Origin of the sequence: Variovorax sp. NFACC27, from assembly GCF_048301545.1 — a bacterium.
Taxonomy (GTDB): Bacteria; Pseudomonadota; Gammaproteobacteria; order Burkholderiales; family Burkholderiaceae_C; genus Variovorax; species Variovorax gossypii.
The window spans coordinates 2068918-2293554 of sequence record NZ_CP157613.1 but is presented as its reverse complement, the minus strand read 5'-3'; the positions used below and the strand labels follow the sequence as shown (position 1 = coordinate 2293554).

Sequence of the window (224637 nt, the reverse complement as noted above, 5' to 3'; positions counted from 1 at the left end):
TATGAAGAAGCGGAAGACCTGCCTTCGCGAGTCCGCGTAAAATCAATCACCGGGCCCAAGTTTCTTGCGCCCGGTTTTTTGTGGGCGTTTCATATGCAGAACGCACCGCAGAAGCCGGCCGGACCAAGCGCTCATTCGTTTCCTTCAACGATTCCTTCCTAGGAGCCTGGTCATGCAGATTTTCGATTACGACAACATCCTTCTTCTCCCGCGCAAGTGCCGCGTGGAGAGCCGCTCGGAGTGCGACACCAGCGTGGTGCTGGGAGAACGCAGCTTCCGCCTGCCGGTGGTGCCCGCCAACATGAAGACGGTGGTCGACGAGTCGATCTGCCTGTGGCTGGCGCAGAACGGCTACTTCTACGTGATGCACCGCTTCGACCTCGACAACGTCAAGTTCGTCAAGGACATGCAGGGCAAGGGCGTGTTCGCGTCCATCTCGCTCGGCGTGAAGAAGGCCGACTACGACACCGTCGACCAGCTGGTGGCCCAGGGCCTCGTGCCCGAGTACTTCACGATCGACATCGCGCACGGCCACGCCGACAGCGTGAAGAACATGATCGGCTACCTCAAGCAGAAGCTGCCGAAGACCTTCGTGATCGCCGGCAACGTGGGCACGCCCGAAGCGGTGATCGACCTCGAGAACTGGGGCGCGGACGCGACCAAGGTCGGCATCGGCCCGGGCAAGGTCTGCATCACCAAGCTCAAGACAGGCTTCGGCACGGGCGGCTGGCAGCTGTCGGCGCTGAAGTGGTGCGCCCGCGTGGCGACCAAGCCGATCATTGCCGACGGCGGCATCCGCGACCACGGCGACATCGCTAAGAGCGTGCGCTTCGGCGCCTCGATGGTCATGATCGGCTCGCTGTTCGCGGGCCACGAGGAGTCGCCGGGCAAGACCGTCGAGGTCGACGGCGTGCTCTTCAAGGAGTACTACGGTTCGGCCAGCGACTTCAACAAGGGCGAATACAAGCACGTCGAGGGCAAGCGCATCCTCGAACCCATCAAGGGCAAGCTGGCCGACACGCTGGTCGAGATGGAACAGGACGTGCAGAGCTCCATCAGCTACGCGGGCGGCCGCACGCTGATGGACATCCGCAAGGTCAACTACGTCACGCTGGGCGGCGACAACGCAGGCGAACACCTGCTGATGTAACGGCCATCAGGCTTCCAGGAGCTGCACCGCGTGCCGGTGCAGCGTGTGCGCCGGATCGGCGAGCGCATCGACCACGTCGAAGTGGTTAAGCCCTGGGAGCACCTCGCACACCGGCACGGTGTTGCGACCCCACGCCTCGCGGATCATCGCGTTGTGGCGGATGAATTCTTCGCTTTCGCTGCCGCCGGCCACCGAGTACAGCTGGCCGCGCTTCGGCGCCGGCCACGAGGCGGGGCTTGCGCGCAGGACGTCGGCATCGGTCAGCTTCAGCGTGTTCTCAAGGAACGGTGTGCGCTGCAGCGGGCGCAGATCGTAGAGGCCAGAGATCGACAGCGCGTTGCGCACCAGGTGCGCAGGCAGATCGGGCGCGACTGCCTTCCAGTCGCAGGCCAGCAGCGCCGCTGCCATATGTCCGCCGGCCGAATGGCCCGCGACGGTGATCCGTGTCGGATCGCCGCCGTGGGCGGCGATGTGGCGCCATGTCCACTCGAGCGCACGCACCATCTGCAGCATGATTCCGGGCACCGTGACGGGCTGCTCCGGCGTACCGGGACAAAGCGCGTAGTTGGGCTGGACCACGCAGATGCCGCGATCGCTGAAGGCTGGAGCGATGAAGGAATGATCCTTCTTGTCCATCGCGCGCCAGTAACCGCCATGGATGAAGACCATCACCGGGGCATCGGGCACCGGCGCAGGAAAGATATCGAGAGTTTCATTCACGCCCTGGCCGTACGGCAGGTCGATGCGGGCCGGCAGGGCCTCCCGCGCCGCAGCGGATTCACGCGCCCAGCGCTCGAAATATGCAGGGTGATCCTTGACCCTCGCAAGGTTGTTGTACATGCCTTCCAGCCAGGCAGGATCGAACGAGGTCATGCGCTCTTGCTCCGTGTTTCGCGAGGGGCGCATCTTGGCACGGCGGCATGCGCCAAAACGGGAGTTCCGGTTAAAATTCACCCTGCGTTGGGGGGGTAGCTCAGCTGGGAGAGCGCCGCGTTCGCAATGCGGAGGTCGGGAGTTCGATCCTCCTCCTCTCCACCAACCGATACGAAAAAGGCCTTGGCATCCGCCAAGGCCTTTTTCTTTTTCTCTCGCGATCGACTCAGGTATCGAGTGTCAGATGCTGGCCGTGCAGCGCCGCAGCCGCCGGCGATGCGAGGAAGCCGATCGTCTGGGCAGCAACCGAGGTCGACACCCAGTCGGCCGGATTCGCATCCGGCATCGCCTGCCGGTTGGCGGGCGTATCGAGCACGCTCGGCGCGACGCTGTTGACGTTGACGCCATGCGGTGCCGCTTCCGCCGCCATGGCTTCCACCAGGCGCTGCAGCGCGCTCTTCGACGCGATATACGCGGCCATGGCCGGCACGCCGCGCGCGGCGACCTTGGCAGTGACCGCGATGACGCTGCCGGCGCGCCGCTCGATCATCGAGGGCAGCACGGCCTGCGTCACTGCGACGAACGACCAGGCGTTGAGGTTCATCATCCGGTCCCAGCTCGCGCGCGTGAGTGCATGCGTGGCCTCGCCCATCTCGAAACCACCCGCGATGTGCACCAGCGTGTCGATGCGGCCGAAGGACTTGAGTGCCTGCTCCGCGAGAGCCGCCATCTCGGAAGTGGAAGTCACGTCTCCCGCGAGCAGGAGGTGGTGGGAGTTGTCGAGACCCGGGAACACCTCGGCCAGGCGACCTGCATGGTGATCTACCAACGCGAGGCGCGCGCCCTGATCGATGAAGTGCTGCGCGACCGCGCGGCCCAGTGCGCCTGCGGCGCCGGTGATCAGGACATGGGGGGTGGTCTGTGCGTCGCTCATCGAGGTTCTCCTGATTGAGGGGCCCTGCCCCATCGGTGATGATGAATCCTAACGCCGCGACTCACAAATTTTTTGGAAAGTCAGAAATTCTGGGATATACTCGTGGTCTTGCCAGAAAACACTAAACGTTTTCAAAGCAAGGGCTCTTAGCTCAGTTGGTAGAGCAGCGGACTCTTAATCCGTAGGTCGAGTGTTCGAGTCACTCAGGGCCCACCACCAACACCAAAATAGCGCGGTCTCCGCGCTATTTTTTCGTCAAAGCCTCCTCATGGTCTTCCTGAGGAGGCTTTTTCTTTGGCTGCTCCGGTCACTGGTTCGCTTAGGGCGCAGCTCCCCGTCGCGCGATCCACTCGTCGACGCAGCGCTCGAGCAGATCGCGCCGCTCGCCCACCTCGGCCACCAGGTACTGGCGCGCATGCGTCTGCGCAAGTTCGCTCGACAGGAACCACTGCTCACGCTCCGGGCTTCCCTGCGCCGGCGGCGCTCCCCAGGCCGCGCTGCCGAGAAAGGCCTCGGTGACGGGCAACCGTCCATCGGTCCTGCCGATGTCCGACAACGCATCGCGCGAGCCGCCGAGGACGATGCGCACCTGCACCACCTCCTCGTCCGCATCGATCAATGCTCCGAGGCCGCCCATCTGGTGCACTTGCCAGAGTTGCGCCGCAGAAGCGTTGCGAACCCAGCTATCCAGTGCGCGCGTCAAGCTTTCGAGGATGATCTTTCTGTTCATAGGGAATATTTCACGGTTTTGTTCATCACATGCAAGTCATCTTGCACCCAAGTTGCAAACGACACCGGTCCGGCATGGCATCTTGTACGCGCTGTCACGCAGCGCAACAAGAAAGACACAGGGACACCCACTCGAAGCCAGAAGGCTCGTTCGGCCCGCTCACGCGGGTATTTTTTTGTCCGGCCGCAGCCGGATTCGAAGCCGATGCACCGAGGCCACGGAATGCGCCCGGCCCCGGACCACGCTTTCGGGCGTGAGCTATATTTCCTCCCATGGAAAAGGCGTCCGACATAGGCAAACCCACCGTCCCCATCGACCTGATCGGACCGGACCACTGGCCGCGCTCGAAGCGCGGCTCGGGCCGTACAACCAAGGTGATCCTGGCCATCGTGGGCGGCTTGGCAGCAGCTGGCGTGATCGCCTATCGCTTCTTCGGCATCGGGCGCTGACCGCCCGGGCCCTCCCGCACGAGCAAAAGCCCGCTGTCCTCAGGACAGCGGGCTTTTTTCACGGGCGAAGGACCGGATCACGATCCCGCCCCTACTGAAGCCGCGAGCCCTTGGGCAGGCGCTTCGCCAGCCATTCGTGCACGTCCGCACGGATGTTGCGGCCTTCGAGCAGGAAGTTCTCGTAGCGGCTCGGCACGTAAGGCAGGTAGACCAGAGGCATTCCAGCTTCCTCCGGCGTACGCGCGGCCTTGCGGTTGTTGCAGACCGCGCATGCGCTCACGAGATTGGTCCAGGTCCACGGACCTCCGCGCGACTCGGGCAGCACGTGCTCGCATTGCAGCTCGCGTTCGTGGAAGACGCCCGCGCAGTAGGCGCAGGTGTAGCGGTCGCGGCGCAGCAGCTTGCTCTTGGTGACGCTCGGGATCACGTCGAAGAGATTGATCTTCGACGCACCGCGCAGCGCGATGATCGGAGCCACCTCGATGCGCGACTGCACACCGCGCGCCACATTGAAGCCGCCGCGCAGCGTGGCCAGCGGCAGGTCGCCGTCTTCCCAGGCGACCGAGCCGGTCGCGTAATGCAACACCGCCTGCTCCAGCGAGATCCAGGCTTGCGGCGTGCCCTGAATATCGAGTTGCAGGACGTGAGGGTGCATGAATCGCCTCCTTTCGCGGCGATGGGTGCGAGGTTGACGAGCGAAACGCAGTCATGGGGTGCACGAACGGAATCGAACCGTCGTCAGCGGGACCACAACCCGCGGCTCTGCCATTGAGCTACGCGCACCATGAAGATGAAGAACAGGCGGGTGACCAGCTCACCACTCGCCGACCGCGCGAACGCGCTGGTCGAGATCGAGTGCGTCGAGCGGCGACTCGCGACTCTGCTCGCACGAGCTCGAGGAGCGCGTACCGGCCATGAGGCCGAAGCGCCGGGCCAGGCCCAGCACCGTGCCGCGCTCGCGCGGCTGTGCCGGGCGGACGGCGATCATCCGGATCGGGGTATTGCGCTTGCGCATGGCGGCTCCTCGGTGGTGTGACAGCTAAACGAAAAATGGCGAAGAAATGGCCCCACGTGCACGACTCGAACGTGCAACCCCTTGCTTCGTAGGCAAGTGCTCTGATCCATTGAGCTAACGCGGGTCGTAAACAAAAAGTGTCCGGTTACGAGTTCCGGCGCCGCCCAATCTTTGCGGCCGGTTTCCGCGGGAGGACCATCTGCATGGCCCTGTCCCGCTCGGGTTCTGTTCTGTTGTCCTGCTCGAAAAACGGTGCCCCGCTTTCCATTTCGGTTGTGTCCTCACGCGACGGACAGCACGCTGGGCGCTGTCCCGTACGACGTCGCCGCACAGGAGTGATCAATTCCTGCACATCCCGCCAGACCGTCTACGCGGTGGGTTCTGGTGGTGTGGTGAAGGCACACCCGAAATAAAAAGCCAAAACAAAAGGCCCGGAACCTTGCGGCGTCCGGGCCTCCACATGAGAGAGCTTGGAAGGTGTGCGCCTATGCGCAACCTCCACCCGGTAGCACCTGATCCTCGACTTTCCCGAAACGCAGGCTGGCTGCGGCTTTCGTGGAATACGCGTGGTTCTGGTGCTGGTTCGATCGGACCGACGGCATGCCGCCGAAACCACCGCACGCCCAGACGCGCACGAGCGAGCGACCCGAGGCGGGTCGAATGCTGGTGAGGTTCAGTGCGGTGTTCACGATGGGTCCTGAGTCAAAAATTGCCGCTGTCGGCCGTTAAGGGTTGGAAAAAAGGTACGGCTTGGGGCCGCTATTGAGGGCAACTGTAAATAGTGTTTACGACTGCGTCAACAACCGGGACAATCTTTTTTTGTCTTGTTGTTGTTTTTGAACAGTGCCCAATACCACCGTCGCGCGCCGCCGCAATGCGCTTGCGCTGCACCGCCGCTTTCTCGAAGAGGCCGTTGCCGCAGGCTTGCCAGCCAAGGGGCTGGACCAGGCGTTTGCGAAGAAGATCGAAATCTCCCCCAGCATGTGGAGCCAGATCAAGAGCTCCCGCCCCATCGGCGACAACCTGGCGAGGCAGATCGAAAGGCACTGCGGCGTCGAGTCCGGCTGGCTCGACAAGGAAGATCGCCCCAGCGAAGTGCCCGATGCAGCCGAAGAACGCTTCATCGCCGCCGCCCGCGAGGCATGGCGCGGCGCCAACGCCAAGGGAAAGAAGGAGCTCGCCGGCTGGCTGAAGAAACGGGCGCAGGACGCCGCTGCCGGCGGCGATCCCGCGTCCTGAAGAAGGCTCAGCCCAGCTCGGGCGCGTTGCGCACGATGGCTGCGCGCATGTCGTCCGGAATGGCAACGGCGCGATGGGTTTCGAGCGACGTGGTCACCAGCACCTGCTGCATCTGCATGCGCACTTCGCCGCTCACCGGTTCGAAGCAGCGCACCCGCAAGGTCATCGAACGCGAACCCAGGCGCTCCACGGTCAGCCCCAAGGTCACCTGGTCGCCCATACGGCTCACCGCGCGGAAATCGGCTTCGAGCTTCACGGTGGGCAGGCCGATGCGCCGCTGCGCCACCAGCCCGTGATAGCTGAGCCCCAGGCCTTCGTTCACCCAGTCCTCGACCAGGCCGTTGAGCATCACGAAGTACTGCGGATAGAAGACGATCCCCGCCGGATCGCAGTCCGAGAAGCGGATCAGCCGCGGCCTGCGGAACTCGTTGTTGCCGTCGGCCACGCTCAGCCCTCCTCGCCCGCCGGCTCGCCGCGCATCACGTGCACGCGCAGCAGGCCGAGCTGCGTGTGCAGTTGCTTGACCGTCTTCATGTCGAGCCCCGAGAACATCTCGAGAATCCACTGCTCGTGCTCGCTCGCCATGGTCTCGAAGGTGCGGCGGCCCGTGGGCGTGAGGCTCACGATCCACGCACGGCGGTCGTCGGGACTGGGCGAGCGTGCCACCATGCCTTCGCGCTCGAGCTCGTCCGTCAGGCCGGTGACGTTGCCGCCGGTCACCATCAGGTAGCGCGACAGCACGCGCATCTTCAGGCCGTCCTTGTAGCGGTAGAGCTGCGCCATGTAGTCGAAGCGCGCCAGCGAAATGCCGAATCGCTCGCGCAGCCGACGGCGGATCTCGGACTCGATCTGCGTGGTGCTGGCCAGCATGCGCAGCCACAGCTTGAGCACCGCGTGGTCGTCGTGGCCCGCGCGGGCCTCGTGGCCCAGCTCTTCCGCATCGCTCAGCACGGCATGCGAAGCGTCGTTGCGTGTCGTCATGTCACTTCTCCCCCTGAAACCGAAATCGACTGCCCGGTGACCGATGCGGCGCCCGCGCCGCACAGCCAGCGCACGGCATCGGCCACTTCGGCCGGCTGCACGATGCGCTTCTGCGGATTGACGCTGGAGAACTCCGCCAGCGCGTCGGCCTCGCTGCGCCCGGTCTTGCCGACCACGTTGGCGACGCTGTTGCGCAGGATGTCGGTGTCGGTATAGCCCGGGCACACGGCATTCACCGTGATGCCCTTTCGCGCCACCTCGAGCGCCAGCGAGCGCGTGAGCCCGATCACGCCATGCTTGGCTGCGGTGTAGGCCGCCACGTAGGCGTAGCCCTTCTGCCCCGCCGTGCTGGCGATGTTGACGATGCGGCCCCAGCCGGCGTCGAGCATGTCCGGCAGCGCCGCCTGCGCGCACAGGAAGCTGCCGGTGAGGTTGACCGACAGCATCCGCTGCCACAGCTCGAACGAGGTCTTGAGGAAAGGCGCGCTCTCGGCGGCGCCCGCGTTGTTGACGAGCACCGCGACGGGCCCGCGCGCCGCCCGGGCCTCGGCGAACGCCGCCTGCACCGCCTCGGGGTTCGCCACGTCGGCGGCGGCCACGCCGTGCCCGCTCCCTGCGAGCGAATCGGCCACGCGCTGCAGCGCCTCGCGGTCGCGCCCGAGCAGTGTCAGGACAGCGCCTTCAGCAGCCAATGTGCGGGCGATCTCCGCCCCGATGCCGCGCGCCGCGCCGGTGACGAGCGCATGGCGGCCAGTGAGTGAATTTGATTGCATACCTGAATGATTTAGTTATGAATCATTTTAGCGACCTGCGCCGGGCAGGTTGTCAGCGCATGAAACGGCCGCCATTGAGGTCCAGGGTCGCCCCGGTGATGAAGGCGGCCGCCGGAGAGGCAAGGTAGACGACGGCCGCAGCCACCTCCTCGGCCAGCCCGAAGCGGCCGAGCGGAATGCCGGCCTGCAGCGCCTGCCGCCGCGCGGGTTCCATGGCCTCGAGCGCAGGGCTTCCGATCGCCGCCGGCGCCAGCGCATTCACCGTCACGCCATGCGGCGCCAGTTCCTGCGCGAAGGAACGCGTCAGCGCCAGCAGGCCCGCCTTGCTCGCCGCGTAGTGCACGCCCGTCGCGCTGCTGGCCTGCTGCCCGGCCATCGAGCTCAGGTTGACGATGCGGCCCTCGCCGCGCTCGCGCATGTGGCGCCCGGCGATGCGGCAACCGAAGAAGCTGCCTCGCAGGTTGATGGCCAGCACGTCGTCCCACTCCCCGGACGTGATGTCCCAGAGCGAGGTCGTCGGCGTGCGCGCCGCGTTGTTGACCATGATGTCGACGGCGCCGAAATGCGCGACGGCCCTGTCGAAGCAGCCGGAAAACGCCGCCTCGTCACGCACGTCGAGCTGCAATGCGAGCCCGCCGATCTCCGCCGCAACGGCTTCGGCATTCGCAGGTTCGATGTCGGCCAGGGCCACGCGCGCCCCGGCCTCGCTCAATCCCCGCGCGATGGCGGCCCCCAGGCCCTGCCCCGCACCGGTCACGAACGCCACGCGTCCGGAGAGAGGAAGCAGCGCCGGCTTCGCCATCGCCTCAGGCCCTCGCGGGCCGTCCGTCCCAGGTCTGCGGCCCCACGCCGCGTTCGCGCAGCTTGAACTTCTGCACCTTGCCGTTCTCGGTGCGCGGCAGGTCCGCCAGCACGTCGATGTATCGCGGTACGGCGAAGTACGGCAGCCGGCCTTCGCAGAAGCGCGCGAGCTCGGCAGGGTCGATCACCGCGCCCTCGCGGGCCACGAGCGCGGCCATCACCTCGTCCTCGGCGAGCTCCGAGCGCACCGGATACACGGCGCACGAAGCCACGCCCGGATGGCTAAGCAGCACCTGCTCGACCTCGAAGGACGAGATGTTCTCCCCGCGCCGGCGGATCGCGTCCTTGATGCGGTCGACGAAACGGAAGGCCCCGTCCGCATCGCGCACCACGCGGTCGCCTGTGTGAAACCAGAGATTGCGCCAGGCCTCGACGGTCTTCTCCGGCATGTTGAAGTAGCCGCTCGCGAAGGCATGCGGCTCGTCCGCACGCAACAGCAACTCGCCCGCCTCGCCGGCCGGTAGCTCCACGTCGTCCTCATCGGCCACGCGCGCCTGGAAGCCCGGGCGCAGCCAGCCCATCACGCCGCCGCGCGGCGAATCGGGCGCGGTGGCGATGGCGAAGTTGGTCTCGGTCGAGCCATAGCCCTCGAGCAGCGACACGCCCGTGCGCGCCTTGAATGCGGCACCTGCGGCCGATGGAACGCCGGGCCCGAGGCCGGTGCGCACGCGATGGTCGCGCTCCCCTTCGCCTTCGGGCTGCGCCAGCAAAATCGGCACCATCGCGCCCAGCAGATAGACCACGGTCGCCCCGCTCGTACGCATCGTCGGCCAGAAGCCCGAAGCCGAGAAACGCGGCTCGAACACCACCTTGGCCCCCGTCAGCGAGGCCTGCGCGAATGTGTTGAGCGCGTTGATGTGGAACAGCGGCAGCGTGGTGCACAGCACGTCGTCGGCGCCGACGCCAAGCACTTCCGCGCTGTTCACGCCCCACCAGAAATACTGCGCGTGCGGGCAGACCACGCCCTTGGCGGGCCCCGTCGTGCCCGAGGTGTAGAGGATCGCGAGCGGATCGCCGGGCTGCACCGGCGCGGGGGCGACCGGCTCGCCGCCCTTCGGGTAGGCCGCCACGCGCACGCCGGCCGGAGCCTGCCAGCCACCTGCGTTCGCTTCGCCGACAACCCAGATCTCTCTCAGTCCGGTGCGCGCCAGGTCCGCCGTCGCGAGGCGCTCCAGAAAGCCAGCCTCGATCACCAGCAGCTTCGCCTCGCTGTTGGCAAGGAAGTATTCGATCTGCGGCCCCATCGACGCCGTGTTGACCGGCACCGTCGATGCACCCAGCCAGCCAGCCCCGAGAAAGCTCTCGAGAAACTCGACGCGATTGCCGCACATCACCGCGATGCGGTCGCCGCGTGCCACGCCGGCGGCAGCCAGCGCCCCCGCGCGCATGGCCGCGACTTGCGCCGCATCGCGATGCGTCCACTCTCCACCCGCAATGCGCAGCAGCGCGCGCGAGCCGAACAACCCGGCCTGACGCTGCAGCATCGCCGGCAGCGTGCGCTGCGCGGGCGGCACGGCGCGCGGGTCATTCGTCATCGTGCGTGCCTCCGCCGAGGTAGGTGGCCTGCACCCGGGGGTCGCTCGCCAGTTCGGCCGAGGCACCCGACAGCGCGATCTCGCCCGTCTCCAGCACGTAGCCTTCGTCCGAACTCTCGAGCGCCGCGCGCGCGTTCTGCTCCACCAGCAGGATCGAGACGCCGTCCTCCCGCAGCTTGCGCACGATGGCGAGGATGTCGCGCACGATCAGCGGCGCAAGGCCCAGGCTGGGCTCGTCGAGCATCAGCAGGCGTGGCGCGGACATCAGCGCCCGCCCCACGGCCAGCATCTGGCGCTCGCCGCCCGATAGCGTGTCGGCGCGCTGGGCGCGGCGCTCGGCCAGCCGCGGAAAGCGGTCGTACACCGACTGCAGCCGCTTCTTCATCGCGTCGCCGCGCAGCCGCTTGGCATACGCGCCGAGCTGCAGGTTGTCGAGCACGGTGAGCTCGCCAAACAGCTCGCGCTTCTCGGGCACGAGGCACAGGCCGCGCTCCACGCGCGCCTCCACGTCGAGCCCCTGCAGGTCCTCGCCCTCAAAGCGCAGCGTGCCCTTGCAAGGCAGCAGGCCCATGGCGGCGGCCAGCAGCGTGGTCTTGCCCGCGCCGTTCGGGCCGATTACCGAGATGATCTGCCCCGGCTGCAGGTCGAGCGACACGCCCCGCACTGCCTCGACCTGCCCGTAGGACACGTGCAGGTCCCCAATCTCCAGCATCGCGGTCATACGACGCTCCCCAGGTAGGCCGCCTGCACGCGCTCGTCTGCGCGCACCGCCGAGGGCACGCCCTCCACGAGCTTGGAGCCGAAGTTCATCACCACCAGCCTGTCCACCAGTTTCATCACGAAGTCCATGTCGTGCTCGACGATGAGGATGGTCACGCCCTCCTCGCGCAGCTTGCGCAGCAAGTCGCCGAGCGCCATCTTTTCCTTGCGCCGCAGGCCTGCGGCGGGCTCGTCGAGCACCAGCAGCACCGGGTCGGCGGCCAGCGCGCGCGCAATCTCGAGGATGCGCTGCGTGCCCAGCGGCAGGCTGCCCGCCTGCTCGTGCGCCCGGTCGCCCAGGCCGATGCGGTCGAGCTGGCGCTGCGCCTCCTGCAGGATCTGCTGCTCCTCCGTGCGGTCGAGCCGCAGCCCCGCCTTCAGGATGCCCGAACGGGTGCGCGAATGCGCGCCCAGCGCCACGTTGTCGAGCAGGCTCATTTGCGGCCGCAGCTTCACGTGCTGGAAGGTGCGCGCCAGCCCCAGCCGCGCCACCTCGCGCTGCGGCATGCCGGCAATGTCGTGGTCGAGGAAGCGCACCTTGCCCGCGCTCATGGGCAGCGTGCAGGTCAGCAGGTTGAACATGGTCGACTTGCCCGCGCCGTTGGGCCCGATCAGCCCGACGATCTCGCCGGCCTTCACGTCGAAGCTCACGTCGTTCACCGCCACCAGCCCGCCGAAGCGCTTGACCGCGCCGTTCACCGACAGCACCGGCGAGCCGCGAGCGGGCAGCGTGCGGTGCGGCAGCGGCTCGACCGCGGGGCCCTCGTGGCGCGAAGGCCCGCGCGTGCCGCCGCGGCGGTTCGTCCAGCGGCGCAGCAGCCCCATCACCCCGCCGCGAGCGAAGTGCAGCAGCAGGATGAAGAGCGCCGCGAAGGCCACCGCCTCCAACTGGCCCGCGCGTTGGGTCAGCATGGGCAGCACGTCCTGCAGGCTGTTCTTCAGCACCAGCACCAGCGCGGCGCCCACCAGCGCGCCCGCCAGCTGGCCGAGCCCGCCGGCCACGGCCATCAGCAGGTACTCGATGCTGGCGCGCACGTCGAACGGCGACGGGCTCACGAAGCGGTTCATGTGCGCATAGAGCCAGCCCGCCAGCCCCGCGAGGAGGGCCGCCGTGACGAACAGCGAGAGCCGCACGCGATACGCATCCGCCCCCACGCTCGCCAGCAGCGTCGCGCCGCCGCGCAGGCCGCGAATGGCACGCCCCGGCCGCGACTGCAGCAGGTTGTGGCTGAACAGGCAGGCCAACCCCACCACCACCCAGATCAGGCAGTACATCGCGCGCGGATCGGCCAGCGACCAGCCCGCGATCTGCAGCGGCGGAATGTTCGAGAGGCCCGTGTGCCGGCCCAGTGCGTCGACGTTGCCGAACAGCATCGCGATCGACAGCCCCCAGGCGATGGTGCTCAAGGGCAGGAAGTGTCCACCCAGCCGCAGCGTGAGCATGCCGATGGCCAGCGCCGACAGCCCCGTGAGCAGCAGCGCGAACAGCAGCCCCACCCAGGGCGACATGCTCTGCGTGGTCGTGAGCCACGCGGTCGCGTAGGCCGCGATGCCCACGAAGGCCGCCTGCCCGAAGGATGTCGCGCCGCCCACGCCGGTCAGCAGCACGAGGCCCAGCGCCACGAGCGCGCCGATTCCGATGTCGTTGAGCAGCGAGACGGTGAAGCTGCCCGCGAACACCGGCACCAGCGCCAGCACGACGACGAGCACGGCGACCAGTACCTTGCGTTTGTTGTTGCTGTTGCCGGCGCTCATTGGTCCACCTCCTCTTCTTCCTCTTCGGCATGCGCGGCCATGAAGGAGCGCAGCATCAGCACCGGTATCAGCAGGCTGAACACGATCACGTCCTTCAGCGCGCCGCTCCAGAACGAGGCGAAGCTTTCCACCACGCCGACCGCGAGCGCGCCCAGTGCCGTCATCGGGTAGCTCACGAGGCCGCCGATGATCGCGGCCACGAAGGCCTTCAGGCCGATGATGAAGCCCGAGTCGTAGTACATCGTCGTCACCGGTGCGATCAGCACGCCGATCAGCCCCGCCAGCAGCGAGGCGCAGCCATACGCCAGCAGCGCGGTACGCACCGGCCGGATGCCGACCAGCCGCGCGCCCACCCGGTTCACCGCCGTGGCGCGCAGCGCCTTGCCGGCCACCGTGCGCTCGAACACCAGGAAGAACAGGCCGCTCAGCACGATGGCCGCTCCCACCATAAGCACCACCTGCCCGCTGACGGTGAAGCCCTCGCCCAGCGCGAAGACGGCGCTGGTCAGCGGCGTCGTACGCGAGCCCTCGGGCCCGAAGAACAGCAGGCCCAGGCCCGACAGCAGGAAGTGCAGCGCCAGCGACACGATCAGCAGCACCAGCACCGAGGCATCCGCGATCGGCTGGAACACCACCCGCGCGAGCAGCGGCGCGATGGGCACCACCAGCAGCACCGCCACGGCGATGTGCACCGCCACGGGCACGCCTGGCCGCGCCGCCAGCCAGGCCAGCACGCACGGGATGGCGGGCAGCACGCCCCAGGTCAGCACCGCCTTCGGAATGCGCGCGGCCTCGCCGCGCCGCAGCAGGCTGCCGATCTCGGTGACCAGCGCCAGGGCCGCCAGCGTGGCGACCATGCCGATGGTCGGCGGCACGCGACCGGTCTCGAAAGCCGCGAGCGACAGCGCCGCGAAGGCCGCGATGTCGCCGAAGGGCACGAACACCACCCGCGTGACGGAGAAGATCAGCACCAGCCCGAGGCCGGCCAGCAGGTAGATGGCACCGTTGGCCAGGCCGTCGGTGATCAGGATCAGGGCCACGTCCCACGTCATCGCGCGGCCCTCCGGAAAGTCGATTGCATGAGGTTCAAGGTGCGAGCTTCCATTGGCCGTTGTCGAGCTTGACGATCACCCGGGCGCGTTCGTCCACGCCGTAGAGGCTGCCGGGCTTGAAGGTGTAGACGCCGTGCGTGCCCACCACTTCCTTCGTGCTGAAGATGGCGTCGCGCAGCGCCACGCGGAACTCGGGCGTGCCCGGCTCGGCCTTCTTCATCGCGCGCGAGGCGGCATCGGCGAACACAAGCCAGCCGTCGAAGGAATAGGCTGAGAAGGCATCGCTGGTCGGCGCGTTGTTGACCTTCTGGAACACGGCGCGGAAATCGGTCGCGATCTTCTTGGTTGGGTACTCGTCCGGCAGCTGCTCGGCCACGATCACCGGGCCTGTGGGCATCAGCGCGTTCTGGCCGGCCGCGCCGACCACGCGCACGAAGTCGGGATTGATGAGACCGTGCTGGCCGTACACGCCGCCCTTGAAGCCGCGCTCCTGCAGTGCCAGGAACGGCAGCGCGCCCGGCGTGCCGGCACCGCCGGTCATCACCGCGTCGGGGCGCAGCGCCACGATCTTCAGCACTTGTCCCGTCACCGAAGCGTCGGAGCGCGCGTAGCGCTCGTTGCTCACCACCTTGATGCCGGCGCCGGGCGCGGCCTTCGTCAGCGCCTCGTACACCAGGTCGCCCCAGGCGTCGGAGAAGCCGATGTAGCCCACGGTCTTCACGTTGTTGCGCTTCATGCGCTCGACCACCGCGTCGATCATGAGCTGCGTGGGCTGCGCCACCGTCATCACCCACGGGTTCTCGTTGGGGTCGAGCAGAATGGGCGTGAGGCCGATCATCGGCGTCTTCGCCTCCTTGCCGACCTGCGCCATCGCGATGGCGGCGGGCACGCCCGAAGTGCCCATGAGCACATCCACCTTCTCTTCCTCGATCAGCTTGCGCGCGTTGCGCCCGGCCGTGGTGGGGTCGGAGCCGTCGTCGAGCACCACCAGCTGGATCTTGCGGCCGTTCACTTCGGGCTTGTAGGCCAGCGCGGCCTGCATGCCCTTGGCGTAGGGCACGCCCAGCGAGGAGTTCGGCCCCGACAGCGACACGCTCAGGCCGACCTTCAGGTCGGCGGCGATGGCGCTGGCAATGCCACAGGCGGTCAGCGCGGCGGCAAGGGTGCCGCGCGTCAAGGTCTGCATCAGGCTCTTCATGTCGTAGCTCCGGTGAGGATTGTTGGAATGGACAGAGGTGGTTGGGTAACTCAGATGAACAACTGGATGGCCGGCAGGGCACGCCCCGCGTTGAGCAGGTCGACGCGCTTCTCGCGGATCAGCCAGCCGGTGGATGTGCGAACGAGGTGATGGCGTGCCGTGCCGCTCAGCAGGAGCTGGCCTTCGCCGCGCGCCTCGACGTAGAGGAACGGCGTGCGCAGCCAGGCCTCGTCACCCTCCTCGCGCTCCACGCGCGAGGGCTGCAGCACATGCTGGCTGTGGCTCGCCGGGTGCTGCGAATGCGCGCGCGGGTTCTTCAGTCGATCCACCCGCAGCTGCAGCAGCAACCGGTCTTCATAGGCCAGCGAGTTGTGCGAGAACGGATCGGCCTGCGCCGCGCCGAGCAGCGGCACCCAGTAGTGGCCGTCTTCCGCGAACAGGGCCAGCCAGTCGTCGAGGCGGCGCTCGTCGAGCAGCGCCGCCTCGTGGGCGACGAAATCGCGCGGGTCCGTCATGCCGTGGCCTCCATGCCCGCCGCCATGGCCTTGGCCCAGGCGCGGAACTGGTTGCGCATCAGCAACTCGTTGGTGCCGTTGGTGGTGATCGTGGACTGCTGCTTCTCGGCTGGATCGAAGTTGCGATGCAGGCTCACCCATTCGTTGCCGCCGGCGCGCAAACCCTGCTGGATGCTCTCGAACAGGTGCACGTCGTCATGCGCGACCACCGACATCGGCGAGAACACGAGCCGGTTGTAGCTCATGGCACGCTCGAAGAGCAGCGCGGGCGCACCGGCCGCGCGGAAGCTCCAGGCCTCGATCAGCGTGCGGTCGGCCGCCAGCGGACGGATCACGCGGATGGCCTGCGGCGAGCCCTTGATCGACAGGCTCGGAAAGAAGACCGAGTTCTGCGGCGAGCGTTGCAGGATCTCCGCTGCGCGCTCCTCGCCGTGCGCGGCGCGCATCGCGGCCTCGTACTCGGGCAGCTGCGCGTAGTTGGAGTGGATGCTGAAGTTCACCCCCAGCACGCTGTGCCCATTGGCGAACACGCGCCCGCCCATCCTGTCGAAGAACTCGTAGCCCGAGCCGAAGGGCAGGATCTGCTCCATCGCCATCGGCTTCGGGTCGGAAGGCGAATGGCCTTCCCACAGCGCCTCGGCCGCCTTGGTGGCCGACTCGTGCGTGGACATCGGGTGCACCGTGTCGTTGATGTTCTCCAGGTACATCTTCCAGTTGCAGTGGACGATGTTGCGCAGCACACCGCCGCCCACCGTGAGCCGGCCTTCGGGCGAGCGGTCGACCATGTTGTCGAGCGCGCCCAACACCTCGCCGAAGTAGTCCTCGAACGAGGGGCCGGTGTCCGACAGCCGTACGAAGACGAAGTCGCGGTACACCTTCACGTTCCTGACCACCGACAGCCCCTGCCCCGACTCGCAGGCCTTGAGCTGCGTGCCTTCGTAGCCGTTCTTCAGCGGCAGCCCGAGCGGCGCGCCGTCGAGCTTGTAGGTCCATGCGTGGTACGGGCAGCGGAAGAAGCGGCCGGTGTTGCCGCACTCGTCCGTCACCAGCTGCGTGCCCTTGTGGGCGCAGCGGTTGTAGAGCACGTGCACGTCGCCGTCGGGCTGGCGCACCATGATCAGCGGCCGCCCCGCGATCTCCTGCGTGACGAAGTCGCCGGCCTGCGGCACCTGGCTCGCATGGCCCAGGAAGACCCAGGTGCCGGCGAACAGGTGCTCCTGCTCCAGCGCGAAAAGCTCCTCGCTGAGGTACAGGTCGCGGTGCACCCGGTCGTCCTGCACCAGCGCCGCGACGAGATCGGGGCGGTTGCGGTAGGTGGTCATGGCTGTGTGCTCGGTGGCCGGTCCGAGGCTACGGGACCAATTTCCACTGGCCCTTGGTCATCTGCACGATGACCACGCCGCGCTGGTCGGAGCCGTAGCGGTCGTCGGGCTTGAAGGTGTAGACGCCGTGCGTGCCCACCAGCTCCTTCGTGCTCACGATCGCGTCGCGCAGCGCCGTGCGGTAGGCCGGCGTGCCCGGCTCGCCCTTGGCGCGCGAGGCCGCGTCGGCCAGCAGCAGGTAGGCGTCGTAGGTGTACGACGAGAAGGCATCGGTCGGCACCGCGCCGTTGAGCTTCTGGTAGGCGTTGCGAAAGCCCATCGACACCTTCTTGATCGGGTTGGTGTCGGGCAGCTGGTCGGCCACCAGCACCGGGCCGCTGGGCACCTGCAGGCCCTCGATGGAAGCACCACCCACGCGCACGAAGTCGGCGTTGATGAGACCGTGCGTGCCGTAGATCTTTCCTTTGTAGCCGCGATCGGCCAGCGCGATGTACGGCAGTGCGCCCGGCGTGCCCGAGTTGCCGGCGAACACCGCGTCGGGCCTGGCCGCGACGATCTTCAGCACCTGCCCGGCCACCGACGAATCGCTGCGCGCATAGCGCTCGTTCGCCACCACCTTGATGCCGGCGGCGTCTGCGCTCTTGATCAGCGAGTCGTAGGCCAGGTCGCCCAGCGCGTCGGAGAAGCCGATGAAGGCCACCGTCTTCACGCCCGACTTCTTCATGCGATCGACCACGCCCGCCACCATGAGCTGGAAGGGCTGCGACACCGTCACCGTCCACGCGCCCTCGGGGCCTGGAATGGTCACCGGCGTGGGCGAGATCAGCGGCGTGTTGAGCTCGCGCGCCACCGAGGCGATGGCCATCGCGCCCGGCACGCCCGAGGTGCCGATGAGCACGTCGACCTTGTCCTCGGTCACCAGCTTGCGCGCGTTGCGGCCGGCGGTGGTGGGATCGGATGCGTCGTCGAGCACGATGAGCTGCACCTTGCGCCCGGCGATCTCCGGACGCTCCGCGATGGCCGCGCGGATGCCCTTCTCGTACGGCACGCCCAGCGCGGCCACCGGCCCGGAGAGCGAGCTGATGAAGCCGATCTTCAGGTCGGCGGCCATGGCCTGCGCCGCGGCCAGTGCGACGGCAGTGGCGGCGAGGATGCGGAGGGTCTTTTTCATGTGGGCTTTCACGTCGGGGCGTCTCAGGGAACCAGCTTCCATTGACCCTTGTCGAGCCTCACGACGACACGCGAGCGGTCGTCCGAGCCATAGCGGTCGGTCGGCTTGAAGTTGTAGACGCTGTGCGTGCCCACCAGCTCCTTGGTGCTGACGATGGCATCGCGCAGCGCCAGGCGGAACTGCGGCGTGCCTGGCTCGGCCTTGCTGGCCAGCGCGCGCTGAGCGGCGTCGAGATAGATCAGCCACGCATCGAAGCTGTAGGCCGAGAAGGTGTCGGTGGGCGGCGCGCCGTTGGCCTTCTGGAAGGCGGCGCGGAAGTCCATCGCGATCTTCTTCATCGGGTTGTTGTCGGGCAGTTGCTCGGCCACCACCACGGGGCCCGTGGGCGCCAGCAGGCCTTCGACCGAGGGGCCGCCGACGCGGATGAAGTCGGGGTTGATCAGCGAGTGCATGCCGTAGATCTTTCCCTTGTAGCCACGCTCGGTGAGCGCGAGGTACGGCAGCGCGCCCGGTGTGCCCGAGGCGCCGGTGATCACCGCATCGGGGCGCAGCGCCACGATCTTCAGCACCTGGCCGGCCACCGACGAATCGGCGCGCGCATAGCGCTCGTTCGACACCACCTTGATGCCGGCAGCGGGCGCCGACTTCATCAGCGCGTCGTACACCAGGTCGCCCCAGGCGTCGGAGTAGCCGATGTAGGCCACCGTCTTCACGCCGGCCTGCTTCATCTTCTCGACCATCGCGCCCATCATCAGCGGCGCGGGCTGCGGCAGCGTCACCATCCATGCGCCGTCATCGCCGGGCAGGTCGGCGTTGGCGATGGAGATCAGCGGTGTCTTCGTCTCGCGCGCCACGCCGGCGATGGCCAGCGAACCCGGCGCGCCGGCCGTGCCGATGATGACGTCGACCTTGTCTTCCTCGATCAGCTTGCGCGCGTTGCGCGCCGCGGTGGACGGATCGGACGCATCGTCGAGCTGGATCACCTGCACCTTGCGGCCACCGACCTCCGACTTGTAGGCCACGGCCGCCTTCATGCCCTTGTCGTAGGGAATGCCGAGCGACGACACCGGCCCCGACATCGAAGTGATGAAGCCGACCTTGAGATCGGCGGCCCACGCGCCCGCGGCGCTCAGCGCGCCGAGGCCCACGGCCACGGCCGCGAGTGTGCGAATTCGGTTCATGACTTTCATGGCGATGCTCCAGAGGTGGTTTTGGTTGGACGTGAGAAAAACTGCGAACTCAGAGGGCGAGGCTTCCGACGCTGGTGCCGCCGCACACGTACAGCACCTGGCCGGTGACGAAGCTGTTGTCGGCATCGGCGAAGAAACGCACGGCGCGTGCCACGTCGGCCGATTCGCCGAGCCGCCTGACGGGCACCGAGGCGGCGAGAGCGCGTTCCTTCTCGCTGCCGGCCTCGACCACGTCGTAGAACATGTCGGTGCGGATGGGCCCCGGCGCCACCACGTTCACCGTGATGCCCTCGGCCGCGAGCTCCAGCGCCCAGGTGCGCGCCATGCCCAGCATGCCGGCCTTGGTGGCCGAGTAGCTGGTGCGTGTGGCCAGGCCCAGCGCGGCGCGCGACGACAGCAGCACCACGCGGCCGAAGCGCTGCGCACGCATCGCGGGCAATGCACCTTGCACGAGCTGGATCGCACAGCCCAGGTGCAGGTCGACCAGCGCGTCGAGATCGTCGAGCTTCACATCGGGCAGCAGCGCGGCGCGAATCACGCCGGCGTTGTGGACGATGGTGGTGGGCGAGAAGCGCTCGACCAGCTCGCGCACCGCCTCGCCCGTGGCGGCGCGGTCGCTCAGGTCGACCTCGATGCTGTGCAGCTTCGGGTGGTCGATCTCCGCCTTGCGGCGCGCGAGCGACACCACCTCGTAACCCTGCGCGAGCAGGTCTTCGCAGATGGCCTTGCCGATGCCGGCGCTGCCGCCGGTGACGGCTGCGACCTTGGGTGCTGCGCTCATGCTTGCGCTCCTACCAGCGCGAGCACGCGCAGAGGACTGCCGCTACCCTTCTCGATCTTCAGCGGCGGGCAGATCAGCACCGCGCCCGAGGCCGGCAGCAGGTCGAGGTTGCTCAGGCACTGCAGCCCGTAGCGGCCCGCGCCGTGCATGTAGTAGTGGCAGGGGTACGGCGGGCGCAGGTGATAGCCCTGTCCGGCATCGGTGCCGATGGCCTCCGAGCCGAAGCCCAGCACGTCGCGCTGCTCTACCAGGAAACGCACGGCCGCGGTGCTCGGGCCCGGCGTGTGCTGGCCCGTCTCGTCGAAGTTCTGGTAGGCCTCGGGGTCGGTGCGCTTGGACCAGTCGGTGCGCATCAGCACCCATGCGCCCCTCGGGATGCGGCCATGCGCGGCCTCGTAGGCCTCGATGTCCTCGAGCGTCAGCAGGTAGTCGGGGTCGTCCTTCACCTGTGGCGAGCAGTCGATCACGCAGGCCGGCGCCACGAAGTGCTGCACGGGAATGGTGTCGACCGAGTTGTTCGGCAGGTCGCGGCCCGAGATCCAGTGGATCGGCGCGTCGAAGTGCGTGCCGGTGTGTTCGCCGCAGGAAAAGTTGTTCCAGTACCAGCCGGGCCCGCGCTCGTCGTACTTCGACACTTCCTCGATGCGGAAGGGCCAGCACTGGCCCATCTCGGGCGGCAGCGCGATCTGCGGGAACTCGGGTGTCAGCGTCTGCGTGAGGTCGATCACGCGGATGCGGCCGCTGGCCATGGCGGTCACCAGCCCGCCGAGGATCTCGGCGGCGGACATCAGTTCGGTCGTGGTGGTCATTCTTGTGGCTCCTGTCTCAGCCGCCTGCAGCCAGCTCGCGCTCGAGCACCTTGGGGTTGTCGCGCCAGCGCTCCAGCCACTCCTGCGCCACGTCGCCCGGGTACACGTCCTCCACGCCGTCGCGCAGCGCCTTCACGATGGCGTTGGCCAGCGCGGTGGGTGCGAGCTTGGGCGGCGGCGTGTGCTGGTTCCATTCGTCGTCGATGGGCCCGGGGAACACGTTGATCACGCGGATGCCGGCCGGCCGCATCTCGGCGCGCAGGCATTGCGCGAGCGAGTGCGCCGCCGCCTTCGATGCGCTGAAGGTGCCGTGCGGCGGGAAGTTGCTCAGTGCGTAGATAGACAGCAGGTTGACCCAGGCCGTCGCGCCCGTCACGCCATCGGCCGAGCGGCCTTTCAGCGCAGGCCCGAACTCCTGCGCGAGACGCAGCAGCCCGAAGTAGTTGATGTCCATCTCGGCCTTGGCCACGTCCGTGCCGCGCCGTGCACCGATGCCGAAGGTGCGGTGCACCTCCGCGTTGTTGATGACGATGTCGACCTTGCCGCCGATGGAGCCGGCAAGCTCCGTCACCTGGCGGCCGTTGGTCAAATCCAGCGGCACCAGCGTGACCTGCGGCAGCGCCGAGATGTCGTCAAGCCCGTCGCCCATCTTCTTCCAGGGCTCGGCGTGGCCGACCCAGACGATGTCGGCACCGGCCTTCACCAGCGCACGCACGATGGCCTGTCCGGCCTCGGTCTTGCCGTCGGTCACCAGCACCTTGCGGAACTTGGGGTCGCTGGTCATCTCGCGCAGCATCTTGTCGTCGGCCATGTGGGGACTCCCTTCGTTCGGAAAACCAATGAGAACGGCCTGCCCTGCACGGTCGAGCCGTGCGCCCACGCGCACTCTCTGCGGCGCGTCGCCAACCTCGCCGTGCAGGTGGACCATGAGCGTGGGGCCGGCATCCAGGTGCACCAGACCCAGCCGCCAGGGCAGCCGCTCGCGGAAGAACAGGTCGTTGCTGTGATGCAGCGTGGTGCTGCCGAGCAATTCGCCCTCGCCGCTCTGTTCGCGCCAGCGCAGCGCGGCCGAGAGGCACTTGTGGCAGACCTCGCGCGGCGGGTACTGCACCGTGCCGCAGTCGTCGCAGGTCTGGAGTTCGAAGCGGCCTTCGGCTGCGGCAGCAGTGAGACCGAGCGCCACGCGGCCGCGCGCGCCGGGTGGCAGGTTCATCTGCCGGGTGCGCAGCACCGGGTTCTTGCGCGGGGGGCGCATCAGGGGCATCGTCATGGCGCCTCCGCCGGGCCGCCCCAAGGCAGGCGCGCGGCCCCCTCGGGGGGAAGTGCAGCCGCGAAGCGGCAAATGTGGGGGCTCATCATTCCGGTCTCCCCAGGATCACCGCGCCTGTGCACAGGCAGCGGTCGTAGGTCACCATGCCGAAGCCGGCGACGAGGCCCGACTGGGCATTCGGCACGGCACGTTGTCCGGCCTGGTCGGTGAGTTGCCTGATCGCCTCGACCATGCCAAGGAAGCCGCCCGCGGCACCCGCCTGCCCGGCCGAGAGCTGGCCGCCGCTGGTGTTGTTCGGAAAGCTGCCGTCGAAGGTCATGGTGTTGGCCTGAACGAAGGCCGGGCCTTCGCCTTTCTCGCAGAAGCCCAGGTCCTCGAACTGCATCATCACGATGACGGGGTAGTCGTCGTAGGTCTGCACGAAGTCGAGCTCCGCGGGCTGGATGCCGGCCTGCGCATAGAGGTCGTCGCGGTCCTTGCGCCAGCCGCCCTGCACCATCACCGGGTCTTCGGCGTAGGCGTTGTGGCGCTCGATGGCACCGCGGATCACGACATGCGCAAGGCCCAGGTCGCGCGCGCGTTCCTCGCTCATCACGAGGAAGGCGTCGGCGCCGGCGCAGGGCATCACGCAATCGAAGAGATGAATCGGATCGGAGATGGCCCGCGCCGCCATGTACTCGTCGAGCGTCAGCGCCTTCTTGAACATCGCGTTGGGGTTGCCCAGCGCGTTGGTGCGCTGATCCACGCAGATGCGGCCGAAGTCCTCGCGCCTGGCGCCGTAGGTGCGCATGTAGTTGGCGGTGATGAACGCGAAGATCGAGTTCGGCCCGCCCGACCCGTACGGGTAACTCGCGTCGCGCGCGAAATTGCTGAAGCTGCCGAGCGTCTGGCGGAACGAATCGACGTGGTTGGTGTCCGCACCCACGCAAGCAACGATGTCCGCGTCGCCCGCCTGCACTGCCCGCGCGGCGCGGCGCAGGCACATCACGCCGGAGGCACCGCCGGTGGGCACGTGGTCGAGCCAGCGCGGCGACAGGCCCAGGTGCTGCGTGACGCCCACGGCCGTATCGGGCGCGAGCGAGAAGCTGCTGAGGCAAAGGCCGTCGATCTCTTCCTTGGCCACGCCGCTGGCTTTCACCAGCGCCTCGATGGCCTGGCCGATGAACCAGTGCGCGGTGCGCGTGGAGTAGCGCACATAGGGCACGGTCACGGGCACCGCGACCGCGACGCCTTCATAGGAGAGGCGCTTCGCCGTCATGCCTGCCTCTTCTTCATCGAACGGGTGTCGATGCAACGGGCCTGACCGGGCAGCGATTGCGCCATCTCGCGCAGTTGCCCGCGCTGGATCTTCTGCGAGGGCGTGAGCGGCAGCGCATCGACGAAGGCCACGTAGCCGGGCGCCTTGTAGTAGGCGAGCTGGGCCAGCGCGTGCTCGACGATGCTGGCCGCAGTCTGCTCCGGCTTCGAGGCATCGACGCCTTCGCGCATCACGATGCAGGCCAGCACCTCGTCGCCGCGCACCTCGTCGGGCGTGGCGGCCACGGCGGAGGTCTTCACTGCCGGATGCTGGTTGAGCACGCTCTCGACCTCGACGGCGGAGATGTTCTCGCCGCTGCGGCGGATCACGTTCTTCTTGCGGTCGACGAAGAAGAAATTGCCCTGCGCATCGCGGCGCACCAGGTCGCCGGTGTGGAACCAGCCGTCGGCCCAGGCTTCGCGCGTAGCTTCCTCGTCCTTCAGGTAGCCGGAGAAGAAATGGCGCCACGGGTCGAGGCCTGCCGAACGCACCAGCAGTTCGCCCGGAGCGTCGACACCGACATCGCTGCCGTCGTCACCTACGAGGCGGATCTCGACGAAGCTCTCTTGCCGTCCGAAGCAGCTGGTGCCCACGAGGCGCGGCTCGCGGTTGGCCATGATGCAGGCGGCCGCGCCGGTCTCGGTCATGGCCCAGGCCTCGACCAGCGGGAAGCCGAAGCGCTCCTCGAAGGGCGCGTGGTTCTTGCGGTCCACGCCGGCACCGAAGCCCCAGCGGATGGCGTGGTCGCGGTCGGCCGCCGATGCAGGCGCGGACAGCAGCATGGCCGGCATCACGCCGAGGTAGTGGACGATGGTCGCGCCGCTCTCCTTCGCGCTCGCCAGCCAGGTCTTCGGATGGAAGCGATCGAGCTGCACCAGGCAGCCGCCCGCGACCAGCACCACCATGGTGGAGAAGGCCATCGCGTTCATGTGGTTGAGCGGCAGCGGCGTGATGACGCGCTCCTTGTCGGGCCGAATGCTGCAGACGCCGTCGAGCGCCGCATACCACTCGCCCGCGCGCAGGAAGTAGGCATTGCTCAGGATGCAGCCCTTGGGCCGCCCCGTGGTGCCGGAGGTGTAGAGCAGGCCGCATTCGGTGTCGACGCCGACGGGCTCGTGGGCACGCGGCGCCGCGGTCTTCGCAAGGGGCACGGCATCGTCGGGCCCCATCGTCTCGAAGGCGATGCCGGCCTGTGCCGCCGCGGCGCGCAGGTCGGCCGCGCGCTCGGGCAGCGTGACGGCCAAGCCGATTTCGCTGTGGCCAATCAAATAGACCAGCTCGGCCGAACGCATCTCGGCGTTGATCGGCACCACGCTCACGCCCAGTGCGTTCAGCGCGAGCCAATGGAAGATGAAGGCGGGCCGGTTCTCCAGCAGCAGGCCGACGCGATGGCCGTGGCCGTAGCCCGCCTGCGCATAGGCCGTGCGCAGGCTTTCGATCTGCGTTGTGGCCTCGCCCCAGCGAATGGCGCCCGCCTCGATGCCATAGGCGGCAGCGGTCACCGATTCGGTGAACAGGAACTCGGCCTGCGGCGTACGCGCTGCGGTGGCCGCGAAGACTTGATGGACGGTGGCGTGTGACATCGCGTCCCCGTCAGATGAAGAGCTGCACGGCCGGCAGGGCCGCGTCGCAGTTGAGCAGGTTGACACGCTTGAGCGTCATGCGCAGCGCGCCGTCCTGCACCGCGAGGTGGTGGAAGAAGGTGCCGACGTAGAACTGCAGCTCGTCGCCCTGCGACTCCGTGTAGTGGAACGAGGTACGCATCACGTAGCGGTTGGCTTCCGGGTCGAACTCCTCGACCACCGGCACCTGCAGCAGGTGGTGGCAGCGGCTCGGCGGCTGCTGCGAGAAGGCACGCGGACTCTTCAGGCGCTCGATGCGCAGGTCGCGCAGCAGCTTGTCCTCGTAGAGGTGCGAGGTGTGGTTGAGGCCGTCTTCCTGGTCGGGGATCAGCGGCACCCAGTAGAAGGCGTCGTCGGTGAAGAGCGCATTCCACTCCTCGTAGCGGCGCGTGTCGAGCAGGTGCGCCTCGTGCACGACGAAGTCGATCAGGTCCTGGCGGGTGACTTCTGGTGCGGTGCCGGCCATCACATCGTCTCCGTCATGCGCTGGACCCAGCTGCGGTACTGGTTGCGCATCGGCAACTCGTTGGTGCCGCCGGTGGTGATCTCTCCGCCCTGGAGTTCGGCCGGGTCGTAGTCGCGGTGCAGGCTCACCCACTCGTTGCCGCTGGCATGCAGGCCGGCCTGCATGCCGCGATAGGCCTGCAGGTCGTCGTGGCCCACCACCGAGAACGGCGAGTTGATGAGGCGGTTGTACATGGCGGTGCGCTGCAGCAGCTCGGGCGGTGCACCCTTCAGGCGGAAGGTCCAGCTCTCGATCAGCGTCCTGTCGGCCGAGATCGGCTTGACCACGCGGATCGCCTGGATCGCGCCCTTGATCGTGAGGTTCGGGTAGTACACGGTGTTGTGCCGTGCCATGCCGAGGATCTGCGCGGTTTTCTCCTCGCCGTAGCGCGCCTTCATGGCGTTGTCGTACTCGGGGATCGCCTTGTACTTGCTGTGGATGCTGAAATGCACGCCCGTGAAGCTGTGGCCGTTGTCGTAGGTGCGGATGCCCATGTCCTCGAAGAACTTGTAGTCGGACATGAAGGGCACGAACTGCTCCACGGCCATGGGCTTGGGCTCGCTCTCGGGCTTGTCGGCCCACATGCGCTTGGCGGTGCCGGCCGAGGACTCGTGCGCCACCATCGGGTGCATGGTGTCGTTGAGGTTTTCGACGAACATCTTCCAGTTGCACTGGTGCATGAAGCGCAGGCAGCCGCCGGCGATTTCCAGTTCGCCCTCGGGCGAACGGTCTGCCATGTTGTCGATGGAGCTCAGCGAGTCGCCGAAGTACTCTTCGAAGTCCGGTCCGGCATCGTTGATCTTCACGAAGATGAAGCCGCGATGGCTGCGCACGTGCGTCACGGTGGTCAGGCCCTTGCCCGACTCGCATTCGTGCAGCTGGGTGTTCTCGTAGCCGGTCTTCAGCGGAATCGCCAGCGGCGCGCCGTCGGTCTTGAAGGTCCAGGCGTGGTACGGGCAGCGAAAGAACTTGCCGGTGTTGCCGCAGGGCCCGTTGACGAGGCGCGAGCCCTTGTGGGCGCAGCGGTTCATCATCGCGCGCACGCTGCCGTCGGAGTGGCGCACGACGATCAGCGGGCGACCGGCGATCTCGTTGCTGATCCAGTCGCCCGGCTTGGGCAGCTGGCTCTCGTGGCCGACGTAGTTCCAGGTGTTGGCGAAGAAGTGCTCCTGCTCCAGCTCGAAGAGCTCCTGGCTGGTGTAGAGGTCGCGGTGCACGCGGTCGTTCTGCACCAGTGCGCGGATGGCTTCGGGGTTGTCTCTGTAGGAGGTCATGGTTCTCGTGGCTCCTTGCTTCATCCTTGCTTCAGATGTCCAGCACCAGGCGCGCACCCTTGGCGCGCGAGATGCAGATCTGCATGACGTTGCCTTGCGCCTTCTCGCGGGCGGTGAGCACGTAGTCGCGGTGGTCGATCTCGCCTTCGAGCACAGGCACGGCGCACACGCCGCATTCGCCGCGCTTGCAGTCGAACATCGGGTCGCAGCCGTGCTCGATGAGGCAGTCGAGGATGCTCTGGTCCGCCGGCACGGTGAAGCGCTGGCCCGACTGGGCAAGCTCCACCTCGAAGGGCTGGTCGCCCTCTTCCGCGACAGGCTCGGTGAAGAGCTCGAAGTGCACGCGGTCGTGTTCCCAGCCGCGCGCCTGGGTGCGTTCGAGCACTGCGTCGAGCATGACCTTGGGGCCGCAGACATACAGGCGGTCGCCGGCGGGAACGCTGTCGAGCAGCGCGTCGATGTTCAGCGGCGCGCCGGCCTCGGCGTCGGCATGCACGCGCAGGTCGTCGCCCAGCAACGCCTGCAGTTCGGGCAGGAAGGCCATCAGCTCGCGGCTGCGGCCGGCGTAGTGCATCCGCACGGCCGCGCCTTCGGCACGGCGGCGCGCGGCCATGGTGGTCAGCGGCGTCACGCCGATGCCGCCCGCCACGAGCACCGTGCCGCCCGGGCCGGTGTGCAGCGGAAAGTCGTTCTTCGGCGGCTCGATGGCGATGGTGTCGCCCTCTTTCAGCCCTTCGTGCATGAAGCGCGATCCGCCGCGGCCTTCGGCCTCCTTGCGCACCGCGATCACGTATTCGGTCGGTGCGTTGGTTGCGTTGCGCGCGGTGTCGAAGTTGATGAGCGAGTAGTGGCGCCAGTCGGTCTTGCCATCGGCGAGCGATACCTGCACGCGGATGTGTGCGCCCGCAGCGAAGCCGGGCAGCGCGCGGCCGTCCTCGGCGCGCAGGCGAAGCATGCGGATCAACGGGTTCAAGGCCTGCGTCTCGGCGACGCGCAGCGAGAGGGTGGCGGTGGGAGCGGTCATCTTCGTCTCGTCTCTTCAGGCCAGTGCATGCTGCGCCAGCGCGGCCTGCAGCTTGTGGCCGTGCTCGTCGGCAAGCGCTGCATCGCGCAGCTCACGCAGCGTGGCCGGTGCGAGCCTCTCGCCCGCGCGCTCGAAGGCGCGCATCACGGTGTCGTAGTTGCGGATGCCGCGCTCGTGCGTATCGCTGTAGCCCTTGACGAGGCGCTGGCACTGGGCCAGCTCAACGGCGAGCTCGGGATTGCGCTGCGCGGTGGCGGCGATGCGTTGCAGCCATTCCTCGATTCGGCGGTTCTCCTCGGCATAGCGCATGGTCGACAGGCGCCAGCGCCTGCATGCCGCCACGGCGCGCAGCATGAGATAGCCGCGCAGGGAGCTGGTCTGGATCACGCGACCGTGCTGCGTGAAGCGCTCGATGATCTTCTTCGGCAACGTCGAGTTCATCAGCCAGCGGCCGATGCCGCCGGGCAGGGTCTCGCAGATTTCCTGCAGGCGCGGGTGCATGTACTCGTTGATGGCGAGCACCTGGCCCGGCTGCACGCGGGCCTCGCCGCGCACTCGCTCGAATCGGGTGGCGCGGGTCTTCAGGGCCGCGACGCGGGCGGTGTCTTCGTAGGACATCCAGAGAGCGAGGTGGCGTGCGGTCTCGCGAAGCAGGCGATGGTCGTCGCTGCCCGGCAGCGCTTCGACTGCGGCCATGCGATCGAGGTAGAGGCCGGCGTAGGCCGGGTCCTGGTAGTCGATGAGGCGGCGCACGCCCTCGAACAGCAGGTCTTGTGCGGGCAAAGGAAAGTTGCGCTGCACGCGTTCGACCAGTGCGCGCACGGCCGGGTGGCGCGGCTGCGGGGCCTGGACGGCGGCCGGCGCTTCTTTCGCGGGCTCATCGCCGCCGGCATCCTGTGCGCGGGTGAAAGCGGCTCCGAAGGCCTTGAGACTGGGCTTCACGCCTACGCCGCCGCGCTCGATGGTCGCCTCGAACTGTGTGCGGCTGAACGGCAGCACGCCCGAGCCGGCCAGGGCGCCGAAGAGCACGGCGCTGATCACGCTGCCCGATGCCTCGGCGGCCTGCGCCATGTCGAAGCGGATGAATCGCTTGGCCGCATTCGCGGTGTGTGCGAGAAGCTGATCGCTGTCGACGCGGCCGTCGCCCATCGCGCTTTTTTCCGCGATGGAGAACACGCGGTGCGTGGAGGCGATCAGCGTAGTGCGCTCGCGCGTGACGAGGCCGCGCTGCACGGCACGGCCGGCTTCCATCAGTTCCGATGCGAGCACCACGTCGACATCGCCCGGCAGCGGCATCAGCGCGAGCACCGGCGTGCCGCCATCGGCGTCGGCCTGCGCCACGGGATACAGCTCGACGTAGTAGATGGTCGCGCCGGTGCGCTGGGCCACGCCCGGCACGGAAGTGGTCTGGGCGACGTAGCCGTTGGCCTCGCCCATGTCGACGATCCAGTCGGCGAGCACGCCACCGCCCTCCCCGCCCATGGCGAGGATCGCGATCTTGATCGGTTGAGCCTTGTTGCTCGTCATGGTTTCAGAAGGCATAGGCTTCACGGCGGCGCGCCTCGCCGCGCTGCAGCCAGCCGATGACGGCCGCGCGTACGCGATCGCGCAGTTGGTCCCAGCGGCTGGGGTTGCTCACGATCTGAGCCTTGTAGAACGAAGGGCATAGCACCGCCGCGTGCGAGACCTCGCCGCACACGCCACAGCCCACGCAGCTGTCGAGCACGGTCGCGACCGGGTCGCTGCGCAGCGGATCGGGGTTGGGCTTGATCGACAGCGAGGGGCAGCCCGAAAGGCGGATGCAGGAGTGGTCGCCGGTACAGGTGTCCGAGTCGACACCGAACTTCTCGCGCACCATGCGCTTGCCGTCGGCAATCGCCTTGCGCACCAGCGGTTTCTCGCGGCGCTGCTTGTTGAGCATGCACTCCGACTGGGCGATCAGGACCTTCGGGCCCTTCTCCCTGGTGGTCAGCGCTTCCTTGAGTGCATCGCGCATGCCGGCGATGTCGTAGGTGCGGCGCAGCGTCTTCACCCACTTGACGCCCACGCCGCGCACCGCGCTCTCGATCTCGTGGCCGGTGCTGCGCGTCTTGTTGACGGCATTCGACGAGAGGATGTCCTGCCCGCCGGTGGCCGAGGTGTAGTTGTTGTCGACGACGATGGTGAGGTTGTCGCTCTTGTTGAAGACCGCGTTGGCAACGCCGCTGGTCAGGCCGTTGTGCCAGAAGCCTCCGTCGCCCATCATCGAGATCGCGCGCTTGCCTGCGGGCGCGTTGAGCGCCGCGGCACCCGCGCCACCCAGGCCGTAGCCCATGGTGGTGTTGCCGATGTTGAAGGGCGGCAGGATGGAGAACAGGTGGCAGCCGATGTCGGCGCTCACGTGGTGCGGGCCGAGTTCGCGCTCGACCAGCTTCATCGCGCTGAAGATGGGACGCTCGGGGCAGCCGGTGCAGAAGCCCGGCGGGCGGGCGTGAACGACTTCGCCCAGTGCCGTGGAAGGTACTGCGGGTTCAGCGACCTCGATCAGCGGAATCACCTTGCGCACGGGCGCGGGCACCGGCAAGGGTGCTATGCGTTCATAGCGCTCGCAGAAGCTGCGTGCGCCCTTGAGCAGTTCGGCGGCGGTGTACTCGCCGGCCACCGGCAGCATGTCCTTGCCGTGCAGCACGGTGGAGGAGCCAGCCTGGCGCAGGATGGTCGCGAGGTTCTGCTCGACGAAATTGGGCTGCCCCTCTTCCACCACCAGCACGGCGCGCTTGCCTTCGCAGAAGCGGATCACCTCGCTCTCGATGACGGGGTAGGCCACGTTCATCACGTACAGCGGCACTTTGGTGTTGCCGTAGACGTCGGCCAGCTCGAGGCGCTCCAGCGCGCGCATCAGGGTGTTGTAGCTGCCGCCCTGCACGATGATGCCGATGTCGTCGGCGTCTTCAGAGAAGAACTCGTTGAGCTTGCGCTCCTCGATGAAGCGCACCGCGGCGGGCCAGCGGTCCTTCACCTTCTCCTGCTCGTGCACGAAGCTCGCAGGCGGCAGCACGATGCGGCCGACGTCGCGCTGCGGGTTCTCGAGCGCATCTTTCAGCGTGAACTTCGCGCGCTTGTTGTCGCCCGCGACGAAGTGGCCATGCACGTGGCAGGCGCGGATGCGCAGCTGCAGCATCACCGGCGTGTTGCTGGCTTCGGAGAGATCGAAGCCCTGCTTCACCGCATCGACGATGCTGGGCAGGTTGGGGCGCGGATCGAGCAGCCAGATCTGCGACTTCATCGCGAAGGCGTGGCTGCGCTCCTGCATGATCGAGGAGCCTTCGCCGTAGTCTTCGCCCACGATGATGAGAGCGCCGCCGGTCACGCCACCCGACGCCAGGTTGGCCAGTGCGTCGGAAGCCACGTTGGTGCCCACGGTGGCCTTGAAGGTGACGGCGCCGCGCAGCGGGTAGTTGACGGAGGCTGCGAGCGTGGCGGCCGCGGTGGCTTCGCTCGCGCTGTTCTCGAAGCGGATGCCCTGCTCGGAGAGGATGTCCTGCGCATCGGCCAGCACGTCCATCAGGTGCGAGATGGGCGCGCCCTGGTAGCCCGCCACGTAGGAAACTCCCGACTCCAGAAGGGCCTTGGTGACCGCCAGAATGCCCTCGCCGCGGAAGACTTCCCCACCAGAAAGCCGCAGTTTCTTGACTTCTTCAACGAATGAACGCTCTGCCATCTGGGTCCTTGTTGTCTGTCGTGGGACGATGCGACTTGGGAGTTGCATCGTGCTTTCTATAATGTTGACAAATGAATGTATCCACAATCATGAATTACCCTAGACATGCAAGCAGCGTGCCCGTGGCGACTGTGAGGTGCCTTCATGGCTGATCAACCCGTCGAATCGCATCGCTTCGTCGATGACTACCTGCCCGCGCTGCTGGCGCAGGCCAGCCAGCTGATCTCCTCGGAGTTCCACGAAGTGGCGCGCCAGCAGGGCTTCTCCGTGTCGGAGTGGCGCGTGATGGCATCGCTCGCCGGCAGCGAGCCGATCAGCATCGGCCAGCTCGCGCAGGTGACCGTGACCAAGCAGCCCACGGTGACGCGGCTGCTGGATCGCATGGAAGCACGAGGACAGGTCGAGCGCCTGCCCCACGAGAGTGATCGCCGCATCACGCTGGTGCGCATCACGCGCAAGGGCCTGAAGGCAGTCGAGCACCTGATGGAACTGGCGCGCGAACACGAGCGGCGCGTGCTCGAACCCTTCGGCCTGCGGCGCGCGGAAGAGCTCAAGCAGACGCTGCGGCAGATGATCGACCTGCACGTGCGCGTGCCGGGCGACGAACCGGAAGAAGAGTGAGCCTCTCCGGCTCCGTCGCTCAGAGGCGGGGCACGAGAACAGCGCGGCCGCGATGGCCGCGCTGCGCGATCCAGTCGAGCGCGGCAGCGGCATCCGCGAGCGCGAACGGACGCACATCCAGATGCAGGCGGCCGTCGGCCAGCCTCGCCAGCAACTCGGGTGCCGCGGCACGGCCTTCGGCTTCCCGCCGGAACATGTTCAGAGGCAGCAACGCCACGTCGCGCTGAAGAAAGTGCGCGATGTCGAGCGAAAGCGTGGGGCCGGCGGTGTAGCCGATCAGCACCGCGCGGCCGCCGGGTCGCACCGAAGGCAGCGTTCCGGCAAGCACCTCTGCGCCGACCGTGTCGATCAACAGGTCGGCACTGGCGACCGCAGGAGAAGGTTCGCCAGGCGCCACAGCCGTCGCCACGCAACCGGCATCGCGTGCAAGCTGCATCACGAGCGAGCCGACAGCGCCGCTCGCACCCGTCACAAGAACCTGCTCGCCGGCCCGCAGCTTCGCGACTTCGTGCAACGCCACCCATGCAGAGGTCGTGGGCGAGAAGAACGCGGCGCCGAGCGTCATCGGCACCGCATCCGGGAGCAGGCCCAGCGCTTCGTCGGGTGCGTCGATCAATTCGCACCAGGTGCCGTCGAAGAGCGTGCCGAGGCCGCTGCCGCGCAGCCACACGCGCTGTCCGGCCTCGTAGCGGCCGCTTTCGATGACGACACCCGCAGCCTCCACGCCTGGCGTATAGGGCAGCGGCGGGTGGCGCAGGAGGTTCCCGCGCCACACGGTGCGATCGATGTGGCCGACCGTCGCGGCCTCCATGCGCACGATGGTGCGGCCAGGGCGAGGCGTCGGATCGACAACCTCCTCCAGCACGGGCGTCGCATCGAAGTCATGAATGCGTACGGCCTTCAAGGCAGCGCCTCCAGAAAGTCGAGCACCACGCGTGCAAAGGCCTCGGGCATCTGGTCGGGCAGCGGAACCATGCCGCCCTCGATGTCGACGATGCGCGCCTGCGGCAGGTGATGCTGCAGCTCCGCCGCATGCGGTGCCGCGAATGGGTCTTCGGTAGCGCGCACGATCAGCACAGGCTGGACGATGCGATCGATACGCTCTTCCATGCGGTACGACGCCACGGCGCGGTGCCCCTCCTCCACGCGCTCGACCTTCAACGCATCGAGCACGAAGGCTTCGAGCAGATCGGGGCGTCCCGGCGGATAGAAGCCCTGCCGCTTCTGCCACAGCGCGGCGAGGTGAGTGCCGTCTTCGCTCGGTGCGACCTCGTCGATCGGCGGACGCTGAGCCCGTGCCTTCCGGAAGGGCTCGTCCGTGTACGGCGTGGACGACAGCACCAGGCTGCGAACGCGCTCCGGAAACGCAGCCGCGAGTTCGACCGCGACGACGCCGCCCGTGTGATGCCCGACCACGTCGACCTGCGTGATGTTCAGCGCGTCGAGCAGCTCGCGAGCCACGCTCGCCCACTGCTCGATGCTCGCCGGCACGCCGCCATCGGCCGAGTCGCCGAAGCCCGCCGTGTCCATCGCGATGGCCCGGCGATGCGCGCCGATCAGCGGAAGCACCGCGCGATATTCGGTCCAGCTGCGCGGCGACTGGTGCAGCAGCAACACCGCTGGCGAAGCAGGATCGCCGCAGGCCGCGTAGTGCACCTGCCCCACCGACAGGTCGGCGAAGGCACGGCGGATGCTCATGACAGGGTCCGGTCGGCAGGCGCGCGCCACAGGCCGGCGTGCCGCAGTTCGCCGAGCGTGCGCGAGAGCACGTCGCGCCGATAGGCTGCGACGTCGCGGCCTTCGTAGTCGTAGAAGCCGCTGCCGCTCTTGAGTCCGAGCCGCCCCTGCTCGACCATCTTCCCGACGATGGCCGGCGCGGTATATCGGCCGGCGTCGAGCGAGGCCGACATCTCGCGGCTCGCGTGATGCAGGATGTCGCAGCCGCCGAAATCGATGAACTCGACCACGCCCAGCGCGGCGAAGCGCAGGCCCAGGCCGTAGCGCGTGGCCTTGTCGATCTCCTCGGCGGTGGCCGCGCCCTCCTCGATCATTCGCGCAGCCTCGTTCATCACCAGCGCCTGCAGCCGCGGCACGATGTAGCCCGGCGAGGCGCCGCAGACCACGGGCAGCTTGCCGATCTCTTCCATCAGCGCCTTGGTGCGCGCGAGCACGGCTGCATCGGTACCTGGGTGGCAGCTCAGCTCGACCACCGGAATCACATAGGCCGGGTTGAGCCAGTGCATGTTGAGGAAGCGCTCCGGCAGCCGCACGAGCGACGCGAGTTGCGTCACGAGGATGCTGCTGGTGGTCGAGGTCAGGATCGCGTCGTCGCGGCAGTGGCGGTTGATGTGCTCGAAGGCTTCGCGCTTGGCTTCCATGGTTTCTGGCACGCCTTCGAACACGAGTTCGGCGGCGGCCAGCGCTCGCGGCGCGGCCGTTGCGTCGACGAGCTCCACGCGCGCTGCGATGGGCCCGACCTGCGATGCATCGATCACGCCCAGTTGGGCGAGGCCCGAGAGGCTGGCCTCGATCTCCGCCTTTGCTTCGTCGCGCAGGCGCTGCCATGCTTCGTCGCCGCGCGGGCGCAGGTCGATAAGCGAGATGCGATGGCCCGCATAGGCGAACGCGATCGCGATGCCGCGCCCCATGCGGCCCGCGCCCACGGCGGCGAAACGTGGCAGAGAGGCCGCTTCATTCGCCATCGTGAAGCCTCTGCTTGAGCTGCGCCGTGCTCAGGCCGGCGAAGCCCAGGCTCTCGAAGGTGCGAGGGCCGCGCCGCAGATCGCGCCCGAGGAAGCCGCCGACGATGGCCAGCAGGCCGTGCGCGATGGGCGCATCCACGCCGGCGTGGCGCGCGGCCGAGGCCAGGAAGGCCAGTCCGAGCTCGGTGTCTTCCGTGATGTAGCGGTGCGAGTGCAGGTCGATGTTCTCCCGCCAGTCGCCCGACTTGACGAGTTGCTTGTGGGCATCGCCGTACATCCACTGGTCGTTGTTGTAGTGGTCGGCCAGCGGATAGTGCGGCGCACCCTGCCCGAAGGCTTCGCGCACCGCGATGCGCTCCTGGTCGAGCCGGTCGGTCACGTCGCGCACGGCGCGCTGCGTGCCTTCGTTATGGATGTCCCAGCGCTCGAAGTGCTGCAGCGGCGCTGCGTTCATCACCATCAGCGGCGGGTGGATGACGGGGCCCGCGTTCATCAGCGCGCCAGAGAGTGCGTCGCCGCAACCATGCACGGCCGGGTAGGCCCTGCGGATCACTTCGATGGCCTGTGCCTCCTTGCGGGCCGGATAGACCCCTGTCGGCAGGCGGATGGCGCGGATGGTGACGTTGACCTCGCGCTCGCCATGCTTGCGCGCCAGGTAGGGCAAGGTGCCGGTCTCCGCCCAGGCGACGTCGGCGCGGCTGCCCGCCTCTTTCACCGTCTTCGCCATGACGTAGCTGCCGAAGGTGCCCGGCGGCAGGAACACCACCTGCCCGTTGGCCAGGTGCGGCGCCATCGCGAGCGCGATGTCGTGCTGGGCGATGGCGGGGGTGGGGATGACGATCAGCTCGGCGTCGCGCATGGCGGCGCCGATGTCGGCAGTGGCCAGCGCAATGGGCACCTCGCGCGCGCCTGCTGCGTCCTTCAGCGTGATGGCGCCGGCGCGCAGCAGCGGCTCGAGCGCCTTGGCGTCGCGGCGCCACAGGCGCACCTCGTGACCGGTTTCAGACAGGTCCGCGGCGGCCGCATAGGCGCCATGACCACCCCCAAGAATCGCAATTTTCATGTCGAAAGTCGAAAAGCAGGTGTCGATGAACCGGCGGCCGCGGGGCGACTCCGGGGAAGCAATGCGCCATTACATTACTTTTCATCGATTCAGATGTCAATCAAACCCAAAGACATCCACGTGCTCGCAAACCCGCAATCGGACCGAAATGAAAAAAGCCCGCGCTCGTGAGAACGCGGGCTTTCGCAAGGATGGCGCAGCTGTCAGGCTGCGCTCCTGAATGGATCAGCGGCCGGGCTTGAAGGCGCGCTTCTGCGCATCGCGGGGCACGAAAACCTTGCCCGGACCACCATGGCCGGCGCCATTGCCACGGGGCGCGAAGCCACCGTCGCCACGACCGCCGCCGTGACCGTGGCCGTGACCGTGGCCGCCGCGCGGAGCGCTGTCGCCCCAGCCCGGCTTGCGGCCATAGCCGCCGCCGTTGCTGCCTTCGTCACGGCCGCCGCCGAAGCCGGCGTTCTGGCCCTGATAGCCGCCGCGCGGGCCCGGTGCACCCGGGCCACGCGAGTTGCGGTCGTTGAAGCCGCTGGCGCCGGCGTAGCCGCCGCCATTGCCGCCGCGGTAGCCACCACCGCCACCGCCGAACTTGCGGTCGCGCGAGTGGCCTTCACGGCCGCGGCCGCCGAAGTCGGGGCGCGATTGCGGCATGCGCTGCTGCGGCTCCATGCCCGGAATCACATCGGCCTTGAACTGCTGGCGGCTGTAGTGCTCGATGTCCATGATCCGGCGGCGATCGCGGAACTCGGCGAAGGTGACGGCGATGCCGTCGCGGCCCGCACGGCCGGTGCGGCCGATACGGTGCGTGTAGTCCTCCGCCTTCATCGGCAAGCCGAAGTTGAAGACGTGGGTGATGGTCGGCACGTCGATGCCACGCGCAGCAACGTCGGTGGCCACCAGGATCTGCACCTGGCCGTTGCGCAGCGCCATCAGGCGGCGGTTGCGCAGGCCCTGGCTCAGCGCGCCGTGCAGCGCGACGGCGCTGAAGCCGTCCTGCTGCAGGTCGTTGGCGAGACCGTCGCACTCGACCTGCGTGCTCGCGAACACGATGGCCTGGTTGATGCTGGTGTCGCGCAGCCAGTGGTCGAGCAGCTTGCGCTTGTGCTGGGCGTTGTCGGCCCAGAACAGCACCTGCTTGATGTTGGCGTGCTTTTCCTGCGGGCTGTCGATGGTCACGCGCTGCGGCTCGCGCATCACGCGGGCGGCCAGTTGCTGGATGCGCGGCGCGAACGTGGCGCTGAACATCATGGTCTGCTGGCGCTCGATGGTGAGCTGGTTGATCTCGGCCAGATCGTCGGCAAAGCCCAGGTCGAGCATGCGGTCGGCTTCGTCGACCACCAGGAACTTGACCTGGTCGAGCTTGATCTGCATCGAGCGCTGCAGGTCGAGCAGGCGGCCCGGCGTGGCGACCACGAGGTCGGCGTTCTGCAGGCGGGCGATCTGGAGCTGGTAGGGCATACCGCCCACCACGTTGGCGATGCGCAGGCCGCGGCAATGGCGAACCAGTTCGATGGCGTCGTGCGCGACCTGCTGCGCGAGTTCGCGCGTCGGGCACAGCACCAGAGCGCCGGGGGTGGCGGCCTTGAAATGGCGGGCGTTGGTCGGGTCCTTGCGCTTCGGCTTCTTGGGCGGGGCTTCGCCGCGGGCAGCGGCTTCGGCGGCCAGGCGCTGGAACTCGGCCCGGGCTTCGGCTTCGGCTTCGGCCTGGCGCTTGATCAGCGTGTGCAGCACGGGCAGCAGGAAGGCGGCGGTCTTGCCCGAGCCGGTCTGGCTGGAAACCATCAGGTCGACGAAGCGCGCCGACTTGGCCGCGCCGTCCTGGTCGCCCATGGCGATGGGAACGACCTTTTCCTGCACTGCGGTGGGCTGGGTGAAGCCCATGTCCGCGACGGCGGCGATCAGTTCGGGCGCGAGGCCCAGCTTGATGAAGCCGTTGGGAGCGGCGGGCTCTTCGGCTGCAGCCGCTTCGGGAGCGGTGCCGTCCAGCGCTTCGAGGATGGGAGCCTCGGACACGGTGTCCGTGGCGACGGTGAATTCGTTGTGGGTAGCGGATTGCACAGGCGCGAACTCGCCCTGCGCTTCAAAAGCGTCGGTCATGAATGTCAATCTCAAACGCGAGCGCTGCCGTAGGCGGCGCCCCGTTGGTGGTTAAAAACATCAACCATCCAACGACATTCAACTCCGGGCGATTGCCCGAGGCTGCGGCCCTTTTCGATCAGCGAATGCGATCGGGCGCGGTGTGCAAGATAGGGAGATGCAAGAAACGCTGGCCGGGCCAAAAATACCTGCCCTGTCAGCGAAGCCTGCGATTATGGCACGAATTCGGGTTTTTACCTAATCCGTGGCCTTGACTCAGTCCGCGAGGCGCAAAAAGGTCTCGCGGTAGTGGGCAAGCTCCTCGATGGACTCGTGAACGTCCGCCAGCGCCGTATGCGCCTGCTGCTTCTTGAAGCTGTTGTACGCCGCGGGCTTCCAGCGCTTGGCCAGTTCCTTCAGCGTGCTCACGTCGAGGTTCCGGTAGTGGAAATAGGCCTCCAGCTTGGGCATGTACTTCACCAGGAAGCGCCGGTCCTGCCCGATGGTGTTGCCGCACATGGGCGAGCCGCTGCGCGGGATGTACTTGGCGATGAATTCCAGCAGTTGCTGCTCGGCGGCGGCCTCGTCGAGGGTGGAGGCCTTGACCTTGTCGATCAGGCCGCTGCGGCCATGGGTGCCCTTGTTCCAGGCATCCATGCCGTCGAGCACGGCGTCGCTCTGGTGGATGACGAGCACGGGGCCGTCGATGCGGGGCGTGAGGTCGGGGCCGGTGACGACCACGGCGATTTCGAGCAGGCGCTCTTTCTCGGGGTCGAGGCCGCTCATTTCGCAGTCCAGCCAGACCAGGTTCTGGTCGCTTTTCTTCAGTGTCGGCGGGGCTGCGAGGGGCGTCGGGTCAAGGGATTCGGGCATCGCAGGATTGTCGTCGAAGGGCTGCGGCCCCGGATAGCGAGGGCTAAACTCGCCGATCCATGTCCTATTCGCTCATCTTCACCATCGCCTTCGCGGCAGCGATCGTCGCGGGCCTGCTCGTGAAGTTCTGGCTGGCCACGCGGCAGGTGCGCCACGTGGCACAGCATCGCGGCGCCGTGCCAGCCGCTTTCGCGCAGACCATCACCCTCGCCGCTCACCAGAAGGCGGCCGACTACACCATCGCCAAGGCACGCTTCGGCCTGATCGAGATGGCGTGGAGCGCGGCGCTGCTGCTGGGCTGGACCCTGCTCGGCGGCCTCGATGTGCTCAACAAGCTCCTGCTGGACTGGATCGGCGGCGGCATGGCGCAGCAACTGGTGCTGCTGGCGCTCTTCGCCGCCATCGGCGGCCTGCTGGAACTACCCTTCACGCTCTGGCAGACCTTCAGGCTCGAGGAGCGCTTCGGCTTCAACAAGATGACCTGGAAGCTCTGGCTGGCCGACGCACTCAAGTCGACGCTGCTGGGCGCGGTGATCGGCCTGCCCATCGCCGCCCTGATCCTCTGGCTCATGGGCGCGGCGGGCCAGCTGTGGTGGCTGTGGGCCTGGGGCGCGTGGATGGGCTTCAACCTGCTGCTGATGCTGATCTACCCGACCTTCATCGCCCCGCTGTTCAACAAGTTCCAGCCGCTGGACGACCCCAAGCTCAAGGAACGCGTGACGGCGCTCATGAAGCGCTGCGGCTTCGCCGCCAAGGGCCTGTTCGTGATGGACGGCAGCACGCGCAGCGCCCACGCCAACGCCTACTTCACCGGCTTCGGCGCCAGCAAGCGCGTGGTGTTCTACGACACGCTGCTGCGCCAGCTCAATGCCGGCGAAGTGGAAGCCGTGCTCGCGCACGAACTGGGTCACTTCAAGCACCGCCACATCGTGAAGCGGCTGATCGCGATGTTCGCCCTGAGCCTGGCCGGCTTCGCGCTGCTGGGCTGGGTGTCGACGCAGGTCTGGTTCTACACGGGCCTGGGCGTGCAGCCCAACATGGCGGCGCCCAACAGCGCGCTGGCACTGCTGCTCTTCATGCTCGCCGTGCCGGTGTTCGGCTTCTTCGTCGCTCCGCTGCCCGCGCGGCTGTCGCGCAAGCACGAGTTCGAGGCTGACGCCTATGCCGTGGCACAGACCAGCGGCGCCGACCTGTCGGCTGCCCTGCTCAAGCTCTACCAGGACAACGCCTCGACGCTCACACCCGACCCGGTGTTCGTCAAGTTCTACTACTCGCATCCTCCGGCTTCCGAGCGCCTCGCCCGCATGGCGACGGCGGCCTGATCCTATCCAACCCCGCATTCCGGAGAAGCCCATCATGAGCAGCATGTTCAAGCCCAAGGACTGGAAGAACCTCCCTCCCCGCAAGGCGCTGAGCGCCACCGAGATCGTGTCCGCCCTGGCGCGCCTCGACGGCTGGAAGCTCACCGGCGACGGCGCCAATGTCGCCATCGAAAAGACCTTCGGCTTCGCCAACTACTTCGAGACGATCGCGTTCGTGAACGCGCTGGCCTTCGTGGCGCACACGCAAGACCATCACCCCGACCTTTCGGTGCACTACAACCGCTGCGTGGTGCGCTTCAACACGCACGACGTGGGCGGCCTGTCGGTCACCGACTTCGACTGCGCCCGCCAGACCGACGCGCTGGTCGGTGCCGCTCCCGCCGCCTGATGACGGATCGAGCCCTTGGCTAAATCCGGCCGCGCCGCCCCCTCGGCTGCCACCACAGCCGCGAAGGCACTCCAGGACGGCCTCGTCGTTGCCAGCCACGGGCGACACTGCATCGTCGAAACGCCCTCGGGCGAGCGGCTGATCTGCCATCCGCGCGGAAAGAAGAGCCAGGCGGTGGTCGGCGACAGGGTGCGCTGGCAGCCCAGTGAAGACGAAGGCACCATCGAGCAGGTGCTGCCGCGCCGCAACCTCTTCTATCGGCAGGACGAGATCCGCACCAAGTCGTTCGCGGCCAACCTCGACCATGTGCTGATCCTGATCGCGGCCGAGCCGGAGTTCTCCGAACACCAGCTGGCCCGCGCGCTGATCGCCGCGGAGGCCGAGCGCATCGCGCCGATCATCGCACTCAACAAGAGCGACCTGGTCGAGCCCTTCGAGCGCGCATGGGCCAGGCTCGCTCCCTACCGCCGCATGCACCACGGCGTGCTGCCGCTGTCGCTCAAGGCATCGGCGGAGGCAGACCACGCTTCCCTGATGAAGCTGCTCGCCGGCAAGTGCACACTGGTCCTGGGCCCGTCCGGGTCGGGCAAGAGCACGCTCACCAACCTGCTGGTGCCCGGCGCGGACGTGCTGACGCAGGAGATTTCGCAGGCGCTGAACTCGGGCAAGCACACGACCACGAGCACCACCTGGTACTGGATCGACGAAGCCCGCAGCACCGGCCTGATCGACTCGCCGGGTTTCCAGGAATTCGGCCTGAACCACATCGCGCCGATGCAGCTTGCCGGGCTCATGCCCGACATCGCCGAGCATGCCGGCGACTGCAAGTTCTACAACTGCACCCACCTGCACGAGCCGGGCTGCGGCGTGATCGCGAACGTGGAGACGGCCGAGGCGCCGGGCGCAATCAGCGCGAGCCGCTACAGAATTTATGGCGAGCTCTTCGCCGAGCTGAGCCAGAAGCGCTACTGACCGAAGCGCGGCTTCGTCTCGTCCGTCAGCCGAGCCAGACCCGGTAGGACTGCCAGGTGGGATCGAAGACGAGTTCCATCTCCACCGCCAGATCCATGTCTTCCTGCAGCGATTGCGCCTGCGAGATCGCGCCATCGGGATCGGCCACCTGGAAGTGAATGGTGCGCACGCCCTCCTCCAGCACCACGTGCGTGCAGCAGCCGGCCTCATGCACCTGCAGCCGCGCCGTCAACCGGTCTTCGTAGGCGCGAGCCTCTTCGAGTTCCTCGCCCGATTCGACCGGCACCGCCACCGACAGGCGATGGCACAGGTCGGCCCGCCCCACCAGCGCGGTCGCCACGTCGTTGCGCATGACGATCATCTCGATCTCGCGGCCGTCCTCGGCGGTGCGCGTCGCGCTCAAGCCGGACCACGCATGCTCGCCCGGCGGAAACACGCCGGTGTGGCCGAGTTCGTCTCGCCAGCAGGCGTCGAACAGGGGCACGAAATCGTCGAGCGGCACGCCTTCGAAACCGGCCTGCGCATCGGCATCGCAATAGTCGACCGCGCCGACCTTCACCGCGAAGTCGTACTCGCCCAGGATGTGGTCGAGCATGATGAGGCTCATGTGGCGGGCATGGTCCTGCATGTCCATCGGGATCGGCTTGGCGAAGCCGATCTCCAGCGCCACCCGCCCCCGGTAGCTTTCGTGCTTCACCAGGACTTCGGAGCTCGCCAGTTCGAAGTTGTTCATGCGCATGCCGAAGCCATCGCGCGAACGCTGGCGGAACGCCTCCACCTCGACCTTCGGCAGCTTCGGGCTGTTCTGCACGAGCATCATCAGGTCTTCGAAGTCGTCCACCGATCCGTGCGCCGTCAGCACCAGCTTGAACACGGGCGGATCGCCGGCCACCTCGGCGGCCAGTCGCGGAAAGTGAGGCTCCAGCAGTGCGTTGAGCCCCTCCATCAGTTCGCGGGCAGGCAAGGCGCGAAGGCTCTCGAGCCGGGTGCTCACGGCCTGCCAGAAGCTTGCGCAGGCCTCGGCGCGTGGATCGGTGTCGTATGTCGACATGCCAGAGAGTCCTTCAGGGGGATGGATTGAGAATGTCTTGCAGCTGCCGGACCAGCGTGCTGCACTGCTCCCGCGTGCCGATGCTGATGCGCAGGTACTGCGCGATGCGCGGCTGCCTGAAATGCCGCACCAGCACCGCGCGCTGGTGCAGCAGCGAAGCCAGTTCCGCAGCGTCGCGTTGCGGATGGCGTGCGAAGACGAAGTTGGCCTGCGACGGCAACACCTCGAAGCCCAGGTCCTCGAGCTGGAGACAGAGTCCCTCGCGGGTGTCGACGATCTTATTCCGGGTGCTGCGAAACCAGTCTTCGTCTTCGAGCGCGGCGACCGAGCCCGCGGATGCCAGCCTGTCGAGCGGGTAAGAGTTGAAGCTGTCCTTCACGCGCACCAGCGCATCGACCAGGTGCGCCTGGCCGCAGGCAAAGCCGACGCGCAGGCCGGCCAGCGAGCGCGACTTGGAGAGGGTCTGCACCACCAGCAGGTTCGGATACCTGTCGATCAGCGACAGCGCGCTCTCGCCGCCGAAATCGACATAGGCCTCGTCGACCAGCACCACGCGATCGGGGCAGGCTTCGAGCAGTTGCTCGATGCGCGACAGCGGCAGGCCGATGCCCGTCGGCGCATTCGGGTTCGCGATGACGATGCCCGCGCAGCCCTGGCGAGCGCGCGCCGCAAGGGCGTCGACGTCGATGCGCAATCCCTCGTCCACGGGCTGCTGCTCGCAGGCAATGCCGTAGAGCTGCGCGTAGACCTTGTAGAAGCTGTAGCTCACGTCGGGCATCAGCAGCGGCTCGGCCTGCTGGAAGAACGCGAAGAAGGCGTGCGCCAACACTTCGTCGGAGCCGTTGCCTGCGAACACTTGCTCAGCCTTCAGATCGTGCCGCCGCGCCACGGCCTCGCGCAGTGCGAGCGATGCGGGATCGGGATAGAGCTGCAGGCCGTTCTCGGCCGCACGCCGGATGGCCTCGATGGCCACCGGCGACGGCGAGTACGGGTTCTCGTTGGTGTTGAGCTTGACGAGGTTCTCGATGCGCGGCTGTTCGCCGGGCACGTAGGGCTCGAGCGCGGCGATGCGCGGGCTCCAGAAGACAGGCGCCGGTTGTCCTTCTTGCGTCATGGGCTTGTGCGTTCCTTTGCCGCTCAGCCGAGCAGGCGAGCCAGGGTCAGCAAGGCCAGCAGCACCATCCACATCACGACCGAGCGCCAGACCAGCCCCACCACGCTGCGCAGGTGGCCGGGCTCGGGTTCACGCCCCGGCGTGCTGCCGCTGTCGGTGCGGCGGCCGTCGGCCAGCGATTCGCCGGCCTGGGCGCGCGGAAGCGGATCGGTGACCGGGATCGGACGCAGCGAGCCGCCGCCCAGGCGCACATTCACGGCGCCCGAGGTGGCCGCGAGGATCACGCCGTCGTTCTCGTTGGGAAAACGCTGCGCGTCGTTGCGCCAGCAGTCGATCGCTTCCTCGAAGCTGCCGACCACCGCGAAGCCCAGCGCGGTGATGCGCGCGGGCAGCCAGTCGATGGCGTGCCATGCGCGATCGGCGGCCTCCTGAACGGCAATGCTCGAAGGCTGGATCGCGGCGCCGTTCTTGTGCGCCCAGTAGCGGGAGACGAACTCGCTCATGCGGTAGAACACCGCGCCCGCCGGGCCAAGTCCGATGGCCGCGATGATCGAGAACCATGCGAGCACGCCGAACACATGGCGGTGCGCGGCGATCACCGAGTGCTCGATGACGTGGCGCACGATCTCGCTGCGCGGGAGATCGGCCGCGTCGACGCCCTGCCAGTGCGCGAGCAGCGAGCGCGCCAGCGGCTCATCGCCCTCGTCGAGCGCATCTCGGATGTCGGTGAAGTGGTGGCTGAACTGCCGGAAGCCCAGCGTGACGTAGAGCACGGCAATGCTCCAGAGCACCGCGAACGGCAGGCCCAGCGTGAGCACAAGAAGCCAGTGAATGCCCAGTGCGCCGATCGTGGGTACGAAGACCGCGAGACCCCAGGCGATCCATCCGTGATGCGGCTTGCCCGCGTCGAAGTTGCGGCTGGTCCAGCGTGTCCACGCCAGCACCGCGCCGTACACGGGGTTGTGCGGGCCCAGGGGCCGCACCTGCTCGATCAACAGAGCGCACAGGATGGCAAAAAAGCTCATCCTTCGATGATAGCGAGAGCGCCCGAAGGTTCAGGCCGTATTCAGGCTCGTCTCAGGCAGCGAGGAAATGGTAGAGATTGCGCAGCATGCCGGCGGTCGCGCCCCACACGAAGCGCTCATCGGCACCGTCCTGATAGGGCATCGAGTACCACTGGCGCCGCGTGCCGTCGGGTGCGGGCACGGTGTGGTGGCGGTGATTGGCTGGATCCATCAGCCACGCGAGCGGCACCTCGAAGGCCTCTGCTACCTCATAAGGATTGATGGTGAGTTCGAAGTCGGGCTGAACCAGCGAGACCACCGGCGTCACGATGAACGAAGTCACCGTCGTATAGGTCGGCAGGCTGCCAAGCACCTCGATGTACTGCGCGGAGAGGCCGACCTCTTCCCAGGCCTCGCGCAGCGCGGCGGCTGCGATGTTGGCGTCCTCCGGGTCGACGCGGCCGCCGGGGAAGGCGACCTGCCCCGAATGCGTCGACAGGTTCGAGGTGCGTTCGGTCAGCAGCACCGTCGCGCCTTGCGGGCGCTGCACGATAGGCACCAGCACAGCGGCCTGCGCGGGAACGCGGTCGGTCATCTTCGGCTCACGGCGCAGCTCGGGCGTCCAGGCAGGCGGGGTGGCGAAGCGCGACCGCAGCGCCTGTGCCGTCAGTTGCGAGGCCGCCACAGCCGGCAACCCCTGGACTTCCCCAGCCACGAAAGGCACCTTGCGCGGGTCGAACTGCAGCAGCGTGGGCGGCGCCACGGCGTTGACGATTTCGGCGGAGGCGGCCTGCGGGGAAGTGGACGAGTTGGTCAAGAGATGAAAGGTACCGGAGTCGGGTGGACGAAGTAGAGCGGAAAAAGGGAAAGTTGTCGCTGAGCGGGGGCAACAATGCAAAAAGCCGCCAGAGCGGCGGCTTTTTGCACGACAGGAAGGCAGCTATTACGCGGCCGATGCAGCCGTCGACTTGCTCGGCAGCTTTTCCTTGATACGTGCCGAACGGCCGCTGCGGTCACGCAGGTAGTACAGCTTGGCGCGGCGCACGTCGCCACGACGCTTGACTTCGATGCCGGCGATCAGCGGGCTGTAGGTCTGGAAGGTACGTTCCACGCCTTCGCCGCTGGAGATCTTGCGCACGGTGAAGCCGCTGTTCAGGCCGCGATTGCGCTTGGCGATCACGACGCCTTCGTAGGCCTGCACGCGCTTGCGGGTACCTTCGACGACGTTCACGCTGACGATGACCGTGTCACCGGGCATGAATTCGGGGATGGTCTTGCCGAGACGGGCGATTTCTTCCTGCTCGAGGGTCTGTATGAGGTTCATGATTTCCTGATATTCGATCGTGCCGGGCTACACAAAAGGCGCCTTTGGCTTTTGCGGAAAGAACCGCAAGAAGACCGGACGCGGCCGGACAGAGGATCGGGGAACCGGGGATTATAGCTTTTTTTTCAGCACGGCCTCATCGGCCTTGCCAAGACGCCCGGCAGCGCGGGCCGCCTCGATCAGTTCCGGCCGCCGGGCGGCCGTGATCGCGAGTCGCTGGTCGCGGCGCCAGCGCTCGATCTGGGCGTGATGGCCGGAGAGCAGCGGCGCCGGCACGCCCTGCCCGTTCCACTGCTCGGGCCTCGTGTAGTGCGGGCAGTCGAGCAGGCCGTCGAGCGCGGGATTGAAGCTGTCCTGGACATGGCTGGCCTCGTCGCCAAGCACGCCGGGCTGCAGCCTGGCCACAGCGTCCAGCAGGGCCATCGCCGCGATCTCGCCGCCCGAAAGCACGAAATCGCCAAGGCTGATCTGGCGGGTGATGCGCGAGTCGATGAAGCGCTGGTCGATGCCTTCGTAGCGCCCGCAGATCAGCACAGCCCCTTCGCTGGCCGACCAGCGCTCGACCGATTCGTGCCGCAGCGCCTCGCCGATAGGGGAAAACAGCACGACCGGCACTTCGCCGCCGGCACCACGCGCCGCGAGCGCCGCATCGAGACAGGCCGCCAGCGGCTCCGCCATCATCACCATGCCGGGGCCGCCTCCGAAGGGGCGGTCGTCCACGCGCTTGTAGTTGCCCTGCGCGAAATCGCGCGGACTCCACAGCACGACCTCGACCTGTCCCGATTCGTAGGCGCGACGCGTTACGCCGCTGGCCACGAAGGGCGCGAACATCTCGGGAAAGAGCGTGAGAACGTCGAAGCGCATGCCGCGCAGGGCGCCGGTCAGTAGTCCGGCTGCCAATCGACCGTGATGAGCCGCCCGGGCAGGTCGACCTTGTCGACGAAGGCGGAGACGAAGGGCACCATGCGCTCGATGGCCTTGCCCTCTTCCTCCGCGGCCAGCACCAGCGTGGTCTGCGGGCCGGTTGCGAGCAGCTCGCGCACCGCGCCGAGCACCACGCCTTCGCGGTTGACCACCGACAGGCCGATCAGGTCGACCCAGTAGTACTCGTCGTCGCCAGCGGTAGGAAAGCTCGATCGCGGCACGAACACGCGCGCCCCGCGCAGCGCCTCGGCGGCGTTGCGGTCAGGCACGTCCGCGGACGTGGCAACGATGCAATCGGAATGTTCCTTGGCTTCGCGGATCGCGAGCCGGAAGGCTGTGCTCGCAGAGGCTCCGGGAGCCTGCAGGAACCAGCGCTTGGAAGAAAAAAGCGCCTCGGGTCGGGCGCTGTGGGGCAGGACCTTGAACCAGCCCTTGATGCCCCAGGCATCGGCGATGCGCCCTACTTCGATCGCATCCGCCGGCAATTCGGCGGCTTCGAGTGCAGGCAACATCGCCGTGCGGGCGGCTTAGGCTGCCGCCTTGGGGGCTGCCGAGGCAGCTTGCTTGATCAGGCGCAGAACGGTGGGCGAAGCTTGTGCGCCGACGCTCTTCCAGTAGGCCAGACGGTCCTGGGCGATACGGATGCTTTCTTCGTTTTCCTTGGCGGTCGGGTTGTAGAAGCCCAGGCGCTCGATGAAACGGCCATCGCGGCGAACGCGCTTGTCCGACACGACGATGTTGAAGAACGGACGGCCTTTGGAGCCGCCGCGGGAGAGTCGAATGACGACCATGATTTATCCTTGGGTGGTCAGCAGGCCTAGTGGATTGAAGAAGGCCCGCTCACAATGTTCTTCCAGCGTCGAGACACGCGACTGGCCACCCGGCCAGCGACACGCTGAAAAGCCCGCGATTATAGCCCGACCCGCGTTTTTCTCCGAATTCCGGCTTCGCGCCGTCCATTTCACCCGCATGCCCCTCGCCATCCGCCCCAGCCGCGAAGAAGATATCGCAGCCGTCACGGCCATCTACGCCCACCACGTGCTGCACGGCACCGGCACCTTCGAGACGGAACCTCCCTCCCCCACCGACATGGCCGCCCGCCGCGCGGACGTGCTGGCCAGGAACCTGCCGTACTTGGTTGCCGAGGAAGACGGAAAAGTGTTGGGTTTTGCCTACTGCAACTGGTTCAAGCCCCGCCCGGCCTACCGCTTTTCGGCCGAAGACTCGATCTACGTGGCGGAGTCAGCACGCGGCAAGGGTCTGGGCGCCAAGCTGCTGGCCGCGCTGTCGCAGGCGGCCGAGGCAGCGGGCGTGCGCAAGCTGATCGCGGTGATCGGCGACTCGGCCAACGCAGGCTCCATCGGCGTGCATCGCAGCCAGGGCTTCACGCACGTCGGCGTGCTGAAGGACTGCGGCTGGAAGTTCGGCGAATGGCGTGACGTCGTATTGATGGAAAAGGTGCTCGGCGAAGGCAGCACCACCAGACCCGAATGAAAAACAAGACCTTCGCCGCCTGGCTTTCCCTCCTCGGAGGCCCGCTCGGGCTGCATCGCTTCTATCTGCGCGGCATGGGCGACTGGCTCGGCTGGCTGCTGCCCATTCCCACGGCACTGGGCGTCTACGGCATCGAGCGCGTGCGCATGTACGGCGTGGACGACGGCCTGAGTTGGGCGCTGATTCCCCTGCTGGGCTTCACCATCGCAGGCTGCGCGCTGATGGCCATCGTCTACGGCCTCATGACGCCCGAGAAGTGGAACGCCCGCTTCAACGCCAGCGCACCGGCCGACGCCGAACCCGGCCGCACCAACTGGTTCACCATCGGCGCCGTCGTGCTGGCCCTCTTCTTCGGCAGCACGATCCTGATGGCCAGCATCGTGTTCAGCTTCCAGCGGTACTTCGAGCACCAGATCGAAGAGGGGCGGAAGATCTCGCAGTAGCGCGGCGCGGCCTACACCAGGCCGTGGTCGAGCAGGAACCGCAGGCGCCCCTGCGCGAATATCGGCCGCCCCCGGTTCACCATCTCGCGCACGATCATCGAGCGCATTTCGCTTTCGACGTCCTGCAGGATCATTTCGCAGTCGTGCTCGAAATAGATGTCGCGCGCGATCAAGTCCTTCTTGACGATCGGGCAACGCATCAGCGTGCGAAAGAGTCCGAAGCCAAGGTGAATCTGGCTGCCCTGTGTCACCTCCATCATGATCCGATCGACCAGCGCGCGGCGCGCCAGCGCCTCCGCCACCTTGAACGACTGGTCGTCGACGGGAGCCGGGGGAGGCGGTGGCGCCTGCTGGGCCAGCTGTGCCCGCCTCGCCCGGTAGCTGGCCAGCGTCGGCGTGCCCGACGCAGTGAGAACGGGGGCGACGGGCTCGACCGCTGCAGCAGCCGCGGCCGGCCTGGCCTGGCTGGAAACCGACAAGGGCTCGACCAGCCGTAGCGCAGCCATCGACTGCGCCATCAGCCCGTCCAGCGGCTGCAGCCTGAATGCCGGCCGCATGACCTGGGTTAGGGCGATCAGCCCACGGAGATCGAGCGCATTCAGCTGGTGCACCAGCTTCTCGGCGCCGTAGATGACGTCGATGCTGTAGCCGCCCTGCTTGAGGCAGGCGGACAGGGCAACCTCGCCATGCAGGATCGCATGGGGTCGCAGGTCATAGGGGCGGTAGCGCTGCCAGAACCGCTGGATGTCGGGATCCGAGAAGACCTTGCCCGACACCGCCAGCGCATAGGAGCCGACATGGTGCGATTTCTCATGGTTCTCGAAAGCACCGGTCACATCGAATCGTCTCTGGCACAGCGCTTCGACCAGGTCGTCGAGCTCCTTGCTCTTGAGGAAGAAGATGCTGTCGTTCAGGTAGAGCATCCGCCCGGGCTCCAAACCCTGCTCGCCGAGGTACAGGGTGGCCGCCCTGTAAGCCCCCATGTCCCGGCCCACGTTCCTGCGGACCAGCACCCGGTGTGCGCTGCGCAGCAGCAGCGCATGGGAGGCCGCATCGAGCTTTCCGTTGCACACCACGATGGCATTGACTCCGCCAGCCTCCAGCGACTGCAGCAGGTCGAGGAAGTCGGGCGCCAGGCCGAACTTGGCGTACTTGACGACGATGGCATAGACGTCGCCCCGGGCCGGTCGCTGCGACTCGTCCGAAAGAAAGGCCGGCCGGCGCTCGCGGAGGATCAGGGGCCACTGGCGGATCTTGGTCGCCGTGCAGTAGGAGTGGTACGCGAGGCGGGTCGCCATCGCACGAAGCATCCTGAGCAGTCCCCTCATGGAATCTCCTTCCGGTAATCCTCGGTTAACATTTGTTTCACAGTTTATAGCCCTGCTGCCGGGGCGCGAGCTGCTCCCCCGATCCGGTGCCCTATTCCAGACAAGTCGCCCCATGGATTTCCGCAGCCACATCCGTCAGACCACGTCCAAGACAGACAAGGGCATCGAGATCGGCGCTTCCTATGCGCCGATCCTTCCCAAGTCGGAGGGCTACGACGTGTTCGTGATCGACCACGCCGACCAGGACCAGTTGCGCGCCAAGTACGGGGCCATGGGCGTCGATACCCGTAGGATCGAGCCGGTCGACGCCATCGACGACGGCGGGGAATTCACGCAGTTGCTCGAGGAAGGCGACTCTTTCGACTTCATCCTCGCCAGCCACGTCTTCGAGCATCTGCCCGACCCGATCCATTTCCTGCAGCGCTGCGAACGCGCGCTCGGCGAAAAAGGCCGCCTGGTGCTGCTGATTCCCGATCGCCGGTTCACCTTCGACTACCTGCGCCCGGTCAGCACGACCGGGCAGTTGCTGCGGGCCTACCTGAGCGAGCAGCGCCGCCATGACGCCGGTGCGCTGTACGACCACTACGCCTCCAATGCGGCACGCGACGGCGTTCAGGTCTGGGGCGACAGCGGCGGCGGCCACATCGCCTTCGCCAGCACGCCGCTCGCTGGCTATGCGAACGCCGTGAACAAAGGCTCCGACTACGTCGACTGCCATGCCTGGGTGTTCACGCCCGCGAGCATGCGGCTGATCCTTGCCGACCTGCGCACCATGGGTTTGATCTCGATGGGCGAGGTTTTCTTCCACGAGAGCGTGGACTGCGAATTCATGATCACGCTGTCACGCGGCGGCGCCGGACCGATCCCCGAGCGCAGCGCGCTGGCGCGCGAAGCCATCCTGGAAGCGGCGCGCGGCGGCGTGCATGCGGCAGCGCCTGCCGTCACGCCCTCCGCGACCATCGACGTGGAACTCGGCTACGTCAACGAGATGCCCCATCCGCAGCATGCCGTGGACCTGTTCAAGGGCAGATGGGTTTCGGCGTTTCCGGCCGACTCGAGGCTGCAGGCCGGCAACGTGGCGCTGCACGACGACATCCGCCTGAAATGGCTGGTGGAGATGACCGATGGCGTGAAGGGCCTCGACGTGCTCGAGCTCGGACCGCTCGAGGCAAGTCACACGGGCTTCCTGCTCGACGCCGGCGCCCGATCGGTGCTGGCCATCGAAGCCAACAAGGACGCCTACCTGCGCTGCCTGGTCGCCAAGGAAGTCATGGGGCTGCGCGACGCGCGCTTCCTGCTCGGCGATTTCTGCGCCTTTCTCGAATCCGACGCGCGCCGGTGGCCGCTGATCGTGGCCAGCGGCGTGCTCTATCACATGGCCGATCCGCTGCGGCTGCTCGAGTTGCTGGCCGCCCGGACCGACACGCTGTTCCTGTGGACGCACGTCGTCGACGCCACGGCCATGCCGGTCGACGATCCGCGTCGCGCCGCGCTCACCGGCACGCTCGAGAAACGCTGGCGCGACGAGACGGTTCGGCTGCACCGACGCCCCTACGGCCCCGTCACCGACGTTCGCTTCTGCGGCAGCGCCGCGGCCGAGCCGCTGTGGATGGAGCGCGAAGACCTGCTTCTCGCGCTCGGCATGCTGGGCTTCGACCGCATCGACATCCAGCACGAGGAAGCCGGCCATCCGGCCGGACCGGCGCTGTCGATCCTGGCGCGCCGGACGGCGATTCAGAAGGGGTAGACGTCCTCGGCGATCTCGTCCATCTCGACCGGCCAGTCGAGCGTGGTCTCGCCGACCTTTCGAAAGAGCACGCAGGACATCAGCGCCACGGTGTGAAGTTCGCCGAAGTTGGCCCCCGGCGAGAAGTTGTGCGGCACCACGTACGCCATGGTTCCATGCACCGCCTCGATGATCTCGAAGCCGGTCGCGCGGTTGAACAGCGCCTTCCATGCATGCCTGGAGAAACGGAAGTAGTCGCACGGCTCCTCGTGCAGCGGCCAGGTCTGCGGCGCCATTACCAGGCCGAGCCCGCCGACGCGCATGACACGGTTCATCTCGAGCACCACCTTCCAGGGCATCAGCAGATGTTCGAAGACCACGAAGGACATGGCGGCATCGAACTCCTGCAGCGGCAGCAGCCGGCTGAGCTGATGAGCGTCGCCGACCACGTCGACGTTCGGGCCCTCCATCACGTCGAGCCCCGTGTACCGCCAGCCTGGCGGAAGGTGGCCCGTGTAGAGCGCGCCCGTCCGCATGCGCGACCCGATCTCCAGCATGTGGCCCGGCGGCCTCTGAGCGAGCATTCCGAAGAAGCGCTGCATCAGTGCGAGGGAGGGCTCCTCGACGACGGGATCGATCGACGCAGTGTGCGTCCGGCCGTCGGCCAGGGTAAGCACCACCGATGCGGGCCACAGGGACTGGGTGTCCGCCCCGACCCGCAGCAGCTCGTCGAAGCGGCATGCGCTGGCGCGTTGGCCGTAGCGCCGTGTCAGGTCCGGACTCGGCAACCGGTGTTGCGCGATCGGGAAAGTCCGGCCATCACCGAGCACCAGCGCCACGCTCGCCACGTCGTCCTGGTCTCCCAGCGCATGGCCGGTGAGGTGCACGGTCTCGTGGAAGAACGAGTAGCGCTCTACCGCGCACGCGATTCCGGTTGTTGATTTCTCGGGCGCAAGATGGCGCATGCGGTCGCCTCACGAATGAATCGGCTCGGAAACTGACAATTTGTTGCAGTATGCCATCGCTGATTCAGGCGCCGCCCCGGACACGAAAGCCGGCTCAGAAGATCTGCCAGCTAACCCAATAAGCAATCGCCGCCACGAACGCCGAAGCCGGAATCGTGAAGATCCAGGCCCACACGATGTTCCCCGCCACGCCCCAGCGCACCGCGCTCGCGCGCTGCGCGGAGCCGACGCCGACGATGGCGCCGGTGATGGTGTGCGTGGTCGACACCGGAATGCCCAGCGCGGTGGCCAGGAACAGCGTCAGCGCCCCGCCCGTCTCGGCGCAGAAGCCGCCCACGGGCTTGAGCTTGGTGATCTTCTGGCCCATCGTCTTCACGATGCGCCAGCCGCCGAACATGGTGCCCAGCGCGATCGCGGCGTAGCAGCTCACGATGACCCAGTTCGGGGGCGTCGCGTCGCTGGAGGAGGCGTAACCCGTCGCGATCAGCAGCATCCAGATGATGCCGATGGTCTTCTGCGCGTCGTTGCCGCCGTGGCCCAGGCTGTAGGCGCCGGCCGAGACCAGTTGCAGCCGGCGGAACCAGCGGTCCACGCGCGAGGGCGTGGCGCGGCGGAAGCCCCAGGCCACCAGGACCATCATCAGCGACCCGAGCAGGAAGCCCAGCACCGGCGAGACGAAGATGAAGGCCACCGTCTTCCAGATGCCCGAGGCCACGAGCCCGCTGGTGCCGGTCTTGGCGATCACTGCGCCCACGATGCCGCCGATCAGCGCGTGCGACGAACTGCTCGGGATGCCGTAGTACCAGGTCACGAGGTTCCAGCTGATGGCGCCCACGAGAGCGCCGAACACCACGTGCACGTCGACCACCCCGGGCTGGGCGATGCCCTTGCCCACCGTGGCAGCCACGCTCAGATGAAAGATGAAGATCGCGATCAGGTTGAAGAAGGCCGCGAAGACCACGGCCTGCCCCGGCCTGAGAACCCCGGTGGACACCACCGTCGCGATCGAATTGGCGGCGTCGTGGAATCCGTTCATGAAGTCGAACAGGATCGCCAGAGCGACCAGCACCACAACCACCCAGAGGGCGACCTGAACCGTTGCCATCGGTCGCTGCCCGCTTACGAATTCTCGAGGACGATGCCCTCGATCACGTTGGCCACGTCCTCGCACTTGTCGGTGATCGTCTCGAGCAGCTCGTAGATCGCCTTCAGCTTGATCACCTCGCGCACATCGGGCTCCTCGCGGAACAGCTTGCTCATGGCGCTGCGCATCACGCGGTCGGCGTCCGACTCGAGGCGGTCGATTTCCTCGCAGGTCTTCAGCGTGGCCTCGGCCACGGCCGGGTCGGCGATGCGGCCCAGGAACTTGACGGCGTCCTTCAGGCGGTCGCAGCACTTCACGCTCAGGGAGGTGAGGCGCACGATCTCGTCGGTCATGTGGCGCACGTCGTACAGCGCCATGGTCTCGGCCGAGTCCTGGATCAGGTCGGCCACGTCATCCATCGTGTTGATGAGCTTGTGGATCTGCTCGCGGTCGATGGGGGTGATGAAGGTCTTGTGGATCAGCCGGTTGACGTCGTGCGTCACGCGGTCGGCAGCGCGCTCGGCGTTGTCGACGTCGCGGTTGTACTGCTCGCGCAGGTGCACGTCGCTGTAATTAGTCACCAGTTGCTCGAACGCCCGCGCCGCCTCGACGATGCGCTCGGCGTGCTGGTTGAACATCTCAAAAAAATTCCCCTCGCGGGGCAGCAGCTTGCCGAACATGTGGCGCTCTCCTGGGATCTCGGAACTTGCCTGCCACATCCGCGTGACAGGGTGATGAAAAACCGTGCAAGTGTAATGGGAGGGCGAAGCCGGGCCGGCGGGCCGGGCTCCCGCCCCGCCGCCGGTCAGCCGCGGATGCGTTCGATGACCTGGCCTGAAACCCGCGCCAGCGCCGCGCGCGGCACCTTGTCGGGAGCGATCTCGGCCAGCGGCTTGAGCACGAAGGCCCGCTCCCGCATGCGGGGGTGCGGCAGGCTCAGCTTGGGCGTGTCCTTGACCGTGTTGCCGTGCATCAGCAGGTCGAGGTCGAGCGTGCGCGGTGCATTGGGAAAAGGCCGCTCGCGCCCGGCCTGGTCCTCGAGCAGCTGCAGCTCGGAAAGAAAAGCCTCCGCGGTCAGGCCGGTCCGCACCGCCACGACGGCATTGATGTAGTCGGGCCCCGAAGATTCGACGGGCGCGCTGCGGTAGAGCGACGAACGCGCGGTGACCACGGTGCGCTCGATGGTGCCGATGGCGTCCATGGCCGCCTTCACCGCCGCCTGGGCGTCGCCCAGGTTGGCGCCGATGGCCACGAAGGCCTGCACGGTCGGGTAGTCCTCCTTCGAACGGCGCATGGCCTGGCCGCCTCCGGAAGGCCGGGCCTGGGCCCGCTTCGCGGGTGCCGCGCGCTTGCCTGCCGGAGCGGGCCGCGGGCCGCTCTTCCTGCCGTCGCCCTTGGGCCGATCAGGCTTGTTCATGCGTCTGCGGCGCTCCCGCCGCCCTCACCACCACCTCCTGGACGCGGCTTGCGGCGGCGCCGGCGCTTGCGCGGCGCCATGGCTTCGCCGTCTGGCGGCACGGCCAGGGTCTCGACCTCGACATCGTCGTTCCGGCCCGGATCCGCGGCGCGGCGCCCTGCCGGCTCCCCATGAGGCTTCGGCGGCTTCGGGGACTGGGGCGTCTCGCGCACCCGCACGCGCTGGCGCACCTTCTGCTCCTCGCGCACCTGCTCCAGCAGGTCGGTACGGCGGGCGTCGTCGGAGGTGCTGAACTCCTGCCACCACTCGGCGATGGCCTCGCCCACCTCGCCCACGTCGGCGCGCAGGCGCATGAAGTCGAAGGCCGCGCGGAAACGCGCCTGCTCGACCAGGCTGTAGGGCGTGGAGCCGGTGCGCTTGTCGAAGCGCGGCTGCATCATCCAGATCTCGCGCATGTCGGCGGCCAGCTTGCCGCGACCCGACACGTCGCCGATGCGGGCGTTGAACACGTCGTCGATGGCATCCTGCAGCGCCGGGAACGGCGGCTGCGGGCGCTGGCCGTTGCGGCCTTCCTGGCGCTGGGCCCAGCCGTCGCGCACGTCGGCCCACAGCACGCAGGCCAGCAGGAAGCTGGGCGCCACCGGCTTGCCCTCGCTCACGCGGCGGTCGGTGTCCTGCAGGGCGGCCTTCACGAAGGGCTGGTCGGCGCGCTCCACCACCACGTCGAGCAGCGGATAGATGCCGCGGGCCAGGCCGAGCTTCTTCAGCTGCTCGACCGTCGCGATGGCGTGGCCGGTCTGCAGCAGCTTGAGCATCTCGTCGAACAGGCGGCTCTGCGGCACGTCGGCCAGCAGCTTGGTCGACTCGACCAGCGGAGCGGCCGTCTTTGCCTCGAGCTTGAAGCCCAGCGCAGCGAGCTTGGCCGAGAAGCGGATGGCCCGGATGATGCGCACCGGGTCTTCGCGGTAGCGCGTGGCCGGGTCGCCGATCATGCGCAGCGTGAGCTTCTGGGCGTCCTTGATGCCGTTGTGATAGTCCACGACGACCTGGTTGGCCGGGTCGTAGTACATGGCGTTCACGGTGAAGTCGCGACGGGCGGCGTCTTCTTCCTGCGGGCCCCAGACGTTGTCGCGCAGCACGCGGCCGCTGGCGTCCACCGCGTGCTTCATGCTCGCGAGCTCGCCCTTGCTGGTGCGCTCGTTGCCCGCCACCTGCTCGGCCGCGGCGTTGTCCATGTAGGCGCGGAAGGTCGAGACCTCGATCACCTCGTGCTCGCGTCCGCGGCCGTACACCACGTGCACGATGCGGAAGCGCCGCCCGATGATGAAGGCGCGGCGGAACAGCGACTTCACCTGCTCCGGCGTGGCGTTGGTGGCCACGTCGAAGTCCTTGGGGCGCAGGCCCAGCAGCAGGTCGCGCACCGCGCCGCCCACCACGTAGGCCTCGTAGCCGGCCTGCTGCAGCGTGGTGACCACGTTCTTCGCACGTTCGTCGACCAGGGCCGGATCGATCCCGTGGACTTCGGCCGGCACCTCCTGGCGCTTGCCGAAACGGCTCTTGCCCTGCGTGCCGCCGGCACCCTTGCCGAGCAGCTTGTCGATGAATTTCTTGATCATTGTTGGTTGGAAGCCTTGTTCGCTCTTTTATTCGTTCTCGAGCATGGAGCGGATCAGCGGAATGGTGATCGCGCGTTGCGTCTGCAGGGCGTAGCCGTCGAGCTGCGTGAGCAGCTCCATCAGGCTGCCGAGGTCGCGGCTGAAGCGGTGCAGCATGTAGTCGAGCACGTCGTCCGACAGCATCACGCCGCGCGCGTCGGCCGCCTGGCGCAGCACCGCGCGGCGTTCGCTTTCGCTGAGCACCTGCATGTGGAACACGTGGCCCCAGCCGAGGCGGGTGCGCAGGTCCTCGCGCAGCGGCAGGTCGGCCGGCGGCAATGCGCCGGCGGCGACCACGCCGCGCTGCAGCGTCTGGGCGTTGACGAACCAGTTGAAGGCCGCGTGCTGCTGCACGGCGGTGTAGAGGTGCACGTCGTCGAGCAGGACGGCGCCCCAGCGCTCGTCGAACTCGGGGGGCTCCAGCAGGCCGGCGTGCAGCCAGCCCACGCTGGCGCCCTGCTCGCCCAGTGCGACGCGCACCGATTCGAGCAGATGGGTCTTGCCGCTGCCGCCGTCGCCCCACAGGTAGGTGGGCACCGGCGAGTGCAGCGCGGGGCTGCCGGCACTGCCCACCCACACTTGCAGGTGGCGCAGCGCCGCCTCGTTGGGGCCGGCAAAAAAGGCGTCGAAGCTGGGGCCCGTCGCAATGCCGATATCGAGCGCGAGCTGTTTCATCCCGGGAAGGTTCATGGAGGGGGCCGCGAGGGCCCTTAAAATCATCAGGAATTCTATCGGCCCGGCCACCATGGTTACCGGCGCCCCTTCCGCCCCCACTCTTTGCGTCCCTCCCGACCTCGACCACCCATGACTTCCTCCACGCCCACCCCGCTCAGCTACAAGGACGCCGGCGTCGACATCGATGCAGGCGACGCCCTGGTCGACCGCATCAAGCCGCTGGCCAAGAAGACCCTGCGCGAAGGCGTGCTGGCCGGCATCGGCGGCTTCGGCGCGCTGTTCGAGGTGCCCAAGCGCTACAAGGAACCCGTGCTGGTGAGCGGCACCGACGGCGTGGGCACCAAGCTCAAGCTGGCCTTCGAATGGAACATGCACGACACGGTCGGCATCGACCTGGTGGCCATGAGCGTCAACGACGTGCTGGTGCAGGGCGCCGAGCCCCTCTTCTTCCTCGACTACTTCGCCTGCGGCAAGCTCGACGTGGACACCGCCGCGGCGGTCGTCGGCGGCATCGCCCGCGGCTGCGAGCTCTCGGGCTGCGCCCTGATCGGCGGCGAAACCGCCGAAATGCCCGGCATGTACCCGGCCGGCGAATACGACCTGGCGGGCTTCGCGGTCGGCGCGGTCGAGAAGTCGAAGATCCTCACGGGCCAGAACGTCAAGCCCGGCGACGTGGTGCTGGGCCTGGCCTCGGCCGGCGTGCATTCCAACGGCTTCAGCCTGGTGCGCAAGGTGATCGAGCGCGCAGGCTCCGACCTGCCCGCCACCCTCGACGGCAAGCCCTTCCGCGAAGCCGTGATGGAGCCCACCCACCTCTACGTGAAGCCGGTGCTCGAGGCGCTGGGCAAGCACCCGATCAAAGCGCTGGCCCACATCACCGGCGGCGGCCTGCTCGAGAACATCCCGCGCGTGCTGCCCGAAGGCACCGCCGCCCACCTCAAGAAGGGCAGCTGGCCGCAGACCGAGCTGTTCGCCTGGCTGCAGAAGGTGGCCGGCATCGACGACATCGAGATGAACCGCACCTTCAACAACGGCATCGGCATGGTGGTCGTCATCGACGCGGCCGAAGCCGCCGCCTGCGCCGCCACGCTGCGGGCCGCCGGCGAGACGGTGTACGAGATCGGCTCGATCGCCGAGCGCGGCGAAGGCGCGGCCGTCGTCGTCGGCTGAACGCCGGCGGCTCCGTCCACAAGCACCGACGAACCGAGCACGCGACGCACCGGATGGCCAACAAGCCGCAGCCCGACACCACAGCCGCTTCGACGGCCCCCGCCATCCGCCCCGCGGCCTCGCGCGGCGTGACCATCGCCAGCTACCTGCTGATGCTGGCAACCCTGCTGCTGGTGATGTGGGAGCACCTGCTGCCGGGCCTGCTGTGCGTGTGCATCGGCTTCCTCGTCACGCGCTGGTTCTCGCGCCTGCTGGCTTCAGGGTTTCAGCGCATTCCGGCACTGGCCAAACGGCCCGGAAGCGCCGACGGCTGGGCCGGCGTGCTGGCCGTCACCCTGGTGCTGCTGGCCCCCATCGCCCTGGTCACGCTGGGGCTGTCGCAGGCCCGCGAATACATCGTCGACGCGCCCGACCAGTACCGCGAACTGCTCGACTACACGGCGCGCACCGTGCTGGAGCTGCGCTCCAAGCTGCCGGTCGAGATCGCGGTCTACCTGCCCGAGGGCGCGGCCGAAGTTCAGCGCGTGATCGCCAACTACCTGCGCGCGCAGGCCGGCTCGCTGGCCGTGGCCGGACGCGCCTGGCTGCACGGCATCCTCTTTTCGTACGTGGGCCTGATCGTCGGCGGCCTGGCCGCCGTGGCGCATGCGCCGGTGCGGCGCCTGCCGCTGGCCGAACAGCTGCACCAGCGCGTGCAGACCTTCGGCGAGGCCTTCGGCCAGATCGTCGCGGCCCAGTTCTGGATCGCGGCCTTCAACACGCTGCTGACGGCCATCTTCCTGCTCTTCGTCATGCCGCTGTGGGACGCGCACCTGCCCTACACGCCGGCGCTCATCACCCTCACCTTCCTCGCGGGGCTGGTGCCCATCGTGGGCAACCTGGTCTGCAACTCGGTGATCACGCTGGTGGGGCTGTCGGTGTCGCCGGTCACGGCTGCCGCCTGCCTGATCTTCCTGATCGTGATCCACAAGGCCGAGTACGTCATCAACGCCAAGGTGGTGGGCGCGCGCACGCAGATGAGCGTGTGGGAACTGCTGGCCGTGATGTTCGTGGCCGAGGCGGTGTTCGGGCCGGCCGGGCTGGTGGCGGCGCCGCTGTACTACGCGTACCTGAAGAAAGAGCTGCAGGCGGCTCGGCTGGTCTGACGGGGCCTTTGCCGCCCCTCGAAGTCCGAATCTGATCGATTCCGGTCCGGCCGTGAGCGGACCGACGGCTGGCGGGCCAGAAGAATAGGCGGCATCATCCACTCCGCCCTCGCCCGCGAGCCCCGCCATGAAAACCTGTCTGATTGTGATCGACGCCCAGGAGTCGTTCCGCCAGCGCGCCTACTGGAACGAAAGCCAGGCGGCCCCGTACTTCGCCGCGCAGAACGCGCTGATCGAAGGCTGCGCTGCCGCCGGCCTGCCGATCGTGCGGGTCTTCCACACCGACGAGCCCTCCGACGCCGGCAACCCCTTCGCGGTCGAGTCGGGCCACGTGCGCCCCATCGGCGGCCTGGCCGCCTTCGACGCGGCCGCCACCTTCACCAAGCACCGCCACAGCGCGCTGGTCAACAGCGGGCTGGACGTGTGGCTCACGCAGAACGGCATCGGCCGGCTGATCGTGAGCGGCATCCGCACCGAGCAGTGCTGCGAGACCACCACCCGCCACGCATCCGACCTGGGCTGGGAGGTCGACTACGTCACCGACGCCACCCTCACCTTCGACATGAAGCACCCCGACGGCAGCCCGCTCGCGGCCGCCGACATCAAGGCCCGCACCGCCGCCGTGCTGCATGGCCGCTTCGCCACCGTCTGCACCGTGGCGCAGGCGCTCGAACGGGCCGTGGCGTGAACGGCATGACCCTGTGCGTGCTGATCCTCGCCTTCGACGGCGTGGAGGCGCTGGACTTCGCCGGCCCCTTCGAGGTGTTCACCACCGCGAGCCGGGTCAGCCAGCGGATGCGGCCGGGCACGGCGGCGCCGTTCGATGTCGCCTCGGTGGCCCATGCGCAGCGCGGCCAGCCCGTGCAGGCGCGCGCCGGTTTGCAGTTGCTGGCCAACCACACGCTGGCCGACAGCCCCGCTGCCGACGTGCTGATCGTCCCCGGCGGCGTGGTCGACGAGCCGATGGCCAGCCCCGACACGCTGCGCTGGATGGCCGATCAGGCAGCCGGCGCGAAGATCGTCGCTTCGGTCTGCACCGGCGCCTTCCTGCTGGCCGAGAGCGGCGTGGTGACGAACGACTCTGTCACCACCCACTGGGAAGACATCGCCGAGCTGCGCGAACGCTTCCCCTCGCTCGACGTGCGCGAGGGCGTGCGCTGGGTGGACAACGGCCACATCGTCAGCTCCGCGGGCATCAGCGCCGGCATCGACATGAGCCTGCACCTCGTCGAGCGGCTGGCCGGGCGCGAGCTGGCCGAGCGCACCGCGCGCCAGATGGACTACGAATGGAACCGCAACCCCAGCCAGCCCTCATCCGCGTAGTCTTCGTCCTCCTGCCTGACAGCTTGGTGCTCGACTGGGCCGGCCCGGCCGAGGCGCTGCGCATCGCCAACCAGCGGCTGCGCGCCATGGGCCAGCCCGAGCGCTTCGCCATCGAGTTCGCCAGCCCCCGGCCGACAGCCATGGGCTCGGTGGGCGTGGCGCTGGCCGGACTCTCGCCGCTGCCGACCACATGGGACGGCCCCGGCTGGGTCGTGCTGGTCGGCCTGCCCGGCGACGCCATCGCCATCGACAACCCCGAGACGCAGGACCTGCTGCACTGGCTGCGCGGCCTGCGCTTCGAGCGCGACCGGCTGGAGCTGGTGACGGTCTGCGCCGGCGCCGTGCTGGCCGCGCACGCCGGGGCGCTGGCGGGACGGCGCGCCACCACGCATCACCATCACCTGGGCGAACTGCGCGAAGTGGAGCCGCGCTGCGACGTGGTGAGCAACCGCGTGTTCGTGATCGATCCGCCGCTCTACAGCAGCGCGGGCGTGACCACCGGCGTGGACCTGATCCTCCACCGTATCGCCAGGCTGTGCGGCGAAGCGCTCGCGGCGCAGGTCGCGCAGACCATGGTGGTGGCGCTGCGCCGCGGCCCGCAGGACCCGGAGCTGTCGCCCTTCCTCGCCTACCGCAACCACCTGCATGCCGCGCTGCATCGCGTGCAGGACGCCGTCAGCGAGCAGCCGCAGGCCGACTGGAGCGTGCCGCGCATGGCCGAGGTGGCGCATACCTCGGCGCGGCATCTCACACGGCTCTTTGTCGAGCACGCGGGCGTCGCGCCGCTGGCCTACCTGCGGCGGCTGCGGCTCGCGACGGCGCAACTGGCGCTGGCCTCGGGCGCAAGCGTCACGCGGGCGGCGGAGCAATCGGGCTTCGGCTCCGACACGCAGCTGCGCCGCGCATGGCACCAGTTCGGGCTGCCGGGATCGCCTTCGGAAGCGGGTTCGTCTTCCCGCGCCTGACGCCGCTCAGTGCCAGACGCCCGCGGGCGCCGGCCCCGGCACGCGCAGCAGCCTGTCGTCGCCGACCTCCAGCAGCCGGTTGGCCGCGTAGCTGTTCTGCGAATCGGGCTCCAGCGCCGCGCTGACCAGCGGCGACAGCGGCTGCGCCAGCGACACGTAGAAGCTGCCCGGCTGTACCACCGCGCGGCCATGGCGCAGCCGCACCCGGAAGCTGCGGATGGCCTCGCCGTCCTCGATGGCGCCGCGCGCATCCTGCCGCTGGCCGTCGGTCTGCGAGAGGATTTCGTAGCGCTCCACCGACCACGGCGCCGCGCTGTCGATGCGCTCCACGCGCACGCCCAGCATCTGCAGCCGCTGCACGGCCACGGTCTCGCTCGAAGCGAGCAGGTAGCCGCAGGGGCGCGGCCGCGCATTGACGATCTTCAGCGGCTCGGCGGCGCGCCAGTCGACGTCGACCGCCTTGTCCTCGCCGGTTTTGGCATCGAGGAAGTCGAGCCGCTGCCGCGTCGGTGTCTGCCAGGCCTCGACCACCAGCTCACCACGGCAGGCATCGGCCTTGGCGCGCTGGCCGGCCTGCGCGGTAAGCTGCATCAGCGCCGGCCCCTGCTTCGCTGCCGTCTCGATGACCGTGGTGGCCGCCAGCACCTGCGTGTGCACGCGACGCGCGAAGTGCGCGCGCCCGAGCCCCACGCCGCGCACCTCGAGCAGCAGGCTCACGGCCTGGTGCAGCGCGCTCACGTTGCGGCCGGTGTCGGGCTGCACGCCGCCCATCGACACGGTGCGGTCGTCCGCCTTGCCGCCGGAGGTGGTGTGGTACTTGAAGCCCTGCAATCCGGCCTGCGAGAAGGCGGCCTGGATGGCATCGACGTAGTCGCGCTGCGCGCTGGTGGCGATGGCGGCGTCGAGATTGCCCACGGTGGCGGGCTGCAGCAGGCCGTCGTACTTCATGACGGCGCCGAACTTGTCGATCCAGCGGCCGCCGACGGTGAACTCGTGCAGGTCGAGCACCACCTGCGGCGCGTAGCGCAGGGTGGCCGCCGCAAGTACGCGCGCCTCGGGCGTGCGCAGCAACAGGTGGTCGCGATTCACGTCGATGCCGTTGGCGGTGACGCGGGTGAAGCGTTCGGCGCCGTCAGGGTTGCCGCGCGGAATCAATACGAGATTGACCTTCTTCAGCAGCGCCGAGCCCGGTTCGGTCGCGAACTGCTGCGCGAGCGCCAGCACCGCCTCGCCGCCCGCCGGTTCGTTCCCGTGCTGCTGGCCGATCACCATCACGGTCGGCCGGGCCGGATCGATGCGCCCCTGCTCCGCCAGCACCACCAGCAGCATCTCGCGCCCCTGCTGCGACTGGCCCAGGCGCTCGATGCGCACGTTCGGCGACTGGCGCGCCAGCCCGTCCAAGAAGGCCAGCACTTCGGCATGCGAGGGAAAGTCGGTGCGCCCGGCGCGAAAGCCCGGCGTGGCGTAGCTCACCGGCGGATCGGGAAAGCGTGCAGCAATAACGGGCGGTTCGACCCATGCCTTGGAGGGATCGAATTGCGCCTGCGCCGGAACGGCCGACAGCAGGACGAGGCCGGAGGCGCACAGGCGCTGGAGGGAGGGGGAACGCAGCATGGCTGCGCATTCTGCTCCCGCGCGGCCCTCGAATGCTTCAGATGCCGTTCAGCTCGCCGGCTGGGTACAGGCCCTGGCGCGTGCAAGCAGCAGCGCGCGCTCGCGGGTGTTGCGCGTGAGCGTCGCGGCGCGGTCGAACTCCCTGCGCGCCTCGTCGCGGCGGCCCAGCTTGAAGAGCAGGTCGCCGCGCACGGTCGGCAGCAGGTGATAGCTCTTGAGCGAGGGCTCGTCCAGCAGCGCGTCGACCACCTCCAGCCCGGCCGCCGGACCGAAGGCCATCGACAGCGCCACCGCGCGGTTGAGCTCGACGATGGGCGACGGCGTGAGCTCGGCCAGCGCGTCGTACAGCGCGGCGATGCGGCCCCAGTCGGTTTCGTCGGCGGTGCGTGCCCGGCCGTGGCAGGCAGCGATGGCGGCTTGCAGCGCGTAGGGGCCGAGCGCGCCGCCCAGCGACTCGGCACGCGCGAGCGCGGCGAGGCCGCGGCGGATGAGCATCTGGTCCCAGCGCGCGCGGTTCTGCTCCAGCAGCAGCACCGGCTCGCCCGAGGGCCCCATGCGGGCGGCCGTGCGCGAGGCCTGGATTTCCATCAGCGCCACCAGCCCGTGCACTTCCGATTCCTTCGGCACCAGTTCGGCCACGATGCGGCCCAGGCGCAGCGCTTCCTCGCAGAGCGTGGGGCGCATCCAGTCGTCGCCGGCGGTGGCCGAGTAGCCCTCGTTGAAGACGAGATAGATCACTTCCAGCACCGAGGCAAGCCGCGCTTCGAGCTCATGCCGGCGCGGCACCTCGAAGGGCACGCGCGCTTCGGCCAGCGTGCGCTTGGCACGCACGATGCGCTGCGCCACCGTCGCCTCGGGCACGAGGAAGGCGCGCGCGATCTCGTCTGTGGTCAGGCCGCCCATCACCCGCAGCGTGAGCGCCACGCGGGCCTCGGTCGACAGCACGGGATGGCAGGCGGTGAACACCAGGCGCAGCAGGTCGTCGCCGATGTCGTCGTCGAGCGCGGCATCGACCGCCTCGGCGAAATCGTCCTGCGCCATCTCGTGCTGCGCGTCGATCTCGCGGCCGATCTCGCCGGCCTTGTGCTCGGCCAGCTGCAGATGGCGCAGGCGATCGAGGGCGCGGCGCTTGGCCACCGCCGTGAGCCAGGCCGCGGGGTTGTCGGGCACGCCCGATTCGCTCCATTGCTCGAGGGCCGAGACCAGCGCGTCCTGGGCCAGCTCCTCGGCCAGGCCCACGTCGCGCACCATGCGCGCGACGGTGGCGATGATCTTCGCGGACTCGATGCGCCACACCGCCTCGATGGTGCGGTGGATGGCGGCGATGTCCGCGCGGCCCCCGCCGTGGCTCATGAATCCGTCTTCTTCACCGTCTGCATCGAGGTGAATTCGCCGGCCACCGCCTGCACGTCGGCCGGGAAGTCGTCCATCTCCTGGATCTGGCGCACCTCGATGACCTCGTTGTCGCCGCCGGGGCAGCGGCTGGCCCATTCGATGGCGGCGGCGCGCGAGGGCACGTCGATGATCCAGAAGCCGCCCAGCACTTCCTTGGCCTCGGCGAAGGGGCCGTCGACGACCTTGGGCTTGCGGCCCTTGAAGCTCACGCGCGCCCCCATCGAGGGCGGGTGCAGGCCGTCGCAGCTGATCAGCACGCCGGCTTTCTGCAGCGACTCGTTATAGGCCATCATGGCCGACACCGCCTCGACGTCGTCGGGGATGGTGCCGGGCGCGGCGGTTTCGTAGCCGTGGGGAATCATCAGCAGCATGAATCGCATGGCGGTTCTCCTTGGGTTCGGTTGTGCTGGCCGCGGCTCAGCCGGCGGCCTTGGTACGGGCCTCGGTCTCGGCACGCAGGCGGTCTTCCTGGGCGAGGAGATCGGGCGTCATGGAGTCGCCGAAGTCGGCAGCCTCGAACACCTGGCGGATCTCGATCTCGCCTTCCTGGAAAGGGCTGCGCTTGATCCACTCGATGGCCTCCTCCTTCGACTTGCACTGGAACAGCCAGAAGCCGGCCAGCAGTTCCTTGGTCTCGGCGAAGGGGCCGTCGATGACGGTGCGCCTGGTGGGGCCCTCGCAGCGCACGCGCACGCCCTTGGAGCTGGGGTGCAGGCCCTCGCCCGCCAGCAGCACGCCGGCCTTGACCAGTTCCTCGTTGAACTTGCCCATGGCGGTGAGGATTTCGGTGTTGGGCATCACGCCGGCTTCGGAATCGGCGTTGGCCTTGACCAGAATCATGAATCGCATGTCGTTTCTCCTGAAGGTTGATGGTGGTGAAGCGGCTTCGAAATCTGCCTGCTCCTGTTCACACGTCGGACGAGCGCAAGTCGGATCGACACGGCTGCGTCGATCCATTTGTAATTTTGTGTTTCAGAAATTCGACCCGGCCACGGCATTCACGGCAGGTAGCCGCAGAAGCGCAGCACATGGCCGTCGGGTTCGCGGATCGCGAATTCGCGCAGCCCCCAGGGCTGGGACGTCGGCGGCTCGATGACCGTCACGCCGCGCTTCACGTAGGCGGCGTGCAGGCCGTCGATGTCCTTGCCCACGTGGATCACGATCTCGCCGCGCCAGGGTTTCGCCTCGCGCGCATTGCACTGCCACAGCCGCAGGTAGACCGGGTCGCCGTAGCTGCGGTCGCCCTTCTTCACCCGGGCGTAACTGGGCGGCTCGCCGGCGATGAAGTCGAGCTCGAAGCCCAGCACGTCGCGGAACCACCGCGCGGCGCGCGTGACGTCCGACACCGGCAGCACCGGCTGCACGCCGTGGAATTCATGCAGGGTGCCCAGGTCGGGCGCCGGGCTCACGCCGGCCTGGGTGTTCATTTCATTCAGCTGGCCATGCGGCGCAGCGTGGCGACGCGCTCGGCGATCGCGTCGAGGTCGAGCGCGTCCTCGGCCTTCGCGAGGTAGGTTTCGAGATCGCGCACCGCCTGGGCCGTGTTGCCCTGCTCCGCATGCGCGACGCCGCGGTCGCGGTACTCGCCCCAGGCGCTGGGCAAGAGGGCGATGAGGCGGTCCTGCACGGCGATGACACGCTGCCAGTCTTCCTGCGCGTGATGCACCTCCTTCAGGTTGCGCAGCATGCGGGCGATGATCTCGCGCGAGCTGGCGGGCTGCAGGTACAGGCCCAGCGGCACGTCGAAGTCGCCCACCAGCCCGTTGCCGCGCTTGTAGGGCTCGAGCCGCTCGCTCAGTTCCTCGCGCGACAGCGACTTGCCGGTGAACGGGTCGATCACCACCTGCCCCTTGGGCAGCGTCACCTTGAGCATGAAGTGCCCCGGAAACCCGATGCCGCGCGCCTGCAGGCCCAGGCCCTGCGCCAGCTCCATCCACAGCACGGCCAGCGAGATCGGGATGCCGCGGCGGGTGCGCAGCACGGCGTTCAGGTAGCTGTTGTCGGGGTCGTAGTAGTCGTTGACGTTGCCGCCGAAGTTCAGGTCGTTGAAGAAGAACTGGTTCAGGGCGCGCAGCCGGGCCAGGGGCGCCGCGTCGGCGGGCAGGCGGCGCTTGAGGCGGGCCAGGAGCTGGTCGACGTCACCCAGCACCTGCTGCACGTCGAGGTCGGGGTATTCGTCCTGGGCCAGGCTGGCGGCGGCCTCGAGCAGCGGAAACTGGTCGTCGCTGCGGACCAGCGATTCGAAATACTCCAGGGCGGTTGGAACCTGAAAGCTGAACGTCATGTGGCTTTGTAGAGGAGCATTCAGGGAGCGTCAAGGCAGGGCACACGCGTATTGCGCGAGCGCCGCCACCGCCCCGGCGCGAGCTTTCAGCGGCGGACGAAGCTGCGCAGCCGAACGCCGACCGCCGCCAGTACGCCGAAGTAGAGCAGCGCCGAGCCGGCGACCAGTGCGGCCAGCAGGCCGATGCGCAGCAAGCGCTGCTCGCGCAGGGCGACCCAGTCGAAATGCGCCGAGCCCCACACCAGCAGGCCCGCGAGCACCGCCGTGCCGGCGATCACCTGCAGAGCGAACCTGCCCCACCCCGGCTCGGGCTTGTAGCTGCCGCGTCGGATCAGCCCGACCAGCAGCCACGCCGCATTGACCAGCGCGCCGATGGCGATGGTCAGCGTGAGCGCCGCGTGCTGCAGCACCGGCACCAGGAACACGTTGAGGATCTGCGTCAGCACCAGCACGCCCACGGCGATCAGCATCGGCGTGCGGGTGTCGTGCTTGGCGTAGTAGCCCGGCGCGAGCACCTTCACGGCCACGATGCCGACGAGGCCGACGCCGTAGCCCATCAGCGCCACGGTGGTCCGGCCCACGTCCTCGCCGCTGTAGGCGCCGTTGTGGAAGAGCACCGCCACCAGCGGCTTCGCGAACAGCAGCAAGGCGATGGCGCAGGGCGCCGACAGCAGCACCACGAGGCGCAGGCCCCAGTCGAGCAGCGAGGAATAGCGCGCGTCGTCCTTGGCGGCGCGGGCGCCGGCCAGCTGCGGCATCAGCACCACGCCCAGCGCCACGCCGAGCATGGCGGTCGGGAACTCCATCAGCCGGTCGGCATTGGTGATCCAGGTCACGCTGCCCACCGCGAGATGCGAGGCGATCTGCGTGTTGATGAGCAGCGAGATCTGCGCCACGCTCACGCCCAGCAGCGCCGGCAGCATCAGCTTGAGCACCTTGCGCGTGTTCGGGTCGGTCCAGGCGGTGCGCAGCGCCCGCAGGCTCAGGCCCAGGCGCGGCAGCAGCCCCAGCTTGCGCAGGGCGGGAAACTGCAGGGCCAGCTGCAGCACGCCGCCGGCCATGACGCCCACGCACTGCGCATAGATCGGCTCGATGCCCCAGTGCCGGAAAAGCGGCGCGCCGACCAGGATCGACAGGATCAGCGCCACGTTGAGCAGCACCGGCGACGCCGCCGGCACCGCGAACTTGCGCCAAGTGTTGAGGATGCCGCCCGCCAGCGCCACCAGCGACATGAAGCCGATGTACGGGAACATCCAGCGCGTCATGACCACCGCCGCGTCGAAGCCGGGCAGCCCGCTGGCCATGGCCCAGACCAGCAGCGGCGCGCCGGCCACGCCGGCCACGCAGACGATCACCAGCGTCCAGGTCAGCAGCGTGGCGACGTGGTCGATGAGCTGCCGGGCGCCCTCGTCCCCCGCTTCGGTCTTGCGGGCGGCCAGCACCGGCACGAAGGCCTGGCTGAAGGCCCCCTCGCCGAAGACCCGCCGGAACAGGTTCGGAATGCGGAATGCGACGTTGAAGGCGTCGGTGAGCGCGCTGACGCCGAAAACCGAGGCGAAAAGCACGTCGCGAACGAGGCCCGTGATCCGCGAGGCGAGGGTCAGCAGGGAGACGGTGGAGGCGGATTTGAGCAGGGACACGGGGGCCGAGTTTAGGCCCCGCCGGAGGCCCGAAACGGCCGGATTCGCCGGAAAAGCCGACCCAGCCTATAATGGAGGGCTTTGCTGCATCATCCTCAGACACCTAAGGACATAAATCATGGCATCCGCCAAGCCCAAGAAAAAGAACCCGCGCCTCGCCTCCGGCCGTAAGCGCGTCCGCCAGGACACCAAGCTGAACGCTGCGAACACCTCGCTGCGCTCCAAGTACCGTACCGCTGTCAAGAACGTCGAAAAGGCTGTTCTGGCTGGCGACAAGACCAAGGCAAGCGAACTGTTCGCGAAGGCCCAGAGCATCGTCGACGCGATCGCCGACAAGGGCATCTTCCACAAGAACAAGGCCGCCCGCGACAAGAGCCGCCTGTCGGCCAAGGTCAAGGCCCTCGCCCTCGCGCCTGCAAAGGCCGCCGCCTGACACCTGTCAGGCAAGCCCGGACCGGAATCCTCCGGTCCGCCGTTTGATCGGGGTGCGCTGCAGCAAAGTGAAAAACCGCCTTCGGGCGGTTTTTTCATGCCCGTTCGTTTCCTGAACCCGGACGCCGGGCCAAAAAAGCAGGCAGACAGGCAAAGAAAAAGGCCTGTCAGGCCTTTTTCGGGGGGATGGGTGCGTCGGGCACGAGACAGGCTTCGGCTACCTGCAGGTCGTTGTCCCTGGCGAAGTTCACGCAGAAGTCCCAGGCCATCGGTTCGGCGTCGCGCAGGGCGCGGTTCACGACCACGCACTTCACGCCGTTGATGGTCGTCGGGATGCACCAGGGCGAATAGCTCAGGTGGCTGCCCGGATAGGCGCCGCCCGGGCGGAAGGAACACATCACGCCGGCCAGACGCTCGGCCCAATCGCTGGGGCGAAAGGTCCGTCCATCCTTGGTGATGCCCTGGATGAAGATTTCTTTGGCTGTGGGGGAAATCATCGTTGAATGAGGCGACCGGAGCAGGTGCTGCGGTGCAGCAAGCGATTCTATCCGCGCCCCTTTTTGCATCCTGAACATGGGGCATTGCTGTAATGCGGAATCCTCAACGAAGCCGTCAAACCGCGCGCCTAGAATCCGCCTTCCCTATCTGGAGAACCCGAATGAGCGCTACCGCCCAGCCCACCTCGCCCCACGTCATGAACACCTACGGTCGCCTGCCGATCGCACTGTCGCACGGTCAGGGTTGCCGAGTCTGGGACACCGCGGGCAAGGCCTACCTCGACGGCCTCGGCGGCATCGCGGTGAACACGCTGGGCCACAACCATCCCGAGCTGGTGCCCGCCCTGCAGGACCAGCTGACCAAGCTGATCCACAGCTCCAACTACTACCACGTGACCGGCCAGGAACAGCTCGCCACCAAGCTGACCGAAATTTCGGGCCTCACCAACGCCTTCTTCTGCTGTACCGGCCTCGAGGCCAACGAAGCCGCCCTGAAGCTGGCCCGCAAGTACGGCCACGACAAGGGAATCGAGCGCCCCGAGATCGTCGTCTACGAAGCCGCCTTCCACGGCCGCAGCATCGCCACCCTCTCGGCCACCGGCAATCCCAAGGTGCAGGCCGGCTTCGGCCCGCTGGTCGAGGGCTTCATTCGCGTGCCGCTGAACGACATCGAGGCGCTGAAGAAGGCCACCGAAGGCAACCCGAACGTGGTCGCCGTGTTCTTCGAAACCATCCAGGGCGAAGGCGGCATCAACCCGATGCGCTGGGAATACCTCAAGCAGGTGCGCCAGCTGTGCGATGAGCGCGACTGGCTCATGATGATCGACGAGGTGCAGTGCGGCATGGGCCGCACCGGCAAGTGGTTCGCCCACCAGTGGGCGGGCATCAAGCCCGACGTGATGCCGCTGGCCAAGGGCCTGGGCTCGGGCGTGCCGATCGGCGCCGTGGTGGCCGGCCCCAAGGCCGCCAACATCTTCGGCCCGGGCAACCACGGCACCACCTTCGGCGGCAACCCGCTCGCCATGCGCGCCGGCGTCGAAACCATCCGCATCATGGAAGAGCACAAGCTGCTCGAAAACGCCGCCACAGTGGGCGCCCACCTGAAGGCCGCGCTGGAGCGCGAACTCGGCGGCCTGCCCGGCGTGAAGGAAATCCGCGGCCAGGGCCTGATGATCGGCATCGAGCTCGACCGTCCCTGCGGCGTGATCCTCAACCGCGCCTGCGACGCCGGCCTGCTGCTGAGCGTGACGGCCGACAAGGTGATCCGCCTCGTGCCGCCGCTCATCCTGAGCATTGCCGAGGCCGACGAGATCGTCGCCATCCTCGCGCCCATCGTCAAAGCCTTCCTGTCGGAGCCCGCACCCCAATGACGACCGCCACCGCGAACCCCATCCGGCACTACCTGCAGTTCGCCGACTTCACCGCCGACGAGTACGCCTACCTCTTCGATCGCATGGCGATCATCAAGAAGAAGTTCAAGACCTACGAAAAGCACCAGCCGCTGGTCGACCGCACGCTGGCCATGATCTTCGAGAAGGCCAGCACGCGCACCCGCGTGAGCTTCGAGGCCGGCATGTACCAGCTCGGCGGCAGCGTGGTGCACCTGACCACCGGCGACAGCCAGCTCGGCCGCGCCGAGCCCATCGAGGACAGCGCCAAGGTCATCAGCCGCATGGTCGACCTGGTGATGATCCGCACCTACGAGCAGACCAAGATCGACGCCTTCGCCGCGCATTCGCGCGTGCCCGTCATCAACGGCCTGACCAACGAGTTCCACCCCTGCCAGATCCTGGCGGACATCTTCACCTACATCGAGCACCGCGGTTCCCACGGTTCCGGAGGCGACGTGCTTTCCTGCCTGAAGGGGAAGACGGTCGCCTGGGTCGGCGACGGCAACAACATGGCCAACACCTGGCTGCAGGCGGCCGAGATCCTGGGCTTCACGGTGCACGTGAGCACGCCCAGCGGCTACGAGGTGGACCAGTCGATCGCCGGCATCCGCTCGGGCGACAGCTACAAGGTCTTCAAGGACCCGATGGAAGCCTGCCGCGGCGCCGACCTCGTCACCACCGACGTCTGGACCAGCATGGGCTACGAGGCCGAGAACGAGGCGCGCCGCAAGGCCTTTGCAGACTGGTGCGTCGACGAGGAAATGATGCGCGCGGCCCAGCCCGACGCCCTCTTCATGCACTGCCTGCCCGCCCACCGCGGCGAGGAAGTGCAGGCCGAGGTCATCGACGGCCCGCAGTCGGTGGTATGGGACGAGGCAGAGAACCGCCTGCACGCGCAGAAGGCCCTGATGGAGTTCCTGCTCCTCGGCAGGCTCTGATCGACAAACCAGGCAAAGGCGCCGCAGCATGTCCGATTGCCAGCAATGCGGCGCCTGCTGCGCCAGCTATCGCGTCGACTTCAGCGTGCATGAACTCGACGACAACGGCGGCAAGGTGCCCTCGGGCCTCGCCGTCGAGGTGAACGACGCCATCTGCCGCATGCGCGGCACCGACCACGCATCCCCGCGCTGCGCCGCGCTCACCGGCAAGATCGGCCAGTCCGTGGGCTGCGGCATCTACGAATGGCGCCCCAACCCGTGCCACGAACTGCAGGCCGGCAGCGACGCCTGCGAACGCGCACGGGCCCGCCACGGCCTGCCCGCGCTGTCTTCGCTGCACTGAACGATCGCGCTTCAACTTGTCACGTCTGGTGTTGGAAATAACCGACACCACGACCTCTCGCCCGGCGCTAACTTCGCGCCATGCGTTCACAGCAACCCCGCCCCCGAATCTGGGACATCTCGCCGCCAGTGCATGAAGGCGCGCCGGTCTTTCCCGGCGACACGCCCTACCAGCAGCGCTGGGCCGCGACCATTTCGCCGGGCTGTCCGGTCAACGTCAGCGAGATCAAGCTCTCGCCCCACGTCGGCGCGCATGCCGACGCTCCACTGCACTACGACCCCGAGGGCCAGACCATCGGCGACGTCGACCTCACGCCCTTCCTCGGCCCCTGCCGCGTGATCCACGCGATCGACAAGGGCGCGCTGATCGAGTGGGAGCACATCGCCCACGCCGTCGACAGCACACTGCCCCCGCGCGTGCTGGTCCGCACCTACACAACCATGCCGGTCGGCCGCTGGGACCCGGAACTCGCCGCCTACGCCCCTGCCACCGTCGAGCGCCTGGCGGCCATGGGCGTGAAGCTCATCGGCATCGACACCGCCAGCATCGACCCGGCCGACAGCAAGACACTGGAAAGCCACCAACGCATCCGCCGCCTCGACCTTCGCGTGCTCGAGAACCTCGTGCTCGACGACGTGCCCGAGGGCGACTACGAACTCATCGCGCTGCCGCTCAAGCTGGTCAGCGCCGATGCCTCCCCCGTTCGCGCCGTGCTGCGCGAACTCCCTCGCTGAAACCTCCGACATGACGACTCTTGCAGACTGCCGCGCGCTCGACGCGCAAGACCCGCTGCGCGCCTTGCGCGACCAATTCACCATTCCCGAAGGCGTGCTGTACCTCGACGGCAACTCGCTCGGCGTGATGCCGACGGCCGCGCCGGCGCGCATCGCCGAAGTCGTGACCAAGGAATGGGGCGAAGGCCTCATCCGCTCGTGGAACACCGCCAGCTGGTTCGACCTGCCGCAGCGCCTGGGCGACAAGGTGGCCCGCCTGATCGGCGCCGCGCCCGGCGAGGTGGTGTGCACCGACAGCACCTCGGTGAACCTCTACAAGGTGCTGTTCGCCGCCTTGTCCCAGCAGAAGGACAGCGGCCGCAAGCTGGTGATCAGCGAGCGCAGCAACTTCCCCACCGACCTCTACATCGCCGAATCGCTGTGCCGCGAGCGCGGCTTCACGCTCAAGCTGATCGACGCGAGCGAGTTGCAAGGCCCGGATTCGGTACTGACCGAAAAAGTGGCCGTGCTGATGCTCACGCACGTCAACTACCGCACCGGCGCCATGCACGACATGAAGGCCGTCACCGCCGCAGCGCACGCCGTGGGCGCGCTCACGGTGTGGGACCTCGCGCACAGCGCGGGTGCCGTGCCCGTGGCGCTGAACGACAGCAACGCCGACTACGCCATCGGCTGCGGCTACAAGTACCTCAACGGTGGACCCGGCGCGCCTGCCTTCGCGTGGGTGCACACGAAGCACGCGGGCGAGTTCGAGCAGCCGCTGTCCGGCTGGTGGGGCCACGCGGCGCCCTTCGAGTTCACGCCGCACTACCGCCCCGCTCCGGGCGTGGGCCGCTACCTGTGCGGCACGCAGCCGATCATCGCGCTGGCCGGGCTCGAATGCGGGCTCGACACGGTGCTGGCGGCCGAGTCCTTCAACGGTGACCATGGCGCAATGTCCGCGCTGCGCGCCAAGTCGCTCGCGCTCACCGACATGTTCATCAGGCTGGTCGAGGAGCGCTGCGCCGGCCACGGTCTCTCGCTGGTCACGCCGCGCGAACACGAGCAGCGCGGCTCGCAGGTGTGCCTCAGTCGCGAGGAAGGCGCCTACGCCATCGTGCAGGCGCTGATTGCACGCGGCGTGATCGGCGACTACCGCGCAGGCGATTCGCAGATGCCCGACATCCTGCGCTTCGGCTTCACGCCGCTGTACATCGGCTTCGAGGACGTGTGGAACTCGGTCGAGCACCTCGTGCAGGTGCTCGAGACCGCGGAGTGGAAGCGCGAGGAGTTCAACCGCAAGAACGCGGTGACCTGAGCGGCGCATGGCAATGAAACACCGACTGTCCGCTTTTTCCGCCGCGCTGCTGCTGATGCTGGCGGCGCCTGCCATGGCTCAGCAACCGGCCTTCACGCTGCCGCAGCTCAAAGCCTTCGCCGAGGTGGCGCCCGACGCCTTCCGCACGCAGATCAAGAGCCAGGGCTTCTCGTATGCCGACAAGACCGTGACCGACCAGGTCAGCATGATCGAGTACGAGAAGTTCGTCGATGGCCAGACCACGCGCCTGATGAAGTCCACCTACGTGGCCAGCCGCAGCGGCGAGGACGGCATTCAGCTCACCCTCACCGACAAGGCCGCCTTCGAGCGCCTCGTGAAGGAAGCGCGCGACTCCGGCTACAGGCCGGGCGAGAAGGGCCGCATTCCAGGCGGCGAGACATACCAGGAATTCAAGCGCGGAAACGAGGTCGTGCGATTCGTCTACCCGAGGAAAGAGTCCGGCGCGGGCCTGCCCTCCTATACCGCCGTTGTCTGGCGATGACCTGCCGGCAAACATCATGAGCACCGAAAAGACAACCGAGAACATCGTCCACGAAGAAAAGGCCCAGCTGGACTTCAGCAAGTCCATGAGCTACGGCGACTACCTGCACCTCGACGAGATCCTCAGCGCCCAGCATCCGCTTTCGCCCGCGCACGACGAGCTGCTCTTCATCGTGCAGCACCAGACCAGCGAGCTCTGGATGAAGCTGATGCTGCACGAGCTGCACGCCGCCATCGCCTGCATCGCGCAGGAGAAGCTGCCCGACGCCTTCAAGATGCTCGCGCGCGTGAGCCGCATCATGGAGCAGCTGGTCAACGCATGGACCGTGCTCTCGACCATGACGCCGCCCGAATACACGGCGATGCGCCCCTACCTCGCGAACTCCAGCGGCTTCCAGAGCGCACAGTACCGCTGCATCGAATTCGCGCTGGGCAACAAGAACGCCGCCATGCTCAAGCCGCACGCGCACCGCGCCGACCTGCTGGCGCAGGTGGATGCGGCCTACCGCGCGCCGTCGCTCTACGACGAGTCGCTGCGCCTGCTGGCGCGCCACGGCCTGCCCGTGCCCGCCGACCGGCTGGAGCGCGACTGGACGCAGCCCTACGAACCCAGCGACGGCGTCGAGGCGGCCTGGCTCACGGTCTATCGCAACCCGCACGACCACTGGGACCTTTATCAGCTCGGCGAGAAGCTCACCGACCTGGAAGACGCCTTCCGCCTCTGGCGCTTCCGCCACGTGACGACGGTCGAGCGCGTGATCGGCTTCAAGCGCGGCACCGGCGGCACCGGCGGCGTGAGCTACCTGCGCAAGATGCTGGACGTGGTGCTGTTCCCCGAGATCTGGAAGCTGCGTACCGACCTGTAGGCCCGCTGCCCGAAGCCGGCTCCTACAATCCGCCCGGCACCGGCTCTTCAAGACTCGACAAGGCTTCGCGATTCGTCGCCTGGTCTTGTGCTGCGGGGTAACCCCGTGGTGGATGGATGGCTAGATATTCCGGCGCGTGAGCGGAACTGCGCTACCGCGCAGCCCGGCTAGCGCATCACCGGCTGGTTGAAGGGCCGGTTGCCACCCGTCTTCACCGGCTTCACGGCCCGCATTCATCCATGACGCGTGAACTGAGCTACAGGGAGTGGATCGCACGCAGCCTCGCGCGGGCCCTGCTCGCCGATGCGAGGCAGCCCGGCGGCACCGCGCCGGGCGCCTTGCGTGCACGGGCCGCGGCCACGCTGGGTGCCGATTCGCCCTGGCTGAAGCCGCTGGCCGAAGCGCTCGGCAACCGCTCGCAGGCCACCTGGCAGCGCACCGACCTGCCCGCGCTGGCGAAGGCGATCCACGACATGCCCGAATTGGACGCGGCCTTCGAGCAGAACGAACGGCCGCGCGTGCGGCGCATCATCCTGCGGCCCGCGCAGATGCTGCCGCGCCCGATGGGGCTGGACCATTTCGCGCTGCCCGACATCCCCACGCTCGCCAACCTCGCGCAATGGCTCGCACTCGACGCGGACCGGCTGGCCTGGCTCGCATCGCCGGCACAGGCCTTTCGCGCGTCCGACGCGCCGGGCTCCCAGCCCGCATCGCACTACCGCTACCAGCTCCAGCCCAAGCGCCTCGGCGGCCTGCGGCTGCTCGAAATCCCGAAGGCCGACCTGAAGCGCGCGCAGCGCCGCATCCTCGACGAGCTGCTGCGGCACGTGCCGGTGCACGAGGCGGCGCATGGCTTCGTGCAGGGCCGGTCGGTCGCGAGCCACGCGGCCGCGCATGCAGGCAAGGAAGTGGTGATCGGCTTCGATCTGCGCGACTTCTTCCCTGCCATCCGCGCCTCGCGCGTGCACGCCACGTGGCGCACACTGGGCTATCCCGAGGGCGTGGCGCGCGCCCTCACCGCCCTTTGCACGCATCGCACCGACGCCGCCATCATCGAGCGCCTGCGCGACGACGGCGGGCTCGACTGGATGGGCGCCAAGCGTCTCGCCGCGCCGCACCTGCCCCAGGGCTCGCCCTGCTCTCCCGCGCTGGCGAATCTCTGCGCCTTCAGGCTCGACCTGCGGCTCGAGGGCCTGGCCTGGGTCTTCGGCGCCACCTACACGCGCTATGCCGACGACCTCGTGTTCTCCGGGCCGGCCTCGCTGCGCGCGCAGTTCGGCGCCCTGCGCGCCTGGGTCGACGGCATCGCGGCCGACGAGGGCTTCGAGCTGCACCCGCGCAAGCTGCGCTGCATGCCGCGGCATCGCCAGCAGCGCGTGACCGGCGTGGTCGTCAACGACAGGGCCAACGCGCCGCGCGAGGACTTCGACAGGCTCCGGGCCGTGCTGCATCGCTGCGCGACGCAAGGCCCCGCCGCGCAGAACCGGGCGAAGTTGGACGACTTCCGCGGCCACCTGCTGGGCCACATCGCATGGATCGGCCAGTTCAACGCGGCGCGCAAGGCCAGGCTGATGCGGCTCTTCGAACGCATCGACTGGACGAAAGCCACGCAAACGCCCTCATGAAGCTGGGGTGGCCCGGATTGCCCTGCGAGCGCAAAGCGCTACATTTTTGGAAAACAACGGAGGCCCAGCCATGAACGACATCCGGTTCACAACCGACGAGCTCTCCACCCTGCGCGAACACGGCATCGTGCTGTTCGCCGAGCGCGTGATCTTCGACGCGCAACCGCCGATGCCCAGCCAGCAGATCGAGGCCGTGCAGGCCCTGTGCTCGGGCCCACTTCCCGAAGCGCTGGTCGCGCTGTGGCAGGAAACCGCCGGCGGACGTCTCGACTACGACCTGTCGCTCGAGATGAACGGCAACCTCGAGGGCATCAGCTGGAACGAACTCTTCTGGGACGGCAGCGACGGCTACCACGACCTGCAGGGCTGGATCGAGCACGAGCAGGAACTGGCCCAGGAGGCCGCCGAGGAAAACGGCACGCCCTGGACCGGCAAGCTCACGCACCTGCCCTTCGGCGGCTTCGAGTACACCGACCGCATCTACGCGGTGGTCGAGCCCGGCGCGGGGCACGGTCAGATCGTCGCCTGGAAGAAGGGCCTGCCGCCGGCCTGGACGCACGCGCTGCACGAAGACAGCGTGAACACCGTCGCGCCCGACCTGCGCGGCGCGTTCGCGGCGCTGCGCCTCGACGAAGACCCGCTGGCTCCCACCGGCGACTACTTCTCGGGCCAGACGCTGCTCGGCTACCTCGACGACCGGCACCAGGACCACGGGCTCGACCTCGACCTGATGGACAAGGTCGTGACCTTCTATTGCCGTGCCGTGGTCGACTGGCGCACGCCGCTGGCCGAAGGCACGCTGCGCCACCAGCCGCAGCTCGCGCGCGTGGCCCTGCGCCATGCGATCGCGACCGACGACGCGAAGCTCGTTGCCGAACTCGCGGCCGCCGGCGTGGACTTCGACGGGCCGCAGCAAGGCAGCGCGCTGGCCACCGATGTCGCGGTGAGCCATGGGGCCTTCGCAGCGGCCGCTGCGCTGGTGCGCGCTGGCGCGCCGGTGGCAGCCGATGCGCTGCGCAACATCGACGGGCAGATCTCGCCCGAACTCACGAGCGCCCTGCTGGACAACGGCGCGGAGCCCAACGTGGCGGCGATCGTCAAGTGCGCGGCCTGCGGCGCGCCGGCGAGCGCGCACCTGATCGCGGATGCCTGCGCGAAGGCGGGCATCGACGTGGCACCGGCTTTCGTCGCCGAGCGCGATGCCATGCTGCTCGACCTGGAGGGCTCGCTCGCGAAGATGCAGGGCGGCAAGTACGGCCACTACCTGGGGCAGGAAGGTTTGGCCGAACGCATCGATCACCTGCAGACGTTCCGGCTCTGAGCGCGCCGGCGCGCGGCGCCGTCAACCGCCGTACAGCCAGGGCTGGTCGAGCAGCTTCGCGCCCAGCAGGCGCATCGCCATGTCGCGGCCCAGCCTCACCGCGCCCGTGGCGTGGAAAATCTCGCCGTTGCGGCGCGCGCGCGCCTGCACCTGGGCGTTGCGTGCCCAACGTGCCTCGGCATAGCGCGCGAAGGCGGCGGGCACGTCGGCCGCATCGGCATCGGTCATCGCATCGGCCAGCGCCACGGCATCCTCGATGGCCATGCCGGCGCCCTGCGCCAGGTACGGCACCATCGGGTGCGCCGCGTCGCCCACCAGCGCGACACGTTCGTGCGCCATGTCGGCCGGGCCGGTCATCGGCGCGCGGTCTCCCAGCGACCATGCGCGCCAGGCAGGCATGGCGTCGAGCAGCGATTGCAGGCTCGCGCAGCTTCGGCCCATGGCCTGCTTCAGGGCCGCGATGCTGGTCGACTGGTCCCAGTCGCGCGCGTCGCCGGCGGGGGCGGACTCGGCGATCACGACCACGTTGAGCCAGTCGCCGCCACGCACCGGGTAGGCCACCGCATGCAGGCGCGGACCGAGCCAGACATCGACCCGCCCGCGGCGCAGTGCGGCCGGCAGGGCCGATTGCTCGATCAACGCGCGCCAGGCCGTGTGGCCCGTGACGCGCGGGGGCTGCGCGGCGGATTCGCTGTCCAGCCGCCGCCGCACCGTGCTCCAGAGGCCGTCGGCACCGACGATGGCTTCACCCTCCCAGGCGCGCGCGTCGGCGCTCGACAGGCAGACGAGGTCGTCGCTGGTTTCCACCTGCCTGATCTGGGCGCCGGTCACCAGCGTGCCGTTGCCGCGCGCGCGCACGGCGTCGAGCAGCAGGCCGTGAAGGTCGGCGCGATGCACGCAGAAATAGGGAGAGCCGTAGCGCCGCTGCATGGCGTCGCCGAGCGGCATGCGGGCCAGTTCGGAGCCGCTTTCGGCGCTGTGCACCACCAGCGCCTCGGGCCGCGCCGCGATGGCCGCGAGCCCTGTGCCCAGGTCGAGTTGCCCGAGACGCCGCGTGGCGTTGGGGCCCAGCTGCACGCCGGCGCCGATCTCGCCGAAGACCGCCGCCTGCTCGAAGACGTCGGCCCGGTGACGATTCCTGGAAAGCGCCAGCGCGGTGGCCAGCCCCCCGATGCCGCCCCCGGCGACGAGGATGTGAGCGGGCATCGGTCTCAGCGGCCGTGCGTGGACGGGCTGGGGCTGACGGCCTGGTCGGCTTGCGATTGTTTGACGGGGGTCTTGGGAGCGCAGCTCCCGCAGGTGTCGCACGAGCCGCAGCCCGATGTCTTGGCGAGCGAGGTGGCGAGTTCCTTCGCGCGCTCCTCGTCGATCAGGCCCGCGCGCTGCGTGCCGGCCGCGAGCTTCTGCGCGGCGCCACGGCGCCATCCCGCGGGCATCCAGCGCCAGACCGCGTAGAACGCGGCGGCCGCGACGATCAATCCGACGATCAGTTGCTGTGCCATTTCTTCTTCGACCTTTTCTTCAAACCTTTCAGCGTCAGCGGCGGTTTTAACCGGCTCCGAGTGCCACTGCAACGTGGTAGGTCACGAAGCAGGCCAGATAGGCCAGCGCGAAGAGGTAGCCCGCCATGATCCAGACGTACTTCCACGAGCCGGTCTCGCGCTTCACCGCCGCCAGCGTCGAGATGCACTGCGGCGCGAACACGTACCAGACCAGCAGCGACAGCGCGGTGGCCAGCGTCCAGCTGCCGGCGATGAGCGGCTCCAGCGCACCCGCCACATCGTCGCCCGTGGCCGACAGCGCATACACCGTGCCGAGCGCGCCCACGGCCACCTCGCGCGCAGCCATGCCCGGCACCAGCGCGATCGAGATCTGCCAGTTGAAGCCGATGGGCGCGAAGATGTGCTCGAGGCCGCGGCCAATCATGCCGGCCAGGCTGTACTGGATGGCCGGGCCGGTCGCGCCTTCGGGCGGCGACGGGAAGGTCGACAGGAACCACAGCAGGATCGTCAGCGTGAGGATGATCGTGCCCACGCGCTGGATGAAGATCCACGCGCGCTCGTACAGGCCCAGCGCCAGGTTGCGCAGGTTGGGCCAGCGGTAGGCCGGCAGCTCCATCAGCAGCGGCGAGTGCTGCGCGTTGTCGCGGAAGCGCTTCATGACCCAGGCCACGGTCATGGCCGAGACGATGCCGAACACGTACAGCCCGAACAGCACCACGCCCTGCAGGTTGAAGATGCCGCCCACGGTGCGCGCCGGAATGAAGGCCGCGATGAGCAGCGCATACACCGGCAGCCGTGCCGAACAGGTCATGAGCGGCGCGATCATGATGGTCGTGATGCGGTCGCGCCAGTTGCTGATGGTGCGCGTGGCCATCACGCCCGGAATGGCGCAGGCGAAGCTCGACAGCAGCGGAATGAACGAGCGGCCCGACAGCCCCACCGTGCCCATCACCCGGTCGAGCAGGAAGGCCGCGCGCGGCAGGTAGCCCGAGTCTTCCAGCGCGAGGATGAAGAGGAAAAGAATCAGGATCTGCGGCAGGAAGACGATCACGCCGCCCACGCCGGCGATCACGCCGTCGACCAGCAGGCTCTGCAGCATGCCCTCGGGCATGTAGGTCTTGAGCAGGTTGCCCAGGCCCTCGGTGCCGGCCTTGATGGCGTCCATCGGTACGTTGGCCCAGCTGAACACGGCCTGGAACATCAGGAACATGGTGACGGCCAGCACCAGCATGCCCCACACGGGGTGCAGCACCACGCGGTCGATGCGGTCGCTGGTGGCGAGGCTGCCGACCGGTTCCTTCACCGCGAGGCCAAGGATGCGCCGCACCTCGCGCTGCGTGGCCAGCACGTCGTCGAGGTCCGGCGCCTGCCAGGGTTTCGGCGCGGAGGCGGCCACGGGCGTGTCGAGGGCTTGGAGCAGGCCCTGCGCGCCACCGGTGTGCACGCCGACGGTCTCGATGACCGGCACGCCCAGCTCGCGCGCGAGCACTGTCGTGTCGACCACGATGCCCTGCTTCTTCGCCATGTCGGTCATGTTGAGCGCCACCACCATCGGCAGGCCGAGGCGCCTGGCCTCGAGCACCAGCCGCAGGTTCAGGCGAAGGTTGGTGGCGTCGGTCACGCACACCAGCAGGTCGGGCAGAGCTTCCTTGCTCTGGCCGGTGACGATGTCGCGCGTGACGGCCTCGTCGGCGCTCAGGGCGTTCAAGCTGTAGGCGCCCGGCAGGTCGAGCACGAAGACGCGGCGGCCCGAGGGCGTGCGCAGAGAGCCTTCCTTGCGCTCGACGGTCACGCCGGCGTAGTTGGCCACCTTCTGGCGGCTGCCGGTGAGCAGGTTGAACAGCGCGGTCTTGCCGCAGTTGGGGTTGCCCAGCAAGGCGATGCGGCCCGGCTGCGCGGTGGGCGCGAGGCGGCCCGGGCCCTGGACGACGGCTTCAACCATGGTTCGCGGCTCCCGGCGTGACGTGGATCAGCGCAGCCTCGTGGCGGCGCAGCGCGAAGGTGGTGTGCCCCAGGCGCACCGCCAGCGGTTCGCGGCCCGGAATGCCGCTGGCGACGATTCGCACCGCCTCGCCCGGCACGAAGCCGATTTCGGTCAGGCGCAGGACGAGTTCACGGTCGTCCGCGCCCTCGGGACGGGCCACGTCGAGCACGGTGGCCCATTGGTTGCTGGGAAGCTGGTCGAGGCGCAGGGCGACGGCGGTCGGGGCCGGCGCGGTGCCGAAATCGTTGGTTCGCACGGTGGGGCGGCGCCCTGGATACCGGGCGCACCTGTAAGCAAAACCTAGATGCTAGCAATTCTCACTCGCGAAAACCTGACCAAACCCCTTCAAAAGCGTTCGGGATCAGCCAAACCGGGGGTTTTCGATCAGTTCAGCCCCAGCATGCCGCGCAGCTTCGACAGGTCTTCGGCCAGCGTGTTGACCCGCCCGGCCAGCAGCTTGCGGTCGCGTTCGCTGAGCTTCGAATAGGTTTCGAAGCCGCCGTCGGCCGTCCTGTACTTGGCCAGCGTGTCGAAAACCACCTTGAAATTGGCCTCGGCCTTGTCCGAGAAGGCCTTGTTCTCCTTCACGACCAGCGGGCGCAGCAGCTCGACGATCTTGTAGGCGCCCTCGAAGTTCGACTGGAAGTCCCACAGGTCGGTGTGGCTGTAGCGGTTCTCCTCGCCCGAGATCTTGGTGGCGGCCACTTCCTCCATCAGCACCGCGGCGCCGCCAACCACCTTCTCGGGCGGGAAGGTCAGCGCGGACAGGCGCTTCTGCAACTCGAGCACGTTCGCCAGCAGCTTGTCGGCCACGGGGGCGAGCTCCTTGGTGCTCTTCTGCACCCACAGGCCGTATTCGATACGGTGGAAGCCGCCGAAGTCCGGGTCCTTCTCGGCCTTCTCGTGGTCGTCGGCGCGCGAGTCGATGGCCTTGTCGAGGTCGTTGAAGAGTTCGGCCACCGGCTCGATGCGCTCGTAGCTCGTGCGCGTCGGCGCATAGAGCTTCTTCGCCTTCTCGATGTCGCCGGCCTTCACCGCGGCGGTGAAGGCGCGCGTGTCCGCTGCCAGCTTGCGCACGTTCTCGGCGACGTAGATCTTGTAGTCGGAGATCGGTCCGACCAGCTCGAGCGGCGACACGGCGGCCTGCGCGCCGATGGCATGGAGCCCGGCGAAGCCTGCGACGAGAGTGGCGAGGAAGTGGCGGCGGAACTGCACGGTCATGGATCTCCTGGTTCTTGGGTTGGTGAAAAAACTTGTGGACTTCAGGCGGACATCAGCGAGCGCCCCAGCCAGTCGCGCTCGTCCCGCACGCCCGGCAGCGTGAAGAAGAAGCCGCCGCCGATGGGCTTGATGTATTCCTCGAGCGGTTCGCCGTCGAGGCGCTTCTGCACGGCGATGAAGCCGTTCTCGAGGTCGGCCTGGTAGCAGATGAACAGCAGCCCCATCTCGAGCTGGCCCGACTTGGTGACGCCGTTCGAGTAGTTGAAGGGCCGGCGCAGCATCAGGTTCTTGTCCGAAGCCTTGGTGCGCGGGTTCGCCAGGCGGATGTGCGCATCCATCGGCGTGACCTTGCCTTCGGGGTCCTTCGCGTAGTCGGGCACGTCGTGCTCGGTCTTGCCGCCGTCCATGGGCGCGCCGGTGGGCTTCAGGCGGCCCATGATGGCCTCCTGCTCCTGCAGCGGCGTGCGGTCCCAGCGCTCGACGAAGTTGCGGATGATGCGCACCGCCTGGTAGCTGCCGCCCGCGGCCCAGGCCGGCTCGTCGCCGCCGGGCTGCACCCAGACGATGCGGTCCATGAGCCCGCCGTCGGCCGAGTCAGGGTTGGCCGAGCCGTCCCTGAAGCCGAGGAAGTTGCGTGCGCTCTCGGCCGGCTTGCCCGGCACCGCCGGAATCGGCGGCACCGTGCCTTCCTGCTTCCAATGCAGCACCAGCAAGTCGGGCGTGTTCTTGATGATGTCGCGCAGCGCGTGGATGTTGGTGTCCGGCGTGTTGGCGCAGAACTGGATCGACAGGTCGCCGTGGCACAGCGCGGCATCGAGCGCGTCGTTCGGGTGGCGCTGCATCTGGCTGAGCCGCAGCGGCTTCTTCTTCGCGAGGCCGAAGCGCTCGTCGAACAGCGAGGCGCCGACCGACACCGTCACCGTCAGCCCGTCGGGCTGTACCACCGGCCCGAGGATGCCCGAGCCCGCCGGCGGCAGCTTGGGATCGGGGTCTGTCTGCGGCCCGCCCTGCGTGAGGAAGGCGACGCGCTCGGTGAGCGTGCGGAACAGCCGCTCCAGGTCGGCGCGGTTCTCGGCCAGCACGTAGAACGACGCGATCATCCCGGCCGTCGGGCGCGGCGTGACGATGCCGGCCTGGTGCGTGCCGAGGAAGGGCACGCGGTCCTGCGTGTGGGTGCTCTGCGGCGCGTCGGTCACCTGCGCGCCGCTGTCCGCGGCAGCGGGCGCCGCGACGGTGTGGGCCGATGTGGCGGCAAGGCCGGCGAAGGCTGCGCCTGCCGCGCCGAGCATGCGGCGGCGGTGCGGGGAAACGGGCTCGTTCGACTTGTCCATGATGCTGCTGTCTCTCAACTCATTCCAGGCCGAGCGCGGCATTCACCTTGCCGAGTTCCTCGGCCAGGGCGCGCACGGTATCGGCCAAGGCCTTCCGCTGCGCCTCGTCGAGCGGCGCGGGCTTGAAGCCGTCGCCTTCGCGGTAGGGGCCCAGCGCGGTATCGAGGGCCGCGAAGCGCTCGTCCACGCTCTTCTGCAGCGCGGGCGCCGCCTTCACGAGCAGCGGCTGCAGCAGGTCGGCGATCTTCTTCGTGCCTTCGTAGCTGCCCTGCAGGTTCGCCGCCTCGGCGTGGCCGTAGTGGTCCTCGCCGCCGGCCGGCAGGTTGTCGGCCACGCGGCGCAGCAGTTTCGATGCCGAACCCGCAAGCCGCTCGGGCGGCACGTTCAGGCCGCGCAGTCGCTCCTTGAGCACGCCGATGTCGGCGATCAGCCTGTCGGCCACGGGCACGACGCTCTTCAGGTCGTTCTGGCCGTACAGCGCGTACTCGATGCGGTGGAAGCCGCTGAAGCCCGGGTCGGCCTCGCGCTTCTCGAAGTAGTCGGCGCGCGCGTTGATGCGGGTGTCGAGGTCGGCGAAGAGCTCCGCCATCGGCTCGATGCGCTTGTAGGCCTGGTGCGCCGGCACGTAGAGCGCCCTCGCCTGCTGCAGGTCGCCGGCCTTGATGGCGTCGGCCAGGGCGCGCGCCGCGTCGTCGAGCGAGCCGGCCTCCAGGCGCAGGAAGGTCTGGTACTCGGCCAGCGCGCCCACGTAGTTGACCAGCGAAGGCCGCGCCGCCTCGGCATCCGACGCGGCCGATGGCGTCACGCGCAGCTTGCCGCGCGGGTTGCTCAGCAGGCCGCAGGTGATGGCGAACTCGCCCGGCTGCAGCTTGACCGTCATGGTCTGCGAGAAGCCCGGCGCGATGTTCTCGCGCTCCTCCACCACCATCACGCCGTCGAGAATTTCCCACTCGAGCGCGCGGTTCGACTTGTTGACGATGGTGAAGGTGGTGCGCCCGGCCGGCACCGTGATCTCGTTGGGCTCGCAGGCGTTGCCCTGGATCGTGACGGTGACGGCGTTGTCGGCCGCCTTGGCCGGCGCCTTCTTCGCTTCGTTGGAGGCATACCAGAAGGCCGCGAGGCCGGCGACCACCAGCAGGGCCGACGCGGCCACCGCCACGCGCATCAGGTTGGAGGACGAAGGCTTGTTGTTGTCGGAAGAAGAGGAAGACATTGCAGGTTTCAGCGGGCCACAGCCGCGCGAGGCGCCGGCGCCGGGGCCGAACGCAGGAAGAAGAACAGGGAGACGGCCAGGAAGGCCAGGTAGACGACGACCTCGCCCACCACGGGCGCGGCCTGGTAGCCCAGCAGGCCCGAGAGCACGGCGCCAAGGGGGCTGTCCATCGGCAACGTGGTGCTCATGTCGAACACCACCGTCTGCAGGTGGTTCCACACGCCGCCCTCGTGCAGCTTGCGCAGCACGCCGGCCAGCAGGCCCGCGGCCACCAGCAGGATGAAGAGGCCGGTGAAGCGGAAGAAGCGCCGCAGGTCGAGCCTCACGCCGCCCGAATAGAGACCCCAGCCGATCGCCACCGACACGGCGATGCCGGCCAGCGCACCCACCGGCGCCTCCCAGCCGCTGCTCTGCTGGAACACGGCCAGCAGGAAGAACACCGACTCCAGCCCTTCGCGCGCCACGGCGAGGAACACCATGCCGATCAGCGCCCAGCCCTGGCCGTCGGCGCCCTTGCTCAGCGCCTTGTCGATGGAGGCCTGCAGCTCGCCCTTGATGGAGCGCGCGGCCTTGCGCATCCAGAACACCATCGAGGTCAGCATGACCACCGCGATCAGCCCGACCACGCCCTCGAACAGCTCCTGCTGCTTCTGCGGGAATTCGGCCGCCAGCAGCTGCAGGCCGGCGCCCGCGAACAGCGACAGCGCGGTGGCCAGCAGCACGCCGACCCACACCGCAGGCATCAGCGCGCCGCGTCCGCTCTGCTTGAGGTAACTGGCGACGATGCCGACGATCAGCGCGGCTTCGATGCCTTCGCGCAGCATGATGAGAAAGGGGATGAGCATCGGCTTCGGAAATGGAGGCAATCAAGGCCCTCCGGAGCCGGCATGGATCGGCGCTCGCATCTGCGTTCGCCTTTGGTCCTGGCTCCGTGGAGGAGCGGACGAGCATATCCCATCAAATAAGAAACATTCTCATCTGTGGGCTTTTCTTGCCGAATGGTAATGATTGCCTCCTCCCGGAGGCGGGGGCTTCAGGCCGGCAGTTCGACGATGCGCGCGTCGACGGTGCCGCCGTCGATCCGCAGCTCGGCCACCGCGATCGGCAGCCGGAACCGCCGCGGCCCCGCGCTGCCCGGATTGACGTAGAGCACCCCGTCGCGCTCCTCCACCTTAGGCTTGTGCGAATGGCCCGAGACCACGACGCGCACGCCGGCCGCGCGCGGATCGATGTCGATTTGCGCAAGGTCGTGGATGGCGTAGAGGCGCACGTCGCCGAACTTCACCAGCTCGGTTTCCGCGATGCTGTCCGCCCAGGCTTCGCGGTCGTTGTTGCCGCGCACGACCGTCAGCGGCGCGATGGCCGCGAGCGTCTCGAGGATTTCCGCGTTGCCGATGTCGCCGCCATGGACGATGAAGTCGCTTCCCTTCAGGAAGGCGAGCGCCTCGGGGCGCAGCAGTCCGTGGGTGTCGGAGATCAGGCCGATGCGAAGCATGGAAGGAGCGGGAAGAAGAGGAGGAAGAGGAAGAAGGTTGTTGAGGAAAACGCGCCCGGCAGGGGCATGATCGGCGCCATGCCCGAGGACATCATCGCACCGCAGCAGCCTTCTTCCGAAAACGCCGTGGAGGCAACCGCCCCGCCGCCCGCCGCGCCGGACGCCACGCCGCGCGCGGGCCTGCTGCGCTGGATCGTCGGCGGCCTGCGCGCCGCATGCCTGCTGGATCCGCGCGTCGACGCCCGCCCCGCTCCATGGCAACTGCTGCTGCTCGTGCTGCTGCCCGAGCTTGCCTGGACCGGATTGGCACGGCTCGAGATCGCCGGGCCCGCCAGCCTTCATGCAAGCGTCGGCCTCAACACGCTCTGGGTGCTGGCCGTGCTCGCGTGGCTGGGCTGGCTCGCACTGTCCGGAGGAGCTCGCGGCGGCGGACTGGCGCGCTGGTTCGCTCTGGCCACCTGGACGATGTTCCCGGCCAACCTGCTGCTCTGCCTGCTGGCCCTCGGCTATGCGCGCGGCTGGCTGCCTTCGGTGCTCGCGAACTCGCGCGGCTACTGGGTCGTCTTCGGCCTCGGGTGCGCGTGGTTGATCGTGGCGCTGGTGCGCCTCACCGCGCGCGATGCCGCCACGCGCTGGCGGCTCGCGCTCTTCGCGCCCGCATTCATGGCGCTGCTGGCGCTGACTTTCGTGCAATCGCTCTACACGCAGGAACGCATGTGGCTGCCCGACGGCAGCGCGTCGGCCGAGCCCGAGCGCCCGCGCATGGAGCTGACGCAGGAGCTCTTCGAACAGCAGCAGGCCGTGTGGGAACGCACGGTAGAGGCCCTTCCGGCAGGCAAGCCGGGACAGGCCAACGTCTACGGGCTGGTGTTCGCGCCCTATGCATCGGAAGACGTGTTCCTGCGCGAGAGCAACATGGTCACCCAGGTGCTGGAGGAACGCTTCGACGCCAGGGGCCGCGTGATCCACCTCATGAACCACGCGACCACCGCCGAGACGCTGCCCTGGGCCACGCCGCTCAACCTGCGCCGCGCCATCGCCGCGCTGGCCGCGCGCATGGACCGCGAGAACGACGTGCTGGTGATCTACCTCACCTCGCACGGTGCGCGCGACCACAGGCTGGCAGCGACGCACTGGCCGCTCACGGTGCCGTGGCTCACGCCGGAGGAGCTGCGCGAGGAACTCGACGGCGCCGGCATCCGCCACCGGGTGGTGGCGGTCTCGGCCTGCTACTCGGGAGGGTGGATCGAACCGCTGGCCGGCGAGGACACGCTGGTGATGACCGCCGCCGACGCCACCCACACCTCGTACGGATGCGGCCGGCTGTCCGAGCTGACCTTCTTCGGCCGAGCGATGTTCGACGAGCAGCTGCGCAAGACCCGCTCCTTCGAGGCCGCCTTCGCCGCGGCCGTGCCGGTGATCAAGCAGCGCGAGATCGAGGGCGGCAAGGAAGACGGCTTCTCGAACCCGCAGATCAGCGTCGGCGAGAAGATCCGTCCCGTGCTCGACCGCCTCGCGCAACGCCTCGACGGCATCCCGAAATAGGACGGGCCCCCCCTTCGCGAGGAGGGAGAAGCGACGCGAAGTGCGAGAAGCCCGGGGGGTTATTCCAGGAGTTGCCGCAGCACGAACGGCAGGATGCCGCCGTGCTTGTAGTAGTCGACCTCGATCGGCGTGTCGATGCGCAGGCGCACCGTCACCTCCTGGTGCGAGCCGTCGGCGCGGTGCACCACCAGCTTCACGTCCATCTGCGGCTTCAGCTCGCCGCCGATCACCACGTCGATCTGCTCGTCGCCCGTGAGGCCCAGCGTCTGCCATGAATCGGCGCCGCGGAACTGCAGTGGCAGCACGCCCATGCCGACCAGGTTGGCGCGGTGGATGCGCTCGAAGCTGCGCGCCACCACGGCCTTGATGCCCAGCAGCTGCGTGCCCTTGGCGGCCCAGTCGCGCGAGGAACCGGTGCCGTATTCCTCGCCGCCGAACACCACGGTCGGCACGCCCTGCTCCATGTACTTCACCGCGGCGTCGTAGATGAACATCTTCTGGTTGCCCGGCTGGAACAGCGTGACGCCGCCCTCTTCCTGCGTGCCGTTGGCGTCCGGCGGGATCATCAGGTTCTTGATGCGCACGTTGGCGAAGGTGCCGCGCACCATCACGTCGTGGTTGCCGCGGCGCGAGCCGTAGCTGTTGAAGTCGGCCTTGGCCACGCCGTGCGCCTTGAGCCAGATGCCTGCGGGCGAGCTTTCCTTGATGGAGCCGGCCGGCGAGATGTGGTCGGTGGTGATCGAGTCGCCGAACAGCGCCATGATGCGCGCGCCCTTGATGCCCGCGTCCGACGCGTGCGGCTTCATCTTGAAGCCCTCGAAGAACGGCGGCTCGGCGATGTAGGTCGACTTCGGCCAGTCGTACACCTGCCCCTTGGTGCCCTTGATGCTGCTCCAGAACTTGCCCGGATCGGTCTTGACCTTGTCGTAGTTCGCGCGGAACGACTTGGCGTTCATCGCGTAGCGCAGGTTCTGGTCGATCTCCTTCGGGGTCGGCCAGATGTCGCCGAGGTAGACGTCCTTGCCCTTCTTGCCCTTGCCCACGGGCTGGGTCATCAGGTCGGTCATCACGTTGCCGGCGATGGCGAAGGCCACCACCAGCGGCGGCGAGGCCAGGAAGTTGGCCTTCAGGTTCGGATGGATGCGCGCCTCGAAGTTGCGGTTGCCCGAGAGCACGGCCGCGCCGATCAGGTCGTTCTTCGTGATGGCTTCGTTGATCTCCGGCGTGAGGTCGCCCGCATTGCCGATGCAGGTGGTGCAGCCGTAGCCCGCGAGGTAGAAGCCGAGCTTCTCGAGGTACGGCAGCAGGCCGGCCTTCTCGAGGTATTCGGTGACGATGCGCGAGCCCGGGGCCAGCGAGGTCTTCACGTGCGGCTTGACCGTGAGGCCGGCCTCCACCGCCTTCTTGGCCAGCAGGCCGGCGGCCAGCATCACGCTGGGGTTCGAAGTGTTGGTGCACGAGGTGATGGCCGCGATCAGCACGTCGCCGTTGCCGATGGTCACTTCACCCTTGGGCGCCGATGGCGCGGTGGCGCTCACGTGCGCGGCGGCCTTGGTCGAGCGGTTGGCCACCATCTCGACCACGTCGAGCGGCGCGCCGGCGGGCGGCGGCGCGGCTTCCTCGTCGCCGGTTTTGCCAGCCGCGATCAGCGGGTAGCGCAGCTTGAGCTTGTCCGCCGGCTGGTTGAAGCCGTTGGCGTCGTTCGGCTTGCTGTAGAGCTCCGAGAACTTGGTGGAAAGATCGCCGAGGTTGATGCGGTCCTGCGGGCGCTTCGGGCCGGCCAGGCTGGGCGACACGGTGCCGAGGTCGAGCCTGACGATCTTCGTGTAGTCGATGTCGCCAGGGTTGGGCATGCCGAACAGGCCCTGCGCCTTGTAGTAGGCCTCGAAGCGCTCGACCTCTTCCTTGGTGCGGCCCGTGCCCTCGAAGTACGCCACCGTCATCTCGTCGACCGGGAAGAAGCCCATGGTCGCGCCGTACTCGGGCGCCATGTTGCCGATGGTCGCGCGATCGGGCACCGCGATGGACGCGGCGCCGGGACCGAAGAACTCGACGAACTTGCCCACCACCTTCTCGGCACGCAGGATGGAGGTGACGTACAGCACCAGGTCGGTGGCGGTGACGCCTTCGCGCAGCTGGCCGGTGAGCTCGAAGCCCACCACGTCGGGCGTGAGCATGTAGACCGGCTGGCCCAGCATGGCCGCCTCGGCCTCGATGCCGCCCACGCCCCAGCCGACCACGCCGACGCCGTTGATCATGGTCGTGTGGCTGTCGGTGCCGACCAGCGAGTCGGGGTAGTACGTAGGTTTGTCTTCCTTGTCGTTCGGGCTCTTGTAGACGCCGCGCGCGAAATATTCGAGGTTGACCTGGTGCACGATGCCGAAGCCCGGCGGCACCACGCCGAAGGTGTCGAAGGCCTGCATGCCCCATTTCATGAACTGGTAGCGCTCGTTGTTGCGCTGGAATTCCAGCTTCATGTTCAGGTCGAGCGCCTTGGGCGTACCGTAGTAGTCGACCATCACCGAGTGGTCGACCACCAGGTCGACGGGCACCAGCGGCTCGATGGTCTTGGGCGACTTGCCCAGCTTGGCGGCCACGCTACGCATGGCGGCCAGGTCGGCCAGCAGCGGCACGCCGGTGAAGTCCTGCAGCACGACGCGAGTGACGACGAAGGGGATCTCGTCGACGCGCTCGGCGTTGGGCGCCCAGTTGGCCACCTCCTCGACGTGCTTGGCGGAGACTTTCTGCCCGTCGCAATTGCGCAGCACCGATTCGAGGACGATGCGGATGGAGACGGGGAGGCGATCGACGGAGGGGTACTGCTTGGCCAGCTCCTTCAGCGACCAGTACTTGCCGGACTTGCCCGACGGGGTCTTGAAGGTCTTGAGGGTGGACGCAAAGGCATGCGCCGGGGCTTTGGCCATAGAGAGACTCCTGTTTGTTCGTGGAAGCCTCTCAAGGATAGCGGGGATCAATGTCAACAGGCTTAGTCGGTCTTCCCTGTCATCGTCTTGTCGCGCCGCGTTCCTCATGGCGAAAAATGCCGGGTACAAAGGCGTCGCCGGCATTCCTCGCAAACCCTTCAGGCAAGGGCCATGGTCGCGCCGCCGCGGCTGCGGCGCAGCCCGGTCCACTGCAGCTCGGCCAGCACGATCACGCACACGGCCTGCGCCAGCACCCAGGCCACGCCGACGGCTGTGACCGGAAAGATGCCGCTCACCAGCAGCGAGATGCAGGCCACGGCCCAGCCGAAATTGCCGACGACGACGAGGCCGATCAGCGTGCGCGGCGGCGTGGCGCGGCTGGCCATGAAGGCAGCCATGGCCGCGTAGGCCAGCAGGAACACGCCGGTGCCCATGAGCAGCGGCGCGGGCAGCCCGGTCAGGCGAGCCAGCGCGTCGGTGAAAGCCACCTGCAGCGCGCCGGTCGCGGCGCAGGAGGCGGCGTCGGCCCACATCACGTTGGGCAGGAAGCGGGGGGATGCGAAGACGGACATGGAATCTCTCCTTGGGTGGTTACGCTGCAAGCCGGTCCTGCCGCGTTGGGGTCGATGATTCCGGGCGGCGAGCATCGGGTCGATGACCTGGGAGGTCATGGCGGCGCGCCGCAGCCGCGCCAGAATGCGGCCCCATGAGCACAACCCACTCCCACTCGTCCAAGGCCGGCCAGCCCGGCGCGCGCGATCCCTTCGGCGTCCACCTGCGGCACTGGCGTACCCATCGCCGCCTGAGCCAGCTCGACCTGGCGCAGGAGGCCGAGGTCTCGACCCGCCACCTGAGCTACGTCGAGACCGGCCGCGCCGCGCCCAGCCGCGAGATGGTGCTGCGCCTGGCCGAGCGGCTAGAGGTGCCGCTGCGCGAACGCAACGCCCTGCTGGTGGCGGCCGGCTTCGCGCCGATGTACAGGCAGCGCTCGCTGGACGATCCGGCCATGGCCTCCGCGCGCCGGGCCATCGACCTGGTGCTTAAAGGCCACGAGCCCTTTCCGGCGCTGGCCGTGGACCGCCACTGGAACCTGGTCGCGCACAACGCGCTGGTGCCGCTGCTCATGGAGGGCGCCGCGCCCGAGCTGCTGAAGCCGCCGATCAACGTGCTGCGCCTGAGCCTGCACCCGGAAGGCGTGGCGCCGCGCATCGCCAACCTCGCGCAGTGGCGCGTCCACCTGCTCGAAAGGCTGCAGCAGCAGATCGCCGCCACCGGCGACGCGGTGCTGCAGGCACTGCACGACGAACTGGAGGCCTATCCGCCGCCGGCCGTGAGCCACGACGCGCCCGTCATCGACACCGCGCTGTCGGCGGTCGCCGTGCCTTTCCAGGTGGTCATGCCCAGCGGCATGCTGAGCTTCATCAGCACCACCACGATCTTCGGCACGCCGGTGGACGTCACGCTGCAGGAACTCGCGGTGGAATCGTTCTTTCCGGCGGACGAGCAGACGGCGGCTGCGCTGGCTGCCCTGGTGGCGCAGCAGCAGCAGCCGGCCTGAGGTCCGCCCTGCCCTGCGCATCGCGCGGCGGGCCCTCGAAGTCGTCGACCTGGATGACCTTGTCCGCCGCCTTCAGGTAGGCCAGCGCCAGCTCGGGGTCGGGCGCCGAACTGGCGGCCTCCTCGAGCGAATTCGTGCGGCGCAGCACCTTGTTGAGCGCGGCCGTGCCCTCGCCGAGCTTCGTGCCCAGTTCCATCGCGTGCATCAGGTCGAGCAGGCCGCCCGCCGCGGGCTCGCTCAGGTCCGGCGCCAGGCGCGCGACGATGCGCGGTTCCTTGCGCAGCAGCTCCGCCAGCTCGAGCAGCTGCACGTCGCGCAGCGGCGCCAGGTGCGCGGTGCGGCGCAGCACCAGCGCGCCGATCACGCGCCGCCCGGCGGTCGGCAGGTTCGCGTAGAGGTCGCGCAGGATGCTGCCGGCCTCGTCGATCTGCAGGCGGATCGCCGCCCGCGCGAAAGGCAGCATCTCGGGCGCCACCTCGACCCGGTAGCGCCACACGCACGCACTGGCCAGGTAGAGATGCGCGAGCACGTCGCCCAGGCGCGCCGACAGCAGTTCCATGCGCTTGAGCTTGCCGCCGAGCAGGCCCATCGCGAGGTCGGCCGTGAGCGCGTACTTGGCGCTCATGCGCGCGATGAGCCGCGCCTCGTGCATCAGGTCGTCGGGCGGCGATCCGAGCACCGGCGCTGCGAAAAGGCTGCGCCACAGGTTCAGCGCCACATGCCTGCCGTGCGCCATCAAGGCCTTGCCGAGCGCCTTCTCGTCCCCGGCCTGCACGGCGGCCATTTCGTCGAGCACATGCGGATGGCATCGCACCGCGCCCTGCCCGAACACGATCAGCGCGCGCGTGAGGATGTTCGCGCCCTCCACCGTGATCGCGATCGGCGCCTGCCGATAGGCCACGCCGAGCAGGTTCGATGGGCCCGAGATGATCCCCTTGCCGCCGAGGATGTCCATGCCGCGGTTCACCGCGCGCCGCCCCGCCTCGGTGAGCTGCACCTTGAGGATGGCGCTGGCCACGCTGGGCCGCTCGCCCTTGTCGAGTGCGGCGGCCGTGAAGCGCCGAGCGGCATCGGAGGCATAGAGCTCGGCCGACATCTGTGCCACCAGCCCCGCGACCGCATGGAACCTGCCCACCGGCATGCCGAACTGCTCGCGAATCCGGCCGTAGCCGTTGGCCACGTACAGCGCGGTCTGCTGCATCGCCGAGCCCAGCGCCGGCAACGATATGGCGCGACCCGCGGCCAGGCACTCCATCAGCATGCGCCAGCCCTGGCCGACCTGCGGCTCGCCGCCGATGATCCACTCCATGGGCACGAACACCTGGCGGCCGCGAATCGGGCCGTTCATGAAGGCGCTGTCCATCGGATGGTGGCGACGGCCGATCTCCATGCCCGCCTGCGGCACGGGAATCAGCGCGCAGGTAATGCCCAGTTCGCGCTCGCCTTCCGGCCTGCTTTCGTCGATGGCATGGAAGGCCAGCCCGACCACGGTGGCGACCGGCGCGAGCGTGATGTAGCGCTTGTCGAAATCGACGAGGAAGCCGCGCTTCGTGCGCCCGCCGATCTCGCGCTCGACCAGCACGCCGCGGTCGGGAATCGATGCCGCGTCGGAGCCCGCATAGGGCGAGGTCAGCCCGAAGCACGGCAGCTCGCGGCCGTCCGCGAGGCGCGGCAGGTAGTGGGCCTTCTGCACGTTGGTGCCATAGCGCAGCAGCAGTTCGGCCGGGCCGAGCGAATTGGGCACCATGACCGTGACGGCCGTCGCCACGTTCACGGTCGCGATGCGCGCCACCACCGTGGCGTGCGCATGGTGGCCGAAGCCGAGGCCGCCGAACTCCTCGGGAATGATCATCCCGAAGAAGCGTTTCTCGCGCAGGAAGCGCCACACCTCGGGCGGCAGGTCGTGCGCCTCGTCGATGGCATGGTCGTCGAGCATGCGACACAGCTCGCGCACTTCGTTGTCGAGAAATCGCTGCTCGCGCTCGTCGAGCCGGTTCGGGCCCATGGCGGCCAGGACATCGAAGTCGGGACGGCCCGCGAAGAGCCGCCCCTCGAAACCGACCGTGCCGGCCTCCAGCGCCGCGCGCTCGGTGTCGCCCAGCGGCGGCAGCGCCTTCGAGAAGGGCTGCATGGCCCATCGGCCGATCAGTGAAGCCAGAGGCATGGTGCGTCTCCTGCCGCGACGAATGGTGGACTCGCGCGGATCGAGACCATTCTTCAGGCCCACGGCGGGCCCCAGGGGCCAGCCAAGGGCCTCCCCGCTTGTCGGAGACGGACGCCTATCGCTTCTTCGGCGGCTGGGCAGCAGCTGCGCCAGCAGGCGACGCCCCCGCTGCGGCGGGGTCCCGCCAGCCGTACTCCACATAGCGCCGGATGATGAGGCAGCCCGGCGGTGAGTCGATCAGCGAGACCGACGAGGTCGGCTCCTTCTCGTCGGTGTAGACCGTGTAGTTGGGCAGCAGCCGGGTCATCTTGTAGGTCGAGAGTTCCTGTTGGCCGACGCTCGCGCAGGTGAAGGGCGCGACCGAGATGCGCTCGGCCGACACGGTGCAGGCACCGCTGTCGTCGGGAACGGCGGTGATCGACGCGGCCACGCCGGCGTTCGGAAACTCCATGCCGATCAGCGAGAACATCGGCCCGCCGTCGGGACGCTTGCGGTCCCAGTCGAGCAGCACGTCGTGGCTGCGGCTGCCCTGCACGGTGAGCGTGGAAAGCCGCGTGATCGCCGGCAGGCAGCGCTTGACGCCCACGCTGGTGGCGGCGCGCGTGAGCGTGTCCTGCGGCTGCGCGGGCGGCGCCTGCGGCACCAGCACGCCCTGGGCGAACGCGGCACCGGCGGCAGTCCACGCCAGGATGGCGAGCAGCAGGCGGGGGAATCGTGGAGTCGGCTTCATACCGGTCCTCATGCGTAAAGGTTCTCGATGGCAGCGGTGTAGATGCGCACGTTCTCCTCGCCCTCGGGGTCGAGCGTGGCGATGAAGCGGCGCGCGCGCTCGCGGTAGGCAGGCAGGTCGGCGTCGTGTTCGGCGAAGGCGCGCCGCAGCGCGAGGCCACCCTCCTCGCAGTCGAAGCCGTGATAGCGGTAGCCGCAGTCGCCGATGAGGTGCGAGTTGTGGATCAGCGGGTAGCCGCCGTACAGCGCCTCGTAGTAGACGTAGTTCTGCGCGTTCTCCCAGTGGTGCGCGAACACGGCGTCGATCTTGCCGGGCATCACCTGGTAGACCGGAAAGCGCCCCTCGAAGGTGGCCAGGCCATGCTGCACGATGTCCAGGCTCTGCGCGAAGCCGACGAACAACGGCTTGTCCTTCAGGTGGAAGCTGTTGAAGACCCACATCTTCTCGATGAGCCTCGGCTGCGCGCGGTGCGCCGCCTCGCAGCCCAGCATGGGAATGAAGCTGGTCTTCACCATGCAGATGTTGGGCTCGAAGATGGCCACGCGCCACTGCTTGCGGCCGGGCTCGTAGGCGAAGGGCAGGCTCTGCGGCGCACGGGCCATGGCGCGCTCCAGCACCATCGGGCTCCACAGGTGCGGCATGAGCCGCACTGGCGCGCGGAAGGTGCTCTCGAAATAGGGCTTGCACGACACCTCGTACTCGGGAATCGTCCACACCTCGTCGTAGGGCGCGCCCGAGATCAGCAGGCCGTGCGGCTTGTCGAAGATCATGCGCTCGATGTCGATCACGTAGTCGTTGCCCACGCGCATCGAGACGATCCTGCCGCCGCGCTCGCGGAAGGCCGTCGACCACGGCATGGCGAGCTGGGCGCTCATCTCGATCATGAGGTCGAGCTGCTGCCCGGCAGTGGCCATGTCGATGATGGGCACAGGTGAATCGGCAAGGAAGCTGGTGGCGTCCGCCGGGCCGCCGTCGCCGCCGCCGGCCACGAGCACCGCGCTTTCCACGCGCGGCGAGCGCAGCAGCAGCATCACGAGGAACAGGCAGTTCTGGTAGACGCCGTTCTCCCACAGGCTCTGCTCGCCTTTGCGGATGAAGATGGAGACGCCGACCTTGAGCTTCGCCGGCATCATGCGGCGGCCCTCGCTGCATCGGCGCGGAACGCGGGGTCGCCGCCCACCAGGTGCAGCAGGCGCTGCGCGTAGCCCTCGACGTTCGCCGGATGCAGCGGATCGAGCGATTCGAAGACGCGCATGGAGCGGGCACGGTAGTCGTCGAGCTGCCGGTCGTGGCCGCGCACGGCCTGCAGCAGCTGCGCCGCGCCGGCGGCGATGTCGAAGTCGGGGTAGTAGTAGCCCGCGTCTCGCAGCCAGGGCGAGTTGTGCACCAGCGGGTAGTTGCCGTAGAGCGCGTCGAGGTAGCTGTAGTTCTGGTCGTTCTGCCACTGGTGCGAGACCACGGCGTCGGCGAACTGCACCATGAAGCCCGCGAAGTCGTGCCGGCCGTGGAAGATCGCCTTGTGCTGGCGCACGATGTCGAGCGAGTTCGCCAGGTAGAGCATGGTCGGGTGGTCCTTCAGGTGCAGGGTGTTGAGCACCTGCATCGATGTGACGGCAGCCGGGTCTGCGCGATAGGCCCCGTCGCAGATCAGCATGGGCACGCTGCTGGACTTCACCACCGAGATGTTGGGCTCGAAGATCGCGACGCGAAAGCCCGGTTGCTCTGCCGTGCGCGGCACATAGCCGAAGCGGTGGCCCGCGGCCTCGACCTCGGCGACGCGCTGGGCCAGGAACTGCGGCGACCAGAGGTACGGCACCTCGAACACGGGGCAGCGGTGCATGGTTCGCATCATGGGCGCGAAGGTCGCATCCTTCGGCAGCAGCCACACTTCGTCGCAGCGGTCGGGCCTGCTGAAGTGGCCCTTGTCGGTGAAGACGATCGGCTCGGCCAGCGCCGCGAAAGGCTGGCCCACGCAATGGAACACCACGCGGCCGCCGCATGCGCGGAAGTACGAGAGCCACTGCACGTCGAGCGCGCCGGCCATCTCGATGACCACGTCCAGCGAATCGGTGAGTTCGCGCGCGCGTCCGAAGGCCAGTCCCATGGCCGCCGTGTCGACCTGGGGCGGCATGTTCTGCTGGTCTCCGGCGTCGATGAGGGTCACGGACTCGACGAAGCCGATGCGTTGCAGCAGCCGGGCCAGGAACAGGACGTTCTGCCCCATTCCGTTCTCCCAGATGTTCTGCCCCGCATGGGTAAGGACTGAAATACCGATGCGCATGAGGCGGAGTGTGTACCAAAAAGAACGGCTCCCACGCCGTGAAGCGCGGGAGCCGCCCGTTGGAGGGCTGGCCGTTGGCCTTTCAGTGGCTTATTTCCACTTCCAGCCGATGCCGGCGTTGATGCCCCATTCCTTGCCGGTGGTCGTCAGGCCCGCACCCCAGGACATCTTGCCGTCGTCGGACAGCGCCTTGAAGGTCAGCGCCACGGCGCTGTAGCCCTTGTAGCTGCCCAGGCCCACGCCCACGGTCTTCTCGCCGGGGTACAGCGTCGGCAGGTAGGTGCCCGACATCGCGAAGGCCATGGCCGTGCCCGAGTAGGCGATGCGCGCCACGTCGCCGACCTGGCCCTGCACCTGGTTGAGCTGCTGCACGTTGACCGCGTCGCCCGGCAGGATGCCCGCCGCCACGTTGCTGATGCGCGTGCCGCCCGGGGCCTGGCCGTTGCCCAGCGTGATCTGGTTGTAGTTGACCGACCCGTCGGGGTTGGTCGCGTACTGCACGCTGCTGGCCTTCGCCGCCGCGGACGCGGCCTTGAGCTGCGCCACGTTGGTCGCGTCGCTGTCGGCCGTGCCCGCCGCCACGCCGGTGATCTGGCGGAACTGGCCGTTGGCCGCGTCGCCCACCGACACCGCTGCCTGGGTGCTGGTGGTCGCCCTGATGGCCGCCTGGTCCTGCGCCGTCGCGCTGCCCGGCACGTAGCCGGCCACGCCCGCCGCGGTGGAAGCCACCGAGCCCGAGCCCAGCGCCACGCCGCCGCTTTGCTGCACCACCGCGCCGAAGCCGATGGCCGTGCCCTTGGAGACGTTCTGCGCCTGGCTCAGCGGCGTGCCGCCGGCATCCGCGTTGTCGCCCAGGGCCACGCCGCCGCCGCCGGCACGTGCATTGGCACCGATGGCCTGCGAGCCCGTGGCCAATGCCCCGGTGCCGATGGCGATCGCGTTGGTGCCCGTCGCCTGTGCGCCGAAGCCCACCGCCACCGCGCCGTCGGCCATCGCCTTCGCGCCGTTGCCGGCGGCGAAGGAGTTGGCGCCGCTGGCCACCGACTGCGGACCGATCGCCACGGCTTCCTGGCCGCTGGCCACCGAGTCGCCGGCCGTCGAGTTAGCGTGGAAGTACTTGGTGCCGGTGTTGTAGATGTTGTTGACCGAGGTGCTCAGGCTGTTGAGGTTGACGTTGGTCGTGCTCAGGCCGGTCGAGAGGCTGCCGATGCCGCTGAACGCCGTGCTCAGGCCGCTCGACGTGGAGGTCGACAGGCTCGCGACATTGCTGTTCGTGCTGCTCAGGCTCGTCGACAGGCTGTTGATGCCGCTGGTCGCGGTGCTCAGGCCCGACGAGGTCGACGTGGACAGGCTGTCGATGCTGCTCGTGGCCGTGCTCAGGCCGGTCGACGTCGAGGTCGACAGGCTCGCCAGGCTGCTGTTGGTCGTGCTCAAGCCCGTCGACAGGCTGCCGATGTTGCTCGTCGTGGTGCTCAGGCCGGTGGACAGGCTGTCGACCGTGCTCGACACCGTGCTCAGGCCGGTGGAGAGGCTGGCGACATTGCTGTTCGTCGTGCTGAGGCCCGTCGACAGGCTGCCGATGCTGCTGGTCGCGGTGCTCAGGCCCGTCGAGGTCGACGTGGACAGGCTCTCGATGCTGCTCGTGGCCGTGCTGAGCCCCGTCGACAGGCTGCCGATGCTGGTCGAGGTGGAGGTCGACAGGCTTGCAACGTTGCTGTTGGTGGTGCTGAGGCCGGTCGACAGGCGGTTGATGCTGCTCGTCGCCGTGCTCAGGCCCGTCGAAGTCGAAGTGGAGAGGCTGTCGATGCTGCTCGTGGCTGTGCTCAGACCCGTGGACGTCGACGTCGAAAGGCTCGCGACACTGCTGTTCGTCGTGCTCAGGCCGGTGGACAGGCTGCTGATGCCGGTCGAGGTGGAAGTCGACAGGCTGTTGATGCTGCTGGTCGCGGTGCTCAGACCCGTCGAGGTCGACGTGGAGAGGCTGTCGATGCTGCTCGTGGCCGTGCTCAAGCCCGTGGAGGTCGAGGTCGACAGACTCGCCACGCTGCTGTTCGTCGTGCTCAGGCCGGTCGACAGGCTGCTGATGCCGGTCGACGTGGAAGTCGACAGGCTTGCCACGCTGCTGTTGGTCGTGCTGAGACCCGTCGACAGGCTGCTGATGCCGGTCGAGGTGGAGGACGACAGGCTGGCGACGTTGCTGTTCGTGGTGCTGAGACCCGTCGACAGGCTGTTGATGCTGCTGGTGGCAGTACTCAGACCCGTCGAAGTCGACGTGGACAGGCTGTCGATGCTGCTCGTCGCCGTGCTCAGGCCGGTCGACAGGCTCGCGACGTTGCTGTTGGTCGTGCTCAGGCCAGTGGACAGGCTGCTGATGCCGGTCGACGTGGAGGTCGACAGGCTGGCGACGTTGCTGTTCGTGGTGCTGAGACCCGTCGACAGGCTGTTGATGCTGCTGGTCGCGGTGCTCAGACCCGTCGAGGTCGACGTGGACAGACTGTCGATGCTGCTCGTTGCCGTGCTCAGACCCGTGGAGGTCGAGGTCGACAGGCTCGCCACGCTGCTGTTCGTCGTGCTCAGGCCGGTGGACAGGCTGCTGATGCCGGTCGACGTGGAGGTCGACAGGCTGGCGACGTTGCTGTTCGTGGTGCTGAGACCCGTCGACAGGCTGTTGATGCTGCTGGTCGCGGTGCTCAGACCCGTCGAGGTCGACGTGGACAGACTGTCGATGCTGCTCGTTGCCGTGCTCAGACCCGTGGAGGTCGAGGTCGACAGGCTCGCCACGCTGCTGTTCGTCGTGCTCAGGCCGGTGGACAGGCTGCTGATGCCGGTCGACGTGGAGCTCGAGAGGCTTGCAACGTTGCTGTTCGTGGTGCTGAGACCGGTCGACAGGCTGTTGATGCTGCTGGTGGCGGTGCTCAGACCCGTCGAGGTCGACGTGGACAGGCTGTCGATGCTGCTCGTTGCCGTGCTCAGGCCGGTCGATGTGGAGGTCGACAGGCTCGCGACGTTGCTGTTGGTCGTGCTCAGGCCGGTCGACAGGCTGCCGATGCCGGTCGACGTCGAAGTCGAAAGGCTCGCCACGTTGCTGTTGGTCGTGCTGAGGCCGGTGGACAGGCTGTCGATGCTGCTCGTCGCGGTGCTCAGGCCGGTCGACGTGGAGGTCGACAGGCTCGCGACGTTGCTGTTCGTCGTGCTGAGGCCGGTCGAGAGGCTGCCGATGCTGCTCGTCGCCGTGCTCAGGCCCGTGGAGGTCGAGGTCGACAGGCTGGCGATGCTGCTGGTGGCAGTGCTCAGGCCCGTGGACAGGCTGTTGATGGCGCTGGTCGAGGAGCTGAGGTTCGTCGAGAGGCTGGCGACGGTGCTGTTGGTGGTGCTCAGGCCGGTGGACAGGCTGCCGATGCTGCTGGTGGCAGTGCTCAGGCCGGTCGACGTGGAGGTCGACAGGCTCGCGACGCTGCTGTTGGTCGTGCTCAGGCCGCTGGACAGCGAAGCGGTGACCGTCTTCACCTGCAGCACGTTGACCGCGTCCTGGTCCGCGGTGCCGGGCGCCACGCCCGTGATCACGCGGTTGCCCACGTTCACCTCGCCGGCGGCGCTCTGCTTGCTCGTCAGGCCGAAGGCGTCGTAGTTCGTCATCGCCGCCGCGGTGCGGCTGGCCGCGGAGTCCGCGCCGAGCGCCACGCTGTTGTCGCCGGTGGCGATCGCGTTCTGGCCGATGGCCACGCTGTTGGCGCCGATGGCCTGGCTGTCCGCGCCGGTGCTGTTGGCGTGGAAGTACTTCGTGCCGGTGTTGTAGATCGAGCTGACCGACGAGCTCAGGGTGCTCAGGTTGCTGTTGGTCGTGCTCAGGCCGGTCGACAGGCTGCCGATGCCGCTGGTCGCGGTGCTCAGGCCGGTGGACAGGCTGCTGATTCCGGTCGAGGTGGAGGTCGACAGGCTGGCGACGGCGCTGTTCGTCGTGCTCAGGCCGGTAGACAAGCTGCCGATGCTGCTCGTCGCGGTGCTGAGACCTGTCGAGAGACTGCTGATGCCGGTCGAGGTGGAGGACGACAGGCTGGCGACAGCGCTGTTCGTCGTGCTCAGGCCGGTCGAGAGGCTGCCGATGCTGCTCGTCGCGGTGCTCAGGCCCGTCGAGAGGCTGGTGATGCCGGTCGAGGTGGAAGACGACAGGCTGGCGACAGCGCTGTTGGTCGTGCTCAGGCCGGTAGACAAGCTGCCAATGCTGCTGGTCGCGGTGCTCAGGCCGGTCGAGAGGCTAGTGATGCCGGTCGAGGTGGAGGATGACAGGCTTGCAACAGCGCTGTTGGTCGTGCTCAGACCTGTCGACAGGCTGCTGATGCCCGTCGAGGTGGAAGACGACAGACTGGCCACGGCGCTATTGGTCGTGCTGAGGCCAGTCGACAGGCTGCCGATGCTGCTGGTCGCAGTGCTCAGGCCCGTCGACAAGCTGCTGATGCCGGTCGAGGTGGAGCTAGACAGGCTGGCGACAGCGCTGTTGGTCGTGCTGAGGCCGGTAGACAAGCTGCCGATGCTGCTCGTCGCGGTGCTCAGACCTGTCGACAGGCTGCTGATACCGGTCGACGTGGAGGACGACAGGCTGGCGACGGTACTGTTCGTCGTGCTCAGACCGGTCGACAAGCTGCCGATGCTGCTCGTCGCGGTGCTCAGGCCGGTGGACAGGCTGCTGAGGCCGGTCGAGGCGGAGGAAGACAAGCTGGCGACGGCACTGTTCGTCGTGCTGAGACCGGTCGACAGGCTACCGATGCGGCTGGTCGCAGTGCTCAGGCCCGTCGATAGGCTGGTGATGCCGGTCGAGGTCGAGGACGACAAGCTGGCGACGGCACTGTTCGTCGTGCTGAGACCGGTCGACAGGCTACCGATGCTGCTGGTCGCAGTGCTCAGGCCGGTCGACAGGCTGGTGATGCCGGTCGATGTGGAAGACGACAGGCTGGCCACGGCGCTGTTCGTCGTGCTCAAGCCGGTAGACAGGCTACCGATGCTGCTAGTCGCAGTGCTCAGGCCCGTGGAGGTCGACGTCGAAAGGCTGGCAACCGCGCTATTGGTGGTGCTCAGCCCCGTCGAGAGGCTGGTGATGCCGGTCGACGTGGAGGACGACAGGCTGGCAACGGCACTGTTGGTGGTGCTCAGGCCGGTCGAGAGGCTCGTGATGCCCGTCGACGTGGAGGACGACAGGCTGGCGACAGCACTGTTGGTCGTGCTCAGGCCGGTCGAGAGGCTGCTGATGCCCGTCGACGTGGAGGACGAGAGGCTGGCGACAGCGCTGTTGGTCGTGCTCAGGCCGGTCGAGAGGCTGCTGATGCCGGTCGACGTGGAAGACGACAGGCTGGCGACCGCACTGTTCGTCGTGCTCAGGCCGGTCGAGAGGCTGCGGATGCCCGTCGACGTGGAGGACGACAAGCTGGCGACGCTGCTGTTGGTCGTGCTCAGACCGGTGGACAGGCTGCCGATGCTGCTCGTCGCGGTGCTCAGGCCAGTGGAAAGGCTGGTGATGCCGGTCGACGTGGAAGACGACAGGCTGGCAACGGCACTGTTGGTCGTGCTCAGGCCGGTCGACAGGCTGTTGATGCCCGTCGAGGTGGAGGTCGACAGGCTCGCAACGGTGCTATTGGTCGTGCTCAGGCCCGAGGACAGGCTGGCGATGCCGCTCGCCGAGGTGCTGAGACCGGTCGAGAGGCTGGTGACGGCGCTGTTCGTCGTGCTCAGCCCCGTCGACAGGCTGCCGATGCCGGTGGAGGTGGAAGTCGACAGGCTCGCGAGGCTGCTGTTCGTGGTGCTCAGGCCCGTCGAGAGGCTGTTGATGCGGCTGGTGGCGGTGCTCAGGCCGGTCGACGTGGAGGTCGACAGGCTGCCGATGCTGCTGGCCGTGGTGCTCATGCCGGTGCTCAGCTGAGCCACGGTCACGGCGTCCTGGAGGGCGGAGCCGTCGGCCACGTTCGTGATCCGCCGCAGGGCGGAAGACGAGCCCACCGAGACTTCGGACGCAGGCGCGGCGGTGCCGGTGAGGAAGCCCGTGCCGGTCGGCGCTGCCGCGCCGGTCACGCTGCCCGCGCCGATCGCGACGCTGTTGGCGTACGTTGCGTTCGCAAGCGTACCGATGGCCACCGTGTTCGACGCGGCGCCGGTCGCATTGGCGCCCAGCGCGATCGCGGCATCGACCACCGTCGCTCCTGGCGGCTTGACCGTCGCGCCATTGCCGATCGCGATGCTGCGGGTCGTCCGGTCATCGGTCGTGGCGTTGCCGCCGATGGCGATGCCGGCGTTCTGGGCCGCGACGCCGATCTGGTCGGCCGACGCGCCGGTACCCAGCGCGATGCTGCCGCCCCAGCTGTTCGCGTTCGTGCCGATGGCGATCGTGTTGACATCCGTGCTGGAGCCGATCGCCGAGTTCTTGCCGATGGCGATGGAGCCGTCGGCCGCCGCACGCGCGTTGGTGCCCAGCGCGAGCGAATCTGCGCCGGTGGCGATGGAAGTGACGCCGACGGCCACGGCATTGGCGGCCACGGCATTGGCGAGATTGCCGACGGCGACGCCGCCGGTGTTGTTGGCCACGGCGGAACGGCCGACCGCGACGCTCCTGTCGCCGACCGCGTTGGAGGCCGCGCCCAGGGCGGTCGACGAAGCGCCGGTCGCCTGCGCGAAGGTACCCACGGCAGTGCCCGAGCTCTGGTTGGCTTGCGCTGCCGCGCCGGCGGCCACGCTGTTCGTGCCGATGGCGTTCGCGCTGTTGCCCATGGCCAGCGAGAAGTCACCCGATGCATTGGAGCTCTCGCCGAACGAGGTGCTCGACGCACCCGATGCCGTGCTCTTGAAGCCCACGGCGGTCGAGTTCAGGCCCTGCGCGCTCGCCGCCTGGCCATAGGCCGAGGAACTGAGGCCGTAGGCGTTGGAGCTGATGCCGACGGCGGTGCCGAAGGTGTTGGCGCGCGCGCCCGTGCCGATGGCGACTGCGTCAGAGGCGTAGGCGTTCGCCGCGCTGCCGATTGCCACGGCGCCGCCGGCAGTTGCATTGGAAGCGTTGCCGAGCGCGACGGCCGCATTGCCGGTCGCGTTGTTGAGGTTGCCGAGCGCGATGGCGCCGGTGCCGTTGGCCGTGTTGTCGGCACCCACCGTGACCGCGCCGGTGCCAGTGGAGGTGTTCGGATCGCCGATGGCCACCGCGCCGTTGCCGGTGGCCTTCTGGCCGCGGCCGATCGCCACGGCGCCGCCGGCGGCGGTGCTGCTGTTTGCGGTGGTGCCGCCGGAGCCGATCGCCACGTTCTGGCCCGTGGCGCCGCTGGTCACGCCATCGCCCTGGGCGATGCCGAAGGCGCCGTTGACCACCGCGCCGCGCCCGACGGCGATGCCCGAGGTGGCGGCGGCCACGACCGACGACTGACCACCGATCGCGATGCCGTCGACGGCCGCCGAATTGGCGACGCCGCTCAGGTTGCTGCCGATGGCGATCGAGCCCGTGTTCGATGCCACGGTGCCGTTACCGGCCGCCAGGGAGTTCTTGCCGGACGCGGCCGCGCTCACGCCGAAGGCCGTCGCGCCGTCCGCAGTGGCCGCCGTGCCGTTGTTGCCGATGGCCAGCGTGTTCTTGCCGCTGGCGGTGGTCTGGCCGCCGATGGCGGTCGAATCCTGGCCGGTGGCCTTGGCGCTCGTGCCGATCGCGGTCGAGTCACCCAGGGCGGCGGCCGTGCCGCTCGCGTTGGCGCCCCAGCCGATCGCCAGGTTGCTGGAACCGACGCTGGCGGCATTTGCGTTCAGGCCGATGGCGATCCCGTTGACGCCCTGCGCGCTGGCCGCATTGCCCATGGCTACGCTGTTGTCACCGACACCACGGGCATTGAAACCGACCGCCACGCTCGTGATGCCAGTGGCCTGTGCCTGATGGCCCAGCGCGGTGGCCAGCTTGTTGGCCACCGACCCCATGCCGACCGCCGTGGCGCCCACGCCCTGGGCGGTGGTGAAGGAGCCGAACAGCGTCACGCCCAGGAAGTTGCCGCCGTTCGCGGAACAGCCGGCAACGTTCGACCAGACACCCGAACCGTCGATGGGATTGGCGGTCGCCCCATAGCTGGTCGTGCCGTCGGGCCCGGTGCCGCTACCGGTCGTGCACCCCGTCGTCGGCCCGATCACAGTGGCCCCCGCCTGCGGAGCGAAGCCGAAGGAAGCAATCACCAGGCCGATCGCCGCCGCCACCGCAGTCACGCTCGAACCGCTTCGCTTGCCGCGTGCAGAAGTGATCTCCGAGGCTGCAACCCAGGCTCCCAGGGATTCGTTCCAGATGCTTCTGTAGGACTTGTTCATTTGCTATTCGGCTCGCGGTGATTGGATGGACTCGGTTCGTATCGACAAGAAATGCGATGCATCCCACGTCAGGGTCCATCGCTGGAGCGCCGGTCTCGGCAGCACTCAATTACAGGAATGCTGGAATGTACGGAGTTGTTTACATTTCAGGTGCGCTGCAGCAATCTTCAAAATCACCTCTGATGATTTAGTTCACAAAAATTTCAAAAAGCATCCGATATCGAGGACCTTGAAATCAGCCGAGGACCATGAAACGAGGTTCCAATTGACACCCAACAGGCCACTCAACCACCTTATCTGCGACGAACTTCACCCATCTCGCCTCCTTCCGGCTGATTTTTTCCTGACGCCATATCAGCGCTCGTTTTTTGCCAAAAAGTTCACAGGGCTATTTAGAATCGTGAAATTAATCACGCCGCCACAAATCAAATCCCGTGATTTTTTTCACGTAAAAATAGCCACCAGCCCTAATTAACATTTAAGAAACAATTCAATGCCCCACGCATCCAGGCTTCGCATTGGAATCACCATCGGCCTCCATCACGAGGCCGAAACGCTCTGGAACAACGGCATCAAGCAGAACGCCGTGTTCCTGGCGGAAGCGCTGAAGCACTGCCCGGCGGTGGCTTCGGTGGTGCTCGTTAACACGACGGCCATCCCCATCACCCCTGCCCTGCCCTGGGACCAGGCGCGCTGGCCCACGGTGACCTTCGAGGCGGCCAAGGACAGCGTGGACGTGCTGATCGAGCTCGGCGGCCAGATCGACGCGGCGCAGACCGACTACCTGAAGCGCCGCGGCGCGCGGCTGGTGTCGTACTGCTGCGGTTTCGAATACGTGCACGCCATGGAGTCGATGCTGTTCGGCAAGCCGCTGTGGGGACAGAACCTGTTCGTGAACCAGCGCTACGACGACATCTGGATGGTTCCGCAGGTGGCCAACATCAGCCAGCCCTACTTCGAGGTGCTGCGTCGGGCCGAGGCTCGCGCCGTACCCTTCGTGTGGAGCCCGGTGTTCCTCGACGAGCGCACGCGCAACCTGCCCGACGGCGGCGTCTACCAGCCGCATGCCGGAGCGCGCCGGCTCAGCGTGATGGAGCCGAACATCAACGTGGTGAAGTTCTGCCTCTACCCGGTGCTGATCGCCGAGCTGGCGTATCGCTCGCGGCCCGAGGCCATCGCGCTGCTGCAGGTCACCAATGCCGAGCGGCTGGCAAAGGAGAACATGGAGTTCATCACGCTGATGAACCAGCTCGACCTGGTCCGCGAGCACAAGGCGGTGTTCCTGGGCCGGCACGAAACACCCGTGTTCCTGGCGCAGAACACCGACATCGTGGTCTCGCACCAGTGGGAGAACCCACTGAACTACTTCTACCTGGAGACCTGCTGGCAGGGCTACCCGCTGGTGCACAACGCGCACCTGTGCGCGGACCTCGGCTACTACTACCAGGGCAACGACGTGGCCGCGGGCAGCGCCCGCGTGCTCGAGGCCATCGACACGCACGATGCCGACGCGGCAAACTACCGCGCGCGCCAGCGCACGCTGATCGACCGCTACCTCCCTGGCAACGCCGCGGCCACCGAGGTCTACGACAACCTGCTGCTCGGCCTGATGCAGCGCCCCGCCCGATAGGCCCACGGAACCCGACATGCTCGACCCATCCGAACTCCGGCAGATCTTCCCCGTGATCGTCACGCCGAGCCACGACGGCAAGGTCTTCCTGAACTACCTCACCTCGATGCTGAACTTCACCGTCCAGGCCGAGCGTGCCGGCATGCGGCTGCAGGTGCTCACGCACCAGGGCGAGAGCCTGGTGACGCGCGCGCGGAACAACTGCGTGGCCCAGTTCCTCGGCAATCCGCAGTGGACGCACCTGTTCTGGATCGACGCCGACATCGGCTTCTCGGCGCAGGCCGCCTTCCGCCTGCTGCTGTCGGGCTACGACGTGGCGGCGGGCGTCTATCCGCTGAAGCGGGAGAACTGGCCCGAGGGCGGAGTGGCCGAGGGCACGACGCAGCAGCAGTTCGAGTCCACCTTCACGCGCTACACGGTCAACGCCAAGGCTTCCGAGACCACCTCGCGGGTCGAGCTCGAGGTGCAGCCCGACGGCTTCATGAAGATGACCGAGGCGCCGACCGGCTTCATGGTGATCAAGCGCAGCGTATTCGAGCGGCTCATGGCGAGCTACCCCGACCTCAACTACGTGCCCGACAGCATCGGAGAGGCCGACCTCGGCCTGCACTATCGCTTCTTCGACGTCATGGTCGATCCGCAGACACGCCGCTACCTGTCGGAAGACTACGGCTTCTGCCGCCTGTGGACGGGGCTGGGCGAGTCGATCTACATCGACGCCAACTCCAACCTGACACACCAGGGCGCCAAGCTCTACCGCGGCGACTTCGCGAACTCGCTGCTGACTGCGCTGCCGCATGCGGTCGGCGGTCCGGCCGGCGCGGAGATGGTGCTCGCGGGCCGGGAACACCTGCAGCCCAACCAGCCGCCGATCTGAGAACAGAAAAGAGAAAAAGAAAAAGCCCCGCCGAAGCGGGGCTTGTTTCATTCAGGCGACCCGTGGATCGCCTGAAGGGCCAGATCAGGCCGCGACCGTATCCGCCACGCCCTTGTAGTCCTCGATCTTGTCGAAGTTCAGGTATTGGTAGATCTTGTCGCCGTTGCTGTTGATCACGCCGATGTCGGCCATGTACTCCTCGCGCGTCGGGATGCGGCCGAGCTTCGAGCAGATCGATGCCAGCTCCGCCGAGCCCAGGTACACGTTGGTGTTCTTGCCCAGGCGGTTCGGGAAGTTGCGGGTGCTGGTCGACATGACGGTGGCGCCTTCGCGCACCTGTGCCTGGTTGCCCATGCACAGCGAGCAGCCCGGCATTTCGGTGCGGGCACCGGCATTGCCGAACACGCCGTAGTGGCCTTCCTCGGTGAGCTGCTGCGCGTCCATCTTGGTGGGCGGTGCGATCCACAGCTTGACCGGGATGTCGCGCTTGCCCTCGAGCAGCTTCGACGCTGCGCGGAAGTGGCCGATGTTGGTCATGCACGAGCCGATGAACACTTCGTCGATCTTGGCGCCGGCCACGTCCGACAGCGTCTTCACGTCGTCGGGGTCGTTCGGGCAGGCCACGATGGGCTCGTGGATGTCGGCCAGGTCGATCTCGATGACGGCAGCGTATTCGGCGTCGTCGTCGCCCTTGAGCAGCTGCGGGTCCTTGAGCCAGGCTTCCTGCGCGGCGATGCGGCGCTGCAGCGTGCGAGCGTCGGCGTAGCCTTCGGCAATCATCCACTTCATCAGCGTGATGTTGCTGTTGATGTACTCCTGGATCGGTTCCTTGTTCAGGTGCACCGTGCAGCCGGCGGCCGAGCGTTCGGCCGAGGCGTCGCTCAGCTCGAAGGCCTGTTCCACCTTCAGGTCGGGCAGGCCCTCGATTTCGAGGATGCGGCCGGAGAAGATGTTCTTCTTGCCCTTCTTCTCGACCGTCAGCAGGCCGGACTTGATGGCGTACAGCGGAATGGCATTGACCAGGTCGCGCAGCGTCACGCCGGGCTGCATCTTGCCCTTGAAGCGCACGAGCACCGATTCGGGCATGTCCAGCGGCATCACGCCGGTGGCGGCGGCGAAGGCCACGAGGCCCGAGCCGGCCGGGAAGCTGATGCCGATGGGGAAGCGGGTGTGGCTGTCGCCGCCGGTGCCCACGGTGTCGGGCGTCAGCAGGCGGTTGAGCCACGAGTGGATCACGCCGTCGCCCGGGCGCAGCGAGACGCCGCCGCGGGTGCTGATGAAGTCGGGCAGCTCGTGGTGCATCTTCACGTCCACCTTCTTCGGATAGGCGGCGGTGTGGCAGAACGACTGCATCACGAGGTCGGCCGAGAAGCCCAGGCAGGCCAGGTCCTTCAGCTCGTCGCGCGTCATCGGGCCGGTGGTGTCCTGCGAGCCGACCGAGGTCATCTTGGGTTCGCAGTACGTGCCCGGGCGCACGCCCTGGCCTTCGGGCAGGCCGCAGGCGCGGCCGACCATCTTCTGCGCCAGCGAGAAGCCCTTCTTGGTGTCGACAGGGCTTTGCGGCAGGCGGAACAGCGTCGAAGCCGGCAGGCCCAGCGCCTCGCGCGCCTTGGCCGTCAGGCCGCGGCCGATGATCAGCGGAATGCGGCCGCCGGCGCGCACTTCGTCGAACAGCACTTCGCTCTTGACCTTGAACTCGGCGATGACCTTGCCGTCCTTCAGCGCCTTGCCTTCGTAGGGGCGCAGCTCGACGACGTCGCCGGTGTCCATCTGGCTCACGTCGAGCTCGATGGGCAGCGCGCCCGCGTCTTCCATGGTGTTGTAGAAGATCGGGGCGATCTTCGAGCCCAGGCACACGCCGCCGAAGCGCTTGTTGGGGATGAAGGGAATGTCTTCGCCGGTGAACCACAGCACCGAGTTGGTGGCCGACTTGCGGCTGGAGCCCGTGCCGACCACGTCGCCCACGTAGGCGACCTGGTTGCCCTTCTCCTTCAGCGACTCGATGAACTTGACCGGGCCGCGCTTGCCGTCTTCCTCGGGCTGGAACGCGGTGCCTTCACGCTTGTTCTTGAGCATGGCCAGCGCGTGCATCGGAATGTCGGGACGCGTGGTGGCGTCGGGCGCGGGCGAGAGGTCGTCGGTGTTGGTTTCGCCGGGGACCTTGAAGACCGTGATGGTCAGGCTCTGCGGCACTTCGGGACGGCTGGTGAACCACTCGGCATCGGCCCAGCTCTGCAGCACGCCCTTGGCGTTGGCGTTGCCCTTGTCGGCCTTTTCCTTGACGTCGTGGAACTGGTCGAACATCAGCAGGGTTTTCTTCAGGCCTTCTGCCGCCACGGCGCCGACTTCGGCGTCGTCGAGCAGGTCGATCAGGGGGCTGATGTTGTAGCCGCCGAGCATGGTGCCGAGCAGTTCGGTGGCGCGGGCGCGCGAAATGAACTCGCTCTTCTCGGTGCCGTGGGCCACGGCCGCGAGGTAGCTCGCCTTGACCTTGGCGGCGTCGTCGACGCCGGCAGGCACGCGGTAGGTGAGCAGGTCCAGCAGGAAGGCGCCGTCCTTGGGCGTAGCGCTCTTGAGGAGCTCGATCGCTTCAGAGGTCTGCTTCGCGCTCAGGGGCAGCGGCGGGATACCGAGCGCGGCGCGTTCGGCAACATGGTCAACGTAGGCTTGCAACATCTTCTTTTCTCCGGAAACTGATCTGGCGGGCGTGCGAGGCGGCCCAGGCGGTCAAGCAAGAGCCGCGCCGCACCCCGTGGTGGGTACGCTTACTTCTTCTCGCCGTCGGCGCCGTCGAAGAGAGCCTTGGGCGGGTTCTTCTTCATTTCTGCGGCAAAGGCGATCTGTGCGTCGGTCTGGCATTCGTCAGCGATGCGCAGGCCGGCCTTCTGGTTCATCAGCATCGACTTGTTGCCGAGCTGGAGCCACATGGCGCCGGCGCGCGGGTCTTCGAGGCGGATGGCGCCGGTGCGGCTTTCGACCGGGTGCATGCGGTACTTCTGGCCCTTGGTGCTCACGGTGAAGAAGCCGGGCTTCTTCTCGTCGGGCGTGACGGTCACGTCGGCGCCGAGTTCGCACTGGGCCTTGCCGACCGACACGCGCTTGGCGACTTCGAGGTCGGCATCGGTGAGGACGATGTTGGTGTCGTCGCTGATCGGCGTGACTTCCTCGACGGCCTTGGCGGCCTTGCGGGTGACCTGGCGCTTCGGGGGAGCCTTCTTGGCTTCGGTGGACTTGGCAGCGGCCGGCTTGGCGGGCGCTGCGTTCTGCGCCATGGCGCCGAGCGGCAGAGCCAGGGCCACAGCGGCGATCAGGGCAATTTTCTTCATGTGTGGGTTTCCTTGAGGCTGGGTTCGAAGGTTTCGTTTCAGGAGGCCGCGAATGCAAACCAGGCTTTCGCCTCGGAGGGCAACGCGCGCCCTGTTGCGTGGGCACGCGTCAGAACCTGCCAGAAATGGCGGTAGCTCGCGCGGTCGTGCAATGTGCCATCAATTTGTGTCGGAGCCCAATCCGCAGCTGCCGCCTTTACAAGGATTTTTGTGGCAATTTGAATCTGCGACTCGTCGGGCGCGAAGGCCTCGAGGATGGGCCAGATCTGGTTCGGATGGATGCTCCACATGCGCGTGTAGCCGAATTCGCCGGCCGCCTTGCGCGCCGCGGTGCGCATCGCATCGGCATCGTTGAACTCGGTGACCACGCAATGCGACGGCACCTTGCCGTAGGCATGCGCGGCCGACGCGATGGCCAGCTTGGCGCGTACCACCAGCGGGTGGCTGAACTGCCCTGCCGCGCCCATGCCGTCGGCCGGGATGGCGCCGGCATGCGCCGAAACGAAATCCATGAGGCCGAAGCTCAGCGACTGCACGCGCGGATGGGCCGCGATCTCGAAGGCGTTGTGTACCGCCAGGGGCGATTCGATCAGCACGTGCAGCGGCAGCGCGCCGGCATCGGCCGCGTCGAGCGCGGCAACAGCCTGCAACACATCGGCCACCGATTCGACCTTGGGCACCATCAGGTGGCTCAGGCGCGAGCCGGCGCGACCGGCGATGGTGACCACGTCGCCCGCAAAGGCGGGATGGTCGACCGGATGCACCCGCACGCCGACGCGCATGCCGGGCTTCGCGGCCAGCGCGAGCTCTGTGACGAGCGCGGCATGCTCGGCCTCGCCGCCCACGGGGGCTCCGTCCTCGCAGTCGAGGGTGACGTCGAACACGCAGGCGCCGAACTCCTCGGCCATCTCGGCCTGGAGCGCGAGGCTCTTCTTCATGCGCGCTTCCACGCCGCTGTAGTGGTCGCACACGGGCAGCGTCACCGCGCCGGCCTGTGCACCGAGCAGCACTTCAGCGGGGTGTGCCGTGCTCGTCATGCTTTTTTCTGCGCGACGATGAACATGCGCGGGAAGGCCAGCAGCCGCTTGCCGTCGGTGCGCACGGGATACGCCTCGTCGACGCGGCGCTGGTATTCGGCGAGGTAGCTCGCCTGCAGGTCGGGCGGCAGGCGATCGACGAAGGGCTTCAGGCCGGTGCCGCGCACCCATTCGACGATGGAGGCCGCATCGGCCATGCGGTGCTGGTAGATGGTGTGCCAGACATCGACGTTCGCGGCGCACGGCGCCAGCAGGTCGTAGTAGCCGCGCAGGTCGAGCAGCAGCGTGCGCAGCTTGTCCGCGTCGCCGATGCGCTCCGCCCAGGGAGCTTCGGCGGCGAGAGCGCGCATCAGCCGGTGCGTGGGCTCCTGCCGGTTGTCGGGCATCTGGATGGCGAGCACGCCACCCGGCGCCAGCGCGTCGAACAGGCGCGGGATCAGCTTCTCGTGATCGGGCACCCACTGCAGGGACGCGTTGGCATAAATGAGGTTGGGCGCTTCTTCAGCGGACTGCGGCGCCCAGGTCGCGATGTCGCTCTGCTCGAAGCGTGCCTGCGGCAGGCGCTCGCGCGCGCTGACCAGCATGGCTTCGGAGTTGTCGGTTCCGAGGGCTTGCGCCTTCGGGAACCGGTTGACCAGCAGCTCGGTGGAGTTGCCCGGGCCGCACCCGAGGTCGACCACGCGGGCCGCTTCGGTCAGCGGCACCCGCGCAAGGAGTTCCTGCGCGGGACGGGTGCGCTCGTCCTCGTAGCGACGGTAGAGCGCGGGGTTCCAGTCGAGCATGCTGGTCGGTGGGCTGGCTTACAGCAGGTGGGCGACGCCGGCCTGCTCGTCCTGCAGTTCCTTCAGCGTCTTGTTGATGCGTTCCTGGCTGAATGCATCGATCTCGAGGCCTTCGACGATCTTGTACTTGCCGTTCTCGGTGATGACCGGGAAGCCGAAGATCACGTCCTTCGGAATGCCGTACTGGCCGTCCGACGGGATGCCCATCGTGACCCACTTGCCGTTCGAGCCCAGGGCCCAGTCGCGCATGTGGTCGATGGCTGCGTTGGCGGCCGAGGCAGCCGACGACAGGCCGCGTGCCTCGATGATGGCCGCGCCGCGCTTGCCGACGGTGGGCAGGAAGGTGTCGGCGTTCCAGACCTGGTCGTTGATCAGGTCCTTGACGCTCTTGCCGCCGACGGTGGCGAAGCGGTAGTCGGCGTACATCGTGGGCGAGTGGTTGCCCCAGACGGTGAGCTTCTCGATGTCGCCCACTGCCGTGCCGGTCTTGGCGGCGATCTGGCTGGCGGCGCGGTTGTGGTCCAGGCGCAGCATGGCGGTGAAGTTCTCGCGCGGCAGGCTGGGCGCGCTCTTCATGGCGATGTAGGCGTTGGTGTTGGCGGGGTTGCCGACCACGAGCACCTTGACGTTGCGGCTGGCGACCTGGTCGAGCGCCTTGCCCTGTGCCGTGAAGATCTGTGCGTTGGCGGCCAGCAGGTCGGCGCGCTCCATGCCGGGGCCGCGGGGACGGGCACCGACCAGCAGGGCGTAGTCGGCATCCTTGAAGGCCACCAGCGGGTCGCCGGTGGGGATCACGCCGGCCAGCAGCGGGAAGGCGCAGTCTTCGAGCTCCATGATCACGCCCTTGAGCGCCTTCTGGGCCTTCTCGTCGGGGATCTCGAGCAGTTGCAGGATGACCGGCTGGTCTTTGCCGAGCATTTCACCGGAGGCGATACGGAACAGCAGGGCGTAACCGATTTGACCGGCGGCACCGGTGACGGCAACGCGGACGGGCTTTTTGCTCATGGGAAGACTCCAGAAGGTAATGAAACGGTGTCGGCGCTCTCGTGGGGCGCCAGGGGTTCTGCGGGATGAAACACCTTCCCGCAGCGCGAGACCGGCAGCATTTTAAGCCGATTCAATGAGCCTCGTCTTATGTCTTATATAAGATATCCTCTTGGGGTCCGCCAAGGCGCACCCCACCGCTGCCATGAACACGCCCACCCCATTCGACGAGCCCGCGACGCCGTCCTTCAGTCCGCTCTACCAGCAGATCAAGACCCTGATCCTGCAGAGCCTGCAGGCGGGCGAGTGGAAGCCGGGCGAGCCCATCCCGAGCGAGATGGACCTGGCCGTGCGCTACCGCGTGAGCCAGGGCACGGTGCGCAAGGCCATCGACGAACTCTCCGCCGAAAACCTGGTGGTGCGCCGCCAGGGCAAGGGCACCTTCGTCGCCACGCATGCCGAGCAGCATGTGCAGTACCGCTTCCTCAAGCTCGTACCCGACGAAGGCGACCCGAGCACCGAGGGCCCGGCGGTGCGCACCATCGTCGACTGCAAGCGCCTGCGCGCATCGGCCGACGTGGCTCGAGCGCTCGGCCTGCGCACGGCGGACGCCGTGCTGCAGGTGCGCCGCGTGCTCGCCTATGGCGGAGTACCCACCATCCTCGAAGACCTGTGGCTTCCCGGCGCGCCCTTCAAGGGCCTCACCGCCGAGCGGCTGCGCGCGTGGCCCGGCCCGATGTACGCGCTCTTCGAAACCGAGTTCGGCGTGCGCATGGTGCGCGCCGAGGAAAAGATCCGCGCCGTGCTGCCCGATGCCGAACAGGCAGCGCTGCTCGACGTGACGCTGCAGATGCCCCTGCTGAGCGTGGAACGCGTCGCGCACACCTACCATGACACGCCGATGGAACTGCGCCGCGGGCTCTATCGCACCGACACGCACCACTACAGGAACCAGCTGGGCTGACCCGATGCACACGAAGAAGGCAGAACACATCGGCTCCAGCACTCGCATGCAACGTGCGCGTTGCGCTACGAAGTCAATAGCATCCGACTGCAACGGTGCGCTGACTCGTGCGTGTCCGCAGCGCGATGGTGCATTGCAATAGAATTTTGCGTTGTTTGCACTTCCGCAGAAGAAACAAAAGCGTTCGCTCTCAGAACAAGCCAACAAGTCACAAAGCCACGAAAGCCATCCCCCAATGACAGAGCTTGCAACTCCCCCCCGGCCACCGCGTCGCGAATTCCGCAACATCAATGCATTCACCGATCTCACGACCTACCGGCTGCCGCCGGCGGGCATCGTGTCGATCCTGCACCGCGTCAGCGGTGTGCTGATGTTCCTGCTGCTGCCGTTCATCATCTGGATGTTCGACACCTCGCTGTCTTCCGACTATTCGTTCGCCCGCTTCAAGGCCGCCTTCAACAGCGGCCTTGGCTTTGTTCCGGGGTGGTTCTTCAAGCTCGTCGCGCTCGCGCTCATCTGGGCCTACCTGCACCACTTCATCGCCGGCCTGCGCCACCTCTGGATGGACGTGAGCCACTCCGCGGTGAACAAGGAGTTCGGCAACACCTCCGCCATCTTCACGCTGGGCGCGAGCATCATCCTCACGCTGGTGCTCGGCGCCAAGCTGTTCGGCCTGTACTGAGAAGGAGCCAACCATGTCTGTGAATTACGGCTCCAAGCGCGTCGTCGTCGGCGCCCACTACGGTCTGCGCGACTGGCTCAGCCAGCGCATCACCGGCTGCCTGATGGCGCTCTTCACGATCATCCTGCTCGCGCAGCTGATCTTCACCCGCGGCCCCATCGGCTACGACCTCTGGGCCGGCATCTTCGCCGCCCAGTGGATGAAGGTGCTGACCTTCTCCGTGATCGTCTCCCTGCTCTACCACGTGTGGGTCGGCATGCGCGACGTTTGGATGGACTACATCCAGCCCGTCGCCATCCGTCTCGTGCTGCAAGTTTTCACCATCGTCTGGCTTGTCGGTTGTGCGGGTTGGGCCATTCAAGTGCTTTGGAAGATCTGACCCACCATGACCTACACAAAAGAAAAAATCACCAAGCGCAAGTTCGACGTCGTGATCGTCGGTGCCGGCGGCTCCGGCATGCGCGCCTCGCTGCAACTCGCACGTGCCGGCCTCAACGTGGCCGTGCTCTCCAAGGTGTTCCCGACCCGTTCGCACACCGTCGCCGCACAGGGCGGCGTGGGCGCTTCGCTCGGCAACATGAGCGAGGACAACTGGCACTACCACTTCTACGACACGATCAAGGGCTCCGACTGGCTCGGTGACCAGGACGCGATCGAGTTCATGTGCCGCGAAGCACCGAAGGTCGTGTACGAGCTCGAGCACTTCGGCATGCCCTTCGACCGCAACCCCGACGGCACGATCTACCAGCGTCCGTTCGGCGGCCACACGGCCAACTACGGCGAGAAGCCCGTGCAGCGCGCCTGCGCCGCGGCCGACCGTACCGGCCACGCGATGCTGCACACGCTCTACCAGAAGAACGTCGAGGCACGCACCCAGTTCTTCGTCGAATGGATGGCGCTCGACCTCATCCGTGACGAAGAAGGCGACGTGGTCGGCGTGACCGCGCTCGAAATGGAAACCGGCGACCTGCACATCCTGCAGGCCAAGACCGTGCTGCTGGCCACCGGCGGCGCGGGCCGCATCTTCCAGGCCTCGACCAACGCCTTCATCAACACCGGCGACGGCCTCGGCATGGCAGCGCGCTCGGGCATTCCGCTGCAGGACATGGAGTTCTGGCAGTTCCACCCGACCGGCGTGGCCGGCGCGGGCGTGCTGCTGACCGAAGGCTGCCGCGGCGAAGGCGCGATCCTGCTGAACAGCAACGGCGAACGCTTCATGGAGCGCTATGCGCCCACGCTGAAGGACCTGGCGCCGCGCGACTTCGTCTCGCGCTCGATGGACCAGGAAATCAAGGAAGGCCGCGGCTGCGGTCCCAACAAGGACTACGTGCTGCTCAAGCTCGACCACCTTGGCGCGGACACCATCCACAAGCGCCTGCCATCGGTGTACGAGATCGGCGTCAACTTCGCCAACGTCGACATCACGAAGGAACCGATTCCCGTCGTGCCGACCATCCACTACCAGATGGGCGGCATCCCCACCAACATCCACGGCCAGGTCGTGGTGCAGAAGGGTGAAGACAACAGCGCCGTCGTGAACGGTCTCTACGCGGTGGGCGAATGCTCCTGCGTGAGCGTGCACGGCGCCAACCGCCTGGGCACGAACTCGCTGCTCGACCTGCTGGTGTTCGGCCGCGCGGCCGGCAACCACATCGTCGAGTTCAACGACAAGCTCAAGGAACACAAGCCCCTGCCCAACGATGCGGCCGACCGCACGCTGGAGCGCCTGAACCGTCTCGAAGCCACCACCGGCGGCGAGTACGCGCAGGACGTGGCCGGCGAGATCCGCGCCGTCATGCAGCAGCATGCGGCCGTGTTCCGCAAGCAGGCCTCGATGGACGAAGGCGTGGTCAAGATCGCCGCCGTGCGCGAGCGCGTCAAGGCCATCGGCCTGAAGGACAAGTCGAAGGTGTTCAACACCGCCCGCATCGAAGCGCTGGAAGTCGACAACCTGATCGAAGTGGCGCAGGCCACCATGGTTTCGGCCGCCGCCCGCAAGGAATGCCGCGGCGCCCACACGGTGGAAGACTACGAGCGCCCGGCGGACGACCCGGTCGCCCCGCTCGGCCGCGACGACGCCAACTGGATGAAGCACACGCTCTGGTACAGCGCCGACAACCGCCTCTCGTACAAGCCGGTCAAGCTGCAGCCGCTCACCGTGGCCTCGGTTCCGCCGAAGGTCCGCACGTTCTAACGCTCAGCTCAGTCAAAGCATTCACAAGGTCACTACGATGAAGCGCACATTCCAGATTTACCGCTACGACCCGGACAAGGACGCCAAGCCCTACATGCAGACGGTCGAGATCGAACTCGACGGCCACGAGCGCATGCTGCTCGACGCACTCATGAAGCTCAAGGCGCAAGACCCGACCCTGTCGTTCCGCCGCTCGTGCCGCGAAGGCGTCTGCGGCTCCGATGCGATGAACATCAACGGCAAGAACGGTCTGGCCTGCCTGACCAACATGAACACGCTCAAGGGCACCGTGGTGCTCAAGCCGCTGCCGGGCCTGCCCGTCATCCGCGACCTGATCGTGGACATGACCCAGTTCTTCAAGCAGTACAACTCGATCAAGCCGTACCTGCAGAACGACAGCGTGCCGCCCGAGAAGGAACGCCTGCAGTCGCCCGAAGAGCGCGAAGAGCTCAACGGCCTGTACGAGTGCATCCTGTGCGCGAGCTGCTCGACGAGCTGCCCCAGCTTCTGGTGGAACCCCGACAAGTTCGTGGGCCCCGCCGGCCTGCTGCAGGCCTACCGCTTCATCGCCGACAGCCGCGACGAAGCCACCGCCGAGCGCCTGGACAACCTGGAAGACCCGTACCGCCTCTTCCGCTGCCACACGATCATGAACTGCGTGGACGTGTGCCCCAAGAGCCTGAACCCGACCAAGGCCATCGGCAAGATCAAGGAATTGATGGTGCGCCGCGCCATCTAAGAGATTCCTGAGCTGCCTTCCCGAGACGCCACCATGCAACCCGCCACCGACTCCGCCGAGCTGCTCAGCGAACGTGCGCTGAGCAAGCTCAAATGGCGCTGCCGGCGCGGACTGCTCGAGAACGACCTGTTCATCGCCCGCTTCTTCGAGCGGCACGAATCCCGCATGACCGTGGGTCAGGCGGGAGCGATGGAGACATTGATGGACCTGTCGGACAACGATCTCCTCGACCTCCTTTTGCGCAGAAAGGAGCCCGAGCCCGAATGGGCCGGGGCCGAGGTGGTCGCATTGCTGCAGCTGATGCGCACCGACGGCGCGCAGCGTCCTGCAATTTCTCCTTCGTCCTGAATCCACCTCTGAAAGTAAACCGAAATGAAAGCATCCGATACCAAGGCCACGCTGTCGTTCAGCAACGGCGGCGACAGCGTCGAACTGCCGATCTACAAGGGCACCGTTGGCCCCGACGTGATCGATATCCGCAAGCTGTATGCGCAGACCGGCATGTTCACGTACGACCCGGGCTTCATGTCGACCGCCGCCTGCCAGTCGGCCATCACGTACATCGATGGCGACAAGGGCGAGCTGCTGTACCGCGGCTACCCCATCGAGCAACTCGCGACCAACTGCGACTTCCTCGAGACCTGCCACCTGCTGCTGTACGGTGAACTGCCGGACGCCGCCAAGAAGGCCAACTTCACCAAGCTCGTGACGAACCACACGATGGTGAACGAGCAGATGCAGTTCTTCCTGCGCGGCTTCCGCCGCGACGCGCACCCGATGGCCATCATGACCGGCCTGGTGGGCGCCCTGTCGGCCTTCTATCACGACAGCACGGACATCAACAATCCCGAGCACCGCGAGATCGCCGCGATCCGCCTGATCGCGAAGATGCCCACGCTCGTGGCCATGGCCTACAAGTACACGATCGGCCAGCCGTACATGTACCCGAAGAACGACCTGAGCTACGCCGGCAACTTCCTGCACATGATGTTCGCCACGCCGTGCGAGGAGTACAAGGTGAACCCGGTGCTCGAGCGCGCGCTCGACCGCATCTTCATCCTGCACGCAGACCACGAGCAGAACGCCTCGACCTCGACGGTGCGCCTGTGCGGCTCGTCGGGCACGAACCCCTTCGCGGCCATCGCGGCCGGCGTTGCATGCCTCTGGGGCCCCGCCCACGGCGGCGCCAACGAAGCAGCACTCAACATGCTGTACGACATCCAGAAGGAAGGCGGCGTCGAGAAGATCGGCGAGTTCATCAAGAAGGTCAAGGACAAGAACTCGAACGTCAAGCTGATGGGCTTCGGCCACCGCGTGTACAAGAACTACGACCCGCGCGCCAAGCTGATGCAGGAAACCTGCAACGAAGTGCTGACCGAGCTGGGCCTGGAAAACGACCCGCTGTTCAAGCTGGCCAAGGAACTGGAAAAGATCGCCCTGGAAGACGAGTACTTCGTGTCGCGCAAGCTGTACCCGAACGTCGACTTCTACTCGGGCATCGTGCAGCGCGCCATCGGCATCCCGGTGCCGCTGTTCACCGCGATCTTCGCGCTGGCCCGCACGGTCGGCTGGATCGCCCAGCTGAACGAAATGATCGGCGACCCTGAGTACAAGATCGGCCGCCCGCGCCAGCTGTTCGAAGGCTCGCCGAAGCGCGACGTGAAGCCGATCTCGGCTCGCTGATCTGCGACTGCGGCCCAGCCGTGAAAGAAGCTGCCTTCGGGCAGCTTTTTTTTGGCCTGTAAATTGCGGTCTCCTTCTTGTTGTTCGACGGAAAAGGAGAAAGCAGATGGCAGTTTCGAGCCCCGTAATCAGTTTGTCTTCAAGGGCGGCATGCATTGCCCTCGCCGCATCGGCGCTGTTCGGCTGCGCGAGCGATGCGAACCGATCCGCACCGCCTTCGGCGACACAAGGTGCGCAGCAGCAGGTGGCCGTGAAGGTCCTCATCATCAGCATGTTCAAGCCCGAGGCGCAGGTGTGGCTCGAGCCGCTGAAGCTGAACCGGGAGATCAAGGTGCCGGGCCTGTCCGCCGACGATCCGGCGGTGCGGTGCAATGCCGATTCGGTGTGCCAGGTCACCACCGGCATGGGCCACACCAATGCGGCGGCATCCATCGCGGCGCTGGTGTTCAGCGGCAAGTTCGATCTTTCGAAGACCTACTTCCTGGTTGCCGGCATTGCGGGCGTCGACCCCAATGTCTCGACCATCGGCTCGGCCACCTGGGCCCGGTACCTGGTCGACTTCGGCATCGCCCACGAGATCGACGCGCGCGAAATGCCTTCGACCTGGCGCTCCGGCTACTTCGGCATCGGCGCCAAGGATCCGGACTCCAAGCCCAAGTTCGAATACCGCACCGAGGTCTTCCGCCTCGACGAGAAGCTGCTGCAGAAGGCCCTGAAACTGTCGGCCGATGCGCCGCTGGCCGACAACGACAAGGCGCGCGCCTATCGCGCAAGGTATCCGCAGCCGACGGCCAAGGCCCGTCCTTCCGTCCTGCAATGCGACACCGCGGCCGGAGACACCTACTGGCACGGCAGGTACCTCGGCGAGACGGCCACGCGCTGGGTTTCGCTCGTGACCGACGGCCAGGGCAAGTACTGCACCACCCAGCAGGAGGACAACGCCACCTACGAGGCGTTGAAGCGGGGCGCAAGCGCCGGGCTGCTCGACCTGCGGCGCGTGGCCGTGCTGCGCACCGCGTCGAACTTCGACCGGCCCCATCCGGGGCAGACCGCCTACGCCTCGCTTTCGGCCGAGTCAGGCGGGTTCCCGATCTCCACCGCCAACCTCCTGATCGCGGGGCGGCCCCTGGTGGATGCGATCGTCGGCAACTGGCCCGCCTGGAGCGCGGGAGTGCCGGCGGACTGACCGGCCCGTTCCGGACTCAGCCCTTCACCACTTCACGCGCACGCCGACCGATCCGTTGATCGAGCTCTTCACCCTGGCGTTGCCGCCGCTCGCCCAGAGCTTGCCGACTTCGCCGTAGAGGCTGGTCGACGGGCCCAGCGCGAGCGTGAAGCCGCCCGCGAGCTCGGTGCTCGTGCCGCCCGTCGGCGCGGAGATGTCGGTGGTGGTCGCGCCGTTCACGAAGCGGGCGACGTCCGCGCCGCTCGATGTCCGGTAGACGTTGAAGCGGCCGTACGGCTGCAGCGTGCCGACGCCCGTCGCGATCTCGCCCTTGACCCGCACGCCCGCGCGGGCGATCCAGCCGCTGTCGGCCTGCGGCTGGACGACGGCGCCGACGATGGCGGAGTTGTTCAGGTCCATGTGCTGATGGATCAGCTGCAGCTGCGGCTCGATGCTCCAGCCGCTGCCGCCCAGCGCGAAGGACTGCCCCACTTCGATGGAGCCCAGCAGGCTGTTGCCCTTGCCGCTCGTGCCCGGACTCGCCAGGGGCTCGACCGTGTAGCGATGGCGGCCCGACTGCACCACCGCGTCGGCATAGAAGCCGCTGTCGCTGGTGTAGGTGCCGTACACGCCCAGGTACTGGCTGCGCAGGTCATTGCGGCCGACGCCCAGGTTCTGGATGCCGCTGGCAAAGCCCCTCACGCTGGCATCGCCGTCGAGCTGGCCGACGTAGACGCCCACGCGCCAGTTGGGCATGGCCAGCAGGTCGGTGCCGGCCTGGAAGCCGGTGAGACGGCCCTTGCTCGACGGCGATACCGCGCCGCCCTGCTGGATGTCGATGTCGGTGGAGAGCACGCGGGCCCAGGCACGGCGATCGGAGCCGGTCGGGGTGGTCGCTGTGCCCTTCACGTCGTCGTCGCCCACGCGCTTGCGCAGGTCACCCAGCATCGCGAGGTTGCCTTGGCGCAGCTGGCCGGGGAGCGCGGAATAGAGCGAGGCTTCGGCGCGGTAGGTGATCACGGGCGTGGAGGGCGTGGGAGCCGCGGGCGACACGGTGGTGCTCGAGCGCAGGTACCAGTTCTCGCCCGCACCGCTGGCATCGGCGGCGTACAGGCGGTACTCGTAGGCGCCGGCATCCACATGGCCGTTGGCCAGGCTGAACGCGTCCTTGGTGGTCTGGGCCGTCGTGGTCGCGCCGTTCTTCGCGGTGACCACCTCGATGCCGTTGCCGCTGGTGAGCGCGCCCAGGCCTCCGAGGTTGGTGATCTGCACCGTGGTCCTGCCGCTGGCGGAGGCGGTGGCGCCGTCGAGCACCAGACGGTCCGACGGGCCAGTGCCGTTGAGCACGGTGCCTAGCCTGAGCACGCCGTTGTTGCCGACGTAGGCGCCCGTCACCGTGAGCGTGGTGCCGGCGCTCGCGCCCACGAGCGAGACGGTGCCGCTGTTGGCCAGCGAAGCGACTGTCTGGCTGAAGCCCGCAAGGTCCAGCGTCGCGCCCGAGGTCACGCTGTGGGCGGAAGCCGCGCTGAGGGTGTTGGCGGCGCCCGCCTTGAGCGTGCCCTGCGCGACGTTGGTGGCGCCGGTGTAGTCGTTGGCGCCGGACAGCGTCAGCGTGCCCGTGCCCTCCTTCGTGATGAAGCCGCCGCCGCTTATCGCGCCGCTCAGGGTCGCGTTGAACGCACCGGTGTCGATGACCGGATCGGTGCTGCCCGTGAGCCGGATCGCGTTGGCGATCGTCAGCCCGTCCGCGCTGAAGCCCAGGGTGGTGTCGTCGTCCATCGACAGCGTGCCGGTGCCCAGCGCCTGGCTGTTGCCGAGGTTCAGGCGCCCCTGGCGCAGCGCGGTGCCGCCGCTGTAGGTGCTGGCGCCCGAGAGCGTCAGCGTGCCGGTGCCTTGCTTGACCAGCGAGCCGCCGGTGCCGGTCAGGCTGCCGCCGAAGGTCTGCGACGTGTTGTCGGTCAGGGTGAGGGAGTTGGCGCCGAGCGCCACCACGCTGCCCGCCACGCCCGACAGATGCGCCACCGACTGGCTGATGCCGGTCGACAGATCGAACACCGCGCTGGCGCCTGTCAGCGAGACACCCGTCGCCCCGGCCAGCGTGCCTGCGCCGGCCAGCTGCAGCGTGCCGTTGCCGACGATGGTCTCGCCCGTGTAGGTGTTCGCGCTCGTCAGCGTCAGGGTGCCGGCACCGGTCTTCGTCAGGCCGCCCGTACCGCTGATGCCGCTCGCCAGCGTCACGTTGTTGCCGTTGGTGTCGAAGGTGCCGCCGTTTGCGCCCAGCGCGTTCAACCGGCCGGAGATGTCCGTGGTGTTCGCCGCGGCCCATTGCAGGCCGCCGCCGTTCAGGGTGATGTTGCCGGTGCCGAGGTTGGCGCCGTTGCTGAAGTTGATCAGGCCGGCGTTGACGAGCGTGCCGCCCGAATAGGTGTTCGCGCCGGACAGGACGGTGATGCCGCTGCCGTTCTGCGCCACCGTGCCGGTGCCGGCGATGGCCGTGGCGAAGGTGTAGCTGGCGTCGGACTGGTTGAAATTGATCCTGCCCGCGTTGTTGATGCTGCCGGCCAGCCCGGTGACGACGCCGGAGGCCGTGCCGTTGGCCGTCGCGTTGCCGATGTTGAGCGTGCCGCCTCCGTTGATGGTGAAGGCGGCGCCTGTCAGGTTCAGCGTGCTGCCGCCACCGAGATTGAGCACGCCCGCACCACCCGCACCGCCGTCGCCGGAGCAGCCGCAGTTGCCGCCCGTGCCGCCCAGACCGCCGATGTAGAGCTGCGTGCCAACCGTGATGGTCGCGCCACCGGTGGCCGTGAGAGTTCCGCTGCCGCCTGTGCCGCCGTTGCCGCCGCGCGTGGAGCCGGCGCCCCCGGAACCCCCGCCGCCACCGGCGCCGCCGATCAGCAGCGTGTTGGTGACGTTCAGGGTCGTCGCGTTGAGATCGAGCACACCCGCGCCCCCGTCCCCTCCGCGGATGCCGCCCAGGTTGGCCCCGTCCCCGCCACCGGCGCCGCCCCCGATCCCGACGTATTCATAGGTTGGCAGGAGGCTGCTGCCACTGGCCGGGCTCGCGAGGGTCTGCGTCGGAGCGGGAACGAAGCCGGCGCCGCCATAGCCCCCCAGGTAGAAGTCCTGCCCGCCATTGCCGCCGCTGATGCTTCCGTTGCCGCCGTCACCGCCGCCCACGCCGCCGGTACCGACGAGGAGCACGTCGGCCGCGTGCGCAAACGGCGCGACGAGGCCCAACGACAGCGCCAGCACCGCACTGGCCGTAGCACGGCCCCCATCCACGGCAGCGCCCTTGACGGCGGACACCGCCAGTTCCGAGACAGCCTGCCAGACGCCCAGCCGCCGGTTCCACACGACCCTGAAAGTGCGATTCATCCTGTTGATCCCGTATTGTTTTGCTGCATTCGGCTGCATGGCCGCAGCCGCGTCTCGCGGAATACCGCTCGGCGGAGGTACTGCCCGCGATGGCAATACCTGCTTTCCGGAGACATGGAGGAGGCACTGTAAGATTTGCAACAGGACGATTCAATTACCCGAAAGAGTAGTCATGAACACCGACCCGATCCTTCTGCAGGAGATCGTTCGCCTCTACGAGGCCGAGCCCGATCTGCTGACGCTGCCTCCCCTCCTCTTCGAAGGCGTTGTCCGCCTGACGGACTCCGACGTGGTCGGCTGGACGGAGGTGCACCACCGCAGCGGCGAGCTGCGCGCATTGCTGTCGGTGGAAGACGACCCGGCCCGCCGCGCGACTGCTTTCCAGGCCTATGCGCGCCACGCGGGCAGCCACCCTTTCTGGCAGAAGGACCCGGCCTTCTACGGCGAGCGAGCGGTGCGCGAATCGGATGTCTTCACGGACGAGGAATTCATGGCGCTGCCCATGGCCCGCGAGGTGTTCCTGCCGTCGAACGCCCACCGCATCATGGGAGTGCTGATGCTGCACGGCGAGTACTCGCTGGACCTGAGCGCGCACCGCGTCGTCGGGCGCCCGGCCTACAGCGATGCGGAGCGCGACCGGCTCCAGGTCTACCGGGGGCACGTGCTGCGGGCCTACCGCCAGGCGCAGCAGCGCACCGTCGACAAGCTCCCCGCGGCCGACCGCCTGCGTTACGCCTTTCCGGAACTGACGCAGCGCCAGGTCGAGGTTGCCGTGTGGATTGCCCAGGGCAACTCGAACGAGGCCATCGCCACCGCCATGAGCGTCAGCCTGGACACCGTCAAGGCGCACCTGAAGGCGATCTTCAGCAAGATCGGCACCGACAGCCGGCTCGCCCTGGCCAAGCTGGTTCATACCGTGCCTCCGTTCTCGCAGATGCCGCCCTTGTGGAGGCTGCCGCTGGAAACCTGGAAGACGCATACAGGGCCCGGCACCGGCGAAGCGCTCGCCGCCGCGCGGTAGGCGGGCAGGCGCCCTCAACGACATCCCGTCGCCACCTGGCAACGATGCCATCGCGCATCGCGATGGATGCTGCCCAAAAACAAGGGGAAAATAGCGACCTCATCGCAAAACGCGATGACTCCCCGCAACCCCATGAGCACGTCCGAACGCAACTTCGCCCGCCGCATCGACCTCACGTCGCTGCAGTTGTTCGTGGCCGTCTGCGAACTGGGCAGCATCGGCCGCGCGGCGGAGCGCGAATTCATCGCGGCCTCGGCCATCAGCAAGCGGCTGTCGGATCTCGAGGCCACGCTCGGCACCACCCTGCTCTACCGCCACGCACGCGGCGTGGACCTCACGCCCGCCGGGGAAAGCCTGCTGCACCACGCGCGCTCGGTGCTCTACAGCCTCGAGAAGATGCAGGGCGAGCTCAGCGAATACGCCGACGGCGTGCGCGGCCACGTGCGGGTTCACGCCAACATCTCGGCGATCGTGCAGTTCCTGCCGGAAGACCTGGGCGTGTTCACGCGCGCCCACGAGGCCATCAAGATCGATCTCGAGGAACACCTGAGCAGCGAAGTGATCCGCGCGGTACAGGAAGGCGCGGCCGACCTCGGCGTGTGCCACGTGGCCGGCGGCGCGGGCGAACTGCAGAGCCTCTCGTACCGGCACGACCGGCTCGCGCTGATCGTGCCCACGGGGCACGCGCTGGCGGCGCAGGGCAGCATCGACTTCGTCGATTCGCTCGACTTCGACCACGTCGGCCTGCACACCAACAGCTCCATCTACGTCGCGATGCACGAGGCCGCGCTGGACGCGGGCCGCAGCATCAAGCTGCGCATCCACGTGACGGGCCTGGACGCCATGTGCCGCATGATCGAGAACGGCCTGGGCATCGGCGTGATGCCGCAGCGCGCCTTCGAGCTCATGCGCAACGGCATCGGCCACGGCCTCGCGAGCGTCGCGCTCAACGACGCATGGGCCGCGCGCGAGATCAGGCTGGTGGCGCGCGACTTCTCCACCCTGCCCGTGGCGGCGCGCTCGCTGGTGAATCACCTGCACGCGGCCGCGGATGCCGGCGAACAGCTCGCGGCCTAGGCCGCAACGACAGACAATTCCATTTCCCCACGAAAGACAGAGACCGACATGGCACGCACGCTCTACGACAAGATCTGGGACGAACACGTCGTCCACACCGAGGAAGACGGCACCGCGATCCTCTACATCGACCGCCACCTGGTGCACGAAGTGACCAGCCCGCAGGCATTCGAAGGCCTGCGCGAGGCCGGCCGCAAGCTGTGGCGCATCAGCTCGGTGGTGGCCACCGCCGACCACAACACGCCCACCACCGGCTGGGAGCGCGGCTACGAAGGCATCGCCGACCCGACCAGCAAGGAACAGGTCACCACGCTCGACCACAACATCGCCGAATTCGGCGCCGCCGCGTTCTTCCCCTTCCTGAGCAAGCGCCAGGGCATCGTGCACGTGATCGGCCCCGAGTCGGGCGCGACGCTGCCGGGCATGACGGTGGTCTGCGGCGACTCGCACACCTCCACGCACGGCGCGTTCGGCGCGCTCGCGCACGGCATCGGCACCAGCGAGGTCGAGCACGTGATGGCCACGCAGACGCTGCTGGGCAAGAAGGCGAAGAACATGCTCGTGAAGGTCGAGGGCAAGCTGCCGCTGGGCTGCACGGCCAAGGACATCGTGCTGGCCATCATCGGCAAGATCGGCACCGCCGGCGGCACGGGCTACACCATCGAGTTCGCGGGCTCGGCCATTCGCGACCTGAGCATGGAAGGCCGCATGACGGTCTGCAACATGGCCATCGAGGCCGGCGCGCGCGCCGGGCTGGTGGCGGTCGACGAGAAGACCATCAGCTACGTGAAGGGCCGCCCGCTCGCGCCCACCGGCGTGGAGTGGGACCAGGCCGTGACCTACTGGCGCACGCTGCAGTCCGATGCGGGCGCGAAGTTCGACGCCGTGGTCGAGCTCGACGCGACGCAGATCCAGCCGCAGGTGACCTGGGGCACCTCGCCCGAGATGGTGGTCGAGATCAACGGCCGCGTGCCCGATCCCGACAAGGAAAAGGACGCCAACAAGCGCGGCGCCATCGAGCGCGCGCTGGTCTACATGGGCCTGGAGCCCAACAAGGCCATGAACGACATCTTCATCGACAAGGTGTTCATCGGCTCGTGCACCAACAGCCGCATCGAGGACATGCGCGAAGCCGCCGCCGTGGTGAAGAAGCTCGGCCAGAAGGTCGCGAAGAACGTGAAGCTCGCGATGGTCGTGCCCGGCTCGGGCGTGGTGAAGGAACAGGCTGAGCGCGAAGGGCTCGACCAGATCTTCAAGGCCGCGGGCTTCGAATGGCGCGAGCCCGGCTGCTCGATGTGCCTGGCGATGAACGCCGACCGCCTGGAACCCGGCGAGCGCTGCGCATCGACCAGCAACCGCAACTTCGAAGGCCGCCAGGGCGCCGGTGGCCGCACCCACCTTGTGAGCCCGGCCATGGCCGCGGCCGCCGCGGTGCACGGCCATTTCGTCGACGTGCGCACCTTCGCCTGAACAGAAGAAAAGAGATCCCCATGAAGCAATTCACCGTGCACAAGGGCCTCGTGGCCCCGATGGACCGCGAGAACGTCGACACCGACGCGATCATCCCGAAGCAGTTTCTCAAGTCGATCAAGAAGACCGGCTTCGGCGTGAACCTGTTCGACGAGTGGCGCTACCTCGACCCGGGCCTGCCCGGCCAGGACCCGGCCAGCCGCAAGCCGAACCCCGACTTCGTGCTGAACCAGCCGCGCTACGCGGGTGCATCGATCCTGCTGGCGCGCCAGAACTTCGGCTGCGGCTCGTCGCGCGAGCATGCGCCGTGGGCGCTCGACCAGTACGGCTTCCGCGCGATCATCGCGCCGAGCTACGCCGACATCTTCTTCAACAACAGCTTCAAGAACGGCCTGCTGCCGATCGTGCTGCCCGCGGCGCAGGTGGCCCAGCTGTTCGACGAGACCTTCGCCTTCCCGGGCTACACGCTGACCATCGACCTGGAGCGCCAGGTGGTCGTGAAGCCCGACGGCCAGGAATTCGCGTTCGACGTGCAGGCCTTCCGCAAGTACTGCCTGCTCAACGGCCTGGACGACATCGGCCTCACGCTGCGCCACAAGGACAAGATCAAGGCCTTCGAGGCCGAGCGCCTGGCTCAGAAGCCGTGGCTCGCGCATACGATGATCTCCTGATCGATCGCGCGCATATCCGTTTTCAAGAAACCTCAGACCAACTTATGAAAATCGCAGTTCTCCCGGGTGACGGCATCGGCACCGAAATCGTGGCGGAAGCCGTCAAGGTGCTCGACGTGCTCGACCTGAAGTTCGAGACGGAATCGGCGCTGGTCGGCGGCGCGGCCTACGAGGCGCACGGCCATCCGCTGCCGGAATCCACGCTCAAGCTCGCCAAGGAAGCAGACGCGGTGCTCTTCGGCGCCGTCGGCGACTGGAAGTACGACAAGCTCGACCGCCCTCTGCGGCCCGAGCAGGCCATCCTGGGGCTGCGCAAGAACCTGGGCCTGTTCGCCAACTTCCGCCCCGCCATCTGCTACGAGGAGCTGGTGGGTGCCTCGAGCCTCAAGCCCGAGCTGATCGCGGGCCTGGACATCCTCATCATCCGCGAGCTGACCGGCGACATCTATTTCGGCCAGCCACGCGGCCGCCGCACCGCTGTCGACGGGCACTTCCCCGGTGCCGAAGAAGCGTTCGACACGATGCGCTACTCGCGCCCCGAGATCGAGCGCATCGCGCGCGTTGCCTTCGAGGCCGCCCGCAAGCGCAGCAAGCGCGTGACCAGCGTGGACAAGAACAATGTGCTGGAAACCTCGCAGCTGTGGAAAGACGTGATGCTCGACATCGCGAAGGAATATCCGGACGTCGAACTCGACCACATGCTGGTCGACAACGCGGCCATGCAGCTCGTGAAGGCACCAAAGAAGTTCGACGTGGTGGTCACCGGCAACATGTTCGGCGACATCCTCTCGGACGAGGCCGCGATGCTCACCGGTTCCATCGGCATGCTGCCCTCGGCATCGCTCAATTCGAGCAACCAGGGCCTGTACGAGCCCAGCCACGGCAGTGCTCCCGACATTGCCGGCAAAGGGGTTGCCAATCCTTTGGCTACAATCCTGTCCGCTGCCATGATGCTCCGTTTCTCACTCAACCAGCCCGAAGCTGCCGACCGTATCGAGTCGGCGGTCAAGGACGTGCTCGCCTCCGGGCTGCGCACGGGCGATATCTGGTCTGAAGGTACCAAGCGCGTCGGCACCCGCGAGATGGGCGACGCGGTCGTTGCAGCAATCACCAAAAAGACGATTACCGGCTAACCGCAGCCCGCTTCGTCACGCCCCTCCCCGGCTCGACGAGTCGGGCGCAAAAAAGACAACTTTTCTTTTTTTCATAAGGGCAAACTGAAATGGCGAACGCATCTCAACCTCTGGTCGGCCTCGTTGGCTGGCGCGGCATGGTCGGCTCGGTCCTGATGGACCGCATGCAGGCCGAAGGCGACTTCGGTCTCATCGAGCCGGTCTTCTTCTCGACCTCCAACGCCGGCGGCAAGGCCCCGGCGATGGCCAAGAACGAAACCGCGCTGAAGGATGCGAACGACATCGAGGCGCTGAAGAAGTGCGACATCGTCATCACCTGCCAGGGCGGCGACTACACCAGCGAGGTGTTCCCCAAGCTGCGCGCCGCCGGCTGGAACGGCCACTGGATCGACGCCGCGTCCACCCTGCGCATGAAGGACGACGCGATCATCGTGCTCGACCCCGTCAACCTGCCGGTGATCGAGAACGCGCTCGCCAAGGGCGGCAAGAACTGGATCGGCGGCAACTGCACCGTGAGCTGCATGCTCATGGGCGTCGGCGCCCTCTACAAGGCGGGCCTGGTCGAGTGGATGACCAGCATGACCTACCAGGCTGCCTCGGGCGGCGGCGCGCAGCACATGCGCGAGCTGCTGACCCAGTTCGGCACCCTCAACGCCGAAGTGCGTGCCCTGCTGGACGACCCGAAGTCGGCCATCCTCGAGATCGACCGCAAGGTGCTGCACAAGCAGCAGACCCTCAGCGCCGCCGAGACGGCCAACTTCGGCGCACCGCTGGGCGGTTCGCTGATCCCCTGGATCGACAAGGACCTGGGCGACGGCATGTCCAAGGAAGAGTGGAAGGGCGGCGCCGAGACCAACAAGATCCTCGGCCAGGGCGCGGGCTTCGGCACCGCCGCCACGCCGGTCGACGGCTTCTGCGTGCGCATCGGCGCGATGCGCTGCCACAGCCAGGCCCTGACCTTCAAGCTCAAGAAGGACGTGCCGGTGGCCGACATCGAGGCGATGATCGCCGCCGACAACCCCTGGGCCAAGGTCGTGCCGAACACGCGCGAAGCCACGGTGAAGGACCTGACCCCGGTGGCCGTCACGGGCACCATGGACATCCCGGTCGGTCGCATCCGCAAGCTGGCGATGGGGCCGGAGTACGTGGGCGCCTTCACCATCGGCGACCAGCTGCTGTGGGGTGCCGCGGAACCGCTGCGCCGCATGCTGCGCATCCTGCTCGAAGCCTGATGCGGGTTGCTCAGGCCCTTTTGAAACACGAATTGTTGCCATCTGGCAACAGAAGATGTGTGCGTAAGTATGCGCGCACTGGGTAGAACAAGCGCATTGCCTTGTCAGTGCCCAGTGATGATGCTAACGTCCTCTTACAAATTCCGGGCCTGAGCCGCCCCCTATCAGCATGACAAGACATCTGTTGCCTGCGGCCAGCCCATCGGCCGCTCGCCCGCCTCTTCCGTCGAACGGTTGGCGCCTTTCCATTCTCGGCGCGGCGGCAGCCGTGGCCCTGGGCCTCGCGAGCACCGATGCCAGCGCCTTCACGCTGGGCCAGCTGAAGGTGCAGTCGGCCCTTGGCGAACCCTTGCGGGCCGAGATCGATGTGACCGAGATGGCCGCCAACGAAGCGGAAGGCCTGAAGATCAACATCGCCACGGCCGAGGCTTTCAGGAACGCGGGGGTCCCGTACAACTCGGCGCTCAGCGACGTCAAGGCGACGCTGCAGCGCCGCGCCGGCGGCCAGTACGTGGTGCGCCTGAGCGGCAACCGCCCGATGAACGATCCGTTCATCGACCTGCTGCTCGAAGCCAACGGCGCCTCCGGCCGCATCGTGCGCGACTACACGGTGCTGCTCGATCCGCCGGCCACGCGCCAGGCGGCCACCAGCACGCCGGCCGCCCCCATTTCCCCCCAGATCGCGACTCCGGTCGAACGCACGGCCCCCGCGGCCCGCGCTCGCCGCGAACGCGCCCCCGTGGTGGCCGCGCCTGCGGCTGCAGCCCCGGCACCTTCCCCGGCACCCGCAGCTGCGGCACCCGCCCCTGTCACCGCTGCAGCCCCCGCTCGCAGTGCTGGCGGCGGCGAACAGGTCACCGTGCAGCGCGGTGATACCGCCGGCAAGATCGCGGCCACCTACAAGCCGGCCGACGTGTCGCTCGACCAGATGCTGGTCGCGCTGCTCATGGCCAACCCCGACGCCTTCGTCGGCGGCAACGTCAACCGCATGCGTGCCGGTGCGGTGCTCGATCTGCCGAGTTCCGCCGAGGCATCCGCCGTTCCGCCGGCCGAAGCCCGCCGCACGATCACCGCGCAAAGCCGCGACTTCGGCTCTTACCGCCAGCGTCTGGCCGACAACGCTCCGACCTCGAACGTCGCAGCCGCGGGCCGCAAGGCCTCGGGCAAGCTGCAGGCCAACGTCGAGGACCGCAATGCCGCGGCCAGCTCGCCCGACAAGCTCACGATCTCCCAAGGCAATGCGGCCACCCGCGCCGCCGACGAGAAGGTCGCGCAGAACCGCCAGGCGCAGGACAGCAGCAACCGCGTCGCGGAACTGTCGAAGAACATCAGCGAGCTGAACAAGCTCAAGACGGCAACGGGCACCGGCTCTTCCGCGGCCGCACCCGCCGCTGCACCGGCTCCGGCAACGCCGGGCATCCCGGTTCCGGCCCCCAACACCAGCGCGACGGTCGCGCCTCCGGCCGCGAGCCCCGCACCGGCTCCCGCGCCTGCGGCAGCTGCTCCGGTCGCCGCAACAGCACCCGCTGCTGCAGCGGCTCCCGCCGCTCCGGCCGCAGCCGCGCCCAGCACCCCGCCGACACCCGAAGCCACCCAGGCAGCTCCCGCTGCCGCGGCTACCCCTGCAGCCGATGCGCAAGCCGCGCCTGCCGGCACGCCGCCGGTGGCTGCCGACGCCACTGCTGCTCCCGCCGCCGCGGCAGCTAGTGCCGCAGCTGCTGCCGCGCCGAAGCCCGCCGTGAAGAAGGCTGCTCCGCCGCCCCCGCCGCCGGAGCCCACCTTCCTCGAAGAGCTGATGGACAACCCGCTGATGCTGGCGGGTGCCGCGCTGATCGCGCTGCTGGTCGGCTTCCTGCTGTACCGCGTGCTGGGTCGCCGTCGCGAGGAAATGAGCGAAAGCGTGTTCCTCGAAAGCCGCATCCCGAAGGATTCGTTCTTCGGCGCCAGCGGTGGCGAATCGGTGGACACCAAGCACCGCGGCGACTCCACCGTCTCGTCGCTGTCGTACTCGCCGAGCCAGCTCGACGCCGGCGATGTCGATCCGGTCGCCGAGGCCGACGTGTACCTGGCCTACGGCCGCGACCTGCAGGCAGAGGAAATCCTGCGCGAGGCGCTGCGCCTGAACCCCGATCGCACCGCCATCCACCTCAAGCTGCTCGAGATCCACGCCAAGCGCCGCGACGTGCGTGCCTACGAAAGCCTCGCCACCGAAGTGCACAAGCTGACCGGCGGCCTGGGTTCCGACTGGAATCGCGTGGTCGACATGGGCAAGGACCTCGATCCGGGCAACCCGCTGTACGAATCGGGCTCGCCCCGCAGCGGCGGTAGCGGTGGCGCCAGCGCCGCCGAAACGGCTGCCTTCGCCGGAGCCCTGGCGGCGGCGGCCAAGCCGGCAACGCCTGCTCCGGTGGTGGCGCCTCCGGTGGCCGTGGCACCGCCCGCCTTCGTGCCCTCGGTCGCACCGCTGGACTTCGACCTCGACCTGACCACCCCGCCGGCGCCCGCCCCGGCACCGGCTCCTGCCCCGCAGCACGCGCCTGTCGGCGCCAGCCTGCCGAAGTCGGCCTACGCGCCTGCTCCGACGACGGCACGCCCGGCCGCGCCGCTGTCGAACGGCCACGCCCATGCGACGCCCGTCGACCTCGAGAACGACTTCGACACCGCCCCCGGCGCCCTGTCGGCCGACACGCTCCCCGGCTCGCTGAGCCTGAGCGATCCGGAGCACAACACCCGCCCCGCCATGCTGCGCAACGCGCTGCCGGCCGACTCGGGCTTCATCGAGTTCGACATGAGCGCACTGGCCGGCCTGCCGGCAGCCCGTCCGGCCGAAACCGCCAAGCCGGCGGCAACGGCTGCCGCGCAGAACGACGAAGGCGACGACAGCCCGCACGCCGTCAAGCTCTCGCTGGCCCGCGAACTGCAGGCCATCGGCGACGTCGAAGGCGCCCGCTCGCTGGTCGAGGAAGTCGAGGCCGAAAGCGCCGGCGATCTCAAGTCGCAAGCCCGTCAACTCCTTGCGGAACTGCGCTGAGCGAGCGTTGCCGCTTTTCCCGGGCTTTCTGAATTCGTGAGGCTGGCGCTAGGCATCCGGTACAACGGCCAGGCGTACGACGGCTGGCAGAGCCAGCCCTCCGGCCGCACGGTTCAGGACAAGCTCGAGGCGGCCCTCTCGAAGTTCGCCGACCAGCCCATCCGCACGCTGTGCGCCGGCCGCACCGACGCAGGCGTGCATGCGCTGATGCAGGTGGTGCACTTCGACACCGCCGTCAAGCGCGAGCCCTTCTCCTGGATGCGCGGCACCAACCGCTTCCTGCCCGATGACATCGCGGTGCAGTGGGCGCACCCGGTGCCCGACGAATTCCACTGCCGCGCCAGCGCCCTGGCGCGTCGCTACGTCTACGTGCTCTCGCAGTCGCCCGTGCGGCCCAGCCTCGATTCGGGCAGGGTCGGCTGGTCGATGCACCCGCTCGACGGCGATGCGATGCGCGCGGCGGCCGCGCTGCTCATCGGCCAGCACGACTTCAGCTCGTTCCGCGCCTCTGCCTGCCAGGCGCGCTCGCCGGTCAAGGACCTGCGTCGCATCGAGATCACGCGCGTGGGCGGCGGCGAGCGCTGCCGCTGGCATTTCGAATTCGAGGCCGACGCCTTCCTGCACCACATGATCCGCAACCTGATGGGCTGCCTCGTGCGCATCGGTCGCGGCGACGAGCGGCCCGAATGGATCTCCGAAGTGCTCGAGGCGCGTAGCCGCAAGATTGCCGCGCCCACCTTCTCCGCCGACGGCCTGTATTTCATGGGCCCGTTGTACGACGCCAAGTGGGGTCTGCCGGACGAAGCCACGCTGCAGGCCGGCGGGGCTCCGTATGATGGCCCGCCATGAGCGCGCCTCCCCTGCCCCGCACCCGCATCAAGATCTGCGGCCTGACCCGTGAAGCCGATGTCGACGCGGCAATCGAAGCCGGTGCCGACGCGATCGGCTTCGTCCTGTATCCGAAGAGTCCCCGCGCCGTGACTGTCGAACGCGCGGCCGAACTCGCATCGCGCCTGCCGCCGTTCATAACGCCGGTCCTGCTGTTCGTGAACGAGGACGCTCCTAAAGTCATAGCATCGCTCGCCCAGGTGAAGGGCTCCATCGCGCAGTTCCACGGCGAAGAGACACCACAGCAGTGCGAGGAAGCCACCGGCCCAGGCCGCTTCCGCTACATGCGCGCCGCCCGCATTCCGCTGGGGGATGCCGGGGCGGGCTTCGACCTCGTAAAATACGCGTCCGATTACTCCCACGCCCAGGCCATCCTGCTCGACGCGCATGTCGAAGGTTATGGCGGTGGCGGCAAGGCATTCGATTGGTCACTTCTTCCACCCGCCGTCGACGCTCACCTCGTCTTGAGTGGTGGGCTCACACCTGCAAACGTGGGCGATGGCATTCGCATCCTGCGGAAGCGCTGCAAGACGCTGTCCGTTGATGTGAGCTCGGGCGTCGAAATCGACGGTCCCGGGAACAAGGGCCTCAAGGACGCCGGAAAGATCCGGCAATTCGTCGCAGCAGTCAGGGCTGCCGACGCGTCCTTCTCCAGTTAGCCGCCGCAGCCGATCGTTTGTCGGGCTGCGGCCCACCGATCGAGAACCATGCAAAGCCAATTCCAGGACTACCAGCAACCCGACGCCACCGGCCACTTCGGCAACTACGGCGGCACCTTCGCGAGCGAGACGCTCACCCACGCGATCAACGAACTGCGCGATGCGTATGCGAAGTTCAAGGACGATCCGGCGTTCCTCGCGGAATTCCACTACGAGCTCAAGCACTTCGTCGGCCGCCCCTCGCCGATCTATCACGCGGCGCGCACCAGCCGCGAAATGGGCGGCGCGCAGATCTACCTGAAGCGCGAAGACCTGAACCACACCGGCGCCCACAAGATCAACAACGTGATCGGCCAGGCGATGCTCGCGCGGCGCATGGGCAAGCCCCGCGTCATCGCCGAGACCGGCGCCGGCCAGCACGGCGTGGCCACCGCCACCATCTGCGCACGCTACGGCCTCGAATGCGTGGTCTACATGGGCAGCCAGGACGTGAAGCGCCAGAGCCCCAACGTCTATCGAATGAACCTGCTCGGCGCGACCGTGGTGCCCGTCGAGTCCGGCAGCAAGACGCTGAAGGACGCGCTCAACGAAGCGATGCGCGACTGGGTCACGAACGTCGAGAACACCTTCTACATCATCGGCACCGTCGCCGGCCCGCACCCCTACCCGACGATGGTGCGCGACTTCCAGAGCGTGATCGGCACCGAGTGCATCGAGCAGATGCCGGCCATGCTCGCGGCCGACGGCATCACAGGCGAAGCCGAGGGCAAGCAGCCCGACGTGGTGATCGCCTGCGTGGGCGGCGGCAGCAACGCCATGGGCATCTTCCATCCCTACATCCCGTTCGCGGGCACGCGCCTGATCGGCGTCGAGGCGGCAGGCGAAGGGCTCGACAGCGGCAAGCACTCGGCTTCCATCCTGCGCGGCAGCCCCGGCGTGCTGCACGGCAACCGCACCTACCTGCTGCAGAACGAGGACGGCCAGATCACCGAGACCCACAGCATCAGCGCGGGCCTCGACTACCCCGGCGTGGGCCCCGAGCACGCGTACCTGGCCGACATCGGCCGCGCCGAGTACGTCGGCATCACCGACACCGAGGCGCTGGACGCCTTCCACTACCTGTGCCGCACGGAGGGCATCATTCCCGCGCTCGAATCCAGCCACGCCGTGGCCCACGCGCTGAAGCTCGCGAAGACCATGCGCCCCGACCAGTCGATCCTGGTGAACCTCTCGGGCCGCGGCGACAAGGACATCGGCACCGTCGCCGACCTGTCGGGCGTCGATTTCTACGACCGCCCCTCGATGCGCGGACTGAGCGTGAAGGGAGGCAAGTGATGAGCCGCATTGCAGCCACCTTCGAGGCCCTGAAGAAAGACGGCCGCCGGGCCCTCATTCCGTACGTGACCGCGGGCTTCCCCTTCGCCGACATCACGCCCGAGCTGATGCACGGCATGGTCGAGGCCGGCGCCGACGTGATCGAACTGGGCGTGCCTTTTTCCGACCCCATGGCCGACGGCCCCGTGATCCAGAAGGCCGGCGAAGCCGCGCTGGCGCTGGGCGTGGGCATGAAGCAGGTGCTCGCCATCGTCGCGGCCTTCCGCAAGACGGACACGACCACGCCGGTGGTGCTGATGGGCTATGCCAACCCGGTCGAGCGCTACGACCTCGTGCACGGCAAGAAGTCCTTCATCCGCGACGCGGCCGCGGCCGGCGTCGACGGCCTGCTGGTGGTCGACTACCCGCCGGAAGAGTGCGAGGACTTCGCCGCCGAACTCAAGGCCGCCGGCATCGACCTGATCTTCCTGCTGGCCCCCACCAGCACCGACGAGCGCATGGCGCAGGTCGCGCGCATCGCCAGCGGCTATGTCTACTACGTGTCGCTCAAGGGCGTGACGGGCGCCGGCCACCTCGACACCGAGGCCGTCGGCCGGATGATCCCGCGCATCCGCGAGCACGTGAGCATTCCGGTCGGTGTGGGCTTCGGCATCCGCGACGCGCGCACCGCACAGGCGGTCGGCTCGACCGCCGATGCGGTCGTCATCGGCACCAAGATCATTCAACTCATCGAAGACCAGCCCCGCGAAAAAGTCGTGCCGGCGGTGCACGAATTCCTCGCGGGCATCCGCGAGGCGCTCGACGCCCTGCCCGCCGCGACGGCCAAGAACGCGGCTGGTCGATAATCACCGCCAACACAAGGAGCCCCCATGAGCTGGCTTGAAAAACTGCTACCCGCCAAGATCGCCCAAACCGACCCGTCCGAGCGCCGCCAGGTGCCCGAGGGCCTGTGGATCAAGTGCCCCGCCTGCGAGACCGTTCTGTACAAGACCGACCTCGAGCACAACCAGAACGTCTGCCCCAGCTGCAGCCACCACCACCGCATCGGCGCCCGCGCGCGGCTCGATGCGTTCCTCGACGCCGAGGGCCGCTACGAAGTCGGCCAGGAAGTGCTGCCGGTCGACGCCCTGAAGTTCAAGGACAGCCGCAAGTACCCCGAGCGCCTGAAGGAAGCACTGGAAAACACCGGCGAGACCGACGCGCTGGTCGTCATGGGCGGCTCGGTGCACAGCATCAGCGTGGTCGTGGCCTGCTTCGAGTTCGAGTTCATGGGCGGCTCCATGGGCAGTGTGGTCGGCGAGCGCTTCGTGCGCGGCGTGGAGACCGCCATCGAGCAGAAGGTGCCGTTCATCTGCTTCACCGCCACCGGCGGCGCGCGCATGCAGGAAGGCCTGCTCTCGCTGATGCAGATGGCCAAGACCAATGCCGCGCTCACGCGCCTGGCGAAGAAGGGCCTGCCCTACATCAGCGTGCTGACCGACCCGACCATGGGCGGCGTGTCGGCCGGCTTCGCCTTCGTGGGCGACGTGGTGATCGCCGAGCCCAAGGCGCTGATCGGCTTCGCCGGCCCGCGCGTGATCGAATCGACCGTGCGCGTGACGCTGCCCGAAGGCTTCCAGCGCGCCGAGTTCCTGCAGACCAAGGGCGCCATCGACTTCATCAGCGACCGCCGCGAACTGCGCAAGACGATCGCCAACACGCTGGCGATGCTGCTGCGCCAGCCGGCCGATGCGGTGAGCTGAAGAACGAACGGCAATCAAGGCAAAAAAAGGCCCGGGTGCGATGCATCCGGGCCCTTTTGTTTGGGTTTGGGGTTCAGGAACTCAGAAGGTCAGCTGATACGCAAACACCAGCAGGTTGCCCAGCACGATCGCGATCACCTGCAGCACCACGATGGCAGCGAGCGGCGACAGGTCGACCCCGCCGATCAGCGGAATGAAGCGGCGGAACGGCCGCACCAGCGGCTCGGCCAGGCGGGAGATCAGGTCGAGCAGCATCGGCGACGCGCCCGGAATCCACGACAGCACCGCATAGACCACCAGCAGCGCGGTCAGCCCCGAGATGGCCAGCTGCATCAGCCCCACCAGCGACACCAGCGGCAGGGTCGCGATGCGCCCCAGGTTGCCGACCAGCAGCCACAGCAGCAGGAACTTCAGCATCACCAGCAGCCATGCCGCGATCAGGCTGGCCAGGTCCCAGCGCTTCACCGCGGGCACGATGCGCCGCAGCGGCAGCACGATCCAGTCGGTAATGGCGAACACGAAGCGCCCGAGCGGGTTGCCGAAGGGCACTCGGTGGTACTGCATGTACAGGCGCAGCAGGCAGGCGCCGCCGAGCAGACCGACGATCACGTCGAGAAGGAACGAGGGAATCTGGTAGAGCATGAGGCGCGGCCGTGAGGGGAATGCGATGATAGCCACGCAAGGCTTTTCGATGACGACACAACCCCTTTTGCATTCACTGCCATTGTTCCCGCTCGGTACGGTGCTCTTTCCCGGCGGCCTTCTTCCATTGCGCATCTTCGAGGTTCGCTATCTCGACATGATCGGCAAGTGCCGCAAGGCCGACGCCCCCTTCGGCGTGGTGAGCCTCACCAGCGGCAGCGAAGTTCGCAAGGCCGGCGCCGACGCCGAGAGCTTCGCCGCCATCGGCACGCTGGCCACGATCCGCGAGTTCGAGTCGCCGCAAAGCGGCCTGCTGCAGATCGAGTGCATCGGCACGCAGCGTTTTCGCGTTCGCAGCAACGAGCTGCAGAAACACGGCCTCTGGGTCGCCGAGGTCGAGGCCGTGAACGACGACGTCGCGCTCGAGATTCCCGACGACCTGCGGCACACGTCCACCGCGTTGCAGCGCCTGGTCGGCACCCTCGAGGAGCGGCGCCGCGCGCAAGGCGGATCGGTGCGGCTGCCCATTGCCGAGCCCTACCGCTTCGACGATTGCGGCTGGGTGGCCAACCGCTGGTGCGAACTGGTGCCGATGCAGCTCGAGCTGCGGCAGCGCCTGATGGAGCTCGACAGCCCGCTGATGCGACTGGAGCTGGTCAGCGATCTGCTCGCACGCACCGGCATCACTGAATAGATCGCTATCCTTTTTGTAGCTCATCCCGCAGGATTGACGGGCGCTGGGGGCGGGTTTTATTCGAAGCCGATCGGCTAAAATGCCAGCCCCGCGCACGCTCCCGGTTGCGCGCCACCCGCCTCCCATGTCCGATCAAAAGAACTCCCCGCCTCCCCCGCCCCCCGTCGACGAAAACCAGCTCATCGCCGAACGTCGCGAAAAACTCAAGCTGCTGCGCACGGCACAGGCCGAGGGCAAGGGCGTTGCGTTCCCCAACGATTTCAAGCCGGGCCACCGCGCCGCCGCACTCGTCGAGGCGCACAGCGCCACCGAGTCCGAAGCGCTCGAAGCGCAGGCTGTCGAAGTCAGCGTGGCCGGCCGCATGATGCTCAAGCGCGTGATGGGCAAGGCCAGCTTCGCCACCCTGCAGGACGCCACCAGCCGCATCCAGCTCTACGTGACGCGCGACGCTGTCGGCGAGGAAACGTATGCGGAGTTCAAGCGCTGGGACCTGGGCGACATCCTCGGTGCGGAAGGCACGCTGATGAAGACCAAGACCGGCGAGCTGTCGGTCAAGGTCACGAAGCTGCGCCTGCTCACCAAGAGCCTGCGTCCGCTGCCCGACAAGTTCCACGGCATGGCCGACCAGGAGCAGAAGTACCGCCAGCGCTATGTCGACCTGATCACCGACGAGACGGCGCGCGTGCGCTTCACCGCACGCAGCAAGGCCGTGAGCGCCCTGCGCGAGTTCATGGTGGGCAACGGCTTCCTCGAAGTCGAGACGCCCATGCTCCACCCGATTCCGGGCGGCGCGAACGCCAAGCCCTTCAAGACGCACCACAACGCGCTCGACCAGGAGATGTTCCTGCGCATCGCGCCCGAGCTGTACCTCAAGCGCCTGATCGTCGGCGGCTTCGAGCGCGTGTTCGAGATCAACCGGAGCTATCGCAACGAGGGCATCTCGGTGCGGCACAACCCCGAGTTCACGATGATGGAGTTCTACGCGGCCTACTGGAACTACCGCGACCTGATGGATTTCACCGAGACGCTGATCCGCACCATCGCCGACAAGGCCGTGGGCACGCAGCAGCTCACCTACCAGGGCAAGCCGGTCGACCTGACGCAGCCGTTCGAGCGCCTGACGATCCGCGAAGCGATCCTGAAGTACACCGACGCGGGCGACGGTGTCGACGACGGCGCCTGGCTCATCAACGCCCTGCGCAAGATCGGCCTGAGCGAAGAGAAGGACAAGCTCTCGCAGCGCAGCCTCGCCAGCCTGCAGGTGATGTACTTCGAGGAAACCGTCGAAGAGAAGCTCTGGCAGCCGACCTTCATCATGGAGCACCCGACCGAGATCTCGCCGCTGGCGCGCGCCAACGACGAGCGCCCCGAGGTCACCGAGCGCTTCGAGCTGTACATCACCGGCCGCGAGTTCGGCAACGGCTTCAGCGAGCTGAACGACGCCGAGGACCAGGCCGCGCGCTTCAACGCGCAGGTGGCCGCCAAGGACAGCGGCGACGACGAGGCCATGTACTACGACCACGACTTCGTGCGCGCCCTCGAATACGGCATGCCGCCCACCGGCGGCTGCGGCATCGGCATCGACCGGCTGATGATGCTGCTGACCGATTCGCCGAGCATCCGCGACGTGATCCTGTTCCCGGCGCTGCGCAGGGAATCTTGATCGTGAAGGCACCGTCGTCGTTGCCGACGATCGGCATCGACTTCGGCACCTCCAACTCCGCCGTCGCCTGCCGGGTCGACGGCGAAGCACGCCTGCTGCCCATCGAGGGCACGGCCACCACCCTGCCCACCGCGATCTTCTTCAACGCCGAAGACCGCACGACGCACTTCGGCCGCGACGCCATCGGCCAGTACCTCTCGGGCACCGAGGGCCGGCTGATGCGCTCGCTCAAGAGCCTGCTCGGCAGCGCGCTGATGCAGGAGAAAACGGCCATCCACGATGGCCTCGTGAGCTTCGAGGACATCATCGCACGCTTCCTGCGCGAGCTGGCCGTGCGCGCCAGCCGCGAGCTGGGCCAGACGCCCGAACGCGTGGTGATTGGCCGCCCGGTGCATTTCGTGGACGACGACCCCAAGCGCGACGAGCGTGCCGAAGAAAGCCTGCGCGTCGCAGCGCGCGCCGCGGGCTTTCGCGAGATTGCCTTCCAGCTCGAACCCATCGCGGCCGCCTTCGACTACGAACAGCGCGTTGCCAAGGAGTCGATCGTGCTCATCGTCGACATCGGCGGCGGCACCTCCGACTTCACCGTCGTGCGCGTCGGCCCCGAGCGTGTCGCGCGAGAGGATCGCAGCGACGACGTGCTGGCCACCAGCGGCGTGCACATTGGCGGTACCGACTTCGACCAGCGCCTGAACCTCGAGCGCGTGATGCCGCAATTCGGCTTCCGCCACCACGGCCCGCAGGGGCGCGAGGTACCCAGCAAGGTGTTCTTCGAACTGTCTTCGTGGCACCTGATCAACTGGCTCTACGCCGCCAAGGCGGTGCGGCAGGCGAAGGATCTGCGCACCAGCTACAGCGACACGCGGCTGCACGACCGGCTGATGGCCGTGCTCGAGGAACGCCACGGCCACCGTATCGCGAGCGCGGTAGAAACGGCCAAGATCGACGTCTCCCTGAGCGACGCGCCGACGGCCATCGACCTCGGATGTGCCGAGCGCGGCCTGACGGTTTCGCTCTCACCCGCCGACATGGCAGAGCAGCTGGCCTCCCCGCTGGAAAACGTGATCGCATGCGCGCACGCCTGCGTCAAGCGCGCGGGCCTGCGCAGCGGCGACCTCGACGCGATCTACCTCACCGGCGGTTCTTCCGCACTGCGGCCGTTCCAGCACGCATTGCGCAGGAGCTTCGCGGGCGTGAACCTGGTCGAGGGCGACCTGTTCGGTGGCGTGGCGACGGGACTGGCCTGCGCGGCCAGCACGCAGCTCGGGGCCTGACGATGAAATACCTGGCTGGCTATCCGGCGCCCCTGCTGGAACAGGTCCGCCAGCTGATCGCCGGGGACAAGCTCGGCGCCCTGCTCGGCCAACGCTACCCGGAGGGCGTGCACGACATCCAGAACGACCGGGCGCTCTACGAGTATGTGACCGAGCTCAAGAGCGAGTTCATGCGCAAGGCCGAGCCGCTGTCGAAGGTGATGTTCGACAACAAGCTGCACGTGATCCGCAATGCCCTGGGCACGCACACCACGGTGTCGCGCGTGCAGGGCGGCAAGCTCAAGGCCAAGCGCGAAATCCGGGTGGCGAGCCTGTTCAAGGAGGTGCCGCTGGCGTGGCTGAGGATGATTGTTGTGCACGAGTTGGCGCACATGAAGGAGCGGGATCACGACAAGGCCTTCTATGCGTTGTGCACGCATATGGAGCCGGACTACGGACAACTCGAATTCGACCTGCGGCTGTACCTGACCCATCTGGAAACCGGTGGCCCCAGGCTGTGGAGCGCCGAGGGCCGCAGCGAGACCCGGGTACAGCCTCAGGGGAGTTTGTAAACTTTTCCCCAACAACGCTTGGCAGTTGGGTCCACTCCACGAAATTCAGCCAGGCCAGCTACTAAACTGCCGGCTTTCCGCTCCGAAGGCCCGCCATGTCGCATCCCCAGCAACTGTTCTTCGTAGGCGGTATCAAGCAATTCCTGGGCGAATTCTTCCAGCGCAGAAAGGTTCTCGAGATCGGTAGCCTGGACATCAACGGCTCCGTTCGCACCTACTTCGAGGAGTGCGAGTACATCGGACTGGACGTGGGCGAAGGCAATGGTGTCGATCTCGTCTGCTACGGTGAGGACTACGGCGGCAAGGCCAACGAGTTCGACGTGGTGATCTCGTGCGAGGCCATGGAACACAACCCCGGTTGGCGCAAGACCTGGCTCAACATGCTCCGGCTGGTCAAGGAATCCGGCATCGTCGTGATGACCTGCGCCACCACGGGGCGGAGGCAGCACGGCACGGTCGAATATGCCCCGACCGATTCGCCGCTGACTATGCAGAACAACCAGAACTACTACCGGAACCTAGTCGAAGATGACTTCAAGGCGATCATTCCGTGTGACGCCTGGTTCTCGGTCTGGTCGTTCTACTACGACCATACCAGCCACGACCTCTACTTCTTCGGCCTGGGCAAGGATGCGTCACCGGAGACGATCCAGAAGGCGACCGAGCTCAAGGCCGCGCTCTCCGACTACTATCACAAGCGGAATATCCTGGGCCTGCAGTAGTCGGCGACCGCCGAAAACAAGCAGCACTCAGGATGGAACGCCCGGTACCGCTTCATTTCACCTCGCTTGCGGAGCCGCACATGGTCGGCGACGTGGTGGCCACCTTCGTCGTCGCCGCCAGGAAGCTCGGGTACGAGGTCAGCACCGAGCACGCCGCCGTGCGCCATGACGCCATCAACATCGTCTGTTTCGCACACCACCTCGCTCCGGAGACCCTGCAAGGCATGGGCGCCAACTGCATCGTGCTGAACTTCGAGCAGCTCGTCGCAGGCTCGCAGGCGTTCAACGAGTCCTACTTGACGCTGCTGCGAAACCATTACGTCTGGGACTACAGCCAGCATAATCTGGTCCGCTACGCCGAGCTGGGAATTCCCAACGGCCACCACGTCCCGCTAGGCTATGAAGAAGAGTCCGGAGACAATCTTCGGGTCGAAGACATGCTCCCCGAAGCCCTGCAGGACATCGACGTGCTCTTCTTCGGCTCGCTGAGCCAGCGGCGAGCGCAGGTCATTGGTGCCATGCGAAGAAAGGGGCTGCACGTGGTCTGCAATGACAACGTGCTGTGGGAAACAACGCATCGCAACCTGATGATCCGGCGCGCGAAGCTGGTGCTCAACATGCACTTCTTCGATAACTCCCGCATCGTCGAGATACCGAGGCTCGCAATGCTTTTCAGGCAGCGCAAGGCCGTGCTGTGCGAACTCTACGCGGACAGCGAGATCTTCTATCCGGAGCTGCGACAAGCCGTCGCGGGCGTCTCTTGCGATCACCTGGCTGACATGGCCGTGATGCTCATGAGCGCCCCACAACTGCGACAACGGCTGGCGCACCGGGGCTTCGAGGCCTTCAGTGCGCACAGCCAAACAGCCGTGCTGGGCCCTGCGCTCGACGCGTTCTTTGCGTGGCGCGCCAAAGTGCTCGAGGCTGGCGCTCCGCGCTGATCCGCTCAGTTGAAGAAGGCGGACAGTTCGCGTACCAGCGCCTCGACCTCTTCCTGGGACATGCCCTCGATGGCCTGCGGCGCCCGCAGGTTCTCCGTGTCGCGGATGCTCTCGATCAGCTCCGTGCGCGAACCCGAGTCGTGATGCAGGTGAAACATCGGCACGGCAAGGGAGTGCCAGCGCACACCCATCCTGCCCGCACGGCGCAGCAGTTCGTCGTCCTCACCGCCCCACCCTTCGAGACGCGCGTTGTAGCCGCCGACCCGGATGTACTCGCTGCGCTTGAACAGCACGATGCCGCCGTTGGCATTCGAGTAAAGAATGCCCGCGTCCGGGGGAAGCTGCTGCGGGTCGATCGCGGCGAGCCGGCCGAAGTCAGGCGTATCCATGAAGCCCTGCTTCAGTTCGCCGGTGACGTTGATGACGTTCCAGTAGGGGCACATCGCGTCGCTTCCATCACCGTCGAGCAGCCCGTCGACGCAGATGCGCAGCGCCTGGGGCTGGGCGATGGAGTCGGCGTCATGAAAACAGATCACGGGGCTGCGCGCCAGCCGGACGCCGGCGTTGTAGAGCATCGACTTGGGAAACGGCCCTTCATGATGAATGAAGACGTGGCGGATCCTGGGATCGCCCAGCCGCTGCCAATCGAAGCGCGGGACTGGTGCAGCCTCCATCAACCACAGCCGGTAGTCGGTATAGGTGCAGGCCAGATGCGCCAGCACGGCGTAGAGATTCTCGCGCCGCTCCTCGGTCGCCTCCCTGTACGAGACGATGATGTCGACGTCGCGAAGGGAGATCTTTTCTGCAGCTTCTTCGGCCATGAGACAACTTCCATCAGAAGGGGCGGTACAGCACGAAATTGTGCTCGTCGGTCGCCTCCTTGTAGCGCGTATCGCGGATCGTCAGGTTGACGGGCTCCTTGCGGCCGCTGGAATGCTCGTTGAAGATCCCTGCGCCGTTGACTGCGCCCACCACCTCGGCCAGGCCGGGTCCGGCCCAGTTGTCGTGCCCCCTGAGCAGATAGAAATGCATCACGCCGCACTGCTGGTGTGCCCAGTAGTCATGCCAGGCGAAGGAGTCCGGGCGCCACAGCGAGTTGTGGCCTTCGAAGAAGATGGGACGGCTCATCGGCATGCACTCCGGCGTGGAGACGATGAGATAGCGCGACCGGTAGTTGAGGAATTCGAGCAGGTCACGGCCCTGCGAATGGAGCATGTGCTCGATGACATCGCCCAGGATCACCACGTCGTAAAGCTCGCCGCTGCGCTCGTAGAGCTTGTCGGCCGTGATCTGGAGAATCTGGTGGTAGCCGACCTCGCGCAGTTGGGGAAACGCCATTTCGTCGCACTCCAGCGCGGTCAGCTCGCATTCGGGCACGATGTTCTTGAGCAAGGTGCCGTATTTGCCGCCCCCCGCACCGATGTCCAGGATGCGCCTCGGATTGATCGCCTTGACGACGTGCTGCGTCAAGCTGTCGAAAGTCAGCCAGGATTCCCCGATATGCGCCATGAAATGCCCCCCGAGACTTCTTGATTTAAGACATTTGACTTTACAGGACGGTGCAACCGGCTTGCCGGGCATATCTGCCAGCTTGTTCGCAAAAGCGCCGACTGCTTGCTTCTGCGGCAGGCCGGTCAGCCCCGTTACCAGATCTGCTGCGACGCGGCATCCATCGCCGCCATGTACACCGACCGGTAAGGCTCAGCGAGGCTCACGAAGTGCACGAGCAGCGTGTCCCCGCTTGCGAGCAGGGGTGGCGTGTTGATGCTCAGGTTGTCCAGTACGCTGCCTTCGTCCAGCAGCCCTTCCTGCTTCAGCACCTCGTTGGTGTAGTACTGGTCGCCCATGCTGCTGTAGACACCCGACTTGTCGGCCACCTCACCGATGCGCGACCAGATGCGAGCCAGCAGTTCGAGGTTGCGCGGCGTATTGCGGAATCCCATCACGCCCGAATTGAACAGCCAGGCGCCCACGTCCTTGGCCAGCAGCAGGTCGCGCCCCTCCAGCAGGGGTTCGATCGGGCGGGACTGGTTGAAGAAAAGGACGTCTGCATCGACCCAGATCACCCAGTCGTGATCCGCCAGATGCTGCTGCAACAGCCAAGTCCGGACCCAGGAGCCGTTGATGCCCGGCCCGATCCCCTCAGGAATCTCGCGGTACACGTGGTACGCGTACCCGTGCCTTTCGCTGTAGCGGCGCACGTTGTGCTCGGACACCCTTGCGTAGGTTTCGACATGATGGGTGTAGAGCGTCACGAACGCGATGCGTGAGCCAGGATTGACGCTGCTCAGCGGCTCGTTGCCGAGCGCTGGGTACCGGGGCGGCTGCAGCACGGGCCGTCCGTGCATCAGGGCGCCGTTGACCTCCCGCACCAGCAAGGCTTGCAGGTGCGCGTCGTGCAGGATCTCGTCGCGCCATCCACCACCGGGCAATGGCGCCGGTGGCGAAGCCAGGTTGACCACGAAGACCCGCGCGTCATGCCATTGCGCAATGCGCCACGACACGTTGACGTAGATATCGGCCAGCACTCCGTTGCACTCGAGCAGCAGGCCCGCCGGACGAAGCCGCGCGGCTTCGTCGAGCCGGTCGGACTCCAGCGCGACGACATGACCCGCATCCACGATCAATTGGTGCAGCAGCGCGCGATTGACCTGGGTGTTGCGCACGACCATCATGTTCGTCATGGCCGGGCCGGGCTGCCCTTCAGGCCTCGGGCCTTCGACGACAAGCAGGTCGCGCCCCTGCATCAGGGCATCGACTGCCACGGGATGGAAGACCACGGAGTCGCCATCGAGGAACAACAGCCAGTCGCCTTCGGCAAGCGAACGCAGGTGCCGCAGGATCTGGCTGTACTTGGCACTGGCACGCAGCGCCGGATGAATCAGCCTGTCGCTCTCGACCCATTGGTGCGGATAGCCGAACAGGCGGCAGTAATGCGCGTGGTTGAGCAACACGGCCTCGTCCATGCGATGGAAGAGGCTGAGGCACAAGGGCATGACAGGCTTCGGGTCGGTTGGGCGGCTCTCAGACGTCCGCCATCCGCCTTGCATCGCGGTACGCGCGCGAAGCAACGAGCATCTGCCAATCGGGCGAAGCGCATTGCGGCAGCAGCGCCCGTCGGCGCGCTTCACTGCTCACGTCCGGCTGCCACCGGCCTGCGCGTGCGGCAGCCTCGAAACCTTCCAGGAATTCGTCGAGCAGGCGTCCATCGCCAATGCTCTGATTGCACAGCAACGCCATGTCGCACCCGGCCTCCAGCGCCGCCAGCGCCGCATCGGTAAAACTGAGCAGCTCGCCATCGATGTAGCGCCCCGCCTCCATGCTCAGGTCATCGCTGAACACCGCCCCATCGAAACCGAAGCGCTTTCGCAGGATCTCTCCGAGCCACTTCGACGAAAACCCCGCCGGCCGCTTGTCGACCTTCGGATAGATCACATGCGCCGGCATCACGGCCGCGAGCGAGCCCGACAGCCAGTCGTACGGCTTCGCGTCGTCGGCCAGGATGGCCTTGAGGCCGCGCTTGTCCACCGGGATCTCGACGTGCGAGTCGGCCTGCACGAAGCCGTGCCCCGGAAAGTGCTTGCCGCAGTTGCGCATGCCCATCTGCAGCATGCCGTGCATCACGCTCTTGGCCAGCAGCGCGACCACGCGCGGGTCGCGGTGGAAGCTGCGGTTGCCGATCACGCTGCTGCCGCCGTAGTCGAGGTCGAGCACCGGCGCGAAGCTGAAGTCGACGCCGCAGGCGCGCAGTTCGCCCGCGAGCACCTGCCCCACTGCCGTGGCGGCCTGGGTGGCGCGCATGGCGTCGCGCATCCAGAGCTCGCCGAGCGCGCGCATCGACGGCAGGTGGGTGAAGCCGTCGGTGCGAAAGCGCTGCACCCGTCCGCCCTCGTGGTCGACGCAGATCAGCATGTCGGGCCGGATCGATTTGATCTCGGCGTTGAGCGCGGTCATCTGCGCTCGGCTTTGCCAGTTGCGGGCGAAGTGGATCACGCCGCCGACGAGCGGGTCGGCGAGGCGGCGGCGGTCGGCGGCGGTGAGCTCGGTGCCCGCGACATCGACGATCAGCGGCGCGTGGGGGCGGTCGGCAGGCCCGGCGGTCATATCTTCTCCACCACCACGAAGCTCGCGGCGTATTCGGTTTCGTCGGTCACGGTCACGTGGGCGGTGAGGCCCTGGGCCTCGAACCAGTCCTTCAGGCCGCCATGCAGCACGATGACGGGCTTGCCGCTGCGCAGGTTGGCGATCTCGCACAGGCGCCAGCTCATGGGCATGCGCATGCCCAGCCCGATGGCCTTGCTGAAGGCCTCCTTGGCGGAGAAGCGGGTCGCCAGGTAGCTCAGGCCGCGCTTCGGCCAGCGCGCGCTGCGGGCCTGCCAGACCTTGAATTCGGCGTCGCTCAGCACCTTGCGGGCAAAGCGCTCGCCCTGGCGCTCGAAGGTCGCGGCGATGCGACGCAGGTCGCAGATGTCGGTGCCAATGCCGTAGATCATGCGGCGCCGGCGTTCATTGTTGTTGTTGCTGCTGTTGCTGCTGCTGGCGCGCCTCGGCGATGCAGCGCAGGTAGTCGCGCGTGGCGGCCGTGTAGCCGAGCTCGAGCGCGTCGGCGACGAAGGCATGGCCGATGGACACCTCCTGTACACCCGGCACGGTGCGCAGGAAGGCCGTGAGGTTGTCCCGGCTCAGGTCGTGCCCGGCATTGACGCCCAGGCCCGCCGCGATGGCGGCGCGCGCCGACTCGGCATAGCGTGCGAGCACTGCCTGCTCGTTCGGGGTGCCGCGAGAGGCCGCGTAGCCTTCGGTGTAGAGCTCGACCCGGTCGGCGCCCACGGCCTTGACGGCGGCCATCATCTCGGGAATCGGGTCCATGAACAGGCTGACGCGCACGCCCAGGGCCTTGGCTTCGGCGATCAGGGGGCGCAGACGCTCGGCGTCGTCGGGGAAGGTCCAGCCGTGGTCGCTGGTCGACTGGGTCTCGCTGTCGGGCACGAAGGTGGCCTGGTGCGGCTTCAGCGTGCGCACGAAGTCCATCAGGTTCTGGAAGGGATTGCCCTCGATGTTGAACTCGACGCCCGGCCAGTCCTTCGCGAGCAGCGCGGAAAGGTCGCTCACGTCGTGCGCGCGGATGTGGCGGGCGTCAGGGCGCGGGTGCACCGTGATGCCGTGCGCGCCGGCCGCCAGGCAGGCCTGCGCGGCCTTCACCACGCTTGGAATGCCCAGGTGGCGCGTGTTGCGCACCAGGGCGACCTTGTTGAGGTTGACGGACAGCGAGGTGGCGGCGGTGGTGCCGGCTTGGCCCGGAGTGCTCATAGTGCTTGCAGGTCTCTCATCATTTGCCGCGTGCGCAGCGTGGACACGCCGCAATGGTAGTTGAGCAGCGCGCGCAGCTGGTTTCTCAGGGCACTGTTGCCGCCGGCGCTCATGGTGGCAATTTCACGCAATGTGGCAGTAAATGGGGCGCGGTCGTCCAGCACGGCCTGCAGGGCGAGCCAGTCGGCACCGGCCAGCGCGGCCTCGTCGTCACCGGCCTGGCGCAGGCCGGCCTCGGGCACGAGGCTGTAGCGCTCTTCGGCGGCAAGCGGTTCCAGCGTGAGGGTCTGGGCGTCGAGCGAGGGCAGCAGGCCGACTTCGCGCAGCAGCAGCAGTTCGAAAGCCCGCAGCGCGGCCGCCTGGGTCGCGGCCTGGGCGCCGGCGTGTTCGCTCGCGAGCACCTGCACGACCCCGGCGTAGGCGTCGAACAACGCCTCATGGGCATCGTCCCGCGCCAGCAGGCGCAGCAGCAGCTCGTTGACGTAGTAGCCCGACAGCAGCGCCTCGCCGGTCGGCATGACGTGCCCGCCCATCCATTCGGCGCCCTTGAGCGTGCGGATCTCGGCGTCGCCGCCGTAGTTGACCTGCAGGGGCTGCAGCGGCAGCAGCACCGGCCGGAAGTTGGAGCTCGGCCGCTTCGCCCCCTTGGCCACGAGCGCAATGCGCCCGTGGTGGCGGGTGAAGACTTCGAGGATCAGGCTCGACTCGCTCCAGTCGTAGCGGTGGAGGACGTAAGCCGGCTCGTGCGAAACGCGGTGGGTGGCCATGTCAGAACGCAATGAGGCATCGAGGTTTGAGGCCGGCAAAAGCTGCGGGACCGGCTTTGCCTGGCCGCGGGCGTTGCCCCCGGCAAAGGGGATTGGCGGCTACGCGAAGCGAGCAAGCCTGGGGGTTTGCCTATTCATTCATAGCCGAACGAGCGGACGCGGGCTTCGTCGTCGGCCCAGCCCGAGCGCACCTTCACCCACAGCTCGAGGAACACCTTGGCGTCGGCCAGCTTCTCGAGCTCGACGCGGGTTTCCATGCCGATGCGCTTGATGCGCTCGCCCTTGTCGCCGATCACCATGGCCTTGTGGCCATCGCGCTCGACCACGATGGTGGCGGCGATGCGCAGCAGGCGCTTCTGGCCCTTCTTCTGCGGCGGCTCCTCCTCGAACTTGTCGATGACGACGGTCGAGGTGTAGGGCAGCTCGTCGCCGGTGAGGCGGAACAGCTTCTCGCGCACCAGCTCGCCGGCGAGGAACTTCTCGCTGCGGTCGGTCAGCTCGTCCTCGTCGTAGAACCAGGGTTGCTCGGGCAGGTATTTCTCGCAGATGCCGAACAGGCGCTCGACGTCCTTCGGGTTCTTGGCCGACATCGGCACGTATTCGGCGAACTCGTGCTTCTCCTGCATGCTCTTGAGCCAGGGCGCGATGTCGCCGCGACGGTGCACGTTGTCCAGCTTGTTGGCCAGCAGCACCGTGGGAATGCCCTTGCCGAGCAGCTTGAGCACGCGCTCGTCGGCCTGCGTGAAGCTGCCGGCCTCGACCACGAACAGGATCAGGTCCACGTCGCCGACCGCGCCCTGCACGGTCTTGTTGAGCGACTTGTTCAGCGCGTTGGCATGCAGGGTCTGGAAGCCCGGCGTGTCGACGAACACGTACTGGGTGGCGCCCAGCGTGCGCATGCCGGTGATGCGGTGGCGCGTGGTCTGCGCCTTGCGCGAGGTGATGCTGATCTTCTGGCCGACCAGCGCATTGAGCAGCGTCGACTTGCCCACGTTGGGCTTGCCGACGATGGCGATGAGGCCGCAGTGCTGGGGACCAGCGGCGCCCTCGCCGCTTGCGGCGTCTTCGGGTTCCGCTACGGGATTGATAGCATCGTTCATTCTGATTTCACGCGGCGCCGCGTGCCTTGAGCCGGATCAACATGGCAGCGGCCGCCGCCTGCTCGCCGGCGCGGCGCGAGCCGCCGATGCCGCGTTCGCGAAAGCCCAGCTCGGGCACTTCGCACTCGACATCGAAAGTCTGCTTGTGTGCCGCGCCCAATGTGGCGGCCACGCGGTACACCGGCAGCTTCATTTTGTGACCCTGCAGCCATTCCTGCAATTCGGTCTTGGGGTCCTTGGCCGCGGCTTCCATGCGCGGGTTGATCTCGACCGACTCGTAGAGCCGGTGCACCAGCGCCTGGGCAGCGGCAAAGCCGGCATCCAGATACACCGCGCCGATCAACGCCTCGAGCGCGTCGGCCAGGATCGATGGCCGGTTCGGGCCGCCCGAGCGGGCCTCACCTTCGCCGAGCCGCAGCAGCGGCGACAGCGCCAGCCCCACCGCCAGGCGGTGCAGGGTGTCCTGCTTGACGAGGTTGGCCCGCACGCGCGACAGGTCGCCCTCTGGCAGGGCCGACAGGCGCATGTACAGCAGGTGCGATACCGCCAGGTTCAGCACCGAGTCGCCGAGGAACTCGAGGCGCTCGTTGTGGTCGGCCGAGAAGCTGCGGTGCGTGAGCGCGAGCTGCAGCAGCCGCGGATCGGAGAAGGTGTGCTGCAGGCGCGCCTGCAATGCGGCGAGGCTGCCGTCCACCTTTTTAGGCGCCGTGTTCAGCGGGATTCGCCCTTGTACTTGAGCGTCAGGTAGGCCGGGCCGAAGAGCGGAATCTCGCGCTCGTACGAGTACGACACGACCACTTTGTCGCCGACCTTCTTGATTTCGAGGTCCTTGCCGCTGACCGACTTGAAGTCGTCGATGGCCTGGGCGCGATCGAAGATGGCGCGCACCTCGGGCACGGTCGTGCCTTCCTTGGCCTTGTTGGCGGCCTTGTCGATGGCCTGCCACTCGATCAGCGTCGGGATGACCTGCGCGATGACCACGCCCAGGCACCCGAGCACGGCCGCGACGAACACCAAGCCGATGAACGAAATGCCACGTTGCTGCGCAGCCCTGCTGCGAACGGACCGATGTGCTCTCATGCCCTCATACCCCTCGAACTATGCTTGCCGATGAATGCTTGTTTATTGAAACGGACCGATGCGTCCCAGGTCGCCGAAGTTCATCCAGACGAAGAAAGCCTTGCCCACGACGTTCTTGTCCGGCACGAAGCCCCAGAAACGCGAGTCGGCCGAATTATCGCGGTTGTCGCCCATCATGAAATAGCTGCCGGGGGGTACTTTGCAGACCACCCCTTCGGCCGTGTAGCGGCAGTTCTCGATGCCCGGGAAGTTGAAGCCACCGGCGCCGGGAATGAACGACGGCGTGGTTTCGTCGTTGAGGATCTTGTGCTCCTTGTCGCCCAGCTTCTCGTCGTACTGCTTGAGCAGGCGCATCGACTCGCTGTCGAGGTAGTCGGCGGCCGGCGCCTTGGAAACCGGCTGGCCGTTGATCGTGAGCTTCTTGTTCAGGTAGGCCACCTCGTCGCCGGGAATGCCGACCACGCGCTTGATGTAGTCCATGCTCGGCTTGGGCGGGTAGCGGAACACCACCACGTCGCCGCGCGCCAGCGGCGTGCCTTCGGTGATCTTGGTGTTGACGACCGGCAGGCGCAGGCCGTAGGTGAACTTGTTGACCAGGATCAGGTCGCCGGTCAGCAGCGTGGGCATCATCGAGCCCGACGGGATCTTGAAAGGCTCGTAGAGGAACGAGCGCAGCAGGAACACCACCAGGATCACCGGGAACAGGCCGGCGGTCCAGTCGAGCCACCAGGGCTGCATCAGCAGGCGCTCGCTCGCCTTCGCATCGGCCGTGTCGACCTGCTTGATGCCCTGCTCGGCCAGGCGCGCATTGCGGTCGATCAGCGAGGACTCCAGCTTTGCGGCCGCCTGCTCGCGACGGGGCAGGAAGTAGAAGCGCTCGGCCAGCCAGTAGATGCCGGTGACAACCGTGGCAACGAACAACAGCAAGGCGAAGTTGCCTTCGATCATGTTGAAGTACCAGGCGCCGACATAGGCGGCGAAGGCCGCGAGGACCAGGGAGGTGATGAATGCCATTTTTCGATCAGTCTTCGACTTGCAGAATGGCGAGGAAGGCCTCTTGCGGGACCTCGACGGAGCCGATCTGCTTCATTCTTTTCTTGCCCGCCTTCTGCTTCTCGAGCAGCTTCTTCTTGCGGGTGATGTCGCCGCCGTAGCACTTCGCCAGAACGTTCTTGCGAAGGGCCTTGATTGTCTCACGCGCAATGATGTTGACCCCGATGGCGGCCTGGATCGCCACGTCGAACATCTGCCGCGAAATGATCTCGCGCATCTTCGAAGCCACCGCCCGGCCGCGGTACTGCGACTGGGAACGATGCACGATGATCGACAGCGCGTCGACCTTGTCGCCGTTGAGCAGGATGTCGACCTTCACCACGTCGGAGGCGCGGTACTCCTTGAACTCGTAGTCCATCGAGGCGTAGCCGCGGCTCACCGATTTGAGCTTGTCGAAGAAGTCGAGCACGATCTCGCCGAGCGGCATCTCGTAGGTCAGCATGACCTGGCGGCCATGGTAGGCCATGTTCATCTGCACGCCGCGCTTCTGGTTGGCCAGCGTCATGACGGAGCCCACGTATTCCTGCGGCATGTACAGGTGCACGGTGACGATCGGCTCGCGGATTTCCGCCATCTTGCCCACGTCGGGCATCTTGGACGGGTTCTCGACCATGATCACTTCGCCGTCGTTCTTGACCACCTGGTAGACCACGCTCGGCGCGGTCGTGATCAGGTCCTGGTCGAACTCGCGCTCCAGGCGCTCCTGCACGATTTCCATGTGCAGCAGGCCGAGGAAGCCGCAGCGGAAGCCGAAGCCGAGCGCCTGGCTCACCTCGGGCTCATAGTGCAGCGAGGAGTCGTTGAGCTTGAGCTTTTCCAGCGCGTCGCGCAGCGAGTCGTACTCGCTGGCTTCGGTCGGGTAGAGACCCGCAAACACCTGCGGCTGGATTTCCTTGAAGCCCGGCAGAGGCTCGCTGGCGGTGGCGACCGCACCGCCGGTGCCAGCGCGGATCAGCGTGACGGTGTCGCCGACCTTCGCTGCCTGCAGCTCCTTGATGCCGGCGATGATGAAGCCCACCTCGCCCGCTTCGAGGGACTGGCGCGGCTCGGTATGGGGCGTGAACACGCCGAGGTTGTCGGCGTTGTACGTTGCGCCCGAAGCCATCATCTTGATGCGCTCGCCCTTGGCGAGGCGGCCGTCGACCACGCGCACCAGCATGACGACGCCGACATAGGCATCGAACCAGCTGTCGATAATCATCGCGCGCAGCGCTGCATCGGGATTGCCGCGCGGCGGAGGCACCTTGGCGACGATCGCCTCGAGGATCTCGTCGATGCCCATGCCGGTCTTCGCGGAACAGGGAATCGCATCGGACGCGTCGATGCCGATCACGTCCTCGATCTCCGCCTTCGCGTTGTCGGGGTCGGCCTGCGGCAGGTCCATCTTGTTGAGCACCGGCACCACTTCGACACCGAGATCGAGTGCGGTGTAGCAGTTGGCCACCGTCTGCGCTTCGACGCCTTGCGATGCATCGACGACGAGCAGCGCGCCTTCGCATGCGGACAGCGAGCGGCTCACTTCATACGAGAAGTCGACGTGACCCGGCGTGTCGATCAGATTGAGGTTGTAGACCTTCCCGTCGAGCGCCTTGTAGTGCAGCGCAGCCGTCTGCGCCTTGATGGTTATCCCACGCTCTTTTTCGATGTCCATCGAGTCGAGAACCTGCGCTTCCATCTCGCGCTCCGCGAGGCCGCCGCAACGCTGGATCAAACGGTCTGCGAGCGTCGACTTGCCATGGTCGATGTGCGCAATGATCGAAAAATTTCTGATGTGATTCATCAACGGGAACGCTTAAGTACTTGAATTGGCTCGTACGCAGAGTGCTACAGGCAAGAAAAAAGGGCGCGTCTTCTGGAGACGCGCCCTGAACCAACAAGCAATGGCAACTGCAGTAGTTGGAGCTTCATTGTAGGCAAAAAGGGAAGCGCGTACATCCGGGAACGGGGTCCAAAGGGGTCGTTGCAGGTCCACAACATCAAAGATATGAACAGGTTATCAACAGGATCGGTGAAGCAGTTACTGAACAACTTGTGGGCGATCTGTGGAGCACCGGTGGACTGCTATCTGACATCTCGCATGGTGAAGGTCGGGCGACTCCTTATGCGCCGACCAGCCGCCGAGAGTGCCCTATTCTACCGAAATCCGTCCTTAGCCCTTCTGAAAGTTAGTAATCGCAAACAAAAACCGGCATTTTCGAGGCCTATGATTTTTTTAGAGGCCGGCGTCGGAACGTCGTAAACACCTCAAAAAAACGGCCCCAAACCCGACTGCCGGGTGGGGCCACTTGACGCCAGGGCCGGATCAGCGTGTCTGCCGGATCAGCGCGTACTGCGCCCAATCGCCGCGGCGGAACAGGATGCTGAGCGACTTGCTCTTGTCGGACTTGGCAACGGCGGACTCGAATTCGCGCGCATTCGACACGTCGGTATTGCCAACCGCCATGATGATGTCGCCCTCGCGCAGACCCGCACGGGCCGCGGCTTCACTGGCGGCATCGACCTTCACGCCGCCCTTCACCTTCAGCTCCTTCTTCTGTGCATCGGTGAGGTCGCTCACGGTCAGGCCCAGCGACTTGGCGGCGGCGGATGCCGGCGGCTTCTGCGCCTGCTCGTCACGATCGCTCGCACGCTTGCTTGGCTTGTCGGGCTCGATCTCGGCAATGGTCACGCTGAGATCGCGCGAGGCGCCACGGCGGAACACCGTGAGCGTGCTCTTGGTGCCCGGCTTGGTGTTGCCCACCAGGCGCGGCAGGTCGCTCGGCTTCTCGATGGGCTTGCCATCGAACTTGGTGATGACGTCGCCCGGCTCGACACCGGCCTTCTCGCCCGGCGAACCGGCCTCTACGCCGCGCACCAGCGCGCCCTGCCCCTTGCCCAGGCCGATGGCCTCGGCCACGTCCTTGGTGACCTGGTCGATCTGCACGCCGATGCGGCCACGCGAGACGCGGCCCGAGGTGCGCAACTGGTCGCTCACGCGGATCGCCTCGTCGATCGGGATCGAGAACGAGATGCCCATGAAGCCACCCGAGCGCGAGTAGATCTGGCTGTTGATGCCGACCACCTCGCCGCGCATGTTGATCAGCGGGCCGCCGGAGTTGCCGGGATTGATGGCCACGTCCGTCTGGATGAACGGCAGGTATTCGCCGGTGTCGCGCTGCTTGGCGCTCACGATGCCGGCAGTGACGGTGTTCTCGAGGCCGAAGGGAGAGCCGATGGCCATCACCCACTCGCCCACGCGCAGCTTGGAGATGTCGCCGACCTTCACCGCGGGCAGCCCGGTCGCCTCGATCTTGACGACGGCGACGTCGGTGCGCTTGTCGGCACCGACGATCTTTGCCTTGAACTCGCGCTTGTCCGGCAGCGTGACCAGCACCTCGGACGCGTCCTCGACCACGTGCGCGTTGGTCATCACATAGCCGTCGGGCGTGAGGATGAAGCCGGAGCCAACGCCGCGCGGGCGCTCTTCCTCCTGAGGCTGCGGACGATTCTGGCGCGGTCCCTGCCGCGGCTGGCCCGGCAGGGGCTGACCGAAGAAGCGGCGGAAGAACTCCTGCATTTCCTCGTCCATCTCGCCGTTGCCGCCGCGCTGCGCGACCTTCTCCACGGTACGGATGTTGACCACGGAAGGGCCGACCTGATCGACCAGATCGGTGAAGTCGGGCAGCGTGCGTGTCTGCGCGTGGACCGGCTCGACCGGAAGGAAAGTGGCGCCAGCCGTCAGGGCGAGCGCGAAAGCCAGCAGACCGGAACGAAGCTTGTGTCCCTCGACTTTGAAGATCATCGGTTTTCTTTCAAAAGAACAGAGCGGCTGAAAAACAAGTGCTATGAGTCTGCGCCGAGTGCTTGGTTCAGCGCAATCGGCGCCCGTGCGATCTGCCTGCCGGCGAATCAGCGCGTTCGCGCGAGGCTCTGGGCGAATGCATTGAGCGTCTGCTGCGGCACCTCGCCGACTGCCGTCAGCCACCAGTCGCTGGCCGGCTCGGGCAGGCGACGGCGGATGGCGTTGGTCGCGCCGATGGTCAGCACGCCGTCACGCGGCGCGCGCGCCGGGTCGTAGCGTTCGATGAAGAGCGACACCGAAGCGAGTCCGTCGGAGAAGGTCCACTGGACCGTGGCCGCATCCTGCTTCGACTTGCCGCCGCCGTCATCACCCGCCACAGGGCGACGGAAGAAGCTTCGGGGCTTGAAGCCGGCCACGGGCGTGCGCAGGGTCCAGCCTTCGTCCTGCGCGTTGCTGCGCTCCAGTTCGAGCTTCTCGATGCGGTAGCCCGACGTGTTGGACATCATCTGGGCGAGCGCCTGCGCCTTCACCGGCGCGTCGAGCTGCAGCTCGGAAAACGCCGACTGCTCGACCACGCGGGAATCGCTGTCGACGGTCTGCAGCTTCACCACCAGGCCGGAGCGGCGCTCGCTCCAGATACGGTAGCCGAAGCGCAGCCCGTCATGAGGCACCAGCTGCACCACGTCGGCATCGAAGCCGGCGACACGGTCCTTGCCGATCGCGCGCACGTCGTAGAAATCGCCGATGGACGAATCGGGCTTGTCCGGCAGGTTCGGGAAGAGATCGAGGTTCTCGCGCTTCTCGACCTTCACCACCTTGGCCTCCGGCAGGAAGGTCATGACGTTGCGGTTGCGCCGGAAGGTCGAACGCGGCGGCCCCGACAGAGCCTCGATGCGCTCGATCTGGTGCTCGCCGTCGCGCACATGCCAGATGCGCGCGCTCGACAGATCCCCGCCCGGCGCCGACACGACGAAGGTGCCCACGTAGTTGCGCTGCCGTGCGCCGGTGTGCATGCGCTGCAGCCACTCGGTCACGCTCATCGCCGGCGGCTCGTCCGTCTGCGCCGTTGCCGCGCTCTTCGCATTCGCAGTGCCCGAGCGGGTCTGCGCAGTGGCAGCCTGCGCCAAGCAGAAAGCGGCAAACACAAGCACGAAGGCGCGTGCGGAGATCGGCATCGGAACGGTCATTACGGGCGGCTACGGGTGCGCGCGCTCAGCGCGTCGGGCCCTCGAAAGTGGCATTGCGCAGGAAGCCGGAAGGCATTTGCGAGGCACCGCCAGCCTGCTGGTGCGCTTCGAGAAGTTGATCGAGACGGGGATCACGCAGCATCACCTGCGGGTTGCCGTTGCCCACGATCACGCGCGTCGGGGTCAGCGTATTGCTCGCCGCCTGCGGACCATTGACCGCAGCCGCAGCCAGCACCGAATTGACGGCCGGCTGCTGTTGCTGCTGGACGGAAGCCAGCTGCGCACTGCCCTGTTGCACGGCCGAGCCATTGCCGACCAGAGTCCAGCTGATGGCGGCAACGGCCATCAGCGATGCTGCGCCCGCCACCAGCTTCCAGCGGAACACCGGCTCGTTCGCCGCTTCCGCCCTGCGCTGCACGGGCACCGCCACCGGCACTGCGACGGGCTCCGATACCGGAGTCACCATCACCGGCTCCGCTGCCAGCCGCTGCTGGAAGCGCGCCAGGAACGCGGAGGTGTCGCTGCACGGCGAATGGGAACCGGAACGCAGCACGTCGCCCACCACGTGGTAGGCCTGCCAGGTCGCGCGCGATTCGCCTTCGGCGCAGACAGCGTCGATCGCCTGCGCGAACGCCTCGCCCTGCAAATGACCATCCGCAAGTGCGGACACCTGTTCCCGAACCGTCATCGTCTGATTCATTTCATTCACCTGCTTACTTACCAACGCTTGCCGGACTGGTTGTCCAGCAACGGCTTGACCCTGGCCGAAATGGCCTCGCGCGCCCGGAAAATACGCGAACGCACCGTGCCGATGGGGCAATCCATGACCTCGGCAATCTCTTCGTAACTCATGCCCTCGATTTCGCGCAGCGTGACCGCCTGCCGCAGCTCGGCGGGGAGCGCTTCCATGGCTGCCTCGACGGCACCGGCGATTTCGTTCGCCGCCATGACCGATTCGGGGGTTTCGTCGCTGGTTGGTTCGTTTCCAGGACGGTAAGTTTCATCATCGTCCTCGGAAGAAGGCCTCAGGGCCGCCTCGGAGACAGTCGGATCGCGCTTCATGTCCACCAGCGCCTTCTTGGCGGTGTTGACGGCGATCCGGTAGAGCCAGGTGTAGAACTGCGCCTCGCCGCGGAACTGGTGCAGGGCCCGGTATGCGCGAATGAAGGTTTCCTGCGCGATGTCCTCGATCAGGTCGACATCGCGCACCATCCGCCCGATCAGGCGTTCGATGCGGCGCTGGTACTTGATGACCAGCAGCTCGAACGCCTTCTGGTCCCCGGCGACCGTGCGCTGGACCAGCTGGAAGTCGACCTCGCCCGGACGCGGCGCCACGGCGGGCGCGTCGGTCAGGCCGGAATCCGGCGGCACGGGCGGGGAAGTGGTCATCGACGAAGGTTCAGGGCGCGTCGGCCGGAGCGGTCGCACGCCAGGTGTCGGCCGCGGGTGCCGCGGACGGGGGGCGCGAATATACCGCGCGGCGCAGGTCGCGCCAGCGCTCCGGCATGGCCCGCTGCTCGATCCAGATCCAGCGGCGGGCACGCCCCGGCTCGTTGAGCCGCACCAGCATCAGGGACTGGAAATCGAGCGCCACAAATATCCGGGCGGCATGTACGGCGCGAGTGGCACGGCCACCCGTCAGCGACCAGTAGAGGCCGTCGAAATGCAGGACGCCCGCACCCTCCTGCCGCAGACCGAAGCCCGCAGCCACACCCGCGAAACCGACACTGAGAACCAGCAGCAGCTGGCGCCATCCGACGCTATCGAAGAGATAGCAGGATGCGCCTGCACAGATGGCCCCAAGGGCCCAGAGAACGACAAGAATCCGGGTCGCGCCACGCGAGCGCCCCACCGGGTAGGTCACCGACGGCGCGCTGTGCATGGCGAAGCAATGCTCAAGCGCGCTTGAACACCAGCGTACCGTTGGTGCCGCCGAAGCCGAAGTTGTTCTTGACCGCGACGTCGATCTTCAGATCGCGCGCCTCGTTGGCGCAGTAGTCGAGATCGCACTCCGGATCCTGATTGAAGATGTTGATGGTCGGCGGGCTCTTCTGCTCGTGCAGCGCCATCACCGTGAACACCGATTCGATGCCGCCCGCGCCGCCCAGCAGGTGGCCGGTCATGGACTTGGTCGAATTGACGACGAGCTTCTTCGCGTGATCGCCGAACGCCAGCTTGACCGCATTGGTCTCGTTGACGTCGCCGATCTGCGTGGAAGTGCCGTGCGCGTTCAGGTATTGCACCTGGTCGGCGTTGACGCCTGCGTTCGACAGCGCCATGGCCATCGAACGGCGCGGGCCGTCGACGTCGGGCGCGGTCATGTGATACGCATCGCCCGTCAGGCCGAAGCCGGCGACTTCGGCGTAGATCTTGGCGCCGCGCGCCTTGGCGTGTTCGTACTCCTCGAGCACCAGCACGCCGGCGCCCTCGCCCAGCACGAAGCCGTCGCGGTCCTTGTCCCACGGGCGCGAGGCCGTTGCGGGATCGTCGTTGCGGGTGCTGAGCGCACGGGGCGCGGTGAAGCCGCCGATGCCGAGCGGGGAGATGGTCGACTCGGCGCCGCCGGCGATCATCACGTCGGCGTCGCCGTATTCGATCATGCGCGCCGAGGTGCCGATGGCATGCAGGCCGGTGGTGCAGGCGGTCACGACCGCGATGTTCGGCCCCTTGAAGCCGTACTTGATCGAGACATGACCCGAGATCATGTTGATGATCGAAGCCGGCACGAAGAACGGCGACACGCGACGCGGGCCGCGGTTCATCAGTTCACCGTGCGTTTCCTCGATCATCGGCAGGCCGCCGATGCCGGAGCCGATGTTGCATCCGATGCGCACGGCCTCTTCATAGGAAAGCGCTTCGCCGGTCGGCAGTCCGCTGTCCTGCACCGCCTGGATGGCGGCGGCAAGCCCCAGATGAATGAAGCGGTCCATGTGACGCGCTTCCTTCTCCGAGATGTATTGGGTGATGTCGAAACCCTTGACCTCACCTGCGAACTTGCAGGCGAAGGCGCTTGCATCGAACGCGGTAATGTTCGCAATGCCCGACTTCCCGGCCAACAGGTTGGCCCAGGATTCGGTTACGGAGTTTCCGACAGGAGCGATGCAACCGAGTCCGGTAACGACGACGCGGCGTTTGGTCATGCCGGCAAACCTTTCTGGAAGCGCTGAACAGTTGCCTGTCGGCGCGTGCGGTTCAAGAAAAAGCCGCCGGCCGCAGTTGCAATCTTGTCAGCTGGCCTATCAGGCCTTTTGATTCTTGGTGGCGTAGTCGACGGCGTTTTGCACCGTGGTGATCTTCTCGGCATCTTCGTCGGGAATTTCGATGCCGAATTCGTCTTCGAGTGCCATCACGAGTTCGACCGTGTCGAGAGAGTCGGCGCCGAGGTCGGCCACGAAAGCCTTTTCGTTCGTCACTTGGGACTCTTCCACGCCGAGCTGCTCGGCGATGATTTTCTTGACACGTGCTTCGATATCGCTCATTTGGTTCCCTCTGAGGGTTGTAGGTAATCGGTGGATTTTAGCCGGGCGCATTGTGGCATTTGCCGTGCCCCCGGGACGGAGAAAACTTGCGCCTTGCGGCTACATGTGCATGCCGCCGTTGACGTGCAGCTCCTGCCCCGTGACGTAGGACGCCTGGGGCGATGCGAGATACGCCACAGCGTGCGCGATGTCGGCCGGCTTGCCCAGATGGCCCAGCGGGATCTGCTGAAGCAGCGCCTGTTGCTGGGCTTCGGGGAGGCTGGCCGTCATGTCGGTCTCGATGAACCCGGGAGCGACGCAGTTGACGGTGATGTTGCGGCTGCCCAGTTCGCGGGCCAGCGCGCGGGTCATGCCCGCGACGCCGGCCTTGGCGGCGGCGTAGTTGGCCTGGCCGGCATTGCCGGAGGCGCCCACCACGCTGGTGATGCTGATGATGCGGCCATAGCGCTGCTTCATCATCGGGCGGATCACCGCGCGAGAGAGCGAGAAGACGGCCTTGAGATTGGTGTCGAGCACCGCATCCCAGTCGCTGTCCTTCATGCGCATGGCGAGCGTGTCGCGCGTGATGCCGGCGTTGTTCACCAGCACGTGGATGGCGCCGTAGGCCTGCACGATCTCGTCGATCAGGGCCTCGACGGCGGCGCCGTCGTTGACGTCGAGCGCACGGCCGCGGCCGTCGTATGCGCTCAGGGCTGCGGTGATCTTGGCCGCGCCATCGTCGGTGGTACCGGTGCCCACGACCTTGAGGCCGCGCTGCGCCAGCTCCAGTGCGATCGCCGCGCCGATGCCGCGCGTCGCGCCGGTGACCAGGGCAACCTGCCCTTCGAATTTGGGAATGCTCATAAGAAAAGTATGGGAGCCTTGCGCCGGTCAGCCGGCGAGCGATTGTCGGGTGTCCGCGAGCGTTGCCGGGTCGTACACCGACGCGGCCTCGAGATCGGGAGCGATGCGCTTCACCATGCCGGCCAGCACCTTGCCGGGGCCGCACTCGATGATGGCGGCTACACCGCGCAGTTTCAAGGCCTGCACGCTCTCGACCCAGCGCACCGGACCGGCGGCCTGGCGCACCAGGGCATCGCGGATGCGGTCGGCATCGGTCTCGACGGCGACGTCGATGTTGTTCAGCACCGGAATCTGCGGCGCGGCCAGCGTGACGGAAGCCAGCTTCTCGCGCAGCGCTTCCGCGGCCGGCTTCATCAGGCTCGAATGGAACGGGGCGGAAACCGGCAGCAGCAGAGCGCGCTTGGCGCCGTTGGCCTTGAGCAGCTCGCAGGCCTTGTCCACCGCGGCCTTGCTACCGGCGATCACCGTCTGCACGGGATCGTTGAAATTCACCGCCTCGACGACTTCCGTGCTGCCGGGGCCGAAACTCGCCGTGGCCTCGGCGCAGCCGGCCACCACCTTGCCCGACTCCATGCCGAGCACTGCGGCCATCGCGCCGACGCCGACAGGCACTGCCTGCTGCATCGCCTGCGCACGGAAGCGCACGAGCGGCGCGGCCTGCGCGAGCGTCAGCACGCCCGAAGCGACCAGAGCCGAATACTCGCCGAGCGAATGCCCCGCCACGACGGAAGGCGTTGCGCCGCCCTCGGCCAGCCAGGCACGCCATGCGGCGACACCGGCCACCAGCATCACGGGCTGGGTGTTCGTGGTGAGCGCCAGCTCTTCCTTCGGACCATTCTTGATCAGCGCGCCGATGTCTTCGCCGAGCGCCTCGGATGCTTCGCGCAGCGTTTCGACCACCGCGGGGTGATCGCCCCAGGCGTCGAGCATGCCGACTGCCTGCGAGCCCTGTCCCGGAAAGACAAATGCAAAGGATTTCATTGTTTTACGCGTCGTCTCGCATTGCGGGCGCCCTCCAGAGGGCACCGCAACGCACTCACTACAGATTCAATAGCACCGCGCCCCAGGTGAAGCCGCCACCCACGCCTTCGAGCATGAGCGTGTCGCCCTTCTTCACCTTGCCGGAGCGCACGGCCTCGTCGAGCGCCAGCGGGATCGACGCGGCGGAGGTATTGCCGTGCTCGTTGACCGTGACGATCAGCTTCTCGCGCGGAAGCTTCAGCTTCTTGGCCGTGCCTTCCATGATGCGGATGTTGGCCTGGTGCGGGATGAGCCAGTCGATGTCGGAGTCGAGCTTGCCGGCCTTGGCCAGCGTGGCGCGCGCCGCCTCCTCGAGCACGCGGACCGCGAGCTTGAAGACAGCCTGTCCATCCATGTGCAGCAGCGGCGTGCCCAGCACGTTGCCGCCCGACACATGGCCCGGCACGCAAAGAATGCCGACGTGCTTGCCATCCGCGTGCAGGTCGCTGGCCAGGATGCCGGGCTCCTCGCTCGCCTCGAGCACCACCGCGCCCGCGCCGTCACCGAACAGCACGCAGGTGGTGCGGTCGTTGAAGTCGAGGATGCGGGAGAACACTTCGGCGCCCACCACCAGCGCACAACGCGCGGTGCCGGTGCGGATCATCGCGTCGGCAACGGTCAGTGCATAGACGAAGCCGCTGCAGACCGCCTGGACGTCGAACGCCGGGCAGCCGGCAATGCCGAGCTTGTTCTGGAGAATGGCGGCCGACGACGGGAACACCATGTCGGGCGTGGAAGTGGCGACGATGATCAGGTCGACGTCGCCGGCCTTGCGGCCGGCGGCTTCCAGCGCGTGCCTGGCGGCATGAAGGCCGAGGTCGCTGCTGGTGACATCCGGCGCGGCGAAATGCCGGGCGTGAATACCGGTGCGCTCGACGATCCACTGGTCGGAGGTTTCGATGCCTCGCGTTGCCAGATCCTTGGCGAGATCGTCGTTGGTCACGCGGCGTGGGGGCAGGTAGCTGCCGGTGCCGGTAATGCGTGAATAAGGAGTCATCAAACGTGAAGGGCCGTCGCGTCGACCGGCGCCGCCGGCTCCTGCCGCGCGAGCAAAGGCGCGGCGTGGGCGATGCGGGCCCGCACGCGATCGAGCAGGTTGTTGCGAGCGGCATCATAAGCGCGATCCAGGGCGTGGCCGAAAGCCACTTCGTCGGCCGAGCCATGGCTCTTGAAAACCAGCCCGCGCAGGCCCAGCAAGGCCGCGCCGTTGTACCGACGATGATCCAGCCGGCTTTTGAACGCTTTTAAAACCGGGTAGGCAACAATTGCCGCCAGTTTGGTGAAAACGCTTCGCGAAAATTCGACGCGAATGAACTCGCCGATCATCGAAGCCACGCCTTCACTGGCCTTCAACGCCACATTTCCGACGAAACCGTCACAGACGACGATGTCGGTCGTGCCCTTGAAAATATCGTTGCCTTCCACGTTTCCGTAGAAGTTCAGATCCTTGGAATTGGCAGCCGTACGCAGCAGTTGGCTTGCCTTCTTGATCGTTTCGCTGCCCTTGATGGCTTCTTCGCCAATATTGAGCAGGCCAACCGAAGGCGCCTCGTTGCCGGTCAGCGCCGACACCAACGCCGAGCCGAGCACGGCAAACTGAAGCAGGTCTTCCGCGTCGCAATCGACGTTGGCGCCCAGGTCGAGCACGGTCGTTGCCCCGCCCTTGGCATTGGGAAGCTGCGGCGCAATGGCCGGGCGATCGATGCCCTCGAGCGTCTTGAGCAGATAGCGTGCGATCGCCATGAGGGCGCCGGTATTGCCGGCGGAAACGGCCGCCTGGGCGGCGCCGTCCTTGACCTGCTGGATCGCGACGCGCATCGAAGAATCCTTCTTCTTGCGCAAGGCGATTTCGACCGGATCATCCATGCCCACGACCTCGCTGGCTGCGACGATGCGGGCACGCGGATGCGAGGCAAACCCCGCCAGTGCGGCCGGCGCACCGACGAGCAGCAACGAGGCTTCGCTGTGCCGCTCGAGAAACGCGCGGCAGGCCGCGAGCGTGACGCGCGGCCCATGGTCACCCCCCATGCAATCCACGGCGAGCGTGATTGCGGAAGGCACAGCAGTGATTTCGGGAGAAGAAGGCGTAGCCATCAAAACAAAGGCCCGACGCTACGACAAAAGTAGCTTCGGGCCTTGGCCTTGGGATGCGGGATCAGGCTTCGGACTTGTTCTTGAGCACCTGGCGGCCACGGTAGAAACCGTTGGGGCTGATGTGGTGGCGCAGATGCGTTTCGCCCGTGGTCGGCTCGACGGCAATGCCGGGAACGACCAGTGCGTTGTGGGAACGGTGCATGCCGCGCTTGGAAGGCGACTTCTTGTTTTGCTGGACGGCCATGATGGCTCCTGGACTGTTAGGTTGGTGATTGGATGCGGGCTCAAGCGGTGGCAATACAAGAAACCGGGCGGCATGCATGGAATGCCCTTTTCCCCTTGGTCGTTTCTCGTATCGCTGCTCACGGCGGCGCGCGCGAAGCCCATGATTATAGCCCAGCCTGCGGGAAAGGGCTACTTTCCCTCTTCCGGCTTGCGCGAACGCAACGCGCCGAGCACTGCGAAGGGGTTCGGCTTGGCTTCTTCAGCCGCCTTGAAGTCCTCGTCGCTGGAAGAAAGCTGCACCGGCGTGGGGCAGACATCGTGGGCCGGCATGACGGGGATTTCCATCAGGAGTTCGTCCTCGATCAGCGCATGCAGGTCGAAATCCCGGCTCACGACGAGCAGGTCTTCCTCGGATTCCTCGTCTTCCGCCTCGGCGACGGCCTCGTTGGCCACGAAGCGGAACCAGCGGTCCACGGCGATCGGGGTGTCGACCGGCGACAGGCAACGCTGGCAAACCAGCGGCACGACAGCCTCTGCTTCCAGGTGCAGCCACGGCACGGGCTTGCCGTCAGCACCGGGTCGATCTTCGCCATGGGCAGTCCAGTGGACTACCGCATCGGGCGCGGGAACCGCCAGTTCGGCGACCAGGCGTTCGTATTTCGGGACCGGATCGGCGGCCTCCAGCGTGGCGCCAGCGGCGGCGAAGCCGGGCACGTTGAGCCGTTCGGGGGCGAATTCTCTCTTCATCCGCGCCAGTCTAGCGCGCCGGCCGCTTCGCCGGGCATGGGGCATGCCTGAGGGTTTTAGGCGGCTCACGCACAATCGTCCCCATGCAACGCACCGTGATCCTTGCCTCTACCTCGCGCTACCGCCGCGAACTGCTCACCCGCCTGCGCCTGCCCTTCGACGTGCACTCGCCGGAGGTGGACGAAACCCCGCTGTCCGGCGAAACACCGCGCGACCTCGCCGTGCGCCTCGCACTGGAGAAAGCCAACGCCGTGGCTGTCCGCTTCCCTGAAGCCGTCGTCATCGGCTCCGACCAGGTGGCCGACCTCGCCGGAGAAGCGCTCGGCAAGCCCGGCGACCACGCCCGGGCCACCGCCCAGCTGCGCCGCATGCGCGGCCAGACGCTGATCTTCCAGACGGCCGTGGCCGTCGTCTGCAAGGCCACAAACTTCGTCCAGCGCGACATCGCGCCCGTACGCGTGGTGTTCCGCGACCTCAGCGACGCAGCCATCGAGCACTACCTGCAGGCCGAGCAGCCCTACGACTGTGCCGGCAGCGCCAAGAGCGAAGGCCTGGGCATCGCCCTGCTGGACTCCATCGACAGCGACGACCCGTCCGCCCTGGTCGGCCTGCCGCTGATACGAACCAGCCGGATGCTGCGCGCCGCGGGAGTCGACCTCCTATGACACAGCAGGAAAAAGGAAAGCTTTACCTAGTCCCCGCGCCGCTCGACTTCGGCTGCGAAGCGCAAGCCCCGCTGCAGGACGCGCTGCCGCTCGGCACTCTGCAGACGGCCGCCGGCATCACGCACTGGATCTGCGAGAACGCGAAATCCGCGCGCGCCTACCTGAAGCGCATCGACGCCGTCGCGCCGCTCGCCGCGCCCCTGCAGGCGCAGAACATCCAGGAATTGCCGCGCGACGTGCACAAGAAGGGCGACCACACCGGCCATTTCGACGCCCGCCCCCTTCTGACCGCCGCACTCGAAGGCCACGACGTCGGCCTTCTGAGCGAGGCCGGCATGCCGGCCGTGGCCGATCCGGGCTCGTCGGTGGTGCGCGCTGCACACGAACTCGGCCTTGTCGTGGTGCCGCTGACCGGCCCCGTCTCGCTGCTGCTCGCGCTGGCCGCGAGCGGACTCAACGGCCAGAACTTCGCCTTCGTCGGCTATCTGCCGCAGGACGCCGGCGAGCGCCAGGCCCGCATCCGCGAACTGGAGGCGCTGGCACTCAAGTCGGGCCAGACACAGCTCTTCATCGAAACGCCCTATCGCAATGCAGCCCTGCTGCAGGCGCTGGTGCAGACGCTGCAGCACAACACCCGCCTCGCCGTGGCGCGCGGACTGACGCTCGCCACCGCCCATGTGCGCAGCGAGACGGTCAAGTCCTGGCGCGCCGCGAAGCCCCAGGCCACGACAGACGAACGCCTGCCCGCCGTGTTCGCGATCGGCCGCTGACGATGGTGGCCATTACCGCAGCCACGCGCTGGGCATCGCGCGCGCAGTTCTTCGCAGCCGGCTTCATCTTCGCGACCTGGGGCGTGCACGTGCCCACGGTCAAGGCGCACTACGGCATAGACGAGGCACAGCTCGGCCTGGCCATGCTCGCAGCCGGCGCCGGCGCCATGTTCGGCCTGACCAGCGCGGGCCGCTGGATCGGCCGCCACGGCCCGCGCCGCGTGGCCGGCATCTGCGGCACCGTCTATGCGCTGCTGCTGGCCGGCCTGATCGTCATGCCGGGCTATGCCGCCCTGCTGCTCCTGCTGGCCGCCTTCGGCCTCGTGACCAGCGTGTTCGACGTGTCCATCAACACCGAGGCGGCACAGCTCGAACTGCACGGCGACACGCCGCTAATGAGCGGCATGCACGGCATGTTCAGCCTCGGCGGCATGGCCGGCGCCGCCAGCGGCAGCGCCGCGCTCGCGGCCGGCCTGGGTGCGCAGGCGCACCTGCTGCTGGTCGCGGCCACGATGATGCTGCTCGTCGCCCTGGCTTCGCTGCGCATGCTGCCCAGGCCCGCCACCAGCGGCGCCACCGAAGTCGACCATGGCTTCCTGCTGCCCCGAGGCACGCTCGCGGTGCTGGGCGTGCTTGCTGCGCTCGGCCTGATCGCCGAAGGCGCGATCTACGACTGGAGCGTGCTCTACATGCAGCAGGAGATCGGCAGTCCGCAGCAACAGGCCGCGCTGGCCTACGCGAGCTTCTCGGCCGCGATGGCTGCCGCGCGCTTCGGCGGTGACGCGCTGCGCGCCCGCTTCTCGCCGGCTGCGTTGCTGCTCGGCAGCGGCTTGCTGGCGGCGGTGTCCATGGCGCTGGTGCTCATCACCGACCTGCCCTGGCTCGCGCTGGTCGGTTTTGCCGGCGTGGGTGTCGGCTTCGCGAACGTGGTGCCGATCCTGTTCTCCGCCTCGGCGAAGGTGCCAGGCATCGAGCCCGCGCGCGGCATCGCGTCAGTCTCGGCCGTGGCCTATCTGGGGTTCATGGCAGGCCCGGCCGTGATCGGGCTGCTGGCGCGGGCGACCTCGCTGACGGCCGCGCTCTATGTGGTCGTAGTGTTCGCCGCGGCGCTGGCGGCATCGGCGCGCTACACCGCCGGCAGCAACCACAGTAGATAAGAGAGACGCCGGATCTTTCTCGAAACACCGAGGAACCGGCTTCGCCGGGCCTCCGGTGTTGCCCCCTGCAAAGGAAAAGGCGTGCGAAACCTGGAGGCTTACCTCAGTGCCGGCGTGGTGTGCATCAAGCGCACAGTGGTCTCGGCCATCGCCGCGCCGAACTTCTTGGCCAGCTTCTCGGCCACGTTGTCGCGCCGGGTGTAGTCGATCACCTCTTCGGCCTTGATGACCTCGCGCGCCACGTAGTCGACATTGCCGAGCTGGTCGGCCAGGCCGTACTCGACGGCCTGCTCGCCGCTCCAGAAGAGGCCGCTGAACAGGCCGGGCGTGTCGAGCTTCAGGCGATCGCCGCGGCCGGTCTTCACCACGTTGATGAACTGCGCGTGGATCTGGTTGAGCATGGTCTGCGCGTGCGCGCGCTGCGCGTCGCTCATCGGGCTGAACGGATCGAGAAAGCCCTTGTTCTCGCCGGCCGTCAGCAGGCGGCGCTCGACGCCCACCTTTTCCATCACGCCGGTGAAGCCGAAGCCGTCCATCAGCACGCCGATGCTGCCGACGATGCTGGCCTTGTCGACGTAAATTTTGTCGGCCGCCGCGGCAATGTAGTACGCCGCCGAGGCGCAGGTCTCCTCGACCACCGCATACACCGGCTTCTTGTACTTGGCCTTCAGGCGCTTGATCTCGTCATTGATGATGCCGGCCTGCACCGGGCTGCCGCCGGGCGAGTTGATCAGCAGGACCACGCCCTTGGCGCCCTCGTCCTCGAAGGCCGTCTTCATCGCGGCGACCACGAACTCGGCACTCGCGTCGCCGCCGTTGGCGATTTCGCCCTTGATCTCGACGACGGCCGTGTGGGCCGTGCTCTTTGCCGCGCTCGGCGTGCTGCGTGAGAACGCGGCCCAGGCCAGGAAGACGAAGAAGGCCAGCCATGCCAGGCGCGTGAAGGTCTTCCAGCGGCGCGCGGCCTTCTGTTCATTCAGCGATGCGAAGGCGAGCTTCTCGAGGGTGGCGCGCTCCCAACCGGGACGCTGCGTGGGATCTTTGGCCATGTTCGTGGAAGGGGCCCGCTCAAATGGTTCGAATCCCGAGGGTTCGGTTCGGTTCGGGTCGGTCATGTCAGAAAGTCAGGGGGTGAAGGTTCCAGTCAGTATGCCAGTGCACCACGCCGTCATGCTCGCTCAGCGCGATCTTCACGAGGCCGCCACGGCATGGGCCGCCCGCGCACTCACCGGTGTCGGGCCTGTAGACCGCGCCGTGCGTCGCGCACAGCAGCCACTGGCCGGTGTCGTCGAAGAAGCGGTCGGGCTGGAAGTCGAGTTCCATCGCGACATGGCTGCAACGGTTCAGGAACGCATGCGGCTGGCCTTCGAAGCGTATGGCGAAGGCCCTGCAGGTCTCTCCGCCGTAGACCACGTCGAAAGGTACCGCCAGGCCGCCTTCGGCCAGGTCGGAGGCGTTGCACAGCGGAATGCGTTGCTGATCGCTCATGGCGGCATCTTCAGTTTCAGGCGTTGTCGAGGAGCCAGCTTTCCAGGTCGGCGACCGAGTGCGCGACGTGCAGCGGCTTGAATTCGTCGAAGCTCGCCGGCTCGTGCGCGCCGTAGCTCACGCCGACGCAGGCGCAGCCGGCGTTCTGCGCGAGCTGCAGGTCGTGCGTGGTGTCGCCGATCATCAGGGTGCGCTCGGGCGGCACATCGAGTTCTTCCATCAGCTCCAGCAGCATGCGCGGGTGCGGCTTGCCGAAGGTTTCGTCGGCGGTGCGCGAGGCGTCGAATCGGTCGCGCAGCGCGACGGACTTCAGCGCCTCGTTGAGGCCGCGGCGCGACTTGCCGGTGGCCACGGCCAGCTTGTGGTCGCGCGCACGCAACGCATCGAGCATCTGCAGCACGCCGTCGAACAGCACGAGGTCGTCCTGGTGCTGCAGGTAGTGATAGCGGTAGCGGGCGCCGAGCTCGGGGTATTTCTCCTTCGGCACGTCGGGCGCCGCGCGCGCGAGCGCCTCGGCCAGGCCGAGGCCGATCACCCAGGCTGCGTCGTTCTCACTCGGCTTGGCGCCGCCGACGTCGATCACCGCCGCCTGGATGCAGCGCACGATCAGGCGGGTGGAGTCATAGAGCGTGCCGTCCCAGTCGAATGCGATCAGGTCGAAACGTAGGGGTCTGTTTGAATCAGTCATGGGCCGTGGGTGTGGGGTGTTGGGCCATCGCCTCGAGGGCGGCGGGAGGCATCAGCGCGAGCAGTTCGGGCGGCAGGCCGGCCTGCAGCGCCACGCGTTCGCCGCCGGCCGGGTGATTGAACTGCAGCCGCCAGGCATGCAGGAACATGCGCCGGAGCCCGAGCTTGTGAAGCGCGCGCTGGCGTCCGGATTCGCCGTACTTGTCGTCGCCCGCGATCGGATGACCGGCCGAGGCGAGGTGGACTCTGATCTGGTGCGTGCGGCCGGTCTTGATCGTCACCGCCAGCAGCGACATCGGCGATGCGTCGCCCGGCAGCGAAAGCCGCGCCAGCACCCGCACCAGCGTGACTGCGCGCATGGCGTCGGGGTGGTCCTTGGCGACCACGCGCACGCGGCGCTCACCCGCGCCGGCCGAGCCGTCGGGCAGCAGGTACCTGGCGAGCGGGGCGTCGAGCACCTTCTTGTTGGCCGGCCAGTCGCCTTCGACCAGCGCCAGGTAGGTCTTGCCGGTCTCGCGCTCGCGGAACTGGTCCTGCAGCGAGACCAGCGCGCTGCGCTTCTTGGCCACCAGCAGGATGCCGGAGGTCTCGCGGTCGAGCCGGTGCACCAGCTCCAGGAATTTCGCCCCGGGCCGCGCGGTGCGCAGTTGCTCGATCACGCCGAAGCTCACGCCGCTGCCGCCGTGGACGGCCACGCCGGCCGGCTTGTCGACGGCCAGGAGGGCCTCGTCTTCGAGCAGCACCGGGAATTCGCGCGCCGGCGCGGGCGGGGCCGCGCCCTCCTCCGCGCGCTGGGAAATGCGGATCGGCGGCAGCCGCAGGACGTCACCGGCCTCGATGCGGGTCTCGGCCTGCACCCGGCCCTTGTTGATGCGCACCTCGCCCGACCGGATGATCCGGTAGACGTGCGTCTTCGGAACGCCTTTCAGATGGCGGAAAAGGAAGTTGTCCAGCCGCTGCCCGGCGGATTCGGCGTCGACCGTGAGGAATCTGATGGCCGAATGCGGCGCCACCGGCTCGCCGGAGGCCTCGGGGCCTGCGGGATTTCGAGCAGCCGCGGGGCTTTGCTTCGCACCTATAATGTTTTTCACCAGCGCGGTCGTGTAAGTGCTTGATTAGACAGAAGTTTAGTCCACTGCCATCAAATACCCAGGGCGGCGCTGGGAGGTCGATGCCGCTTTGGCGCCGAGCTGCAAACCCCGCGCAACCGCGCAAAGTGGCAGACCAGGCGTCCAAGTCAAGCCGACACCCACGAAACACCGATACGGAATACCCCAGCCTGCAGCTTCCAAGCTGCCGGCGGATCGAAGCGAGTCCCTTGTTGTGTTGATGCTGCTGATTCGAATGTGCCTGCACTGGCTCCTGCCAGTGGCTTCGGGCATTGGATCATCCGCAGCGCGAGTCATCCTCGCGCAACCTGCTATCGAAAAGATAGCCACCCAACACCGAATCTGGCTCGCGCCCATCCACGCGCCCCCACCCCGGCTGTCTTCTTGAGCTAACGCTCGAGGAGCCTGCCCGCGCCCTGCGCGGCAGTGACAGCATCCGGGGCCCAAGCGGCAATTCCCTGGTTTCGCGGGCGTCGTCCGTGCATCGTTGGCTCGTCAAGGGCCTGTAGAACGATACATATAAGGACAACGCATCATGAAGCGGATGCTGATCAATGCCACGCAGGCCGAAGAACGCCGCCTGGCAATCGTCGACGGGCAGAAACTGCTCGACTACGAAATCGAAATCGAAGGGCGCGAACAGCGCAAGGGCAACATCTACAAGGCGGTCGTGACCCGCGTCGAGCCTTCGCTCGAAGCCTGTTTCGTCGACTACGGCGAAGACCGCCACGGCTTCCTGCCGTTCAAGGAAATCTCCAAGCAGTACTTCGCCGAAGGCGTGTCGGCCAGCCAGGCCCGCATCCAGGACGCGATCCGCGAAGGCCAGGAGCTCACCGTCCAGGTCGAGAAGGAAGAGCGCGGCAACAAGGGCGCGGCCCTCACCACCTTCATCTCGCTGGCCGGCCGCTATGTCGTGCTGATGCCGAACAACCCGCGCGGCGGCGGCGTCTCGCGCCGCATCGAGGGCGACGACCGCGCCGAACTCAAGGAGGCGATGGACCAGCTCGAGTACCCGAAGGGCATGAGCATCATCGCGCGCACCGCCGGCATCGGCCGCTCGGCGCCCGAACTCCAGTGGGACCTGAACTACCTGCTCAAGCTCTGGAGCGCCATCGACGGCGCCGCCAAGGGCGGCAAGGGCGCCTTCCTGATCTACCAGGAATCCTCGCTCGTCATCCGCGCCATCCGTGACTATTTCAATCACGACATCGGCGACATCCTGATCGACACCGACGACATCTACGACCAGGCGCAGCAGTTCATGGCGCACGTCATGCCCGAGCATGCCTCGCGCGTGAAGCGCTACCGCGACGACGCGGCGCTGTTCAGCCGCTTCCAGATCGAGCACCAGATCGAATCGGCCTACGCCCGCACCGTGCAACTGCCCTCGGGCGGCGCCATCGTGATCGACCACACCGAGGCGCTGGTCTCGGTCGACGTGAACTCGGCCCGCGCCATCAAGGGCGGCGACATCGAAGAGACCGCCACCCGCACCAACCTCGAAGCCGCCGACGAAGTGGCCCGCCAGATGCGCCTGCGCGACCTGGGCGGCCTGATCGTCATCGACTTCATCGACATGGACGAGTCGAAGAACCGCCGCGAAGTCGAAAGCCGCCTGCGCGACGCGCTGCGGCAAGACCGCGCCCGCGTGCAGTTCGGCTCGATCAGCAAGTTCGGCCTGATGGAAATGAGCCGCCAGCGCCTGAAGCCCGCGCTGAGCGAAGGCTCGTCGATCCCCTGCCCCCGTTGCGGCGGTTCGGGCCACATTCGCGACACCGAATCGAGCGCGCTGCAGATCCTGCGCATCATTCAGGAAGAGTCCATGAAGGACAACACCGCCGCCGTGCATGTGCAGGTGCCGGTGGAAGTGGCCTCGTTCCTGCTGAACGAAAAGCGCACCGAAATCGCCAAGATCGAGCTCAAGCAACGCGTGAGCGTGCTGATGGTGCCCAACAAGACGCTCGAAACGCCGAACTACAAGCTCGAGCGCCTGAAGCACGACGACCCGCGCCTCGACCACATCGAGGCCAGCTACAAGATGGCCGACGAGATCGAGGATCCGACCTCGGTCACGCGCCGCTCGCAGGAGCCCACCAACAAGCAGACGCCGGTCATCAAGGGCGTGCTGCCCGACGCGCCGGCTCCCGTGGTGCCGCCCAAGCCCGAAGCCGTGCGCGCTCCTGCCGCACCGGCACCGGTCGCACCGCCCGTGGTGAGCGCGCCGGTTCCGGCGCAGACCGGCTTCTTTGCCTGGATCAAGAACCTGTTCGGCGGCACGCCGGCTCCTGCCGCCGCGCCCGCACCGGCCCCCATCCCGGTCGAGGCACCGAAGCCCCGCCGCGACGGTCGCCCCGGCCGTGACGGCGAAGCACGCGGCGGCGCGCGCGACGGCGAACAGCGCCGTGGCGGCCGCAACGGCGAAGGCCGCGGTGAAGGCCGTGGCGAGAACGGCGGACGCCAGGGCGGCCGCGACGGCGAACAACGCCGCGGTGGCCGTGGCGGCGAGCGCCGTGAAGGTCGCGGCGAGGGCCGTGGCAACGAACAGCGCAACGAGCAACGCAACGAAGGCGCCAACAACCAGCAGCGCGAACAACGCGAACCGCGTGAAGCGCGCGCCCCGCGCGACGGCGAGCAGCGCCGCAACGGACGCGGCGAGCGCCGCGAAGGCGAAGGTCGCGAAGGCCGCAACAGCGTGCTGCCGGCCGAGGCGCTCGACGGCGTCAACCTCGAAGCCCAGCAACTGGCCGGCGCCGCTGCAGGCGACGAAGGCAACACGGCTGAACGCGCACCGCGCGCCCGCGGCGAGCGTCGCGAACGCGGCGAGCGCAATGAGCGCGGCGAACGTGGCGAGCGCAATGCCGCCGAAGCCGGCGAAGGCTCCGCGCAAGGCGAGCAGCGCCAGCCCCGCAACGGCCGCGACGAGCAGCGCGGACCGCGTGGCGAGCGCAACGACGGTCGCCGCGAACGCCGCAACGACGCCGTGCAAGCCGAAGCGGATGCACGCGGCGCCGAAGCCGCCGCAGCCGATGTCGAACAAGGCAGCGAAGCCGCCATCAACGGCAGCAGCGAACAGGCACCGCGCCGCGACGGCGAAGAACGCCGCGGCCGTTCGCGCGACCGCTACGGTCGCGACCGCCGCGAGCGTGGTCCGCGCGAAGAAGGCGATGCAGGCGCAGCAACGGCTGGCGAAGGCTTCTCTTCGCAAGAGCCCCAGCAGCAACTGCCGCTGGCGTCCGAGCGCGTCGAGGCTGTCGAAGCCGTTGCCGTCGCCACGGAAGTCCGCGAGGCACCGCAGCAGCAGGTTCGCGCCGAGCGCCCCGCGCCGGTCGTCGCAGTTGCAGCCGCTGCCGCTGCCGCTGCCGCTGCCGAGCAGATCGTGGTCGCCGAAAGCGCCGCCGCTGCCAAGGCACCCGCAGTCGCCAACGGCCGCGCGCTGCCCAAGGTCCAGCCTTTCGAACTGCCGCTGGCCGAGCTCGCGCAGATCGCCGAGAGCTCGGGCCTGCAGTGGGTCAACTCGGACGCCGAGCGCATCGCCCAGGCGCGCGCCGCCATCGAGGCGGAGCCGAAGCCGGTGCACGTGCCGCGCGAGCGCCCGCCGGTGGTCGTGCTCGACGAAGGTCCGCTGGTGCTGGTCGAAACCCGCCGCGACCTCGGTTCGATGTCGCTGCCGTTCGAGCAGCAGCAACAAGGGCAGCGTCCGCTCTGAGCGACGCCCCCTCGCAAATGAAAACGGCGCCTCCGGCGCCGTTTTTTTATGCCCCGCTAAACCTTGTCGCGTGCCGGTAGTTCCGGCATCTCCAGGATCAGCTCGCCGAACCTGCAGGCGCACTCGGTCCTGCCGTTCTCGCTCCAGATCAGCGAGAAATCCACGCTGGGCAATGACGGCAAGCCGTAGCGGCCGTCGACGATCTTCATGCCCGGTTCCACGTCCTCGCGCGTGAGCACCGTGACGGCCAGCCCCGCCAGCACTGCAGCGCGAATGCCGTGCTGGCTCGCCGAAGTGAAGACCACGTGCCAGTCGCGCGGCGTGGCGTCCAGCGCCCCGGCCGCCACCTCGCGGTTGACGCAAGGTTTCGGAAAGAAGGCCAGCGGCAGCGATGCGCCCGGCTTCGGCTCGAAGCATTCGGCCGCCGCCCACACCAGCTGCGTGCGACGCAGGCGCGTGCCCTCCTCGCAGCCGGGAGGCGACATCACCACCGCCAGGTCGAGCTCGCCTGCGCGGATCATGGCGCGGAAGTCGAGGTGCATGCTCACGCTGACCTCCATGCGCGTGGCGGGAAACGAGCGCGCGAACTGCGAGAGCAGCGGCGGTAGCCGCTCGCCCATGAAGGTGTCGGGCGCGCCGAAGCGCACCACGCCCGCGATCGGCGACGGCTGGAAGCGCCGCGTCATCGCGTCGAGCGTTTCGAGGATCTGCTGTGCGTAGCGCAGGAAGTCCTCGCCGTCCTCCGTCACCGTGAGGCGGCGCGTCGTGCGATGCAGCAGCGGCCGGCCCACCTGCTCCTCGAGCCGCCGGATCTGGTGGCTCACGGCCGACTGCGTCAGGTGCAGCCGCTGGGCGGCGCGCGTGAAGCCGCCGGCTTCCTTGACGGCCACGAAGGCGCGCAACAGTGCAGGGTCGAAATCCATGGCAACAGATAAATGATGACTGTTCATGGATTCTAGGAAATTAAATCATTTCCATCATGAAGAGGCTTTCCCCAGAATCGCCCGGACTTCCCGACCAGGGACTCTTCGAAAGACTCAGATGCCTCTCTCCCACACCGGCAAGAACCGCGTCGCGCTGGCCGCGATCTGCCTCATTGCCATGATGTTCGGCCTGGAGATCTCCAGCGTGCCGGTCATTCTTCCCACGCTCGAGAAAACGCTGCATGGCGACTTCAGCGACATGCAGTGGATCATGAACGCCTACACCATCGCCTGCACCACGGTATTGATGGGCGCCGGCACGCTGGCCGACCGCTATGGCCGCAAGCGCATCCTCGTCGTCAGCGTGGTGCTGTTCGGCCTCACTTCGCTGGCCTGCGGGCTCGCGCAGAACGCAGCGGTGCTGATCGTCGCGCGCTTCCTCCAGGGCCTGAGCGGCGGCACCATGCTGATCTGCCAGCTCGCGGCGCTCTCGCACCAGTTCCAGCAGGGCAAGGAGCGCAGCCGGGCCTTCGCCACCTGGGGCGTGGTCTTCGGCATGGGCCTGGGTTTCGGGCCGATCATCGGCGGCGCGATCGCGGCGCTGTCGAGCTGGCAGTGGGTGTTTTTGGTCCATGCACCGCTGGCCGTGCTGGCGGTGGTCCTCGTGCTCGGCAGCGTGCAGGAGTCGCGCGACCCCGACGCGCAGCGGCTCGACCTGCCCGGCATCGTCACGCTGTCGCTCGCGGTGCTGGGCCTGACCTGTTTCATCACGCAGGGGCCGGGCCTGGGCTTCTCGAGCCCGCCGGCCATCGGCATCGCGGTCGCGTCGGCCGCGAGCTTCGTTCTCTTCCTGTGGGTGGAGAAGATCAACCCGCACCCGATGTTCGACTTCTCGGTCTTCAGGATCCGCAACTTCTCGGGCTCGATCATCGGCTCCATCGGCATGAACTTCAGCTTCTGGCCGTTCATGATCTACCTACCGATCTACTTCCAGGGTGCGCTGGGCTACGACGCGGTCGTCGCCGGCTCCGCGCTGCTGGCCTACACGCTGCCCACGCTGGTACTGCCGCCGCTGGCCGAGCGGCTCTCGCTGCGCTACCGCCCGGGCGTCGTCATTCCCGCGGGCCTGTTCGTGATCGGGCTCGGCTTCATCGCGATGCGCTACGGCAGCGGCATAGCCCACGCGAGCTGGATGACGATGCTGCCGGGCTGCCTGCTGGCCGGCATCGGGCTGGGCCTGACCAACACGCCCGTCACCAACACCACCACCGGCTCGGTGCCGAGCGCACGCGCGGGCATGGCGTCGGGCATGGACATGAGCGCGCGGCTCATCACGCTGGCCATCAATATCGCGCTGATGGGCTTCGTGCTGCTCGAAGGCGTTCATGCGCATCTGCGCGGCGCGCTTTCCACATCGCTCGACGCGCCCCAGCTGCGCTCGCTGGCAGAGAAGATCGCGGCCGGCAGCTTCTCGTCGCTTGCGGATGGCTTCCCGGTGCTGTCGCAGGCCGACCCGTCGGGCGCCACGGTGCATGCGGCGCTGGTGCATGGCTTCGGGCTGGTGATGCTCTACGGCGGCATCGGCGTGTGGGTGCTGGCCGGCATCAGCTGGCTCGTCTTCGGCAGCGGAAAGCAGTCGACGCAACCGGCGCAGGGCCTGAAAAAGCCCGCGTGCCCCTGAAGAGCCCGGCGGAGACTCAGCTGTTCTCGACCTGAGCCGCGCGCCTCCAGGCCTCGGCTGCCTGCTCGGCGTCGTCGCGGTCTTCGGCCAGCTTGGCGAGCGCCAGCCAGGCACGGCGATACAGCTCCGTGTCCTGCAGCCCGAGCCCGGCCTGCATCAGCAGCTGCTGCGCCTTGCCCCAGAGCTGGCGCTTCATGCAGGCCATGCCGGCGAGGTACTGCAGGTTCGGGTCGCGCGGATTGTTGCGCTGCGCGGCTTCGATGCGCGCCAGCCATTCGGCGTCCACGGAGTCGAGCCCCGCTTCGAGCGCTCGCGCCAGCTTGACGCGCAATGCGTCGCCCAGGCCGCGCGGATTGGCCACCATGCGCTCCCACGCCGGCAGGAGCCAGCCGCGCGCAAGGGCAAGGTCTCCACGCAAGGCGACCATGCGCTGGGCAGCGTGGATCGCCACCTCGGGCATCTCGCGCTCGTTGGCGTCGAGTTCGCTCCACGCACGCAGCAACTGCGCAGGGTCGTGCGCGCCCGACAGCAGCTCGGTGGCGAGGCCGCGCACGATGCTCTGCGCAGCCGCTTCCGAGAAGGCACGGTGCTTGGCCAGCAGGCGCGCGGTTTCGAGCGCTTCGAGCGTGCGGCGATCCTGGCGAGCAGCCTTCAGACGCAGGCGCAATGCGAGCGTGCGACGCTGCGCGCCCTGCGGCAGTTCTTCGAGCCGTGCGAGCGCGGCGGCCGCGTCGCGGTCTTCGAGCGCCCAGCGCGCCGCGCGCAGCTGCACGCCTTCGCGCGTCTCGGGGCTGGCGAGCACGGTGCGGTCAACGCTCTCGTTGAGGGCCTGCTGAAGATGCGCGTCGCGCGCCGCCTTGTCCTGCAACGCCTGCGCGCTCTCGGCAGCGAGCAGGTGCGAAAGCACGCGCACCTGCTGCGCCTGCGGCAGGCTGGCGCCGAGCGCGGCCAATGTCTTTTCCTGCGTGAGCGCGGCCTGCGCGGCCTTGCGCGCGCGCGAGAAGCGGCCGGAAATCAGCTGCACCATCGCGTCGAGCAGGGCCGCATGCAGCGTGCGTTCCTTCTGCTGCAGGCGCCACTGGCGCGCCTGCGTCGGCAGCGAGAACAGCGCCGCGAGCGCCCGCAGCGCCGCATGCAGCAGCACGAAGGCCACCAGCAGGATCACGAGCACGAGGTTCAGCGAAAGATCGACGCGCCACGGCGGCCAGAACACGGTGATCGTGCCCTGGTTGTTGCCTGCGAACAGTGCGACTGCCGCTGCGACGGCGAAAAGGGCGAGGAGCCAGATTGCTGCGCGCATGGATGTCCGATCAGCGTCCTGCCGCTGCGGTGGCAAGTGCCGACAGCGTGTCGTCGATGCGGACCGGCTCGGTCGTCTTCACCAGGGACTGCAGCTGCTGCAGCAGCGTGGCCGCGGCCTGGGTGCGGCGCGACGCGGGGTCGAAATAACGGTTGAGCGAAGCCGTTACCTGCGACAGCTCGCTGCGCGTGGCTTCCATCTGCCGCGACAGCAGCGACAGGCGCGCATTGAGCAGCTTGAGCTTGAGGTTCTCGCGCAGGAAATAAGACTGCTCGGGCGCCAGCAGGATCGCCTCGGGGCTCTGGATGCGGCCCACGCGCACCAGCGAGCGCGCCTCGCCGCGCACCGTGAGCAGCACGCGGCGCCACCACGGCGCGTCGGCCGGAATGGGCTCGGCCTGCCAGGCGTTGGTGCCGGTGCCGCGAACGGCCACCGCGTTGAGCGTGGGCAGGTCGTCCACGTTGCGCATCAGCTCGTCGAGCTTCTGCAGCGCCTCGCCACCGTCGTTGCTGGTGCTGACCCGCAGACGATCCGCGTCGCGCTGCATGGCCCGCTGCAGGGGTGCGAGCCGCGGCTGCGCGGCGCGTGCGATGCGGGTGTCGCCGGCCTTCAGCGCGGCCAGCAAAGGCTCGACGCTGCCGGTGACCTGCGCCTGCTGCAGGGCGAGGCGCACGGCCGAGTCGATGTCGACCACGAGGTTCTCGTCGCGCGAACGCGAGAGGCTTTGGATGAGTTCCTCGAGCTGCGAGCGCTGCAGCGCGATTTCGGTCACGCGGGTCTCGACCAGCGCCACGCGGGCCGATGCGTCGCGCACCGTGTCGCTGGCCTGGCGCGCCAGCGTGCGCGCCTCCATCGACTGCGCGATGGCGTCGGCGCTCTGGCGTGCGAGCTGCTCCTTCATGCCGCCGACCTTCTGCCACAGCGCGATCGACATCAGCAATGCGGCCAGCGCCACGAGGGCGACGAGGGCGAATCCGATGCGGGAGAGAAGCAGTGCTCCGGCGGCTTGCGCGGCAGGTGTCTGGTGGGGTGCCAGCGGGGCTGGCACCGGCGCCGTGGCAGCGGATGGGGAAGATGGAAGATCGTCTGTGGGGGACGCGGCGCTCATGCCAAGGATTCTATAGACGCGACCAACGCCTCCAGCAGCGGTGTGCATACACGCAACGTCCCGAAACCCGCTGCCCGCGCGGCTTCGCCGATGCGCGCATGCGTGGCGACCGCGCTCGCGGCATGCCACTGCACGCCGGGCATCGCGCGCTGCAGATTGCCGATGGCTTCGGAGCTGCTGAAGAGCCAGATCGCACGGCCTTCGGCGCCGTCGATGGCGAGCTTGCGTTGTACGACATCCAGCGACGGCTGCAGCCGGCGATAGGCCACCACCGTGTCGCGACGACCGCCCGCGGCATCGACCTCGTTGGCCAGCCAGTCGCGTCCCGCGGGTCGCCCGGCTTCGTCGCCGCCGCGCACGATCAGCACGCGAACGCCCGTCGACACCTGCGCGTGGACGCGTTCCCACAGCGCCTCGGAATCGAAGCGCGTGGCCTCGGGCGGCGGCGCGTCGATGGACTCCGGCGGCACGCCGGCACGCAGCAAGGCGCGCTTGGTACCGGGGCCAGTGGCCCAGAAGCGGCAACCGGCCAGCGAATCGGCGGTGCCCCTGTGCTGGAAGAAATGCTCGACGGCCGTGGCGCTCACGAACATCAGCGCGGCGTAGTCCGCGAGTTGCCGCCATGCCGTGCGCAGCGGCTCGATGTCCGTGGCGGGTTCGATCACGATGAGCGGCAGCGCCACCGCATCGAGCCCCGCACCGCGCAGGTCGCTCACCCATTGCGCGGCTTCGCGCGCCGGCCGCGTGACGATGACGGGACGGCCGGTCATACGATGACCACCGGTATCAGTGGGCCCCGGCGGCACGCAGCAGCGCCGCGGCATGCTCGCCGAGCGCGTCGGCCTCGGCGAAGTCGCCGGCCTGCGCCAGCGCATGCACCTTCACCAGCGGCACGTTGCCTTCGGGGTCGCCCCAGGCGGCATCGATGCGCAGCGCGCCGTCGGCCTGCCAGCGGGCATGGGCCGCCAGCGGCATGGAGCAGCTGCCGCCCATGGCTCGGCTCACGGCGCGCTCGGCGGCGGTGGAGAGCCAGTCGCCCCTGTGGGCCAGCGAGCCCAGCAGTTCGATGAGGTCCTTGCGGTCGGCGCGCACCTCGATGCCGAGCGCGCCCTGCCCCGCGGCGGGCAGCATGGTGTCGGCGTCGAAGGCCACGCGGATGCGGCTTTCCAGCCCCAGCCGCTTGAGCCCGGCCGCAGCCAGCACGATGGCGTCGTACTGCCCTTCGTCGAGCTTGCGCAGCCGGGTGTCGAGGTTGCCGCGCAGCGGTTCGATGCGCAGGTCGGGCCGCAGCGCGCGCAGAAGCGCCATGCGGCGCAGGCTGGAAGTGCCGACGACGGCGCCCTGCGGCAGCTCGTCGAGCGATTCGTAACGGGGAGAGACGAGCGCGTCGCGCGGGTCCTCGCGCTCCAGCACGCAGGCCAGCACGAAGCCTTCGGGCAGGTCCATCGGCACGTCCTTCAGCGAATGGACGGCGATGTCGGCGCGCCCTTCCTCGAGCGCCAGTTCGAGCTCCTTCACGAAGAGCCCCTTGCCGCCCACCTTGCTGAGCGTGCGATCGAGGATCTGGTCGCCCGTGGTCGTCAGGCCCAGCAGGCTGACGGCGTGGCCTCTTTCTTGCAAAAGCGACTGCACGTGTTCGGCTTGCCACAGTGCCAGGCGGCTTTCGCGCGTGGCGATGACGATATTGCTCAAGACCGGTCCCAAAAGTACGTGTTCCAAACCGCGGGAATGCTAGCATGTTGCGCCGCAACAACGAAGACGGCACTCCATTCAAGAAGTCCAGGACAAACATCGAATGAAAGCCAGCAAGACACCTGCTCCGCCCAAGCGCCGTCAGGCCGAAGACCAGCCTCTGATCGAAGACATCCGGCTGTTGGGCCGGATCCTCGGCGACGTGATCCGCGAGCAGGAGGGAGACGAGACTTACGCACTGGTCGAGAAGATCCGCACCCTGTCCGTGGCTTTCCGCCGCGATGCGGACCACGCGGCCGACCGGGCGCTGAAGAACCTGCTCAAGGGCCTGAGCGCGGTGGAGACGGTGCGCGTCATCCGTGCCTTCACCTACTTCAGCCACCTGGCCAATCTTGCCGAAGACCGCCACCAGATCCGCCGCCGCACCGAAACCGAGCGCGCCGGCGAAAGCGTGGAAGGCGACCTGCAGACCGCGCTCGCGCGCATCCGCAAGGCCGGCGTGAAGCCCGACGACATCGTCTCTTCGCTGGCCCACAGCTATGTTTCGCCGGTGCTCACCGCGCACCCGACCGAGGTGCAGCGCAAGAGCATCCTCGATGCCGAGCGCGCCATCGCGCAGCTGCTCACCGTGCGCGACGAGATCCGGCTGCGCCAGAGCGCCTACGCGGGCGGCAAGGACACGCTCACCCCGCTCGAGTTCGCCGAGAACGAAACGCAGATGCGCATCCGCGTCACGCAGATCTGGCAGACGCGCATCCTGCGCTTCTCCAAGCTCACCGTGGCCGACGAAATCGAGAACGCGCTGAGCTACTACGAAGCCACCTTCCTGCGCGAGATCCCGCGCGTGTACGCCGACCTCGAGAAGGCGCTGGCGCAAGGCGGCCAGGCGCCGTCGGTCGCGCCCTTCCTGCGCATGGGCCAGTGGATCGGCGGCGACCGCGACGGCAACCCCAACGTGACGGCCCAGACGCTCGAATACGCCCTGAGCCGCCAGTGCGAACTGGCGCTGCGCCACTACCTCACCGAGGTGCACTACCTGGGCGGCGAACTGTCGCTCTCGGCCACGCTGGTCGACGTGTCGGTCGAGATGCAGGCGCTGGCCGAGCGCTCGCCCGACACCAACGAGCACCGCAAGGACGAGCCCTATCGCCGCGCCCTCACCGGCGTGTACGCGCGTCTTGCCGCAACGCTGCGCGAGCTCACCGGAGGCGAGGCCGCGCGCCACGCCGTCGCGCCGCAGAACCCGTACGCCAACGCCGACGAGTTCCTGGCGGACCTGCGCACGGTGGCCGAGTCGCTCGAGGAAAAGCACGGCAGCGTGCTCGCCGCGCCGCGCCTGCTGCCGCTGATCCGCGCCGTGGAGGTGTTCGGCTTCCACCTCGCCACGGTCGACCTGCGCCAGAGTTCCGACAAGCACGAGGCCGTCATCGCCGAGCTGCTGGCCACCGCGCGCATCGAGCCCTCGTACGCATCGCTGGCCGAAGAGGCCAAGCAGACGCTGCTGCTGAGGCTGCTCGACGACGCCCGCCCGCTGCGCGTGCCCGACGCCGACTACTCGCCGCTCGCGAAGAGCGAGCTGGCCATCTTCGCCGCCGCACGCACCGCGCGTGCGCGCTACGGCGCAGCGGCCATCCGCCACTACATCATCAGCCACACCGAGACGGTGAGCGACCTGCTCGAAGCCCTGCTGCTGCAGAAGGAAGTGGGCCTGCTGCGCGGCGCGATGGACAGCAACGCCACCTGCGACCTGATCGTGGTGCCGCTGTTCGAGACCATCGAAGACCTGCGCAACGCCGCGCCCATCGTGCGCGCCTTCTATGCGCTGCCGAACATCCAGGCGCTCATCGAGCGTTCGGGTGCCGAGCAGGACGTGATGCTCGGCTACTCCGACAGCAACAAGGACGGCGGCATCTTCACCAGCAACTGGGAGCTGTACCGCGCGGGCATCGCGCTGGTGTCGCTGTTCGACGAGCTGAACAAGAAGAAGGCCAGGCCGATCCGCCTGCGCATGTTCCACGGCCGCGGCGGCACGGTGGGCCGCGGCGGCGGTCCGAGCTACCAGGCCATCCTGGCGCAGCCGCCGGGCACGGTGCGCGGGCAGATCCGCCTGACCGAGCAGGGCGAAGTCATCGGCTCGAAGTACGCCAACCGCGAGATCGGCCGGCGCAACCTCGAGACGCTGGTGGCCGCCACGCTGGAAGCCACGCTGCTGCCGCAGGGCAAGTCGGCGCCCGCCAATTTCCTCTCGGCCGCGAGCGAGCTGTCGGCCGCGAGCATGGCGGCGTACCGCAAGCTGGTCTACGAGACACCGGGCTTCGGCGACTACTTCTTCGGCTCCACGCCGATCCGCGAGATCGCCGAGCTCAACATCGGCTCGCGCCCCGCCTCGCGCAACCCCAGCCACAAGATCGACGACCTGCGCGCGGTGCCGTGGAGCTTCAGCTGGGGCCAGTGCCGCCTCACCATTCCGGGCTGGTTCGGCTTCGGCTCGGGCGTGGAGCAGTTCCTGGCCGCCGCCGGCAATGCCGCGAGCAAGAAGGAACGGCAGGCGCTGCTGCAGCGCATGTACGCGCAGTGGCCCTTCTTCCGCACGCTGCTGTCGAACATGGACATGGTGCTGGCCAAGAGCGACCTCGCGCTGGCTTCGCGCTACGCCGAGCTGGTCACCGACCGCAAGCTGCGCCAGAAGGTGTTCTCGATGATCGACGCCGAATGGCACCGCACCTCGGACGCGCTCACGCTCATCACCGGCGCGAAGCAGCGGCTCGAGGGCAATGCCGAGATGCAGCGCTCGGTGCGCCACCGCTTCCCATACATCGACCCGCTGCACCACCTGCAGGTCGAGCTGATGCGGCGCTACCGCGCGGGCGACGGCGGCGAGCGGCTGCAGCGCGGCATCCACATCTCGATCAACGGGGTGGCGGCGGGGCTGCGCAACACCGGCTGACGACGCGCCGCACGGCGATGTGAAGACGGGCCCTGAACGGGCCCGTCCTTTCTTGCGGCGGGCATAGACTCGCAGCCCCGCTCACCCATCGCGAACGAAAAAGGAAAAGCCATGAAAGGCTCCTGCCTCTGCGGCACCGTCCGGTACGAAGCCGCGCGCCTCGCCGGCCCCGTCATCCACTGCCATTGCCAGACCTGCCGCAAGGCGCACAGCGCGGCCTTCACGACGACCGCGCGCGCCGACAGGCCCGACTTCCGCTGGACCGCGGGCGAGGAAGCCATCGGCTCCTTCGAGTCGACGCCCGGCAAGCTGCGCCACTTCTGCACCCGCTGCGGCACGCACCTCGTGGCCGAATGGGTGGCGCAGCCGCAGGTGATCCTGCGCCTGGGCTCGCTCGACGACGACCCGGGCCAGCGCCCCACGGCGCACATCTGGACCTCGCACGAAGTGCCATGGCTCGACCACGCCACGGCCATCCCCTCGTTCCCCGAAGCGCCGCCGCCGAAGGCATGAGCACCACGAAGATCCAGTCCAGGCGCAGGCTCATCGTGGCTGTGCTGCTGTGCGTGGCCGTCGGCGGCGCGGTCGTGCGGCACTACGCGGCGCCCGGCTCGACCACGCGCGACATCGCCACGCTGCTGATGGTGCTGTGGGTGCCGATCATCGGCAACGTCATCGCATGGCTCATCGGCAAGCGGCCGCGCCGGGCTCCTCCGCCGGCACCGCCCGGCTTCGACGATCTGGGCGCCTTCACGCCCAGCGTGCTCGCCGAGATCACCTTCCGCAAGCCGGCCCTGCCCTCGCAGGACATCCCCATCGCGCCGGGCGAGTACCGCTGCGCACTGGTGCTCGACAAGGAAGGTTTCTCGGCGCGCTGGGTCGTGCCGCCGGGCGATGCGCTGGAGCGCGGCAAGCCCGCTACGCTGGAGATCGAGTTCCTCTCGCCTGCCGTCGCGCTGCCGCGCTTTCCGGTCGGTGAATCCTTTCGTGTGCTGATCGGCGATTCGTTCATCGCCGACGGGCGGATATTGCAGCTGCGGCCAGCACCGGCGTAACGGGCATCAGGGGCGCATTGATGGCGATGGCCATCAAAAGGGCCGATTGTTCGCCCCAGGGAAACTGACTACTGCTCCCCGGTCTCTTTGTCGCGGAGGCGACGGCTCGCACACTTCGATGCCTCTTCAACGGCATCGGTGCGCGTCGCCTCCGGTGCTTCCAAGGACCGTTTCCCATCATGATGAATTCCCCAAGCAGCAACCCGTGCATCGACGACCTCGGCGCACCGGTGCAGGCCTCCGCGCCGGCGCCCGCGTCCCGCTCCGCATGGCTCGCCGTCGGCTCCATCGCCGTCGGCACCTTCGCGATGGTCTCGACAGAGTTCATGCCCATCGGCCTTCTCACCGACATCGCGCGCGGCCTCAACGTGTCCGACGGCACGGCCGGCCTGATGGTCACCATGCCCGGCGTGCTGGCCGCGTTCGCGGGCCCGGCACTCATCGTGGCCTCGGGCAAGCTCGACCGCCGCACCGTGCTGATCGCGCTCACCACGCTGCTGATCGCTTCGAACCTGCTGGCGGCCTTCGCGCCCAACTTCGCCACCATGCTGGTGGCCCGACTGCTGCTCGGCCTGTGCGTGGGCGGTTTCTGGACCTTCGCGCCCGCCGCCGCCACGCAGCTGGTGCCGCATGCCTCGCAGGCGCGCGCCATGTCGATCGTGCTGGCCGGCGTGTCGGCCGCCACGGTGCTCGGCGTGCCGGCCGGCTCCTTCCTGGGCACGCTGTTCGGCTGGCGCGCATCGTTCGCCGTGACGGGCGCGCTCGCCGCCGCGGTGCTGGTGGTGCAGCTGTGGTTGCTGCCCGCGATCCCGCCGGTGCGCGCCATCGGCGCCCGCGACCTGCTCACGCCGCTCACGCGCCGCATGGCGCAGGTCGGCCTGCTCGCGGTGCTGTTCTTCATCGCCGGCCACTTCGCGGCCTACACCTACCTGAAGCCGCTGCTGCAGCAGGTGTTCGGCCTCGCGCCCAACTCGGTCTCGACGCTGCTGCTGGTCTACGGCGCCGTGGGCTTCATCGGCACCTTCCTCGGCGGAAGCCTGGTGGCTCGCAGCGTGCGTGCCACCACCCTGCTGGCTGCACTGATGCTCGCCACCGCCCTGCTTCTGACGACGGTGATCGGCTCCGGCTTCGTGCCCGGCGCGGTGGTTGTCGTGATCTGGGGCGTGGCCTTCGGCCTGATCCCGGTGGCACTCACCGGCTGGATGATGGAAGCCGTGCCCGACGCGCCCGAGGCCGGACAGGCCCTGCTGGTGAGCGGCTTCCAGGTGGCGATCGCCTCCGGCGCGCTGATCGGCGGCGTGACGGTCGACAACTTCGGAATCTCCAGCGCGATGGTGCTCAGCGGCGTGCTGGTGCTGATCGCGGCGCTGATCGTCGGCACGCTGGGCCGCGCACGCGGTGGTGCAGCGCTCGCTGCGGTTCCGGAATAACGCGGCAATGATCGATCAGCGGCTGCCGGGCTTCTTCCCGGCAGCCACGATCGCATCGAGCACCACGCGCAAGGCCTTGTTGACGGGCTTGTCCCGCCGGATCACGACGGCCAGCGTGCGGTGCATGCGGGGATTCAGCCGGCTTGTCTTCAGCTCGGGATGGGCGCCCCGCCCCACCATCGACATGCCCGGCACGATGGCATAGCCAAGCCCCGCGGCTACCATCTCCTTCATCGCCTCGACGCTGCCCAGCTCCATCACGGGCTGCGGATGCAGTCCCTCCGCGGCGAACCAGCGGTCGACCAGCTTGCGCGTGTTGGCCGCGGGCTCGAACAGCACCAGCGGCAGCGCGCCCAGGTCGGCCGGCGTCACCCTGGCCTTCAGCGCTTCGAGGTCCGTCCGCCCGATGGCCACGAACTCGTCGTCGAGCACCGGCATCACCGTCAGCGAACGCCCGGCCGCCGGGAGCGTGACCAGCGCGAGGTCGAGGCTGTTCTCTTCCACCTTGCGCGCCTGGTCCTCGGTATTGCCGGTGCTGACCACCACGCCGAGCTCGGGAAAGCGCTCGCGCAGTCCGCGCAGCACGGCCGGCAGGAAATGCAGGCAGGCCGTCGCGCCCGTGCCCAGCCGCACGCGGCCCGCGACGCCGCTGGCGTGATCGGCGAGCGCGTCGATGGCGTTCTCTACCGCGGTCTCGATGCCCTGCGCGTGGCGCAGCAGTTCCATGCCCGCCGGCGTGGCCTGCGCGCGCTTGCCGACGCGCTCGACGAGGCGCACCGACAGGCGGCGTTCGAGCTGGCGAATCTGCAGGCTCACGGCCGGCTGCGAGAGGCCGAGCCTGTCAGCGGTGGCGGAGAAGCTGCCCGTTTCGATCACCAGCGCGAAGGACCTGAGCTGGTCGAGATTCAGCGATTTATCCAAAGTCTTCCTTATGTCATGCATAGGCAGGCCAAGCTTCACTTATCGATGGCGCATCGTCAAGATCGGGGCCATGTCATCGTATTCCCCTGCTCCGCTCGCTTCCGCCACGGTCGAGATCCTCAACGCCATGCCGCATCACATGGCTGCCGTGCAGTCCATCTACAGCCACTACGTGCTGCACGACCTGTGCTCCTTCGAGGAAGAAGTGCCTTCCGTCGACCAGATGCAGCAGCGCCGCGTCGACGCCCTCGCGCGCGGCATGCCCTACCTCGTGGCGATGCTCGACGGCGAGGTCGCCGGCTATGCCTATGCCACCGCTTACCGCGCCCGCTCGGCCTACCGGCACTCGGTGGAAGACTCGGTCTACGTCGCGCAGGGCATGCACGGCCACGGCATCGGCAAGGCGCTGCTGGGCGAGGTGATCCGGCGCTGCACCGAAGCCGGATTCACCCAGATGGTCGCGTGCGTCGGCAACAGCGCGAACACGGGTTCGCTGCGGCTGCACGAGAGCCTGGGCTTCCGGCAGGTCGGCGTGCTGAGCGACATCGGCTTCAAGTTCGGTCGCTGGGTGGACACCGTGCTGATGCAGCGCACCCTGCGCTGAGGCCCGTCGTCATGTCGGGCAACACCGCCGGCCCCGCGCGCGGCTGGCTGGCGCTGCTGTGCGCGAGCCGGCTGCTGCAGTCGATGATCGTCACCGCCTACTCCGGCGTGCTGCCGTTCGCAATGGCTGACTGGCACATGACGGCCGCGCAGGCCGGCTCGATCCAGAGCGCCTGGCACGTGGGCTACATGAGTTCGCTCTTCGCGGTGGGCCTGCTGGCCGACCGCTACGGGCCGCAGCGCATCTTCTTCGCGGGCAGCGCGGTGAGCGCGGCGGCGGCGCTCGCCTTCGCGCTCTTCGCACGCGACCATCTCTCGGCGATGCTGCTCTACGGCCTGGCCGGGCTGTGCGCGGGCGCCTCGTACACGCCGGGGCTGCAGCTGCTGGCGCACAACACCGAGCCCGCCGTACGCGGACGCGCGATGGGGCTCTTCATCGGATCGTCGTCGATGGGCTATGCGCTCTCGCTCGCGGTGGTGGCGACTTTCAGCCATCTGCAGCACTGGCGGCTGGGCCTGCTGGTTGCGGCCGGCTGCACGGTGGCGGGCGCGCTGTTGACGATCCAGGCACTGCGGCGCATGCGGCCGCCCTCGCCTCCCGTGCCGGGCTCGGCGCGCGAAGGCACCTTGCACGCACTGGCCGCCACGGTGCGCGACAAGCCCGCCATGGCAGGCAACTGGGCCTACGCCTTCCACTGCTGGGAGCTGATGGCCCTGTGGGCATGGCTGCCGGCGTATCTGGTCGCCTCTTCGGGCACGGAGGCATCGTGGCAGGGTGCGGGCATCGCGCTGGCGGCGCTGGCGCATCTGGTCAGCGTGTTCGGCAGCATCGCGGGCGGCGCGGCTTCCGACAGGCTCGGCCGCGCGCGGGTGATGATGATCGCGACCGTCGCGAGCCTGTGCATGTCCTTCGCCTTCGGCTGGATGTGGAGCTGGCCGCTGTGGCTGCTGGCGGCGGCCGCTGCCGTCTACAACCTGCTGGCCATCGCGGATTCGTCGGTCTATTCGACCGCGCTGGCCGACGTGGTGGCGCCGCACCGGCTTGGCGTGGCCTTCTCGGTGCGCTCGGTGATGGGTTTCGGCGCGGGCGCGCTCAGCCCGTGGGTGTTCGGCCTCGCGCTGGACTGGGGGCAGATACGCTTCGGCCTCGGCAGCACGCACGCGTGGGTGGCGGCATGGAGCTCCGCCGGGCTGGGCGCGCTGCTCGGGCCGCTGATGATCGCGCGCTTCTCGCGGCTGCACCGTGCGCACATGGCGGCCCGCTGAGCGCACGCCCGGTCCAGGGTTTTAAAATAAAACTGACATCGGCAACCGCTGCCGAACCCACCCCGATCCGGAAAGAACACCGCCCCTCATGGCCCAACGAAAAAGCCTCAAGGCCGACACATGCCCCATGGCACGCGCGCTCGACATCGTCGGCGACCAGTGGTCGCTGCTCGTGATCCGCGATGCCTTCGACGGCATGAAGCGTTTCGGCGAGTTCCAGCAGAGCCTGGGCGTCGCCAAGAACATCCTGTCGGACCGGCTGAAGAACCTGGTGCAGGAAGGCGTGCTCGAGCTCGTGCCCGCCTCCGACGGATCGGCCTACCAGGAATACGTGCTGACGGCCAAGGGCAAGGGGCTGTTCCCGGTGGTGGTGGGCCTGCGGCACTGGGGCGAGGCGCACCTGTACGCCAGGGGCGAGCCGCATTCGGTGCTGCTCGAGCGCGACAGCGGCAAGCCGGTGCCGAAGATCGAGCTGCGCACGCGCGACGGCAAGCAGCTCGACCCGGACGCGACCTTCGTGAAGAAGCTGCCAGCCAAGGCCGCGCGCTGACGGAACAGCGCCGCCCGCCCCCCTCAGTTGCCCAGCGGGTACTCCATGGCCACGCGGATCTGCCGCGCATTGAGTTCGGCCTGCGCCTTGTTGTTGCGGTGCTCGCCGTAGCGCAGCAGGAAAGCCAGCCCCTTCGCGCTGCCATGCCGGACCGTGTAGCGCAGCCAAAGGTCGCGCTCCCAGTGCCTGCCGTGCTCGCCGTAGCCCAGCCAGGCATAGCCTCCGCGCGCCGGCACGCGGCTGCCGTCGATGCCGCTGCCGCGGATGTAGGCAGCCCCCAGCGACAGCCCCGGCACGCCCCAATGCGCGGCGTCGACTTCGTAGCGCAGTTGCCATGACTGCTCGTGCGGCGCGTTGAAGTCGGAAAGCTGCGCCGCGTTGCCGAGCCAGACGGCGCCGCGCGTGACGTAGTCGAACGGGGTGTCGCCGGCCACCTTCTGCCAGCCGAGGCCGACGCGGTGCGGACCGTGGCTGTAGGTGCTCATCAGGCTGGCCGTGGTGTTGTCGACCGGTCCCGCCAGCGCGCGGCCCGTGTTCTTGTTGCGATAGAGCTGCAGGTCGAAGGAGAGCGCGCGCTTCTGCGCTTCGTGGAGCGGCACCGTGTAGTGGGCGCCCAGGTAGCCGGTGCGCCAGGTGTCCTTCAGGCGGCCGAGATAGGCCGTGAGCGAGAGCGAGGGAGTGCTCTTCCAGGTTCCGCCGACGAAGTCGAACGCGTCTCCGCGGGGCGACTTCGGATCGAGGTAGTTCACGACCAGCGGGTTGTTCGTGCCGCGCGCGTTGCGGTCCGTCGAGCCGGTGAAGCGGCCGGCCTGCAGCGTGAGTCCGTCGAACTCGTTGCTGGTGACGAGCCAGCCGCGCATGGTCTCGGGCAGCAGGCGCGTGTCGGACGAACTGAAGATCGGCGTCTTCACGCGCTGCTCGCCCACCTTCAGCACGGTGGAGGAAACGCGCGCCTTCAGCGCGATGCCGCCGCGCGCGATGCCTTCCTGCGCGTAGCCGGCGGCGTCCACCGGCAGCATGCGGATCTTGCCGACGCGGTAGTCGTCGCCGTCGAGGTTGCGCGCTAGCGAGACATGCGCGTCGGCGCCGAAACCGACCGGGCCCGGCGTGAACCCGGATTCGACCGTGCCCATGAGGCCGTAGCCCCATTCGCGGGCGTAGTCGCTGCGTTGTGCCCTCGGCAGCGTGGCATTGCGTCCGCCGTTGCTACGGTCGCCATGCAGATAGGTGCGGTTCTCGTAGACGCTGCGCTGGAGCAGGCTCCAGCGCGTGTCCTCGACGAAGCCGCCGGCCTCGCCCGCCATCGATGCGCCGCCCAGCATGGCCAGGGCCGCACCGAAGAACCGGCCCGCGGCCGGCACCCGAGTCTCGACGGCGCTCACAGGTACTTGAGCCAGGCGATGTCGCGGCGCCGCGCCTTCAGCGCCGCGAACGCGCGCACCGCGGGATACAGCGCGAAGGCCAGCACGATGGCCGCGAGCCACACGGCCCAGACGGCATCGAAGCCGAAGAACTTGCCCTGGTTGGCACCCCACACGGCCTCCCCGCCAAGGTAGAGGAACTTGAGCACGTAGAGGTGCAGCACGTAGAAGAACATCGGCGCCGCGCCGTACACGGCCAGCGGCGCGAGCCAGGCGGCTCCCTGCCTGCGCTCGAAGGCGCGCAACAGCAACAGGCCGACTCCCAAGGTCAGCGCAATGAAGAGCAGCGACGGCGGGTACTTGGTGATGTTGAGGAAGGACATCAGGGTGGCCAGGCCGCTGTCGCCGGCCGCCCACGGCCTGTCGCCGTAAAAGTTCGCGGCCCGCAGCAGCACGAAGCCGGCCAGCAGCGCCAGGCCCCAGGCGAGCAGCAGCCGCTGCCGCCGCGCCTCGTCGGCGCCCTGGCGGAACCACGGGCCGGCGGCATAGCCCAGCGCGATCACGCCGATCCACGGCAGCAACGGATAGGAGGTGCGCAGGCGCAGCGCGTCGGACACCTCGATCCAGCCCCTGTCGTGCAGCACGGCCCAGGGCACGTGCAGCACATGGCTTGCGGGAAAGTGCACGCCGTCGAGCAGGTTGTGCCCCGCCACGAGCACGACGCCCAGCGCGAACAGCGCCCTGCGCGGCAGCCAAACCAGCGCGGCCAGCGCCAGCATCGACAGGCCGATCACCCAGATCACCTGCAGGAACACCTTGGAGGGCGGGAACTGGAAGGTCCACGCGAAATTGATGACCGTGACTTCGAGCACGACCAGGAAGAGCCCTCGCTTCCACAGGAACGACGACGCGGCCGCCCGGCCGTCCGCATGCTTCGAGCCGTAGAGGAAGGCCGACAGCCCCGTGAGAAGGACGAACACCGGCGCGCACAGGTGAGCCAGCAGGCGGCTGAAGAAGAGCTCCGGCGGTGTCTCGGCCACCACCATCGGGTCGGGTACCTGACGGTGCAGGTAGAAGGTCTCGCGCACGTGGTCCAGCAGCATGAACAGGATCACGAGGCCGCGCAGCGCGTCGATGGAAAGCAGCCGGCCGCGTGAGTCTGCGCGAGGCGGCAAGGGAATGTTCGGGGATTCGGTCATACAGTTATTGAGAATCGAATCCCAATATCGTATCGACCGAAAAGACACCCTTTGTTAATGTCCTTGCCGATCCGAGCCCATGGCCAGGACCGGCGAGGCAGGCGCCCTACTCGCCCAGCAGTTCCCCGATCGGCTGCAGGTCTTCCACCCGGTCGCAGATCGACTTGATCACCATCGTGATCGGAATGCCCAGCAGCAGCCCCCAGATGCCCCAGAGCCAGCCCCAGAAGATCACGCCCACGAACACCGCCACCGGGTTCATGCGGCTGGTGCGGCTGGTGAGCCAGGGCATCAGCAGGTTGCCCACTATCGTGTGGATGCCCAGCGAGATGCCGGCCACCACGATGCCCATCTGCAGGCTGTTGAACTGCAGGAAGGCCACCAGCCCCGCTGCCGCCAGCACGATGACCGAGCCGATATAGGGAATGAGGTTGGTCACGGCCGCGATGATTCCCCAGACGGCCGCGTTCTCCATGCCGATGGCCCAGAACGCGAGGCCCGTGGTCACGCCGACGACGGCGCTCACCAGGATCTGCACCAGCAGGTAGCGCTCGATGTTGCGCGTGATGTCGTCGAGCACATGCACCGTCACCTTCTTGCGCTGCAGGCTGGAGCCGGTGATCTTGATGAGCTTGCGCCTGAAGGTGTCGCCCGAGCACAGCGCGAAGTACGTGAGGAAAGCCACCAGCGTGAGCTGCCCCATCGCGCTCAGCAGCCCGACGGTGCCGCTGAGCAGGTAGTCGCGCACGTTGAAGCTCGGGCGCTCGATGATGACGCGCGCCACGCCCTTGCGCGATGCGACGCGGGCCGAGTTCTCCTCGGCCGCCTTCTCGAGCTGCGCCGCGGCCTGCTGCACGTTGTCCAGCGGCGTGGCGCTGGCGCCCTTGTCGCGGCGCATGGCCTGGCCCAGTTTCTGCGCGGCCACCGGCAGCGAATCGAGCAGCTGCGTGGCGCTGCCGGAGAGCGAATAGCCGGTCCACCCCAGGCCGCCGAACAGCCCCGTGAGAATCAGCGCCGCGCCGATCCAGCGCGGCAGCTTCCAGCGATGGAGCAGGTCCACCAACGGCGACAGCGCATAGGTCAGCAGCAGGCTCAGCATCAGCGGGATGAAGACGGCCTGCCCCCATTGCAGCGCGAACACGCTGGCCAGCACCGCGAGCACCACCAGCGAGGCGCTGCGCACGTCGACGGGCATGTGCAGCAGCAGGCGCTCGCGCGCCGGCGCGGGCGGCTCCGGTTCGGGCTCGGGCTCGGGCGGCCCCTCGGGAACGGACGCCGGCGCGGGCTCGGATTCGGCCGCGACCGGATGCGGCTGCGGCTCCTCGGCCGCCTGCTCCGGCGGCGGGGCTTGCGTGGGCGCGGGCTTGTCGTCGCTCATCGCGATTCCTTCAGCACCTCGCGCACGGCCGCCAGTTGGCGGCGCGACACGGCCACCGGCTCGGGAATGGCGTCGAGCCGCAGGGCCCAGCCCTCGGCGTCCTCGCCGTCGTCGTATTTCTCCAGCGCGCGGATCGCAGAGCGCGCCACCAGCGCGTTGCGGTGCACGCGCAGGAAGCGGTGCGGATAGCGCTCCTCGAACTCGTTGAGCGAGCCGTCGAGGATGTGACTGCGCGTGGCGGTGCGCACCGTGAGGTATTTGTATTCGGACTTGAGGTAGAGCACCTCCGACAGCGGCACCCGCTCGGCGCGGCCCCGGTCCTGGATCAGCACCGTCTCGGGCGCGGCCTCGGCCTGCAGCGCGCGGCGCTCCTTCAGGAAGCGTTCGGCCTTCTGCAGCGCCTGCTGCAGGCGCTCGGCGCGCACGGGCTTGGTGAGGTAGTCGACCGCTTCGAGGTCGAAGGCCGTTACCGCATGCGCCGCGTGCGCGGTCACGAACACCACGGCCGGGGCGTCGGAGCGGGCGCGCAGCTCGCGCGCCACCTCGATGCCGTCGATGCCGGGCATGTGCACGTCGAGCAGCACCAGGTCGAGCGCCAGCTTGCCCAGCTGCTGCAGCGCCTCGGCGCCCTGCGAGGCCTCGGCCACCACTTCGGCTGGGGGCGAGGTGCAATCGCGCAGCAGCGTGCGCATGCGGGAGCGCGCCAGGGCTTCGTCGTCAACGATGAGTGTCCTCAGGGTCATACGGGTTCTTTTTTCTCAACCGGAATTCAACTAACTCGGCATGCGCCTTTTCGGGGAACACCGCGGAACCGGCTTTGCCGGGCCGCAGGTGTTGCCCCCGGTAGGGGGTTGGCGCAGCGACAGGAAGTGCGCGAAGCCTTGGGGGCGAGCCTGGTCCGTCATGGTGATTCGGCGGGTATCGCAATGCGCACCCGGTAGCTTTTCTGATCCATGCCCGCGCTGAACTGCATCTGCATGTCGTGCAGCAGCCGCAGGCGGTCGCGCACGTTGGCCAATGCGATGCCGTGGCCGCGCGGCAGCGGCTCGTCGGCCCAGCGCAGCGGCGGAAGGCTGTTGACCACCTCGATCACCACCATGCTGCCGCGCCGCTCGGTGCGGATGCGCAGCTTGGCGCCCTCGGGGCTGGGCTCCACGCCGTGCTTGATGGCGTTCTCGACCAGCGGCTGCAGCAGCAGCGGCGGCAGCCGTGCATTGCTGGCGGCGGCATCGAGGTCCCAGCGGATGCGCAGCCTGTCGCCGAAGCGCACCTGCTCGATGGCCAGGTAGCGCTCGGCCAGCGCGATCTCGTCGGCCAGCGTGCCCGATTCGCCCGGGTCGGCCAGCGCCTGGCGGAACAGCTCGGCCAAGTCTTCGAGCATGGTCTCGGCCTTGGCCGGCTCCTCGCGCACCAGGGCGATGGCGCTGTTGAGGGTGTTGAAAAGAAAGTGCGGGCGGATGCGCGACTGCAGTTCCTCCAGCCGCGCCGTGGTGGCAGCCGGCGTCTGGCCCCGGGCGCGCAGCACCATCGCGGCCATCACGAGCCCCGCGAACAGGGCGCCGGCCAGGGCGCTGGCCAGCCACGGCGCGCTGGCCAGCACGCCCGTCAGGCGCAGCAGGCCGCAGCCGTAGATTGCCGACAGGGAGCCGAGCAGCGCGCCGGCCGTGTACTGCCAGTGCTTCGGCAGCCGCCGCAGCGGCTTCTTGAGGCCGCAGGCGCTCACCAGCCACAGGAGCGTGGCGGGCAGCGCCCCGCCGGTGATGGTGGCCGTCTGCACCAGCCATTCGCCGGGCGTGGAGACCACGAAAAGAGCGGCGATGGCCACCACCGCCTCGACGAACACCACCGTGCGCAGCACCACGCCGATCTGGCAGGCGTCGAAGATGGACGGGTCGCCGCGCGCGGAGGACACGGCCGCGCGCGCCCTTTCCGACGACGGCGGGGGCGTGGGGGAAGAGCTGGCCGATAAAATCGCCGGGTTGCGCATCGCAGACATCTGATCCATCGGGTAACCAACCCATTATTGCCTCCAGGACGGCTCCCATGACCCAAAACCAACTCGACAAGAAATCCGAAGCCTGGTCGGCCCTTTTCTCCGAACCGATGAGCGACCTCGTGAAGCGCTACACCTCCAGCGTCTTCTTCGACAAGCGCCTATGGCAGGCCGACATCCAGGGCTCGCTGGCGCATGCCGGCATGCTGGCCGCACAGGGCATCATCAGCGTGCAGGACCACGCCGCCATCGAACGCGGGATGGCGCAGATCCGCTCCGAGATCGAATCCGGCGCCTTCGAGTGGAAGCTCGACCTCGAGGACGTGCACCTGAACATCGAGGCCCGCCTGACACAGCTGGTCGGCGACGCCGGCAAGCGCCTGCACACCGGCCGCAGCCGCAACGACCAGGTCGCCACCGACGTGCGCCTGTGGCTGCGCGGCGAGATCGACCTGATCGGCGACCTGCTGGTCGAGCTGCAGAAGGAGCTGGTGAACATCGCCGAGAAGAACGTCGACGTGATCCTGCCGGGCTTCACCCACCTGCAGGTGGCGCAGCCGGTGAGCTTCGGCCACCACATGCTGGCCTACGTCGAGATGTTCAGCCGCGACGCCGAGCGCATGAGCGAGATCCGCAGGCGCGTGAACCGCCTGCCGCTGGGCGCCGCCGCGCTGGCCGGCACCAGCTACCCGCTCGACCGCGAGCTGGTCGCGAAGACGCTGAACATGGACGGCGTCTGCCAGAACAGCCTGGACGCCGTGAGCGACCGCGACTTCGCCATCGAGTTCACCGCCGCCGCCAGCCTGTGCATGGTGCACGTGAGCCGCATGAGCGAGGAGCTCATCCTCTGGATGAGCCAGAACTTCGGCTTCATCCAGATCGCCGACCGCTTCACCACCGGCTCGTCGATCATGCCGCAGAAGAAGAATCCCGACGTGCCCGAGCTGGCGCGCGGCAAGACCGGCCGCGTGGTCGGCCACCTGATGGCGCTCGTCACGCTCATGAAGGGCCAGCCGCTGGCCTACAACAAGGACAACCAGGAAGACAAGGAGCCGCTGTTCGACACCGTCGACACGCTCAAGGACACCCTGCGCATCTTCGCCGAGATGATCGGCGGCATCACCGTGAAGCCCGAGGCCATGGAAGCCGCCGCGCTGCGCGGCTACGCCACCGCCACCGACCTCGCCGACTACCTGGTGAAGAAGGGCCTGCCCTTCCGCGACGCGCACGAGACCGTGGCGCACGCCGTGAAGGCCGCCACCTCGCACCAGGTGGACCTGTCGGAGCTGCCGCTGGCCGTGCTGCAGCAGTTCAACCCGAACATCGAGAAGGACGTGTACGACGTTCTGAGCCTGCGCGGCTCGCTGAATGCGCGCAACGTCCTGGGCGGCACCGCTCCGGCCCAGGTGAAGGCGCAAGTGGCGCGTCACCGCGCACGCCTCGGCTGAGCGCGGCGGCAACAGCGGCAGCCGCACCGTGTTCTACGCCATCCCGCTCGAGAACAAACCGAGCTGGCGCAATCCGCCGTGGATGACGGTGCTGCTGATCCTCGTGAACATGATCGTGTTCTGGGGACCGCAGAGCAGCGAGGAGAAAGGGCAGGAACGCGCCGCGGCCTTCTACGTGAAGAGCGCGCTGCCCGCCCTGGAACTGCCGCCCTTCGTCGAGTGGCTCGAGAAGACCGATCCCAAGCGCGGCAAGCTGGCCCGCCGCATGCTGCGGCACGAGGAGGCCTATCCGCAGCTTCTCGAGGGCCTGCAGAACGAGCGCAAGTTCCTGCAGAAGCTGCGCGCCGACGAGGTCATCACGCCCGCCAATCCGCAGTACGGCGACTGGAAGCGCGCCCGCCAGCAGTACGAGGCGATGCTGCCCGCGCCCTTCACCGAGCGCTGGGCGCAGAGCTACGCGACGGACGCCGAGTTCAGGCCCTGGACCTGGATCACCAACGCCTTCCTGCACGGCAGCACCGGCCACCTGCTGGGCAACATGCTGTTCCTCTTCCTGTTCGGCTTCTCGGTCGAGCTGGCACTGGGCCGCGGCACCTACCTGGCCTTCTACCTGCTGGGCGCCATCGGCGCCTCGGTGCTGGCCGGCTGGGCCTATGCCGGGGGCACCTACGGGCTGGGCGCCTCGGGCGCGGTCTCGGCGCTGATGGGCATGTACGCGGTGATGTACCGCCTGCGACGCATCCGCTTCTTCTACCAGCTGCTCTTCTATTTCAATTACGTCTCCGCGCCGGCCCTGCTGCTGCTGCCGGCCTGGATCGCCAACGAGCTGATGCAGCACTGGCTGGGCGGCAAGGGCATCGCCTACATGGCCCACCTCGGCGGCCTGCTGACGGGCGCGGCGCTGATGGCCGGCGCCATGCTGCTGGGCCGGGTGAAGACGCCCGAGACCGTCAAGTCGGAGATGGCGAACGACGACGGCGGCTTCGACGAGCACGTGGCCGCCGCCCGCAAATACGGCGCCGCGATGAAGTTCGACCGTGCCTGCGCCGAGTGGCGCGCCGCCGCCGCGCTGCGCCCCAACGACGCCGACACCCTGCGCGCCTGGTTCAACACCGCGCGCCTGCAGCCCGCGAGCGACGACTTCCACCAGGCCGCGCGCCGCATCTTCCGCCTGCCCGCCACCGACCCCGACACGCTGGCGCTGCAGCACGCCAGCTTCCAGGCCTACCTCGACCAGGCCCGGCCCGGCGTGCGGCTCAAGCCCGAGGACATGGCCCGCCTCGCGCGCCGCTTCGCCCGCATCCGCCAGTTCGACGACGCCGACCGGCTGTGCCGCATCCTGCTGAAGACCGCGCCCGACCACCCCGAGCTGGCCGACACGCTCTCGACCTGCGCCAACGGCCTGCTGCATGCTGGCCTGCGCGACAAGGCGCTCCATCTGCTGCCCGAGCTGCTGCGCCTCGCGCCGAACGACATGGTGACGCGCGCGCTGCAGAAGGCCTGAGGAAATGCTTTCGCCCGAACAGCGGAAGTGGCAGCGCCACTGGCACGAAGTCTTCGACGCGGCGCTGGGCCCCGACGGCCCGCCCGGAGAGCCCCTGCCCGACGACATCGACACCGATTTCAGGCTGCAGTTCGAACTCTGGGACCTGCCCGCCGAGGCCCGTGCGCGGGCTTTCTCGGTCTTTCCGAATGCCGCGGGAATGCTCGCGAGAATCGACGCGCACCGCTCCGCCCCGCCCTCGGCCATCGATGCCGATGAAGCCACCCGCATCCTGCGCGACGGGCTGAAGCTGCTGCGGCGGCGGCTCGGCATCGAGTCACCCGAGCCCGATGCCGCCGTGGCCGTGCTCGACACAGGCAAGGTTTCGCTGCGCGACGCCTTCTCCAGGGCCGACAGCCCCTTCATCGAGCTCCACGACGCCCTGCACGACATGGCTCTGCGGGAAACCGGCGAAGCCGGCAAGGACGCGTACTTCTTCCTGTCGGAGCCGCTCTACCGCCTGGCGGCCTCCTACGCGGTGGCCCACTGGATCTGCTGGCCGCTGTGCGCGCAGCCTGGTGCGCCTGACGCCACCGAAGCCGAGTACCGGCTCTGGCGAGGCGGCTGGTCGTCCGGGTGGAGCGAGGAAGGCGTGTTCCTCTTCGATCGCAGGGAAGAATTCGGCCTGACGGGCTGACCCGCCGGTTCCTCAGGCCGTCTGGGCCGGCGGCGCCGCCGGCCGCAGCAGCCAGCGCACTTCCTGCGTCTGCTCGCTGTCGGGGTAGCGCGCTTCCATCGTCGTCAGGATGGGCTGGGCCATGTCGGCGCGGCCAAGCCCCTGCACCAGCGCGCGCGCCGCGAGCTCATAGGCCTGCGGGATCGCCTCGTTGCCGCGGAAGCGCTTGTCGAAACCCGACAGCAGCGCCAGCGTGGCGTGCGCATCGCCATTGCGCCATTCGGCGCGCGCCATGGCGATCACCATGGCCGGGTCGTCGAGCGCGAAGGCCTTGTCGCGCTCCTTGCAGGCCTTGAAGACCTTCAGCGCCTCCGAAGCCAGGTCGCGGCGCATCAGCAGCGGAATGAAGCGCTTCGCCTGGTCGAGCATGGTGTCCTTCTTCTCGGGCATCAGCGCCAGCACGCGGTGGTAGCGGCGCTGCGCGGCGAGGTCGTTGGCGTCGGCCGTGCGCTGCGCCTCGTAGGCCGTGCCCAGCGCGGCGGCGAGGTCGCCTTCGGTGACGAGCTGCGCCACTTCCGCGTCGATGCGCTGCGCCTCGATCTGCGCGGGCGTGCGGCGGTCGACCGGAGCGCCGTCGGGCAGCTCGCTGCCCGGCACCGCGTCGAAGCCGAAGGCGTCGTGGTGCTGGAACATCACGTAGCCCAGCAGGCTGGCCATCACCCAGCCGAAGTAGATGAAGGCGAAATTGATGATCGGCAACACGATGCGCCCGTCGAACATCGGCAGCACCATCGCGAGCGCCACCTGCGCGCCGGTGCTCAGCAGGAACAGGAAGAAGCACAGCAGCGCATACGGCCAGCCGATGGTGCGCATCGCGTCCATCACGTGGCCGGGGTTCATCGCCTGGAAGAAGCTGGCCGACTGCACCAGCACGATCACCGCCGCCGGGAAGGTGAAGGACATGACGAAGAGGCCCACCGTGCCCAGGATGGGCGCGTACCAGGCGAGCCAGCCGATCAGGAAGGCCTGCACCAGCGAGATGGCGAACAGCTTCCAGGGCATGTAGGTCCAGTCGTCGCTGGACTCGCGGCCGAAGTCGGCCGAGTCGCGGATGCCGCGCGCGCCCAGCGCGATGATCTTGAAGCCGTAGCGGCTGGCCGCCAGCATGATGCCGACCTCGATGACGAACAGGGCCAGCCCCTGGGGCAGGAAGAAGATCGCGTCGAAGAGCAGGCTGCAGAAGGACAGCAGCAGGCCGTAGGCGAACGGCCGCATCTGGAACGGAAATGCGAAGAAGCTGTTCAGGCGGTGCCAGAACGGCGGTGGCGGCGGCAGCGCATCCTTGGTGGCGATCATGTCGGCTCCCCAGTCTCTTTTCTTGTGCTTTCCTGCTCTTCTTCCTACTTGCGGAAGAACTCGCTCTGGCTCATGGCGCCGCGCCCGCCCAGGCGGACGACGGAGGCCTCCTGCGCGTGCACCAGCCGCATCTGGCCGAGTTCGCGCTCCAGGCGCTGGGTGAAGCTGGTCTTCACCTGGAAGGCCGAGTCGCCCATCTGAAGCACGCTGGTGCCCTTGACGACGGCGCTCTTGCGGTCGGGCGCCACTTCGACGGAGTCGATGTGGTAGTCGTAGTCGAAGGAAAGGACCGCGCCCATGCGGTCGCCCACCATGCGCAGGGTCTCGAAGGTCTTGCGCTGCGCCTCGCAGGCTTCTTCGCGGTTGTGCGAAGCCTCCTCGGTGCGCCCCATCATGGTCGTCTTGCTCTCGATGACGGCGTTGCGGGCGAGCTGCTTGCACAGCTTGTCGGCGTCGCGGTCGGAAATGGCGCGCGCCTCCTTGCGGTAGTAGTCGTGGACCATCGGCTCGTCGAGCTTGCGCCCGCCGACAAAGAAGTACCACGCCCCCACGCAGAGCACGATCGCGATCGCAATTTGCTTCATTCTTCCCGTCCGCGCGGTGCGCGGTCCCTCGTTTTATGCGCGGCAGTATACGTTCACAAATGTTTCCAAAAGACTTCATTCGAGCGATGCATTGAATCCGGCGGGCGGGCCGCCCCGTATACCGGGCATGCGCATCGATGCCCCACAATCCGCGGATGCCAGCACCCAGCCCCGACGCCGAATTGATGGCGCTGATCGACCGGATCGGCCATCGCGACGAAGCCGCCTTGCGCCTGCTGTACGACCGCACCTCGCCCCGCCTGATGGGCCTGGCGATGCGCGTCGTCCGGCAGCGCGAATGGGCCGAAGACGTGCTGCAGGAAAGCTTCCTGACCGTCTGGCGGGTGGCCGGCGACTACCGCGCCTCGCTGAGCCCGCCGCTGGCCTGGCTCGGGCTCATCGTGCGCAGCCGGGCACTCGACCTGCTGCGCCGCCGCACCGCCGACCGCGCACAGCTGACGCAGGAATTCGACGAGCAGATGGCCGACCAGCTCGAATCGGACGCGCCCGACCCGGCCGCCAGTGCCGATGCCAGCGAGCAGGCCTGGGCGCTGCACCAGTGCCTGAGCCAGCTCGAGGGCCGCCAGCGCGAGGTGGTAAGCCTGGCCTACCTGCGCGACATGAGCCACGGCGAGCTGGCCGAGCAGCTCAAGCTGCCGCTGGGCACGGTCAAGACGTGGATACGGCGCGGGCTGGAGAAGCTGCGCGTCTGCATGGGGCGCTTTGCGTGAGAGCGGTGACGACGAAGAAGGCGGTTTCCCCATCATGAATCTCATCGCACATCCCGAACTGCTCGAACTGCTGGCCGCGAGCCATGCGCTCGGCACCCTGCGCGGCGGCGCCCGCCGCCGCTTCGAGGCCCTGGCGCGCGAACAGGCGCCGGTGCGTGCCGCCGCGCTGGTCTGGCAGGGCCGGCTCGCGAGCATGACCGAGCTGCAGCCTTCGGTCACGCCCGACCCGGCCGTGTGGACCCGCATCCGCAACATGATCGACGCCGAGCAGTCCGCGCTCGCGCTGGAGCGCCAGCGCGAAGCGGCTCGGGCCGCCGGCGAGTCCCGTCCGGGCGGCTGGCTGCGCAGCCTCGCGCTGTGGCGCACCGCCACCGCCGCCGGCGCGCTGGCCACCGTGCTGGCCGTGACGGTCGGCCTGAATCTGCGCGACCAGCTGCAGAACGCCCCGGCGGTGCAATACGTGGCCGTGCTCAGCGACGACAAGGACGCGGCCTCGATGCTCGTGACCTTCGATCCGAAGAAGAAGCAGCTGGTGCTGCAGCGCGTGGGCGGCTACCGAGAAGGCGACGACAAGTCGCTGCAGCTCTGGGCCCTGCCCCCGGGCGGCGCGCCGCGCTCGCTGGGCGTGCTCGGCAACGCGCCGGGCCTGCGGCTGGCGGCGTCGGCCTCCGACGTGGCCGTGCCTGCCCTGGCGATCTCGCTCGAGGCCAAGGGCGGCGTGCCGCCGGGCAGCGGGCCGAAGGGGCCGATCCTGTTCAAGGGCGCGCTCATCGAGAAAACACTCTAGGCGAGGCCCGGCTGTCAACGGTCGCGGCTGCTGGAGCGTCGTGAGGGAAAATCCGCCCAACCGCCGCCTTCCCGCCGCCTTCAGCCCTTCTTTTCCGTCCTTCCGATGCATCCGATGAAAACCGCGCTCGCCGCGGTCGCACTGCTGACCGCGGCGCTGGCCGCGAATGCCCAGTCTTCCTTCTTTCCCCAGGAATCCGAGACGGCTGCCGCCGAGGCAGCGGCCGCGCGCGACTACCTGGCCGCCAAGGATCGCTGGCACAACGAGCTCGCGGCCTTCGCCCGGGCCGACCAGGAGCGCTTTCCGGCGCCCGGCGGCGTGGTGTTCGTGGGCAGCTCCACGGTGCGCATGTGGAGCCGGCTGCAGCAGGACTTCGCGCGCGTGCCCGGCGGCGTGGTCAACCGCGGCTTCGGCGGCTCCACGCTGGCCGACTGCGCCCTGTTCGCGCGCGACCTGGTGGTGCGCTACAAGCCGCGCCAGGTGATGGTCTACGCGGGCGACAACGACCTGGCCGAGGGCCGCACGCCGCTGCAGGTGCTCGACAGCTTCGCGCGCTTCGCCAACGCGGTGCGCGCCGAGCTGCCCGACACGCGCATCAGCTTCATCTCGGTCAAGCCCAGCCCTTCGCGCGAGCAGCTGATGCCGCAGATCCGGGAGACCAATCACGTCGTCGCGGCCTACCTGAACCTGCTGCCCAACAGCGAGTTCATCGACATCTACACGCCGATGCTGGGCGCCGACGGGCGTCCGCGGCCGGAGCTCTTCCGGGGCGACAGGCTGCACATGACCGACGAAGGCTACCGGCTGTGGCAGTCGGTGATCGCGCCGCACCTCCCGGCCCCTCCGGCAACGCCGACGGCCGGCCTGCCCTGATCCTGACGAGTCCGATCAGGCCGGCGCGGGCTCGGACGGCACGTCGTCCGCCGGCGGCGGAACGTCGGCGCCGCGCGTGAAACGCGCCACGAAGTACATCCCCGAGAACACCACCGCCAGCAGCAGGCCGTCGCCCCACCAGGGCCGCGCCGTCTGGCTGTCGCCGTAGAAGGCCAGCACCAGCAGCACCGCGACGAGGTGCGCGCAGAACACCGGCAGCGAGGCCGATCCCATCGCCTCCAGCCAGCGCAGTCGCGGAATGCGGCGCATCAGCCAGGGCCCGAAGCGCACCGCCAGGATGCCCAGCGCCACCAGGTTCACCAGGCGCAGCGGGCCGAGCTGCCATTTGTCGAACAGCAGGTTCAGTTCCACGTCGCCGCCGAACGGCGCCTGCCCGTTGATGCCGGTGTGGCGCCAGTAGAAGCCGTACAGCGCGATGCCCGCGGCCAGCGCCACCAGCCACGCCGGAAAGCGCAGCGGCCGCGCGTCGGGGTCGTTGCGGGTCGCGCCGATGCACAGCCCCGCGAACCACAGGAACTGCCAGGCGTAGGTGTTGAACGCGCCCATCTCGTGGAACGGCACCGGCACGCCGAGGTAGCGCACCGCCAGCCCGTAGACCCATTCGCTGATGCCGAACTGAGCCGCCGCCCAGACCGTGGCGCTCGCCGCCATCACCCAGGTCCAGCCGTGGCGCATGGCGAAGGCCAGCACCCAGGGGCTCATGAGCATGAAAAAGATGTACATCGGCAGGATGTCGAGCAGCGCCGGCTCGTAGATGAGCAGCAGCCCGTAGATGAAGCCCTCGCGCGGCTCCGCCAGGTAGTACGACACCAGGTTCTTCACCGCCGGCTGGTCGATGTGCAGGCCCACCGCGGTGATCACGGTGAACAGGAAAAGCAGGGTCGCCGCCTGGGCCAGGTAGACCTTCAGCACGCGCCGCCAGAAGGCCTGGCGCATCGAGTCGACGCCGCGTACATGCCCGATGCGGCTGTACACCAGCCCGGCGACGAAGGCGGAGAGCAGAACGAAACCCTCGGCGGCCGAGACGAAGCCGAAGGGCTGGCCCAGCGGGTCGGTCAACCGGGTCGGCAGGTGGGTGACGGTCATCAGCACGAGCATCAGCCCGCGCAAGGCGTCTATTTCCCAGTAGCGTTTCATCGGTCGGCGGCGAGGTCTTGATTGCGGTCCGCGCGGCGCACGCACGACGGCGTCGATTGTAAGAAGAGCTGTGTAAAGCCCGCCGCGCCCGGCGGCCGGGCCAACGGCCTATGACTGTTGGCACTCCCGAACCGTCGTGCAAATCGGCTACGCTGCGCGCTGCCTCTCAGGTGGAGATACAAAAAAGTGAATCGTTTCCTTCCAACATTGCTCCTTGCCGGCGGCGTTCTTGCGTCCGGCGCGGGCCATGCCCTCCAGATCGTCAGCCTCTCGCCACAGGGTGAAGTGGCGCGCGTTCGCCAGGTGGTCGCCAAGTTCGACCAGCCCGCCGTCAACTTCGGCGACCCCAAGGCCCCCGCTCCGCTCACGGTGAGCTGCAACGACGCCCAGGCAGCCAAGGGCACCGGCCGCTGGACCGACGCCAAGGCTTGGGTCTACGACTTCGAGAACGACCTGCCGCCCGGCGTGCGCTGCACGGTCACCCGCATTCCCACCTTCAAGCCCGCCAGCGGCGAGCTGACCGGCCCCGAGCGCTACCAGTTCAACACCGGCGGTCCGTTCGTGCGCAACTACATGCCGGGCAACTACAGCCGCATCGACGAGCAGCAGATGTTCATGCTGGAGCTCAACGGCGCGGCCACACTGGAGAGCGTGCGCCAGAACGTCTGGTGCACGGCCGACGGCGTGGGCGAGCGCATTCCCGTCAAGCTGCTCGACGGCGAGCAGCGCGCCGGCCTGCTCAAGGCCTTCGGCCGCGAGAAGTCGGCCGAGAAAGACCCGCTGCGCTTCATCACGATGCAGTGCAACCGCACGCTGACGCCCGGCGCCAAGGTGCAGATCGTCTACGGCAAGGGCGTGGCCACGCCCTCGGGCGTGCCCAACAACGTGGAACGCCGGCTCGAGTTCCAGGTGCGCGAGCCCTTCGCCGCCTCCTTCACCTGCGAGCGCGAGAACGCGCAGGCCGCCTGCCTGCCGCTGCGCCCGATGCAGCTGCAGTTCAACGCGCCCGTCACGCGCAAGCTGGCCTCGCAGATCCAGCTCAAGGGCGACAAGACCATCAAGGCCAAGCTCGACAACGAAGGCGGTTCGCAGAGCGACGACGACGTGGTCAACAGCGTGAGCTTCGAGCCGCCGCTGGCCGAGAGCGCGCAATACAGCATCGAGCTGCCCTCGAAGTTCGAGGACGCTTCGGGCCGCCCGCTGGCCACGCCCGGCAACTTCCCGATGAAGGTTGCCACCGGCGCGATGCCGCCGCTGGCCAAGTTCGCCGCCTCGCCCTTCGGCGTGGTCGAGCGCCTGGCCGAGCCCGACACGCCGGCCATGATGCCGGTCACCGTGCGCCGCGTGGAGCCGAAGCTGATGGTGAACGCCCTCACGCCCGGCAAGGTGAGCGACATGAACCCGAAGACCGACGCGGAAATCATCGCGTGGTTCCGCAAGGTGCGCCGCTACGACAACTTCACCATCTCGCGCGAACAGGCGCGCAAGGACGTGAAGGGCCCGCTGCCCCCGGTCATCGACAAGGACGACCGCACCACGCTGCAGACCCGCATGCTGTCGCTGCTGGCCGGCCAGCCGGGCGTGAAGGCGCTCGACATGCCCAAGGCCGACTCGGGCGATCCGCGCCCCTTCGAAGTCATCGGCATCCCGCTGACGCCGGGCTTCCACGTGCTCGAGATCGCCTCGCAGAAGCTGGGCGAGGCCCTGCTCGACGAGCGCTACAACGCAGGCCGCACGATGTACGTGCGCACCACCGCGCTGGCCACCAACCTGGCGGTGCACTTCAAGCTGGGCCGCGAGAACTCGATGGCCTGGGTCACCACGCTGGACAAGGGCAAGGTCGTGGCCGGCGCCGAGGTGCGCGTATCGAGCTGCGACGGCAAGGCCGTGGCCAGCGGCACCACCGACGCCAACGGCGTCGTCATGCTCAGCGGTATCTCGCCGCAGGCGCCCTCGTGCAACGGCCCGAACGAATACGACAGCGGCGCATGGTTCGTCAGCGCCCGCGCCAAGGACGAAAAGGGCGTGGAAGACCTCGCCTTCACCTGGAGCGACTGGCAGCGCGGCATCGAACCCTGGCGCTTCAACGTGCCGACCAGCCTGCAGGCCGAGGCCGACCGCGTCGCCCACACCATCTTCGACCGCACGCTGCTGCGCGCCGGCGAGACGGTGTCGATGAAGAGCCTGATCCGCACGCAGACCAGCAAGGGCTTCGGCTTGCCCGAGAACCGCCCCGACACGCTGGTCATCACCCACGTGGGCAGCGGCCAGCGCTTCACGCAGCCGCTGAACTGGCGCAAGACCGCCACCGGCGGCCTGAGCGCCGAGAACAGCTTCGCCATTCCGCCGGCCGCCAAGCTCGGCGTGTACGAGGTGATGCTACGCACCGGCGGCGGCAAGGACGCCAACGGCGAGGGTGAAGGTGATGGCGACGACGGCTACGGCCGCAGCTTCTCCACCGGCAGCTTCCGCGTCGAGGAATTCCGCCTGCCCGTGCTCGAGGGCCGCATCGCGCCCACCGACAAGAAGCCGCTGGTGGCGGCCACCAGCGTGCCCACCGACGTGCAGATCAACTACGTCTCCGGCGGCGGCGCGGCCAACCTGCCGGTGCGCGTGTCGGCCATGGTGCGCGGCAAGAGCCTGAGCTTCTCCGACTACGACGCCTTCAGCTTCAACCCGCCGCGCTCCACGCAGGGCGACGGCAGCGAGGCGGCCACGGCCGTCACCGCAGCGGCCGAGGCCGGCTCGGGCGAGGAAGACCTCAACAGCGTGAACGACACCCGCGTGATCGCGGACAAGCTGCCGCTCACGCTGAACAAGGACGGCGCCGGCAAGGTCACCATCGACAAGGTGCCGAAGGTGAAGGCCGCGCGCGAGCTGCTGCTCGAAGCCACGTATGCCGACCCGAACGGCGAGGTGCAGACCATCCGCAGCACGCAGACGCTGTGGCCGGCCTCCGTCATCGCCGGCATCAAGACCGAAGGCTGGGTCTCCACGGCCCAGAAGCTGAAGTTCCAGGCGCTCGCGCTAGACCTGTCGGGCAAGCCCCAGGCCAACGTGACGCTCAACGTGCGCGCCGTGGCGCGCATCACCACCACCAGCCGAAAGCGCATGGTGGGCGGCTTCTACACCTACGACAACAAGACCGAGACCAAGGACATCGGCACCGTCTGCAGCGGCAAGAGCGACGCGCGCGGCCTGCTGCTGTGCGAGTCGGAGCTGAAGGAAGCCGGCGAGGTCGAACTCATCGCCAGCGCCACCGACGGCGAAGGCCGCGACGCCCGCGCCGTGAGCTCGGTCTACGTGACCAAGCAGGGCGAGCTCTGGTTCGGCGGCGAGGACAACGACCGCATCGACGTGCTGCCCGAGAAGAAGAGCTACCAGCCCGGCGAGATCGCCAAGTTCCAGGTGCGCAGCCCCTTCCGCTTCGCGACCGCGCTGGTCGCGGTGGAGCGCGAGGGCATCATCGAGACGCACGTGGTCAAGCTCGACGGCAAGGACCCGACCGTCACCCTCGAAGTGAAGCCCGAGTGGGGCCCGAACGCCTACGTGAGCGTGCTCGCGCTGCGCGGCCGCCTGCGCGAGGTGCCCTGGTACAGCTTCTTCACCTGGGGCTTCAAGTCGCCGCGCGAGTGGTGGACGGCCTTCTGGTACGAAGGCAAGGAATACGTGGCGCCGACCGCCATGGTCGACCTGAGCAAGCCCGCCTACCGCCTCGGCATGGCCGAGATCCGCGTCGGCACGCGCGCCCACCAGCTCGACGTGACCGTCACCAGCGACAAGCCCAGCTACCCGATCCGCAGCAAGGCGCAGGTCACCATCAGCGCCAAGCTGCCCGACGGCAAGCCGGCCGCCGGCGCCGAAGTGGCGCTGGCAGCGGTCGACCAGGCCCTGCTCGAGCTGATGCCCAACGACAGCTGGAACCTGCTCAACGCAATGCTCCAGCGACGCAGCTGGGGCGTGAGCACCTCCACCGCGCAGATGGAAATCGTCGGCCGGCGCCACTACGGCCGCAAGGCCGTGCCCGCGGGCGGCGGCGGCGGCAAGGGCCAGACGCGCGAACTGCTCGACACCCTGCTCGTGTGGAACCCGAAGGTGGTGCTCGACGCCAACGGCCAGGCCGTGGTGACGGTGCCGCTGAACGACGCGCTCACCACCTTCAAGATCGTGGCCGTGGCCGACTCGGGTGCCAACCTGTTCGGTACCGGGCAGGCCAGCATCCAGGCCACGCAAGACTTGCAGATCATCAGCGGCCTGCCGCCGCTGGTGCGCGAGGACGACCAGTTCCGTGCCCAGGTCACGCTGCGCAACACCACGCAGAAGCCGATGAAGGTCGAGGCCACGCCGCGCGCCACCCTGCTAACGCTGGAGCCGCAGACGGTCGACATCCCGGCCGGCGAGGCGCGCGAAGTGGCATGGACCGTGACCGCTCCCGCGCAGCTGGCGCAGACGCGCGCCGAAGCCATCATCTGGGAGATCGAGGCGAAGGACACCATCGGCGGCGCACGCGACGCGCTGAAAGTGCGCCAGCGCATCGTGCCCTCGGTGCCGCTCACGGTGCAGCAGGGCACGCTGGTGCAGGTCGACGGCCCCTTCACGCTCGACGTGGCACCGCCCGCCGACGCCCTGCCCGGCCGCGGCGGCCTGAAGCTCTCGCTGCAGCCCAAGCTGGCAGAAGGCCTGCCGGGCGTGCGCGACTGGTTCGCGAACTACCCCTTCATCTGCCTCGAGCAAAAGACCAGCAAGTCGGTCGGCCTGCGCGACGCGAAGATGTGGCAGGGCGTGCTGGCCCAGCTGCCCACCTACCTGGACAGCGACGGCCTGGCCAACTACTTCCCGCCGCGCGACGGCGAGGCCAATCGCGGCAGCGACATCCTCACCTCGTACCTGCTCGCGGCCACGAACGAAGCGGCCCAACTCAACCCCGCCTTCGCGCTCGCCGACGACGTGCGCGCGCCGATGGAGTCGGGCCTGATCGCCTTCGTCGAAGGCCGCATCACGCGCGAGTTCTGGAGCCCGCGCAAGGACCTCGACGTGCGCAAGCTCGCCGCGCTCGAAGCGCTCTCGCGCTACGGCAAGGCCAAGGGCAGCATGGTCGGCAGCATCACCATCGCGCCGAACCAGTGGCCCACCAGCGCGGTGATCGACTGGCTCAACATCCTGAAGCGCGTGAACGACGTGCCGCAGCGCCAGCAGCGCCTGGACGAGGCCAACAACGTGCTGAAGGCGCGCCTGTCGTACCAGGGCACGAAGCTGATCTTCAGCACCGAGCAGGACGACTACTGGTGGTGGCTGATGACCAACGGCGACGTCAACACCGCCCGCCTGCTGCTCAGCGTGATGGACGACCCGGCCTGGAAGGACGACATCGGCAAGCTGGCCAACGGCTTCATCGGCCGCCAGCAGAACGGCGCATGGCACACCACCACCGCCAACCTGTGGGGCGGACTGGCGCTGGAGAAGTTCAGCAAGGTGTTCGAGAGCACGCCGGTGGCCGGCGTCACCGCCGCCACGCTCGGCGCGGTGAAGGCACAGGTCGACTGGAGCAAGGTCGAGCGCGTGAAGACCAGCGACGCGACCGGTGCGCCGAACCAGACCACCTTCTTCGGCGCGCCCGCCTCGCCGGGCAACCTGAAGAACAACACGATGTTCCTGCCGTGGGCTGCATCGCCGTCGGGCGCACCGGTGCGCGACACGCTGCTGGTGACGCAGCAGGGCACCGGCAAGCCGTGGCTCACGCTGCAGTCGATCGCCGCCGTGCAGCTGAAGGCGCCGTTCGCGGCCGGCTACGCCATCAAGAAGACCATCACCCCGGTCGAGCAGGCCACCGCCGGCAAGTACACCCGCGGCGACGTGCTGCGCGTGACGCTGGAGGTGAACGCCAGCGCCGACATGACCTGGGTCGTCATCAGCGACCCGATCCCGGGCGGCGCCACCATCCTCGGCGGCGGCCTCGGCCGCGACTCGCAGATCGCCACCCAGGGCGAGAAGAAGAGCGGCTCCGGCTGGCCGGCCTTCGAGGAACGCAGCTTCGAGGCCTTCCGCAGCTACTACGAGTACCTGCCCAAGGGCGTGGTGAAGATGGAATACACCGTGCGCCTGAACAACGTCGGCGACTTCGCGCTGCCGCCCAGCCGCGTCGAGGCGATGTACGCGCCCGAGATGTTCGGCGAGGCGCCGAACGCGCGGGTGAAGGTGGAAGCGGCCAAGTAGGCCGGCAGACAGAGGCAGGCAGACAGGCCTGCCGGAAACGGTGAAGGAGCGGCTATCGGTCATCGCTCCTTCACCGGCCGCCTTCACCATCGCGGCGAACCCACAACCTGGAGGAAAACACCATGGGCCTGGCTGTCTGCGTCGGCATGCTCGCCGAACTGCTCGAGGACGATCCCGAGAGCGCCGAGGGCTTCGAGGAGGAACTGGCCGAAGTCAACCGCGTGCTGGCCGCCGCGGGGCTTCCCCCGCACACCGAGCCGCGCGGACCGCTCGAGCTCGATTCGCGCGCGTCGATCGACGGTTTTCCGTACTCCTTCATCCACTACCTGCGCCGCGCGTACGCGCACCGCGTGCTGTCGCCCGACTGGGTGGCCACGCCACTGGCCGACGACGTCGATCCCACGGCCGATCCGAAGATCCAATCGCTGCTCGACGGCTCCGAAAGCCACCTGCTGTGCCATTCGGATGCGGAAGGCTTCTACGTTCCAGTCGATTTCGACGAGGTGCTGTTCGACGAGGAATGCGGCGGCGAGGAGGACGGGGAGGACGGGGAAGACGAGGAGGAAGACGGCAAGGACGAGGACGAACTGGAAGAGCCAGCCGGCGGCCTGCCCGGCGGCATGCTCGGCTCGTCCTACCGCCTGCTCGACGAACTCGTGTTCGTGGCTCCCGCCCTGGGCATCCGCCTCGAGAACGGCAAGCTCTCCGACGAGGAAGCCGAACGCATCGATGCGCTTGTCGACGACGACAACGGCCTGTACCGCGAATACGTGTCCTGGCTGCTGCTGTACGAATCGGCGCGGCTGAGCATCGAGCACAGGACGGCGATCGTCTTCTGCTGAACGGCACCGATCCCGCGAGGGCCAGCGTCCTCGCGGCGTCTGCGGCAACATGTGGGCCTGATCCAGCCACCAGACACATGAGCGAATCCAGCAGCAATCCCGTCGACTTTCTTTCCCACAACCGCGCCGCCTGGGACCGCCAGGCCGCCGAAGAGCGCGAATGGTCGCGCCCCGTGAGCAGCGAACTGATCGCCAGCGCCCGCCAGGGCGACTGGCGCGTGCACCTCACGCCGCGTCCCCTGCCCGTGCATTGGCTGGGCGACGTGCGGGGCCAGCGCATCCTCTGCCTCGCCTCGGCCGGCGGCCAGCAGGCGCCGGTGCTCGCGGCTGCCGGCGCACAGGTCACGGTGTTCGACCTGTCCGACGAGCAGCTGCGGCAGGACCGCCGCGTCGCCGAGCGCGACGGCCTCGAGCTCGAAACGGTACAGGGCGACATGCGCGAACTCGGCGCCTTCGCCGATGGGCGCTTCGACATCGTCTTCCACCCCATCTCCAACCTCTACGTGCCCGACGTGCGCCCGGTCTGGCGCGAATGCCATCGCGTGCTGAAGGCCGGCGGCGCACTGCTCGCGAGCTTCTACAACCCGGTGGTTTTCATCGGCGACCGCGATCCGGCCCTTGCCGGGCAAGGGCTGCTGCGACCAACCTACAAGCTGCCGTATTCGGACATGAAGGATCTCCCGGCGGAAGCGCTCGAACGCAAGCGCCAGGGCGGCGAGGCCCTGGTGTTCGGCCACTCGCTGACCGACCTGATCGGCGGACAGCTGGACGCGGGTTTCGTCATCGACGGCTTCCTCGAAGACGACCAGCCGAACCCGCGCTTCCTCGTCGATCGCTTCATGCCGACCTTCCTGGCGACGCGTGCGCTGAAGAAGAACCCCGCATGAGCACGGCACCGGGCAGTTCCAGGCAGGCTCACGCGGCGGCGAGAGACGCAGGGGTTGTCCGGTGAGCTTCGTCGCATCTGTCCGCGCCTACCTCTCGCTGGCCTTCCGCTGGCAACGCGGCCGCCAGGGCACGGGCTACGACAAGATGCTGCTGCTCACGGCGCGGTGGCCGCTGCCGTTCGACAGCTATCTCATCCGCTACCCCGAGGGCTCGGAGATTCCGCCGCACACCGACCCGGTGCAGATCGGGCGGCACTACCGGCTCAACATCGTGCTGAAATCGCCGCGTTCGGGCGGCGAGTTCGTGTGCGCCGATCCGATCTTCGCGACGCGGCGCATCAAGCTGTTCCGCCCCGATGCCTGCGAGCACAGCGTGACGCGGGTGGTGGGTGGCAGCCGCTATGTCTTCTCGCTGGGGTGGGTGCTTGCCGGCAAGTCCGGCTGACCACGCGCACGCCCGGAACCATCGACCCGAAGGAGGCCTTGCCATGACCCGACTGATCGAGATCCGCACCTACAGGCTCAAGCCCGGCACGCTCGCCGCCTTCCACGAGGCGATGCACACGCGTGCCGTGCCGATGCTGCGCAGCAAGGGCATGGACGTGGTCACCTATGGCCGATCGGACCACGAGGAAGAGAGTTACCACCTCGTGCGCGCGTATGCGGACCGGCAGGCGCTGGATGCGCAGCAGTCCGCCTTCTACGGATCGGCCGAGTGGCGCGAAGGCCCGCGCGGCGCGCTGGTCGACCGCATCGAGACTTACCTCAACACGCTGCTGTGGGTTTCGGACGAGACCATCGCCAGCATGCGTTCCCTGAACCCCACCGACGAACCAGGAGCCACCTGAGATGCCCCTTCATTTCGACGACCCCGAGGAAGGCCTCGCGCGCGAGACCAGCCACCCGCGCTTCGTGCAGCTTGCCGGCGAAGATTTCTACTACGACGTCGGCGACGACTTCAGCCCCTTCGGCAACGACGACGGCAGCGACACGCTCGCGGCGCTGGAAGACTGGTATCGCGACGAAGGCGGCAACGGCAAGGTCGTCGGGTTCCTGCAGGAGATGCTCGCCGACTGGGACTTCGGCGTGCCCGCCTCCATGCATCGCGCCGATGCCGACGTGCGCGAGAAGTGGCTCGCGGAAGACGACATGCACGAGACCTACCTGCAGTCCGAATGCCGCGCGCGCGTTGCAACGGCCTTCGGTCAGCTCAAGATCGCGGGCGAGATCGACGCGGACGTGCGCGACGAAGCACTGGCCGCGATCGCCTGCCAGCTCGCGCTGAACGAGCGCGCCCGCACGCACTACCCCGACTGGCCCTACGCCGACCAGAACCAGTCGCGGCTGACCGCGATGCGGGAAGTGCTGAGCGTCGCCTGAAACAACGCCTTCCGGCCTAAACTGCCCCCCCTTCGTCCCCCTCCCTTCCACCCTTTTCTCGTCAGGAGACAACCCATGACCACGCTGGCAATCGCAAACAAGCTCGTCGCGCTGTGCAAAGAAGGAAAGTTCGATGAATGCGAGTCGCTCTACACGGCCGACGCGGTGAGCGTCGAGGCCAGCGCCCCTCCCGGGCAGGCACGCGAGGCTGTGGGCCTGGCGGCGATCAGGGCCAAGGGCGAGTGGTGGGTCGCCAACCACGAAGTGCATTCGATGCAGGTCGCGGGCCCCTGGCCGCACGGTGACCGCTTCATCGTCGGCTTCCGCTTCGACGTGACGATGAAGGCCACCGGCCACCGCTTCACCATGGAAGAAATGGCGCTCTACACCACGAAGGACGGAAAGATCGTGAAGGAAGAGTTCTTCTACGACACCGGCGAATAAGCACCGGCGGCCGGCGTCGCGTGACGGTCGTTACGGCCGTGACGTGGCGCGCCGCCGCCGCGCTTGCCGCCATGGCGAGCGCCCCCGGATCATTCGCGGCCTTTGCACTCCACAACGCAAGGAGCCGACCGGATGATTCCTCACTTCACTTTCCTCTCGCACGCCTCTCATCGACCGCATCGGTTGCACCGCCTGCTCGCAGGCTGCTGCATCGCGGCGATCTCCGCCTTCACCCACGCCCACGCCGAACCCATCGGCTTCGCCACCGCGCCGGCCGCCATCGTGGCGCGCGTGATGAACGGCGCGCCGGGCAGCATCGTGGTCGGCATCTCGCGCGAAAACCGCACGCAGTTCGCGATGCAACGCAACGGCGTCGGGCAGCCGGGCCGGATCGTCGAGACGACGCAGGCCGATGCGCAGCCTCTCTTCGAGATCGGCTCGATCAGCAAGGTGTTCACCGGCGTGCTGCTCGCGCAGGCGGTGGAGCGCGGCGATCTCTCGCTCGACGACACGCTGGGCAAGCTGCTGGCCGGCCAGACCACGATGCCGCCGCAGGTCGCGGCCATCACGCTGCGGCAGCTCGTCACCCACACCGCCTGCCTGCCGGGAATGCTGCCGGACGCACCGGGCCTGGCCAGCAGCCAGCCCTTTGCGCGGCCCGACCGGCCGCAGCTGCTCGCGGGTCTCTCGACGCTCAGGCTCGAACACGCGCCGCCCTGCAGGGGGCCCTACAGCAGCCTGGGCCTGGGCCTGCTCGGCCAGCTGCTTGCCGACCGCTACGGCAAGCCGTGGGACCTGCTGGTGCAGGAGAACATCGCCGTGCCGCTGGGCATGAAGGACACGCTGCAGCACCTCGACGGCGAAGCAGGCAGGCTCGCACCCGGCTACGAACACGACGCGCCGCGCACGCCCTGGGACTTCGACGCGCTCGCGGGCGCGGGTGCCCTGCGCTCGACGGCGGCCGACCTGCTGGTGTTCGCACGCGCGCTCATGGCCGGGCGCGACGGTCCGCTGGGTGCCGCGGCCGAACGCGCGCTAACGCCGCTCGGCCATGACGGCACCTATGAAGTGGGCTACGCCATCCGCATGCGCGGCGCCGCCGGCCACCGGAGCTATTTCCACACGGGCCAGACCGGCGGCTACCGCGCGCTGCTGGTCTTCGACCCGGCGAAGCAGCAGGCCGCGGTGATGCTCGCGAGCAATTCGTCGGCGGCTGCCGCGCGCATGGTGGACGACATCACCCTCCCCGCCTCGCCGGCATCCGCACGGCGGCACCGGTAGGAAGCAAGTTCTCATGCAGGCGCGATGCGGGCAGAATGGCCCGCAGGTGCCCTCATGAACACAAGATTTGTAGAAGCCTTTCTCTGGGCCGCGCGACTGGGCAGCTTCCGCGCCGCGAGCGACCGGCTCCACATCACGCAGGCGGCGGTGTCCAACCGCGTCGCCTCCCTCGAAGAAGACATCGGCGCGCGCCTGTTCGAACGCGACGCGCGCGAGCTGCGGCTCACGCCCGTGGGCGTGCGGCTGATGGACTACGGCGAACGGCTGCTCGAGCTGCGCCGCGAGATCGTCTCGCTCGGCCGCCCGCGCGGCGACATCCTCGGGCTGGTGCGCATCGGCGCCATCGAGACCGTGGTCCACACCTGGCTGCTGGGCTTTCTCACCAACCTGCGCTCCACCTATCCGGGCATCGAGGTGCAGCTGACCTCCGAGACCACGCTGGCGCTGCATCGCGGCCTGCGCGAGGGCGCGCTCGACATCGCGCTGCAGACCGACCACATCGCCGGCGCGGGCATCGTGAGCACGCCCTGCCTGCCGATGCCCATGGGATGGGTCGGGCCGCAGGGCGCCGAGGGCACGCAGACCGTCGAGCAGCTGCTGCGCCAGCCCGTGCTCACGATGAGCCCCGGCTCGCAGCCGCACGAGGCGCTCAAGAACCTGTTCCGCGCGGCTGGCATTCCGCTGGGCAAGGTGCACTGCGTGAGCTCGATCTCGGCGCTCGCGCGGCTGGTGAAGGCCGGCTTCGGCAACGCCCTGGTGCCGCTGCCGCCCTGCTACGAATACGTGGCCACCGGCGACGTGAAGATCATCGAGTGCGACGCGCTCATCTCGCCCCAGCGCATCGTGGTGAGCCACCTGGAAGCCGCCGACTCCGACGCCATCCGGCTCGTGGCCGAACTGGCGTGCCGGGCCTCCGACCAGTTCACGACATCGGCTGTCGCACCAACATGGAGCGCTTCGACAGAGGGTTAACCCTCGGAATGGCGCATCCGGGCCCCGAAAAGGGGCCAGTAATTCTTGTGGCTGTCGCCCAGAAAAACTCGTTTGTGACAGTCCGACCCTGCGACGGAAGATCGCGCCTTCATTTTTTCGAAGGCCCGACTCTCTTCCGCCGCCATGAACACACCTGACTCCTCTTCTTCCGCAGCAACGACGGCAAACGGCATGCTGTTCGTCGCATCCGACGTCGAGCCGGCCGACGAGGCCGACTTCAACCGCTGGTACGACCAGGAGCATGTGGAAGAGCGCGCACGCATTCCCGGCTTTCTCTCCGGTGCGCGCTATTTCTCGCTCGAAGGCGGCCGCAAGTACCTGGGGCTGTACCGCACCGAATCGCTGGCGGTGTTCGGCTCGCCCGGCTATCGCGCCGCATTCGAGAAGCAGACGCCGTGGTCGGTCGCCAACCTCGACCGCATGCGCCGGCCCGTGCGCCGCGTGTGCGCCGTGCGCGCCGTGACGGGCTTCGGCAGCGGCAGCCACGTGGTCGTGCTGCCGCTGCCCGTGGCTGCCGATGCCGAGGCGCTGGTGCAAGGCGCCGCGCGCATCGGCCAGCAGCTGAAGAAGGAACAGGCAGGCTTCGTGCAGTCGTACCTGCTCGTACCCGACACCACGCTCAGCACGCCGCTGCCGCGCGAATCCACCGAAGGCCGCGTGCTGCAGCCGATGCTGGTGATCGAGACCAGCAGCGAAGCCTCGGCCCGCTCGGCGCGCGCCACGGCCGCCGCCGCATTCGACGCCGATCCCGCCGGCGGCTGGCTGCTCGCGCTCGGCTGGAAGCTGACCGCGGCCGAACTGGCCTGACGCGGCAGGCATCCGCCCCCACTCACCTCCATCCCTCACCGAACAAAGGCATCCAATGACCGAACATGTTCTTCCCGCCGCGGGCTCCGCGGCACCCGGGCAGGCCGCGCCGGCCTCCGCGAAGATGGGCCGGCTGGCCATGGCCAGCTCCATCGGCACCACGCTGGAGTGGTACGACTTCACCGTCTACAACATCATGGCGGCGCTGGTCTTCAACGCGGTGTTCTTCCCCTCGTTCGACCCGCTCACCGGCACCATCCTCGCGTTCTCCACCTACGCGGTCGGCTACATCTCGCGCCCGCTGGGCGGCGTGGTGTTCGGCCACCTCGGCGACCGGCTGGGCCGGCGCTTCGTGCTGGTGGCCACGCTGGTCATCATGGGTGTCTCCACCGGCCTGATGGGCCTGCTGCCCACCTACGCGAGCTGGGGCATCTGGGCGCCCGTCGCGCTGGTGGCGCTGCGCTTCGTGCAGGGCGTGGCGCTCGGCGGCGAATGGGCCGGCGCGGTGCTGCTGTCGATGGAGCACGGCAAGCCCGACGAGCGCGGCCGCAATGCCTCGTTCACGCAGGTGGGCCCCTCGTGCGGCACGCTGATCGGCACCGGCTTCATCGCCGCCGTGTCGGCCTGGCTGAGCCCGGAAGACTTCCAGAGCTGGGGCTGGCGCATTCCCTTCATCTCCAGCGTCGCGCTGGTGCTCTTCGGCCTGTGGCTGCGCCGCGGCGTGGACGAAACGCCCGTCTTCCGCGAGATGGAGGAGAAGAAGTCCACCGCCAAGACGCCCATCAAGGAAGTGATCACTCAACACTGGCGCCGCTTGCTGGTGGCCGGCGGCTCGCGCATCGGCTCCGACGTGCTGTACGCGCTGGTGGTGGTGTTCACGCTGACCTATGTGACCACCGTGCTGCACCTGTCGCGCCCGCTGGCGCTCACCGCCACGATGATCGGCGCGGCCTGCAACGCGATCGCGGTGCCGTGGTTCGGCAGCCTGTCGGACCGCATCGGCCGCCGCCCGGTGTACATCGCCGGCGCGCTGCTGGGCATGGTGTGGGCCTTCGTGTTCTTCGTGCTGATGGACAGCGCGCACCCGGTCG

General features: G+C 67.8%; 208 protein-coding genes and 4 tRNA genes (1 of these 212 only partly in view). 86 read left to right on the top strand and 126 right to left on the bottom strand.

Annotated elements, in window-relative coordinates; all coding sequences use genetic code 11:
- The first annotated feature begins 172 nt into the window (after positions 1–172).
- Positions 173–1150 carry a GMP reductase gene (locus tag ABL840_RS10890; RefSeq protein ID WP_093307078.1) on the top strand — a complete coding sequence of 326 codons (978 nt, stop codon included), beginning with the start codon at positions 173–175 and terminating at the stop codon, positions 1148–1150.
- A gap of 6 nt (positions 1151–1156) precedes the next feature.
- Here the strand turns inward: ABL840_RS10890 and ABL840_RS10885 are convergent, their stop codons facing one another.
- Positions 1157–2023, bottom strand: a complete 867-nt coding sequence (locus ABL840_RS10885) for an alpha/beta hydrolase (RefSeq protein ID WP_170217101.1) — start codon at positions 2021–2023, stop codon at positions 1157–1159.
- A gap of 89 nt (positions 2024–2112) precedes the next feature.
- Between ABL840_RS10885 and ABL840_RS10880 the strand changes: the two genes are divergently transcribed.
- A tRNA-Ala gene (locus tag ABL840_RS10880) sits at positions 2113–2188 on the top strand.
- A gap of 61 nt (positions 2189–2249) precedes the next feature.
- Here the strand turns inward: ABL840_RS10880 and ABL840_RS10875 are convergent.
- Positions 2250–2957, bottom strand: coding sequence for an SDR family NAD(P)-dependent oxidoreductase (locus tag ABL840_RS10875; protein WP_093198797.1), 708 nt, complete (start codon positions 2955–2957; stop codon positions 2250–2252).
- 140 nt (positions 2958–3097) lie between these two features.
- On the opposite strand from ABL840_RS10875, the gene ABL840_RS10870 reads away from it, so the two are divergent.
- Positions 3098–3173: transfer RNA gene (locus tag ABL840_RS10870), tRNA-Lys, on the top strand.
- Between the two features lie 103 nt (positions 3174–3276).
- Here ABL840_RS10870 and ABL840_RS10865 read toward each other — a convergent pair.
- The gene (locus ABL840_RS10865; RefSeq protein WP_093307076.1) at positions 3277–3687 is read right to left on the bottom strand and encodes a hypothetical protein; all 411 of its coding nucleotides are present in this window, start codon (positions 3685–3687) and stop codon (positions 3277–3279) included.
- A gap of 272 nt (positions 3688–3959) precedes the next feature.
- Between ABL840_RS10865 and ABL840_RS10860 the strand changes: the two genes are divergently transcribed.
- Positions 3960–4136 (top strand): hypothetical protein, encoded by a 177-nt coding sequence (locus tag ABL840_RS10860; RefSeq protein WP_176947628.1) that lies wholly within the window; start codon positions 3960–3962, stop codon positions 4134–4136.
- A 91-nt stretch (positions 4137–4227) separates the two neighbouring features.
- On the opposite strand, the gene ABL840_RS10855 is transcribed toward ABL840_RS10860, so the two are convergent.
- The 5 genes from ABL840_RS10855 to ABL840_RS10835 form a co-directional block, all read right to left on the bottom strand.
- A complete protein-coding gene (locus ABL840_RS10855) occupies positions 4228–4791 on the bottom strand; it encodes an HNH endonuclease (protein WP_093198792.1) in 564 nt (187 codons plus the stop codon).
- Between the two features lie 54 nt (positions 4792–4845).
- A tRNA-His gene (locus tag ABL840_RS10850) sits at positions 4846–4919 on the bottom strand.
- Positions 4920–4950: 31 nt separating this feature from the next.
- On the bottom strand, positions 4951–5151 hold the full coding sequence (locus ABL840_RS10845) for a short-chain dehydrogenase (protein ID WP_093307075.1): 201 nt from the start codon (positions 5149–5151) through the stop codon (positions 4951–4953).
- A 47-nt stretch (positions 5152–5198) separates the two neighbouring features.
- A tRNA-Arg gene (locus ABL840_RS10840) sits at positions 5199–5275 on the bottom strand.
- 361 nt (positions 5276–5636) lie between these two features.
- A complete protein-coding gene (locus ABL840_RS10835; protein ID WP_126470589.1) occupies positions 5637–5840 on the bottom strand; it encodes a hypothetical protein in 204 nt (67 codons plus the stop codon).
- A gap of 154 nt (positions 5841–5994) precedes the next feature.
- Here ABL840_RS10835 and ABL840_RS10830 point away from each other — a divergent pair, with 154 nt between their 5' ends.
- Positions 5995–6390, top strand: a complete 396-nt coding sequence (locus tag ABL840_RS10830) for a hypothetical protein (protein ID WP_093198787.1) — start codon at positions 5995–5997, stop codon at positions 6388–6390.
- 7 nt (positions 6391–6397) lie between these two features.
- Here the strand turns inward: ABL840_RS10830 and ABL840_RS10825 are convergent, their stop codons facing one another.
- From ABL840_RS10825 to ABL840_RS10715, 23 genes are all read right to left on the bottom strand, one after another.
- A complete protein-coding gene (locus ABL840_RS10825; RefSeq protein ID WP_093198784.1) occupies positions 6398–6835 on the bottom strand; it encodes an acyl-CoA thioesterase in 438 nt (145 codons plus the stop codon).
- A gap of 2 nt (positions 6836–6837) precedes the next feature.
- Positions 6838–7371, bottom strand: coding sequence for a MarR family winged helix-turn-helix transcriptional regulator (locus tag ABL840_RS10820; protein ID WP_093198782.1), 534 nt, complete (start codon positions 7369–7371; stop codon positions 6838–6840).
- On the bottom strand, positions 7368–8144 hold the full coding sequence (locus tag ABL840_RS10815) for an SDR family NAD(P)-dependent oxidoreductase (protein ID WP_093198779.1): 777 nt from the start codon (positions 8142–8144) through the stop codon (positions 7368–7370). The genes ABL840_RS10820 and ABL840_RS10815 overlap by 4 nt, the downstream gene beginning before the upstream one ends.
- Before the next feature lie 52 nt (positions 8145–8196).
- Complete coding sequence (locus tag ABL840_RS10810; protein WP_093307074.1) at positions 8197–8946, bottom strand: SDR family NAD(P)-dependent oxidoreductase; 750 nt, start codon at positions 8944–8946, stop codon at positions 8197–8199.
- A 4-nt stretch (positions 8947–8950) separates the two neighbouring features.
- Positions 8951–10540, bottom strand: coding sequence for an ATP-dependent acyl-CoA ligase (locus ABL840_RS10805; RefSeq protein ID WP_093307073.1), 1590 nt, complete (start codon positions 10538–10540; stop codon positions 8951–8953).
- Complete coding sequence (locus tag ABL840_RS10800; RefSeq protein ID WP_093198771.1) at positions 10530–11261, bottom strand: ABC transporter ATP-binding protein; 732 nt, start codon at positions 11259–11261, stop codon at positions 10530–10532. The genes ABL840_RS10805 and ABL840_RS10800 overlap by 11 nt, the downstream gene beginning before the upstream one ends.
- Entirely contained in the window at positions 11258–13054 is a 1797-nt protein-coding gene (locus ABL840_RS10795) for an ABC transporter permease subunit (RefSeq protein ID WP_093307072.1), read from the bottom strand. The genes ABL840_RS10800 and ABL840_RS10795 overlap by 4 nt, the downstream gene beginning before the upstream one ends.
- Positions 13051–14106 (bottom strand): branched-chain amino acid ABC transporter permease, encoded by a 1056-nt coding sequence (locus ABL840_RS10790; RefSeq protein ID WP_093307071.1) that lies wholly within the window; start codon positions 14104–14106, stop codon positions 13051–13053. Before ABL840_RS10790 ends, ABL840_RS10795 begins: the two co-directional genes overlap by 4 nt.
- A gap of 34 nt (positions 14107–14140) precedes the next feature.
- The gene (locus ABL840_RS10785; protein WP_093198763.1) at positions 14141–15304 is read right to left on the bottom strand and encodes an ABC transporter substrate-binding protein; all 1164 of its coding nucleotides are present in this window, start codon (positions 15302–15304) and stop codon (positions 14141–14143) included.
- 50 nt (positions 15305–15354) lie between these two features.
- On the bottom strand, positions 15355–15819 hold the full coding sequence (locus ABL840_RS10780) for an aromatic-ring-hydroxylating dioxygenase subunit beta (RefSeq protein ID WP_093307070.1): 465 nt from the start codon (positions 15817–15819) through the stop codon (positions 15355–15357).
- Positions 15816–17141 (bottom strand): aromatic ring-hydroxylating dioxygenase subunit alpha, encoded by a 1326-nt coding sequence (locus ABL840_RS10775; RefSeq protein WP_093307069.1) that lies wholly within the window; start codon positions 17139–17141, stop codon positions 15816–15818. Before ABL840_RS10775 ends, ABL840_RS10780 begins: the two co-directional genes overlap by 4 nt.
- Positions 17142–17169: 28 nt before the next feature.
- Positions 17170–18312 carry an ABC transporter substrate-binding protein gene (locus ABL840_RS10770; RefSeq protein ID WP_093307068.1) on the bottom strand — a complete coding sequence of 381 codons (1143 nt, stop codon included), beginning with the start codon at positions 18310–18312 and terminating at the stop codon, positions 17170–17172.
- 23 nt (positions 18313–18335) lie between these two features.
- Entirely contained in the window at positions 18336–19502 is a 1167-nt protein-coding gene (locus ABL840_RS10765; RefSeq protein WP_093307067.1) for an ABC transporter substrate-binding protein, read from the bottom strand.
- A 49-nt stretch (positions 19503–19551) separates the two neighbouring features.
- Entirely contained in the window at positions 19552–20283 is a 732-nt protein-coding gene (locus ABL840_RS10760) for an SDR family oxidoreductase (protein ID WP_093307066.1), read from the bottom strand.
- Positions 20280–21092: a cyclase family protein gene (locus tag ABL840_RS10755; RefSeq protein ID WP_093307065.1), complete on the bottom strand. Its 813-nt coding sequence runs from the start codon at positions 21090–21092 to the stop codon at positions 20280–20282. The genes ABL840_RS10760 and ABL840_RS10755 overlap by 4 nt, the downstream gene beginning before the upstream one ends.
- A gap of 16 nt (positions 21093–21108) precedes the next feature.
- On the bottom strand, positions 21109–22362 hold the full coding sequence (locus ABL840_RS10750) for an SDR family NAD(P)-dependent oxidoreductase (RefSeq protein WP_093307064.1): 1254 nt from the start codon (positions 22360–22362) through the stop codon (positions 21109–21111).
- An 85-nt stretch (positions 22363–22447) separates the two neighbouring features.
- Positions 22448–23620 carry a thiolase family protein gene (locus ABL840_RS10745; protein WP_093307063.1) on the bottom strand — a complete coding sequence of 391 codons (1173 nt, stop codon included), beginning with the start codon at positions 23618–23620 and terminating at the stop codon, positions 22448–22450.
- The gene (locus tag ABL840_RS10740; protein WP_093307062.1) at positions 23617–25242 is read right to left on the bottom strand and encodes an AMP-binding protein; all 1626 of its coding nucleotides are present in this window, start codon (positions 25240–25242) and stop codon (positions 23617–23619) included. Before ABL840_RS10740 ends, ABL840_RS10745 begins: the two co-directional genes overlap by 4 nt.
- A 10-nt stretch (positions 25243–25252) precedes the next feature.
- The gene (locus ABL840_RS10735) at positions 25253–25747 is read right to left on the bottom strand and encodes an aromatic-ring-hydroxylating dioxygenase subunit beta (RefSeq protein WP_093307061.1); all 495 of its coding nucleotides are present in this window, start codon (positions 25745–25747) and stop codon (positions 25253–25255) included.
- The gene (locus tag ABL840_RS10730; RefSeq protein WP_093307060.1) at positions 25747–27060 is read right to left on the bottom strand and encodes an aromatic ring-hydroxylating dioxygenase subunit alpha; all 1314 of its coding nucleotides are present in this window, start codon (positions 27058–27060) and stop codon (positions 25747–25749) included. Before ABL840_RS10730 ends, ABL840_RS10735 begins: the two co-directional genes overlap by 1 nt.
- A 31-nt stretch (positions 27061–27091) precedes the next feature.
- Positions 27092–28084: a PDR/VanB family oxidoreductase gene (locus ABL840_RS10725; protein ID WP_093307059.1), complete on the bottom strand. Its 993-nt coding sequence runs from the start codon at positions 28082–28084 to the stop codon at positions 27092–27094.
- A 15-nt stretch (positions 28085–28099) separates the two neighbouring features.
- The gene (locus ABL840_RS10720) at positions 28100–29611 is read right to left on the bottom strand and encodes an indolepyruvate oxidoreductase subunit beta family protein (RefSeq protein ID WP_093307058.1); all 1512 of its coding nucleotides are present in this window, start codon (positions 29609–29611) and stop codon (positions 28100–28102) included.
- 4 nt (positions 29612–29615) lie between these two features.
- Positions 29616–31784: an indolepyruvate ferredoxin oxidoreductase subunit alpha gene (locus ABL840_RS10715; protein ID WP_093307057.1), complete on the bottom strand. Its 2169-nt coding sequence runs from the start codon at positions 31782–31784 to the stop codon at positions 29616–29618.
- Between the two features lie 144 nt (positions 31785–31928).
- Between ABL840_RS10715 and ABL840_RS10710 the strand changes: the two genes are divergently transcribed.
- Positions 31929–32405, top strand: coding sequence for a MarR family winged helix-turn-helix transcriptional regulator (locus ABL840_RS10710; RefSeq protein ID WP_093307056.1), 477 nt, complete (start codon positions 31929–31931; stop codon positions 32403–32405).
- A 19-nt stretch (positions 32406–32424) separates the two neighbouring features.
- On the opposite strand, the gene ABL840_RS10705 is transcribed toward ABL840_RS10710, so the two are convergent.
- From ABL840_RS10705 to orn, 6 genes are all read right to left on the bottom strand, one after another.
- A complete protein-coding gene (locus ABL840_RS10705; protein ID WP_093307055.1) occupies positions 32425–33309 on the bottom strand; it encodes a quinone oxidoreductase family protein in 885 nt (294 codons plus the stop codon).
- Positions 33306–34103 (bottom strand): alpha/beta fold hydrolase, encoded by a 798-nt coding sequence (locus ABL840_RS10700; protein WP_093307054.1) that lies wholly within the window; start codon positions 34101–34103, stop codon positions 33306–33308. The genes ABL840_RS10705 and ABL840_RS10700 overlap by 4 nt, the downstream gene beginning before the upstream one ends.
- On the bottom strand, positions 34100–35107 hold the full coding sequence (locus ABL840_RS10695; protein ID WP_093307053.1) for a 3-hydroxybutyryl-CoA dehydrogenase: 1008 nt from the start codon (positions 35105–35107) through the stop codon (positions 34100–34102). Before ABL840_RS10695 ends, ABL840_RS10700 begins: the two co-directional genes overlap by 4 nt.
- Positions 35097–36170, bottom strand: coding sequence for an NAD/NADP-dependent octopine/nopaline dehydrogenase family protein (locus tag ABL840_RS10690; protein ID WP_093307052.1), 1074 nt, complete (start codon positions 36168–36170; stop codon positions 35097–35099). The genes ABL840_RS10695 and ABL840_RS10690 overlap by 11 nt, the downstream gene beginning before the upstream one ends.
- Positions 36171–36395: 225 nt before the next feature.
- Positions 36396–38264: a DEAD/DEAH box helicase gene (locus ABL840_RS10685; RefSeq protein WP_093307051.1), complete on the bottom strand. Its 1869-nt coding sequence runs from the start codon at positions 38262–38264 to the stop codon at positions 36396–36398.
- Positions 38265–38519: 255 nt separating this feature from the next.
- Positions 38520–39116 carry an oligoribonuclease gene (orn, locus tag ABL840_RS10680; protein WP_093307050.1) on the bottom strand — a complete coding sequence of 199 codons (597 nt, stop codon included), beginning with the start codon at positions 39114–39116 and terminating at the stop codon, positions 38520–38522.
- Between the two features lie 59 nt (positions 39117–39175).
- Between orn and ABL840_RS10675 the strand changes: the two genes are divergently transcribed.
- The 3 genes from ABL840_RS10675 to rsgA are packed head-to-tail and all read left to right on the top strand — an operon-like array spanning position 39176 to position 41798.
- Positions 39176–40438 (top strand): M48 family metallopeptidase, encoded by a 1263-nt coding sequence (locus tag ABL840_RS10675; protein WP_093307049.1) that lies wholly within the window; start codon positions 39176–39178, stop codon positions 40436–40438.
- A gap of 34 nt (positions 40439–40472) precedes the next feature.
- The gene (locus tag ABL840_RS10670) at positions 40473–40826 is read left to right on the top strand and encodes a 4a-hydroxytetrahydrobiopterin dehydratase (RefSeq protein ID WP_093307048.1); all 354 of its coding nucleotides are present in this window, start codon (positions 40473–40475) and stop codon (positions 40824–40826) included.
- A gap of 15 nt (positions 40827–40841) precedes the next feature.
- The gene (gene rsgA, locus ABL840_RS10665) at positions 40842–41798 is read left to right on the top strand and encodes a ribosome small subunit-dependent GTPase A (protein ID WP_093307047.1); all 957 of its coding nucleotides are present in this window, start codon (positions 40842–40844) and stop codon (positions 41796–41798) included.
- 25 nt (positions 41799–41823) lie between these two features.
- Here the strand turns inward: rsgA and ABL840_RS10660 are convergent, their stop codons facing one another.
- The 8 genes from ABL840_RS10660 to rpsP form a co-directional block, all read right to left on the bottom strand.
- Entirely contained in the window at positions 41824–42849 is a 1026-nt protein-coding gene (locus ABL840_RS10660) for a hypothetical protein (RefSeq protein ID WP_093198697.1), read from the bottom strand.
- A gap of 13 nt (positions 42850–42862) precedes the next feature.
- Complete coding sequence (gene hisC / locus ABL840_RS10655) at positions 42863–43963, bottom strand: histidinol-phosphate transaminase (protein WP_093307046.1); 1101 nt, start codon at positions 43961–43963, stop codon at positions 42863–42865.
- Between the two features lie 23 nt (positions 43964–43986).
- The gene (locus ABL840_RS10650) at positions 43987–44988 is read right to left on the bottom strand and encodes a CobD/CbiB family protein (protein ID WP_093307045.1); all 1002 of its coding nucleotides are present in this window, start codon (positions 44986–44988) and stop codon (positions 43987–43989) included.
- Between the two features lie 52 nt (positions 44989–45040).
- Positions 45041–45784, bottom strand: coding sequence for a CoA pyrophosphatase (locus ABL840_RS10645; protein ID WP_093307044.1), 744 nt, complete (start codon positions 45782–45784; stop codon positions 45041–45043).
- Positions 45785–45910: 126 nt separating this feature from the next.
- On the bottom strand, positions 45911–46291 hold the full coding sequence (rplS, locus tag ABL840_RS10640; RefSeq protein WP_093198687.1) for a 50S ribosomal protein L19: 381 nt from the start codon (positions 46289–46291) through the stop codon (positions 45911–45913).
- A 111-nt stretch (positions 46292–46402) separates the two neighbouring features.
- Entirely contained in the window at positions 46403–47155 is a 753-nt protein-coding gene (gene trmD / locus ABL840_RS10635; RefSeq protein ID WP_093307043.1) for a tRNA (guanosine(37)-N1)-methyltransferase TrmD, read from the bottom strand.
- 17 nt (positions 47156–47172) lie between these two features.
- Positions 47173–47727 carry a ribosome maturation factor RimM gene (gene rimM, locus ABL840_RS10630; protein WP_093307042.1) on the bottom strand — a complete coding sequence of 185 codons (555 nt, stop codon included), beginning with the start codon at positions 47725–47727 and terminating at the stop codon, positions 47173–47175.
- Between the two features lie 15 nt (positions 47728–47742).
- On the bottom strand, positions 47743–48006 hold the full coding sequence (gene rpsP / locus ABL840_RS10625; RefSeq protein WP_093198680.1) for a 30S ribosomal protein S16: 264 nt from the start codon (positions 48004–48006) through the stop codon (positions 47743–47745).
- A 178-nt stretch (positions 48007–48184) separates the two neighbouring features.
- On the opposite strand from rpsP, the gene ABL840_RS10620 reads away from it, so the two are divergent.
- On the top strand, positions 48185–48709 hold the full coding sequence (locus ABL840_RS10620) for a GNAT family N-acetyltransferase (protein ID WP_093307041.1): 525 nt from the start codon (positions 48185–48187) through the stop codon (positions 48707–48709).
- Positions 48706–49152 carry a hypothetical protein gene (locus tag ABL840_RS10615; protein WP_093198675.1) on the top strand — a complete coding sequence of 149 codons (447 nt, stop codon included), beginning with the start codon at positions 48706–48708 and terminating at the stop codon, positions 49150–49152. Before ABL840_RS10620 ends, ABL840_RS10615 begins: the two co-directional genes overlap by 4 nt.
- An 11-nt stretch (positions 49153–49163) precedes the next feature.
- Here the strand turns inward: ABL840_RS10615 and ABL840_RS10610 are convergent, their stop codons facing one another.
- Complete coding sequence (locus ABL840_RS10610) at positions 49164–50480, bottom strand: rhamnan synthesis F family protein (RefSeq protein WP_176947627.1); 1317 nt, start codon at positions 50478–50480, stop codon at positions 49164–49166.
- 112 nt (positions 50481–50592) lie between these two features.
- Here ABL840_RS10610 and ABL840_RS10605 point away from each other — a divergent pair, with 112 nt between their 5' ends.
- Entirely contained in the window at positions 50593–52227 is a 1635-nt protein-coding gene (locus ABL840_RS10605) for a methyltransferase domain-containing protein (RefSeq protein WP_093307039.1), read from the top strand.
- On the opposite strand, the gene ABL840_RS10600 is transcribed toward ABL840_RS10605, so the two are convergent.
- The 6 genes from ABL840_RS10600 to hda form a co-directional block, all read right to left on the bottom strand.
- Positions 52215–53171 carry a class I SAM-dependent methyltransferase gene (locus ABL840_RS10600; protein ID WP_093307038.1) on the bottom strand — a complete coding sequence of 319 codons (957 nt, stop codon included), beginning with the start codon at positions 53169–53171 and terminating at the stop codon, positions 52215–52217. The two genes, ABL840_RS10605 and ABL840_RS10600, sit on opposite strands and share 13 nt — an antisense overlap.
- Before the next feature lie 94 nt (positions 53172–53265).
- A complete protein-coding gene (locus tag ABL840_RS10595; protein WP_093198664.1) occupies positions 53266–54276 on the bottom strand; it encodes an inorganic phosphate transporter in 1011 nt (336 codons plus the stop codon).
- A 14-nt stretch (positions 54277–54290) separates the two neighbouring features.
- Positions 54291–54935, bottom strand: coding sequence for a DUF47 domain-containing protein (locus ABL840_RS10590; RefSeq protein WP_093198661.1), 645 nt, complete (start codon positions 54933–54935; stop codon positions 54291–54293).
- 125 nt (positions 54936–55060) lie between these two features.
- Entirely contained in the window at positions 55061–55672 is a 612-nt protein-coding gene (folK, locus tag ABL840_RS10585; protein ID WP_338067624.1) for a 2-amino-4-hydroxy-6-hydroxymethyldihydropteridine diphosphokinase, read from the bottom strand.
- Positions 55669–57288, bottom strand: coding sequence for a polynucleotide adenylyltransferase PcnB (pcnB, locus tag ABL840_RS10580; RefSeq protein WP_093307037.1), 1620 nt, complete (start codon positions 57286–57288; stop codon positions 55669–55671). Before pcnB ends, folK begins: the two co-directional genes overlap by 4 nt.
- Positions 57289–57315: 27 nt before the next feature.
- Positions 57316–58002, bottom strand: coding sequence for a DnaA regulatory inactivator Hda (gene hda, locus ABL840_RS10575; RefSeq protein ID WP_240652132.1), 687 nt, complete (start codon positions 58000–58002; stop codon positions 57316–57318).
- Positions 58003–58131: 129 nt separating this feature from the next.
- Between hda and purM the strand changes: the two genes are divergently transcribed.
- The 5 genes from purM (at position 58132) to ABL840_RS10550 (ending at position 62605) form a co-directional block, all read left to right on the top strand.
- On the top strand, positions 58132–59172 hold the full coding sequence (gene purM, locus ABL840_RS10570; protein ID WP_093307036.1) for a phosphoribosylformylglycinamidine cyclo-ligase: 1041 nt from the start codon (positions 58132–58134) through the stop codon (positions 59170–59172).
- A 53-nt stretch (positions 59173–59225) separates the two neighbouring features.
- Positions 59226–60317, top strand: coding sequence for an AI-2E family transporter (locus ABL840_RS10565; protein WP_176947626.1), 1092 nt, complete (start codon positions 59226–59228; stop codon positions 60315–60317).
- 127 nt (positions 60318–60444) lie between these two features.
- Positions 60445–61005, top strand: coding sequence for a cysteine hydrolase family protein (locus ABL840_RS10560; protein WP_093307035.1), 561 nt, complete (start codon positions 60445–60447; stop codon positions 61003–61005).
- A 5-nt stretch (positions 61006–61010) separates the two neighbouring features.
- On the top strand, positions 61011–61640 hold the full coding sequence (locus tag ABL840_RS10555; protein WP_093307106.1) for a DJ-1/PfpI family protein: 630 nt from the start codon (positions 61011–61013) through the stop codon (positions 61638–61640).
- Positions 61604–62605 (top strand): GlxA family transcriptional regulator, encoded by a 1002-nt coding sequence (locus ABL840_RS10550; RefSeq protein WP_093307034.1) that lies wholly within the window; start codon positions 61604–61606, stop codon positions 62603–62605. Before ABL840_RS10555 ends, ABL840_RS10550 begins: the two co-directional genes overlap by 37 nt.
- A 6-nt stretch (positions 62606–62611) precedes the next feature.
- Here the strand turns inward: ABL840_RS10550 and ABL840_RS10545 are convergent, their stop codons facing one another.
- From ABL840_RS10545 to murJ, 7 genes are all read right to left on the bottom strand, one after another.
- Positions 62612–64219 carry a M14 family metallopeptidase gene (locus ABL840_RS10545; RefSeq protein WP_093307033.1) on the bottom strand — a complete coding sequence of 536 codons (1608 nt, stop codon included), beginning with the start codon at positions 64217–64219 and terminating at the stop codon, positions 62612–62614.
- Between the two features lie 48 nt (positions 64220–64267).
- Positions 64268–65572, bottom strand: a complete 1305-nt coding sequence (locus ABL840_RS10540; protein ID WP_093307032.1) for an RNA polymerase sigma factor — start codon at positions 65570–65572, stop codon at positions 64268–64270.
- Positions 65569–65994, bottom strand: a complete 426-nt coding sequence (locus ABL840_RS10535; RefSeq protein WP_093307031.1) for a YciI family protein — start codon at positions 65992–65994, stop codon at positions 65569–65571. The genes ABL840_RS10540 and ABL840_RS10535 overlap by 4 nt, the downstream gene beginning before the upstream one ends.
- 37 nt (positions 65995–66031) lie before the next feature.
- Positions 66032–66463 (bottom strand): YciI family protein, encoded by a 432-nt coding sequence (locus tag ABL840_RS10530; RefSeq protein WP_093307030.1) that lies wholly within the window; start codon positions 66461–66463, stop codon positions 66032–66034.
- Between the two features lie 149 nt (positions 66464–66612).
- A complete protein-coding gene (locus tag ABL840_RS10525; protein ID WP_093307029.1) occupies positions 66613–67041 on the bottom strand; it encodes a bleomycin resistance protein in 429 nt (142 codons plus the stop codon).
- 5 nt (positions 67042–67046) lie between these two features.
- Positions 67047–67898, bottom strand: a complete 852-nt coding sequence (locus tag ABL840_RS10520; protein ID WP_093198623.1) for a SirB1 family protein — start codon at positions 67896–67898, stop codon at positions 67047–67049.
- A gap of 86 nt (positions 67899–67984) precedes the next feature.
- Entirely contained in the window at positions 67985–69538 is a 1554-nt protein-coding gene (murJ, locus tag ABL840_RS10515; protein WP_093198621.1) for a murein biosynthesis integral membrane protein MurJ, read from the bottom strand.
- A 118-nt stretch (positions 69539–69656) separates the two neighbouring features.
- On the opposite strand from murJ, the gene rpsT reads away from it, so the two are divergent.
- The gene (rpsT, locus tag ABL840_RS10510) at positions 69657–69971 is read left to right on the top strand and encodes a 30S ribosomal protein S20 (RefSeq protein ID WP_019654625.1); all 315 of its coding nucleotides are present in this window, start codon (positions 69657–69659) and stop codon (positions 69969–69971) included.
- Between the two features lie 166 nt (positions 69972–70137).
- Here the strand turns inward: rpsT and ABL840_RS10505 are convergent, their stop codons facing one another.
- Entirely contained in the window at positions 70138–70467 is a 330-nt protein-coding gene (locus ABL840_RS10505) for a DUF3579 domain-containing protein (RefSeq protein ID WP_093124243.1), read from the bottom strand.
- 161 nt (positions 70468–70628) lie between these two features.
- Between ABL840_RS10505 and ABL840_RS10500 the strand changes: the two genes are divergently transcribed.
- The 9 genes from ABL840_RS10500 (at position 70629) to ABL840_RS10460 (ending at position 79483) form a co-directional block, all read left to right on the top strand.
- Complete coding sequence (locus ABL840_RS10500) at positions 70629–71837, top strand: aspartate aminotransferase family protein (protein WP_093198616.1); 1209 nt, start codon at positions 70629–70631, stop codon at positions 71835–71837.
- Entirely contained in the window at positions 71834–72796 is a 963-nt protein-coding gene (gene argF / locus ABL840_RS10495) for an ornithine carbamoyltransferase (protein WP_093307028.1), read from the top strand. The genes ABL840_RS10500 and argF overlap by 4 nt, the downstream gene beginning before the upstream one ends.
- Positions 72797–72824: 28 nt before the next feature.
- Positions 72825–73139 carry a YkgJ family cysteine cluster protein gene (locus ABL840_RS10490; protein ID WP_093307027.1) on the top strand — a complete coding sequence of 105 codons (315 nt, stop codon included), beginning with the start codon at positions 72825–72827 and terminating at the stop codon, positions 73137–73139.
- A gap of 80 nt (positions 73140–73219) precedes the next feature.
- Positions 73220–73873, top strand: a complete 654-nt coding sequence (kynB, locus tag ABL840_RS10485; RefSeq protein WP_093198608.1) for an arylformamidase — start codon at positions 73220–73222, stop codon at positions 73871–73873.
- 10 nt (positions 73874–73883) lie between these two features.
- Entirely contained in the window at positions 73884–75170 is a 1287-nt protein-coding gene (gene kynU / locus ABL840_RS10480; RefSeq protein ID WP_093307026.1) for a kynureninase, read from the top strand.
- Positions 75171–75183: 13 nt separating this feature from the next.
- On the top strand, positions 75184–75672 hold the full coding sequence (locus ABL840_RS10475; RefSeq protein WP_093307025.1) for a hypothetical protein: 489 nt from the start codon (positions 75184–75186) through the stop codon (positions 75670–75672).
- 16 nt (positions 75673–75688) lie between these two features.
- Entirely contained in the window at positions 75689–76537 is an 849-nt protein-coding gene (kynA, locus tag ABL840_RS10470; protein WP_093198601.1) for a tryptophan 2,3-dioxygenase, read from the top strand.
- A 239-nt stretch (positions 76538–76776) separates the two neighbouring features.
- Positions 76777–78162: a reverse transcriptase family protein gene (locus ABL840_RS10465; RefSeq protein ID WP_093307024.1), complete on the top strand. Its 1386-nt coding sequence runs from the start codon at positions 76777–76779 to the stop codon at positions 78160–78162.
- A 70-nt stretch (positions 78163–78232) separates the two neighbouring features.
- On the top strand, positions 78233–79483 hold the full coding sequence (locus ABL840_RS10460) for an SMI1/KNR4 family protein (protein WP_093198596.1): 1251 nt from the start codon (positions 78233–78235) through the stop codon (positions 79481–79483).
- A gap of 21 nt (positions 79484–79504) precedes the next feature.
- Here the strand turns inward: ABL840_RS10460 and ABL840_RS10455 are convergent, their stop codons facing one another.
- From ABL840_RS10455 to ABL840_RS10415, 9 genes are all read right to left on the bottom strand, one after another.
- A complete protein-coding gene (locus ABL840_RS10455) occupies positions 79505–80689 on the bottom strand; it encodes an FAD-dependent monooxygenase (RefSeq protein WP_093198593.1) in 1185 nt (394 codons plus the stop codon).
- A 5-nt stretch (positions 80690–80694) separates the two neighbouring features.
- Positions 80695–80985 (bottom strand): DUF6587 family protein, encoded by a 291-nt coding sequence (locus ABL840_RS10450; RefSeq protein ID WP_093198591.1) that lies wholly within the window; start codon positions 80983–80985, stop codon positions 80695–80697.
- A 46-nt stretch (positions 80986–81031) separates the two neighbouring features.
- Positions 81032–82927, bottom strand: a complete 1896-nt coding sequence (gene feoB, locus ABL840_RS10445) for a ferrous iron transporter B (protein WP_093307023.1) — start codon at positions 82925–82927, stop codon at positions 81032–81034.
- Complete coding sequence (locus ABL840_RS10440; protein ID WP_093198586.1) at positions 82920–83225, bottom strand: FeoA family protein; 306 nt, start codon at positions 83223–83225, stop codon at positions 82920–82922. Before ABL840_RS10440 ends, feoB begins: the two co-directional genes overlap by 8 nt.
- 128 nt (positions 83226–83353) lie before the next feature.
- On the bottom strand, positions 83354–84190 hold the full coding sequence (gene efeO, locus ABL840_RS10435; protein WP_093307022.1) for an iron uptake system protein EfeO: 837 nt from the start codon (positions 84188–84190) through the stop codon (positions 83354–83356).
- 41 nt (positions 84191–84231) lie between these two features.
- Entirely contained in the window at positions 84232–85521 is a 1290-nt protein-coding gene (gene efeB, locus ABL840_RS10430; RefSeq protein ID WP_093307105.1) for an iron uptake transporter deferrochelatase/peroxidase subunit, read from the bottom strand.
- A gap of 19 nt (positions 85522–85540) precedes the next feature.
- Positions 85541–86734 (bottom strand): iron uptake system protein EfeO, encoded by a 1194-nt coding sequence (efeO, locus tag ABL840_RS10425; protein ID WP_093307021.1) that lies wholly within the window; start codon positions 86732–86734, stop codon positions 85541–85543.
- 8 nt (positions 86735–86742) lie between these two features.
- Positions 86743–87579 carry an iron uptake transporter permease EfeU gene (gene efeU, locus ABL840_RS10420; RefSeq protein ID WP_093198575.1) on the bottom strand — a complete coding sequence of 279 codons (837 nt, stop codon included), beginning with the start codon at positions 87577–87579 and terminating at the stop codon, positions 86743–86745.
- Positions 87580–87767: 188 nt separating this feature from the next.
- Positions 87768–88229, bottom strand: coding sequence for a metallophosphoesterase family protein (locus ABL840_RS10415; RefSeq protein ID WP_093307020.1), 462 nt, complete (start codon positions 88227–88229; stop codon positions 87768–87770).
- A 78-nt stretch (positions 88230–88307) separates the two neighbouring features.
- Here ABL840_RS10415 and ABL840_RS10410 point away from each other — a divergent pair, with 78 nt between their 5' ends.
- Positions 88308–89774 carry a C13 family peptidase gene (locus ABL840_RS10410; protein WP_093307104.1) on the top strand — a complete coding sequence of 489 codons (1467 nt, stop codon included), beginning with the start codon at positions 88308–88310 and terminating at the stop codon, positions 89772–89774.
- A 59-nt stretch (positions 89775–89833) separates the two neighbouring features.
- On the opposite strand, the gene ABL840_RS10405 is transcribed toward ABL840_RS10410, so the two are convergent.
- Positions 89834–92698: an aconitate hydratase gene (locus ABL840_RS10405; RefSeq protein ID WP_093307019.1), complete on the bottom strand. Its 2865-nt coding sequence runs from the start codon at positions 92696–92698 to the stop codon at positions 89834–89836.
- A gap of 158 nt (positions 92699–92856) precedes the next feature.
- Complete coding sequence (locus ABL840_RS10400) at positions 92857–93270, bottom strand: hypothetical protein (RefSeq protein ID WP_093198567.1); 414 nt, start codon at positions 93268–93270, stop codon at positions 92857–92859.
- 134 nt (positions 93271–93404) lie between these two features.
- Here ABL840_RS10400 and ABL840_RS10395 point away from each other — a divergent pair, with 134 nt between their 5' ends.
- Complete coding sequence (locus ABL840_RS10395; RefSeq protein WP_093307018.1) at positions 93405–94256, top strand: helix-turn-helix domain-containing protein; 852 nt, start codon at positions 93405–93407, stop codon at positions 94254–94256.
- Here the strand turns inward: ABL840_RS10395 and ABL840_RS10390 are convergent.
- From ABL840_RS10390 to ABL840_RS10370, 5 genes are all read right to left on the bottom strand, one after another.
- On the bottom strand, positions 94156–96420 hold the full coding sequence (locus ABL840_RS10390) for an acyl-CoA dehydrogenase (protein WP_093307017.1): 2265 nt from the start codon (positions 96418–96420) through the stop codon (positions 94156–94158). The genes ABL840_RS10395 and ABL840_RS10390 overlap by 101 nt on opposite strands.
- A gap of 115 nt (positions 96421–96535) precedes the next feature.
- Positions 96536–97150 carry a hypothetical protein gene (locus ABL840_RS10385; RefSeq protein WP_093307016.1) on the bottom strand — a complete coding sequence of 205 codons (615 nt, stop codon included), beginning with the start codon at positions 97148–97150 and terminating at the stop codon, positions 96536–96538.
- Between the two features lie 8 nt (positions 97151–97158).
- Complete coding sequence (locus ABL840_RS10380; RefSeq protein ID WP_093307015.1) at positions 97159–98283, bottom strand: DUF2827 domain-containing protein; 1125 nt, start codon at positions 98281–98283, stop codon at positions 97159–97161.
- Positions 98280–99431, bottom strand: coding sequence for a DUF2827 domain-containing protein (locus ABL840_RS10375; RefSeq protein ID WP_093307014.1), 1152 nt, complete (start codon positions 99429–99431; stop codon positions 98280–98282). Before ABL840_RS10375 ends, ABL840_RS10380 begins: the two co-directional genes overlap by 4 nt.
- A 90-nt stretch (positions 99432–99521) precedes the next feature.
- Positions 99522–107744, bottom strand: a complete 8223-nt coding sequence (locus ABL840_RS10370; protein WP_418116242.1) for an ESPR-type extended signal peptide-containing protein — start codon at positions 107742–107744, stop codon at positions 99522–99524.
- Positions 107745–108237: 493 nt separating this feature from the next.
- On the opposite strand from ABL840_RS10370, the gene ABL840_RS10365 reads away from it, so the two are divergent.
- A complete protein-coding gene (locus tag ABL840_RS10365) occupies positions 108238–109374 on the top strand; it encodes a DUF2827 domain-containing protein (RefSeq protein WP_093307013.1) in 1137 nt (378 codons plus the stop codon).
- Positions 109375–109390: 16 nt separating this feature from the next.
- Positions 109391–110251, top strand: coding sequence for a hypothetical protein (locus ABL840_RS10360; protein ID WP_093198541.1), 861 nt, complete (start codon positions 109391–109393; stop codon positions 110249–110251).
- 84 nt (positions 110252–110335) lie between these two features.
- Here ABL840_RS10360 and ABL840_RS10355 read toward each other — a convergent pair whose 3' ends face one another.
- The 5 genes from ABL840_RS10355 to ABL840_RS10335 all read right to left on the bottom strand — a co-directional run bounded on the left by ABL840_RS10355 (position 110336) and on the right by ABL840_RS10335 (position 116401).
- A complete protein-coding gene (locus ABL840_RS10355) occupies positions 110336–112927 on the bottom strand; it encodes a bifunctional aconitate hydratase 2/2-methylisocitrate dehydratase (protein WP_093198539.1) in 2592 nt (863 codons plus the stop codon).
- Positions 112928–113016: 89 nt separating this feature from the next.
- The gene (locus tag ABL840_RS10350; protein ID WP_093198537.1) at positions 113017–113577 is read right to left on the bottom strand and encodes a hypothetical protein; all 561 of its coding nucleotides are present in this window, start codon (positions 113575–113577) and stop codon (positions 113017–113019) included.
- A 38-nt stretch (positions 113578–113615) separates the two neighbouring features.
- Positions 113616–114614 (bottom strand): HpcH/HpaI aldolase/citrate lyase family protein, encoded by a 999-nt coding sequence (locus ABL840_RS10345; RefSeq protein WP_093307012.1) that lies wholly within the window; start codon positions 114612–114614, stop codon positions 113616–113618.
- Complete coding sequence (gene tam / locus ABL840_RS10340) at positions 114611–115396, bottom strand: trans-aconitate 2-methyltransferase (protein ID WP_093307011.1); 786 nt, start codon at positions 115394–115396, stop codon at positions 114611–114613. The genes ABL840_RS10345 and tam overlap by 4 nt, the downstream gene beginning before the upstream one ends.
- Positions 115397–115414: 18 nt before the next feature.
- Positions 115415–116401, bottom strand: coding sequence for a malate dehydrogenase (locus ABL840_RS10335; RefSeq protein WP_093307010.1), 987 nt, complete (start codon positions 116399–116401; stop codon positions 115415–115417).
- Between the two features lie 184 nt (positions 116402–116585).
- Between ABL840_RS10335 and ABL840_RS10330 the strand changes: the two genes are divergently transcribed.
- The 8 genes from ABL840_RS10330 (at position 116586) to ABL840_RS10295 (ending at position 123828) form a co-directional block, all read left to right on the top strand.
- A complete protein-coding gene (locus tag ABL840_RS10330; protein WP_093198527.1) occupies positions 116586–117344 on the top strand; it encodes a GntR family transcriptional regulator in 759 nt (252 codons plus the stop codon).
- 235 nt (positions 117345–117579) lie between these two features.
- On the top strand, positions 117580–118026 hold the full coding sequence (gene sdhC / locus ABL840_RS10325; protein WP_093198525.1) for a succinate dehydrogenase, cytochrome b556 subunit: 447 nt from the start codon (positions 117580–117582) through the stop codon (positions 118024–118026).
- A gap of 13 nt (positions 118027–118039) precedes the next feature.
- The gene (sdhD, locus tag ABL840_RS10320; RefSeq protein ID WP_093198522.1) at positions 118040–118405 is read left to right on the top strand and encodes a succinate dehydrogenase, hydrophobic membrane anchor protein; all 366 of its coding nucleotides are present in this window, start codon (positions 118040–118042) and stop codon (positions 118403–118405) included.
- Between the two features lie 6 nt (positions 118406–118411).
- Complete coding sequence (sdhA, locus tag ABL840_RS10315) at positions 118412–120220, top strand: succinate dehydrogenase flavoprotein subunit (protein ID WP_093198521.1); 1809 nt, start codon at positions 118412–118414, stop codon at positions 120218–120220.
- 37 nt (positions 120221–120257) lie between these two features.
- Positions 120258–120959: a succinate dehydrogenase iron-sulfur subunit gene (locus ABL840_RS10310; RefSeq protein WP_081270662.1), complete on the top strand. Its 702-nt coding sequence runs from the start codon at positions 120258–120260 to the stop codon at positions 120957–120959.
- 33 nt (positions 120960–120992) lie between these two features.
- Positions 120993–121307 (top strand): succinate dehydrogenase assembly factor 2, encoded by a 315-nt coding sequence (locus ABL840_RS10305; RefSeq protein WP_093198518.1) that lies wholly within the window; start codon positions 120993–120995, stop codon positions 121305–121307.
- A 24-nt stretch (positions 121308–121331) separates the two neighbouring features.
- Positions 121332–122642, top strand: a complete 1311-nt coding sequence (gltA, locus tag ABL840_RS10300; protein ID WP_093198516.1) for a citrate synthase — start codon at positions 121332–121334, stop codon at positions 122640–122642.
- A 106-nt stretch (positions 122643–122748) separates the two neighbouring features.
- Entirely contained in the window at positions 122749–123828 is a 1080-nt protein-coding gene (locus tag ABL840_RS10295; protein WP_418116241.1) for a purine-nucleoside phosphorylase, read from the top strand.
- A 24-nt stretch (positions 123829–123852) separates the two neighbouring features.
- On the opposite strand, the gene ABL840_RS10290 is transcribed toward ABL840_RS10295, so the two are convergent.
- The gene (locus tag ABL840_RS10290; protein ID WP_418116240.1) at positions 123853–127182 is read right to left on the bottom strand and encodes an autotransporter outer membrane beta-barrel domain-containing protein; all 3330 of its coding nucleotides are present in this window, start codon (positions 127180–127182) and stop codon (positions 123853–123855) included.
- A 172-nt stretch (positions 127183–127354) separates the two neighbouring features.
- Here ABL840_RS10290 and ABL840_RS10285 point away from each other — a divergent pair, with 172 nt between their 5' ends.
- From ABL840_RS10285 to accD, 12 genes are all read left to right on the top strand, one after another.
- On the top strand, positions 127355–128203 hold the full coding sequence (locus ABL840_RS10285) for a helix-turn-helix transcriptional regulator (RefSeq protein WP_093204966.1): 849 nt from the start codon (positions 127355–127357) through the stop codon (positions 128201–128203).
- Between the two features lie 132 nt (positions 128204–128335).
- Complete coding sequence (locus ABL840_RS10280) at positions 128336–129280, top strand: LysR substrate-binding domain-containing protein (protein ID WP_093204969.1); 945 nt, start codon at positions 128336–128338, stop codon at positions 129278–129280.
- A gap of 48 nt (positions 129281–129328) precedes the next feature.
- Positions 129329–130750, top strand: a complete 1422-nt coding sequence (gene leuC / locus ABL840_RS10275) for a 3-isopropylmalate dehydratase large subunit (RefSeq protein WP_093204970.1) — start codon at positions 129329–129331, stop codon at positions 130748–130750.
- Between the two features lie 20 nt (positions 130751–130770).
- The gene (gene leuD / locus ABL840_RS10270; RefSeq protein ID WP_019654089.1) at positions 130771–131421 is read left to right on the top strand and encodes a 3-isopropylmalate dehydratase small subunit; all 651 of its coding nucleotides are present in this window, start codon (positions 130771–130773) and stop codon (positions 131419–131421) included.
- Positions 131422–131465: 44 nt separating this feature from the next.
- Positions 131466–132554, top strand: coding sequence for a 3-isopropylmalate dehydrogenase (gene leuB / locus ABL840_RS10265; protein WP_093305617.1), 1089 nt, complete (start codon positions 131466–131468; stop codon positions 132552–132554).
- A gap of 89 nt (positions 132555–132643) precedes the next feature.
- A complete protein-coding gene (asd, locus tag ABL840_RS10260; RefSeq protein WP_093305619.1) occupies positions 132644–133786 on the top strand; it encodes an aspartate-semialdehyde dehydrogenase in 1143 nt (380 codons plus the stop codon).
- Between the two features lie 169 nt (positions 133787–133955).
- Positions 133956–136817 carry a FimV/HubP family polar landmark protein gene (locus ABL840_RS10255; protein ID WP_093305621.1) on the top strand — a complete coding sequence of 954 codons (2862 nt, stop codon included), beginning with the start codon at positions 133956–133958 and terminating at the stop codon, positions 136815–136817.
- A 36-nt stretch (positions 136818–136853) separates the two neighbouring features.
- The gene (gene truA, locus ABL840_RS10250) at positions 136854–137666 is read left to right on the top strand and encodes a tRNA pseudouridine(38-40) synthase TruA (protein WP_093305623.1); all 813 of its coding nucleotides are present in this window, start codon (positions 136854–136856) and stop codon (positions 137664–137666) included.
- Positions 137663–138364: a phosphoribosylanthranilate isomerase gene (locus ABL840_RS10245; RefSeq protein WP_093305625.1), complete on the top strand. Its 702-nt coding sequence runs from the start codon at positions 137663–137665 to the stop codon at positions 138362–138364. The genes truA and ABL840_RS10245 overlap by 4 nt, the downstream gene beginning before the upstream one ends.
- Positions 138365–138412: 48 nt before the next feature.
- Positions 138413–139699, top strand: a complete 1287-nt coding sequence (trpB, locus tag ABL840_RS10240) for a tryptophan synthase subunit beta (protein WP_093204981.1) — start codon at positions 138413–138415, stop codon at positions 139697–139699.
- Positions 139699–140544, top strand: coding sequence for a tryptophan synthase subunit alpha (gene trpA, locus ABL840_RS10235; protein WP_093305627.1), 846 nt, complete (start codon positions 139699–139701; stop codon positions 140542–140544). The genes trpB and trpA overlap by 1 nt, the downstream gene beginning before the upstream one ends.
- Before the next feature lie 24 nt (positions 140545–140568).
- On the top strand, positions 140569–141441 hold the full coding sequence (gene accD, locus ABL840_RS10230) for an acetyl-CoA carboxylase, carboxyltransferase subunit beta (protein ID WP_019654097.1): 873 nt from the start codon (positions 140569–140571) through the stop codon (positions 141439–141441).
- A gap of 81 nt (positions 141442–141522) precedes the next feature.
- Here the strand turns inward: accD and ABL840_RS10225 are convergent, their stop codons facing one another.
- Positions 141523–142083 carry a YggT family protein gene (locus ABL840_RS10225; RefSeq protein WP_093204985.1) on the bottom strand — a complete coding sequence of 187 codons (561 nt, stop codon included), beginning with the start codon at positions 142081–142083 and terminating at the stop codon, positions 141523–141525.
- A gap of 49 nt (positions 142084–142132) precedes the next feature.
- Between ABL840_RS10225 and ABL840_RS10220 the strand changes: the two genes are divergently transcribed.
- From ABL840_RS10220 to ABL840_RS10195, 6 genes are all read left to right on the top strand, one after another.
- Positions 142133–142777, top strand: coding sequence for an LON peptidase substrate-binding domain-containing protein (locus ABL840_RS10220; protein WP_240652131.1), 645 nt, complete (start codon positions 142133–142135; stop codon positions 142775–142777).
- 124 nt (positions 142778–142901) lie between these two features.
- Positions 142902–144440 carry a lysine--tRNA ligase gene (gene lysS / locus ABL840_RS10215; RefSeq protein WP_093204991.1) on the top strand — a complete coding sequence of 513 codons (1539 nt, stop codon included), beginning with the start codon at positions 142902–142904 and terminating at the stop codon, positions 144438–144440.
- Positions 144441–144442: 2 nt separating this feature from the next.
- Positions 144443–145714: an Hsp70 family protein gene (locus ABL840_RS10210; RefSeq protein WP_093306081.1), complete on the top strand. Its 1272-nt coding sequence runs from the start codon at positions 144443–144445 to the stop codon at positions 145712–145714.
- Between the two features lie 2 nt (positions 145715–145716).
- A complete protein-coding gene (locus ABL840_RS10205; RefSeq protein WP_093305629.1) occupies positions 145717–146265 on the top strand; it encodes a M48 family metallopeptidase in 549 nt (182 codons plus the stop codon).
- A gap of 95 nt (positions 146266–146360) precedes the next feature.
- Positions 146361–146987, top strand: a complete 627-nt coding sequence (locus ABL840_RS10200) for a class I SAM-dependent methyltransferase (protein WP_093305631.1) — start codon at positions 146361–146363, stop codon at positions 146985–146987.
- Positions 146988–147019: 32 nt separating this feature from the next.
- Positions 147020–147928, top strand: coding sequence for a hypothetical protein (locus ABL840_RS10195; RefSeq protein ID WP_093305633.1), 909 nt, complete (start codon positions 147020–147022; stop codon positions 147926–147928).
- A 5-nt stretch (positions 147929–147933) separates the two neighbouring features.
- Here ABL840_RS10195 and ABL840_RS10190 read toward each other — a convergent pair whose 3' ends face one another.
- From ABL840_RS10190 to ABL840_RS10070, 25 genes are all read right to left on the bottom strand, one after another.
- On the bottom strand, positions 147934–148749 hold the full coding sequence (locus ABL840_RS10190) for a glycosyltransferase family 2 protein (protein ID WP_093305635.1): 816 nt from the start codon (positions 148747–148749) through the stop codon (positions 147934–147936).
- Between the two features lie 13 nt (positions 148750–148762).
- A complete protein-coding gene (locus tag ABL840_RS10185) occupies positions 148763–149398 on the bottom strand; it encodes a class I SAM-dependent methyltransferase (protein ID WP_143042981.1) in 636 nt (211 codons plus the stop codon).
- 173 nt (positions 149399–149571) lie between these two features.
- Entirely contained in the window at positions 149572–150924 is a 1353-nt protein-coding gene (locus ABL840_RS10180; RefSeq protein WP_093305639.1) for a galactosyl transferase GMA12/MNN10 family protein, read from the bottom strand.
- Between the two features lie 28 nt (positions 150925–150952).
- On the bottom strand, positions 150953–152032 hold the full coding sequence (gene nagZ, locus ABL840_RS10175) for a beta-N-acetylhexosaminidase (RefSeq protein ID WP_093305641.1): 1080 nt from the start codon (positions 152030–152032) through the stop codon (positions 150953–150955).
- Positions 152029–152421, bottom strand: coding sequence for a holo-ACP synthase (gene acpS, locus ABL840_RS10170; RefSeq protein WP_093205005.1), 393 nt, complete (start codon positions 152419–152421; stop codon positions 152029–152031). Before acpS ends, nagZ begins: the two co-directional genes overlap by 4 nt.
- 13 nt (positions 152422–152434) lie before the next feature.
- Positions 152435–153238: a pyridoxine 5'-phosphate synthase gene (locus ABL840_RS10165; RefSeq protein WP_093305643.1), complete on the bottom strand. Its 804-nt coding sequence runs from the start codon at positions 153236–153238 to the stop codon at positions 152435–152437.
- Positions 153235–154005 carry a DNA repair protein RecO gene (recO, locus tag ABL840_RS10160; RefSeq protein WP_093205010.1) on the bottom strand — a complete coding sequence of 257 codons (771 nt, stop codon included), beginning with the start codon at positions 154003–154005 and terminating at the stop codon, positions 153235–153237. Before recO ends, ABL840_RS10165 begins: the two co-directional genes overlap by 4 nt.
- A 134-nt stretch (positions 154006–154139) precedes the next feature.
- Positions 154140–155105 (bottom strand): GTPase Era, encoded by a 966-nt coding sequence (era, locus tag ABL840_RS10155; RefSeq protein ID WP_093205013.1) that lies wholly within the window; start codon positions 155103–155105, stop codon positions 154140–154142.
- Between the two features lie 7 nt (positions 155106–155112).
- Positions 155113–155799: a ribonuclease III gene (gene rnc, locus ABL840_RS10150; protein ID WP_093205016.1), complete on the bottom strand. Its 687-nt coding sequence runs from the start codon at positions 155797–155799 to the stop codon at positions 155113–155115.
- A gap of 17 nt (positions 155800–155816) precedes the next feature.
- Positions 155817–156185: a DUF4845 domain-containing protein gene (locus tag ABL840_RS10145; protein WP_093205019.1), complete on the bottom strand. Its 369-nt coding sequence runs from the start codon at positions 156183–156185 to the stop codon at positions 155817–155819.
- A 42-nt stretch (positions 156186–156227) separates the two neighbouring features.
- The gene (lepB, locus tag ABL840_RS10140) at positions 156228–157199 is read right to left on the bottom strand and encodes a signal peptidase I (RefSeq protein WP_093205021.1); all 972 of its coding nucleotides are present in this window, start codon (positions 157197–157199) and stop codon (positions 156228–156230) included.
- A 7-nt stretch (positions 157200–157206) separates the two neighbouring features.
- Positions 157207–159018, bottom strand: a complete 1812-nt coding sequence (gene lepA, locus ABL840_RS10135; RefSeq protein ID WP_093305645.1) for a translation elongation factor 4 — start codon at positions 159016–159018, stop codon at positions 157207–157209.
- Between the two features lie 522 nt (positions 159019–159540).
- Positions 159541–161019 carry a DegQ family serine endoprotease gene (locus ABL840_RS10130; RefSeq protein WP_093305647.1) on the bottom strand — a complete coding sequence of 493 codons (1479 nt, stop codon included), beginning with the start codon at positions 161017–161019 and terminating at the stop codon, positions 159541–159543.
- A gap of 107 nt (positions 161020–161126) precedes the next feature.
- The gene (locus ABL840_RS10125; protein ID WP_093305649.1) at positions 161127–162206 is read right to left on the bottom strand and encodes a MucB/RseB C-terminal domain-containing protein; all 1080 of its coding nucleotides are present in this window, start codon (positions 162204–162206) and stop codon (positions 161127–161129) included.
- A gap of 25 nt (positions 162207–162231) precedes the next feature.
- On the bottom strand, positions 162232–162906 hold the full coding sequence (locus ABL840_RS10120) for a sigma-E factor negative regulatory protein (RefSeq protein WP_093305651.1): 675 nt from the start codon (positions 162904–162906) through the stop codon (positions 162232–162234).
- 17 nt (positions 162907–162923) lie between these two features.
- Positions 162924–163595: an RNA polymerase sigma factor RpoE gene (gene rpoE, locus ABL840_RS10115; protein WP_093205035.1), complete on the bottom strand. Its 672-nt coding sequence runs from the start codon at positions 163593–163595 to the stop codon at positions 162924–162926.
- Between the two features lie 10 nt (positions 163596–163605).
- On the bottom strand, positions 163606–164088 hold the full coding sequence (locus ABL840_RS10110) for a hypothetical protein (RefSeq protein ID WP_093305653.1): 483 nt from the start codon (positions 164086–164088) through the stop codon (positions 163606–163608).
- A gap of 13 nt (positions 164089–164101) precedes the next feature.
- Positions 164102–165346 (bottom strand): beta-ketoacyl-ACP synthase II, encoded by a 1245-nt coding sequence (gene fabF, locus ABL840_RS10105; protein WP_093305655.1) that lies wholly within the window; start codon positions 165344–165346, stop codon positions 164102–164104.
- A gap of 99 nt (positions 165347–165445) precedes the next feature.
- Positions 165446–165685: an acyl carrier protein gene (gene acpP, locus ABL840_RS10100; RefSeq protein ID WP_007830471.1), complete on the bottom strand. Its 240-nt coding sequence runs from the start codon at positions 165683–165685 to the stop codon at positions 165446–165448.
- Positions 165686–165784: 99 nt separating this feature from the next.
- Complete coding sequence (fabG, locus tag ABL840_RS10095) at positions 165785–166528, bottom strand: 3-oxoacyl-ACP reductase FabG (protein WP_093205043.1); 744 nt, start codon at positions 166526–166528, stop codon at positions 165785–165787.
- A 27-nt stretch (positions 166529–166555) separates the two neighbouring features.
- On the bottom strand, positions 166556–167509 hold the full coding sequence (fabD, locus tag ABL840_RS10090) for an ACP S-malonyltransferase (RefSeq protein WP_093305657.1): 954 nt from the start codon (positions 167507–167509) through the stop codon (positions 166556–166558).
- A gap of 58 nt (positions 167510–167567) precedes the next feature.
- The gene (locus ABL840_RS10085; RefSeq protein ID WP_093305658.1) at positions 167568–168545 is read right to left on the bottom strand and encodes a beta-ketoacyl-ACP synthase III; all 978 of its coding nucleotides are present in this window, start codon (positions 168543–168545) and stop codon (positions 167568–167570) included.
- Entirely contained in the window at positions 168545–169642 is a 1098-nt protein-coding gene (gene plsX, locus ABL840_RS10080) for a phosphate acyltransferase PlsX (protein ID WP_093305660.1), read from the bottom strand. The genes ABL840_RS10085 and plsX overlap by 1 nt, the downstream gene beginning before the upstream one ends.
- A 61-nt stretch (positions 169643–169703) precedes the next feature.
- Positions 169704–169886 carry a 50S ribosomal protein L32 gene (gene rpmF / locus ABL840_RS10075; RefSeq protein WP_007830466.1) on the bottom strand — a complete coding sequence of 61 codons (183 nt, stop codon included), beginning with the start codon at positions 169884–169886 and terminating at the stop codon, positions 169704–169706.
- Positions 169887–170056: 170 nt separating this feature from the next.
- Positions 170057–170614 (bottom strand): YceD family protein, encoded by a 558-nt coding sequence (locus tag ABL840_RS10070; RefSeq protein WP_093205053.1) that lies wholly within the window; start codon positions 170612–170614, stop codon positions 170057–170059.
- 83 nt (positions 170615–170697) lie between these two features.
- Between ABL840_RS10070 and ABL840_RS10065 the strand changes: the two genes are divergently transcribed.
- Genes ABL840_RS10065 through ABL840_RS10055 form a run of 3 tightly spaced genes read left to right on the top strand, consistent with a single transcriptional unit; the run spans position 170698 to position 173206 of the window.
- Positions 170698–171279: a Maf family nucleotide pyrophosphatase gene (locus tag ABL840_RS10065; RefSeq protein ID WP_093305662.1), complete on the top strand. Its 582-nt coding sequence runs from the start codon at positions 170698–170700 to the stop codon at positions 171277–171279.
- Positions 171276–172049, top strand: a complete 774-nt coding sequence (locus ABL840_RS10060; protein WP_093305664.1) for an SAM-dependent methyltransferase — start codon at positions 171276–171278, stop codon at positions 172047–172049. The genes ABL840_RS10065 and ABL840_RS10060 overlap by 4 nt, the downstream gene beginning before the upstream one ends.
- A gap of 2 nt (positions 172050–172051) precedes the next feature.
- Entirely contained in the window at positions 172052–173206 is a 1155-nt protein-coding gene (locus tag ABL840_RS10055; protein WP_093205060.1) for an MFS transporter, read from the top strand.
- A 98-nt stretch (positions 173207–173304) separates the two neighbouring features.
- Here ABL840_RS10055 and ABL840_RS10050 read toward each other — a convergent pair whose 3' ends face one another.
- From ABL840_RS10050 to ABL840_RS10035, 4 genes are read right to left on the bottom strand one after another with little or no spacing between them, the layout of a single operon-like run.
- Positions 173305–174321 carry a S49 family peptidase gene (locus ABL840_RS10050; protein ID WP_093205062.1) on the bottom strand — a complete coding sequence of 339 codons (1017 nt, stop codon included), beginning with the start codon at positions 174319–174321 and terminating at the stop codon, positions 173305–173307.
- A gap of 1 nt (position 174322) precedes the next feature.
- On the bottom strand, positions 174323–174694 hold the full coding sequence (locus tag ABL840_RS10045) for a Rieske (2Fe-2S) protein (protein ID WP_093205065.1): 372 nt from the start codon (positions 174692–174694) through the stop codon (positions 174323–174325).
- Between the two features lie 16 nt (positions 174695–174710).
- Complete coding sequence (locus ABL840_RS10040; protein ID WP_093205068.1) at positions 174711–175382, bottom strand: HAD family hydrolase; 672 nt, start codon at positions 175380–175382, stop codon at positions 174711–174713.
- Complete coding sequence (locus tag ABL840_RS10035) at positions 175375–176472, bottom strand: RluA family pseudouridine synthase (RefSeq protein WP_093305666.1); 1098 nt, start codon at positions 176470–176472, stop codon at positions 175375–175377. Before ABL840_RS10035 ends, ABL840_RS10040 begins: the two co-directional genes overlap by 8 nt.
- Before the next feature lie 553 nt (positions 176473–177025).
- Here ABL840_RS10035 and ABL840_RS10030 point away from each other — a divergent pair.
- Positions 177026–180196 carry an Rne/Rng family ribonuclease gene (locus ABL840_RS10030; RefSeq protein ID WP_093305667.1) on the top strand — a complete coding sequence of 1057 codons (3171 nt, stop codon included), beginning with the start codon at positions 177026–177028 and terminating at the stop codon, positions 180194–180196.
- A 56-nt stretch (positions 180197–180252) separates the two neighbouring features.
- On the opposite strand, the gene ABL840_RS10025 is transcribed toward ABL840_RS10030, so the two are convergent.
- Positions 180253–181119, bottom strand: coding sequence for a LysR family transcriptional regulator (locus tag ABL840_RS10025; RefSeq protein ID WP_093305669.1), 867 nt, complete (start codon positions 181117–181119; stop codon positions 180253–180255).
- A 118-nt stretch (positions 181120–181237) separates the two neighbouring features.
- Between ABL840_RS10025 and ABL840_RS10020 the strand changes: the two genes are divergently transcribed.
- A complete protein-coding gene (locus ABL840_RS10020) occupies positions 181238–182800 on the top strand; it encodes an MFS transporter (RefSeq protein ID WP_093305671.1) in 1563 nt (520 codons plus the stop codon).
- A gap of 16 nt (positions 182801–182816) precedes the next feature.
- Here ABL840_RS10020 and ABL840_RS10015 read toward each other — a convergent pair whose 3' ends face one another.
- Genes ABL840_RS10015 through hemC form a run of 4 tightly spaced genes read right to left on the bottom strand, consistent with a single transcriptional unit; the run spans position 182817 to position 186900 of the window.
- The gene (locus ABL840_RS10015) at positions 182817–184100 is read right to left on the bottom strand and encodes a heme biosynthesis protein HemY (RefSeq protein WP_093305673.1); all 1284 of its coding nucleotides are present in this window, start codon (positions 184098–184100) and stop codon (positions 182817–182819) included.
- A gap of 10 nt (positions 184101–184110) precedes the next feature.
- Positions 184111–185208, bottom strand: a complete 1098-nt coding sequence (locus tag ABL840_RS10010) for a uroporphyrinogen-III C-methyltransferase (protein WP_093205083.1) — start codon at positions 185206–185208, stop codon at positions 184111–184113.
- Entirely contained in the window at positions 185205–185978 is a 774-nt protein-coding gene (locus tag ABL840_RS10005) for a uroporphyrinogen-III synthase (protein ID WP_093305675.1), read from the bottom strand. Before ABL840_RS10005 ends, ABL840_RS10010 begins: the two co-directional genes overlap by 4 nt.
- A gap of 16 nt (positions 185979–185994) precedes the next feature.
- Positions 185995–186900: a hydroxymethylbilane synthase gene (gene hemC / locus ABL840_RS10000; RefSeq protein ID WP_240652128.1), complete on the bottom strand. Its 906-nt coding sequence runs from the start codon at positions 186898–186900 to the stop codon at positions 185995–185997.
- A 103-nt stretch (positions 186901–187003) separates the two neighbouring features.
- Here hemC and ppc point away from each other — a divergent pair, with 103 nt between their 5' ends.
- The 4 genes from ppc to ABL840_RS09980 all read left to right on the top strand — a co-directional run bounded on the left by ppc (position 187004) and on the right by ABL840_RS09980 (position 192332).
- Positions 187004–189847, top strand: coding sequence for a phosphoenolpyruvate carboxylase (ppc, locus tag ABL840_RS09995; protein ID WP_093305679.1), 2844 nt, complete (start codon positions 187004–187006; stop codon positions 189845–189847).
- Positions 189848–189958: 111 nt separating this feature from the next.
- Positions 189959–190360, top strand: a complete 402-nt coding sequence (locus ABL840_RS09990) for a GFA family protein (protein WP_093305680.1) — start codon at positions 189959–189961, stop codon at positions 190358–190360.
- Positions 190357–190902 carry a hypothetical protein gene (locus tag ABL840_RS09985; protein WP_093305682.1) on the top strand — a complete coding sequence of 182 codons (546 nt, stop codon included), beginning with the start codon at positions 190357–190359 and terminating at the stop codon, positions 190900–190902. The genes ABL840_RS09990 and ABL840_RS09985 overlap by 4 nt, the downstream gene beginning before the upstream one ends.
- Before the next feature lie 179 nt (positions 190903–191081).
- Positions 191082–192332 carry an MFS transporter gene (locus tag ABL840_RS09980; protein WP_093305684.1) on the top strand — a complete coding sequence of 417 codons (1251 nt, stop codon included), beginning with the start codon at positions 191082–191084 and terminating at the stop codon, positions 192330–192332.
- A gap of 15 nt (positions 192333–192347) precedes the next feature.
- Here the strand turns inward: ABL840_RS09980 and ABL840_RS09975 are convergent, their stop codons facing one another.
- Positions 192348–193274 (bottom strand): LysR family transcriptional regulator, encoded by a 927-nt coding sequence (locus ABL840_RS09975; protein WP_093305686.1) that lies wholly within the window; start codon positions 193272–193274, stop codon positions 192348–192350.
- 49 nt (positions 193275–193323) lie between these two features.
- Between ABL840_RS09975 and ABL840_RS09970 the strand changes: the two genes are divergently transcribed.
- The 3 genes from ABL840_RS09970 (at position 193324) to ABL840_RS09960 (ending at position 195672) form a co-directional block, all read left to right on the top strand.
- Positions 193324–193857: an N-acetyltransferase family protein gene (locus ABL840_RS09970; protein ID WP_418116239.1), complete on the top strand. Its 534-nt coding sequence runs from the start codon at positions 193324–193326 to the stop codon at positions 193855–193857.
- Between the two features lie 11 nt (positions 193858–193868).
- Positions 193869–195122, top strand: coding sequence for an MFS transporter (locus ABL840_RS09965; RefSeq protein ID WP_093305688.1), 1254 nt, complete (start codon positions 193869–193871; stop codon positions 195120–195122).
- 88 nt (positions 195123–195210) lie between these two features.
- Complete coding sequence (locus ABL840_RS09960; protein WP_093205109.1) at positions 195211–195672, top strand: winged helix-turn-helix transcriptional regulator; 462 nt, start codon at positions 195211–195213, stop codon at positions 195670–195672.
- 23 nt (positions 195673–195695) lie between these two features.
- Here ABL840_RS09960 and ABL840_RS09955 read toward each other — a convergent pair whose 3' ends face one another.
- From ABL840_RS09955 to ABL840_RS09935, 5 genes are all read right to left on the bottom strand, one after another.
- On the bottom strand, positions 195696–197054 hold the full coding sequence (locus tag ABL840_RS09955; protein ID WP_418116238.1) for an OprD family outer membrane porin: 1359 nt from the start codon (positions 197052–197054) through the stop codon (positions 195696–195698).
- Positions 197051–198232 (bottom strand): DUF1624 domain-containing protein, encoded by a 1182-nt coding sequence (locus ABL840_RS09950; RefSeq protein ID WP_093305689.1) that lies wholly within the window; start codon positions 198230–198232, stop codon positions 197051–197053. The genes ABL840_RS09955 and ABL840_RS09950 overlap by 4 nt, the downstream gene beginning before the upstream one ends.
- A gap of 106 nt (positions 198233–198338) precedes the next feature.
- Entirely contained in the window at positions 198339–199610 is a 1272-nt protein-coding gene (locus ABL840_RS09945; protein WP_093305691.1) for an AI-2E family transporter, read from the bottom strand.
- Complete coding sequence (locus ABL840_RS09940) at positions 199607–200353, bottom strand: LytR/AlgR family response regulator transcription factor (protein WP_093305692.1); 747 nt, start codon at positions 200351–200353, stop codon at positions 199607–199609. Before ABL840_RS09940 ends, ABL840_RS09945 begins: the two co-directional genes overlap by 4 nt.
- Before the next feature lie 158 nt (positions 200354–200511).
- Positions 200512–201597 (bottom strand): sensor histidine kinase, encoded by a 1086-nt coding sequence (locus ABL840_RS09935; protein ID WP_240652159.1) that lies wholly within the window; start codon positions 201595–201597, stop codon positions 200512–200514.
- A gap of 56 nt (positions 201598–201653) precedes the next feature.
- On the opposite strand from ABL840_RS09935, the gene argH reads away from it, so the two are divergent.
- From argH to ABL840_RS09920, 3 genes are read left to right on the top strand one after another with little or no spacing between them, the layout of a single operon-like run.
- Positions 201654–203051, top strand: a complete 1398-nt coding sequence (gene argH, locus ABL840_RS09930) for an argininosuccinate lyase (protein ID WP_093205120.1) — start codon at positions 201654–201656, stop codon at positions 203049–203051.
- Between the two features lie 28 nt (positions 203052–203079).
- The gene (locus tag ABL840_RS09925) at positions 203080–204555 is read left to right on the top strand and encodes a rhomboid family intramembrane serine protease (protein WP_093305694.1); all 1476 of its coding nucleotides are present in this window, start codon (positions 203080–203082) and stop codon (positions 204553–204555) included.
- A gap of 4 nt (positions 204556–204559) precedes the next feature.
- Positions 204560–205231: a hypothetical protein gene (locus tag ABL840_RS09920; protein ID WP_093305696.1), complete on the top strand. Its 672-nt coding sequence runs from the start codon at positions 204560–204562 to the stop codon at positions 205229–205231.
- A 12-nt stretch (positions 205232–205243) separates the two neighbouring features.
- Here ABL840_RS09920 and ABL840_RS09915 read toward each other — a convergent pair whose 3' ends face one another.
- Both ABL840_RS09915 and ABL840_RS09910 read right to left on the bottom strand, forming a co-directional pair.
- Complete coding sequence (locus tag ABL840_RS09915; protein ID WP_093305699.1) at positions 205244–206566, bottom strand: hypothetical protein; 1323 nt, start codon at positions 206564–206566, stop codon at positions 205244–205246.
- A gap of 44 nt (positions 206567–206610) precedes the next feature.
- Entirely contained in the window at positions 206611–207150 is a 540-nt protein-coding gene (locus ABL840_RS09910) for a hypothetical protein (RefSeq protein WP_093305701.1), read from the bottom strand.
- Positions 207151–207305: 155 nt separating this feature from the next.
- Here ABL840_RS09910 and ABL840_RS09905 point away from each other — a divergent pair, with 155 nt between their 5' ends.
- The 3 genes from ABL840_RS09905 (at position 207306) to ABL840_RS09895 (ending at position 209541) form a co-directional block, all read left to right on the top strand.
- Positions 207306–207881, top strand: a complete 576-nt coding sequence (locus tag ABL840_RS09905; RefSeq protein ID WP_371287192.1) for an RNA polymerase sigma factor — start codon at positions 207306–207308, stop codon at positions 207879–207881.
- A 34-nt stretch (positions 207882–207915) separates the two neighbouring features.
- A complete protein-coding gene (locus ABL840_RS09900; RefSeq protein WP_093306086.1) occupies positions 207916–208668 on the top strand; it encodes an anti-sigma factor in 753 nt (250 codons plus the stop codon).
- A gap of 114 nt (positions 208669–208782) precedes the next feature.
- The gene (locus ABL840_RS09895; RefSeq protein WP_093205136.1) at positions 208783–209541 is read left to right on the top strand and encodes an SGNH/GDSL hydrolase family protein; all 759 of its coding nucleotides are present in this window, start codon (positions 208783–208785) and stop codon (positions 209539–209541) included.
- Positions 209542–209556: 15 nt separating this feature from the next.
- Here the strand turns inward: ABL840_RS09895 and opgC are convergent, their stop codons facing one another.
- Positions 209557–210699, bottom strand: coding sequence for an OpgC domain-containing protein (opgC, locus tag ABL840_RS09890; protein ID WP_093205139.1), 1143 nt, complete (start codon positions 210697–210699; stop codon positions 209557–209559).
- Between the two features lie 186 nt (positions 210700–210885).
- Here opgC and ABL840_RS09885 point away from each other — a divergent pair, with 186 nt between their 5' ends.
- The 11 genes from ABL840_RS09885 to ABL840_RS09835 form a co-directional block, all read left to right on the top strand.
- Complete coding sequence (locus tag ABL840_RS09885) at positions 210886–216912, top strand: alpha-2-macroglobulin family protein (protein WP_093305703.1); 6027 nt, start codon at positions 210886–210888, stop codon at positions 216910–216912.
- A 122-nt stretch (positions 216913–217034) separates the two neighbouring features.
- Positions 217035–217754, top strand: a complete 720-nt coding sequence (locus tag ABL840_RS09880) for a hypothetical protein (RefSeq protein ID WP_093305705.1) — start codon at positions 217035–217037, stop codon at positions 217752–217754.
- A 77-nt stretch (positions 217755–217831) separates the two neighbouring features.
- Complete coding sequence (locus ABL840_RS09875; protein ID WP_093305707.1) at positions 217832–218641, top strand: class I SAM-dependent methyltransferase; 810 nt, start codon at positions 217832–217834, stop codon at positions 218639–218641.
- A gap of 61 nt (positions 218642–218702) precedes the next feature.
- Positions 218703–219086: a hypothetical protein gene (locus ABL840_RS09870; RefSeq protein ID WP_093205150.1), complete on the top strand. Its 384-nt coding sequence runs from the start codon at positions 218703–218705 to the stop codon at positions 219084–219086.
- 43 nt (positions 219087–219129) lie between these two features.
- Positions 219130–219489, top strand: a complete 360-nt coding sequence (locus ABL840_RS09865; RefSeq protein ID WP_093305709.1) for an NIPSNAP family protein — start codon at positions 219130–219132, stop codon at positions 219487–219489.
- Between the two features lies 1 nt (position 219490).
- The gene (locus ABL840_RS09860) at positions 219491–220021 is read left to right on the top strand and encodes a MolR family transcriptional regulator (RefSeq protein WP_093305711.1); all 531 of its coding nucleotides are present in this window, start codon (positions 219491–219493) and stop codon (positions 220019–220021) included.
- Positions 220022–220096: 75 nt separating this feature from the next.
- Entirely contained in the window at positions 220097–220465 is a 369-nt protein-coding gene (locus ABL840_RS09855) for a nuclear transport factor 2 family protein (protein WP_093205157.1), read from the top strand.
- Positions 220466–220597: 132 nt separating this feature from the next.
- On the top strand, positions 220598–221746 hold the full coding sequence (locus ABL840_RS09850; protein WP_093305713.1) for a serine hydrolase domain-containing protein: 1149 nt from the start codon (positions 220598–220600) through the stop codon (positions 221744–221746).
- Between the two features lie 54 nt (positions 221747–221800).
- Complete coding sequence (locus ABL840_RS09845) at positions 221801–222718, top strand: LysR family transcriptional regulator (RefSeq protein ID WP_093205162.1); 918 nt, start codon at positions 221801–221803, stop codon at positions 222716–222718.
- Between the two features lie 144 nt (positions 222719–222862).
- Complete coding sequence (locus ABL840_RS09840; RefSeq protein WP_093305715.1) at positions 222863–223546, top strand: DUF4286 family protein; 684 nt, start codon at positions 222863–222865, stop codon at positions 223544–223546.
- A 55-nt stretch (positions 223547–223601) separates the two neighbouring features.
- Positions 223602–224637 carry the 5' portion of an MFS transporter gene (locus tag ABL840_RS09835; protein WP_176947578.1) on the top strand. The gene runs 293 nt beyond the window's last position, so only the first 1036 of its 1329 coding nucleotides appear in the window; the start codon lies at positions 223602–223604; its stop codon lies beyond the right edge, outside the window.

Excerpts from the sequence above, each read along its gene's own strand:
- ABL840_RS10890 (WP_093307078.1), top strand. The coding sequence starts at position 173 with ATGCAGATTTTCGATTACGACAACATCCTTCTTCTCCCGCGCAAGTGC.
- ABL840_RS10885 (WP_170217101.1), bottom strand. The coding sequence starts at position 2,023 with ATGACCTCGTTCGATCCTGCCTGGCTGGAAGGCATGTACAACAACCTT.
- ABL840_RS10875 (WP_093198797.1), bottom strand. The coding sequence starts at position 2,957 with ATGAGCGACGCACAGACCACCCCCCATGTCCTGATCACCGGCGCCGCA.
- ABL840_RS10865 (WP_093307076.1), bottom strand. The coding sequence starts at position 3,687 with ATGAACAGAAAGATCATCCTCGAAAGCTTGACGCGCGCACTGGATAGC.
- ABL840_RS10860 (WP_176947628.1), top strand. The coding sequence starts at position 3,960 with ATGGAAAAGGCGTCCGACATAGGCAAACCCACCGTCCCCATCGACCTG.
- ABL840_RS10855 (WP_093198792.1), bottom strand. The coding sequence starts at position 4,791 with ATGCACCCTCACGTCCTGCAACTCGATATTCAGGGCACGCCGCAAGCC.
- ABL840_RS10845 (WP_093307075.1), bottom strand. The coding sequence starts at position 5,151 with ATGCGCAAGCGCAATACCCCGATCCGGATGATCGCCGTCCGCCCGGCA.
- ABL840_RS10820 (WP_093198782.1), bottom strand. The coding sequence starts at position 7,371 with ATGACGACACGCAACGACGCTTCGCATGCCGTGCTGAGCGATGCGGAA.
- ABL840_RS10815 (WP_093198779.1), bottom strand. The coding sequence starts at position 8,144 with ATGCAATCAAATTCACTCACTGGCCGCCATGCGCTCGTCACCGGCGCG.
- ABL840_RS10810 (WP_093307074.1), bottom strand. The coding sequence starts at position 8,946 with ATGGCGAAGCCGGCGCTGCTTCCTCTCTCCGGACGCGTGGCGTTCGTG.
- ABL840_RS10805 (WP_093307073.1), bottom strand. The coding sequence starts at position 10,540 with ATGACGAATGACCCGCGCGCCGTGCCGCCCGCGCAGCGCACGCTGCCG.
- ABL840_RS10800 (WP_093198771.1), bottom strand. The coding sequence starts at position 11,261 with ATGACCGCGATGCTGGAGATTGGGGACCTGCACGTGTCCTACGGGCAG.
- ABL840_RS10795 (WP_093307072.1), bottom strand. The coding sequence starts at position 13,054 with ATGAGCGCCGGCAACAGCAACAACAAACGCAAGGTACTGGTCGCCGTG.
- ABL840_RS10790 (WP_093307071.1), bottom strand. The coding sequence starts at position 14,106 with ATGACGTGGGACGTGGCCCTGATCCTGATCACCGACGGCCTGGCCAAC.
- ABL840_RS10785 (WP_093198763.1), bottom strand. The coding sequence starts at position 15,304 with ATGAAGAGCCTGATGCAGACCTTGACGCGCGGCACCCTTGCCGCCGCG.
- ABL840_RS10780 (WP_093307070.1), bottom strand. The coding sequence starts at position 15,819 with ATGACGGACCCGCGCGATTTCGTCGCCCACGAGGCGGCGCTGCTCGAC.
- ABL840_RS10775 (WP_093307069.1), bottom strand. The coding sequence starts at position 17,141 with ATGACCACCTACCGCAACCGCCCCGATCTCGTCGCGGCGCTGGTGCAG.
- ABL840_RS10770 (WP_093307068.1), bottom strand. The coding sequence starts at position 18,312 with ATGAAAAAGACCCTCCGCATCCTCGCCGCCACTGCCGTCGCACTGGCC.
- ABL840_RS10765 (WP_093307067.1), bottom strand. The coding sequence starts at position 19,502 with ATGAAAGTCATGAACCGAATTCGCACACTCGCGGCCGTGGCCGTGGGC.
- ABL840_RS10760 (WP_093307066.1), bottom strand. The coding sequence starts at position 20,283 with ATGAGCGCAGCACCCAAGGTCGCAGCCGTCACCGGCGGCAGCGCCGGC.
- ABL840_RS10755 (WP_093307065.1), bottom strand. The coding sequence starts at position 21,092 with ATGACCACCACGACCGAACTGATGTCCGCCGCCGAGATCCTCGGCGGG.
- ABL840_RS10750 (WP_093307064.1), bottom strand. The coding sequence starts at position 22,362 with ATGACGATGCCCCTGATGCGCCCCCCGCGCAAGAACCCGGTGCTGCGC.
- ABL840_RS10745 (WP_093307063.1), bottom strand. The coding sequence starts at position 23,620 with ATGACGGCGAAGCGCCTCTCCTATGAAGGCGTCGCGGTCGCGGTGCCC.
- ABL840_RS10740 (WP_093307062.1), bottom strand. The coding sequence starts at position 25,242 with ATGTCACACGCCACCGTCCATCAAGTCTTCGCGGCCACCGCAGCGCGT.
- ABL840_RS10735 (WP_093307061.1), bottom strand. The coding sequence starts at position 25,747 with ATGGCCGGCACCGCACCAGAAGTCACCCGCCAGGACCTGATCGACTTC.
- ABL840_RS10730 (WP_093307060.1), bottom strand. The coding sequence starts at position 27,060 with ATGACCTCCTACAGAGACAACCCCGAAGCCATCCGCGCACTGGTGCAG.
- ABL840_RS10725 (WP_093307059.1), bottom strand. The coding sequence starts at position 28,084 with ATGACCGCTCCCACCGCCACCCTCTCGCTGCGCGTCGCCGAGACGCAG.
- ABL840_RS10720 (WP_093307058.1), bottom strand. The coding sequence starts at position 29,611 with ATGACGAGCAACAAGGCTCAACCGATCAAGATCGCGATCCTCGCCATG.
- ABL840_RS10715 (WP_093307057.1), bottom strand. The coding sequence starts at position 31,784 with ATGGCAGAGCGTTCATTCGTTGAAGAAGTCAAGAAACTGCGGCTTTCT.
- ABL840_RS10710 (WP_093307056.1), top strand. The coding sequence starts at position 31,929 with ATGGCTGATCAACCCGTCGAATCGCATCGCTTCGTCGATGACTACCTG.
- ABL840_RS10700 (WP_093307054.1), bottom strand. The coding sequence starts at position 34,103 with ATGAGCATCCGCCGTGCCTTCGCCGACCTGTCGGTGGGGCAGGTGCAC.
- ABL840_RS10695 (WP_093307053.1), bottom strand. The coding sequence starts at position 35,107 with ATGGCGAATGAAGCGGCCTCTCTGCCACGTTTCGCCGCCGTGGGCGCG.
- ABL840_RS10690 (WP_093307052.1), bottom strand. The coding sequence starts at position 36,170 with ATGAAAATTGCGATTCTTGGGGGTGGTCATGGCGCCTATGCGGCCGCC.
- ABL840_RS10685 (WP_093307051.1), bottom strand. The coding sequence starts at position 38,264 with ATGACCGACGCTTTTGAAGCGCAGGGCGAGTTCGCGCCTGTGCAATCC.
- orn (WP_093307050.1), bottom strand. The coding sequence starts at position 39,116 with ATGCCCGAATCCCTTGACCCGACGCCCCTCGCAGCCCCGCCGACACTG.
- ABL840_RS10675 (WP_093307049.1), top strand. The coding sequence starts at position 39,176 with ATGTCCTATTCGCTCATCTTCACCATCGCCTTCGCGGCAGCGATCGTC.
- ABL840_RS10670 (WP_093307048.1), top strand. The coding sequence starts at position 40,473 with ATGAGCAGCATGTTCAAGCCCAAGGACTGGAAGAACCTCCCTCCCCGC.
- ABL840_RS10660 (WP_093198697.1), bottom strand. The coding sequence starts at position 42,849 with ATGTCGACATACGACACCGATCCACGCGCCGAGGCCTGCGCAAGCTTC.
- hisC (WP_093307046.1), bottom strand. The coding sequence starts at position 43,963 with ATGACGCAAGAAGGACAACCGGCGCCTGTCTTCTGGAGCCCGCGCATC.
- ABL840_RS10650 (WP_093307045.1), bottom strand. The coding sequence starts at position 44,988 with ATGAGCTTTTTTGCCATCCTGTGCGCTCTGTTGATCGAGCAGGTGCGG.
- rplS (WP_093198687.1), bottom strand. The coding sequence starts at position 46,291 with ATGAACCTCATACAGACCCTCGAGCAGGAAGAAATCGCCCGTCTCGGC.
- trmD (WP_093307043.1), bottom strand. The coding sequence starts at position 47,155 with ATGCGCTTCGACGTTCTCACGCTCTTTCCCGAGATGTTCGCGCCCTTC.
- rimM (WP_093307042.1), bottom strand. The coding sequence starts at position 47,727 with ATGTTGCCTGCACTCGAAGCCGCCGAATTGCCGGCGGATGCGATCGAA.
- rpsP (WP_093198680.1), bottom strand. The coding sequence starts at position 48,006 with ATGGTCGTCATTCGACTCTCCCGCGGCGGCTCCAAAGGCCGTCCGTTC.
- ABL840_RS10620 (WP_093307041.1), top strand. The coding sequence starts at position 48,185 with ATGCCCCTCGCCATCCGCCCCAGCCGCGAAGAAGATATCGCAGCCGTC.
- ABL840_RS10615 (WP_093198675.1), top strand. The coding sequence starts at position 48,706 with ATGAAAAACAAGACCTTCGCCGCCTGGCTTTCCCTCCTCGGAGGCCCG.
- ABL840_RS10610 (WP_176947627.1), bottom strand. The coding sequence starts at position 50,480 with ATGAGGGGACTGCTCAGGATGCTTCGTGCGATGGCGACCCGCCTCGCG.
- ABL840_RS10605 (WP_093307039.1), top strand. The coding sequence starts at position 50,593 with ATGGATTTCCGCAGCCACATCCGTCAGACCACGTCCAAGACAGACAAG.
- ABL840_RS10600 (WP_093307038.1), bottom strand. The coding sequence starts at position 53,171 with ATGCGCCATCTTGCGCCCGAGAAATCAACAACCGGAATCGCGTGCGCG.
- ABL840_RS10595 (WP_093198664.1), bottom strand. The coding sequence starts at position 54,276 with ATGGCAACGGTTCAGGTCGCCCTCTGGGTGGTTGTGGTGCTGGTCGCT.
- ABL840_RS10590 (WP_093198661.1), bottom strand. The coding sequence starts at position 54,935 with ATGTTCGGCAAGCTGCTGCCCCGCGAGGGGAATTTTTTTGAGATGTTC.
- folK (WP_338067624.1), bottom strand. The coding sequence starts at position 55,672 with ATGAACAAGCCTGATCGGCCCAAGGGCGACGGCAGGAAGAGCGGCCCG.
- pcnB (WP_093307037.1), bottom strand. The coding sequence starts at position 57,288 with ATGATCAAGAAATTCATCGACAAGCTGCTCGGCAAGGGTGCCGGCGGC.
- hda (WP_240652132.1), bottom strand. The coding sequence starts at position 58,002 with ATGAAACAGCTCGCGCTCGATATCGGCATTGCGACGGGCCCCAGCTTC.
- purM (WP_093307036.1), top strand. The coding sequence starts at position 58,132 with ATGACTTCCTCCACGCCCACCCCGCTCAGCTACAAGGACGCCGGCGTC.
- ABL840_RS10565 (WP_176947626.1), top strand. The coding sequence starts at position 59,226 with ATGGCCAACAAGCCGCAGCCCGACACCACAGCCGCTTCGACGGCCCCC.
- ABL840_RS10560 (WP_093307035.1), top strand. The coding sequence starts at position 60,445 with ATGAAAACCTGTCTGATTGTGATCGACGCCCAGGAGTCGTTCCGCCAG.
- ABL840_RS10555 (WP_093307106.1), top strand. The coding sequence starts at position 61,011 with ATGACCCTGTGCGTGCTGATCCTCGCCTTCGACGGCGTGGAGGCGCTG.
- ABL840_RS10550 (WP_093307034.1), top strand. The coding sequence starts at position 61,604 with ATGGAACCGCAACCCCAGCCAGCCCTCATCCGCGTAGTCTTCGTCCTC.
- ABL840_RS10545 (WP_093307033.1), bottom strand. The coding sequence starts at position 64,219 with ATGCTGCGTTCCCCCTCCCTCCAGCGCCTGTGCGCCTCCGGCCTCGTC.
- ABL840_RS10540 (WP_093307032.1), bottom strand. The coding sequence starts at position 65,572 with ATGAGCCACGGCGGGGGCCGCGCGGACATCGCCGCCATCCACCGCACC.
- ABL840_RS10535 (WP_093307031.1), bottom strand. The coding sequence starts at position 65,994 with ATGCGATTCATGCTGCTGATGATTCCCCACGGCTACGAAACCGCCGCG.
- ABL840_RS10530 (WP_093307030.1), bottom strand. The coding sequence starts at position 66,463 with ATGCGATTCATGATTCTGGTCAAGGCCAACGCCGATTCCGAAGCCGGC.
- ABL840_RS10525 (WP_093307029.1), bottom strand. The coding sequence starts at position 67,041 with ATGAACACCCAGGCCGGCGTGAGCCCGGCGCCCGACCTGGGCACCCTG.
- ABL840_RS10520 (WP_093198623.1), bottom strand. The coding sequence starts at position 67,898 with ATGACGTTCAGCTTTCAGGTTCCAACCGCCCTGGAGTATTTCGAATCG.
- rpsT (WP_019654625.1), top strand. The coding sequence starts at position 69,657 with ATGGCATCCGCCAAGCCCAAGAAAAAGAACCCGCGCCTCGCCTCCGGC.
- ABL840_RS10505 (WP_093124243.1), bottom strand. The coding sequence starts at position 70,467 with ATGATTTCCCCCACAGCCAAAGAAATCTTCATCCAGGGCATCACCAAG.
- ABL840_RS10500 (WP_093198616.1), top strand. The coding sequence starts at position 70,629 with ATGAGCGCTACCGCCCAGCCCACCTCGCCCCACGTCATGAACACCTAC.
- argF (WP_093307028.1), top strand. The coding sequence starts at position 71,834 with ATGACGACCGCCACCGCGAACCCCATCCGGCACTACCTGCAGTTCGCC.
- ABL840_RS10490 (WP_093307027.1), top strand. The coding sequence starts at position 72,825 with ATGTCCGATTGCCAGCAATGCGGCGCCTGCTGCGCCAGCTATCGCGTC.
- kynB (WP_093198608.1), top strand. The coding sequence starts at position 73,220 with ATGCGTTCACAGCAACCCCGCCCCCGAATCTGGGACATCTCGCCGCCA.
- kynU (WP_093307026.1), top strand. The coding sequence starts at position 73,884 with ATGACGACTCTTGCAGACTGCCGCGCGCTCGACGCGCAAGACCCGCTG.
- ABL840_RS10475 (WP_093307025.1), top strand. The coding sequence starts at position 75,184 with ATGAAACACCGACTGTCCGCTTTTTCCGCCGCGCTGCTGCTGATGCTG.
- kynA (WP_093198601.1), top strand. The coding sequence starts at position 75,689 with ATGAGCACCGAAAAGACAACCGAGAACATCGTCCACGAAGAAAAGGCC.
- ABL840_RS10465 (WP_093307024.1), top strand. The coding sequence starts at position 76,777 with ATGACGCGTGAACTGAGCTACAGGGAGTGGATCGCACGCAGCCTCGCG.
- ABL840_RS10460 (WP_093198596.1), top strand. The coding sequence starts at position 78,233 with ATGAACGACATCCGGTTCACAACCGACGAGCTCTCCACCCTGCGCGAA.
- ABL840_RS10455 (WP_093198593.1), bottom strand. The coding sequence starts at position 80,689 with ATGCCCGCTCACATCCTCGTCGCCGGGGGCGGCATCGGGGGGCTGGCC.
- ABL840_RS10450 (WP_093198591.1), bottom strand. The coding sequence starts at position 80,985 with ATGGCACAGCAACTGATCGTCGGATTGATCGTCGCGGCCGCCGCGTTC.
- feoB (WP_093307023.1), bottom strand. The coding sequence starts at position 82,927 with ATGGTTGAAGCCGTCGTCCAGGGCCCGGGCCGCCTCGCGCCCACCGCG.
- efeO (WP_093307022.1), bottom strand. The coding sequence starts at position 84,190 with ATGACCGTGCAGTTCCGCCGCCACTTCCTCGCCACTCTCGTCGCAGGC.
- efeB (WP_093307105.1), bottom strand. The coding sequence starts at position 85,521 with ATGGACAAGTCGAACGAGCCCGTTTCCCCGCACCGCCGCCGCATGCTC.
- efeO (WP_093307021.1), bottom strand. The coding sequence starts at position 86,734 with ATGTCTTCCTCTTCTTCCGACAACAACAAGCCTTCGTCCTCCAACCTG.
- efeU (WP_093198575.1), bottom strand. The coding sequence starts at position 87,579 with ATGCTCATCCCCTTTCTCATCATGCTGCGCGAAGGCATCGAAGCCGCG.
- ABL840_RS10415 (WP_093307020.1), bottom strand. The coding sequence starts at position 88,229 with ATGCTTCGCATCGGCCTGATCTCCGACACCCACGGACTGCTGCGCCCC.
- ABL840_RS10410 (WP_093307104.1), top strand. The coding sequence starts at position 88,308 with ATGCCCGAGGACATCATCGCACCGCAGCAGCCTTCTTCCGAAAACGCC.
- ABL840_RS10405 (WP_093307019.1), bottom strand. The coding sequence starts at position 92,698 with ATGGCCAAAGCCCCGGCGCATGCCTTTGCGTCCACCCTCAAGACCTTC.
- ABL840_RS10400 (WP_093198567.1), bottom strand. The coding sequence starts at position 93,270 with ATGTCCGTCTTCGCATCCCCCCGCTTCCTGCCCAACGTGATGTGGGCC.
- ABL840_RS10395 (WP_093307018.1), top strand. The coding sequence starts at position 93,405 with ATGAGCACAACCCACTCCCACTCGTCCAAGGCCGGCCAGCCCGGCGCG.
- ABL840_RS10390 (WP_093307017.1), bottom strand. The coding sequence starts at position 96,420 with ATGCCTCTGGCTTCACTGATCGGCCGATGGGCCATGCAGCCCTTCTCG.
- ABL840_RS10385 (WP_093307016.1), bottom strand. The coding sequence starts at position 97,150 with ATGAAGCCGACTCCACGATTCCCCCGCCTGCTGCTCGCCATCCTGGCG.
- ABL840_RS10380 (WP_093307015.1), bottom strand. The coding sequence starts at position 98,283 with ATGATGCCGGCGAAGCTCAAGGTCGGCGTCTCCATCTTCATCCGCAAA.
- ABL840_RS10375 (WP_093307014.1), bottom strand. The coding sequence starts at position 99,431 with ATGCGCATCGGTATTTCAGTCCTTACCCATGCGGGGCAGAACATCTGG.
- ABL840_RS10370 (WP_418116242.1), bottom strand. The coding sequence starts at position 107,744 with ATGAACAAGTCCTACAGAAGCATCTGGAACGAATCCCTGGGAGCCTGG.
- ABL840_RS10365 (WP_093307013.1), top strand. The coding sequence starts at position 108,238 with ATGCCCCACGCATCCAGGCTTCGCATTGGAATCACCATCGGCCTCCAT.
- ABL840_RS10360 (WP_093198541.1), top strand. The coding sequence starts at position 109,391 with ATGCTCGACCCATCCGAACTCCGGCAGATCTTCCCCGTGATCGTCACG.
- ABL840_RS10355 (WP_093198539.1), bottom strand. The coding sequence starts at position 112,927 with ATGTTGCAAGCCTACGTTGACCATGTTGCCGAACGCGCCGCGCTCGGT.
- ABL840_RS10350 (WP_093198537.1), bottom strand. The coding sequence starts at position 113,577 with ATGAAGAAAATTGCCCTGATCGCCGCTGTGGCCCTGGCTCTGCCGCTC.
- ABL840_RS10345 (WP_093307012.1), bottom strand. The coding sequence starts at position 114,614 with ATGACGAGCACGGCACACCCCGCTGAAGTGCTGCTCGGTGCACAGGCC.
- tam (WP_093307011.1), bottom strand. The coding sequence starts at position 115,396 with ATGCTCGACTGGAACCCCGCGCTCTACCGTCGCTACGAGGACGAGCGC.
- ABL840_RS10335 (WP_093307010.1), bottom strand. The coding sequence starts at position 116,401 with ATGAGCAAAAAGCCCGTCCGCGTTGCCGTCACCGGTGCCGCCGGTCAA.
- ABL840_RS10330 (WP_093198527.1), top strand. The coding sequence starts at position 116,586 with ATGAACACGCCCACCCCATTCGACGAGCCCGCGACGCCGTCCTTCAGT.
- sdhC (WP_093198525.1), top strand. The coding sequence starts at position 117,580 with ATGACAGAGCTTGCAACTCCCCCCCGGCCACCGCGTCGCGAATTCCGC.
- sdhD (WP_093198522.1), top strand. The coding sequence starts at position 118,040 with ATGTCTGTGAATTACGGCTCCAAGCGCGTCGTCGTCGGCGCCCACTAC.
- sdhA (WP_093198521.1), top strand. The coding sequence starts at position 118,412 with ATGACCTACACAAAAGAAAAAATCACCAAGCGCAAGTTCGACGTCGTG.
- ABL840_RS10310 (WP_081270662.1), top strand. The coding sequence starts at position 120,258 with ATGAAGCGCACATTCCAGATTTACCGCTACGACCCGGACAAGGACGCC.
- ABL840_RS10305 (WP_093198518.1), top strand. The coding sequence starts at position 120,993 with ATGCAACCCGCCACCGACTCCGCCGAGCTGCTCAGCGAACGTGCGCTG.
- gltA (WP_093198516.1), top strand. The coding sequence starts at position 121,332 with ATGAAAGCATCCGATACCAAGGCCACGCTGTCGTTCAGCAACGGCGGC.
- ABL840_RS10295 (WP_418116241.1), top strand. The coding sequence starts at position 122,749 with ATGGCAGTTTCGAGCCCCGTAATCAGTTTGTCTTCAAGGGCGGCATGC.
- ABL840_RS10290 (WP_418116240.1), bottom strand. The coding sequence starts at position 127,182 with ATGAATCGCACTTTCAGGGTCGTGTGGAACCGGCGGCTGGGCGTCTGG.
- ABL840_RS10285 (WP_093204966.1), top strand. The coding sequence starts at position 127,355 with ATGAACACCGACCCGATCCTTCTGCAGGAGATCGTTCGCCTCTACGAG.
- ABL840_RS10280 (WP_093204969.1), top strand. The coding sequence starts at position 128,336 with ATGAGCACGTCCGAACGCAACTTCGCCCGCCGCATCGACCTCACGTCG.
- leuC (WP_093204970.1), top strand. The coding sequence starts at position 129,329 with ATGGCACGCACGCTCTACGACAAGATCTGGGACGAACACGTCGTCCAC.
- leuD (WP_019654089.1), top strand. The coding sequence starts at position 130,771 with ATGAAGCAATTCACCGTGCACAAGGGCCTCGTGGCCCCGATGGACCGC.
- leuB (WP_093305617.1), top strand. The coding sequence starts at position 131,466 with ATGAAAATCGCAGTTCTCCCGGGTGACGGCATCGGCACCGAAATCGTG.
- asd (WP_093305619.1), top strand. The coding sequence starts at position 132,644 with ATGGCGAACGCATCTCAACCTCTGGTCGGCCTCGTTGGCTGGCGCGGC.
- ABL840_RS10255 (WP_093305621.1), top strand. The coding sequence starts at position 133,956 with ATGACAAGACATCTGTTGCCTGCGGCCAGCCCATCGGCCGCTCGCCCG.
- ABL840_RS10245 (WP_093305625.1), top strand. The coding sequence starts at position 137,663 with ATGAGCGCGCCTCCCCTGCCCCGCACCCGCATCAAGATCTGCGGCCTG.
- trpB (WP_093204981.1), top strand. The coding sequence starts at position 138,413 with ATGCAAAGCCAATTCCAGGACTACCAGCAACCCGACGCCACCGGCCAC.
- trpA (WP_093305627.1), top strand. The coding sequence starts at position 139,699 with ATGAGCCGCATTGCAGCCACCTTCGAGGCCCTGAAGAAAGACGGCCGC.
- accD (WP_019654097.1), top strand. The coding sequence starts at position 140,569 with ATGAGCTGGCTTGAAAAACTGCTACCCGCCAAGATCGCCCAAACCGAC.
- ABL840_RS10225 (WP_093204985.1), bottom strand. The coding sequence starts at position 142,083 with ATGCTCTACCAGATTCCCTCGTTCCTTCTCGACGTGATCGTCGGTCTG.
- ABL840_RS10220 (WP_240652131.1), top strand. The coding sequence starts at position 142,133 with ATGACGACACAACCCCTTTTGCATTCACTGCCATTGTTCCCGCTCGGT.
- lysS (WP_093204991.1), top strand. The coding sequence starts at position 142,902 with ATGTCCGATCAAAAGAACTCCCCGCCTCCCCCGCCCCCCGTCGACGAA.
- ABL840_RS10205 (WP_093305629.1), top strand. The coding sequence starts at position 145,717 with ATGAAATACCTGGCTGGCTATCCGGCGCCCCTGCTGGAACAGGTCCGC.
- ABL840_RS10200 (WP_093305631.1), top strand. The coding sequence starts at position 146,361 with ATGTCGCATCCCCAGCAACTGTTCTTCGTAGGCGGTATCAAGCAATTC.
- ABL840_RS10195 (WP_093305633.1), top strand. The coding sequence starts at position 147,020 with ATGGAACGCCCGGTACCGCTTCATTTCACCTCGCTTGCGGAGCCGCAC.
- ABL840_RS10190 (WP_093305635.1), bottom strand. The coding sequence starts at position 148,749 with ATGGCCGAAGAAGCTGCAGAAAAGATCTCCCTTCGCGACGTCGACATC.
- ABL840_RS10180 (WP_093305639.1), bottom strand. The coding sequence starts at position 150,924 with ATGCCCTTGTGCCTCAGCCTCTTCCATCGCATGGACGAGGCCGTGTTG.
- nagZ (WP_093305641.1), bottom strand. The coding sequence starts at position 152,032 with ATGACCGCCGGGCCTGCCGACCGCCCCCACGCGCCGCTGATCGTCGAT.
- acpS (WP_093205005.1), bottom strand. The coding sequence starts at position 152,421 with ATGATCTACGGCATTGGCACCGACATCTGCGACCTGCGTCGCATCGCC.
- ABL840_RS10165 (WP_093305643.1), bottom strand. The coding sequence starts at position 153,238 with ATGAGCACTCCGGGCCAAGCCGGCACCACCGCCGCCACCTCGCTGTCC.
- recO (WP_093205010.1), bottom strand. The coding sequence starts at position 154,005 with ATGGCCACCCACCGCGTTTCGCACGAGCCGGCTTACGTCCTCCACCGC.
- era (WP_093205013.1), bottom strand. The coding sequence starts at position 155,105 with ATGAACGATGCTATCAATCCCGTAGCGGAACCCGAAGACGCCGCAAGC.
- ABL840_RS10145 (WP_093205019.1), bottom strand. The coding sequence starts at position 156,185 with ATGAGAGCACATCGGTCCGTTCGCAGCAGGGCTGCGCAGCAACGTGGC.
- lepB (WP_093205021.1), bottom strand. The coding sequence starts at position 157,199 with ATGGCATTCATCACCTCCCTGGTCCTCGCGGCCTTCGCCGCCTATGTC.
- lepA (WP_093305645.1), bottom strand. The coding sequence starts at position 159,018 with ATGAATCACATCAGAAATTTTTCGATCATTGCGCACATCGACCATGGC.
- ABL840_RS10130 (WP_093305647.1), bottom strand. The coding sequence starts at position 161,019 with ATGATCTTCAAAGTCGAGGGACACAAGCTTCGTTCCGGTCTGCTGGCT.
- ABL840_RS10125 (WP_093305649.1), bottom strand. The coding sequence starts at position 162,206 with ATGACCGTTCCGATGCCGATCTCCGCACGCGCCTTCGTGCTTGTGTTT.
- ABL840_RS10120 (WP_093305651.1), bottom strand. The coding sequence starts at position 162,906 with ATGAATCAGACGATGACGGTTCGGGAACAGGTGTCCGCACTTGCGGAT.
- rpoE (WP_093205035.1), bottom strand. The coding sequence starts at position 163,595 with ATGACCACTTCCCCGCCCGTGCCGCCGGATTCCGGCCTGACCGACGCG.
- ABL840_RS10110 (WP_093305653.1), bottom strand. The coding sequence starts at position 164,088 with ATGCACAGCGCGCCGTCGGTGACCTACCCGGTGGGGCGCTCGCGTGGC.
- fabF (WP_093305655.1), bottom strand. The coding sequence starts at position 165,346 with ATGACCAAACGCCGCGTCGTCGTTACCGGACTCGGTTGCATCGCTCCT.
- acpP (WP_007830471.1), bottom strand. The coding sequence starts at position 165,685 with ATGAGCGATATCGAAGCACGTGTCAAGAAAATCATCGCCGAGCAGCTC.
- fabG (WP_093205043.1), bottom strand. The coding sequence starts at position 166,528 with ATGAGCATTCCCAAATTCGAAGGGCAGGTTGCCCTGGTCACCGGCGCG.
- fabD (WP_093305657.1), bottom strand. The coding sequence starts at position 167,509 with ATGAAATCCTTTGCATTTGTCTTTCCGGGACAGGGCTCGCAGGCAGTC.
- ABL840_RS10085 (WP_093305658.1), bottom strand. The coding sequence starts at position 168,545 with ATGACTCCTTATTCACGCATTACCGGCACCGGCAGCTACCTGCCCCCA.
- plsX (WP_093305660.1), bottom strand. The coding sequence starts at position 169,642 with ATGGCTACGCCTTCTTCTCCCGAAATCACTGCTGTGCCTTCCGCAATC.
- rpmF (WP_007830466.1), bottom strand. The coding sequence starts at position 169,886 with ATGGCCGTCCAGCAAAACAAGAAGTCGCCTTCCAAGCGCGGCATGCAC.
- ABL840_RS10070 (WP_093205053.1), bottom strand. The coding sequence starts at position 170,614 with ATGAAGAGAGAATTCGCCCCCGAACGGCTCAACGTGCCCGGCTTCGCC.
- ABL840_RS10065 (WP_093305662.1), top strand. The coding sequence starts at position 170,698 with ATGCAACGCACCGTGATCCTTGCCTCTACCTCGCGCTACCGCCGCGAA.
- ABL840_RS10060 (WP_093305664.1), top strand. The coding sequence starts at position 171,276 with ATGACACAGCAGGAAAAAGGAAAGCTTTACCTAGTCCCCGCGCCGCTC.
- ABL840_RS10055 (WP_093205060.1), top strand. The coding sequence starts at position 172,052 with ATGGTGGCCATTACCGCAGCCACGCGCTGGGCATCGCGCGCGCAGTTC.
- ABL840_RS10050 (WP_093205062.1), bottom strand. The coding sequence starts at position 174,321 with ATGACCGACCCGAACCGAACCGAACCCTCGGGATTCGAACCATTTGAG.
- ABL840_RS10045 (WP_093205065.1), bottom strand. The coding sequence starts at position 174,694 with ATGAGCGATCAGCAACGCATTCCGCTGTGCAACGCCTCCGACCTGGCC.
- ABL840_RS10040 (WP_093205068.1), bottom strand. The coding sequence starts at position 175,382 with ATGACTGATTCAAACAGACCCCTACGTTTCGACCTGATCGCATTCGAC.
- ABL840_RS10030 (WP_093305667.1), top strand. The coding sequence starts at position 177,026 with ATGAAGCGGATGCTGATCAATGCCACGCAGGCCGAAGAACGCCGCCTG.
- ABL840_RS10025 (WP_093305669.1), bottom strand. The coding sequence starts at position 181,119 with ATGGATTTCGACCCTGCACTGTTGCGCGCCTTCGTGGCCGTCAAGGAA.
- ABL840_RS10020 (WP_093305671.1), top strand. The coding sequence starts at position 181,238 with ATGCCTCTCTCCCACACCGGCAAGAACCGCGTCGCGCTGGCCGCGATC.
- ABL840_RS10015 (WP_093305673.1), bottom strand. The coding sequence starts at position 184,100 with ATGCGCGCAGCAATCTGGCTCCTCGCCCTTTTCGCCGTCGCAGCGGCA.
- ABL840_RS10010 (WP_093205083.1), bottom strand. The coding sequence starts at position 185,208 with ATGAGCGCCGCGTCCCCCACAGACGATCTTCCATCTTCCCCATCCGCT.
- ABL840_RS10005 (WP_093305675.1), bottom strand. The coding sequence starts at position 185,978 with ATGACCGGCCGTCCCGTCATCGTCACGCGGCCGGCGCGCGAAGCCGCG.
- ppc (WP_093305679.1), top strand. The coding sequence starts at position 187,004 with ATGAAAGCCAGCAAGACACCTGCTCCGCCCAAGCGCCGTCAGGCCGAA.
- ABL840_RS09990 (WP_093305680.1), top strand. The coding sequence starts at position 189,959 with ATGAAAGGCTCCTGCCTCTGCGGCACCGTCCGGTACGAAGCCGCGCGC.
- ABL840_RS09985 (WP_093305682.1), top strand. The coding sequence starts at position 190,357 with ATGAGCACCACGAAGATCCAGTCCAGGCGCAGGCTCATCGTGGCTGTG.
- ABL840_RS09980 (WP_093305684.1), top strand. The coding sequence starts at position 191,082 with ATGATGAATTCCCCAAGCAGCAACCCGTGCATCGACGACCTCGGCGCA.
- ABL840_RS09975 (WP_093305686.1), bottom strand. The coding sequence starts at position 193,274 with ATGCATGACATAAGGAAGACTTTGGATAAATCGCTGAATCTCGACCAG.
- ABL840_RS09970 (WP_418116239.1), top strand. The coding sequence starts at position 193,324 with ATGTCATCGTATTCCCCTGCTCCGCTCGCTTCCGCCACGGTCGAGATC.
- ABL840_RS09965 (WP_093305688.1), top strand. The coding sequence starts at position 193,869 with ATGTCGGGCAACACCGCCGGCCCCGCGCGCGGCTGGCTGGCGCTGCTG.
- ABL840_RS09960 (WP_093205109.1), top strand. The coding sequence starts at position 195,211 with ATGGCCCAACGAAAAAGCCTCAAGGCCGACACATGCCCCATGGCACGC.
- ABL840_RS09950 (WP_093305689.1), bottom strand. The coding sequence starts at position 198,232 with ATGACCGAATCCCCGAACATTCCCTTGCCGCCTCGCGCAGACTCACGC.
- ABL840_RS09945 (WP_093305691.1), bottom strand. The coding sequence starts at position 199,610 with ATGAGCGACGACAAGCCCGCGCCCACGCAAGCCCCGCCGCCGGAGCAG.
- ABL840_RS09940 (WP_093305692.1), bottom strand. The coding sequence starts at position 200,353 with ATGACCCTGAGGACACTCATCGTTGACGACGAAGCCCTGGCGCGCTCC.
- ABL840_RS09935 (WP_240652159.1), bottom strand. The coding sequence starts at position 201,597 with ATGCGCAACCCGGCGATTTTATCGGCCAGCTCTTCCCCCACGCCCCCG.
- argH (WP_093205120.1), top strand. The coding sequence starts at position 201,654 with ATGACCCAAAACCAACTCGACAAGAAATCCGAAGCCTGGTCGGCCCTT.
- ABL840_RS09920 (WP_093305696.1), top strand. The coding sequence starts at position 204,560 with ATGCTTTCGCCCGAACAGCGGAAGTGGCAGCGCCACTGGCACGAAGTC.
- ABL840_RS09915 (WP_093305699.1), bottom strand. The coding sequence starts at position 206,566 with ATGATCGCCACCAAGGATGCGCTGCCGCCGCCACCGCCGTTCTGGCAC.
- ABL840_RS09910 (WP_093305701.1), bottom strand. The coding sequence starts at position 207,150 with ATGAAGCAAATTGCGATCGCGATCGTGCTCTGCGTGGGGGCGTGGTAC.
- ABL840_RS09905 (WP_371287192.1), top strand. The coding sequence starts at position 207,306 with ATGCCAGCACCCAGCCCCGACGCCGAATTGATGGCGCTGATCGACCGG.
- ABL840_RS09900 (WP_093306086.1), top strand. The coding sequence starts at position 207,916 with ATGAATCTCATCGCACATCCCGAACTGCTCGAACTGCTGGCCGCGAGC.
- ABL840_RS09895 (WP_093205136.1), top strand. The coding sequence starts at position 208,783 with ATGAAAACCGCGCTCGCCGCGGTCGCACTGCTGACCGCGGCGCTGGCC.
- opgC (WP_093205139.1), bottom strand. The coding sequence starts at position 210,699 with ATGAAACGCTACTGGGAAATAGACGCCTTGCGCGGGCTGATGCTCGTG.
- ABL840_RS09880 (WP_093305705.1), top strand. The coding sequence starts at position 217,035 with ATGGGCCTGGCTGTCTGCGTCGGCATGCTCGCCGAACTGCTCGAGGAC.
- ABL840_RS09875 (WP_093305707.1), top strand. The coding sequence starts at position 217,832 with ATGAGCGAATCCAGCAGCAATCCCGTCGACTTTCTTTCCCACAACCGC.
- ABL840_RS09865 (WP_093305709.1), top strand. The coding sequence starts at position 219,130 with ATGACCCGACTGATCGAGATCCGCACCTACAGGCTCAAGCCCGGCACG.
- ABL840_RS09860 (WP_093305711.1), top strand. The coding sequence starts at position 219,491 with ATGCCCCTTCATTTCGACGACCCCGAGGAAGGCCTCGCGCGCGAGACC.
- ABL840_RS09855 (WP_093205157.1), top strand. The coding sequence starts at position 220,097 with ATGACCACGCTGGCAATCGCAAACAAGCTCGTCGCGCTGTGCAAAGAA.
- ABL840_RS09850 (WP_093305713.1), top strand. The coding sequence starts at position 220,598 with ATGATTCCTCACTTCACTTTCCTCTCGCACGCCTCTCATCGACCGCAT.
- ABL840_RS09845 (WP_093205162.1), top strand. The coding sequence starts at position 221,801 with ATGAACACAAGATTTGTAGAAGCCTTTCTCTGGGCCGCGCGACTGGGC.
- ABL840_RS09840 (WP_093305715.1), top strand. The coding sequence starts at position 222,863 with ATGAACACACCTGACTCCTCTTCTTCCGCAGCAACGACGGCAAACGGC.